Annotated in this window: 202 protein-coding genes, 2 tRNA genes, 3 other RNA genes, 1 pseudogene and 2 riboswitches (1 of these 210 running past the window's edge); of the genes and pseudogenes, 177 read left to right on the forward strand and 31 right to left on the reverse strand. The window is 45.8% G+C overall.

Going from position 1 to position 230,686, the window contains the following annotated elements; translation table 11 throughout:
• The first annotated feature begins 110 nt into the window (after positions 1–110).
• Positions 111–575: a hypothetical protein gene (locus HMPREF3093_RS01480; RefSeq protein WP_070755261.1), complete on the forward strand. Its 465-nt coding sequence runs from the start codon at positions 111–113 to the stop codon at positions 573–575.
• Between the two features lie 70 nt (positions 576–645).
• On the opposite strand, the gene HMPREF3093_RS01485 is transcribed toward HMPREF3093_RS01480, so the two are convergent.
• Positions 646–1,320, reverse strand: coding sequence for a YggS family pyridoxal phosphate-dependent enzyme (locus tag HMPREF3093_RS01485; RefSeq protein ID WP_373880574.1), 675 nt, complete (start codon positions 1,318–1,320; stop codon positions 646–648).
• 141 nt (positions 1,321–1,461) lie between these two features.
• Between HMPREF3093_RS01485 and HMPREF3093_RS01490 the strand changes: the two genes are divergently transcribed.
• Together HMPREF3093_RS01490 and HMPREF3093_RS01495 are read left to right on the forward strand one after the other, a co-directional pair.
• Entirely contained in the window at positions 1,462–2,739 is a 1,278-nt protein-coding gene (locus HMPREF3093_RS01490; RefSeq protein ID WP_070755266.1) for a hydroxymethylglutaryl-CoA reductase, degradative, read from the forward strand.
• A 90-nt stretch (positions 2,740–2,829) separates the two neighbouring features.
• Positions 2,830–4,002, forward strand: a complete 1,173-nt coding sequence (locus tag HMPREF3093_RS01495) for a hydroxymethylglutaryl-CoA synthase (RefSeq protein WP_070755268.1) — start codon at positions 2,830–2,832, stop codon at positions 4,000–4,002.
• A gap of 50 nt (positions 4,003–4,052) precedes the next feature.
• On the opposite strand, the gene HMPREF3093_RS01500 is transcribed toward HMPREF3093_RS01495, so the two are convergent.
• The gene (locus tag HMPREF3093_RS01500; RefSeq protein ID WP_070755269.1) at positions 4,053–4,301 is read right to left on the reverse strand and encodes a hypothetical protein; all 249 of its coding nucleotides are present in this window, start codon (positions 4,299–4,301) and stop codon (positions 4,053–4,055) included.
• A gap of 207 nt (positions 4,302–4,508) precedes the next feature.
• Here HMPREF3093_RS01500 and malQ point away from each other — a divergent pair, with 207 nt between their 5' ends.
• Together malQ and HMPREF3093_RS01510 are read left to right on the forward strand one after the other, a co-directional pair.
• The gene (gene malQ / locus HMPREF3093_RS01505) at positions 4,509–6,092 is read left to right on the forward strand and encodes a 4-alpha-glucanotransferase (protein WP_070755271.1); all 1,584 of its coding nucleotides are present in this window, start codon (positions 4,509–4,511) and stop codon (positions 6,090–6,092) included.
• Positions 6,093–6,219: 127 nt separating this feature from the next.
• Positions 6,220–8,499 (forward strand): glycogen/starch/alpha-glucan phosphorylase, encoded by a 2,280-nt coding sequence (locus tag HMPREF3093_RS01510; protein WP_070755273.1) that lies wholly within the window; start codon positions 6,220–6,222, stop codon positions 8,497–8,499.
• 83 nt (positions 8,500–8,582) lie between these two features.
• Here the strand turns inward: HMPREF3093_RS01510 and HMPREF3093_RS01515 are convergent, their stop codons facing one another.
• Both HMPREF3093_RS01515 and HMPREF3093_RS01520 read right to left on the reverse strand, forming a co-directional pair.
• On the reverse strand, positions 8,583–10,079 hold the full coding sequence (locus HMPREF3093_RS01515) for an AcpB/EbpR/MafR family transcriptional regulator (RefSeq protein ID WP_306806858.1): 1,497 nt from the start codon (positions 10,077–10,079) through the stop codon (positions 8,583–8,585).
• 159 nt (positions 10,080–10,238) lie between these two features.
• A complete protein-coding gene (locus HMPREF3093_RS01520) occupies positions 10,239–11,729 on the reverse strand; it encodes a flavocytochrome c (RefSeq protein WP_070755276.1) in 1,491 nt (496 codons plus the stop codon).
• Positions 11,730–12,014: 285 nt separating this feature from the next.
• On the opposite strand from HMPREF3093_RS01520, the gene HMPREF3093_RS01525 reads away from it, so the two are divergent.
• Positions 12,015–13,367 (forward strand): FAD-dependent oxidoreductase, encoded by a 1,353-nt coding sequence (locus HMPREF3093_RS01525; RefSeq protein WP_070755277.1) that lies wholly within the window; start codon positions 12,015–12,017, stop codon positions 13,365–13,367.
• Positions 13,368–13,469: 102 nt separating this feature from the next.
• On the opposite strand, the gene HMPREF3093_RS01530 is transcribed toward HMPREF3093_RS01525, so the two are convergent.
• The 3 genes from HMPREF3093_RS01530 to HMPREF3093_RS01540 all read right to left on the reverse strand — a co-directional run bounded on the left by HMPREF3093_RS01530 (position 13,470) and on the right by HMPREF3093_RS01540 (position 15,364).
• The gene (locus tag HMPREF3093_RS01530) at positions 13,470–14,021 is read right to left on the reverse strand and encodes a GNAT family N-acetyltransferase (protein WP_070755279.1); all 552 of its coding nucleotides are present in this window, start codon (positions 14,019–14,021) and stop codon (positions 13,470–13,472) included.
• Positions 14,022–14,168: 147 nt separating this feature from the next.
• Positions 14,169–14,720, reverse strand: a complete 552-nt coding sequence (locus HMPREF3093_RS01535; RefSeq protein WP_070755280.1) for a GNAT family N-acetyltransferase — start codon at positions 14,718–14,720, stop codon at positions 14,169–14,171.
• An 80-nt stretch (positions 14,721–14,800) separates the two neighbouring features.
• Positions 14,801–15,364: a folate family ECF transporter S component gene (locus HMPREF3093_RS01540; protein WP_070755282.1), complete on the reverse strand. Its 564-nt coding sequence runs from the start codon at positions 15,362–15,364 to the stop codon at positions 14,801–14,803.
• A 59-nt stretch (positions 15,365–15,423) separates the two neighbouring features.
• A riboswitch (THF riboswitch) is annotated at positions 15,424–15,525 on the reverse strand.
• A gap of 138 nt (positions 15,526–15,663) precedes the next feature.
• Here HMPREF3093_RS01540 and HMPREF3093_RS01545 point away from each other — a divergent pair.
• Positions 15,664–15,751 (forward strand) — tRNA-Ser (locus HMPREF3093_RS01545).
• A 48-nt stretch (positions 15,752–15,799) separates the two neighbouring features.
• Here HMPREF3093_RS01545 and HMPREF3093_RS01550 read toward each other — a convergent pair.
• Positions 15,800–16,462 (reverse strand): YczE/YyaS/YitT family protein, encoded by a 663-nt coding sequence (locus tag HMPREF3093_RS01550; RefSeq protein ID WP_070755283.1) that lies wholly within the window; start codon positions 16,460–16,462, stop codon positions 15,800–15,802.
• 227 nt (positions 16,463–16,689) lie between these two features.
• On the opposite strand from HMPREF3093_RS01550, the gene HMPREF3093_RS01555 reads away from it, so the two are divergent.
• The 8 genes from HMPREF3093_RS01555 to HMPREF3093_RS01590 all read left to right on the forward strand — a co-directional run bounded on the left by HMPREF3093_RS01555 (position 16,690) and on the right by HMPREF3093_RS01590 (position 26,180).
• Positions 16,690–17,160 carry an S-ribosylhomocysteine lyase gene (locus HMPREF3093_RS01555; protein ID WP_070755285.1) on the forward strand — a complete coding sequence of 157 codons (471 nt, stop codon included), beginning with the start codon at positions 16,690–16,692 and terminating at the stop codon, positions 17,158–17,160.
• 388 nt (positions 17,161–17,548) lie between these two features.
• On the forward strand, positions 17,549–18,598 hold the full coding sequence (locus HMPREF3093_RS01560; protein WP_070755287.1) for a sugar-binding transcriptional regulator: 1,050 nt from the start codon (positions 17,549–17,551) through the stop codon (positions 18,596–18,598).
• A gap of 26 nt (positions 18,599–18,624) precedes the next feature.
• On the forward strand, positions 18,625–19,626 hold the full coding sequence (gap, locus tag HMPREF3093_RS01565; RefSeq protein ID WP_070755289.1) for a type I glyceraldehyde-3-phosphate dehydrogenase: 1,002 nt from the start codon (positions 18,625–18,627) through the stop codon (positions 19,624–19,626).
• A gap of 198 nt (positions 19,627–19,824) precedes the next feature.
• Positions 19,825–21,015: a phosphoglycerate kinase gene (gene pgk / locus HMPREF3093_RS01570; RefSeq protein ID WP_070755291.1), complete on the forward strand. Its 1,191-nt coding sequence runs from the start codon at positions 19,825–19,827 to the stop codon at positions 21,013–21,015.
• Positions 21,016–21,090: 75 nt separating this feature from the next.
• Positions 21,091–21,846, forward strand: coding sequence for a triose-phosphate isomerase (tpiA, locus tag HMPREF3093_RS01575; RefSeq protein ID WP_070755293.1), 756 nt, complete (start codon positions 21,091–21,093; stop codon positions 21,844–21,846).
• Positions 21,846–23,375, forward strand: coding sequence for a 2,3-bisphosphoglycerate-independent phosphoglycerate mutase (gene gpmI, locus HMPREF3093_RS01580; RefSeq protein ID WP_070755295.1), 1,530 nt, complete (start codon positions 21,846–21,848; stop codon positions 23,373–23,375). Before tpiA ends, gpmI begins: the two co-directional genes overlap by 1 nt.
• 109 nt (positions 23,376–23,484) lie before the next feature.
• The gene (gene eno, locus HMPREF3093_RS01585; protein WP_023391042.1) at positions 23,485–24,783 is read left to right on the forward strand and encodes a phosphopyruvate hydratase; all 1,299 of its coding nucleotides are present in this window, start codon (positions 23,485–23,487) and stop codon (positions 24,781–24,783) included.
• A gap of 188 nt (positions 24,784–24,971) precedes the next feature.
• Positions 24,972–26,180 carry a hypothetical protein gene (locus HMPREF3093_RS01590; RefSeq protein WP_070755296.1) on the forward strand — a complete coding sequence of 403 codons (1,209 nt, stop codon included), beginning with the start codon at positions 24,972–24,974 and terminating at the stop codon, positions 26,178–26,180.
• 497 nt (positions 26,181–26,677) lie between these two features.
• On the opposite strand, the gene HMPREF3093_RS01595 is transcribed toward HMPREF3093_RS01590, so the two are convergent.
• A complete protein-coding gene (locus HMPREF3093_RS01595) occupies positions 26,678–27,001 on the reverse strand; it encodes a hypothetical protein (protein ID WP_070755298.1) in 324 nt (107 codons plus the stop codon).
• Positions 27,002–27,591: 590 nt separating this feature from the next.
• Between HMPREF3093_RS01595 and HMPREF3093_RS01600 the strand changes: the two genes are divergently transcribed.
• The 10 genes from HMPREF3093_RS01600 to nusB all read left to right on the forward strand — a co-directional run bounded on the left by HMPREF3093_RS01600 (position 27,592) and on the right by nusB (position 36,733).
• Positions 27,592–28,383, forward strand: a complete 792-nt coding sequence (locus HMPREF3093_RS01600) for a sulfite exporter TauE/SafE family protein (protein WP_070755299.1) — start codon at positions 27,592–27,594, stop codon at positions 28,381–28,383.
• Positions 28,384–28,450: 67 nt separating this feature from the next.
• Positions 28,451–28,687, forward strand: a complete 237-nt coding sequence (gene secG, locus HMPREF3093_RS01605; protein WP_083316232.1) for a preprotein translocase subunit SecG — start codon at positions 28,451–28,453, stop codon at positions 28,685–28,687.
• Positions 28,688–28,754: 67 nt separating this feature from the next.
• Positions 28,755–29,501, forward strand: coding sequence for an alpha/beta hydrolase (locus tag HMPREF3093_RS01610; protein WP_180363249.1), 747 nt, complete (start codon positions 28,755–28,757; stop codon positions 29,499–29,501).
• A 39-nt stretch (positions 29,502–29,540) separates the two neighbouring features.
• Positions 29,541–32,138, forward strand: coding sequence for a ribonuclease R (gene rnr / locus HMPREF3093_RS01615; RefSeq protein ID WP_070755304.1), 2,598 nt, complete (start codon positions 29,541–29,543; stop codon positions 32,136–32,138).
• Positions 32,139–32,161: 23 nt separating this feature from the next.
• A complete protein-coding gene (gene smpB, locus HMPREF3093_RS01620) occupies positions 32,162–32,614 on the forward strand; it encodes an SsrA-binding protein SmpB (protein WP_070755306.1) in 453 nt (150 codons plus the stop codon).
• A 185-nt stretch (positions 32,615–32,799) separates the two neighbouring features.
• On the forward strand, positions 32,800–33,015 hold the full coding sequence (locus HMPREF3093_RS01625; RefSeq protein WP_023390973.1) for a DNA-directed RNA polymerase subunit epsilon: 216 nt from the start codon (positions 32,800–32,802) through the stop codon (positions 33,013–33,015).
• Position 33,016: 1 nt separating this feature from the next.
• Positions 33,017–34,735, forward strand: coding sequence for a ribonuclease J1 (gene rnjA, locus HMPREF3093_RS01630; RefSeq protein WP_070755307.1), 1,719 nt, complete (start codon positions 33,017–33,019; stop codon positions 34,733–34,735).
• A gap of 43 nt (positions 34,736–34,778) precedes the next feature.
• Positions 34,779–35,846 carry a M24 family metallopeptidase gene (locus HMPREF3093_RS01635; RefSeq protein WP_070755308.1) on the forward strand — a complete coding sequence of 356 codons (1,068 nt, stop codon included), beginning with the start codon at positions 34,779–34,781 and terminating at the stop codon, positions 35,844–35,846.
• Between the two features lie 22 nt (positions 35,847–35,868).
• Entirely contained in the window at positions 35,869–36,288 is a 420-nt protein-coding gene (locus HMPREF3093_RS01640; RefSeq protein ID WP_023390970.1) for an Asp23/Gls24 family envelope stress response protein, read from the forward strand.
• A gap of 10 nt (positions 36,289–36,298) precedes the next feature.
• Entirely contained in the window at positions 36,299–36,733 is a 435-nt protein-coding gene (gene nusB, locus HMPREF3093_RS01645; RefSeq protein WP_257244458.1) for a transcription antitermination factor NusB, read from the forward strand.
• Between the two features lie 19 nt (positions 36,734–36,752).
• Here the strand turns inward: nusB and HMPREF3093_RS01650 are convergent, their stop codons facing one another.
• Positions 36,753–38,156 carry a MocR-like pyridoxine biosynthesis transcription factor PdxR gene (locus tag HMPREF3093_RS01650; protein WP_070755309.1) on the reverse strand — a complete coding sequence of 468 codons (1,404 nt, stop codon included), beginning with the start codon at positions 38,154–38,156 and terminating at the stop codon, positions 36,753–36,755.
• Positions 38,157–38,251: 95 nt separating this feature from the next.
• On the opposite strand from HMPREF3093_RS01650, the gene HMPREF3093_RS01655 reads away from it, so the two are divergent.
• From HMPREF3093_RS01655 to sufB, 7 genes are all read left to right on the forward strand, one after another.
• Positions 38,252–39,073 carry a bifunctional hydroxymethylpyrimidine kinase/phosphomethylpyrimidine kinase gene (locus HMPREF3093_RS01655; protein WP_070755310.1) on the forward strand — a complete coding sequence of 274 codons (822 nt, stop codon included), beginning with the start codon at positions 38,252–38,254 and terminating at the stop codon, positions 39,071–39,073.
• The gene (locus HMPREF3093_RS01660) at positions 39,070–39,633 is read left to right on the forward strand and encodes an ECF transporter S component (protein WP_070755311.1); all 564 of its coding nucleotides are present in this window, start codon (positions 39,070–39,072) and stop codon (positions 39,631–39,633) included. The genes HMPREF3093_RS01655 and HMPREF3093_RS01660 overlap by 4 nt, the downstream gene beginning before the upstream one ends.
• A 144-nt stretch (positions 39,634–39,777) precedes the next feature.
• Entirely contained in the window at positions 39,778–40,548 is a 771-nt protein-coding gene (gene sufC, locus HMPREF3093_RS01665; protein WP_023390965.1) for a Fe-S cluster assembly ATPase SufC, read from the forward strand.
• Positions 40,549–40,556: 8 nt separating this feature from the next.
• Complete coding sequence (gene sufD, locus HMPREF3093_RS01670) at positions 40,557–41,864, forward strand: Fe-S cluster assembly protein SufD (RefSeq protein ID WP_070755312.1); 1,308 nt, start codon at positions 40,557–40,559, stop codon at positions 41,862–41,864.
• 29 nt (positions 41,865–41,893) lie between these two features.
• Entirely contained in the window at positions 41,894–43,114 is a 1,221-nt protein-coding gene (locus tag HMPREF3093_RS01675) for a SufS family cysteine desulfurase (RefSeq protein ID WP_070755313.1), read from the forward strand.
• A complete protein-coding gene (gene sufU, locus HMPREF3093_RS01680) occupies positions 43,111–43,602 on the forward strand; it encodes a Fe-S cluster assembly sulfur transfer protein SufU (protein WP_070755314.1) in 492 nt (163 codons plus the stop codon). The genes HMPREF3093_RS01675 and sufU overlap by 4 nt, the downstream gene beginning before the upstream one ends.
• 5 nt (positions 43,603–43,607) lie before the next feature.
• Positions 43,608–45,002, forward strand: coding sequence for a Fe-S cluster assembly protein SufB (gene sufB, locus HMPREF3093_RS01685; protein WP_070755315.1), 1,395 nt, complete (start codon positions 43,608–43,610; stop codon positions 45,000–45,002).
• A gap of 124 nt (positions 45,003–45,126) precedes the next feature.
• Here sufB and HMPREF3093_RS01690 read toward each other — a convergent pair whose 3' ends face one another.
• Positions 45,127–45,696 carry a hypothetical protein gene (locus HMPREF3093_RS01690; protein WP_070755316.1) on the reverse strand — a complete coding sequence of 190 codons (570 nt, stop codon included), beginning with the start codon at positions 45,694–45,696 and terminating at the stop codon, positions 45,127–45,129.
• Between the two features lie 17 nt (positions 45,697–45,713).
• On the reverse strand, positions 45,714–46,301 hold the full coding sequence (locus tag HMPREF3093_RS01695; RefSeq protein ID WP_070755317.1) for a hypothetical protein: 588 nt from the start codon (positions 46,299–46,301) through the stop codon (positions 45,714–45,716).
• A gap of 347 nt (positions 46,302–46,648) precedes the next feature.
• Between HMPREF3093_RS01695 and HMPREF3093_RS01700 the strand changes: the two genes are divergently transcribed.
• From HMPREF3093_RS01700 to brnQ, 25 genes are all read left to right on the forward strand, one after another.
• Positions 46,649–48,409 carry a DUF1002 domain-containing protein gene (locus tag HMPREF3093_RS01700; RefSeq protein WP_070755318.1) on the forward strand — a complete coding sequence of 587 codons (1,761 nt, stop codon included), beginning with the start codon at positions 46,649–46,651 and terminating at the stop codon, positions 48,407–48,409.
• Between the two features lie 197 nt (positions 48,410–48,606).
• Positions 48,607–50,325 carry a septation ring formation regulator EzrA gene (locus HMPREF3093_RS01705; protein WP_070755319.1) on the forward strand — a complete coding sequence of 573 codons (1,719 nt, stop codon included), beginning with the start codon at positions 48,607–48,609 and terminating at the stop codon, positions 50,323–50,325.
• A gap of 80 nt (positions 50,326–50,405) precedes the next feature.
• Positions 50,406–51,557, forward strand: a complete 1,152-nt coding sequence (locus tag HMPREF3093_RS01710; RefSeq protein WP_070755320.1) for a cysteine desulfurase family protein — start codon at positions 50,406–50,408, stop codon at positions 51,555–51,557.
• The gene (gene thiI / locus HMPREF3093_RS01715; RefSeq protein ID WP_070755321.1) at positions 51,554–52,768 is read left to right on the forward strand and encodes a tRNA uracil 4-sulfurtransferase ThiI; all 1,215 of its coding nucleotides are present in this window, start codon (positions 51,554–51,556) and stop codon (positions 52,766–52,768) included. Before HMPREF3093_RS01710 ends, thiI begins: the two co-directional genes overlap by 4 nt.
• Positions 52,769–53,000: 232 nt before the next feature.
• Positions 53,001–53,234, forward strand: a complete 234-nt coding sequence (locus HMPREF3093_RS01720) for a DUF1146 family protein (RefSeq protein ID WP_023390954.1) — start codon at positions 53,001–53,003, stop codon at positions 53,232–53,234.
• A gap of 61 nt (positions 53,235–53,295) precedes the next feature.
• A complete protein-coding gene (murA, locus tag HMPREF3093_RS01725) occupies positions 53,296–54,597 on the forward strand; it encodes a UDP-N-acetylglucosamine 1-carboxyvinyltransferase (RefSeq protein WP_070755322.1) in 1,302 nt (433 codons plus the stop codon).
• Positions 54,598–54,610: 13 nt separating this feature from the next.
• A complete protein-coding gene (locus HMPREF3093_RS01730) occupies positions 54,611–55,675 on the forward strand; it encodes a rod shape-determining protein (RefSeq protein WP_070755323.1) in 1,065 nt (354 codons plus the stop codon).
• A gap of 12 nt (positions 55,676–55,687) precedes the next feature.
• A complete protein-coding gene (locus HMPREF3093_RS01735; protein ID WP_023390951.1) occupies positions 55,688–55,888 on the forward strand; it encodes a DNA-directed RNA polymerase subunit beta in 201 nt (66 codons plus the stop codon).
• Positions 55,889–56,023: 135 nt separating this feature from the next.
• Positions 56,024–56,401 (forward strand): hypothetical protein, encoded by a 378-nt coding sequence (locus tag HMPREF3093_RS01740; RefSeq protein ID WP_070755324.1) that lies wholly within the window; start codon positions 56,024–56,026, stop codon positions 56,399–56,401.
• Positions 56,402–56,581: 180 nt separating this feature from the next.
• Positions 56,582–57,013 carry a division/cell wall cluster transcriptional repressor MraZ gene (mraZ, locus tag HMPREF3093_RS01745; RefSeq protein ID WP_070755665.1) on the forward strand — a complete coding sequence of 144 codons (432 nt, stop codon included), beginning with the start codon at positions 56,582–56,584 and terminating at the stop codon, positions 57,011–57,013.
• Between the two features lie 13 nt (positions 57,014–57,026).
• Positions 57,027–57,968: a 16S rRNA (cytosine(1402)-N(4))-methyltransferase RsmH gene (gene rsmH, locus HMPREF3093_RS01750; RefSeq protein ID WP_070755325.1), complete on the forward strand. Its 942-nt coding sequence runs from the start codon at positions 57,027–57,029 to the stop codon at positions 57,966–57,968.
• 39 nt (positions 57,969–58,007) lie between these two features.
• Positions 58,008–58,469 (forward strand): hypothetical protein, encoded by a 462-nt coding sequence (locus HMPREF3093_RS01755; RefSeq protein ID WP_070755326.1) that lies wholly within the window; start codon positions 58,008–58,010, stop codon positions 58,467–58,469.
• Complete coding sequence (locus HMPREF3093_RS01760) at positions 58,466–60,163, forward strand: peptidoglycan D,D-transpeptidase FtsI family protein (protein WP_070755327.1); 1,698 nt, start codon at positions 58,466–58,468, stop codon at positions 60,161–60,163. Before HMPREF3093_RS01755 ends, HMPREF3093_RS01760 begins: the two co-directional genes overlap by 4 nt.
• Before the next feature lie 19 nt (positions 60,164–60,182).
• Positions 60,183–61,673, forward strand: a complete 1,491-nt coding sequence (locus HMPREF3093_RS01765) for a UDP-N-acetylmuramoyl-L-alanyl-D-glutamate--2,6-diaminopimelate ligase (RefSeq protein WP_070755328.1) — start codon at positions 60,183–60,185, stop codon at positions 61,671–61,673.
• 38 nt (positions 61,674–61,711) lie between these two features.
• Complete coding sequence (gene mraY / locus HMPREF3093_RS01770; protein ID WP_070755329.1) at positions 61,712–62,662, forward strand: phospho-N-acetylmuramoyl-pentapeptide-transferase; 951 nt, start codon at positions 61,712–61,714, stop codon at positions 62,660–62,662.
• A gap of 21 nt (positions 62,663–62,683) precedes the next feature.
• A complete protein-coding gene (murD, locus tag HMPREF3093_RS01775) occupies positions 62,684–64,075 on the forward strand; it encodes a UDP-N-acetylmuramoyl-L-alanine--D-glutamate ligase (protein WP_070755330.1) in 1,392 nt (463 codons plus the stop codon).
• Positions 64,076–64,092: 17 nt separating this feature from the next.
• Complete coding sequence (gene murG / locus HMPREF3093_RS01780) at positions 64,093–65,205, forward strand: undecaprenyldiphospho-muramoylpentapeptide beta-N-acetylglucosaminyltransferase (protein WP_070755331.1); 1,113 nt, start codon at positions 64,093–64,095, stop codon at positions 65,203–65,205.
• A 32-nt stretch (positions 65,206–65,237) separates the two neighbouring features.
• A complete protein-coding gene (locus HMPREF3093_RS01785) occupies positions 65,238–66,416 on the forward strand; it encodes a cell division protein FtsQ/DivIB (RefSeq protein ID WP_070755332.1) in 1,179 nt (392 codons plus the stop codon).
• Positions 66,417–66,679: 263 nt separating this feature from the next.
• Positions 66,680–68,155, forward strand: coding sequence for a cell division protein FtsA (gene ftsA / locus HMPREF3093_RS01790; RefSeq protein WP_070755333.1), 1,476 nt, complete (start codon positions 66,680–66,682; stop codon positions 68,153–68,155).
• Between the two features lie 19 nt (positions 68,156–68,174).
• Complete coding sequence (gene ftsZ / locus HMPREF3093_RS01795; RefSeq protein ID WP_070755334.1) at positions 68,175–69,458, forward strand: cell division protein FtsZ; 1,284 nt, start codon at positions 68,175–68,177, stop codon at positions 69,456–69,458.
• A 112-nt stretch (positions 69,459–69,570) separates the two neighbouring features.
• Positions 69,571–69,825 carry a YggT family protein gene (locus HMPREF3093_RS01800; protein WP_070755335.1) on the forward strand — a complete coding sequence of 85 codons (255 nt, stop codon included), beginning with the start codon at positions 69,571–69,573 and terminating at the stop codon, positions 69,823–69,825.
• A gap of 4 nt (positions 69,826–69,829) precedes the next feature.
• Positions 69,830–70,612 (forward strand): YlmH family RNA-binding protein, encoded by a 783-nt coding sequence (locus tag HMPREF3093_RS01805; RefSeq protein WP_070755336.1) that lies wholly within the window; start codon positions 69,830–69,832, stop codon positions 70,610–70,612.
• A gap of 31 nt (positions 70,613–70,643) precedes the next feature.
• Entirely contained in the window at positions 70,644–71,330 is a 687-nt protein-coding gene (locus HMPREF3093_RS01810) for a DivIVA domain-containing protein (protein ID WP_070755337.1), read from the forward strand.
• Positions 71,331–71,586: 256 nt separating this feature from the next.
• Positions 71,587–74,370 carry an isoleucine--tRNA ligase gene (gene ileS / locus HMPREF3093_RS01815; RefSeq protein WP_070755338.1) on the forward strand — a complete coding sequence of 928 codons (2,784 nt, stop codon included), beginning with the start codon at positions 71,587–71,589 and terminating at the stop codon, positions 74,368–74,370.
• 65 nt (positions 74,371–74,435) lie between these two features.
• The gene (gene brnQ, locus HMPREF3093_RS01820) at positions 74,436–75,773 is read left to right on the forward strand and encodes a branched-chain amino acid transport system II carrier protein (RefSeq protein WP_070755339.1); all 1,338 of its coding nucleotides are present in this window, start codon (positions 74,436–74,438) and stop codon (positions 75,771–75,773) included.
• A gap of 77 nt (positions 75,774–75,850) precedes the next feature.
• Here the strand turns inward: brnQ and ssrS are convergent.
• Together ssrS and HMPREF3093_RS01830 are read right to left on the reverse strand one after the other, a co-directional pair.
• Positions 75,851–76,040: non-coding RNA, 6S RNA (ssrS, locus tag HMPREF3093_RS01825), on the reverse strand.
• A 47-nt stretch (positions 76,041–76,087) separates the two neighbouring features.
• The gene (locus HMPREF3093_RS01830; protein ID WP_070755340.1) at positions 76,088–77,362 is read right to left on the reverse strand and encodes a replication-associated recombination protein A; all 1,275 of its coding nucleotides are present in this window, start codon (positions 77,360–77,362) and stop codon (positions 76,088–76,090) included.
• 151 nt (positions 77,363–77,513) lie between these two features.
• Here HMPREF3093_RS01830 and HMPREF3093_RS01835 point away from each other — a divergent pair, with 151 nt between their 5' ends.
• The 11 genes from HMPREF3093_RS01835 to HMPREF3093_RS01885 all read left to right on the forward strand — a co-directional run bounded on the left by HMPREF3093_RS01835 (position 77,514) and on the right by HMPREF3093_RS01885 (position 91,314).
• Positions 77,514–78,674 carry a cysteine desulfurase family protein gene (locus HMPREF3093_RS01835; protein WP_257244459.1) on the forward strand — a complete coding sequence of 387 codons (1,161 nt, stop codon included), beginning with the start codon at positions 77,514–77,516 and terminating at the stop codon, positions 78,672–78,674.
• A 19-nt stretch (positions 78,675–78,693) separates the two neighbouring features.
• Positions 78,694–79,029 carry a hypothetical protein gene (locus tag HMPREF3093_RS01840; protein ID WP_023390931.1) on the forward strand — a complete coding sequence of 112 codons (336 nt, stop codon included), beginning with the start codon at positions 78,694–78,696 and terminating at the stop codon, positions 79,027–79,029.
• A gap of 121 nt (positions 79,030–79,150) precedes the next feature.
• Positions 79,151–80,278: a tRNA 2-thiouridine(34) synthase MnmA gene (gene mnmA, locus HMPREF3093_RS01845; RefSeq protein WP_070755341.1), complete on the forward strand. Its 1,128-nt coding sequence runs from the start codon at positions 79,151–79,153 to the stop codon at positions 80,276–80,278.
• Positions 80,271–80,687 (forward strand): GNAT family N-acetyltransferase, encoded by a 417-nt coding sequence (locus tag HMPREF3093_RS01850; RefSeq protein WP_070755342.1) that lies wholly within the window; start codon positions 80,271–80,273, stop codon positions 80,685–80,687. The genes mnmA and HMPREF3093_RS01850 overlap by 8 nt, the downstream gene beginning before the upstream one ends.
• A gap of 35 nt (positions 80,688–80,722) precedes the next feature.
• Positions 80,723–83,242, forward strand: a complete 2,520-nt coding sequence (locus tag HMPREF3093_RS01855) for an SF1B family DNA helicase RecD2 (RefSeq protein ID WP_070755343.1) — start codon at positions 80,723–80,725, stop codon at positions 83,240–83,242.
• Between the two features lie 137 nt (positions 83,243–83,379).
• Entirely contained in the window at positions 83,380–83,982 is a 603-nt protein-coding gene (locus HMPREF3093_RS01860; protein ID WP_035363867.1) for a superoxide dismutase, read from the forward strand.
• Between the two features lie 396 nt (positions 83,983–84,378).
• A complete protein-coding gene (locus tag HMPREF3093_RS01865; RefSeq protein WP_070755344.1) occupies positions 84,379–86,808 on the forward strand; it encodes a hypothetical protein in 2,430 nt (809 codons plus the stop codon).
• Complete coding sequence (locus HMPREF3093_RS01870) at positions 86,805–87,653, forward strand: ABC transporter ATP-binding protein (RefSeq protein ID WP_070755345.1); 849 nt, start codon at positions 86,805–86,807, stop codon at positions 87,651–87,653. Before HMPREF3093_RS01865 ends, HMPREF3093_RS01870 begins: the two co-directional genes overlap by 4 nt.
• Before the next feature lie 130 nt (positions 87,654–87,783).
• Positions 87,784–88,905 (forward strand): DNA polymerase IV, encoded by a 1,122-nt coding sequence (gene dinB, locus HMPREF3093_RS01875; protein WP_070755346.1) that lies wholly within the window; start codon positions 87,784–87,786, stop codon positions 88,903–88,905.
• A gap of 81 nt (positions 88,906–88,986) precedes the next feature.
• Positions 88,987–90,297: a DRTGG domain-containing protein gene (locus tag HMPREF3093_RS01880; RefSeq protein ID WP_070755347.1), complete on the forward strand. Its 1,311-nt coding sequence runs from the start codon at positions 88,987–88,989 to the stop codon at positions 90,295–90,297.
• 30 nt (positions 90,298–90,327) lie between these two features.
• A complete protein-coding gene (locus HMPREF3093_RS01885) occupies positions 90,328–91,314 on the forward strand; it encodes a DHH family phosphoesterase (RefSeq protein ID WP_070755348.1) in 987 nt (328 codons plus the stop codon).
• A 310-nt stretch (positions 91,315–91,624) separates the two neighbouring features.
• Here HMPREF3093_RS01885 and zwf read toward each other — a convergent pair whose 3' ends face one another.
• Positions 91,625–93,058, reverse strand: coding sequence for a glucose-6-phosphate dehydrogenase (zwf, locus tag HMPREF3093_RS01890; protein WP_070755349.1), 1,434 nt, complete (start codon positions 93,056–93,058; stop codon positions 91,625–91,627).
• Positions 93,059–93,261: 203 nt separating this feature from the next.
• On the opposite strand from zwf, the gene HMPREF3093_RS01895 reads away from it, so the two are divergent.
• The 3 genes from HMPREF3093_RS01895 (at position 93,262) to recA (ending at position 96,470) form a co-directional block, all read left to right on the forward strand.
• Complete coding sequence (locus HMPREF3093_RS01895) at positions 93,262–93,963, forward strand: YwaF family protein (RefSeq protein ID WP_070755350.1); 702 nt, start codon at positions 93,262–93,264, stop codon at positions 93,961–93,963.
• Positions 93,964–94,172: 209 nt separating this feature from the next.
• Entirely contained in the window at positions 94,173–95,327 is a 1,155-nt protein-coding gene (locus HMPREF3093_RS01900; RefSeq protein ID WP_070755351.1) for a molybdopterin-binding protein, read from the forward strand.
• Between the two features lie 96 nt (positions 95,328–95,423).
• The gene (recA, locus tag HMPREF3093_RS01905) at positions 95,424–96,470 is read left to right on the forward strand and encodes a recombinase RecA (protein WP_070755352.1); all 1,047 of its coding nucleotides are present in this window, start codon (positions 95,424–95,426) and stop codon (positions 96,468–96,470) included.
• Between the two features lie 97 nt (positions 96,471–96,567).
• Here recA and HMPREF3093_RS01910 read toward each other — a convergent pair whose 3' ends face one another.
• Positions 96,568–99,333, reverse strand: coding sequence for a YfhO family protein (locus HMPREF3093_RS01910; RefSeq protein WP_180363250.1), 2,766 nt, complete (start codon positions 99,331–99,333; stop codon positions 96,568–96,570).
• A 181-nt stretch (positions 99,334–99,514) separates the two neighbouring features.
• Here HMPREF3093_RS01910 and HMPREF3093_RS01915 point away from each other — a divergent pair, with 181 nt between their 5' ends.
• The 8 genes from HMPREF3093_RS01915 (at position 99,515) to HMPREF3093_RS01950 (ending at position 108,384) form a co-directional block, all read left to right on the forward strand.
• Positions 99,515–101,620 carry a peptidoglycan D,D-transpeptidase FtsI family protein gene (locus HMPREF3093_RS01915; RefSeq protein WP_070755353.1) on the forward strand — a complete coding sequence of 702 codons (2,106 nt, stop codon included), beginning with the start codon at positions 99,515–99,517 and terminating at the stop codon, positions 101,618–101,620.
• A gap of 198 nt (positions 101,621–101,818) precedes the next feature.
• Entirely contained in the window at positions 101,819–102,271 is a 453-nt protein-coding gene (locus HMPREF3093_RS01920; RefSeq protein WP_070755354.1) for a flavodoxin, read from the forward strand.
• A 27-nt stretch (positions 102,272–102,298) separates the two neighbouring features.
• Positions 102,299–103,540, forward strand: a complete 1,242-nt coding sequence (locus HMPREF3093_RS01925) for an aminopeptidase (RefSeq protein ID WP_070755355.1) — start codon at positions 102,299–102,301, stop codon at positions 103,538–103,540.
• Positions 103,541–103,559: 19 nt separating this feature from the next.
• Positions 103,560–103,811 carry a hypothetical protein gene (locus HMPREF3093_RS01930; protein ID WP_023390911.1) on the forward strand — a complete coding sequence of 84 codons (252 nt, stop codon included), beginning with the start codon at positions 103,560–103,562 and terminating at the stop codon, positions 103,809–103,811.
• A 39-nt stretch (positions 103,812–103,850) separates the two neighbouring features.
• A complete protein-coding gene (gene galU, locus HMPREF3093_RS01935; RefSeq protein ID WP_023390910.1) occupies positions 103,851–104,723 on the forward strand; it encodes a UTP--glucose-1-phosphate uridylyltransferase GalU in 873 nt (290 codons plus the stop codon).
• A gap of 277 nt (positions 104,724–105,000) precedes the next feature.
• Positions 105,001–106,029 (forward strand): UDP-glucose 4-epimerase GalE, encoded by a 1,029-nt coding sequence (galE, locus tag HMPREF3093_RS01940; protein WP_070755356.1) that lies wholly within the window; start codon positions 105,001–105,003, stop codon positions 106,027–106,029.
• Positions 106,030–106,043: 14 nt separating this feature from the next.
• Positions 106,044–106,988, forward strand: coding sequence for an LCP family protein (locus tag HMPREF3093_RS01945; protein ID WP_143227633.1), 945 nt, complete (start codon positions 106,044–106,046; stop codon positions 106,986–106,988).
• Between the two features lie 13 nt (positions 106,989–107,001).
• Positions 107,002–108,384 (forward strand): LCP family glycopolymer transferase, encoded by a 1,383-nt coding sequence (locus tag HMPREF3093_RS01950; protein WP_070755358.1) that lies wholly within the window; start codon positions 107,002–107,004, stop codon positions 108,382–108,384.
• A gap of 141 nt (positions 108,385–108,525) precedes the next feature.
• On the opposite strand, the gene HMPREF3093_RS01955 is transcribed toward HMPREF3093_RS01950, so the two are convergent.
• Complete coding sequence (locus HMPREF3093_RS01955) at positions 108,526–108,873, reverse strand: hypothetical protein (RefSeq protein WP_070755359.1); 348 nt, start codon at positions 108,871–108,873, stop codon at positions 108,526–108,528.
• A gap of 191 nt (positions 108,874–109,064) precedes the next feature.
• Here HMPREF3093_RS01955 and HMPREF3093_RS01960 point away from each other — a divergent pair, with 191 nt between their 5' ends.
• The 23 genes from HMPREF3093_RS01960 to asnS all read left to right on the forward strand — a co-directional run bounded on the left by HMPREF3093_RS01960 (position 109,065) and on the right by asnS (position 130,608).
• Positions 109,065–109,385: a hypothetical protein gene (locus tag HMPREF3093_RS01960; protein WP_143227634.1), complete on the forward strand. Its 321-nt coding sequence runs from the start codon at positions 109,065–109,067 to the stop codon at positions 109,383–109,385.
• Positions 109,375–111,357, forward strand: coding sequence for a V-type ATP synthase subunit I (locus HMPREF3093_RS01965; RefSeq protein ID WP_070755361.1), 1,983 nt, complete (start codon positions 109,375–109,377; stop codon positions 111,355–111,357). Before HMPREF3093_RS01960 ends, HMPREF3093_RS01965 begins: the two co-directional genes overlap by 11 nt.
• Positions 111,358–111,361: 4 nt before the next feature.
• Positions 111,362–111,841 carry a V-type ATP synthase subunit K gene (locus HMPREF3093_RS01970; protein ID WP_070755362.1) on the forward strand — a complete coding sequence of 160 codons (480 nt, stop codon included), beginning with the start codon at positions 111,362–111,364 and terminating at the stop codon, positions 111,839–111,841.
• A gap of 22 nt (positions 111,842–111,863) precedes the next feature.
• Positions 111,864–112,442, forward strand: coding sequence for a V-type ATP synthase subunit E family protein (locus HMPREF3093_RS01975; RefSeq protein WP_070755363.1), 579 nt, complete (start codon positions 111,864–111,866; stop codon positions 112,440–112,442).
• 15 nt (positions 112,443–112,457) lie between these two features.
• Complete coding sequence (locus tag HMPREF3093_RS01980) at positions 112,458–113,471, forward strand: V-type ATPase subunit (RefSeq protein ID WP_070755364.1); 1,014 nt, start codon at positions 112,458–112,460, stop codon at positions 113,469–113,471.
• Positions 113,461–113,781 carry a V-type ATP synthase subunit F gene (locus HMPREF3093_RS01985; protein ID WP_070755365.1) on the forward strand — a complete coding sequence of 107 codons (321 nt, stop codon included), beginning with the start codon at positions 113,461–113,463 and terminating at the stop codon, positions 113,779–113,781. Before HMPREF3093_RS01980 ends, HMPREF3093_RS01985 begins: the two co-directional genes overlap by 11 nt.
• A 13-nt stretch (positions 113,782–113,794) precedes the next feature.
• Positions 113,795–115,582 carry a V-type ATP synthase subunit A gene (locus tag HMPREF3093_RS01990; RefSeq protein WP_070755366.1) on the forward strand — a complete coding sequence of 596 codons (1,788 nt, stop codon included), beginning with the start codon at positions 113,795–113,797 and terminating at the stop codon, positions 115,580–115,582.
• Positions 115,569–116,951 (forward strand): V-type ATP synthase subunit B, encoded by a 1,383-nt coding sequence (locus HMPREF3093_RS01995; RefSeq protein ID WP_023390898.1) that lies wholly within the window; start codon positions 115,569–115,571, stop codon positions 116,949–116,951. Before HMPREF3093_RS01990 ends, HMPREF3093_RS01995 begins: the two co-directional genes overlap by 14 nt.
• Before the next feature lie 11 nt (positions 116,952–116,962).
• Positions 116,963–117,586, forward strand: a complete 624-nt coding sequence (locus tag HMPREF3093_RS02000; RefSeq protein WP_070755367.1) for a V-type ATP synthase subunit D — start codon at positions 116,963–116,965, stop codon at positions 117,584–117,586.
• 164 nt (positions 117,587–117,750) lie between these two features.
• Positions 117,751–118,602: a glutamate racemase gene (racE, locus tag HMPREF3093_RS02005; RefSeq protein WP_070755368.1), complete on the forward strand. Its 852-nt coding sequence runs from the start codon at positions 117,751–117,753 to the stop codon at positions 118,600–118,602.
• Positions 118,574–119,176: an XTP/dITP diphosphatase gene (locus tag HMPREF3093_RS02010; protein WP_070755369.1), complete on the forward strand. Its 603-nt coding sequence runs from the start codon at positions 118,574–118,576 to the stop codon at positions 119,174–119,176. Before racE ends, HMPREF3093_RS02010 begins: the two co-directional genes overlap by 29 nt.
• Positions 119,173–119,727 (forward strand): YfcE family phosphodiesterase, encoded by a 555-nt coding sequence (locus HMPREF3093_RS02015; protein WP_070755370.1) that lies wholly within the window; start codon positions 119,173–119,175, stop codon positions 119,725–119,727. The genes HMPREF3093_RS02010 and HMPREF3093_RS02015 overlap by 4 nt, the downstream gene beginning before the upstream one ends.
• Positions 119,708–120,205: a cyclic-di-AMP-binding protein CbpB gene (gene cbpB / locus HMPREF3093_RS02020; protein WP_070755371.1), complete on the forward strand. Its 498-nt coding sequence runs from the start codon at positions 119,708–119,710 to the stop codon at positions 120,203–120,205. Before HMPREF3093_RS02015 ends, cbpB begins: the two co-directional genes overlap by 20 nt.
• Before the next feature lie 21 nt (positions 120,206–120,226).
• A complete protein-coding gene (locus HMPREF3093_RS02025) occupies positions 120,227–121,039 on the forward strand; it encodes a mechanosensitive ion channel family protein (protein ID WP_070755372.1) in 813 nt (270 codons plus the stop codon).
• Positions 121,040–121,116: 77 nt separating this feature from the next.
• Positions 121,117–121,650 carry a DUF948 domain-containing protein gene (locus tag HMPREF3093_RS02030; RefSeq protein ID WP_023390891.1) on the forward strand — a complete coding sequence of 178 codons (534 nt, stop codon included), beginning with the start codon at positions 121,117–121,119 and terminating at the stop codon, positions 121,648–121,650.
• A gap of 10 nt (positions 121,651–121,660) precedes the next feature.
• Positions 121,661–122,083, forward strand: a complete 423-nt coding sequence (locus tag HMPREF3093_RS02035) for a YtxH domain-containing protein (RefSeq protein WP_023390890.1) — start codon at positions 121,661–121,663, stop codon at positions 122,081–122,083.
• A 183-nt stretch (positions 122,084–122,266) separates the two neighbouring features.
• A complete protein-coding gene (locus HMPREF3093_RS02040) occupies positions 122,267–123,010 on the forward strand; it encodes an MIP/aquaporin family protein (protein ID WP_070755373.1) in 744 nt (247 codons plus the stop codon).
• A 146-nt stretch (positions 123,011–123,156) separates the two neighbouring features.
• Positions 123,157–124,425: a tetratricopeptide repeat protein gene (locus HMPREF3093_RS02045; RefSeq protein ID WP_070755374.1), complete on the forward strand. Its 1,269-nt coding sequence runs from the start codon at positions 123,157–123,159 to the stop codon at positions 124,423–124,425.
• Positions 124,426–124,453: 28 nt separating this feature from the next.
• Positions 124,454–125,005 (forward strand): YpiB family protein, encoded by a 552-nt coding sequence (locus tag HMPREF3093_RS02050; protein ID WP_023390887.1) that lies wholly within the window; start codon positions 124,454–124,456, stop codon positions 125,003–125,005.
• The gene (locus tag HMPREF3093_RS02055) at positions 124,989–126,239 is read left to right on the forward strand and encodes a CCA tRNA nucleotidyltransferase (protein ID WP_070755375.1); all 1,251 of its coding nucleotides are present in this window, start codon (positions 124,989–124,991) and stop codon (positions 126,237–126,239) included. The genes HMPREF3093_RS02050 and HMPREF3093_RS02055 overlap by 17 nt, the downstream gene beginning before the upstream one ends.
• Positions 126,229–128,715, forward strand: coding sequence for an exonuclease domain-containing protein (locus HMPREF3093_RS02060; protein WP_070755376.1), 2,487 nt, complete (start codon positions 126,229–126,231; stop codon positions 128,713–128,715). The genes HMPREF3093_RS02055 and HMPREF3093_RS02060 overlap by 11 nt, the downstream gene beginning before the upstream one ends.
• Positions 128,716–128,805: 90 nt before the next feature.
• Positions 128,806–129,285: a PepSY domain-containing protein gene (locus HMPREF3093_RS02065; RefSeq protein WP_070755377.1), complete on the forward strand. Its 480-nt coding sequence runs from the start codon at positions 128,806–128,808 to the stop codon at positions 129,283–129,285.
• Positions 129,286–129,309: 24 nt separating this feature from the next.
• The gene (asnS, locus tag HMPREF3093_RS02070; protein WP_070755378.1) at positions 129,310–130,608 is read left to right on the forward strand and encodes an asparagine--tRNA ligase; all 1,299 of its coding nucleotides are present in this window, start codon (positions 129,310–129,312) and stop codon (positions 130,606–130,608) included.
• 113 nt (positions 130,609–130,721) lie between these two features.
• On the opposite strand, the gene HMPREF3093_RS02075 is transcribed toward asnS, so the two are convergent.
• A complete protein-coding gene (locus HMPREF3093_RS02075; RefSeq protein WP_070755379.1) occupies positions 130,722–132,074 on the reverse strand; it encodes a LysM peptidoglycan-binding domain-containing protein in 1,353 nt (450 codons plus the stop codon).
• Between the two features lie 370 nt (positions 132,075–132,444).
• Here HMPREF3093_RS02075 and rpsO point away from each other — a divergent pair, with 370 nt between their 5' ends.
• The 13 genes from rpsO to HMPREF3093_RS02140 all read left to right on the forward strand — a co-directional run bounded on the left by rpsO (position 132,445) and on the right by HMPREF3093_RS02140 (position 148,791).
• Positions 132,445–132,714, forward strand: coding sequence for a 30S ribosomal protein S15 (gene rpsO, locus HMPREF3093_RS02080; protein ID WP_023390881.1), 270 nt, complete (start codon positions 132,445–132,447; stop codon positions 132,712–132,714).
• A 162-nt stretch (positions 132,715–132,876) separates the two neighbouring features.
• Positions 132,877–134,979 (forward strand): polyribonucleotide nucleotidyltransferase, encoded by a 2,103-nt coding sequence (gene pnp / locus HMPREF3093_RS02085; RefSeq protein ID WP_023390880.1) that lies wholly within the window; start codon positions 132,877–132,879, stop codon positions 134,977–134,979.
• A 194-nt stretch (positions 134,980–135,173) separates the two neighbouring features.
• Positions 135,174–135,653, forward strand: coding sequence for a 5-(carboxyamino)imidazole ribonucleotide mutase (gene purE, locus HMPREF3093_RS02090; protein WP_257244464.1), 480 nt, complete (start codon positions 135,174–135,176; stop codon positions 135,651–135,653).
• Complete coding sequence (locus HMPREF3093_RS02095; protein WP_070755380.1) at positions 135,650–136,696, forward strand: 5-(carboxyamino)imidazole ribonucleotide synthase; 1,047 nt, start codon at positions 135,650–135,652, stop codon at positions 136,694–136,696. Before purE ends, HMPREF3093_RS02095 begins: the two co-directional genes overlap by 4 nt.
• The gene (locus HMPREF3093_RS02100; protein WP_070755381.1) at positions 136,689–140,366 is read left to right on the forward strand and encodes a phosphoribosylformylglycinamidine synthase; all 3,678 of its coding nucleotides are present in this window, start codon (positions 136,689–136,691) and stop codon (positions 140,364–140,366) included. The genes HMPREF3093_RS02095 and HMPREF3093_RS02100 overlap by 8 nt, the downstream gene beginning before the upstream one ends.
• 3 nt (positions 140,367–140,369) lie before the next feature.
• On the forward strand, positions 140,370–141,077 hold the full coding sequence (gene purC, locus HMPREF3093_RS02105) for a phosphoribosylaminoimidazolesuccinocarboxamide synthase (RefSeq protein WP_070755382.1): 708 nt from the start codon (positions 140,370–140,372) through the stop codon (positions 141,075–141,077).
• A complete protein-coding gene (gene purF / locus HMPREF3093_RS02110; RefSeq protein WP_070755383.1) occupies positions 141,064–142,518 on the forward strand; it encodes an amidophosphoribosyltransferase in 1,455 nt (484 codons plus the stop codon). Before purC ends, purF begins: the two co-directional genes overlap by 14 nt.
• A complete protein-coding gene (gene purM / locus HMPREF3093_RS02115; protein WP_070755384.1) occupies positions 142,511–143,515 on the forward strand; it encodes a phosphoribosylformylglycinamidine cyclo-ligase in 1,005 nt (334 codons plus the stop codon). Before purF ends, purM begins: the two co-directional genes overlap by 8 nt.
• Positions 143,512–144,084 carry a phosphoribosylglycinamide formyltransferase gene (gene purN / locus HMPREF3093_RS02120; RefSeq protein ID WP_070755385.1) on the forward strand — a complete coding sequence of 191 codons (573 nt, stop codon included), beginning with the start codon at positions 143,512–143,514 and terminating at the stop codon, positions 144,082–144,084. The genes purM and purN overlap by 4 nt, the downstream gene beginning before the upstream one ends.
• A 13-nt stretch (positions 144,085–144,097) precedes the next feature.
• A complete protein-coding gene (purH, locus tag HMPREF3093_RS02125) occupies positions 144,098–145,627 on the forward strand; it encodes a bifunctional phosphoribosylaminoimidazolecarboxamide formyltransferase/IMP cyclohydrolase (RefSeq protein ID WP_070755386.1) in 1,530 nt (509 codons plus the stop codon).
• 1 nt (position 145,628) lies between these two features.
• Positions 145,629–146,864, forward strand: a complete 1,236-nt coding sequence (gene purD / locus HMPREF3093_RS02130) for a phosphoribosylamine--glycine ligase (RefSeq protein ID WP_070755387.1) — start codon at positions 145,629–145,631, stop codon at positions 146,862–146,864.
• Between the two features lie 28 nt (positions 146,865–146,892).
• Positions 146,893–148,197: an adenylosuccinate lyase gene (gene purB, locus HMPREF3093_RS02135; protein ID WP_070755388.1), complete on the forward strand. Its 1,305-nt coding sequence runs from the start codon at positions 146,893–146,895 to the stop codon at positions 148,195–148,197.
• A gap of 45 nt (positions 148,198–148,242) precedes the next feature.
• Complete coding sequence (locus tag HMPREF3093_RS02140; protein ID WP_070755389.1) at positions 148,243–148,791, forward strand: DJ-1 family glyoxalase III; 549 nt, start codon at positions 148,243–148,245, stop codon at positions 148,789–148,791.
• Positions 148,792–148,825: 34 nt separating this feature from the next.
• Here the strand turns inward: HMPREF3093_RS02140 and HMPREF3093_RS02145 are convergent, their stop codons facing one another.
• Positions 148,826–149,947, reverse strand: coding sequence for an alpha/beta fold hydrolase (locus tag HMPREF3093_RS02145; protein ID WP_070755390.1), 1,122 nt, complete (start codon positions 149,945–149,947; stop codon positions 148,826–148,828).
• A 146-nt stretch (positions 149,948–150,093) separates the two neighbouring features.
• On the opposite strand from HMPREF3093_RS02145, the gene HMPREF3093_RS02150 reads away from it, so the two are divergent.
• From HMPREF3093_RS02150 to HMPREF3093_RS02200, 11 genes are all read left to right on the forward strand, one after another.
• Positions 150,094–150,651: a TetR/AcrR family transcriptional regulator gene (locus HMPREF3093_RS02150; protein ID WP_070755391.1), complete on the forward strand. Its 558-nt coding sequence runs from the start codon at positions 150,094–150,096 to the stop codon at positions 150,649–150,651.
• Between the two features lie 154 nt (positions 150,652–150,805).
• A complete protein-coding gene (locus HMPREF3093_RS02155; RefSeq protein WP_070755392.1) occupies positions 150,806–152,488 on the forward strand; it encodes a ribonuclease J in 1,683 nt (560 codons plus the stop codon).
• Between the two features lie 14 nt (positions 152,489–152,502).
• Positions 152,503–153,087 (forward strand): energy-coupled thiamine transporter ThiT, encoded by a 585-nt coding sequence (locus HMPREF3093_RS02160; protein WP_070755393.1) that lies wholly within the window; start codon positions 152,503–152,505, stop codon positions 153,085–153,087.
• 153 nt (positions 153,088–153,240) lie between these two features.
• Entirely contained in the window at positions 153,241–153,966 is a 726-nt protein-coding gene (locus HMPREF3093_RS02165) for a tRNA (adenine(22)-N(1))-methyltransferase (RefSeq protein WP_070755394.1), read from the forward strand.
• Positions 153,967–153,973: 7 nt separating this feature from the next.
• The gene (locus HMPREF3093_RS02170; protein WP_070755395.1) at positions 153,974–154,780 is read left to right on the forward strand and encodes a Nif3-like dinuclear metal center hexameric protein; all 807 of its coding nucleotides are present in this window, start codon (positions 153,974–153,976) and stop codon (positions 154,778–154,780) included.
• Positions 154,781–154,792: 12 nt separating this feature from the next.
• Positions 154,793–156,034, forward strand: coding sequence for a peptidase T (pepT, locus tag HMPREF3093_RS02175; protein ID WP_070755396.1), 1,242 nt, complete (start codon positions 154,793–154,795; stop codon positions 156,032–156,034).
• A gap of 60 nt (positions 156,035–156,094) precedes the next feature.
• Positions 156,095–159,631 carry a PD-(D/E)XK nuclease family protein gene (locus HMPREF3093_RS02180; RefSeq protein WP_070755397.1) on the forward strand — a complete coding sequence of 1,179 codons (3,537 nt, stop codon included), beginning with the start codon at positions 156,095–156,097 and terminating at the stop codon, positions 159,629–159,631.
• Complete coding sequence (gene addA, locus HMPREF3093_RS02185; protein ID WP_083316240.1) at positions 159,628–163,563, forward strand: helicase-exonuclease AddAB subunit AddA; 3,936 nt, start codon at positions 159,628–159,630, stop codon at positions 163,561–163,563. The genes HMPREF3093_RS02180 and addA overlap by 4 nt, the downstream gene beginning before the upstream one ends.
• A gap of 304 nt (positions 163,564–163,867) precedes the next feature.
• Positions 163,868–164,857 (forward strand): mannose/fructose/sorbose PTS transporter subunit IIA, encoded by a 990-nt coding sequence (locus tag HMPREF3093_RS02190; protein ID WP_070755398.1) that lies wholly within the window; start codon positions 163,868–163,870, stop codon positions 164,855–164,857.
• Between the two features lie 14 nt (positions 164,858–164,871).
• The gene (locus tag HMPREF3093_RS02195; protein ID WP_070755399.1) at positions 164,872–165,687 is read left to right on the forward strand and encodes a PTS mannose/fructose/sorbose transporter subunit IIC; all 816 of its coding nucleotides are present in this window, start codon (positions 164,872–164,874) and stop codon (positions 165,685–165,687) included.
• 13 nt (positions 165,688–165,700) lie between these two features.
• Positions 165,701–166,621 (forward strand): PTS system mannose/fructose/sorbose family transporter subunit IID, encoded by a 921-nt coding sequence (locus tag HMPREF3093_RS02200; RefSeq protein ID WP_070755400.1) that lies wholly within the window; start codon positions 165,701–165,703, stop codon positions 166,619–166,621.
• A gap of 118 nt (positions 166,622–166,739) precedes the next feature.
• On the opposite strand, the gene HMPREF3093_RS02205 is transcribed toward HMPREF3093_RS02200, so the two are convergent.
• The 4 genes from HMPREF3093_RS02205 to HMPREF3093_RS02220 form a co-directional block, all read right to left on the reverse strand.
• Positions 166,740–171,230 (reverse strand): transglycosylase domain-containing protein, encoded by a 4,491-nt coding sequence (locus HMPREF3093_RS02205; protein WP_070755401.1) that lies wholly within the window; start codon positions 171,228–171,230, stop codon positions 166,740–166,742.
• Between the two features lie 33 nt (positions 171,231–171,263).
• Positions 171,264–172,250: an oxygen-dependent tRNA uridine(34) hydroxylase TrhO gene (locus tag HMPREF3093_RS02210; protein ID WP_070755402.1), complete on the reverse strand. Its 987-nt coding sequence runs from the start codon at positions 172,248–172,250 to the stop codon at positions 171,264–171,266.
• A gap of 174 nt (positions 172,251–172,424) precedes the next feature.
• Positions 172,425–173,780, reverse strand: coding sequence for an MATE family efflux transporter (locus HMPREF3093_RS02215; RefSeq protein WP_070755403.1), 1,356 nt, complete (start codon positions 173,778–173,780; stop codon positions 172,425–172,427).
• A 92-nt stretch (positions 173,781–173,872) separates the two neighbouring features.
• Complete coding sequence (locus HMPREF3093_RS02220; RefSeq protein WP_070755404.1) at positions 173,873–174,145, reverse strand: hypothetical protein; 273 nt, start codon at positions 174,143–174,145, stop codon at positions 173,873–173,875.
• Between the two features lie 191 nt (positions 174,146–174,336).
• Here HMPREF3093_RS02220 and HMPREF3093_RS02225 point away from each other — a divergent pair, with 191 nt between their 5' ends.
• Positions 174,337–174,738, forward strand: a complete 402-nt coding sequence (locus HMPREF3093_RS02225; protein ID WP_023390852.1) for a DUF2187 domain-containing protein — start codon at positions 174,337–174,339, stop codon at positions 174,736–174,738.
• A 64-nt stretch (positions 174,739–174,802) separates the two neighbouring features.
• On the opposite strand, the gene HMPREF3093_RS02230 is transcribed toward HMPREF3093_RS02225, so the two are convergent.
• Positions 174,803–175,780 (reverse strand): hypothetical protein, encoded by a 978-nt coding sequence (locus HMPREF3093_RS02230; protein ID WP_070755406.1) that lies wholly within the window; start codon positions 175,778–175,780, stop codon positions 174,803–174,805.
• A 104-nt stretch (positions 175,781–175,884) separates the two neighbouring features.
• Between HMPREF3093_RS02230 and HMPREF3093_RS02235 the strand changes: the two genes are divergently transcribed.
• From HMPREF3093_RS02235 to HMPREF3093_RS02250, 4 genes are all read left to right on the forward strand, one after another.
• Entirely contained in the window at positions 175,885–176,307 is a 423-nt protein-coding gene (locus HMPREF3093_RS02235) for a ribonuclease HI family protein (RefSeq protein ID WP_070755407.1), read from the forward strand.
• A gap of 233 nt (positions 176,308–176,540) precedes the next feature.
• Positions 176,541–176,903, forward strand: coding sequence for a cell division regulator GpsB (gene gpsB / locus HMPREF3093_RS02240; protein ID WP_070755408.1), 363 nt, complete (start codon positions 176,541–176,543; stop codon positions 176,901–176,903).
• Between the two features lie 14 nt (positions 176,904–176,917).
• Positions 176,918–177,312, forward strand: an RNA gene (gene rnpB, locus HMPREF3093_RS02245) — RNase P RNA component class B.
• A gap of 124 nt (positions 177,313–177,436) precedes the next feature.
• On the forward strand, positions 177,437–178,594 hold the full coding sequence (locus HMPREF3093_RS02250; protein WP_070755409.1) for a THUMP domain-containing class I SAM-dependent RNA methyltransferase: 1,158 nt from the start codon (positions 177,437–177,439) through the stop codon (positions 178,592–178,594).
• A gap of 52 nt (positions 178,595–178,646) precedes the next feature.
• Here HMPREF3093_RS02250 and ssrA read toward each other — a convergent pair.
• Positions 178,647–179,010, reverse strand: a transfer-messenger RNA (tmRNA) gene (gene ssrA, locus HMPREF3093_RS02255).
• Between the two features lie 135 nt (positions 179,011–179,145).
• On the opposite strand from ssrA, the gene HMPREF3093_RS02260 reads away from it, so the two are divergent.
• The 11 genes and pseudogenes from HMPREF3093_RS02260 (at position 179,146) to HMPREF3093_RS02310 (ending at position 189,797) form a co-directional block, all read left to right on the forward strand.
• Positions 179,146–180,132, forward strand: a complete 987-nt coding sequence (locus tag HMPREF3093_RS02260; protein WP_070755410.1) for an aspartate-semialdehyde dehydrogenase — start codon at positions 179,146–179,148, stop codon at positions 180,130–180,132.
• A gap of 376 nt (positions 180,133–180,508) precedes the next feature.
• Positions 180,509–182,071, forward strand: a complete 1,563-nt coding sequence (gene rny / locus HMPREF3093_RS02265) for a ribonuclease Y (RefSeq protein ID WP_035363833.1) — start codon at positions 180,509–180,511, stop codon at positions 182,069–182,071.
• Between the two features lie 210 nt (positions 182,072–182,281).
• Entirely contained in the window at positions 182,282–183,196 is a 915-nt protein-coding gene (locus HMPREF3093_RS02270; RefSeq protein ID WP_070755411.1) for a S1 RNA-binding domain-containing protein, read from the forward strand.
• Positions 183,186–184,088: a site-specific tyrosine recombinase XerD gene (gene xerD / locus HMPREF3093_RS02275; protein WP_070755412.1), complete on the forward strand. Its 903-nt coding sequence runs from the start codon at positions 183,186–183,188 to the stop codon at positions 184,086–184,088. Before HMPREF3093_RS02270 ends, xerD begins: the two co-directional genes overlap by 11 nt.
• Before the next feature lie 79 nt (positions 184,089–184,167).
• Positions 184,168–185,337: a phosphopentomutase gene (gene deoB, locus HMPREF3093_RS02280; RefSeq protein WP_070755413.1), complete on the forward strand. Its 1,170-nt coding sequence runs from the start codon at positions 184,168–184,170 to the stop codon at positions 185,335–185,337.
• 26 nt (positions 185,338–185,363) lie between these two features.
• Positions 185,364–186,164, forward strand: coding sequence for a purine-nucleoside phosphorylase (locus HMPREF3093_RS02285; protein WP_070755414.1), 801 nt, complete (start codon positions 185,364–185,366; stop codon positions 186,162–186,164).
• A 38-nt stretch (positions 186,165–186,202) separates the two neighbouring features.
• Entirely contained in the window at positions 186,203–186,613 is a 411-nt protein-coding gene (locus tag HMPREF3093_RS02290; RefSeq protein WP_070755415.1) for a hypothetical protein, read from the forward strand.
• Entirely contained in the window at positions 186,588–187,397 is an 810-nt protein-coding gene (locus HMPREF3093_RS02295; protein ID WP_083316241.1) for a segregation and condensation protein A, read from the forward strand. Before HMPREF3093_RS02290 ends, HMPREF3093_RS02295 begins: the two co-directional genes overlap by 26 nt.
• The gene (scpB, locus tag HMPREF3093_RS02300) at positions 187,398–188,036 is read left to right on the forward strand and encodes an SMC-Scp complex subunit ScpB (protein ID WP_070755416.1); all 639 of its coding nucleotides are present in this window, start codon (positions 187,398–187,400) and stop codon (positions 188,034–188,036) included.
• Positions 188,037–188,735, forward strand: a pseudogene (locus HMPREF3093_RS02305) (pseudouridine synthase); the annotation flags it as partial.
• A 242-nt stretch (positions 188,736–188,977) separates the two neighbouring features.
• A riboswitch (FMN riboswitch) is annotated at positions 188,978–189,104 on the forward strand.
• Between the two features lie 105 nt (positions 189,105–189,209).
• Positions 189,210–189,797 (forward strand): ECF transporter S component, encoded by a 588-nt coding sequence (locus HMPREF3093_RS02310; protein WP_070755418.1) that lies wholly within the window; start codon positions 189,210–189,212, stop codon positions 189,795–189,797.
• A 47-nt stretch (positions 189,798–189,844) separates the two neighbouring features.
• Here HMPREF3093_RS02310 and HMPREF3093_RS02315 read toward each other — a convergent pair whose 3' ends face one another.
• Positions 189,845–190,057, reverse strand: coding sequence for a ferredoxin (locus HMPREF3093_RS02315; protein ID WP_070755419.1), 213 nt, complete (start codon positions 190,055–190,057; stop codon positions 189,845–189,847).
• Between the two features lie 191 nt (positions 190,058–190,248).
• On the opposite strand from HMPREF3093_RS02315, the gene HMPREF3093_RS02320 reads away from it, so the two are divergent.
• The 5 genes from HMPREF3093_RS02320 (at position 190,249) to HMPREF3093_RS02340 (ending at position 194,906) form a co-directional block, all read left to right on the forward strand.
• Positions 190,249–190,926: a LysM peptidoglycan-binding domain-containing protein gene (locus HMPREF3093_RS02320; RefSeq protein WP_070755420.1), complete on the forward strand. Its 678-nt coding sequence runs from the start codon at positions 190,249–190,251 to the stop codon at positions 190,924–190,926.
• A 92-nt stretch (positions 190,927–191,018) separates the two neighbouring features.
• A complete protein-coding gene (cmk, locus tag HMPREF3093_RS02325; protein WP_070755421.1) occupies positions 191,019–191,690 on the forward strand; it encodes a (d)CMP kinase in 672 nt (223 codons plus the stop codon).
• Between the two features lie 158 nt (positions 191,691–191,848).
• Positions 191,849–193,102: a 30S ribosomal protein S1 gene (gene rpsA / locus HMPREF3093_RS02330; protein ID WP_070755422.1), complete on the forward strand. Its 1,254-nt coding sequence runs from the start codon at positions 191,849–191,851 to the stop codon at positions 193,100–193,102.
• A gap of 77 nt (positions 193,103–193,179) precedes the next feature.
• The gene (der, locus tag HMPREF3093_RS02335) at positions 193,180–194,493 is read left to right on the forward strand and encodes a ribosome biogenesis GTPase Der (RefSeq protein WP_070755423.1); all 1,314 of its coding nucleotides are present in this window, start codon (positions 193,180–193,182) and stop codon (positions 194,491–194,493) included.
• A 137-nt stretch (positions 194,494–194,630) separates the two neighbouring features.
• The gene (locus HMPREF3093_RS02340) at positions 194,631–194,906 is read left to right on the forward strand and encodes an HU family DNA-binding protein (RefSeq protein ID WP_023390831.1); all 276 of its coding nucleotides are present in this window, start codon (positions 194,631–194,633) and stop codon (positions 194,904–194,906) included.
• Positions 194,907–195,032: 126 nt separating this feature from the next.
• On the opposite strand, the gene HMPREF3093_RS02345 is transcribed toward HMPREF3093_RS02340, so the two are convergent.
• Complete coding sequence (locus HMPREF3093_RS02345; protein WP_070755424.1) at positions 195,033–195,728, reverse strand: histidine phosphatase family protein; 696 nt, start codon at positions 195,726–195,728, stop codon at positions 195,033–195,035.
• Between the two features lie 226 nt (positions 195,729–195,954).
• Between HMPREF3093_RS02345 and HMPREF3093_RS02350 the strand changes: the two genes are divergently transcribed.
• From HMPREF3093_RS02350 to holA, 4 genes are read left to right on the forward strand one after another with little or no spacing between them, the layout of a single operon-like run.
• Positions 195,955–197,151, forward strand: coding sequence for an FtsW/RodA/SpoVE family cell cycle protein (locus tag HMPREF3093_RS02350; RefSeq protein WP_070755425.1), 1,197 nt, complete (start codon positions 195,955–195,957; stop codon positions 197,149–197,151).
• 24 nt (positions 197,152–197,175) lie between these two features.
• Entirely contained in the window at positions 197,176–197,514 is a 339-nt protein-coding gene (locus HMPREF3093_RS02355) for a glycine cleavage system H family protein (RefSeq protein ID WP_070755426.1), read from the forward strand.
• A gap of 46 nt (positions 197,515–197,560) precedes the next feature.
• Positions 197,561–198,295, forward strand: a complete 735-nt coding sequence (locus tag HMPREF3093_RS02360) for a gamma-glutamyl-gamma-aminobutyrate hydrolase family protein (RefSeq protein ID WP_070755427.1) — start codon at positions 197,561–197,563, stop codon at positions 198,293–198,295.
• Positions 198,296–198,338: 43 nt separating this feature from the next.
• The gene (holA, locus tag HMPREF3093_RS02365) at positions 198,339–199,361 is read left to right on the forward strand and encodes a DNA polymerase III subunit delta (RefSeq protein ID WP_070755428.1); all 1,023 of its coding nucleotides are present in this window, start codon (positions 198,339–198,341) and stop codon (positions 199,359–199,361) included.
• 80 nt (positions 199,362–199,441) lie between these two features.
• On the opposite strand, the gene rpsT is transcribed toward holA, so the two are convergent.
• Entirely contained in the window at positions 199,442–199,699 is a 258-nt protein-coding gene (gene rpsT, locus HMPREF3093_RS02370; RefSeq protein ID WP_070755429.1) for a 30S ribosomal protein S20, read from the reverse strand.
• A gap of 233 nt (positions 199,700–199,932) precedes the next feature.
• Here rpsT and uvrB point away from each other — a divergent pair, with 233 nt between their 5' ends.
• Positions 199,933–201,915, forward strand: a complete 1,983-nt coding sequence (uvrB, locus tag HMPREF3093_RS02375) for an excinuclease ABC subunit UvrB (RefSeq protein ID WP_070755430.1) — start codon at positions 199,933–199,935, stop codon at positions 201,913–201,915.
• A 238-nt stretch (positions 201,916–202,153) separates the two neighbouring features.
• Positions 202,154–203,266 carry a hypothetical protein gene (locus HMPREF3093_RS02380; RefSeq protein WP_143227635.1) on the forward strand — a complete coding sequence of 371 codons (1,113 nt, stop codon included), beginning with the start codon at positions 202,154–202,156 and terminating at the stop codon, positions 203,264–203,266.
• 65 nt (positions 203,267–203,331) lie between these two features.
• Here HMPREF3093_RS02380 and HMPREF3093_RS02385 read toward each other — a convergent pair whose 3' ends face one another.
• Positions 203,332–204,168, reverse strand: a complete 837-nt coding sequence (locus HMPREF3093_RS02385) for an NAD(P)H-hydrate dehydratase (RefSeq protein WP_070755432.1) — start codon at positions 204,166–204,168, stop codon at positions 203,332–203,334.
• Positions 204,169–204,435: 267 nt separating this feature from the next.
• Between HMPREF3093_RS02385 and prmA the strand changes: the two genes are divergently transcribed.
• The 6 genes from prmA (at position 204,436) to HMPREF3093_RS02415 (ending at position 212,696) form a co-directional block, all read left to right on the forward strand.
• A complete protein-coding gene (prmA, locus tag HMPREF3093_RS02390; RefSeq protein WP_070755433.1) occupies positions 204,436–205,395 on the forward strand; it encodes a 50S ribosomal protein L11 methyltransferase in 960 nt (319 codons plus the stop codon).
• Between the two features lie 3 nt (positions 205,396–205,398).
• Complete coding sequence (locus HMPREF3093_RS02395; RefSeq protein WP_070755434.1) at positions 205,399–206,166, forward strand: 16S rRNA (uracil(1498)-N(3))-methyltransferase; 768 nt, start codon at positions 205,399–205,401, stop codon at positions 206,164–206,166.
• Between the two features lie 16 nt (positions 206,167–206,182).
• Entirely contained in the window at positions 206,183–206,857 is a 675-nt protein-coding gene (gene deoC, locus HMPREF3093_RS02400) for a deoxyribose-phosphate aldolase (RefSeq protein WP_070755435.1), read from the forward strand.
• Between the two features lie 28 nt (positions 206,858–206,885).
• On the forward strand, positions 206,886–209,096 hold the full coding sequence (locus HMPREF3093_RS02405; RefSeq protein WP_070755436.1) for a RelA/SpoT family protein: 2,211 nt from the start codon (positions 206,886–206,888) through the stop codon (positions 209,094–209,096).
• A gap of 11 nt (positions 209,097–209,107) precedes the next feature.
• Positions 209,108–209,551 carry a D-aminoacyl-tRNA deacylase gene (gene dtd, locus HMPREF3093_RS02410; RefSeq protein ID WP_070755437.1) on the forward strand — a complete coding sequence of 148 codons (444 nt, stop codon included), beginning with the start codon at positions 209,108–209,110 and terminating at the stop codon, positions 209,549–209,551.
• Between the two features lie 160 nt (positions 209,552–209,711).
• Positions 209,712–212,696, forward strand: a complete 2,985-nt coding sequence (locus HMPREF3093_RS02415) for a DEAD/DEAH box helicase (RefSeq protein WP_070755438.1) — start codon at positions 209,712–209,714, stop codon at positions 212,694–212,696.
• Between the two features lie 111 nt (positions 212,697–212,807).
• Here the strand turns inward: HMPREF3093_RS02415 and HMPREF3093_RS02420 are convergent.
• Positions 212,808–212,890, reverse strand: a tRNA-Leu gene (locus HMPREF3093_RS02420).
• Positions 212,891–212,969: 79 nt separating this feature from the next.
• On the reverse strand, positions 212,970–213,794 hold the full coding sequence (locus tag HMPREF3093_RS02425) for a Cof-type HAD-IIB family hydrolase (RefSeq protein WP_070755439.1): 825 nt from the start codon (positions 213,792–213,794) through the stop codon (positions 212,970–212,972).
• Positions 213,795–213,932: 138 nt separating this feature from the next.
• Here HMPREF3093_RS02425 and HMPREF3093_RS02430 point away from each other — a divergent pair, with 138 nt between their 5' ends.
• The 18 genes from HMPREF3093_RS02430 to HMPREF3093_RS02520 all read left to right on the forward strand — a co-directional run.
• The gene (locus HMPREF3093_RS02430) at positions 213,933–214,859 is read left to right on the forward strand and encodes a diacylglycerol/lipid kinase family protein (RefSeq protein ID WP_070755440.1); all 927 of its coding nucleotides are present in this window, start codon (positions 213,933–213,935) and stop codon (positions 214,857–214,859) included.
• Positions 214,860–215,125: 266 nt separating this feature from the next.
• Positions 215,126–217,771 carry an alanine--tRNA ligase gene (alaS, locus tag HMPREF3093_RS02440; RefSeq protein WP_070755442.1) on the forward strand — a complete coding sequence of 882 codons (2,646 nt, stop codon included), beginning with the start codon at positions 215,126–215,128 and terminating at the stop codon, positions 217,769–217,771.
• A gap of 86 nt (positions 217,772–217,857) precedes the next feature.
• Positions 217,858–218,115: an IreB family regulatory phosphoprotein gene (locus HMPREF3093_RS02445; protein WP_023390811.1), complete on the forward strand. Its 258-nt coding sequence runs from the start codon at positions 217,858–217,860 to the stop codon at positions 218,113–218,115.
• 3 nt (positions 218,116–218,118) lie between these two features.
• The gene (ruvX, locus tag HMPREF3093_RS02450; protein ID WP_023390810.1) at positions 218,119–218,547 is read left to right on the forward strand and encodes a Holliday junction resolvase RuvX; all 429 of its coding nucleotides are present in this window, start codon (positions 218,119–218,121) and stop codon (positions 218,545–218,547) included.
• Positions 218,548–218,563: 16 nt separating this feature from the next.
• Positions 218,564–218,902 (forward strand): DUF1292 domain-containing protein, encoded by a 339-nt coding sequence (locus tag HMPREF3093_RS02455; protein WP_070755443.1) that lies wholly within the window; start codon positions 218,564–218,566, stop codon positions 218,900–218,902.
• 207 nt (positions 218,903–219,109) lie between these two features.
• Positions 219,110–220,285 (forward strand): endolytic transglycosylase MltG, encoded by a 1,176-nt coding sequence (mltG, locus tag HMPREF3093_RS02460; protein ID WP_070755444.1) that lies wholly within the window; start codon positions 219,110–219,112, stop codon positions 220,283–220,285.
• Positions 220,286–220,308: 23 nt separating this feature from the next.
• On the forward strand, positions 220,309–220,959 hold the full coding sequence (udk, locus tag HMPREF3093_RS02465) for a uridine kinase (protein WP_035363815.1): 651 nt from the start codon (positions 220,309–220,311) through the stop codon (positions 220,957–220,959).
• Positions 220,960–221,156: 197 nt separating this feature from the next.
• Positions 221,157–221,636 (forward strand): transcription elongation factor GreA, encoded by a 480-nt coding sequence (greA, locus tag HMPREF3093_RS02470; RefSeq protein WP_023390804.1) that lies wholly within the window; start codon positions 221,157–221,159, stop codon positions 221,634–221,636.
• 148 nt (positions 221,637–221,784) lie between these two features.
• Positions 221,785–222,537 carry a cell wall-active antibiotics response protein LiaF gene (gene liaF, locus HMPREF3093_RS02475; RefSeq protein WP_070755445.1) on the forward strand — a complete coding sequence of 251 codons (753 nt, stop codon included), beginning with the start codon at positions 221,785–221,787 and terminating at the stop codon, positions 222,535–222,537.
• Entirely contained in the window at positions 222,534–223,592 is a 1,059-nt protein-coding gene (locus HMPREF3093_RS02480; protein ID WP_070755446.1) for a sensor histidine kinase, read from the forward strand. The genes liaF and HMPREF3093_RS02480 overlap by 4 nt, the downstream gene beginning before the upstream one ends.
• A 12-nt stretch (positions 223,593–223,604) precedes the next feature.
• Positions 223,605–224,240 (forward strand): response regulator, encoded by a 636-nt coding sequence (locus HMPREF3093_RS02485; protein ID WP_070755447.1) that lies wholly within the window; start codon positions 223,605–223,607, stop codon positions 224,238–224,240.
• 72 nt (positions 224,241–224,312) lie between these two features.
• Entirely contained in the window at positions 224,313–224,639 is a 327-nt protein-coding gene (locus tag HMPREF3093_RS02490; RefSeq protein WP_023390800.1) for a HesB/YadR/YfhF family protein, read from the forward strand.
• A gap of 3 nt (positions 224,640–224,642) precedes the next feature.
• Positions 224,643–225,260, forward strand: coding sequence for an ECF transporter S component (locus HMPREF3093_RS02495; RefSeq protein ID WP_070755448.1), 618 nt, complete (start codon positions 224,643–224,645; stop codon positions 225,258–225,260).
• A 257-nt stretch (positions 225,261–225,517) separates the two neighbouring features.
• The gene (locus HMPREF3093_RS02500; protein WP_070755449.1) at positions 225,518–226,543 is read left to right on the forward strand and encodes a BMP family lipoprotein; all 1,026 of its coding nucleotides are present in this window, start codon (positions 225,518–225,520) and stop codon (positions 226,541–226,543) included.
• A gap of 102 nt (positions 226,544–226,645) precedes the next feature.
• A complete protein-coding gene (locus HMPREF3093_RS02505) occupies positions 226,646–228,217 on the forward strand; it encodes an ABC transporter ATP-binding protein (RefSeq protein ID WP_070755450.1) in 1,572 nt (523 codons plus the stop codon).
• The gene (locus HMPREF3093_RS02510; protein ID WP_070755451.1) at positions 228,207–229,274 is read left to right on the forward strand and encodes an ABC transporter permease; all 1,068 of its coding nucleotides are present in this window, start codon (positions 228,207–228,209) and stop codon (positions 229,272–229,274) included. The genes HMPREF3093_RS02505 and HMPREF3093_RS02510 overlap by 11 nt, the downstream gene beginning before the upstream one ends.
• Positions 229,274–230,227 (forward strand): ABC transporter permease, encoded by a 954-nt coding sequence (locus tag HMPREF3093_RS02515; protein WP_023390795.1) that lies wholly within the window; start codon positions 229,274–229,276, stop codon positions 230,225–230,227. Before HMPREF3093_RS02510 ends, HMPREF3093_RS02515 begins: the two co-directional genes overlap by 1 nt.
• A gap of 73 nt (positions 230,228–230,300) precedes the next feature.
• A protein-coding gene (locus HMPREF3093_RS02520; RefSeq protein WP_070755453.1) for a M16 family metallopeptidase crosses the window boundary here: on the forward strand, positions 230,301–230,686 show its 5' portion. Its footprint extends 913 nt past the window's final position; the window shows 386 of its 1,299 coding nt (coding positions 1–386); it begins with the start codon at positions 230,301–230,303; the stop codon falls past the right edge of the window.

Raw genomic sequence — 230,686 nt, forward strand, 5'->3', positions numbered from 1 at the left:
CATAGCCGACTACTAGCAATCACTTGCCAAAGTAGTCGGCTTTTTCATTGCTATTTCATAAGGCTATGCTATAATAAGATTATGGAAACGCTTAACAAGGAGGTTCTCATATGGAAAAAGTTGTGTACACGAACTATTGGGTAGACCGCTATACAGATGCCCGCAAGGAGCATGGTTCCTACCCGACAGAGGAAGAAGCCCTCAATGCTATTTACACCTGGTGGCGCATCCACAAGGAACACCATCGGGACGTCAAGGAGACGCGGACTAATACCGGGGCCTTGGAAATCACCTATGATGATGACCGTTATGTCTACCGGATTGAAAAACGCAAACTCCAAGGCAATTTGCCAAGTCGTAGCTATCAACTCTGGACCCAAGGACAAATTGATGCCCAACGTCAACAACTGCAACTGTCCGATGACGAGTTCCTCTTCGACGAGTTGGCTGAGCCTTACCGCGACCGTCTCATTGAAGTGATGGCTGATGCTAGCAAGGTACGCAACTTCTGCTATACCCAAGATGGCCGCCTAGTGGTGAAACTGTCTGACCTTAAGGCAGCCCGGCAACGTTAAAAACCAATAAAATAAGCCCCTGAAGCCATTTAGAATCTTGGCTTCAGGGGTCTTTTCTTGATAGCATAACTTAATAGCCTTCAGGCGCAAAGAGGGCACTGCCCACACGCAGGAAGCTAGCCCCTTCCTCGGTGGCGATGGTATAGTCTTGGCTCATGCCCATGCTGAGCTCTGTACAAGGAGCGTGAGGATAGCCAGCTTCTTGGACTAGGAGTTGGAGATGCTTGAGCGTCTTGAAGAAGAAGTGGAGCTCGCCTTCTAGGGCATCGGCTGGCGCCATGGTCATGAGACCCACGATTTCAATCTTGTCGTAAGGGGCAAGTTGCTCGATGGCCGCAAAGACCTGCTCGGGCTCATAGCCTGTCTTGCTCTCTTCACCCGATACATTGACCTGGAGGAAACACTTGATGGGGTGGTCGGCCCGCTTTTGAATTTCCTTGGCTAAGTCAAAGCGGTCTAGGGCATGGAGATAGTCAATTTGATTGATAAACTCCTTGACCTGGCGGGTTTGGACCCGGCCGATGAAGTGCCAGACAATGTCTGGAGCAGTTTGGGCTAGGGCGGCCTGCTTTTCTAAGAGGGCAGGATAGCGATTCTCGCCAAAATGCCTTTGGCCTAAATCATAGAGGGCTTGAATTTGGTCGGCGCCCACGGTTTTGCTGACGGCAACTAACTGTGGCTGCTTGCCTTCTGGGCTATGTTTTTGGATACGGTCTAAGACCGCCTGATAGCGATCCTGGATCAACTTCTGAGTCATGGAATATTCCTCCTACTTAATGGCTGTAGTATAGCACGCTAGCTAACTTTTTGCAAAAGTCCCGCGTTCCCAAGTGGCGCGGGACATGCTATACTAAGGAGGTAGAATACGTCTTGAGGAGGATCTAAGATGCCAGCAGATTTTGGGGGCTTCTATCAGAAAGAAATCAGCCAGCGCCGAGCCATTTTGGCGACTTATTTGGAAGAGGAAGGGCAAGCCCAAGCCCTAGAAACAGCCCTGGCCTTGCCAGAGTCAGTGGCTAACCAGTTGATTGAGAACTATGTGGGCAATTATAGTCTGCCTTTTGGCCTGGCTCCGACCTTCAAAATTAATGGTCGAGACTATGTGGTGCCCATGGCTATTGAAGAGCCTAGTGTGGTGGCTGCCGCTAGCAACGGAGGCAAACGACTAGGGAATATCCAGTCTCAGGTTTTGAGTCGCCAACTAATCGGCCAGGTTGTGCTAACCGATATTGAAGACCTGGCTAGCGGGCTTGAGCAAGTTTCGGAGCAAAAAGACCACTGGCTGGATCTAGCTCGGGCAGCCTGTCCTAGCATGGTAGCCCGTGGTGGCGGTCCTTGTGATTTATGGGCCGATAGCTACGGGGATGACCAGGGCGATTTTCTCTGTGTCTATTTGAGCCTGGATCCCTGTGACGCCATGGGCGCCAATGTCATGAATACGGTCCTAGAGGCCCTCGCGCCTGAAGTGGAAGCCAGCCTGGGTGGTCAAGCCCTCCTGCGAATTCTTTCTAATCATGGTGATAAGCTCCTAGTCAAAGCCCAGGTTAGCCTGCCTGTTTCCCAGCTTCACGCCAATCCAACGCAAGCCTTGAATCTGGCAAAACGCTTGAGTCAGGCCAGTCGTGTGGCCCAGTTGGATCCACGTCGGGCGGTGACCCATAATAAGGGCATTATGAATGGGGTAGACGCGGTCTTGCTTGCCACAGGTAATGACTGGCGAGCGGTGGAAGCTGGTGTCCACGCCCATGCGGCTCGGGATGGTCAATATCGGGGTCTCAGTCAATGGTCCCTTTCCGCTGACCAAGCCAGACTAGAAGGGGAATTAACCCTGCCCTTGTCCCTTGCGACCGTTGGCGGGACTCTAGCTGTCCATCCAACTGCCCAATTGGCCCTAGCTATCTTAGGTAAGCCCAATGCTCGTGAGCTAGCTCAAATCATTGCGGCAGTCGGCCTAGCCCAGAACTTTGCTGCCTTGAGAGCCCTAGTGACGGACGGCATTCAAAAGGGCCATATGGCCTTACAAGCCCGGTCCTTGGCCCTTCAAGTCGGTGCCAGCCTAGAGGAAGTGCCTGCCCTAGTTAAGGCCTTGCGTCAGGCCCCTGCCATGAACCGTACTTTAGCTGAGCAAGTCTTGGCCCAGTTACGCAGCCAAGAGGGAAGTTAAAAAATTTATTAAGTTAGCGCGCCTTTAAGTTAAAGGCGCCTTTTTCGTGGTACAATAAGCGTGACAAATTAGGAATATAGGTGATAAAAGATGACCGTAACTGTCGGTATAGACAAAATCGGGCTCTATGTGCCCCAATACTATATTGAAATGACTGAATTAGCTCAAGCCCGCGGCGTTGAGCCAAGTAAATACACGATTGGTATTGGCCAAGACAAGATGGCCGTGCCACCCCTAGACCAAGATGTGGTCGCGATGGCGGCCAATGCGGCAGCTAGCATCTTAGATGAGCATGACCGTTTAGCTATTGACCAAGTTATTGTCGGGACTGAATCGGCTTTTGACTATTCCAAGTCAGTAGCTAGCTACTTACACGAATTATTGGATTTACAACCCTATTGTAAGGCCTATGAAATCAAGCAAGCCTGCTACGGGGCGACAGCAGGCCTCCAGTCGGCCTGTGACTACGTTCGCCTACGACCAGACCGTAAGATCCTGGTAGTGGCAACCGACATCGCCCGCTACGGTCTCGGCACGCCAGGTGAGCCTACGCAAGGAGCTGGAGCAGTAGCCCTCCTTATCTCTGCTAATCCGCGGATTTTGGCCTTGGATAGCCAGTCTATTTCTTATACTGATAATCAATTCGATTTCTGGCGCCCATCTTATTCTGACGTGGCGCTAGTTGACGGCAAATTCTCGACTGAACTCTACCAAGATTGCTTCTGTCAGGTCATGACGTCAGCCCAACAAGCGGGTTTGTCACCTGAAAACTGGCGCAATGTGGTCTTCCACTTGCCATTTACCAAGATGGGCAAGAAGGCCCTGGATGCCTTAGCGCAAAAAGGAAGCGTGGATGCGGATCTAATTGAGCGTTGGCAGGCAGCCTATGAACCAGCAACCCGCTTGGGGCGTCAGGTGGGTAATATTTACACTGGCTCCCTCTATCTCAGCCTCCTGTCCTATTTGACGCAAGTAGAGGATTTAGTAGCAGGGGACAGTCTGGGACTCTTCTCCTATGGTTCAGGCGCGGTCGCCGAACTCTTCTCTGGGACGCTACAAGAAGGCTTTAGACAGGCCTTGGATCTGGAAGCTTTGAAGGCCCACCTGGAGCGCCGACAAGCCTTAGCAGTCCAAGACTACGAGCGGATTTTTTCTCAGCGTTTGCCACAAGAAGCGGACTATCAAGTAGCTCGCCAAAGCCAGGAAGCAGGCTTTGTCTTAGATAAAATTGACGGACACCGCCGTTACTATCGCCAATACTAAAAAGAAACTGGGACTTAGGTCCCAGTTTCTTTCTTATATAGGAAGTCAGCTTAAAGGCTGTCCAAGCTAAAATGGAGGCTACCGTCTGGATTAAGCAAGACAGGGACACCCACTCTTGCGCCATCTTTAACAGCTTGAAACTCTGGTCGGCTATCACGTAAGTGGAGAAAGGCCTTGAGTTCCCGCATGGAATTCGTAATATTGACTGCATCATAGCGGATACCACGAGCTTCAAGTCCAGCTACAAAAGGTTGGGTATAGGGGCATTTGTCACTAAAAAATAGGGTAGGTTGGCTCATAAATTAATCCTCCTCTAATAAATGATCTTTAGGGTTATTGTAAGCCCTCTAATCCTAGGAAACAAGGGATTTGCTTGTAAGGTTTGAAACCAGTTCTAATGACTGATATTCTGATACCGAGAACATCAGGCAAAGGCATTGCACTTGCATACCGTTTGCGTATAATTAGAGTTGTCAAAAAAGAAAATATGCAAAGGAGGTTTGGGTATGCAACGTACGAGTGGCGTACTCCTTCATATATCATCTCTCCCATCTAAGTTTGGGATTGGGTCTTTCGGGCAATCAGCCTATGATTTTGTCGATTTCCTGGCAAAAACAGGCCAACAATACTGGCAAATTTTGCCTCTAGGGACCACGTCTTATGGAGACTCCCCTTATCAATCATTCTCTGCCTTTGCCGGCAACACTCACTTCATCGACTTGGATCTCCTAGTTGAAGCAGGCTGGCTGACAGAAGCTGATTATGCTGGGGTAGACTTCGGTGACCATCCAGAATATGTGGACTATGCCAAGGTCTATACAGAACGTCGTCCAATCTTGGAGAAGGCAGTCGCTAACTTCTTGGCTAAAGCTGACAAGAAGGACTACCAACAATTCTTGGCGGACAACTATGAATGGTTGGAGCCTTACTGTGAATACATGGCGATCAAGGAGCACTATGATCTTAAGCCATGGTTCCAATGGGATCCAAAAGCTACCTTGCGCGATGAAGCGACTATCGTTCATTTGCGTCAACAATTAGCGGATGTGTTGACCTACCACCGGGTAGTGCAATACTTCTTCAACATCCAGTGGCAAGCACTTAAGAAATATGCCAATGCTCAACACATTGAGATTATTGGGGACATGCCAATCTATGTTGCAGCGGATAGTGTTGAAATGTGGATGACCCCACATTACTTCAAGACATCTAAAGATCACCAACCAAGCGTTGTTGCTGGTTGCCCACCAGATGCCTTTACCGCTGACGGCCAACTCTGGGGTAACCCAATCTATAACTGGGAGGCTATGAAGGCTGACGGTTATGCTTGGTGGGTTACTCGCCTTAAGGAAAGCTTCAAGCTCTACGATGTGGTTCGGATTGACCACTTCCGTGGCTTCGAGTCCTACTGGGAAATTCCATTTGGCGACACCACTGCTATCAATGGTGAATGGGTCAAAGGTCCAGGTAGCGACCTCTTCCGTGCTATTCGCAAGGAACTAGGCGACGTGAAGATTATTGCTGAAGATTTAGGCTTCATGACTCAGGAAGTAATTGATATGCGGGATGAAACCGGCTTCCCAGGTATGAAGATTATGCAATTTGGTTTTGGCGGAGGGGATTCAGTTGATTTACCTCACAATTACGTTTATAATTCTGTATGTTATGTGGGAACCCACGATAACGAAACAGGTTTAGGCTGGTTCCAAGACTCAGCTGATGAGGCATCACGTGAATTCTTCAATGCCTACATGAGACGTGGGGAAGATGAAACAGTTTCTCATGCCCTCAACCGCGGGATTGCTGCTGCTGTCAGCAAGATGGCAATCTACACCATGCAAGATTTGTTGAACTTAGGTAACGAAGCGCGTATGAACGTGCCATCTACCTTAGGTAACAACTGGAAATGGCGTATGAAGTCAGATGCTCTGACTGACCAATTAGCGGAAGAATTATTGGAGTTGACAACTACCTACTGCCGTTTGAATCCTGCCTTCAAGGCAGCAAGTGAAAAGGCTGAAGTAGCGGAAGAGACTAAGTCAACTAAGACTACTGAAGTTAAAAAGGCCAAAAAGCCTACAACTAAGTAATACCAAGCAAGACCCGTAAATAAATGTGGCCGGTGTTAGGAGATTTCTTCTAACACCTCTTGCTTGCCTACCTGTTAATCAGAAAGATCATTGAGGCTTACGGCCTAATCAAAATAAGGAGTTAAACATGACTATTTTAGAAAACTATACTAACAAGCTTTTCAATAAATCAATTGATGCTTGTAACGATGCAGAACTTTACAAAGCCCTTTTAGATATTACGCGTGACAAATCTCGCGAATTACCAACTCACGATGACAAGAAAAAACTCTACTACTTCTCTGCAGAGTTCTTAATCGGGAAGCTCTTGAGCAACAACCTCTTGAACTTAGGTATCTACGATGAAGTGAACGCTGAGTTACAAGCTCACGGCAAATCTATCATGGATATCGAACAAGCTGAAAATGAACCTTCCTTAGGTAACGGGGGCTTGGGTCGTTTGGCTGCCTGCTTCGTTGACTCTATCACCAAATTAGGGATCAACGGGGACGGGGTTGGTTTGAACTACCACTTCGGGCTCTTCCGTCAAGTATTCAAAGACAACCAACAAACGACTATTCCAGATGCTTGGTTGACTGGCGATGACTGGACTATCAAAAGCAAGAAGGCTTATACTGTTCCTTTCCGCAAGTTCTCCTTGCATTCTACCCTTTATGATATCGACGTATTAGGTTACAAACAAACTAAGCGTAACCGTCTCCGTCTCTTCGACTTAGATAGCGTGACTTCTGACATTATTGAAGATGGTATTTCCTTCGACAAACACGACATCGAGAAGAACTTGACCCTCTTCCTCTACCCAGATGACTCTGATCACGCAGGTGAAGTATTACGTATTTACCAACAATACTTCATGGTATCTAACGGGGCTCAATTGATCTTGGAAGAAGCAGTCGCTAAGGGCAGCAACTTACACGACTTGGCAGACTACGCAGTTATCCAAATTAACGATACTCACCCAGCCTTGGTTATCCCAGAAATGATTCGTCTCTTAGGCGAACGCGGGATTGAGTTCGATGAAGCAGTAGAAATCGTTCGTTCTATGACTGCCTTCACTAACCACACAATCTTGGCTGAAGCCTTAGAAAAATGGCCTGTATCCTTCTTGGAAGAAGTAATTCCTAACGTGATGGCGATTATCCGTAACTTGGATGCTCGTATTAAAGCACAATTCCCAGATAACGACGCAGTACAAATCATCGACCAATTTGACCGTGTTCACATGGCTCACTTGTCAATCCACTACGGCTTCTCTGTAAACGGGGTTGCAGCTCTGCATACAGACATCTTGAAGAAGTCAGAATTACATGCCTTCTACGAAATCTACCCAGAGAAATTCAACAACAAGACCAACGGGATTACCTTCCGTCGTTGGATCATGGACGCTAACAAGGAATTGTCTGACTACATTGACTCCTTGATTGGCCGTCAATGGCACCACACTGCTGAATTAGAAGGCTTACTCAACTATGTCAATGATCAAGCGGTCTTAGATAAGTTAGAGTCTATCAAGTTCAACAACAAGCTCCACCTCAAACACTACCTCAAGGAAGTGCAAGGCGTAGACATTAACGAGCACTCTATTTTTGACATCCAAATCAAGCGTATGCACGAGTACAAACGTCAACAAATGAACGCTCTTTACGTGATTAACAAGTACTTAGATATTAAAGCCGGCAACATTCCAGCAACCCCATTGACTGTTTTCTTCGGTGGGAAGGCTGCACCAGCTTATACAATCGCGCAAGATGTCATTCACTTAATCTTGACCTTATCTGAGGTAATTGCCAATGATCCAGAAGTAAGCCCACACTTACAATTGGTAATGATTGAAAACTATAACGTGGAACGTGCTCAATACTTGATTCCAGCATGTAACATTTCTGAGCAAATCTCCTTGGCTTCTAAGGAAGCAAGTGGTACTGGTAACATGAAGTTCATGTTGAACGGGGCCTTGACCTTAGGGACTGAAGATGGGGCTAACGTGGAAATCCACGAATTAGTTGGTGATGACAATATCTACATCTTCGGTAAGCACAGTGATGAAATCATCAAGCTCTACGAAACTCAAGGTTATGTAGCGCGTGACTACTACGAGCATGACGCGATTCGCCCATTAGTTGACTTCATCGTGAGCGATAAGATGTTAGCAGCAGGGAACGAAGAACGCCTCAACCGTCTACATCATGAATTAATCAGCAAAGACTGGTTCATGACCTTAATTGACTTGGAAGAATACATCCAAGTTAAGGGAAAAATGTTGGCTGACTACGAAAACCGTACTGAATGGAACAAGAAAGCCTTGATTAACATTGCTAAGGCAGGCTTCTTCTCATCTGACCGGACCATCGCAGAATACAACCGCGATATCTGGCACTTGAAAGAAAACCGTGTAGAAATCGACTAATCGATTAATTAGAAAGCTGGGTTTATCCCAGCTTTCTTTTATATAACAAAATAGCCGGAGGACTTATGTCTTCCGGCTATTTATTAACTTTCTTGAGGGCACTGAGCAAGCTCAGTGCCAATATTATTCAGTCGTTCGATTAGGGCCTCAATGGAAATCGCATTAATGTTGATAAATAATTTAGATTGTAATTGCGGAATAGGCACATTACTGAGGATGACATCATACTCAGTACGTATAATCTCGTGGACATTTTGATAGAGGACCTGGGGTGCATGAAATTCTAGTTGCTGGGAACAAGAACAAGTCAAGAGGTCTCGAATCATCAAGGAATGAGAGGAATTAATGCTGCTGAAGATACCCACTCTAATCTTCTTCTGACATGTCATAAGCTGAGGGATTAATTCTGACCAAGTTGAGAAGATGGTATAGATTAAGTATCGGATAATTTCAGGATTTGTATGCAGCTTATTTGCTTGTCTGTATTGAATAACAGCTTTCTCAATATAACCGTAAAAGTCTGGAAAATCATCATAGAGATGACTCATCCATGTAGCGCGGCGTCGGAAAATTTGTGATTTAGCGAATACCTCGTAACATTCGACGGAGGACGCGTTATGGAAGAGGATGGTGAGAACTTCTGGATTGCTAATTTTGAGATCGAAATGTTGACGGATATCCTCAATCATTTGTTGGGCCTGAATCAGCGAAGTGTGGATTGTGGCATATAAACGAGAGGCCACGAGCATATCTTCAAAATTATAGAAAAAATCTTCACGCAAGAATGGGTAGAGAAGGTTAGACAGCACGATATCTCCCAAAGGCTCTCCCACATAGTCCGATAAGGATCGAACGAATTCTTGGTCCGCTTTTTGCGCCAAGGCTTGGGCAAAACGACTTGAGAGATTAGTTTTGTGAAGGGGGAGGTCCCATTTGAAGTGGTGACGCTTGATGTTGATAATGGTTGCGCGCTTAATTAGATAGTAGAGGGAGAAATCTAATGGCCGGTTAAGAATCTTGATGAAGGTGGCCACGAATTTATCTACATGTGATTCTTTGATATCTTCAAAAGGCCAAGTAGTTGATGGATAGCGCTCTGCAAAGTACTGACCAAAGAAGAAGCGAATCTCATTCTCATTACCTGTGATGGCCAGCGGTTTGGTAGATACCTGAATATTATAGAGGCCATTAAACCAACGGTTAATACGGCGGATGGTACGGTAGAAGGTAGGGTAACTCATGAAAAAGTGCTCGAGGACCTCTTCCATTTCAGTTTGGGGGTGGAAGAAGAGGTATTCTAAAACTTGGAAGTGGACAGAGTTAGCCAGGTAGAATTGGTAGGCTAGGTTGATGTCGACTGTGAAGCGATTGACCATTTTAGCGCCATCAGGCTGGACTGAAATCTCATACTGTGGCAGATTACTGGCGATTTGCTGGAGGTCTTCCTTCAAGATACGGGTAGAACAGTCGAGGGTCTCAGCCAGATGGTCTAATGGCAGGGCGTTATCGGAAGCGTGGAGGATATTTAATAACTGAAGTTGACGCTTGTGCGTCTTGGAAAGTAACTTTTCGATAATGATGGCCCCCTTAAAATTTGTACTGACGAATTCTTACTAATTATATCATAAAAATGTTTGCTTGCGGAAAAAAGATGACCCGAAACCACGAAAAAAACAGGCCAATTTGGTAGCTTCTAAGCATACAAAAACACCTCCCAAAAGGGAGGTGTGAGGCTGGCCTTATTCTTTGACAAAGGCAGCAGATTGCTCACCAGCTTGGCGGCCGAAGATAATGATGTCGGCAACGGCGTTACCACCGATGCGGTTAGCACCGTGAACCCCACCAGTTACTTCACCAGAAGCGTACAAACCTTTGATTGGTTGGTTTTCCTTGTTGAGGACTTGCGCCTTAGTGTTAATCTTGAGACCACCCATGGTGTGGTGAATCCCTGGTGCGATTTTAATTGCATAGTATGGTGCTTGTGACAAGTCGTTGTCCATCCCGGTAGTCCGGCCGAATTCTTCGTCCTTCTTGTCAGCAACAGCCTTGTTCCATGTTTCCATGCTAGCTTTTAAGTTAGCTGGGTCAACACCGATTTCTTTAGCTAGGTCTTCAATGGTGTCACCCTTGACCACTAAGCCTTTAGATTCGTATTGGTTGATAGCTTTAACGCGCCCCTTAAGGGCTTCGTCGAAGACAACGTAAGCTGACTTGCCTTCTTGGCCGATAATGGCAGCAGAAACCTTATCACGAGTTTCTAATTCGTTGAAGAAACGTTTACCTTCTTGGTTGATTAAGATAGCACCTTCACCACGAACGGCTTCAGTGATTAAGTAAGAAGTCTTTTGTTCAACAGAAGGGTGGATTTGGATTTGATCCAAATCAACGGTTTGGGCACCAAGCTTTTCAGCCATCTTGATACCGTCCCCTTGGGAACCTTCTTGGTTAGTTGTAACAAAGCCTTTGAGTTCTGGCTTAAGTTGGCTGACCATGTCTAAGTTAGCCCCGAAACCACCTGTTGCTAAGACAACGGCCTTAGATTTGATGGTTTTTTCTTGGCCTTCAACCGTTACTTTGACACCAGAAACTGCGCCGTTTTCTTCAGTGATTTCAGTTACGTCAGAGTTAACGAAGGTTGGAATCTTGCGCTCAGTGACGTTAGCATAAAGGCCTTCTACTAAGTAGCCACCAACTGCAGAACCATCTGATGGACGGTGTGTACGCTTAACGCTCATCCCACCGGTAGTGGTCAAGTTATCCAACTTAATGTTCATAGAGTCTAACCAATCAATGGCGCTAGCAGAGTGGTCTACTAAGAAGCGAAGCAATTCTGGATCGTTCTTTTCTTTCCCGCCTTTGAAGGTTTCTTCGTAGAACTTGTCGTTAGAGTCTTCAATACCAGCTTCCTTTTGGAATTTTGTTTCGCTGGCGTTCATCCCAGCAGAAGACTTGCTGGTGTTCCCACCTACGATTGGCATTTTTTCGAAAATTACAACGTTGGCTCCAGCGTCATGGGCTGCGATTGCTGCGGCCAAACCGCCACCACCGGAACCGACAACGACTACATCGTAGCTTTCCTTAAGTTCAGCTGGGTCCGTATATTTTTTCTCGGACGCTCCTGAAGTTGTATCGGGCTTGGAAGATTCTTGGGCTAAGACAGACAAGGTGTGACCGAGGCTAGCAAAGACCAAGAACAAAGCTGCGAAAATAATAGATAATTTTTTACGCATGTGAACTGACATCTCCTTTTGTGATTTAATTATCTTATTATATTATACAGAATTTTGGTTTAAATTTCAATCTTTTACCGGAAAAAGACAGAAAAAAACACCTTTTCCAGTAAACAGGGCAAAATGAAAAAATTTGTGAAAGCAAGGTGGATAAGAGTCCTGTTAAATCAGGGATGTAAACGCTCAAAAAACTTGCTTTAAAGAGCTTAAAAGGCTACCTTTTTTGCTGTTTATGTGGTATTATATATCTGTTGCTAAGCAATATCTTAAGGAGGAAGAAAAAATATGAAAGTAGTAGTAGTTGGCTGTACTCATGCGGGAACAGCATCTGTTAAAACTATTTTAAATGATCACCCAGAAGCGGAAGTTGTTGTTTACGAACGTAACGATAACGTATCCTTCTTGTCATGTGGGATTGCCTTATACGTTGGTGGGGTTGTGAAAGACCCTCAAGGGCTCTTCTACTCAAGCCCAGAAGAATTAAGTTCTTTAGGCGCTAAAGTCAACATGGAACACGATGTTTTAGAGGCTGACTTGAAGGCTAAAACCTTACGCGTTAAGAACCTCAAAACTGGTGAAGAATTCGATGAAACTTTTGACAAGTTAGTGGTAACGACTGGTTCTTGGCCAATCATCCCACCATTAGAAGGTTTAGACTTAGAAAACGTTCAACTCTGCAAGAACTACAACCAAGCTAAAGAAATCTTCGCTAAGAAGACTGACAAGCAAAAAGTGGTAGTAATCGGTGGGGGCTACATCGGGATTGAACTCGTTGAAGCCTTCAACTTAGAAGGTAAAGACGTTACCTTGCTTGATGGTTTAGACCGTATCTTGAACAAATACTTAGACCCAGAATTCACGGATGTCTTAGAAGAAGACTTGCGTAACCGTGGCGTTGAAGTACGCCTTAACGAAATGGTTCAAGGCTTCAAAGGCGAAAACGGCGTCGTGAAGAAAGTGGTAACCACTGGTGGCGAATACGAAGCTGACATGGTAATCCTCTGTGTAGGTTTCCGTCCAAACACTGACTTAGTTAAAGACCAAGTTGAAACCATGCCTAACGGTGCTATCATCGTTGACGACTACATGAAGACTAGCCATCCAGATGTTTTTGCAGCGGGTGACTCCTGTGCGGTTAACTACAACCCTAACGGTGGCCATGCTTACATTCCATTAGCAACTAACGCTGTGCGTATGGGTGCTTTGGTTGGTAAAAACATCGCAGGCGACAAAGTTCGTTACCGCGGGACTCAATCAACTTCAGGTCTTCACCTCTTCGGTTGGAACATCGGTTCAACTGGGGTTAACGAAGGCTCTGCTAAGCACTTCGGTTTAGATACTCGTTCAGTATACGTGGTGGACAACTACCGTCCAGAATTCATGCCAACAAACGAGAAAATCTACATGAAGTTAGTTTACGAAGTAGGGACTAACCGTATCGTAGGTGGGCAAGTAATGTCTAAATACGACTGTACCGCTTCTGCTAACACCTTGTCCTTGGCTATCCAAAACAAGATGACCATTGAAGACTTGGCTTATGTTGACTTCTTCTTCCAACCTGTCTTTGACCGTCCTTGGAACTACCTCAACATCTTGGCTCAAGCTGCAGTTGAACAAGAACGTAAACTTAACGCTTAATAGCAAATGGGACTGGCCTTGCCAGTCTCTTTTTTTATGGGCACTCGGGGTAAATTAAAAATCCCATTATATCATATATGATATAATGGGATTTTTGTCTGCCTATAAATCAGATTTGAGCAGGCTATAGTGGGCGGAATCCACAATGCCCTGGTTGTTATGCATGGCTTGGCGTAAGATGCCTTCGAATTGGAAGCCGGCCTTTTGCATGACGCGACCAGATCCAGGATTGGCAGTGTCATGGGTGGCAATAAGTCGATTGAGATCTGCTTCTTGCAAGAGGAAACGGCTGACCGCAATGAGGGCTTGGGTCATGTAGCCTTTGCCCCAGTAATTTCGTCCTAGTACATAGCCTATGGTCATGGAATTGGTGCCAGGCACATAGTCGAGGGCACTAATATCGCCAATGACTTGGTCAGGCTGGGATTTGAGAGTGATAGCCCATATAAAGGTACCGCCGTCTTGATAGGCCGCTACCCAACGCTCTAGGATGGCTTGAGTGACGTCTAAGTCGGCATGAGCCGGCCAGATCAGGTAGGTGACATTGTCGGGACGGCCTGCCCAGTTGTTGAACATGGCAGGCGCATCTGATAGTTCAAATCGTCGTAAAATAAGGTCTTCTGTGATGAGAGTTTGGGTTCCAATGGCTTTCATGAGCAAGCCTCCTTTCTTTGACCTTGATTATACGCCCAAGAAAGAAAAAAGCCAAGACAGAGGTGCTGTCTTGGCTAGTTTGTGGGATTGAGGGGACAAGAAAAATTCCCATTATATCATATATGATATAATGGGAATTTTGTCTGCCTATAAATCAGTTTTGAGCAGGCTATAGTGGGCGGAGTCCACAATGCCCTGGTTGTTATGTCCGGCTTGGCGTAGGATGCCTTCGAAGTGGAAGCCAGCCTTTTGCATGACGCGTCCAGAACCCGGGTTGGCAGTGTCGTGGGTGGCAATAAGTCGATTGAGATCTGCTTCTTGCAAGAAGAAACGACTGACCGCAATGAGGGCCTGGGTCATGTAGCCTTTGCCCCAGTAATCTCGTCCTAGGACATAGCCAATGGTTATGGAATTGGTGGCAGGCTCATAGCCGACGCCACTAATATCGCCAATGACTTGATCGGGTTGGGATTTGAGGGTGATGGCCCATTTAAAGCTGTCGCCGTCTTGATAGGCCGCTACCCAGCGCGCCATGGTGGCTTGAGTGACGCTTAAGTCAGCGTGAGCTGGCCAGGTCAGGTAGGTGACATTGTCGGGGTGGCCCGCCCAATTGCTGAACATAGCAGGCGCATCTGATAGTTCAAATCGTCGTAAAATAAGGTCTTCTGTGATGAGAGTTTGGGTTCCAATGGCTTTCATGGGCAAGCCTCCTTTCTTTGGAATTGATTATACACTTAGAAAGGGAAAAAGCCAAGACAGATGGACTGTCTTGGCTAGTTTTATTGCTTGCGCAAAAGGCTAGGAAATTGAATCTGTTCAATCAGTCGTTTGACTGGCTCGTTATTGAAGAGGTAATAGAGGACGACTGAATTGACCACTAGGGAAGCCATATTTTTGTAGAAACGTACTGGCAAGATAGCCATGATAGCTTTTTTCTGAACCATCATGGTCCAGAGGGTATTAAGTCCCAAGTTACAGATGAGGGTGACAGCCAAGACGGTCAGGAAGATTCGAAGAGGGGTCTTAGTTTGGCGGTGAAGGCCAAGCCCATAAATCAACCCGCCGACAATGGCAGTTAGGGTGTAACCGGGGAAGTAGACACCTTTAGCACCACCCAAGGCGAATTTGAGAATATCGTGGGCAGCGCCAAGGATCATGGCAGGGATTGGGCCGGCAATTGCGCCAGTCAAGGCAGCCCCCACAAAGCCAAAACCCATTTTGGTAACGCCTAAATTGACTTCTGGTAGGTAATCCAAGGCGAAGCGAATAGCCAACAAGATGGCCAGGGTAGTTAACTGTAGGGTGGTGACGGCGCCTTTACGGCGGTATACTTGATTTTCCATTTTAATAGCATCTCCTTAATTTAGCGAGTTGCTTCATTTAACTGACAGAACCAATTAAATGCAGCGAATGCAGAAAAGAAACCGCAAAATGTCCAGCATTTTTTCGTATAGGAGCAACATTCCATCTCGCTATCACTTAACGCTTCTTTTCTTACTCTGGTGTTAGTTGGTGTCAGCGCCCTCCTTGCCTAAACCTCCTTCTTCTAGATTAGGGTTCTAACCTCCTAAGCATAGGGATAAAAGGGTCCTTTGTCAAGCCTTGCAGACTGAGAATTCCGGTGCTATAATAGGCTTGTTCCGGAGACGTACCGAAGAGGCCGTAACGGGAATGACTCGAAATCATTTTGTCGGGCAACCGGCACGTGGGTTCGAATCCCACCGTCTCCGTTATATCAGATAAAAAAGCCATCCCACGTAAGGATGGCTTTTGACATTTTAATCTCTAAAATAATGAGGTAGGCTAGCGAAGACGCGTTTGTCGGCCCAACCAATCCAAGCGCCTTGGCAGAGCAGGGCGGCGATGGTGCCTAGATTAACGGCATAGAGATGGCCGGAGAGGGCAAACATAATAATCAGCATAGCAATTGGGATGCAAAAGGTTAGGAGTTGCGCATGTACCGGGTTGCCATTGCAGAACTTGAAGCGGATGGTGTTAGTCAATTCATCTAAAGGATGAATAATCCAATTGACCCGTTGATAGATGGAAATGGCAATAGCAATCAAGAAAATGCCGGCCACATTCAAGACTAGGCGTAACCAAACCGGCAGCCCAGGCAAGCCCAGCCAGCCCATACCTTGCACAAAAAATTGGACCAAGACACTAAAAGGGAAGATGAAGACAAAATTTCCTATAATTAGAGGAATATCTATTTTCTTATCGATGACAATATTCAAGATAATTCCTAACAAGGCATTGCAGAGCAAGACGGTACCCAGTTGAATAGGAAAATAGTTAGAAATATTGACTGAAGCAGCGGTCCACATGGAAGAGCCCATATTCATGGAAATGGTCAGAGCATTGCCAAAGGTGTTGAGCAAGATTGAGATAGATAGGTAATAGATTTTTTCTTGGAGAGTGAGTGGGCGGGGTTGAGACATTATTTAAAGTTCCTTTCTTGATTTCACAACCCTATTATTCTAGCATAATTCCCCCAATTTGCCTATCAAGAAATCCTCAAGCAGACGGGTTGAAGTTAAGGCGCAAAATACCTATAATAGTAACTAGCAATGACCCGTACTTTATAGGAAGAAAAATTTCCTCGCTCCCTAAAAAAGGGACTGACAAACGGATTTCTGGCTGAAGAAAGATAGAAAGAAGGAATACTATGGCACAAGTAGAAAGTTTTACCCTAGATCATAATGCCGTTAAGGCGCCTTATGTCCGCCTAGCTGGCACGGAGCGCCACGAATCTGGAGCCCTCTTGCAAAAATATGACATGCGTTTCTTGCAACCTAACCAAGATGCAATCCCTACAGGAGCGCTTCATACCCTAGAGCACTATTTGGCCATTAACTTACGCGATGAGTTGGATGGGGTCGTAGATATCTCGCCAATGGGCTGCCGGACTGGCTATTACATGGTGATTTGGAATGAGCACACGCCAGCAGAAGTGGCCCAAGCGCTAGCCAATGTTTTGAAGAAGGTTCAAGGTTTTACTGATATTCCGGCAGCCACCGCTAAGGAATGTGGGAACTACAAGGATCATTCGCTCTGGGGCGCCAAAGAATATGCCCGTTTGGTCTTAGAACAAGGCATTAGCACGGATCCTTTTGCCCGTAATCAGGTAATCCGTTAATTTATATTAAAAAGGACAGGCCCAGGCCTGTCCTTTTTGTCTACTCCAAGATAAGAATCAAAAAAATGTTGCCGACAGGAAAGATAGGGTAAGATCTGGGGCATAGTATGAGAGAGTAGGTCGTTAGCTTGCCATCCCTAGCCTGTTATAGGACACAAAAGGCGATGGCAGCGTTATTTTCATGAAAGCACTTCCTATCAGTTGGCCGTTTTTCGACCATTTGGAATAAGATGAAAATTACATGAGAAATATAAATGTATGCGGTTTAAGATTTGCATTATAGGAATAAGAATGGTATCATTAAAGAGGTTAGAGAAGGAGCAATTCTTCTTAAGACAGGAGTCTGAGAAGCTTTGCATGGTCAATCTTTGACCAAAGGAGGCAGATGATGCGAGATATGTTTTCTTTGATTGAGAAAGTCGTCCCGCAAGTCGGCCAAGAATTAGTACAGCGATTGCGCATAATGAAGACCTTGGCCCAACATCCTGAGCGGATTGGTCGTAAGACCCTAGCAGAGGAAGTGGCCCTATCAGAGCGTAGCTTGCGGACCTTAATGGATAGCTTGCGATCTCAGGGCTTGGTTGATGTCAAGCAGTCGGGGATTCGGTTAACGCCCATTGGCTTAGATGTTTTAGAAGCCATGGAGCAGGCCTTAGATGATCACCACGAGTTCTTCGAGTTGGCCCAAGGAGTCAAGGAGAAGCTAGGGCTGCAAGAAGTCTGGATTGTCAAAGGTGATGCCGATGTCGATCCTAAGGTTGGAAGCCGGTTAGGACGCAAGGTAGCAGAGTTTCTGGCCTTGAACCTAGAATCAGGACGTCAAGTGCTAGCCATGACCGGGGGCACTACCCTGGCTCAAGTAGCCCAAGAATTCACACCTCGATTGGGAGAAGGTAGAGACCTAGTCTTTGTACCTGCTCGTGGCGGGGTTGGGGGTTCTTATGATATTCAAGCTAACAATATTGGGGGCTTGATGGCTAAACAGACGGATGGTCAGTTTGTGCCACTCTTTATCCCTGAGAATATCGGGGAGCAAGTTTCGCAAGTACTACTCAACAATCCTTCTATACGTCATGCTGTTGAATTAAGTAAGACAGCCAATGTGCTCTTGTTATCGGTCGGCAATGCCAATGTGATGGCGGAACGACATGATTTAACGGCGGATCAGAAGCGATTATTGAAGGACCAAGATGCGGTTGGAGAAGCCTTCGGGGTATTTTTCAATCAAAGCGGCCAGGAGGTCTTACGTTTACCGAGATTTGGAATTCAATTCCAGTCTTTGCGTGAGGTGCCTCTCTTGATTACCGTAGTAGGCGGCGCTAGCAAGGCCCGCGCTGTAGAGGCTTACTACAAACTTATCCAACATCATGGGGTTCTAATCTGTGATGAAGGAATCGCAAACATGGTTTTAAGTGGGGCTAATACCCCGTTAAAATAAATTTTTCCTTAAGGAGGAAGTCAAATATGACAGTAAAAGTAGGTATTAACGGTTTTGGACGTATCGGTCGTTTAGCATTCCGTCGTATCCAAGAAGTAGAAGGTTTGGAAGTTGTCGCAATCAACGACTTAACTGATGCTAAACAATTAGCACACTTATTAAAATATGACTCAACTCAAGGTCGTTTCAACGGTGAAGTTGAAGTATTAGACGGCGCTTTCCGTGTGAACGGTAAAGAAGTTAAAGTTTTAGCTAACCGTAATCCTGAAGAATTACCTTGGGGTGAATTAGGTGTAGATATCGTGCTTGAATGTACTGGTTTCTTCACTTCAAAAGAAAAAGCTGAATTACACTTAAAAGCTGGTGCTAAACGTGTAGTTATCTCAGCTCCTGGTGGTAACGACGTACCAACAGTTGTTTACAACGTAAACCACAACATCTTAACTGGGGATGAAACAGTAATCTCTGGTGCTTCATGTACTACTAACTGCTTGGCTCCAATGGCTAAAGCTTTACAAGACAACTTCGGCGTTGTAGAAGGTTTAATGACTACTATCCACGCTTACACTGGTGACCAAAACACTTTGGACGCTCCACACCCTAAAGGTGACTTGCGTCGTGCTCGCGCAGCAGCTGCAAACATCGTACCTAACACAACTGGTGCTGCTAAAGCTATCGGCTTAGTAATCCCAGAATTGAACGGTAAATTAGACGGGGCTGCACAACGCGTTCCTGTACCAACTGGTTCTTTAACTGAATTAGTAACTGTTTTAGAAAAACCTGTAACTGCTGAAGAAGTTAACGCAGCAATGAAAGCAGCAGCTAACGAATCTTACGGTTACACTGAAGATCCACTCGTATCTTCTGACATCGTAGGGATCACTTACGGTTCATTATTTGACGCAACTCAAACCAAAGTAATGACTGTAGGCGACAAACAATTAGTTAAGACTGTATCTTGGTATGACAACGAAATGTCATACACTGCTCAATTAATTCGTACCTTAGCTTACTTCGCAAGCTTATAATCATAAGTTTCATATACGAATGTCGAGCTTAGTCGCATGACACTCTAGGCGGGGAAGTGACAAGCTTCCTCGCCTTTTGTTTATTATCACCGCTTTGGTGTTGAGGTCAGTTGCATCAGCAGGTTGACCCATCGCCAGGAAGAGTCACAGCTGTCAATTGATAACAGCACCAAATCGCATGCCCAAGGAGGTTTTTATATGGCAAAAAAAATCGTAACAGATTTAGATGTAGCAGGTAAAAAGGTATTAGTTCGGGTGGACTTCAACGTTCCAATGAAAGACGGCGTCATCACTGACGACAACCGAATCGTTCAAGCTTTGCCAACTATCCAATACTTAATCGATAACAAAGCAAAACTCATCCTCTTCTCTCACTTAGGTAAAGTTAAAACTGAAGAAGACAAAGCTTCTAAGTCTTTAGCTCCAGTTGCAAAACGTTTAGGTGAATTATTAGGTAAGGAAGTAACTTTCGTGCCAGAAACTCGCGGGGCAGCTTTAGAAGCAGCTATCGATGGTTTAGCTGAAGGCGATGTCTTAGTATTCGAAAACACTCGTTTTGAAGACATCGATGGTAAAAAAGAATCTAAAAATGACCCTGAATTGGGTAAATACTGGGCAAGCTTGGGTGACCTCTTTGTCAACGATGCTTTCGGGACAGCTCACCGTTCCCACGCATCTAACGTTGGGGTGGCAAGCCACTTGGAAACTGCCGCTGGTTTCTTGATGGACAAGGAAATCAAGTTCATTGGTGGTGCAGTTGACAATCCAAAACGCCCATTCGTTGCTATCTTAGGTGGGGCTAAGGTCTCCGATAAGATTGGGGTTATTGAAAACCTCCTCGATAAGGCTGACAAAGTCTTAATCGGTGGTGGGATGGCTTACACCTTCTTCAAAGCAAAAGGCTACGAAGTAGGGCTTTCGCTCTTAGAAGCTGATCGCGTAGAATTAGCTAAAGAAATCATGGCCAAGGCTGGCGACAAATTAGTATTGCCAATTGACAACAAGGTGGCGCCAGAATTTAGCAATGATGCACCAATTACAGTGGTGCCTTCAGATGCTATTCCAGCAGATCAAGAAGGTTTAGACATCGGTCCAGCGACTGTTAAACTCTTCTCTGACTACTTACAAGATGCTAAGACCGTTGTATGGAACGGGCCAATGGGTGTCTTCGAGTTCTCTAACTTTGCTGGCGGAACCATTGGGGTCTGCGAAGCAATTGCGCACCTTGAAGGGGCAACCACTATTATCGGTGGTGGGGACTCTGCAGCTGCTGCAGCTCAATTAGGCTATGCTGACAAGTTCACTCACATCTCAACTGGTGGGGGCGCATCCTTAGAATACCTCGAAGGTAAGGAATTACCAGGGGTTGCTTCTATCTCAGATAAATAAGAATTCAATCAATCTGTGAAGGCCAGGGCTTTTTTCTAAGCCCTGGGACCTTCCATAATCCTTAGGAGGATACTAATGAGAAAACCAATTATTGCAGGTAACTGGAAAATGAACAAAACCAACGAAGAAGCCAAGGCTTTCGTTGAGGCGGTTAAAGGCAAATTACCTTCCGCAGATCTTGTTGAAGCAGTTGTAGGCGTTCCAGCTTTAGTGGCTTCTGACGTTAAAGCAAGCTTAGCTGGTTCAGACTTAGGTTTGGCAGTGCAAAACTGCTACTTCGAAGATGCAGGTGCCTTTACAGGTGAAACTAGCCCAGCATCACTCAAAGCATTAGGTGTTGACTATGTTATCATTGGTCACTCAGAGCGTCGTGAATACTTCCATGAGACAGACCAAGACGTTAACAAGAAGGGCTTAGCAATCTTCCGTAACGGCATGGTGCCAATTATCTGCTGTGGTGAAACTTTAGAACAATACGAAGCAGGTCAAGCAGAAGAAGTTGTTGAAAAACAAGTAACAGCTGCTTTAGAAGGCTTCTCAGAAGATCAAGTGAAAGCTTCTGTTATCGCTTATGAACCAATTTGGGCGATTGGGACTGGTAAATCTGCAACCCAAGAAGACGCACAAAAAATGTGTGCGGCGGTTCGTTCAGTCGTAGCTAAGAACTTTGGTCAAGCAGCAGCAGACGCTGTACGCGTACAATACGGTGGCTCTGTTAAACCAGAGAACGTGGCAGAATACATGTCATGTCCAGATGTTGACGGTGCCTTAGTCGGCGGTGCTTCTTTAGTACCAGAATCATTCTTAGCGTTATTAGAAGGTGTGAAATAATGTCAAAAGCTCCTGTAGCCTTAATCATCTTGGACGGCTTCGCTATTCGCGACGAAGTATTCGGGAATGCCGTTAAAGCAGCCAAGAAACCAAACTTTGACCGTTACTGGGAAACTTACCCTCATAACCAACTCAAAGCCAGCGGCGAAGACGTGGGCTTGCCAGATGGCCAAATGGGTAACTCCGAAGTAGGTCACTTGAACATTGGGGCAGGGCGTATTGTTTATCAATCCCTAACCCGTATTAACATTTCCATTCGTGAAGGCCAATTCTACGAAATTCCTGAATTGGTTGAAGCGGTGAAAGCAGCCAAAGAATCAGATAAAGCTCTTCACTTGATGGGCTTAATCTCTGACGGTGGGGTTCACTCTCACTACGAGCATCTCTTCGCGCTTTTGCGTTTAGCTAAACAATATGACCTTGAAAAAGTCTATGTTCACGGCTTCTTAGATGGTCGTGACGTGGCGCCATCTTCAGGTTTAGACTTCGTTAAGAAGACTGAAGAAGTCTTTGGTGAAGTCGGCGTAGGTCGCTTCGCAACCATTTCTGGTCGTTACTATGCTATGGACCGTGACAAGCGTTGGGAACGGGTGCAACTGGCTTATGACGCTATGGTTCACGGCAAAGGTGCCCAATTTGACTCTGCTGTGGCAGGGATTGAAGCTTCCTATAAGGAAGAAGTTTACGATGAATTTGTCGTACCATTTGTGGTCACTGAAGGTGGACAACCAGTAGCTGAGATTGAATCTGGCGATTCTGTTGTCTTCTTCAACTTCCGTCCAGACCGGGCTATCCAATTAGGGACTGCCTTGTCTAACCCAGCTTTTGAAGGTTTCGACCGCGGTGACTATCCAAAAGACCTCAAATTTGTGACCTTCACTGTATACAGTGATGATGTCTTAGCTGAAATTGCCTTCAAGAAGGAAGACCTCAAAAACACTATCGGTGAAGTCCTAGCCAATAATGGTAAACAACAATTACGGATTGCAGAAACTGAGAAATATCCTCACGTTACCTTCTTCATGAGTGGTGGCCGTCATGAGGAATTCCAAGGTGAAGATCGGATCTTAATCCCATCTCCTAAGGTTGCAACCTATGACCTCAAGCCAGAAATGTCTGCTTATGAAGTCAAGGACGCCTTAGTAGCTGCCATCAATGAAGATAAGTTGGATGCCATCATCCTTAACTTCGCTAACCCTGACATGGTAGGTCACTCTGGTATGTTAGAACCAACTGTCAAAGCCATTGAAGCGGTTGACGAGTGCTTAGGCGAAGTCGTGGACTTAATCTTAGCCAAAGGCGGTTCTGCCATCATTACAGCCGACCACGGGAACTCTGACGAAGTAGTGACTTTAGACGGTCAACCAATGACTGCCCACACAACTAATCCAGTGCCAGTTATTGTAACCAAGCCAGGAGTAGAACTTCGTTCAGGTGGCCGTTTGGCTGACTTGGCCCCAACCATGTTGGATTTATTAGGGGTTGCGCAACCGGTAGAAATGACCGGGGAATCCCTCATTAAGAAATAGGTTAAAAAGCAAGAAAATCTTTGCATTTTGCCACGAAAATCACTAAAATAGATAGTGGCAATACTCTTAAGCAATTAAGAGGCTAATCAACTTTAAAGGAGAGAACAATATGCCATACATTACAGACGTTTATGCTCGTGAAGTCCTCGACTCTCGCGGTAACCCAACCATCGAAGTAGAAGTTTACACTGAAAGTGGTGCCTTCGGTCGTGGGATGGTTCCATCAGGTGCGTCAACTGGTGAATATGAAGCAGTTGAATTGCGTGATGGCGACAAATCACGTTACTTAGGTAAAGGGGTTTCTAAAGCAGTTGACAACGTGAACAACGTCATCGCTGACGCTTTGTTAGGCTACGATGTTTTAGAACAAAACGCCATCGACAAATTGATGATTGAATTAGACGGGACTCCTAACAAAGGGAAACTCGGTGCTAACGCAATCTTAGGTGTATCGATTGCTGTTGCTCGTGCTGCTGCTGACTACTTAAACGTTCCACTTTACAAATACTTAGGTGGCTTCAATACGAAAGTATTACCAACACCAATGATGAACATTGTCAATGGTGGTTCTCACTCTGACGCGCCAATCGCTTTCCAAGAATTCATGATCTTGCCAGTAGGCGCACCAAGCTTCAAAGAAGCACTTCGTTGGGGGGCAGAAATCTTCCACGAATTGAAATCTATCTTACACAAACGTGGTTTAGTAACTGCAGTTGGTGACGAAGGTGGTTTCGCTCCTAACTTTGAAGGGACTGAAGATGGCGTAGAAACTATCTTAGAAGCTATCAAGAACGTTGGTTTGGAACCAGGTAAAGATGTATTCTTAGGTTTCGACTGTGCAGCTTCTGAATTCTACGAAGATGGCGTATACGACTACACCAAGTTCGAAGGCGACAAAGGTGCAAAACGCACTTCTGCTGAACAAGTAGACTACTTGGAAGAATTAGTTAACAAATACCCAATCATCACCATTGAAGACGGTATGGACGAAAACGACTGGGATGGTTGGAAATTATTGACTGACCGTTTAGGTTCTAAAGTTCAATTAGTAGGTGACGACTTGTTCGTAACTAACACTGCTAAATTGTCTGAAGGGATCGAAAAAGGGATTGGTAACTCAATCTTAATCAAGGTTAACCAAATCGGTACCTTGACTGAAACCTTCGATGCAATCGAAATGGCTCAAAAAGCTGGTTACACTGCGGTAGTATCTCACCGTTCTGGTGAAACTGAAGACTCAACCATCTCTGACATCGCTGTAGCAACTAACGCTGGCCAAATCAAGACTGGTTCATTGTCACGTACTGACCGTATCGCTAAGTACAACCAATTGCTCCGTATCGAAGACGAATTAGGCGAAGTAGCTCGCTACGACGGCTTGAAGTCTTTCTACAACTTAGGTAAATAATCATTTTTGGGGCCAAGAGCTCATAAGTCTTGATTCTAAGCACTTTGAGGCGTCTCCTCAAAGTGCTTTTTAACTTTAATAGACTCTGCATTACATTCATATCTTAAGTGTTATTTCTTGATATAGTAATAATGATATATGAATGGGTGTAACCCATATGTGCTAAGTTTTTTGACGGAGGCGAATGTATGACAGCTGAAATTGCTATTTTAAATAAACATGGTATTGTATTAGCGGCTGATAGTGCTGTAACTGTTAGTTTTGGACATGGGCAGGTAAAAACATACAATGCAGTAAACAAGCTCTTCTCTCTTGGTGGAAGTCATGATATTGGAATTATGATTTATGGAAATGCTGAATTTATGAGCATCCCCTGGGAAATTATTATTAAGGAGTTTAGGAAAAGAAATAAGGATATAGTATTCGATAGATTAGAACTTTGTTCCTCGGCTTTTCTTGAGTTTCTAAAGGATGAAAAATTTAGGAATGAAACTATTTCAAAACAAGCAATCCAATCTGTTATTGATTCGTTATTAGAGCATTTATTAGAAATGTCGAGTGAACGAGTCAATTATATACAGAAACAAAATCCGGAGAAAGCTATTTCGCTAGATGACATAACTCAGATTATATCAGGTGTTATTACTGAAACAGCTAAAACGTATTCCAATAATGAAGATATGCTATTAAATGGACTAAGTAAAGAAAAATTTTCTTTGCTTTTCTCGGAGTATTGTAAGAACAAATTGCGAGAGAATATTTATATAGAGGAACGCATCCATATGCTAGATGATATTTTTATAGCGTTGGCATACCAAATGGTTGTTTTCAATAGCCTTTTTGATACGTGTTCGGGCGTAGTTGTAGGTGGCTACGGGAGCGAAGAACTATTTCCTTCTTTAGCAGCGTTCGAAATCAGTTATATATTTGAAAATGAAATAAAACTGAAAAAAACTCATACCAGTATTGTTGATCTTTTAAATAGCGATGCTTCCATTGTACCATTTGCTCAAACAGATATGATTTCAACTATCTTGACAGGGATAGATCCCATTATGAGTGAAGTAATTATTAAGTCTATTAATAAACTTGGTAACTCATCAAATAGTGATAAAAAACTTGTAATTGATGAAATTAGCTCCTGTCAGCAACAAAAATTCATAAATCCTATTTTAGGTGTTGTAAGGACACTTGCTCTACCAGAACTGGCGAATATGGCTGAAACACTAGTGAACTTAACATCGTTTAAGAGGCATATAACAGATTCGCTTGAGACAGTGGGTGGACCGGTAGATGTGTTGGTGATATCGAAAGGTGATGGGCCGATTTGGATCAATAGAAAGGAATACTTTGATATTTCAAAAAATTTAGAGTACCGGAATAGAAAGAGTAGGTAAATCATTATGTCAGCAATTTTTCCAACTTATTTTAAGACGCAAGAAACGAGACGTGGTAGGTCCGAGAGTCTAAAGAGAGAGAATTCTCCTTCTCTCAAATTAAGTCAGCAAGATATAAGTTTAACTATCAAAGATATATATAATGAAGTTCTAAAATCAAATAAGCGAGAATCAAAATAGAATACTACCCTTTTTGGAGTTTTATGGCTATTATGCCGAATTTGCTTTCGCTCTCTATTTTATTATCCAATCGATCGATTTTTCTTATCCGTATTTGTACAGATATGAATGTAGCATCGGAAGAAATAAGGAAATTAAAAAGGGATTTTTTCTAGTGTATAGTTTGGACACCATCTGTAATTAATGCTTAAGTAATCTGGAGACTAGGACATGTGTCCTAGTTTCTTTTTTTGACTTAGGGATTTGTGACTGGCTAGACAGGGGGCAAGCAAACAGCTAGTTCCAGACCTAGCGTCTGAAACTGGCTGTTTAAATGCTTAATTGTAGTAGTAAGAAGTGTTGTAGTCGTATTGATTGTAATGACCGTAGTTGTAATTGTAGTTATAATCATAATCATTGCTATCGTAATAGTTGTAATTGTAATCATAGTTATAATCGTAGTTGTTGTCGTAACTACTATCGTAGGAAGGTGTTTCTTCTGAATGGCTTTCGCTTGATTGGTAATCGTATGATTCTGGCTCATCATCTTCGAAAACTGGACGTGGTTGGGAGACAGCGGGTGGAAGTGTTGCGGTAGTCATTACTTGACTGTCTTCAGGAGTCACAACAATAGGATCGAGTGGCTTGTAACCATTGGCCATCGTGTTTTTTGGTTTGGTCTCTTAGCTAGAGAAGCGAGGAACAGCCTTGACTTGGTCTTGGTGGTAAAGTGGCAGTCGTCATCACTTGGTTGTCCAGGGGGTCTAGGACTAATGGGGGGAGTGCAGTAGCTTGGACGTTTAGCAGTAGCCAAAGCACAAGCAGCAAGAGTTGATAGCCCTAAAAAGCTAATAAGGGATTTTTTCATAGGATTCTCTCCTTTATATTTTGATGGACTGAGTATAGAAAAATTTAAAACTATTATAAACTCAAAAAATAAAAGGAAATAATAAAATAGAAAATTAATATAAGTATATAAATGACGAGGATAGTAAGGCTTAAAGAGGTAATTTTTGCTGATTTGAGGATTATAAAACTTGAATTTATCGATTTTTAAAATATAAAACTAATTATTGGAATTCAATGTGTAGCTATTTTATTTTAAATATAATCGATACAATATTTAGTCATACATTTTTCTGAGGATTTACTTTATAAAATAGCGGTACAATGGAGTTCTTTACTTGTGCAAAATAGCTGATAATTGTGTAAAATAGAAGTGACGAGAAGTGATGACGTCAGAGGAGCGCGTATGAGTGTGAGTGGAATAGGGGTACTATATTTTCTGATTATTGTAGTTGCTAATGCGGTAGGTAGTGTGTCTGGTATGGGCGGTGGTGTCATTATCAAGCCGGTCTTGGACTTTGTAGGCCATGATTCGGTAGTAGCCATCTCTTTTTATTCGACGGTGGCAGTCTTTACCATGTCTTTGGTATCAACCATACGTCAAGTTCAAGCGGGACGTAAGATCCAGTGGCAGCAAGTAGCCTATCTGGCCTTGGGGTCAGTTTTGGGCGGCTACCTGGGTAATCAAACTTTTGAGTTTTTGCTTAAAAGAGTAGCACAGGCCAGTCAAGTTACCCTGATTCAGATTGCTGTGACTGTGGCACTTTTAGTTTTTGCCATGATTTATACGCGCTATGAAAATTTCCATTGGTCCAAGCAAGGAGCGCTTTGGTATAGTGCAGTAGGCTTAAGTTTGGGATTTTTTGCCAGTCTATTAGGAATCGGCGGGGGACCGATTAACGTTTCCTTACTCATGCTGGTTTTCGCCATGCCAATCAAGGAAGCTACGATCTATTCTATTGCTACTATTTTTTGTTCCCAGTTAACCAAGTTAGTGACCATTGCCTTGGGGACAGGCTTTGTCCGCTATGACCTGTCGATTTTGGTATATATCGTACCAGCGGCTATCGTGGGTGGCTTACTAGGAGCGCGGATGTCACGACTTCTATCCGACCAAGCTGTTCGCCGGGTCTTTCAATGGGTGGTCTTGCTAGTCATTGGGATTAATCTCTATAATGCCTTTCAATTATGGCATTAGGAGTTGTTAGCTTGCCTATTATGTGGTATTATAAGGGGTAGAGATTTTCGAAAAAGGAGGAAGTACCTTGTCAGAAGTATTGACTGTTGCCTTAGTCATCGTATCAATTATTCTAATTATGTTGGTCATCATGCAACCATCTAAAAGTAATGCAGCAAGCTCATTGTCAGGTGGTAGTGCCGAGAACCAAATGAGTAAGACCAAGGCCCGTGGTTTTGAGGCTTTTCTCATTCGCTCAACCGTGGTGTTTGGCGTCTTATTCTTTGTGTTAGCCTTAGCACTTGCTTATTTCTCTTCTAAATAAGTTGCTTAAGTTTTAGATCTCTGACCTTAGACTCAGAGGTCTTTTTTCTTGAAAAGGAGGAATGATTATGCCCCTCTCTAAGGGTGCCTATTATTTAGAAGTTCCGGGAGCACGGCTTGGTATCATTCTCTGCCACGCCTACACTGGTAGCACAGCTGACGTAAGACCCCAAGCTGGATTACTGAATCGCCAAGGCTACGGAGTACTCTGTCCCTTATTTACAGGCCATGGAACGACAGATATCCAAGATATCTTGAGTGCTGGACCTGAAATCTGGTGGCAAGACTTGCAAGAGGCTCTAGCCTTTATGAAAGAACGCTACGAAAAAGTTCTGGTCTTCGGCCTATCGATGGGTGGGGTTATGGCCATGCGCGCCCTTTGTGAGGCGGATAGTCAACTTCTTGGTGGGGGCGTTTTTAATTCTCCCGTAATTAGTCGGGATGGCCTGCAGCTAGAAAATCGCTTCATGTCTTTTGCCCGCTACTTGGCAGAAAAGCGAGGCGATTTACCTGCCTATTTGCAGACAGAAGAAGCAGTTCGGACTGCCCACCGGCAACAGGTGGCGGACATTCAGGCTTTCGCTCGCGATTTCGAGGACCAACTCGCTTCGATTGAACTACCTGTTTACATTGTTCAATCGGCCCAAGATGAATTAGTGGATCCAGAAGCGGTCTATGATTTGCTAGAGGCTCTGGAATCTGCCAAAATCAGCTTTCACTGGTGTGAAGAGAACACCCATGTTATTACCACTAACCGCAATCGGTCAGATTTCGAAGCTAGCCTATTGCAATTTATCCAAGCATTTGATAACTAAAGAAATTTAATTTAAAACAAAGGAGGTGCATGAGACGCTATGAGTGCACTCACAAGCATTGAAAAAAGAATTTTGTCCTATTTGAAGGACCAAGAAGCGGGGGCAACCGTGACGAGCCAATCCTTGGCCAAAGCCCTCAATTACGGCGGCACCAAGATGTACAAGAAATTGGTGCGCGCTATTAATTATTTAGAAAATATCGGAGAGTTAGAGCAGATCAAACGAGGTCATTATCGACTTAGTGGCAAGGTCTCGAAGACAGTAGTGGGGACCTATCGAGCTAATGCCCAAGGCTTTGGTTTTGTCACCTATGCCGAAGGCCAGCCTGATTTCTTCGTTCCTCGAGGCCGCGCTTTGAATGCCATGCAAGGGGACACGGTTGAGGTTGAAGTCCTGAAATTGGCCAACCCTCAGACGGGTAAAGGCTCTGAAGTCCAAGTCTTGCGCGTAATTGAACGCGCAGTGAACCAGTTGGTAGGGGAATTCGTCGCTTACCCAAGTGAAGTTCGTCAGGAACGTCAGGCTCTGGGCTATGTCTTACCACAAGGTGATTACAGCGACGCCGTCCGGGTTGAAATCGATCCAGCTGGGATTCAGCCAGCAGACCATTCTATTTGTATTGTTAAGATTAGTCAGTATCCGACAGAAGAGGCCCCTCACCTCTTGCGAGGCTTAGTAGCCAAGGAAATTGGTCACCGAGATGAGCCCGGTGTAGATATCTTGTCCGTTCTCTATCAATTTGGAATTCCGCATGAGTTCCCAGAAGTAGTTAAAGAAGCCGCTGAGGCAGTGCCTCAGACCTTATCAGCTCAGGACCTTGCCAATCGGGAAGATTTACGACAAGAGGTCATCCTGACGATTGATGGGGCAGATGCCAAGGACTTGGATGATGCTATCTCGCTTGAACGCCTAGATAATGGCGACTATGTCCTAGGTGTTCATATTGCTGACGTGTCCTATTATGTTGAAGAAGGTTCTGCCTTAGATCTGGAAGCTTATCAGCGCGGGACTTCTGTCTATTTAACTGACCGAGTCGTGCCAATGCTGCCGCAACGCTTGTCTAATGGGATTTGTTCCCTACATCCGCATGAAGATCGCTTGACCTTATCTTGCCAAATGGTTATAGATAGCCAAGGGCAGGTTAAATCCCATCGTATCTTCCGCTCAGTCATCCATTCTTCTTACCGCATGACCTATGATGATGTCAATGCGATTCTAGAAGGGGATGAGGGGCTACGTCAAAAATATGAACCAATCGTGGACCTTTTAGAAGATATGAGCAAGCTCCACCATCTGCTAGAAGCCAAACGGATTAAGCGAGGGGCGTTAGATTTTGATGCGCCAGAAGCCAAGGTCTTAGTTGATGGCCAAGGTCATCCCTTAGATATTCAATTGCGGGAACGAGGCGTGGCTGAACGCCTGATTGAGTCCTTTATGTTGGCGGCTAATGAGACGGTGGCTAAGCACTATATGACACGTGACTATCCTATGCTCTATCGGGTCCATGAACAACCTGATTCAGAACGTATGCAGCGATTCGCTGAGTTCATTACCGCTTTTGGTATTGTCCTCAGAGGTAAGGTAGAAACCATTGCACCTAAGCAACTTCAGCAAGCCCTTAAGCAAGTCGATGGGCAAGACTTTGAACAGGCTGTTTCCACTATGATGTTGCGTTCTATGAAGCAAGCCCGTTATAGTGAAGAAGCCCTTGGTCACTATGGGTTAGCAACGGCTGAGTATACCCACTTTACTTCGCCTATTCGGCGCTATCCGGATCTGATTGTTCATCGCCTTATTCATCGTTATCTGGATAAGAAACCAAGTCATCAGGATAAGGCTCGTATTTTTGACCAGTTGCCAGGCATTGCTGACCAAAGTTCTAAAATGGAGCGTCGGGCCATTGACGCCGAGCGTGATGTGACTGCCATGAAAAAAGCCGAATACATGCTAGATAAAATCGGGCAAGAATTTGAAGGCGTCATCTCTTCGGTGACCTCCTTTGGTATCTTTGTTGCCTTGCCTAACACAGTAGAAGGCTTGATTAGTCTTAAGGACTTGACGGGCGACTATTATGAGTTCGATCAGGCCCATCTCTTGCTAGTAGGGCAAAGAACAGGGCGAATCTTCCGCATTGGTCAGAAGGTTAAAGTACGTTTGGAAGCTGTTAATGTTGGCGAACGCGAAATTGACTTTAGCTTGCTTGAGGCTGAACCAGTAACTGGCTTAGATGTAGACATAGTCCTACAGCGTAGCAAACAAGCCAAGGCTGCTAATAAGTCGGCCAAAGGCAAGACTCAAGACAAACAGCACCAAGCCAAAAAGCTTAAAGGTACTGGTAAGAAGAAGCGTGCGACTAAAGAAGACAAAGTCTCTAACAATAAGTCTGGCGCTAGCAAGCCTAAGGGCTCAAAAGCCAATAAAGGCCGTCAAGAGGACAAGGGCAAAGCCAAATCTAAGTCTGCTAGCAAGCGTCATCGTAAGGAGCTGTCTGAGCATCAAAGTAATGACAGCCGTCAGGCCAAGAAACAGTCTTTTGCTGGCGATATGGCTAGCAAAAAATCAGCTAAGTCTACGGAAAGTAAATTTAAGCAATTTAAGATTAAACGCAAGCAACCTCAGGCTAACCGCCTAGGTTAGCTCCTGCGGAAAAGAGGTGACTGATGTCGCAAGATAAGCCTTTAGCTCAGAATCGCAAGGCGCGTCATGATTATGAGATTATTGAAACCTATGAAGCGGGTATGGTCTTAACCGGGACAGAGATTAAGTCCATTCGCAAGGGTAAGATGAACCTTAAGGATGGCTTTATCTCCATTCGTGATGGGGAGGCTTGGCTGAAGCAAGTCCATATCAGCCCCTACGACCATGGTAATATTTTTAACCATGATCCGGAGCGTGACCGTAAGCTCTTGCTTCATAAGAAAGAGATTCAGACTCTACACCGCGAAGTTCAACAAAACCGGATGACCTTGGTACCACTGAAGGTTTATCTGGTAAGAGGACGGGCCAAATTACTCTTTGGTCTTGCGCGTGGTAAGAATAAGTATGATAAGCGTCATGCCCTCAAGGACCAACAGGCCAAACGGGATATTGACCGCGCCCTTAAAATCAGATAAGCAACTGGGACCATGGGTCCCAGTTTTTTTGTGTCCATTGTCTTGTAAAGAGCTAGGTCGATAAGCTTTTATGTAAAAAAATGGTTACCATACTTTCCTATTAAGAGGGGATTGTGGTAGAATAAGATTGATAGAGTCTGCCTCGCTCAGGAGGCAACTAGATAGAGAAAGGAAGTTATTAATCAATGATTTTTAAAGTAACATATCAACCCAATACCCAACAAGTTCCTACTCGGGAAAATACCCAAACCCTTTATGTAGAAGCTGCTAGCAAAGGGGAAGCACGGGAATTGATTGCTAAGTATACACCATACAATGTGGAGTTCGTCCAAGAATTATCACCTGCTCATTTAGCTTATGAGCAAGAGTCCAACCCGGACTTCGAAGTGTCGGTGTTCTAGTATGGCAGTTAATTTAAAAAATAACGAAACCGGCGTCTTCGCCCTAGGGGGCTTAGGCGAAATCGGGAAGAACATGTATGGTGTACAGTTCCAAGACGAAATCATCTTACTAGATTGTGGGGTTATGTTCCCGGAAGATGATTTGTTAGGGATTGATTACGTAATTCCTGATTTTTCTTACATTATGCAAAACCAGAGTAAGGTCAAAGCCCTGATTATTAGTCACGGTCACGAAGACCACATCGGGGGCATTCCCTTCCTCTTGCAGCAAATCAATGTACCTATCTATGCCGGTAAATTAGCGGCTTCGCTGATTCGCAATAAGTTGCAAGAACGCGGCCTTCTGCGCCAAGCTGAGATTCACGAAATTGATGAAGATGCGGTCATTCGTTTCCGCAAGACAACCGTCAGCTTCTATCTGACAACCCACAGTATTCCTGAAGCCTACGGGGTGGTCGTTAAGACCCCGCCAGGTAACATTGTCTTCACAGGTGACTATAAGTTCGACTTCACTCCAGTAGGTAAGCCAGCAGACTTACATCGCATGGCTAAAATCGGGGAAGAGGGCGTTTTAGTCCTTTTAGGGGATTCTACCAACTCAGAAATTCCAACCTTTACCAAGTCGGAACAAGTGGTGGGACAATCTATTAAAAACATTATTCAGAAGGTAGAAGGCCGGGTTATCTTTGCAACCTTCGCTTCTAACGTTTCGCGTCTCCAACAGGTGGTTGAAACGGCTCAAGAAACAGGACGTAAGATTGCTGTCTTCGGGCGCAGTATGGAATCTGCTATTAAGACAGGGCGGGAACTAGGCTATATCAAAGATGACGATGAACTCTTTGTAGAGCAACGTGACCTCAACCGGGTGCCGGCTGAGCAACTCATCATTCTCTGTACGGGTTCGCAAGGGGAACCTATGGCGGCCCTAAGCCGTATCGCCAACGGAACTCACCGTCAGATTCAGGTTCAACCTAACGATACAGTCATCTTCTCAAGTTCACCAATTCCTGGTAATACCATGAGTGTTAACCGCGTCATTAACCAACTCTGCGAAGTTGGGGCCCATGTTATTCATGGTAAGGTTAACAACATCCACACATCTGGTCACGGTGGTCAGCAAGAGCAATTGCTGATGATGCGCCTTATGAAGCCTAAGTACTTCATGCCAGTCCATGGTGAATTCCGTATGCAGAGCATTCAAGCTGGCCTAGCCCAACAAACAGGGATTCCTAAGGAAAACTGCTTTGTTATGGAAAATGGTCAAATGCTAGCGGTAACTGCTGATAGTGCTCGAATTGCGGGTAAGTTTACGGCAAATAGTATCTATGTGGATGGGAGTGGCATTGGCGATATTGGCCATGTCGTGATCCGCGACCGTCGTAACCTATCAGAAGATGGTTTAGTGGTGATTTCTGCCACCTTAGACTATGAGAACAAGCAGTTGGTTAGCGGACCTGACATTATGTCGCGTGGTTTTATCTACATGCGAGAGTCTAGCGACCTAATTCACTCCTTACAGTCTAGTCTCAAGTCAGCCATTAACCGTGGCCTTAACGAAAATGGCAATAACGTGAGCGAACGCCTGATTCGCGAAATGATTATGGACACTATCGTCCCTCTAATTTATGAACGGACCGAACGTTCTCCAATGATTATGCCAGTCTTGTTGGACATCAATAAGGGTGTCCGCCGTCGCAAACAACGAACCGAACAAGACTAAGCAAAATCTAGACAGATAAGCTTATTAGAAAAGAGGAATGTTTATGTCACGTATTGAAAAAGTAAGAGTTCAGCTCGCTGCACAAGGCTTAGATGCCTTGGTAGTGACTAACTTAAAAAATATTCGCTACTTAGCTAATTTTACAGGGACGACGGCGGCCTTGATTATTACGTCAGATCAAGCCATTTTCGTAACTGATTTCCGTTATGTGCAGCAAGCAAGTAAGCAAGCACCAGATTTTACCTTGTTACAAAACAAAAAGGAAATCTTTGCTGAAATTAATGACTTCTTAGTTGCTAATCAGATTCAAAAAGTCGGGATTGAAGCGGACGAAATGACCGTTTCTACTTATCTTCGCATTAAGGATTTCTTTGGTCCAGAAGTGGTACCAACTCAGGGCTTAATTGAGAAAATCCGCGAAATTAAAGACGCAGACGAATTGGCAACTATGAAGAAGGCCTGCGAGATTACCGACCAAGCCTTCAGCCATATTCTGACCTTCATTAAGCCAGGTGTCACTGAGATTGAGGTGGCTAACGAATTAGAACGTTACCTCAAAACCTTAGGAGCTAGTGCCATGTCCTTTGATACCATTGTAGCCAGCGGCTTACGTTCTGCAATGCCTCACGGGGTGGCTTCCGATAAGGTCATTGAAGAAGGCGATGTAGTGACCTTAGACTTCGGTTGCTACTACCAAGGTTATTCTTCCGATATGACCCGGACTATTGCGGTCGGATCGATTGATCCAAAACTGGAAGAAATTTACCATGTCGTGCTTGATGCCCATAACTTGGTAAACCAAAAAGCGAAAGCTGGTATGACAGGGGCGGAACTAGACGCTATCGCGCGTGACTACATCAGTGAAAAAGGTTATGGCCAATACTTCGGCCATAGTTTGGGTCACGGTGTTGGTTTGGACATTCATGAAGCGCCAGGCGTTAATGCCAAGAATGACCAACCAGTGGAAGTTGGTATGGTCATTACCAATGAGCCCGGTATTTATATCGAAGGCTTAGGTGGTGTACGGATTGAAGACGACTTAGTAGTTCATCCAGACCATGTAGAATTGCTAAACCGCAGTCCAAAAGAATTGATTATTTTAGAAGTTTAAACCTTAAAAGGAGGAAGCCCAGATGACCCAAGAAAACAGTCATTTTGAACCACAAACGGTGGCACCCTTAGGGGAAATCAACATCACAACGGGTGTTCTTGAAGCCATTGCAGCTAAGGCTGTAAGCGAAGTAGAAGGGGTCTACCAACTCCACAAATCCTTCCAAACAGAAGTAGGTGGATTCTTTGGTATGAATCCTGATCGAGTAGGTGCCCGTGTTCGCCGCGATGATTCAGAAATTGCCATTGATGTTAAAATCGACCTTAAATACGGTTATTCTGTACCAGAAGTAGCCATGAAGGTTCAACAAAAAGTTAAAGAACAAATCTTCTTCATGACAGACTTAGTTGTTCAAGAAGTCAATGTCCATGTTGCTAGCATCCAAACAGAAGCTAGTCAGGCAGTGGATTATCTCCATTTAGATGAAACTGATGGTGAGTAGTGTGACCAAGATGAGCAATCGACACCAAGTTCGGGAGAAGGCTGTTCAGACCATCTTCCAACTCATACGACCTCAAGTACCTGTCAGCCTAGACCAAGCTTGTGCCTTCGCTCTTGAAGCAGGTAACGACCCTGAAGCTGGATTTGAAGGCTCTGATGCCTACTTGGACCGCCTAGTTCAGGGTGTCAATCAAACAGCTGAAGAGTTAGACCAACGTATTAGTCATTATCTAGCTGAAGACTGGACCTTGGAACGCTTGGCGCGGATTGACCTAGCCATTCTACGTGTCGCTTTCTACGAATTGCTCTATGTGAGTGAGGACGAAGTGCCAAGCAAGGTAGCGGTCAATGAAGCGGTAGAGCTAGCCAAGACCTTTAGCGATGACAAATCCAAGCAATTCATTAATGGTGTACTAGCAGGTTTACTTAAAGACCTTAAGAACTAAACATAAAAAGACCACCAAACTAAGATTTGGTGGTCTTTTTATGTTGTCTCAGAGCTTGGTAGAGGTCACTAATAAGTGTGTCCACCTCATCCATAGGAAGGCCAGAAAAACTCAGGAAGATTTGTTGGTCGAAGCCAGTCTGGGCTTGGATAGAGAAGTCAGCAAGTGTCTTAAGTCGAATGCCCTCTTGAGCCAGTTGGGCCTGAAAAGGCTGGCTATGGAAAGCAAAACTCGGTTGAATTAATAGGTGGAGACCTGCATCAAGGCCAATTAGTTGGGCTTGGGGATCTTGCTTTTCAATGGCGTGAATCAGCCTATCACGCTTGCGTTTGTAGAAGCTTCGGGCTCGATTGAGATGGCGTTCTAAGTGACCTTGCTGGATAAAATCGTGAATAGCATACTGAGAGATGGTATTGAGGTTGACTGCGAATTGCTTTTCCTTCTCATAGAAAAGAGATAGAAGGCTTGCTGGTAATACCATATAGCTGATGCGGAGGCCAGGACTGAGAATGCGGGATAGGCTGCCCATATAGATTACTTGATTTCCTTGGTCTAATTGTGCCAGAGAGGGGATAGGTCGGCCAGTGTATTTAAATTGGCTATCGTAGTCATCTTCAATAATCCAGCGATTAGGACTCTGTCTAGCCCAGTCTAAGATGGCTTGGCGGCGAGTGAGGGGCATAACAGATCCGGTCGGAAATTGATGGGTAGGGGTGACGCTGAGGATATCTAGCTGATCCAGTGGTATCTCTTCAATAGATAATCCTAGTTGATCAAGCGGGCAGGCTTGGACCTGCCATCCCATTTCTTTCAAAAATGGTAGCTGAGCGTGGTAGCCAGGATCTTCAATTCCAATCCGACGCTTAGGAGGAAGGAGCTGAACTAAAATCTGAAAAAGGGCCTGAGCATTAGGACCTAGTATCAGCTGGTCTGGCTGACATGGAACACCACGTTCATTGGCTAGATAGCTTGCCAAACTGCTTCTAAGTGGTGCTAAGCCTTGAACCGAACTAGGCTGAAGCAGGTCAGGGGACTGGGAATCAAAGCGCTGGGTATAAAGTTTGCGGAAAATTTCATAGGGAAAGAGTCTAGGGTCGGTTTCGGCCTTGGTTAAGTCATAGCGCCAACTAGGGTTAGGACTAGTAGTTAGGTTGGCTTGTTCCGAGGTCAGTTGGACTTGGAAACGCACATCGGCCACGAAGTAGCCTTGGCGTGGTTTGGTTTCTAGGTAGCCTTCGAGGCTTAATTGGTCGTAGGCGTTAATGACGGTATTGAGGCTGATGCCTAAATCCTTGGCCAATTGGCGTTTGCTTGGGAGCTTTTGATGGGCAGCTAAGTGGCCGGAATGGATTTGGTCTTTAATGGCTTGGTAAAGTTGACTATAGAGCGCTTCTTTCTTGTTTGGGTCGAGATGAATAATCATAGAGTCCTCCAACTGGTACTGTTCATTTGTATGAAACTGGCACTATTAATGGTACCAGAAATGGGGTATGATAACAAGCAGAGGGAGGGGATTGAATGGCAAGTATTTTGGTAGTGAATGATATTCCTGGCACTGGCCAGGTGGCTGGTTTAACGAATTTGGCTGTATTGAATGCAGCTGGTTACGAAGTGACCCTCCTGCCCACAGTATACTTAACTCACCATACCGGACGTTGGCCAGTCTACCGCGAGAGTTTGGACGCAGCCTTTTCCGCCTCTTTAATGGCTTGGCGGCAGGTCAAGTTCCAGGCTATCGTGACCGGATATTTTGGCAATGCCAGCCAGATTCATCAATTTGTTAACTGGTATAAACATTACCAAGCTGATACCTTTTTGGTGGTGGACCCCATCATGGGAGATCGTGGCCAGCTTTATACTGGGCTGGATCAGAATTATGTGGCGGCTATGCAAGAACTGGTTGCCTTAGCTGATTATGCCCTGCCGAATTTGACGGAGGCCTATCTCTTGGCTGGTCTAGATGCTGAGTTAGTTAAAAATCAGGAAGATATGCAAGCTCTAGAGACTTTGGCTAATCTTGAATCTAAGCAAAAGTCTTGGGTCATCACCGGGATTGAAGTGGATGACCAGATTGGGGTGGCTTTTGAGTCTAATCAAGAGGCTTGGACTCAGCGCCAAAATTGCCATTTGTTTGGCACGGGGGACTTCTTCACTTCCTGTTTCCTGGCCTGCCAGGTAGGGGGCTTATCTCTAGAAGCGACATGCCAATGGTGTGTTGACCTGGTTGGTCGTGCAGTAGAAAACCAGGGGTTAAACCAAGCTATAGCTCGCCAGGAGCTTTATTATCAGCCTTATTTACCTTTTATCAGCAAAACCTTAAGAAAAGAGGACTCATTATGAATCAAACAAAAACAGCCTTTCACCGTCGCTTAGTAGGCTATATCGAAATTGGCTTATTCGCAGCACTTATCGTTCTTGCGATTACTTATTTAAAAATCCATATGCCGGGTAAAACCATGGTTCATGTCGGCAATGCCTTAGTTGTTTTATCCGTCTTACTACTAGGCTTCAAGCGTGGTTCTATTGCTTCCTTTTTAGGTCTTTTCATCTTCGATGTGTTCAATGGCTTTGCTGCTTCTGTCGCCTTTACGCTTTTGGAAGCCGGACTGGTTCTTGTCACGGTTAATGCAGTCTACACCTATGTATTTAAGAAACGTGACACGCGCTTTAACCTTGTTGTGGTTTCCATTGTGGCTGGTTTAGTCAAAATTGTCAGCCGGCCAGTCTCCATTGTGGCGCAACAATTGGTTTTAGGTTCTAGCTGGAATGCAGCCATGGCAAAAGTAGTTGAGAAGATGCCCGCCACCTTCTTCACTGCTATCGTAACGGCCATTTTAGTAGGGATTCTCTACTATCCAATGAAGCGCGTGATTGAACGTTTCCATCCAATTGGCGAATAGCGATTATGCTGAAGCTGGTTTAACCAGCTTCTTTTTTCTTGTTTAAATAAATGCACAAAAATCTCAAAAGAAAGCGCATGAATTGCGTCTCAAGGCAAATAACGGTAGAATAAAGGAGACTATAAGGAAGGAATAGGTGACGATATGCCAGTATTAGAAATCAAGGATTTGCATGTGGCCATTGAAGGTAAGGAAATCCTTAAAGGGGTTAACTTGACCCTCAAAACAGGAGAAATTCATGCGGTTATGGGACCAAACGGGACTGGAAAGTCCACCCTAGCGGCGGCCATTATGGGTAACCCTGCCTATCAAGTAACCCAAGGTGAGATTCTCTTAGATGGTGAAGATGTCTTGGAGATGGAAGTAGATGAGCGTGCCCGTGCAGGTCTTTTCTTGGCAGTGCAATATCCAAGTGAGATTCCAGGTGTTACCAACGCTGAGTTTATGCGCGCAGCTATTAACTCTCGACGGGATGATGACAACAAGATGGGCGTCCGCGAATTCATCAAGAAATTGGATGAGAAGATGGCTCTCTTAGATATGCCGGAAGAAATGGCAGAACGCTATCTCAACGAAGGCTTTTCAGGTGGGGAGAAAAAACGTAATGAAATCCTACAATGCCTCATGATTGAACCTAGCTTTGCTATTTTGGACGAAATCGACTCTGGGCTCGATATTGATGCTCTTAAGGTGGTATCCAAGGGCGTCAACGCCATGCGGGGTGAAGGTTTTGGTTCCCTGATTATCACTCACTATCAAAGATTACTCAACTACATCACGCCCGATGTGGTCCACATTATGATGGAAGGGCGCGTGGTAATGACAGGCGATGCCGAATTAGCTAAACGCTTGGAGGCGGAAGGTTATAAGGGTATTAGTGAAGAATTAGGTCTCCACTATGACGAGAAAGCCTAGGTGATAGCATGACTAGCAAACATTATTTAGACCAGATGCAGGCTTTGGCTACTTTTGCCACCCTGCCTGACTGGTTCCGCGCTATTCAAAATCAAGCCCATTCAGTCTGGCAGGATTTGCAGTTACCAGTGATTGAGCGGGTTAAGTATCATCGTTGGCCCCTCCTATCCCAAGAAGTAGTAGCGCCACAAACCTTAGAGGAACCGCTACTCTATGGTCTAGATGCAGCTTTGGCTGAGCAAGATCACCTGAGTGGGCAGATTGTGCATGTGGGTAATCATACTCTGGTAGAAAGTTTGGACCAAGACCTAGTTGATAAAGGGGTAATTGTGACTGATTTGTTCCAAGCTCTTGCTGACTATCCTGACTTGGTTAAGGAACATCTCTTTTCGGTGATTGGCGCCCATGAAGACCAAATTGAAGCCTATCATACGGCCTTCATGAATGGGGGGATCTTCATCTATGTGCCAAGAAATGTAGCTGTGACTTTGCCGCTTGAAGTTCTCTTGGTTCAAGACAGTCGCTATGATCAAGCCTTCAACAAGCATGTCCTGATTGTGCTTGAACAGGGGGCAAGTTTAGATTATGTGGAGCGCATAGAAACTTATGGTGATAAACCAAACTCTGCCACCTATTTCGTTGAAGTGGTCGTTAAGGCTGGCGCTCAGATTAAGTATTCAGCAGTCGATACCCTAGGGGCCAAAAGCCATGCCTACATTAAGCGTTATGCCCAAACGGCGCGCGATGCTAAAATTGATTGGGCTATCGGTGAACTTAATGACGGTAATGTCATCTTAGACTTAGATACCTACCTCAACGGTGATGGTTCTGAATCACAAGTGCAGATTGTTGGTATTTCAACTGGCAAGCAAATCCAAGGCATTGATTCTAAGGTGGTCAATCGCGGTAATCATTCTGTCGGGAATATTCTCCAACATGGAGTTATCTTGGACCGGGCAACCTTGACCTTCAACGGGATTGGGCTGATTGAAAAATACGCCAAGGGTGCTGACGCTCAGCAGGAAAGCCGAGTGCTCATGTTATCTGAGAAGGCTCGAGGCGATGCCAACCCTATCCTTTTAATTGAAGAATTTGAAGTGACTGCAGGACACGCGGCTTCTGTAGGGCAAGTAGATGAAGAACAACTTTATTATCTGATGAGCCGTGGCTTAAGCCGTGAAGCTGCTGAGTATTTAGTAGTACGTGGTTTCTTAGGCCCAGTTATTGTGCAAATGCCTTCGGCAGAAATCAGACGACAGTTAGTAGAAATTATAGACCGTAAATTAAGTGGTTTAGAAGGTAGCCAGGAAGATTAAGACTATTAAACGCGAAAGGAGACAGTATGATGCCAGAAAAGATTACTAGCCCATCACCATGGGCTAAGGACTTTCCCATACTCAAGCAAAAGGTCCATGGCCAAGACTTGATTTATTTTGATAATGCGGCGACTAGTCAGAAGCCACAGCTTGTCTTGGATCGCTTGGCTGATTACTATCTCCAAGACAATGCCAATATCCATCGTGGGGTCCATAGCCTGGCCAACCGAGCCACTCAAGACTATGAAGCAGCCCGCCAGAGAGTAGCTGACTTCATGGGTGCCAAGCCGCAAGAAATTATTTTTACCAGTGGGACTACTGCGGGTTTGAATTTTCTGGCAGACCGTTGGATAGGACCAAGTTTACAGCCAGGAGACCAAATTGGGCTGACTTATTTGGAACATCATTCCAATCTAGTGCCGTGGCAAGCGCTAGCCCAAGAGCGGGGTGCTACCCTCTCTTATCTACCTCTGACGGAGGATCATTACTTGGATTTAGTGGCCCTAGAAGCGAGTGACTGGTCCAAGCTCAAGGTCATTACCATCCACCATGTTTCCAATGTCTTGGGTATTTCTCAGGATATAGCTGCTTTAACAGCCTGGGCTAAACCACGAGGCATTAAGGTCATCGTTGATGGTGCCCAGGCGGTTGCCCATTTTCCAGTAGATGTAGAAAGCCTAGGAGTCGATGCCTACTGTTGGAGTGGCCATAAACTCTACGGCCCGACTGGAATTGGCATTTGCTACCTCAAGCAAGAACATCATGACACTTGCCAGCCATTTTTCTATGGCGGTGAAATGGTCCATCAAGTAGGAGATTACCAAACAGACTACGCGGTCGCCCCACAGAAATTCGAAGGGGGGACGCCGCCTATTGCTCAAGCCATTGGCTTGGCAGCTGCCATTGAATGGCTGTCTACTATCGGATGGCGGGATATTGAGACCCATGAGAGTCATCTGACGCTAGAACTAGTAAGAGGCTTACAGGCTATTCCGGATCTGGAAGTTTATGGTCATGGTCATGGTATTGTGACCTTCAATATTGTGGGTGTCCATCCCCATGATGCGGCGACGGCCTATGATTTAGAAGGCATTGCCCTGCGAGCAGGCCACCATTGTGCCCAGCCTTTGATGCGCCGCTTAGGTCAGACGGCGACTTTGCGGGCCAGTCTGGCGCTCTATAATGATGCGCAAGAGGTCGCACGTTTTATCGAAGTTACCAAAGCAGTGAAGGAGTTTTTCTGTCCATGAGTTTAAATCAATTAAATCAACTCTATCGCCAAGTCATTTTGGATCATGGGCAACATCCCCGTCATTTTGGTAAGTTGGACCATGCCGATCAGGAAGTGGAGCTATTCAATCCTACTTGTGGTGATGCAATCGTCTTGTACCTGAAAATTGAAGATGACCGCATCCTTGATTTGGCCTTTAGTGGCCAAGGCTGTACCATTAGTATGGCTTCTGCCAGTATGATGTGCGAGGCTCTGTTGGGCAAGCCAAAGGATCAAGCCCTAGCCATGATTGCGACTTTTCAGGCCTTGGTTGGTGGACCAGGACAAGTGGACGAGTCTTGGGAGCAAGCGCTAGGTGATGCGGCCCTCTTAGAAGGCGTTAAGGCCTTTCCTGCCCGTTATAAGTGTGCCATCCTGGCCTGGAAAGCCCTAGGACTGGGATTAGATCAAGATACAAGCTTGGATGAGGGCTTAAGCCGCCATAACCAAGCACAAGAAAGTGAGTGAAGATAATGAGTGACGTACCTGTTGTTAACGACTATGCCTATGGCTTCCACGATGATGCCGAAATTATCTTTTCTACGGGTAAGGGTCTGAGTGAAGAGGTTATTCGGACTATTTCCAAGGAAAAAGGGGAGCCTGAATGGATGTTAGACTACCGTCTGCGTTCACTTAAGGTCTTCCTTGATAGTAAGTTGCCTGACTGGGGGCCTGACCTGTCAGCACTAGATTTTGATGATATTATTTATTACCAGAAGGCCATGGATCGTCCGGCCCGTTCCTGGGATGATGTACCTGATGAGATTAAGGAGACCTTTGAGCGAATTGGGATTCCTCAGGCTGAACGCGAGTATCTAGCGGGTGCTGCGGTTCAATATGAATCGGAAGCAGTTTACCACAATATGAAGGCCGAGTTTGAAAAATTAGGTATTGTCTTTACTGACACGGACTCTGGCTTACGAGAATATCCTGAGCTCTTCAAGGAACATTTTGGGACAGTGGTGCCTCCAACTGATAACTTTGAGGCCGCGCTCAATAGTGCCGCTTGGAGTGGGGGGACCTTTATCTATGTTCCAAAAGGGGTCAAGTGTGATATTCCACTTCAAACCTATTTCCGAATTAATAATGAGGGGACAGGACAGTTTGAGCGGACCCTAATTATTGTGGACGAGGGCGCCAGCATCCACTATGTGGAAGGCTGTACGGCACCAACCTATTCAACTGCCTCGCTTCATGCCGCCATTGTGGAAATTATTGTCAAAAAAGACGCCTATTGCCGTTATACCACCATTCAAAACTGGTCTAACAACGTCTATAACCTAGTGACCAAGCGGGCCCATGCCCATGCGGGGGCAACTATGGAGTGGATTGATGGCAACTTAGGAGCTCATACAACCATGAAGTATCCAAGTGTCTATCTTCAAGGAGAAGGGGCGCGGGGTACCATGCTTTCCATTGCCTTTGCCGGTAAGAACCAAAAGCAAGACACGGGTGCTAAGATGATTCATAATGCCCCCAACACCTCTAGTTCCATTGTGTCTAAATCCATCGCCAAGGATGGGGGAGAGGTTAACTACCGCGGGCAAGTGACCTTTGCTAAGAATTCCAAGCGTTCCATCTCGCATATTGAATGTGACACCATTATTATGGATCAGGCTTCAAAATCGGATACCATTCCGTTCAATGAGATTCATAATGGGCAAGTCTCCTTGGAGCACGAAGCCAAAGTCTCCAAGATTTCAGAGGAACAACTTTTCTACTTGATGAGTCGAGGGCTGTCTGAATCCGAAGCGACGGAAATGATTATTATGGGCTTTGTCGAGCCTTTTACCAAGGAATTACCGATGGAATATGCGGTTGAGCTCAACCGCCTCATTAGTTATGAAATGGAAGGGTCTGTCGGCTAGACCGGGGCTATCAATATAAGTTAAAAACACCTCGTGACTTGGGCACTAGCCTGAGTCACGAGGTGTTTTATAAATAAATCCTCATTGGCTATGTCGCGCTAGCCGATGAGGATTATTGAGTGAATTATTTTGGTGTCCAGGATTTAAGAATTTCCTCTAAGGCATCCATGTCTTGAGGTGCCCCTTCGACCGCTAAGTAGTAGACTGAATCAGGATCGGACTCTGTGGTGAAGTAAACGAGACGTAAGGATTTCTCTTGAAATTGTACTTCAACTCCGACAGCGTCTTTATAGCTAGATGGGTAATTCTTAGCAGCGCTTAAGGTGAGCTTTTCATGGGATGGGATGGTGGCAAAGGTAGCCATGTGATCGGTCGCATAAGGATATGGTTTAGGTAGTTTACTGAAGACTGGATGATTTTCGATGCCTTGATAAGCTGGCAACTTATTTAATGTGACTACTGTAAAGGCATCTTTAGAAGACCACTGGAGCTGGGTGGGTGAGTGTTCTCCGAGTTCAGTAAATTTGACAAAGTCTGAAGGAATCATGACATAGCCTAGTGAGTCGCTGCCGACTTTCTGACTTAAATCGAGTGTAGTAGTTTGACTACTAGAGGATTCTTCGGCCAAAATGGTCTGGGGTGCAAGCACGACCAAGCTAGCCAAAAGGCATAAAAAGGTTAAAAATCGTTTCATTGTATGGCTCCTCCTTCTTAAGGTTTCTTACTTGACCAGGTTTTAGCAATGTCACCAAATGAAGAAAGACTATCTGCATTAGGGCCGTCCATACCAATTAGGTAGACATAGTTGCTATCATTTTTATCGGTGAAATAGACACTGCCAATAGCACTGGAATCCTTATAGCTAACTAGGTAGTAGCCATCAGGTAGGTTGTCGAAGCCTGCAGGTCCAGATTGAAAGGTAAGTTCTTTATCAGGTAAGCGATAAACAACTTCTTTCATGATAATCCAAGCTGGAAGAGTTAGCTTAGCCAAGGACTGAGGCTTACTTTGAATATAATCTGTCGCATTCAGTCTCATTAAGCTAATCGATGTATTGGTGGATTTATTGACGAATGACAGACCGCCAGTGTTTTGGTCACCAGTTTCGTTCGCTTCGTAGCCCTCGGGAAGGGTTAAGTAGCCAACCGTATCGTTGCCGACAACTTGTGTGCCAGCCGTTGCTGTGCTTGAAGTTTGACTAGATGTGCTAGTGTTAGACTCAGCGAGAATGGCGACAGGCTGCCAGAGGGTGGTGGCTAGCAGTCCTAAGGCTACAAGCCGACTGAGTTTTTTATTCATGAAAATCATCCTTTCATTGTCAGAGGGAGAGCCTCTTAACTTAGGGGCATTCTGTAGAGATGCCACTTATACTGATAGTATAGCACTTATACTAGGGGCATTCAAGAAAGGCTAGTTTCAGAAAAAATACTTAAGATAGGGATTTGATGATAGTTAAGGGCGGAGACAGAGGACGGTTTTAAGCATTTTTTGTTTCTTCTAGGACCGAATGATTTGTGAATGTTTAAGGCTAAATGTTAAGAAACCTTGAAATTTGAAAGACAAATATGGTAATTCTACGTACTATGACAAGCAGTGTGTTACAATATACTTAGACCAAATTCTCTAGATTTAGGAGTGAGGAAACTATGAAGAAATCAACTAAATGGCTCGTTGCCTTAATGGCAGCTCTTGCTGTGGCACCTAACGTGGCCTATTTAAGCCAACCGACATCAGAACTAGTTTCTGCGGTAGAACAAGCTCAACAACAAAAACTATTGTCTCTGGGGGCATCGTTGAACCCTCAACAACAAGAACAAACCAAGAACCTCTTGGGTGCTAAGGACTTTAGCGCAGCCAATACGCTCATGGTAGACGGTAATACCATCAACCAATATCTACATGATGGCTCTAACGCAAGTACTACTGTTTATTCCAGTGCTTATATTGAACAACAAGCGGCTGGTTATGGGGTACAAGTTCAAATTGTGACACCACAAAACATCACTTTAGTCAGCGCTACGACTTATCAGAACGCAGCTATTACGTCTGGTGCAAAGGATGTACTGATTCGTATTGCTACCGTTAGTCCTGTAACGGGTGAGGGCGCATTGGCAGGGGTCTATGCCTTGCTTGCTAAGTCAGGTGTTAAAGTAGATGAGAAAGCTGTTAAGGTAGCTGAGAAAGAAATCAAAGTAGTCGAAGTTGTCAAGAAAGAAGATAAATTAGACGATACCAAGGCTAACCAAATCATCTCTGAAATCAAAAAAGAAGTCACCAACCAACAAGCCAACCAAGGGGTAAACGTGGATACCCAAGTGGCACAAACCATTGTTAACCAAGTAATCAATAACACCACTGTTAACAACAATACGACAATCAATAACAACACCACTAACAATAACACGACCGTTAACATTTCTGACTCAACTAAGGAAGAGTTAGTAAAACTAGCGGAAGAATATGCTAAGACAGAAGCAGCTAAGTCTAAAGATACCATCCAACAATTAGAGAAATCGGTAGACAACAGCCTCAATGCGCCTTGGAAGGAAGTCCTCAACAGCTTAGACGAAGCTAGCTCGCCAAGTAAGGAAGAAATCTTAAATGCGGAACGCAAAGACTACTCTGATCAAGCTGTTTACAACCCAATTCTGCCTGCAATGTTCAAGAAATTCTATGAACGTGTGCAAAATGGCGAACCAGTGTATGACATTTACTCTCATACCTTCATCCTGGAAAAATTCTTGCCAGATATGAAGCCTGAAGAGAAACAAGCCCTCAACCAATTGCGGGTTTACCTCTATCAATACACCAATACTTTGGACAGGGATCGTAAGGAAGCTTTGGGTAACGACTACACCAGTGTTAAACAACGTTGGACTGCTCAACTCAATGCAGCTGAAGCGGTGGGTAACCAAGCAGAGCTTAAGAGCCTAACAGACAAGTTTGCCCTAGCAACGGGTTATGCTAATGAAGTATATGCTTACGAATTCGTTCAAGATGGTAGCAAGATTACTGCCTTACCTCGAGTGGACTTAGTGACCCATGTGTCAACAGCTGATCACCTTTTCTATGATACTGCGACTGGTCAAGTCAGCATGGGGATTGAGCCAAATGTGACGCCTGTAGCCAATGGACTCTTTAGCTTCCAAAATGCTTACGGTGTTGACGTTAAGCCAAGCGCTGATTTAACGATTGACTTACCAAAAGACTTCAAGATTCCAGGCTATAGTGGTGACAATCAACCTAATAGCTCTAACAATCAAGAGTCTCAAGCTCCAAATCAAAATTCAGGTGATGCTTCAACGCCTCCTGCTAGTCAAGATCAAAACCAACCTGCCCCAACTCAACCAGGAACTGAGTCAGGTGAAGCAAGCCAACCTGCTAATAATAGCCAAAATCCGCAATAGGGTAATAGCTAACCCTCGGCACGCCTCATGGCGTGCCGAGGGTCTTTTGATTTGTTAGATATTTCAATTGTTACATTTAATGCTCAAATCTAACTTTTTGCTTTATAATCCCCACTATTAGTGGTATAATCGAAAATGATTATTTAGGCATTTTTCTCGTCAAGGCCTAAAAATGGACATAAGGAGGAGCGAACACATTGCAATTTACAGGTATATTACTATTAATTATTTTGGTTTGTGTGCTTGGTTACTTTGCCTATTACTTCTACCGAAATAAAAATACGCAAAGCATCCGAGAACTTGAAGCAAGAAAAGAGGATATGATGGCGATACCGATTGCCAATCAACTCTTCCTCCTTAAGAATATGAGCCTATCGGGTCAAACAAAACGTAAGTACGAGAGCTTGGTTAACCAGTGGCAATCCATTACCAACTTCCAGTTTGTAGAGATTGAATCTGCCCTAGTTGGGGCCCAACAATATGCAGATCAACTTAATTTTGTGCGGACTGGGCGAACCATTGCTCAAGCACGTCAGTTGATTGAAGAAACCATGCTTAAGGTGCAAGATCTCCATCAAGACTTGACTGACCTCTTGCAAGTGGAAGTTGACAACAATGAGTTGAATGCTGCTTTACATGAGCGTTATAATTCAGCACGCAAGAATGTCATGAACCACAGCTTTGATTACGGTCCTGCCATTGAGACCTTGGAGAAAAACCTCCAGTATTTGGAACTCAACTTCACTAAGTACAATGAGTACACTGAAAATGGGGATCATCTAGAAGCGCGTGATATGCTCAAGACCATTGATGCAGACATGACTAGCCTAGAAGACATCTTAGAACGTATCCCGTCGATGTACGACAAGATTAAGAATGAATACGAAGACTCCCTAGATGACTTGCGTGAAGGCTACCAGAAGATGGTAGACAGTCGCTTTGACTTTGATGGCGTAGCCATTCTAGAGAAAGTGGACGAAATTCAAGAAAAATTGAACGATGCCAAGAATGAAATCAAGAATGCCGACTTATCAGAAGCTAAGACTCTGATGGATAAGGCAGAACGTGATATCAAGTCGCTCTATGATTTGATGGAAACTGAAATTGAAGCCAAAGACTATGTCAACAAGAACATCCAAAGTCTTCGCCGCAAAATTGATGAAGTGGCTGAAAATGGGCGTTATGCTGGCATTGAAGTAGACCGTATCGCGCAAAGCTATATTCTCCATGAGAATGAAGTGGATCAAATTGCTGATTTAAGCGATCAAATCCGCCATGAATATAACCGCTTCAAAGACTTGGTGGCTGAGACTGAAGGGTCTGCAGTGGTTTATACTCAAGCTGAAGGTCGCATTAAGAAAATTCGCAAGCGTATCGAAGAAATTGATGAGCAAGTATTGGCAATTACCAACAAAATCGCTCAACTCAACACGCGCGAGAAGGATGCCAAGACTAACTTGGATGACTATGAATTAGCTCTACGCAATATTAAGCGTCGGATTGAGAAAAGTCATCTGCCTGGTCTCAGTGATTCCTTCTACGAACAGTTCTATCGTGTAACGGATCAAGTGGAGCACTTGGCTAAGCAACTCAACCGAGTACGTATTGATATGGATGAAATTGAAAGCTTAGAAGATGAGTTAGAGCGTCACCTTGCTGCACTGGAAGAAATGACGGAGTCAGTGGTAGACAGTGCTATGTTGACCGAATACATGATTCAACAGAGCAACCGATTCCGCTATGACTATCCTGAAGTGGATGCAGCAATCAAAGAGGCTCAGTATCTCTTCCATCGGGAGTTTAAGTATCAAGAAGCCTTAGCGATTATTGAGAAAACCCTGAGACGACTTGACCCAGATGCGCCGACTCAAGTACGTCGCATGTACCACCAAGAAAAGCGGAGCACTCAATTTTAGGATTGCTAAGTGCTAGATAGTTTAGAAACAAAAGGCCCAAGACACGTGTTGTCGGGCCTTTTTGCAAGAGGAGGAAAGTGATGATTTATCTGGATAACGCCGCAACTACCCGGATTCATCCCCAAGTCTTGGCTACCTATAGCCAGGTGGCTCAAGAATTTTTTGCTAATCCGTCGAGTGCTCATGGCCTAGGTCGTAAGAGTCGACAACTTTTGGAACAGGCTCGAGCCCAAGTTGGTCAACTATTAGGTTATCATCCGCAGGAAATCTACTTTACTAGTTCAGGCACTGAGGCCAATAACTGGGTCTTCCAACGGATTGTAAGCCAGGCCCACAAACGTCGGCCTGAGGCTAGTTTGGTTCTAGTCAGTCCTTTTGAGCATCCTGCAGTTTTAAGCCAAAGAGACTATATCGAAAGCCAAGGTCTGACTTGGGACACTTTGCCAGTGACTGACCAAGGGCAAGTAGATTTGGAAGCTTTCCAGGCTAAGTTAGGACCAGAAGTTTTGCTAGTTTCCACCATGGCTGTCAATAATGAGATGGGGGCTTGCCAGCCTTTGGACCAGATGGCGCAAATCTTAGCAGACTATCCAAATATTGTCTGGCACGTCGATGGGGTTCAGTCGGTTACGACCGAATTGTCCCGGATTCAGCAGGACAGAATTGATTGTTTAAGCTTGTCTAGCCACAAATTTCATGCGCCACGCGGAGTGGGGATTTTGGCCTGCCGCCAACGCGTGGATTTGGTTCCCCTAATGACAGGGGGAGGCCAGGAGCAGGGGCAAAGATCTGGGACTGAGAACCTAGCCGCCATTGTGGCTACTGCTAAGGCCCTACGTCTAGCCCATGGAGAACAAGGTCAGACACGTTCGCGGCTTAAGGCCTATAGCCAGCAACTAGCCCAAGCCTTAAGCGCGCAAGGTTGGGTTATCTTTGCCCAAGAAACGGCAGCGCCTCATATTTTGTGCGCAGCTCTTCCAGGAATTCCTGGCGAGGTCCTGCTCAATGCCTTCGAGACCCAAGGTATCTATGTGTCAACTACCAGTGCTTGTTCCAGTCGAGTAAAATCTGACCATCACAGTTTGGCGGCAATGGGCGTACCCCAAAACTTAGCACAATCCGCCTTGCGCTTTAGCCTAGCAGCGGATACCAGTGACCAAGATATTGAAAAATGTCTAGTAGCCATTCCAAAAATTAGCCAACAATTTGAGAAAACACGAGGAAAATCATGAGTCAAAAACAAATTCTCATTCATTATGGCGAACTCTCAACTAAGGGTCGCAATAAAAAAATGTTTATTAATAAATTAGCTGAGCATATCCGTTACCGTACCCAGGATTTAGAGCGAATTAAGATTGTGCCTGAATACGACTTTATGCATTTGATATGGCAAGAAACGCCTTACCAAACAGTGATTGAACGGCTTGAGATAGTACCAGGTATTTCGCGCTTCGAGCCAGTCTATCGCGTGGACAAGGATCTGGACGCAATCAAAGCTCAAGCGCTGGCCTTGTTTGAAGAAGTGAAGCCATCTGCTGGCAGTTCTTTTAGAGTCTTAGCCAAACGTTCTGATAAGACCTTTGCCTACGACACCATGGACTTACAGAGAGAAGTGGGAACTTGCCTAGGTTTAGCTTATCCAGATTTGCAAGTAGACTTCAAGACCCCAGATTACAAATTAACTATCAGTATCCAAAAGGCTGGCGCCTACCTAAGCCTCTTGTCCTACAAAGGGGTAGGGGGATTACCTTGTGGAGCTAGCGGTCGCGCCTTACTCATGCTGTCCGGGGGTATTGATTCTCCTGTGGCAGGCTATCAGATGATGAAGCGTGGTTTGGAGATTGAAGCAGTTCATTTTGCCAGTCCACCTTATACGGGCCCGCAAGCTCTGGAAAAGACCAAAAAATTAACGGCTCAATTGGCTCAATATGGTCGAAGCTTGACTTATCATTGTGTGCCTTTTACTGAAATTCAAGAAGAAATTAAGGATAAGGTTCACGATGATTTTTCCATGACCATTATGCGCCGTATGATGCTTCGGGTCATGGAGGCGCTAGTGAATCGTCAACAAGCTGATGCTATTGTGACGGGAGAATCCTTAGGGCAAGTGGCCTCTCAGACACTGAAGAGTATGCGGGCAATCAACCAAGTGACCTCTGTTCCGATTTTGCGGCCTTTAATTGCGATAGACAAGAACGATATTATCGCGCAGGCGGAAGCCATTGGGACCTATGAGATTTCCAATGAGCCTTTTGAAGATTGCTGTACGGTCTTTGCCCCTAAATCACCACGTACTAAGCCAAAATTGACGTCTGTAATGGAGTTAGAAGCGCTCTTAGATGTAGAAGGTTTAGTTGCTCGCGCTGTTGAGGGCACTCAAACGGAGATCATTGGCGCGGATTACGGTAAGTTAAGTAGTCCGGATTTTAGTCACTTACTATAGTTTGTTTGATTTCAGCCTGGAGGTCTTGGACTTTCAGGCTGTGATTTTTATCTCTATGACACAAAGTGGGAATGTAAAGGGAAAGAAAACTTGTCCGTCTAGCTTTCAGTGACCCCAAAATGCCCTTAAGAAATGGGTCAGAATCATGACAAATTCAAGATAAGGAGATTAACTATTTCTTTTTCCCTCGAACTTATGTTATCATAGTCTTGGACTTGAAGGAGTGATAGACATGCAGACGAGTGTATATGGTATGGCAGTACTATGTCTCCGTCTCATCATCCTAGGGATGAGTCTCCTCATTTTCCGGGGTGTGAACTGGAATCAGCTCATGCGCCAGAATGCTAAGCAAGGGGCCTATGCTGTTTATGTCATGGTCAGCCTTGCAGTGGGGCACTTAGTCGGGTCGTTTATGATTGAAATGACGGAATCCTTACAGAACTTATTGTTAGGTTTCCTTAAATAAGAGAGTGTATCCCTATTTGTTCGCTCCAAAACGAATAGGCGTAAGAATAGGAGAATTTTTGATGGAAGAGATTATTGTTCAAGGTGGTAATCGATTAGAAGGTGTAGTCAAAGTTGAAGGAGCTAAAAATGCGGTCTTGCCAATCTTGGCGGCGGCTATTTTAGCAGAAACAGGCAAGGTTAATTTGTCTAATGTACCTGTCTTATCAGATGTCTTTACCCTTAACAACTTACTGACGGCAATTAACGTAAGCAATGAATTTGATCAAGAAAACAATGAAATGACTTTAGACGCAACCGGTCCTGTGTCAACCACAGCTGATTATGACTTTGTCAGCAAGATGCGGGCATCGATTGTTGTGATGGGGCCACTCTTGGCTCGCTTTGGTCATGCACGAGTGGCGATGCCAGGTGGCTGTGCCATCGGGACTCGTCCTATTGACCTCCATCTCAAGGGCTTTGAAGCTCTGGGGGCAAAAATTACACGCGCAGCAGGCTATGTCGAAGCACAGGCTGATAAGTTAGTGGGTGCGCGTATCTACTTGGACTTCCCAAGTGTGGGCGCGACTGAAAATATCATGATGGCGGCTGTCTTGGCAGAAGGCACTACTATTTTAGAAAACGTAGCGCGTGAGCCAGAAATTGTGGATTTAGCTAACTTCTTAAACCGTATGGGAGCCGATATTGTCGGCGCTGGGACGGAAACAATTAAGATTCATGGGGTCAAAGCCCTACATGGCACCTCCCATGATGTGATTCCAGACCGAATTGAAGCAGGTACCTTTATGGTGGCAGCTGCTGTGACCCAAGGCGATGTCTTAGTTGAAGGGGCTGTGTCAGAACACAACATGCCATTGATTAGTAAATTACGTGAAATGGGCGTTGTATTCCACGAGTATCAAAATGGACTGCGGGTTATTGGGCCTAAGACCTTGCAACCAACAGATGTTAAGACCTTACCATATCCTGGTTTTCCAACCGATATGCAGGCACAAATGTCGATTGCCCAACTCTTAGCTGAAGGTTCAAGCTCCTTGACCGAAACAGTCTTCGAGAATCGCTTTATGCACTTTGAAGAGTTGCGCCGGATGAATGCCCACTTTACCATTGATCGCCAAAATGTGGTCATGGAAGGTCCTACCCAATTCTATGGTGCTAGCGTCAAGGCCACCGATTTACGCGCAGCTGCAGCCTTAATTATTGCAGGTTTGACAGCTGAAGGGGTAACCCGCGTTTCTGAATTGAAGTATCTAGATCGTGGCTACTTCCGATTCCATGAGAAACTCAAAGCCTTAGGTGCTAATATTGACCGAGTTAATAGTGCTCAAGTAGCAACGCCACAAAAGACTACGACTCTTGCATAGAGGAGGGTCTTAAATGGCTAAAAACGTCGGAATAGACTTAGGAACAACAAATGTTTTAGTGAATTTATACGGTAAAGGGATTATCCTGAATGAGCCTTCTGTCGTAGCCATTGATACACGCAGCCAAGAAGTCATTGCTATTGGCTATGAAGCCTATGAAATGATGGGCCGGACACCTGAATCCATTCAGGTTATTCAACCGCTAAAGGGTGGCGTCATTGCTGACTTTGATATTGCAGAAGCCATGCTTATGCTCTTCATGCAACGTTTGAATTTAACCTCTTGGTTTGCTAAACCCAATGTTTTAATTTGTGCCCCATCAAAGGTGAGCGAGATTGAACGCCTAGCCTTAATTGAAACGGTCGAACGTGCTGGTGGAGGCCGTATCTACTTAGAGGAAGAACCAAAGGTAGCCGGTGTAGGTGCTGGGATTGACCCACTAAGCTCATCGGGTAGCATGGTCATTGATATTGGTGGTGGAACGAGTGACTTTGCAGTCATCTCTGCGGGTGAAGTAATTGCCAGTGAATCCATTAAATTGGCTGGCGATGACGTAGACCTAGCCATCATTCAATATCTCAAAGACAATTTCCACATTCTGGTTGGTGAACGTTCAGCCGAAAGCCTGAAGAAGGCGGTCGCGTCTGCTGTTCTCTTACCGGAGGAAGAAGTAGAAACCTATGATGTGAAGGGACGAGATCTCTTGACTGGCTTGCCTAAGTCAGTGAATGTCGACTCTAATATGATTTGTCAGGCTATTCGGCCAATCTTAATTGAGATTGCCCGAGTCGCTAAGCGAGTCTTAGAAACAATCCCACCTGAGATGGCAGCCGATGTTATGGAGAAAGGCATCCTCTTAACTGGGGGAGGCGCCTTAATCTATCACATGGATACCTTCCTGACAGATTTCCTTAAGGTCAGCGTCCTTAAGGCTGAGCAACCTATGAACTGTGTGGCCATTGGCTCAGGTTTGATGTTGGATTTAATTCTCTCAGGCAAATTAGAACGTACCAACCCGACATGGCGCCAACGATTGAAGCGCCGCTTACAACGTATCAAACGTCGTATTTTAGGGTAGAAAGGAGTCCTTATGGCAGAAAAACTTATGAAAAAATCCGTCTGGGCCACTGTTGGCAAGACTTTGTTACGGGTCATTATGTACCTACTCTTACTTTTCTTGTTTTTTGTCATCGGGCTGATTATCGGCTATGCCATAATTGGCAAGGGCAACTTCTGGGAAGTGCTAAGCCAAGATACTTGGCGTCATATTATTGATCTAGTCATGAAATAAGACAGTCGTCCACTCTTTGGGAGTGGACGTTTTTGTATAAGTAAGCAAAGTAGTATTTCCCCATAAATGCCTATGTAGGGGGATAGGCAAGGATAGTATTACATGCTATAATAAGGGGAATGAGGAGGTGGAGTTATGTATCCATTTGATTGGCGGGAATTATTATTATATCTATTGCCAGTTATTTATGTTTTTTTGTTTGATCGTTTTTTCCGTGAAGCAATGTCCTCCTTTTCTTTTTACAAGTTTTCACTTGCTGAAATGCTCCTCCCCATGTGGTGGGTATTGATACATGGCTTCAGTAGTTTTATTTTTGGATTCAGTCTAGGGCTTTTAACTCTCTATCTGACCTTGATTATTCTAGTAGTCCACCTCTACGACTACATTCGACGAATTGACGTTTTCAGTTACCGCCGCTACCTTCACCAGGCTAGTCGAGTCGTCTTCCTATCCTTTTCTAGTATGCTATTAGGGCTCATGCTCCTTCGCATTGCTAGCTTGTGGATCCTTTAGGGAAAATACCCCACCTTTTTACCACTCCTTCCCACCTGGTAAAACCTTGATATAATAAGCTTTTTAAGCGCCGCTAGTTTTCTAGCGGGCTTTTTTTTATGAAATTTGCAAGAAGGAGTGGTGAAAAGTGGTGGAATGTGGTAGAATATGGGTAAGCTATCATGGGAGGTGTATGCAATCGTGTTAATTGGAGAATTTCAACATAATATTGATGCCAAAGGGCGATTGACTATGCCTGCTAAATTTAGGCCTGAATTAGGTGGCCAATTCGTAGTTACCCGAGGCTTGGATGGCTGCTTGTTCGGATACCCTATGGAAAACTGGGCCGTGCAAGAAGAAAAATTAAAGAAACTCAACCTTATGAAAAAAGATGCTCGGCAATTCGCCCGCTTCTTCTACTCAGCTGCCACTGAAGTAGAAATTGACAAGCAAGGTCGGATTAACTTGCCACAGACGCTTCTTGACTACGCTAAGATTGATAAGGAATGCCGTGTCATTGGTGTTTCTGATCGCATCGAAATTTGGAGCAGCGAACGTTGGGATGAATTTGTCGGTGACGCCGAAGAAAATTATGAAGCAATTGCTGAAGGTATGATGGATTTTGACCTGTGATGGAGTGAAGACAATGGAATTTAAACATGAGACGGTGCTTTTGCATGAAACCGTTGATGGTTTGGATATCAAGCCAGACGGCGTCTATGTTGATTGCACCTTAGGGGGCGCTGGTCATGCCCAGTATTTACTGGACCAACTAGGACCTCAAGGGCATCTCTATGCCTTCGACCAGGATATGACGGCCATTAACAATGCCAAACTTAAATTGGCTGACTATGTTGAAAAAGGCCAAGTTACCTTTATTCACCAAAATTTCCGTCATTTGAAGCAGGCTTTAGAAGAGCTTGGTATTGACCAAGTGGACGGAATTTACTATGACCTAGGAGTGTCTTCGCCACAACTTGATGTGGCCGAGCGTGGCTTTAGTTATGGACAAGAAGCCCGTCTAGATATGCGGATGAACCAAGAGCAGGCTTTAAGTGCCTATGAGGTTGTCAATGACTGGCCTTATGAAGACTTGGTGCACATTCTCTATCGTTATGGAGAAGAGAAGTTTGCCAAGCGTATTGCACGTGCAATTGAAGAAAGACGTGCTCAGCAACCTATCGAGACAACGACTGAATTAGCAGAAATTGTCAAAACGGCTATCCCTGCTGCTACCCGTCGTACGGGTGGGCATCCAGCAAAACGTAGTTTCCAGGCCATTCGAATTGCTGTCAACGATGAGTTGGGGGCGGTCGAAGATTCACTGGAGCAGGCGCTGACTCTTTTGAAACCAGAGGGGCGTATTAGCGTCATCACCTTCCATTCCTTGGAAGATCGCTTAGTTAAGCAATTATTCAAGGAAGTAAGTCAAGGGCCAGAAGTGCCTCGGGGCTTACCCATTTTGCCTGGCCAGATGCAGGCGCCTTTTGCCTTGGTCAATCGCAAACCGATTGTAGCCAGTCCAGAAGAATTAGAGGCCAACAATCGTTCGCGGAGTGCTAAGTTGCGCATTCTCCGCAAGAATTAATAGAAAAGCAAGAATTAGAAACAGAAAGAAGGGATACCATTGGCTGAAACAGTAACAAGCGAACAATATTTTAAGCGCAGTTCCCAGGCTCGTTACCGCCAAGTGGCAAACCCAGAGCCGCCTTTAGCGACCAGTGCGGCAATTGATGACAGCCCAGCGTTAGGTGCGCCTGATTTAGTCAGTCGTCCTAGAGTGGGTAGTCAAACTAAAAACAGAGTGGGTTCTTTGAGACTCAGTCCTTATGAGGTTTTCTTGCTCATGCTTACTTTTTTGGTTGTGGTGGGTAGTGTCTTTGTTAATCTCATGATGCAGTCCAAGACTCAATCTATTCAACGTTCTAGCCAAGAGATGATGCAACAAACCTTAGAGTTACAGAAACAGACAGATGTAATGCGTGATCAAATGACGGAACAATATAAATACGATAACATTAAACAAGCGGCTGAAAAGCAAGGAATGAAGGTCCGCCAAGATAGTGTGAAGGATTTGACCAAGCCATGAGTCAACCAAATAATCAAATGATTCAACGTAATCTCAGATTCTTGGCAATCCTCCTTGCTGGATTAGCAAGTATCGCGATTTTCCGTTTCGCCCAAATTAGCCTTTTCAAAACAAGTAATGGGCAGGATTTAACTGCCTACCATGAAACAGGGACCAAGAGAAGTAGTATTACCGAGGCAAGGCGGGGGAGTATCTTTGACCAACAAGGGAACCCTATTGCGATGGATACTACTTCTTATTCTCTTTTTGCGGTGCTTCGCAGCGATTGGGGCGACACGAACCTTGTCAAAGACCCTGATGTGACCGCCAAAGTTTTGGCTAAGCATTTGGGCTTAGATCGCGATATGATTTTAGCTCAACTGACTCAAAACAATGTCTACCAAGTAGAGTTTGGGAATGCTGGTCAACATTTGTCATCTGAAACTAAAAAGGCGATTGAGGCCGAAAATCTACCAGGCTTAGTTTTTGTCAGCGAAACGACACGTAAATATGTTAATGATGTCTATGCATCTCACCTGATTGGCTATGCGACGGCAACGGCTAAGGAAGAAGATCAACCTTTAAGTGCTCAAGTCCTAGAGGGTAAACTGGGCTTAGAAGCTGCCTATAATGTCAGTCTTAGCGGTCAAGATGGCAACCAGTCGTCGACTCGTCAATTAATTGGCAAAGATTTACATCTAACTTTAGACTCACGTCTACAAAACAAACTGGAAGAATTAATGACCCAATACCAAATGACTTACCAGCCGGAAGCATTGCAAGCTTATCTGGTGGAGGCTAAGACTGGTAAGCTAGTAGCGGCTTCGCAACGCCCAAGCTTTAACCTCAATAGTCGTGAAGGGATTGAGGCAGAATGGAAGAACTTGATGGTGGAAGAAGCCTATGAACCGGGTTCGACTATTAAGATTTTGACCATGTCGGTAGCCTATGACCGTCAACTCTATAAACCAGGTGAACTCTATCAATCAGGCTCTATCCAAGTCTACGACCAAGTGGTTAAGGACTATAACAAAGTAGGTTGGGGTCAGATTAGTTTTGAGGAAGGCTTGACACGTTCTAGTAACGTGGCCATGGTCAATCTGGTTAACCGCATGGGAGACCAAGAGTGGGTCAAAAAGTTAGGCGACTTTGGCTTCGGTAAGGGAACTGACTTCGGTCTTGAAAATGAAACAACCGGTAACTTCCAATTTGATAACCCGGTTTCACGAATTATGAGTGGCTTTGGCCAAGGATTCTCCGCTACGCCTATCCAACTCTTACAAGCCTATAGTAGTATAGGGAATCAGGGCCAAATGCTGAAAGTTCAAGTGGTTCAAGGATTGGATTCAGCAGGTGAATTCCAATCCCGTATCTTAGGGAAGCCAATCTCTAAGGAAGCAGCTAATCATGTCCTCCAACTTATGGTGGACACGGTTGAGAAGCCCTATGGGACCGCAGTCTCCTTCCGTAACCCATATGTAAAAGTTGCGGCTAAGACAGGGACCGCCCAAATCGCAGATCCTAATGGTTCAGGCTATCTAACGGGAGCAAATGACTACTATCACTCAGTGGTAACTTTCTTCCCGGCAGATAATCCTAAATACATGCTCTATATGGCCATGAAGCGGCCGCAACAAGATCACGGGCTTCTTGGATCGCAGATTTTAGGTAAACTCTTTAATGACTATATCGAATATATTATGGTGAAACCATAAGAAGAAAGAAGGACATAGGATGCAAGTAGAAGACTTACTAAGAGCAGTTCCTAGTGGTCAATTGTATGGCCCAGAAATCAAGGGGGAAATCACGCAACTAGTTAACGATACACGTAACTTAGTGCCTGGTTGTGCCTTTGTTGCCATTAAGGGCCTACAATTTGACGGTCACACTGCTGTGGATCAAGTAGCAGCAGCTGGGGCTAAACTTATGGTGGTAGAAGTCCTGCCTGAAAATTGGCAAGACTACCCATTAAGCTTTTTCTTGGTTCCTTCAACTTTCCGAGCACAAGCCTTGTTAGCTAATCAGTTTTTTGGTCGGCCTACCGAGCATCTTAATGTGGTGGCAGTCACCGGGACTAATGGTAAAACAACCATTTCTAGTCTTATCAGTGATTTGCTCATGCAATTAGGGCATAAGACAGGGCTCATTGGGACCTTACATTATAAGGTGGATCAGACTTATTATCCATCCATCAACACGACGCCCAATGCCTTAGCTCTTCAGCAGTTATTTGCTGAAATGGTATCGGTAGGTTGTCAGGATGCTCTAATTGAAGCTTCTTCTCATGCCTTAGCCTTGGGGCGTCTTTGGGCAACAGATATTGACTGTGCCATCTTCACAAACTTAACTCGGGAGCACTTGGATTTCCATAAAACCATGGAAGGCTATGCCTATGCTAAGTCCTTGCTTTTTGCCCAACTAGGACAAAAGTTTGCGGGAGAGGGGCCAAGACTGGCTATTATCAATGCAGATGACCCTTATGCTTCCATTATGATGCAAGCAACTTCAGCGGATGTTTTGACTTATAGTCTTCAGGATTCTAAAGCCAGTGCCTATGCTGACCAACTAGCGGTTAAGGATGGTAACCAAACCTTCAGACTGCATTATCGCAATCAGACCTATCAAGTTGTTAGCCCTATGCTTGGCGCATACAACGTGGCTAACTTTATGGCGGCCTTTCTTTGCTTGGTAGACTATTACCATGTCCAACCTCAAACAGTAGTTGATTTAATGCTTAGCTTTGGTGGGGTTGAGGGCCGGATGCAAAGACTAGATTTAGGACAAGAATTCCAAGTGGTAGTCGACTTTGCCCACACACCAGATGCCATTGAACGTGTGCTTCAAGAGTTAAAGGCTCAGGAGCCTAAACGCCTAGTTACCATTATTGGACACAGTGGCGGTAATCGCGATAGTGGAGCGCGCCCGGAAATTGGGGACAAGGTCTTTGAATATTCGGATTGGATCATATTCACAGCTGATAATCCAAGGCATGAACCTGTGGCGAAAATTTGTGCTGAGTTAATTGGAAGTCACAATGAAGTGCCTTATAAGGTCATTGAAGATCGCAAGGAAGCCATTGACTATGTCATTTCTCAGGCGCAAGCAGGGGATTTATTGGTCTTTGCCGGCAAGGGTAGCGAGCCCTACCAGATTATTGGTGATGACAAGTTACCTTATGATGAAGTAACAGAAATTGAAGCGGCTGTTACCCGCCACTTTGGCTAGGAAGGCCGAAGAAATAATAAGCAGAGAGGAAGAGAGAGATGGAATTACTATTGCCAATGGCCGTGAGTTTTGCAATCACGGTAATCATTATGCCGTTCTTTATCGGCTACTTTAACTACCGAAAGATTGGGCAGACAACCCGTGAAGAAGGCCCTAAGTGGCATGAAGTCAAGACGGGGACACCTACCATGGGTGGGACGGTCTTTATCATGGCCATTTTAGTAACACTTCTAGGAGCTGCCACACTCTTGCGACTCTTAGACGGTGGTGTCTGGATGCTCTTGTTGACCTTCTTGTTATTCGGTGGGATTGGCTTTATCGATGACTTTATTAGTATCTTCCGCCATCAAAATGAAGGTTTGACGCCACGTCAAAAATTCTTAACCCAATTGATTTTTTCTGGTATTATCGTTTTAATTGGTCTCTTGAATAAGGTGGAATTAGCCTTCAACCTAGGACCTTTCCTTATCAGTAATGCCCTTGTGATTGGTATTTTCGCCTTTATCTGGATTACAGGTTTCTCCAACGCAGTCAACTTAACAGATGGTTTGGATGGTTTAGCAACAGGCTTAAATATTTTTGCTTATGGTGTTTATGGGGCCATGGCACTTAAGAGCAAGCAAACCTCCTTAGCCTTGATTTGTTTGGTGGTAGTAGGTGCATTAATTGGCTTTTTATATTATAATAAAAAGCCGGCCAAGATTTTCATGGGGGACGTTGGTTCCTTAGCTTTAGGCGCTGGTTTAGCAGTGATTTCGCTCCTAGTTAACAATCCTTGGAGCTTACTCTTAGTCGGGATTGTCTTTGTAGTAGAAACTGCCAGCGTCATGTTACAAGTAGCGTCCTTCAAGCTAACTGGTAAACGAATTTTCAAGATGAGCCCGATTCACCATCACTTTGAAATGAGTGGTTGGAGTGAACAAAAAGTTGTGACCGTATTTTGGCTCGTTGGCCTCTTAGCAGGGTTAGGCTATTATTTCATATTCTAATCAGATAAGGTGTGGAGTTTAATGGGACAAATGGGTCAAGATTTAAAAAATAAAAAAGTGCTAGTAATGGGTTATGCTATGACGGGACGCTCTGTCGTTGAATATCTCTTAACTCAAGGGGCACAAGTAACCTTAAATGACCGGGGAAATCTTCTAGAAGATTCGTCGGTCCATTTGCTTATGGACAGAGGTGTTAAGGTGGTAGATGGCGGGCACCCGCTAGAACTCTTAGATCAGGATTTTGATTTTATGGTCAAGAACCCTGGGATACCTTATCATGTACCTTTAATTGAGGAAGCCCAAAAACGAGGCTTGCCTATCTATACAGATATTGAGCTAGCTTCTTGGATTGCACCATGTCCTATTGTGGCGGTGACAGGAAGTAATGGGAAGACCACCACGACGAGTTGGATTCATCAAATGCTAGCACACCGACCACAAGGTCAGGCTCGTTTAGCAGGCAATATTGGGGTGCCGTCACTTGTAACGGCTAGCCAAGCGAGCCCTGATGATGTAATCGTCATGGAAGTATCCAGCTTCCAATTGATGGGAACCGAGAAATTTCGGCCAAGTATTGCGGTTATGACCAATTTGACCTCAGCTCATTTAGATTATCACGGAAGTCAAGAAGGTTATGAGGCGGCTAAGTTCAAATTAGTGACTAACCAAACAGCTGCCGATTTTTGGGTCTATAATGTGACGGATTCAACCCTTCGTGCGCATGCCAGTCAGGTTAAAGCCCAGCAGGTGCCGTTTAGTCATTTGCCAGCCAGCCCAGAAGTGCAGGCCCAGGGTGCCTACCGCCAAGGGGATGCTCTATATTTCCGCGGTGAGGAAGTAGCCAAAGTGTCACAAATTGGCGTGCCTGGTGACCATAACGTCCAAAACGCCCTGGCAGCAATTGCAGTGGCCAAGTTACTAGGCGTCTCCAACCAAGCTATTCAAGCGGAGTTGAGTGCCTATGCTGGCATGCCTCATCGTTTGCAACCTATTGCTAAATCAGCGGGTCGTATCTTCTACAATGACTCTAAGTCAACCAATATGGTAGCAGCTACTACTGCTCTTAAGAGTTTTACCCAACCAATCCGTTATATTGGTGGTGGTCTAGATCGAGGCAATGAATTTGATGATTTAATCCCTCACTTGGAGTATGTTGTAGAGGCCTTTCTCTATGGGGAAAGTAAAGAAAAAATGGCTAAGGCTTTCCGACAAGCTGGAGTGTCAGCCGTACATCTTTTTGAGAACCTAGATCAAGCAAGTCTAGCTGCATATGAAGCTGCTCAAGCGGGAGAAGTAGTCTTGTTCTCACCTTCATGCGCAAGCTGGGATCAATTCGCTAACTTTGAGGTACGAGGTCAGCATTTTGTGGACTTAATCCAGTCTTATCTGGCCGAAAAACCTTATAAGGACTAAAAGGGAGGTAGTCATGCATGGCTGAAATTAAACGTATTGTACTTTCAGGTGGCGGAACGGGTGGTCATATTTACCCAGCTCTCGCCCTCTATCAAGTCATTAAAGCTAAATATCCAGAAGTAGAGTGCCTCTATGTAGGTAGTCAAAAGGGCTTGGAGGCAGATATCGTCGCTAAAGAAGGTCTCGCCTTTCAATCAGTTGAGATTCAGGGTTTAAAACGTTCTTTATCTCTGGAAAATCTTAAGACAGCTTGGCTCATGTTAACCAGTGTCCACAAGGCCAAAAAAATCTTACGAGACTTTAAGCCAGATGTGGTGATTGGGACAGGAGGTTATGTCTGTGCACCAGTCCTGTATGCAGCTAGCCGTCTAGGCATTCCAAGCTTAATTCACGAACAAAATAGTGTAGCAGGTGTTACCAATAAATTCCTTAGCCGTTTCGTCAATCGGATTGCGACTTGCTTTGAAGAAGTGAAAAGTGACTTTAAGGGGCAAGAAAGCAAGATTATTTTAACTGGGAATCCGCGTGGCCAAGAAGTAGTGGCTACACCTAAAATGGACACCATCCTTTCTGAGCAATTCCAGTTGGATGATCAAGTGCCAACCGTCTTGGTGTTTGGAGGTAGTCGTGGTGCGCCAGCCATTAACCAGGCGGCCATTGAAGCTATTCCATCCTTTGCTGGACAAGACTACCAAGTTATTGTGGCAACAGGTCGAGTGCATTATGATGAACTACGCCAAAGCCTCAAGCAAGAGCTGCCAGCTAACGTCCGTCTAGTGCCTTATATCGACAATATGCCAAGTCTCTTGCGCCAAATTAAGCTAGTGGTCGGTAGAAGTGGGGCAACTAGCTTAACGGAATTAACGGCATTAGGCTTGCCAAGTATTCTGGTGCCGAGTCCTTATGTTACCAACAATCACCAGGAGCATAATGCTATGGCCCTTGTGGACCATGGCGCCGCTCGCATGATTAAACAAGCAGATTTGACTGCGACTAGCCTAGTGGAGACCATCCAGGAACTGATGGCTGACCCAAAAAACCTAGAAAAAATGGCGCAATCAGCCTATGAATTAGGGATTCGTGACGCCTCTGATCGCTTGGTCAAAGTTTTAGAAGAAATCTGCAAGTAAGAAAAATAGAATCTAGAGAAAGGAGGGAAGTAATGGCTAATTATCGTCTGGATCAGCGTAGTCGCTATCAAGAAGATTACCAAGAGAACCGTCAAACGCTCAACCAACGCCGCCAACCTAGTCGGCAAAGAAGTCAAGGCAATTACCGCTTAGATGCGAATGGACAACCTGTTATGCGACCTAATCAGGATCGTCAGCGTCCTCGTACTTATCAGGAAGCGCCCTATGACTATGAAGAAGCGCAAGGAGTTCCTAATCAGCCTGGCTTTTCAGGCAGACGCCAAGGCAATCATCGGATTAGGTCCTACGGTGATCAACCAAGTCCAGCCTGGACCGATTATGAAGAGGACTATGAGACACGCGTCGTAACCAAGCCACGAGCGGGTAACTATCGCCAAACACCTCATCACACTTCCCTCCCTGATCAAGAAAAAGCAAGTAAGGATTCTGGACAAGCAAGTTGGCCCAAGGGCAAGATGAAACTTTTTTCCGTCTTCGTTGTCTTAGTTTTAAGTCTGGCAGTAGTGGGTTATCAACTCTTGCCGACACACTATGTCAATGCTGTTCAGATTGTGGGTAATCAGCGAGTGGATGGTGAAGCCATTGTCGCCGCCTCAGGTATTCGCGATTTTGACCGTGTTAAAGACATCATGGCTAAGCGCAAGTCGATTGAACAAGCCATTATGAAGGAGAATCCACTTGTCAGCAAGGTGACCTTACGTCGTCCTAATATGCAGAGTCTCCAATTAGAGATAGAAGAACATGCCATTGTAGCCAAGATTAAATCAGGAAACCAATGGATTGCAGTCTTAGATAATGGAACTTGGGGTGATTTTAGTGCCAGTGTGGCAGCTAAAGAAGCTGTCAACCTAGACCAATTGCCAGAACTCTTGGTTCAGGCCCCATCAGGTCGAGTAACAGAGTTGACAACAATGTTGAAACAAACTCCGCCCGATATTCTCAGTCAAATTGAAAGTCTCAAGCTAGGTCAAGAGGCCAGCAAGAATAGTGCCTTTGAAGCTAAGATGCGGGACGGCAACCTGGTCAAGGCAGTACTACCAACCTTCAATCATAAGATGACCTTCTACAATCAAATGCTTAAAGAATTAGGTGATAAGAAGGGAACACTTAATCTGGAAGTGGGAGCCTACTTTACGCCATTTACAGGCCAACAACGGCCGGTAAGAGTCCAGTCTGGACAACAACCTTAATAGATAAACAAAAGCGAGGACTAAGTCCTCGCTTTTACTATATGCCCGTCTTCATAGTGTCCCGAGAGCTAGTTTGGGAAGGCTTTACTATGTGAATAAGAACTAACAGAGACAAATAAGGAAAAAATCTATATTAATTCTTTGTGACAGGCATTATTTCGCTTCATATCAAGGCCAGTATGTGATAGAATTATAGGGAGAGATTATATCTCATCCAGGGAGATCAAGCTTCCCTGTGAGAGGACAAAGGAGGGCTAACGCTTGTGAGAACCCCAGAAATTTTTGTTAGTTTAGATATTGGGACTACCTCAATTAAAGTGGTTGTAGCTGAGCACATGAATGGCCAAGTCAATATTATTGGCGTAGGTAACGCGAAGTCACGTGGCTTAAGCCGTGGCGTAATCGTTGATATCGATGAGACGGTCTATTCCATTCAACAGGCCATTGCGCAAGCAGAGCAAAAAGCACAAGTTAAAATAAATGATGTCATTGTCGGCGTACCAAGTAACAAGCTGATGATTGATAACTGTCACGGTATGATTGCTGTTTCCAGTGATACCCGTGAGATTACCGAAAAAGATGTTAATAATGTCATTATGGCTGCTAAGGTGCGGTCTGTTCCACCTGAACGGGAAATTATTTCCATCATTCCAGAAGAGTTTATTGTGGACGGTTTTACCGGCATCCGCGATCCTCAAGGTATGATTGGGGTCCGGCTAGAACTCTATGCGCGCCTGATTACAGGTCCTAAGACTATCATCCACAATATTCGTCGCTGTGTGGAGAAGGCTGGACTCAACATTACGGAATTGGTGGTACAACCTCAAGCTATTGCCGAAGTAGCCCTAACGCCTGATGAACGTGAATTTGGGACCATCATCGTAGATATGGGTGGGGGCCAAACCAGTGCCTCAATTATTTATGACAATCAATTGAAGTATTCCTTCGTTGACCAAGAAGGTGGCGACTTCGTCACCAAGGATATTTCCCTAATCCTTAATACTTCCTTAGAGAATGCGGAGCGGATTAAGCGTGAGTTTGGTTATGCGGTCTCTCGTCAGACTTCTGAAGAAGAATACTTCCCAGTGGAGACAGTTGGACGTAAGGAACCTGTTCGCGTAGATGAACGCTATTTATCGGAAATTATTGAAGCCCGTTTGGCGCAAATCTTTGAGACAGTTCGAGATGACTTGGAAGGGGTCGATGCCCTCGACTTACCAGGCGGTTTCGTTCTGACTGGTGGAGCGGCTTCCTTGCCAGGCGTCTTAGAACTAGCCCAAGAGTATTTTGGTCCTAAGGTTCGCCTCTATATCCCGGAGCAAATGGGTATGCGGAACCCAGTCTTTACGACAGCTATTGGCATGGTAGAATATGCAGCAGGCCTAGATGTTGTGCATCGTATTGCCCAAGGAACTTATCAAGCAGCAAGTTCACCACGTCAAGATCGTGGGTTTGAGCGCCCTTACCAAGAGACTGCATCACAGGATGTAACAAACCAGCCAATGATGCCACCTCGTCAGCAAGCACCTCGCCGTCCGGCAAGACCAGAACGTCAACGGCCGGTAGCAGAGCCAGTATCAGACTATGATGCATACTCCAATCTTGGAGGCTATGCTGCTGAAGAAAGTAACTATGTTCCAGAACCAGAGGCAGACGTTAATTATGATAACCCAGTCCCTGTGGTAGGTAATGGGATTATCAGTAAAATTCAAGCATTTTTCAGAACATTTTTCGATTAAGATTCAGGAGGAACGATTTATGGAATTAGCATTTGATTCAATTAACGGCCGTGACGGCGCCGTTATCAAAGTCATCGGGGTCGGCGGGGCCGGCGGTAATGCCGTTAACCGTATGATCGCAGAAGGCGTCCAAGGGGTAGAGTTCATCGTAGCCAATACAGATACTCAAGCTCTCAAAGGCTCACAAGCAGAAACTAAGATTCAATTAGGCCCTAAGGTAACCAAGGGCTTGGGGGCAGGTTCAGTCCCTGAAGTCGGTCTTAAGGCTGCTGAAGAAAGCGAAGAACAAATTCGTACAGTACTTGAAGGCGCAGACTTAGTCTTCGTAACAGCTGGTATGGGTGGGGGGACCGGTACGGGTGCTGCCCCAATCGTAGCGCGCATTGCTAAAGAATTAGGCGCCTTAACAGTGGGTGTTGTGACACGTCCTTTCACCTTCGAAGGTCCTAAACGTGGCCGTTACGCCGCTGAAGGTCTTAAGAACTTGAAGGAAAACGTGGATACCTTGGTGACCATCTCTAACAACCGTCTCTTAGAAATCGTTGACCGTAAGACGCCGATGTTAGAAGCTTTTTCTGAAGCTGACAACGTTTTACGTCAAGGGGTACAAGGGATTTCTGACTTGATTACTGCGCCAGGTTACGTAAACTTGGACTTCGCTGACGTGAAGACAGTCATGAAAGATCAAGGGACTGCTCTCATGGGGATTGGGGTTGCTTCTGGTGAAAACCGTACAGCTGAGGCAACTAAGAAGGCTATTTCTTCTCCACTCTTGGAAGTTTCAATCGATGGGGCAGAACAAATCCTCTTGAACATTACCGGTGGTTCTGACTTAACCCTCTTTGAAGCTCAAGATGCTAGCGAAATCGTGGCCAACGCTTCAACTAGCGATGTTAACATCATCTTCGGTACATCTATCAATGAAAATCTTGGTGATGAGGTAGTGGTTACTGTTATCGCAACTGGGATTGATACTGAGAAGAATGCACCTAGCAAGATGGCTCAACGCCCAGCGCGCAACAATTACAATGCAGCGCCTGCAAGCAATGCGCCTGAATCAAGCCAACCAGCGGTGTCTGCAAGTAACGACATCGAATTGGTACCACGCGGTCGCGAGAGCGAACGTGACTTATTCAGTGACTGGGATATCCGTCGTGAACAAAACACTCGTGAATCTGCTCATGAGATGCCACAGCGGACTTTCCAACGTTCAAGTGACGTTAGCCGCAACCGTCAAGTTGATACAACGGAAGATAACGAACTTGATACACCACCTTTCTTCCGCAAACGCCACCGTGGCTAAGCTAAGTAACTAGTCGCAAGCATCATGGGCACGTAAGGCTACGCTTCTAGCAGCTAGCCAGCGTGCCCATAACTGTTATGGAAGAAAAAATGAGCGAAGAGGTAGAGCTATTATGCTGATACAATTTATTTCTTGGGCCTTTACTACTTACGAGACCCTTATTATTATTTGGGCCATCATGTCTTGGTTTCCTGATGCCCGTTACAGTGACTTAGGACGTTGGGTAGGTAGCCTAGTCGAGCCTTATGTTGAGCTTTTTGATCGTTTTATCCCGCCAGTAGGGGGCTTGAGCTTTTCAGTTATGGCGGCGCTGATGGTTCTCTATCTGGTTCAAAATTTCCTTATGCGATTGTTAGTTGGAGTGTAGTCCCATGAAAGAGGGTATATATCAACATTATCGTAAAGAGGAGCAGGCCTTTATTGACTATGTACTAGAACAGATGGCCTATGCGGCTAGTCGCTATTGTCCGGTAACTAGTTACTTTGTGACTCCGCGCGAAGCCCTGATTGCCCAGCAACTGGCTAATGGACAAGATGAAGTTCAATTAGCCTGCCAAGGCGGTTTGCCAGGCGCTGAACGTCAAAGACTGGTTTTTTATCCTCAGTATTATGATTTAGAAACTAGCGACTTCCAGATTCAAGCCTTGAAGATTCACTTTCCGCAGAAATTTGCTAATATTCGACATGGTTCTATCCTAGGTTCCCTCCTGGGGGCTGGCTTAGAACGCAACCGAATCGGGGACATCATTACCGATGGACAGGACTGGCAGGTACTAGTGGATGCCAAGATTGCGCCTTATGTTTGTCAAAATGTGACTAAAATGGGAAATGTCGGGGTAAGGCTTGAATATATCGAGCCTGATCAGGTTCTGTCGCCACAAGTCCTCTGGGAAGACCAGACGGTCATTACCACGTCATTAAGGCTTGACACTATGCTGAGTAAAGTCTATAATTTTTCTAGACAGCGTGCAAAAGAAGCCGTCTTAGGGGGCTTGGTCAAGGTCAATTATTTAGAAATTAATCGACCAGATTTTGAGCTAGAGGCAGGCGACTTTGTCTCGCTTAGGAAGTTTGGGCGTTTTCAAATCGATGCCGAGGAAGGGCTAACCCGCAAGGACAATATTCGTCTTAAGGTTAAGGTTCTAGTCGTCTAAGGAAGAAAGCAAGAGCAAAGGAGTGTGTGACATGCCAATTACACCAAACGATATTTTAACCAAAGAATTTAATCGCGAATTTAGAGGCTATGCAAAAGAAGAAGTCAATGAATTTCTAGATGAAGTGGTTGTTGACTATGAACGGTCTTTAGACCAAGTGGCTAGCCTTAAACGTAAGTTGGCGGAAGCTGAAGAGAAAATCAAGAATTTCGAGAAATTACAAGAATCCTTGAATAGCTCAATCTTGATCGCTAACGAAGCGGCTGAACGCCTCAAACAAAATGCGCGCAAGGAAGCAGAACTCATTATTTATGAGGCAGAACGTGAGTCTGATCGTATCATCGCTAATGCACATGATACCGTCAACCACTTGGCTAATGAAGTGGAACTCTTACGTCATAATGGACGCAACCTTCAGTTCGAAATGCAACGCATGTTGACTCAACAACTAGATTTAATCAAGTCTCAAACCTTTGAACAGGAGATTGCTTTTGCAACACCTGCTAGCGAAGAAAGCCAGGCTGAAGAACGTAGTTCTGAGCGTGTGGCTGCCTTAGAGCAAGAGGTAGAGACCCAAGTCACTTCAGATGTTGAAGAATTTGTCCATGAAACTCAAGGAAACTTAGAAGCTAAGGTAACACCTGATAAGGATGACCAAGCTTCTGTTGAAAGTATCTTGGGCCAAACCATTAAAATTGAATTACCAGAAATGATGTAAGACCACCATCACCTCTATACATCCCCAGCGATCTAGGAAGGGTGCAAGCCTAGAGTTCCCTATAGGGTAGATGATCAGCTTACCTATAATGCTCGGTGAACTTAAGTAGCCGGTGCCGCTTAAAGAGCGTTATCATGTAAGAGAATTTGTATGACTACAAATAAAATTGGGTGGTACCACGTTGCGACGTCCCGTTCCGGGGCGTCTTTTTATATTTTTTTGTAGTTAATACTGTCAAGAAAGGAATATTGTCAATATGAAACTAAAAGAGACCCTCAACCTTGGTCAAACCGATTTCGCCATGCGGGCAAATTTACCAACTAAAGAAGTCGTCCTACAAAAAGAGTGGGAAGATGCGAATATCTATCAACAAATCCAAGCTAAGAATGCTGATAAGCCAACCTATGTCCTCCACGATGGGCCTCCCTATGCCAACGGTAAAATCCACATGGGTCACGCCCTCAACAAGATTAGTAAGGATATTATTATTCGCTCTAAATCCATGTCTGGCTTCCGGTCGCCTTATGTGCCAGGTTGGGACACACATGGTCTGCCAATCGAATCTGCCCTGACCAAGCAAGAAGGGGTTGACCGCAAGTCCATGTCTGTGGTCGAATTCCGCAAACTCTGTCAAGAATATGCCCTACGCCAAGTAGAAGGCCAAAAGGCTGACTTCAAACGCTTAGGTGTGACAGGTGAGTGGGACAATCCTTACTTGACTCTAGCTCCTGAATACGAAGCGGCACAAATTCGCATTTTCGGTCAAATGGCGGCAAAAGGCTACATCTACAAGGGATTGAAGCCAATCTATTGGTCACCATCCAGTGAATCGTCCTTAGCAGAAGCCGAAGTGGAGTATGCAGACGTAACTTCTCCTTCTATCTATGTGGCTTTCAAGGTCAAAGACGGCAAAGGCATTGTACCAGAAAAAGCTGAGTTCGTAATCTGGACCACCACGCCTTGGACTCTTCCTGCAAACTTAGGGATTTCAGTGAGTCCTGTGGCTAGCTATGCCCAAGTCAAAGTGGGAGACCGTCATTTCATCGTAGCTCAAGACTTGCTGGAGTCCTTAGCTCAAACCCTCAACTGGGAAGATTATCAAGTAGAGGCTCACTATCAAGGGAAGGACTTTGACCGACTCACTGCTTGGCATCCTTTCTATGAACGGGAGTCCCTACTCATGGTGGGAGATCACGTAACCCTAGATGCAGGGACTGGTTTGGTACATACCGCTCCTGGTCACGGGGAAGACGACTACCATATTGGTAAAGCCTATGGTTTAGATATTCTGTCCCCATTGGATAACCAAGGTCACTATACTCATGAAGCCCCTGGTCTTGAAGGTATCTTCTATGCAAAAGGCAACAAACTAGTAGTGGAATTACTCAAGGAAAAGGGTGCCCTGCTGTCTTACTCTGAATTTGTCCACAGCTACCCGCATGACTGGCGGACTAAAAAACCTGTTATTTATCGGGCGACACCACAGTGGTTTGCTTCTATTGATAAATTTCGTGAAGAATTGCTTGAAGCAATTGAAACACAAGTTAAATGGTACCACCCATCAGGCCAGCCACGTATCTACAACATGATTCGTGACCGAGGTGACTGGGTCATCTCTCGTCAACGGGCATGGGGTGTACCACTTCCTATCTTCTATGCTGAAAATGGGGAAGCTATCTTAACAGCTGAAACCGTTGAGCATGTGGCAACTTTATTTGAAACACACGGTTCTAATGTCTGGTTTGAACGTGATGCTAAGGATCTCTTGCCTGAAGGCTTCACGCATCCTAGCAGTCCAAATGGTAAATTCACCAAGGAAACTGACATCATGGACGTATGGTTCGACTCTGGGACCTCTTATGCAGGGGTTTTAGAAGCCAGAGATTATCTGACTTTCCCAGCAGACCTCTACTTGGAAGGGTCTGATCAATACCGTGGTTGGTTCAACTCAAGCTTTACCACTTCGGTTGCTGCTAAGGGTGTGCCACCCTATAAGGCGGTGCTGTCTCAAGGCTTCGTCTTAGACGGTAAAGGTAACAAGATGAGTAAGTCATTAGGTAACGTTATTGTGCCGGAAGAAGTCATGAATGAGCTTGGGGCTGATATTATCCGCCTATGGGTTCTCAGTGTGGACTCAGAATCAGATGTACGGATTTCTAAGGACATCCTCAAGCAAATTGCTGAGGCTTACCGTAAAATTCGGAATACCATCCGCTTTATGTTAAGCCATGTGTCAGACTTTGACCCAAGCAAGGATACTGTAGCTTTTGAAGACTTACGTCCAGTTGATCAATACATGACAGCTAAGTTTAAGCTCGTTGTTAACGACCTTTTAAGTGCCTACGATAAGTTTGAATTTGCTAGCATCTATAAGAAGGTTATCAACTTCATGACGGTTGACTTGTCTGCCTTCTACTTGGACTTTGCTAAGGACGTCCTCTATATTGAAGCTCCCAATAGCTTACCACGTCGTCAAATGCAAACCGTCATCTACGGCATCTTGCGTGACCTCTTGCCACTCTTAACACCAGTCCTCTTGCACACCATGGAAGAAGCCTGGAAGGAATTACCAGGGGTTGAAGGCTATGTTCAGTTAGCAGAATTCCCTCAAGCAGTCGATGGGACCGCTTATCAAGCGCTGGTGGATCAATGGAAACTCTTCTTCCATGTCCAACAAGGGGTTCAAAAAGCCTTAGAGGAAGCGAAAAATGCTGAGCAAGACCCAATCAAGAAATCTTTTGAAGCAGCTGTGACCCTCTATGTCAATGAAGAACAAGCCAATGCCTTAAAGGCCTTGAGTCAAGATTTAGATCAATTACTCATTGTCTCTCATCTAGACTTAGTGACCACGCCGGCACCAGATTATGCTTTAGTCTTAGAAGACTATGCTGTCTCTGTTAGCCGAGCACAAGGTCATGTCTGCGAACGATGCCGGGCAGTCCGTCCGGAAGTAGGAACGATTGCGGAGGCCCCAACCCTTTGCCATCGTTGCCACCAGATTGTCAAAACGCATTACCCTGCTTACTTTGAAGCAGAATAATAAAAAAGTAAGTAAGAGCAACATTCCTTTCGGATGTTGCTTTTGCTTGAAATGGAGTATGATAAATGAGCAAAAAGCTTCAGTCTAAAGACGCCCTATATTTGGGTTCCATGCTTTTCGGTATGTTATTTGGGGCCGGGAACTTGATTTTCCCAGTTCACCTAGGACAAGAAAGTGGCGCTCAGGTAGGACCAGCTGTGGTCGGACTTTTGATTTCAGCCATCGGCTTGCCTTTCCTGACCATTCTCGCTATGGGGATGTCTAAGAGTAAGAGTGTAACCGAGCTAGCCAGTCGTGTCGGTAAAAAGTTCAGTGTGATTTTTACGGTCCTGCTCTATCTGGTAATTGGTCCTTTATTTGCGGTGCCACGCTTGGCAAGTACATCTTATACTATTGGGGTAGCCCCTTTTATCGAGTCGAGTCACCAGGGACATGGTCTTCTAATTTATTCCCTCATCTTCTTCCTAGTAGCGGGCTTTCTATCCTTGAATCCAGGTAAGATTCTAGATTATATTGGCAAAATTCTTAACCCTGCCTTTTTACTGGTTTTAGGGCTACTCTTGACTCTGACAGTCCTCAATCCAATGGGGCAAGCTGGGCAAATGATGGCCCAGGGGCGCTATGCTCAACAAGCAATGGCGACAGGCTTTCTGGAGGGGTATCAGACCCTGGATGTGCTAGCGGCCTTGGCTTTTGGGATTGTCATGATTCAAGCTATGAATCGTTTAGGGATTCAGGAGCCGGGCGAACTGGCTAGCGGCATGGTCAAATCCGGAGCCATTAGTATCCTCTTAATGGGCCTAATTTATGGGCTCTTGGCCTATGCTGGGGCGACTTCCTTGGGGCACTTCTCCTTGAGTGCTAATGGTGGGATTGCACTAGCTCAGATTGCTAATCACTATCTCGGTTCAGCAGGTAGTATCCTCTTGGCCTTAATTGTTATTCTGGCCTGCCTTAAGACAGGGGTAGGGCTTCTGACCGCTTTTTCGGAGGCAATGGTGGACCTATTCCCTAGTCTGGATTACAAGCATTACTTACTGGCGGTTAGCCTCTTGGCTACTCTTATCGCTAATGCCGGTTTGACTCAGATTATTGCTTGGGCCGTTCCGGTGCTCATGTTTCTCTATCCTCTGGCGATTGTCCTAGTCATGGTCACCTTACTGTGCCGAGGTCGGGCAATCGACAGCCTTTACTACCAATGGGCTATGGCACTGACAGGGATAGTGGCGCTAATCGATGGCATTCAAGCCATGCCAGAGCTAGCTTGGGTACTACCACTGAAAGCATTAGCTTCCACATTCGCTACTTATTTGCCCCTGAGTGGCCAGAGTCTAGGTTGGATTGTACCTAGCTTCTTGGGTTTGGCTATTGCACACTGGCAAGTGAGACGGAAAGTATCATAAAAAAATAAGTGAAAGAGCTTGGGCAAGCCCCAAGCTCTTTTTCTATATAAAAAAGAGGGCAGGAACCCTAGTTCCTACCCAAATCCGTTAGTGCCGTTTGGTCATATAGATGTTTTGAACCCGCAATCTAAGCAGGTGGGCACCTAACGCCTAACCGCTGACTACCAAGTGAAAAGGCCTGTCATAAGTCAGCCGAGTTGGTTCCCTATATCTAAAGAAAAATGTTCGGTCAACACAGTGTATATGTCACGTACACCACAGATTTTCTATACTTTTATTATAGCACGACTTGCTAAATTTGCAAGTAAGCGCTCTTATTTTTTGAGGATTTCTTTAACTTTTTGGTAGTAGTGAGCCAAGGCTTCTTCATACTTACCGCTAGGGTCTGCTTGGAAGAACTGGTGATGAGCTAACTCCTTAGGCAAATATTCTTGAGCTACGATATGACCAGGATAGTCGTGGGGATAGCGGTAGTCAAGTCCTCGACCCAACTTGTCAGCGCCTTGATAGTGGCTGTCCCGCAAATGGTCTGGGACAGGGGCGACTTGTCCTTGGTCAATCGCAGCCATAGCAGACTTGATAGCACGATAGCTAGTATTGGATTTTGGACTCAAGGCTAGGTCGATGACTGCAAAACCTAAGGGAATACTGGCTTCTGGCAGACCTAGCTTTTCAGCGGCTTGAATGGCCGCAACCGTTCTTTGTGTGGCAGCTGGGTGGCCTAGACCAATATCCTCATAGGCAATCACTAGCAGGCGACGGCAGGCAACCGTCAGCTCACCGGCAGTCAGTAATATGGCTAGGTAATAAAGGGCAGCGTCGACATCACTGCCGCGGATGGATTTTTGTAGGGCGGAGATGACGTCGTAGTGGGCGTCACCATTCTTGTCGTGTTGAAGGCGGCGACGTCGCAAGCAATCACTGGCCACTGCCATGTCGATGATAATTTGCCCATTTTGGTCCGGTTCAGTTGACAGGACTGCCAGCTCTAAGGCGTTAAGGCTGGTCCGAATATCACCGCCCGAAACTTGGGCAAAATGTTCTAGAACGCCATTCTGGACTTGTACAGGGTACTTACCGAGCCCACGTTCTTGATCGGCTAAGGCCCGAGTCAAACCCATGCAAACCTGCTCAGGACTGAGAGGCTTGAGTTCAAAAATTTGCACCCGACTTCTAATGGCGGGGTTGATGGCGATATAGGGGTTCTCGGTGGTCGCCCCAATCAGAATAATCCGACCGCTCTCCAGATGTGGTAGTAGGAAATCCTGTTTGGTGGTGTTTAATCGGTGAATTTCATCCAAGAGTAAGATAAGGGTGCCAGAAAATTTGGCTTCTTCTACTACTTGTTCCAGTTCTTTCTTACCATCGGTGGCCGCATTCAGGGTTCGGAAGGCATAACGAGTCGAACCTGCAATAGCGCTGGCAATGGAAGTTTTGCCGATACCGGGCGGTCCGTAGAGAATCATGGAAGTCAGGCGCTTGGCTTGCACCATGCGCTGGATAATCTTACCAGGGCCAACAAGGTGCTCCTGGCCAAGAATATCTTCCAGTTGACGAGGGCGCATGCGATAGGCGAGTGGTTGAAGCATGGGAGGCCTCCTTTCAATCAATTATCTGCCTATTCATCATACCGCAAAAGGCCTGAGGAGACAAATCTTCTGACTAAACTTATGGATAGGCGAAAGGCTAGGAGTGTGCTATAATAAGAAGGAAAGTCTAGTCTGAGAGGAGGAGGCCAAGGTGGCTATTTATCTTGATTATGCAGCGACAACACCTGTTCGTCCAGAAGTTGTCGAAACGATCACAAGCTCCTTATCCCAACTTTATGGGAACCCCTCTAGCACTTATCAATTGGGCAAGTCTGCCAAGTATGCTCTCAATCAGGCTCGCGAGGCCATTGCCAAAGATTTGGACCTAGCCTCAGCTTCTTGCCTCTACTTCACGTCAGGGGCGACGGAAGCCAATAACTGGGCTATCTGGTCTCAGACTCAAAGTGCTCTAGCAGTTGGTAAAGCTCGCCACTTGGTGGCTTTGGCTGTAGAACATCCCTCTGTGGATTTAGCGCTCAAGCGATTAGAAGAACAGGGCTGGACCATTTCCTGGATTCAACCCCAAGATGGGGGCAGTGACCAGGACCTGATTGACCAATTTCTAGCGGCTAGTCAGGAAGATACTAGTGGCTGGGTAGCCATGGCGGTCAACAATGAAGTAGGCGCCATTTACCCCATTCCTGGATTGGCACAAGAAGCTCGTCAGCGCGGTTATTTTTTCCATGTTGACTTGGTTCAAGGGATTACCAAACTACCTTGGCAACTAGACCAGATAGCCACTTCTTGGAGCCTATCGGGCCATAAGCTGGGTGGGCCTAAAGGAATCGGCTTACTCTACTTCCAAGCATGGCAAGATCAACCATGGCTGCAACCTTACTTGATAGGTGGCGGGCAAGAATCTGGTATGCGAGCTGGAACTGAGAATCTAGCCTATATTCAGGGCTTGGCTCAAGCTATCCATCTATCTCTAGCAGAAGCGGAGCAGCGACAAGCGCATTTGGCAAACTTGGAAGCTTACTTCTTGGAGGAGCTAACTCGAGCAGGAATTGATTATCAAGTCAACCGTCCTCAGGCTCATCATTTGCCAGGCTTCCTTAATCTCTGGCTCAAAGGCCTCAAGGCTAGTCAGGTCCTAATCCATTTAGATTTGGCTCAGATCTATGTTTCGGCTGGCTCAGCCTGTTCGGCAGGTAGTCTAGAACCTAGTCGAGTCCTTAAGGCTTACTACCCTGACCAGGAAGACCGGCAGCGTGAAAGTATGCGTCTGACCATGGGTTTGGACGTGACGCAAGCGGACTTAGACCAAGTGGTCAAACAACTTGGCCTCTTAAAAGCAAGACAACAAAAGTAAACAAGAAAGGCGATGAATTATGGCATTCACCAAACAAGCAACCTTAAAAGGTTTTAACCGTACCTTCGAAATCAATCCAGCCTGCAAACCTTATACTTTGCGGGATAATGGCTTTACCGAGTCAACTGGCGGTAACTTCCAATACAAACGTCCTCTAGATAGCCACCACCGTGATGGTTTGGTGCTCAAGGTCTTGGTGAACAAGGACTTGAAGACTCTCAAAATCTCAACCGTTAATAACAAGGGTTTAACTGCTGTCGATGTGACCAAGTTAGCTCATAATGAAATGGTTGTAGAGAAGATTAACTTTATCTTTGATGGCTTTGTTGAGCGTAACGTTTTAACTGAAGTCTAGCCTAAGTGGGGAGAACGAGAGAGTGCTTTCGTTCTCTTCTTCTGTTATCAATTAAGCACACATGTCAGGATGCTCTGCCTTCCACGGAGTTATCCATAGAGAGAAAGAAAGGAAAAGAACAATGTCAACAAATGGAAAACGTGTCGTTTTGGGTATGAGCGGAGGCGTAGATTCTTCTGTCGCTGCCTTGCTACTCAAGGAGCAGGGCTATGAAGTCATCGGCCTCTTCATGAAAAACTGGGACGATACTGACGAAAATGGTCACTGTACAGCGACTGAAGACTACCAAGACGTAGTCAAAGTCGCGGAGAAAATTGGAATTCCCTATTATTCTGTTAACTTCGAGAAAGAATATTGGGATCGGGTCTTTGAATATTTCTTACGCGAATATCGGGCGGGGCGTACGCCTAACCCAGATGTGATGTGTAACAAGGAAGTAAAATTCAAGGCCTTCCTAGATTATGCCATGGAATTAGGGGCGGACTATATTGCCATGGGGCACTATGCCCGTTCGGAGCGAGATGAAAATGGGGTAGTCCACCTCTTGCGTGGCCTGGATAATAATAAGGACCAAACCTATTTCCTTAGCCAACTATCCCAAGCCCAACTCCAGAAAGCCCTCTTCCCTTTGGGCCATTTGCAGAAGTCTGAAGTCCGTGCCTTAGCAGAAAAGGCCGGCTTGGTGACTGCCAAGAAGAAGGATTCAACCGGTGTCTGCTTCATTGGAGAACGGAATTTCAATGAATTTCTTTCCAACTACCTACCCAATAAACCGGGCAAAATGGTGACCCTAGATGGTCAGGTCAAGGGCGAGCACATGGGGCTTATGTACTATACCATTGGCCAACGCCAAGGCTTAGGGATTGGTGGCGGTGGCACTAGCAATGAACCTTGGTTTGTCATTGGTAAGGATCAGACGACGCAAACTCTCTATGTAGGTCAGGGCTTCCATCATCCAAATCTCTATTCAGACTATCTGACGGCCAGTGAAGTATCCTTTACAGCGCCTAATTTGTCAGATGTGCCAGAAGAATTCCATTGTACGGCCAAGTTCCGCTACCGCCAACAAGATATTGGAGTGACGGTTAAGCTTAGCCAAGATAAGACTCAGGCGACTGTTATTTTTGATGAACCAGTCCGGGCCATTACACCGGGGCAGGCAGTAGTCTTCTATGATGGTCAAGAGTGTCTAGGTGGCGGGCTGATTGACGCGGCCTACAAAGAGGGGGTGCAACGTCAGTATGTCTAAGGCACAACTTCGCTGGACTGAAACGATTCCGACTGTCCAAGACTATCTTGATTTGCGGATTGCCACAGGCTTGGGGGCTAAGCCCCCTCAAGAAGTGGCTGAACGTGCGCTAGCTAATTCCCTCTATATGATTTGTGCCTACCAGGGTCAGCGGCTGGTTTGTTTTGCCCGGATTGCTGGGGACGGTGCCTTATCTTATATCATCAATTCGGTCATGGTGGCACCTGAATTCCAAGGTCAAGGACTGGGTAAGGCCCTGATGCAAGCTGTCTCGGATTGGCTCATAGCGAATGCAGATGCGTCTGCTTATGTTTGCTTGATGGCCAAGGAACCGGCCGACCAACTCTATCAGCAGTTTGGTTTTCAAGCTATTCCAGGCAATATTGGGATGCGGTGGATTAAGCCCTAAGTCTCATCTTATAGCGTTAAGAAAGGAGGCCGCTTATGGCTGAGCAAATACATTTGATTGGCGAAGTTGAGTCGGTCTTCTTCGAAAACCCACAGAATCTTTATAAGGTGCTAAGGGTGAAGGTGTTAGAGTCCGACAGCGACCTAGTAAGCGAGGACTATGTTACCTGTACGGGTCAATTTGCAGCCTTGCATCTCGATACGGCCTATGAATTCTTTGGCCAAGTGACCGTTCATCCGCGTTATGGCGAGCAATTTGCGGTTAGTCGCTACCAACAAGTAGCGCCAACCTCTGAGGCTGGTCTAGTAGAATTTCTTTCTAGTGCCCGCTTCACTGGGATTGGTAAAACTCTAGCCCAAAGGATTGTGGATCAGCTGGGATTGGAAGCCATTGATTTAATCTTGCAAGATCCTGACTGCCTCAAATCGGTCAAAGGCCTAACACCAGACAAACGCCAAGTGCTAGCCCAAACCTTGCTCCAACATCAGGGGACTGAACGCATCTTCTTGCAGCTAACAGAGTGGGGTTTTGGACCTAAGCTAGCGGATAAAATTTATCAGACCTTCAAGGATCAAACGCTGGCTACGATTGAGGATAATCCCTACGCCCTAGTAGCCAAGGTAGAAGGGGTTGGCTTCAATAAGGCTGATGCCTTGGCTGAGCAACTAGGTATTGAGGCTGACGCTGTCACGCGTTTGGTGGCAGGTCTCTATACGGCCGTATCTGAAGTTTGTTTGCGGGCAGGGGACACCTATGTCCAGCGGCCACGCTTGCTGGCGCTTGCTACCAAGATTCTAGAACGTAGTCGCTCTTATCTGATTGAGGAAGAGCGCCTAGCAGAAGCCTTGGACTTGGCTATCTTGGAAGGGACACTCTATTCCTTGGACCAGGGGATTATGTTGCCAAGTCTCTATCACGCGGAAATGGGAATCGTCCGACGTATTAGTGACTTCTTCCAGTATGAAGAAGTAGAGACTTTCAGCAAGGCAGAAATTGAAGGCAAGCTAGATCAAGTAGCCCGCGAGACGGGAATCGACTATGATGAAACGCAACGCCAGGCCATGATCCTAGCCTTGCAATCGCCACTTTCCGTGATTACAGGTGGTCCAGGTACGGGGAAGACGACCTTGATACGGGGAATTTTGACGCTTCACCGGCTCTTGCATGGCTATCATCAGGGCGATGTGACCAATCCTTATCAGACTGGCCCCGTCCTGTTAGCCGCCCCAACAGGTCGAGCAGCCAAGCGTATGCAGGAAATGACCGATATCCCTGCTTCAACTATTCATCGACTGATTGGGTTCAATCGTGAGACCACAGTGGAAGGTTTTGATCCGACGCCACTGGAAGGTCAGCTACTGGTAGTGGATGAAATGTCAATGGTAGACACCTGGTTAATGAATTGGCTCTGGATGGCCATTGGCTACCGAATTCAAGTTATTTTGGTAGGGGATAAGCATCAATTGCCTTCGGTCGGGCCAGGTAAAGTCTTTTCAGATTTGATTGAGTCTGGGGTGATTCCTACGATTAGTCTGACTAAAATCTATCGCCAAGCCCAAGATAGTTCCATTATTCAACTAGCCCATCAGATTCGACAGGGGCGCCTACCGCAGAACCTAATGGAGAGACAGCCTGACCGTTCCTTTATCCCATGTAAGACCCAGCAGGTAGCCCAAGTGGTGGAACAGGTGGTAGGCCACGCCTTGACTAGGGGCTTTGATGCCAATACCCTGCAGGTTTTAGCGCCTATGTATAAGGGGCCTGCGGGTATTACGGCCCTCAACCAACTCTTGCAAGGGCTCTTCAATCCGCCTAGCCGCAAGAAACCTCAGCTAGAGTATTTTGACCAAATTTTTCGTCTGGGAGACAAGGTGCTTCAGTTGGTCAACAATGCGGAAGAAGGCGTCTATAATGGGGACATCGGGAAAATCGTCGGTGTCTTCTCAGCACAGGCGTCTAATAGCGGGAGCGAAGAGGTCGTGGTAGCCTTTGATGACGATAAGGAACTGACCTATCGACGGTCAGATTTCGATCAGTTGACCTTGGCATACTGCTGTTCGGTCCACAAATCCCAGGGGAGCGAGTATCCCTTAGTTATTCTACCTCTGGTCGATGCCTACTATCGCATGTTGCGTCAGGACTTGCTTTATACAGCGGTCACCCGAGCACAGGCAAGTTTGGTTTTGGTGGGGGACCCGGACGCTTATGTCCAAGCGGTTAGTCAGAATCGTGATCCACGCCGTACCAACCTGAAGGACCTGCTAGAAATTAAATTAGCTGGGCTGACGCAGGGAGAGAAGGTAGAGCAAGAGCTATCGTCAGGAGAGAGCCAAGTTTTAGGCCTAGATGCTGAAAAAGTTGAAGTTAGTGCAACAGACCAGGCCTCGCCTCAAGCTAGTCCTGCGACAAGTGTTTCGGTTGCGGTTCAATCAAGAGACTTGGCACCTAAGCAGCAAGAGTCCTTCCGCTTAAGTCAGGATTTGATCGACCAAATTGATCCCATGATTGGCATGGAGGGAATCAGCCCTTACGACTTTGAGAGTCAGCCTTGCTAAAGTCCTTTATTCTTAGCGAATAAGGGGCTTTTTTCATGCTTTGAGTTTGTGAAATAAACGCTACCAAGTGCAAAATAATTGTCTATTCTACTGAGCATGATATAATCTAGATATACTATATCCGAGGAGGAATGACCATGTCATTTACATTACCAGCCTTGCCATACGCCTATGATGCGCTTGAACCAGCCTTTGACGCGCGCACCATGGAAATTCACCACACCAAACACCACCAAACCTACGTTAACAACTTGAATGCAGCCTTAGAAGGCCATGCTGACTTGGCAGCTAAGTCTATCGAAGACTTAGTCGCTAACCTTAAGGATTTGCCTGAAAGCATCCAAACAGCTGTCCGTAACAATGGTGGGGGTCACTTCAACCATAGCTTCTTCTGGGAAAGCCTACAAGCACCAAGTGCAGAAGCAGCTATTCCTGCTGGCCTCAAGTCTCGCTTAGAAGCCGACTTTGGTTCTGTTGAAGCCTTCAAAGAAGCCTTTGCTAAGGCAGCTGCGACTCGCTTTGGTTCTGGTTGGGCTTGGCTTGTAGACCGTGACGGTCACTTAGAAGTCTTGTCTACCGCTAACCAAGACACACCATTAGAATTAGGGCTTAAGCCACTCTTAGGTTTAGATGTATGGGAACATGCTTATTACCTCCACTATCAAAACCGTCGTCCAGACTATATCCAAGCCTTCTTCTCAGTAGTCAACTGGGATAAGGTAGCATCACGTTTGGGCTAATATTCGACTAGCGCATAGAGAAGCTGAGACTTAGGTCTCAGCTTTTTTGTATTAAGAGGTCACTTTACAGTGATAGTTGTTGCTAAAGTAAAGGTGACTAGGAAAAGTAATTAATCTAATTTATAGAGAACTGTAGATTGGCCAATAAGAATTTAAGTGTGCAATAGGATTAGAGAATGGATTAAGTGAATAAGTAGAGGGATTCAAAGATAGAAGTATTTAGGGTATAAGCTATTCTAATAAATACTTCAATTACGAACATTGGCTTAACAGACAATAGATTTTATTCAAGTGGGATAAAATTATCTTGAAATCAAGTGGGAAATCGGATACAATCTAACTAATATTTAATGTTTTTTTAATCTATACCTATTTTAGCGTTAAGGAGGTCGCAAAATGTTCAAACTAGAGCTTAGGCACTTTATCAAGAATCATCGCTTTGTCTACTTATTCTTAATCTTGCCACTTGTGACCATGTTAGGGCTAGGACTATATCGTGGACAGGTTAGTCATGACCTAAGACATCAAGAGCGTCAACAGGCCAATCGTTTGGCTTCAGATTTGAACTGGTCCATCTCCAACATGCAAAGGCAGGGGGTTTCAGAGGATAATCCCCTTTTAGTTAGCTTGAAGGAAGCAGAAAAGACACGTTTTGATTACAGTGTGGCGGCCTATTATGAAGAATGGGATCGAGTGAACCAGGACAAGCTCTCTATATGGCGAACCCTATTAGCTCTCAATAATCAGGGTAAGGAGTTATTGAGTATCTCGCGTCAACAGATAGAAGCAGAATTACCTGTTATCGAATGGCAAGTCAATTACCAAATCGGTCGCTTGGATGTTAAGACAACGCGAGAATCCAGCTATCTAATGACACAACTCTCTCCTTATTTATTGGGAATTCCACTACTTTTGCTGTTCTCATATTTAGTAGGATTACCACTTCTAAGAGATTTTTTCGCTAATCAGCAGGCTTTTCTCAAAACTTTACCTATACCTTATAGTCGTTTGCTAAGCCGACGCTTAGGTGTGTTCCTGTGCCTGGGATTAGGTTATGGATTGTCGATAGCAGTTGGGTGGGCTATCTATCATGTTCTTTTTGACCAACTTCCCCTTACGGCTTTACTTCATTATCCTATGGCACCTGGTTGGCCCCTGTGGCAGGGAATCTTGGCTCTCTATTTATTCTGGTTAGGACTGGTAATTCTTTTCTGGCTTATTTTGCTACTTATTAATCGATGGGTACAAGAGCTGTTATTAGTTTGGCTAGGTCTAGGTGTATCGGTTACTTTATTAGCTGAGTTTAGTCGCCTCTTTGATTTCTATCCTTTTTATTCTATTTTTAGTTACTGGGATATTAATGGTTTTGTTTTACACCAGTCAAGCCTAGAATTTTTCTATACAGTGGTTATTCTTTTCGGTCTCTTACTTGGTGTCTGGCGGGTGATAGTAACCCTATCCTATGCAGTACTTAAACGTGGTCGAGCGCGTCGCCGTTACGATTTATCTTCTAGCCGTTTCCAAACAAGTTTTGAATGGCTGAAACTATTAAGAGGTCACCTTTGGTGGCAAATTTGCTTGTGCATCTTGGCCTTTTTCCTCTATTATGGCGTTTCACAGGGGATTCAGTACCACCAATTACAAGCAGCTAACATTGCGCAAAAATCTGAGTTTCTTAAGATTAATCTGAGTGATTATCGTCAGGCCTATCCAACGGAAGAACTCTATCAGGCAGCGTTAGCAAGTTTTCAACGCCAAGAAGCTCTTGTTGAGGAGCTTAAACAAGGGAAAACCAAGTTAGCCACGGAAATGGAGTACGATGAACTGAAAGAGGATGTTGATTTCCTACAAGGCAAAGGTGATAGAACGTTATTGCCAATCCGTGACTGGATTTTTATGCCGAATGCTTACATCAATTATCAGTTAGCCGAGTGGAAACGAAATTATGGGATTGATTTTCAGCTACCTGGTGGTCCATATTGGACGCTCTATATTCCAAATTATGAGCAATCACCAAGAAGTGGTGAGGACCAGCCACCACTTTCGATTGATATTGCGGTCTTTGAAGCCTATCTAGCGCGTGTCAGCAAGCCTATGAAATCTTATACTGCACTAGGAATAGTCGGTAACTTATTTGAAGATCGTCTCTATTTAGGACTCTGGGTTATTTTAGTAATTTTCCTAGTAGCACCTACTGTGCTAGATAAAGAAACCGGACGCTGGCGATTCCAGGCAACCTTGCCTCTAGCAAGGAAGCATCTCGTTAAGTTGCGTCGACGCATAAGCCTTCAACAGGTATTTCTGCTAATGCTAGGGTCAGTTATCTTACTTGCCTTGGCTGGTAGTTTAATTGCAGGTTTAGGTCATATTCAGTTGCCTCAGGTCAGATATTTAGTAGATGGCCAACAGTGGGGTGGTTTGATTGGTCAGCGCTTGCGTGTGCCAAGTACTCATCAATTTTTTGAGATAATGCCTAGCTGGTATTACTATCTAGAGGCTTTCGCGCTGTTTGTTGCTGTTACTTACTTTATTAATAGCCTTTGCCATTTTGTTGCTAGATGGGTTAAGTCGACTGCAATCTATATTAGTTTAGTCGCTGGAATCTTAGGTATTGGTTATGGGGCAACTCTCTTATTGCCTAGTCTGGCACAGGCTATGAGTCCCTTCCGTTATTTGGATTTAGCCCCGGTATTGGACGGACGCCTCTCTGTTTCTTTAGGTCAAGGTCTTTTGACTCATTGGACTGGCCTAGTAGTCTGTGGTCTTGCAGGCTTGTTTTTGAATATGTGCTTGCATTCTACTCTGAAAGGACGTGACCATATATGATTGAAGTGAAAAATCTGAGCCTTGCCTATGGCAGTAAAGCGATTTTGAAGCAAGTAAATTTTCAAATTGAGGCCGGGGAAGTAGTAGGCTTAGTGGGACCTAATGGTGCAGGTAAAACGACTTTACTGTCAGCCTTAACGGGCTTATTGCCATATTCGGAGGGACAAGTAAAGGTAGCTGGGCTTTACATGCCAGCAGGTAAAGCTCTTTATCGTAAGATTGGGTTCATGCAAGATAATAGTGTTCTCTATCCACAGCTAACGGGCTACGACCACCTTCAGTATATAGCCTTAGCCCAGGGATTCTCCAAAGAGAGCATTATTGAAACGGCTGAACGAGTAGGAATGATAGGGTATTTAGATCAAGCGGTGGGGACTTATTCCTTGGGAATGAAACAACACTTGCTCTTTGCATGTGCTATTCTCCACCGGCCACAAGTACTCTTTCTGGATGAACCTTACAATGGCTTAGATCCTACTAGCCTGATTCGGATTCGTGAGTTAGTGATGCAACTTAATCGCGAAGAGGGAATGACGGTATTGATTTCTTCGCATAATCTTGACGAAATCGACCGAATGACTCGCCGAATTCTGTTCGTCAAAGAAGGCCAAATTATTGAACGCACTTTGGCCCAAAGTGAAACGAGTGACTATGTGGTAACTGTTCAAGAAAAGTTAGCCGATGATTGGATTCGCCGCTTATCGGATTACAGCTTTCTTGTATCTGCCTCTCAACTGAGCCAAGCTTTAGTTGGTTTGGGACTGGCGGGTTTGACTCTGATAGGAGTGGAGCCTCGCCAGTTTGGCAGTGAACAGGTCTACCGTGAACTTTTCGAAGTGAAATGATGATAAAAAGGCAAGCAAGCTATCTAGCTACTTGCCTTTTATTGCTATCTGGGGCAAGCTCACCACTTGAAAACACGAACAAATTTTCGTATACTAGAGGAGAAGTATGACAGGGGAGAGGAGGGGCATCATGCGCTATGGGATTTTAGAGTTTAAGGATCCGGTGCCGGACACATCGCGTAAGATACTACATGTAGATATGGATGCCTTCTATGCCAATGTCGAGGCGCGGGATAATCCAGCGATTGCTCACAAACCTATTGTGATTGCCAAGCATCCTAAGTTAACCGGAGGTCGGGGCATCGTCTCCACTTGCAACTATAAGGCGCGCGAATATGGTATTCATTCGGCCATGACGGCTGCTGAAGCCTTCAAACGCTGTCCCCATGCGGTCTTTATCGCGGGCGATTGGTCCCACTATCAGGAAGTGTCTCAGCAGATTCGGGCAATTTTTGCCCAGTACACGGATTTGATTGAACCCATGTCCCTGGATGAGGCCTACTTGGATGTGACTCATAATAAGCTAGGCATTCAAAGTGCGACCTACTTAGCCCAGCGTATTCAAGCCCAGATTAAGGCAGAACTCAACCTAACCTGTTCGATTGGGGTGTCTTATAACAAGTTCCTAGCCAAAATTGCCTCTGACTACCGTAAGCCCTTTGGCATTACGGTGGTGACACCTGATCAAGCCTTGGAATTTTTAGATGACCTACCCATTGATAAGTTCTATGGGGTGGGGCGACAGTCGGTGCCTTATTTTCACCAGAGGGGGATTATGACAGGGGCGGATTTGCGAGCAATTGAATTAGAAGACCTGATTGAACATTTTGGTAAAATGGGAAAATCCCTCTACTACAAGGTGCGGGGGGTCCATGATGCGCCGGTCCAGCCCCATCGTGAGCGCAAGTCCATTGGCAAGGAGACTACCTTCATTCAGTTTCTGGCGGAAGAAGAGGGGGTTCTAGATGCCTTGACCCAGCTGACTAAGCGGGTGGTGGCAATCTTAAAGGCCAAGAATTTCCACGCTCAGACCGTGACGCTTAAGATTCGCTATGATGATTTCGAGACCTTAACGCGTCAACTATCCTTGGGCTCTCCTAGCCAAGATGTGGAGGTGATTAGCCAAGCGGTGCAGGAACTCTGGGAGCTGCACGGTCATTTGCATAAGACTGTCCGCCTGCTAGGCGTCTCAACGGCTGGGCTAATTCAGCTCGATAAGGTTAATACACAATTATCTTTTGAAAAAATGTAAAACAGGTCTGTTACTTTTTAAAATAACTGTTATAATATGAAGTATAACAGTTATTTTTGTATCTAAAGAGAAGGTGACGATATGGCAACCAAACATGATCTGATTATCCAATACATTGAATCCCTCCCCATCGGGGATAAAATCTCGGTTCGAGGGATTGCCAAGCATCTCAAGATGAGTGAAGGGACGGCCTATCGGGCCATTAAGGACGCCGAAGTACTAGGGATTGTCTCGACCATTGAGCGGGTTGGAACCATTCGTATTGAGAAGAAGCAAAAATATTCGCCGGAAATGCTAACCTTTGGTGAAGTGGTGCAAATTATTGAAGGAGAGGTCCAAGGCGGCAGCCAAGGGCTAACCCAACATCTGTCTAAATTCATCATTGGGGCCATGACTAAGGACGCCATGGAGCGTTACTTCACCGACGATTCCCTGATTATTGTAGGGAACCGGGAAGATGTCCAACTCTTCGCCTTGGAAAAGGGCGTGGCGGTGCTCATTACCGGGGGCTTCAAGGCCAGTGACCAGGTCATTAGTTTGGCCAATGAACGTAATTTGCCAGTGATTTCCACCACCTTCGACACCTTTACGGTAGCGACCATCATCAACCGGTCCATGGCGGATCAGATGATTAAGAAGGAAATCATGACCATTCGGGATATCTACACACCGCTATCCCAGGTGCCACTTCTAGCGCCAAGTGATTCGGTAGCTGACTTCAATCGCTTGATGGAAGAAACGGGCCAGAAACGTTTCCCTGTCTGCTATAACCATCGTCTGATTGGGGTTGTGGCTGCTAAGGATGTCCAAGGTAAGCAAGAATCCATTCAGCTGGAGCGGGTCATGACCAAAAATCCCGTGACTGTTAAGACGCATATGTCGGTGGCCAGTGTCTCGCATAAGATGATTTGGCAGGATATTGAGATGATTCCGGTGGTGGAAGATAACCTCCAACTGCTTGGGGTGGTGACGCGTGAAGAAGTCTCCAAGGCCATTCAAGTGGTCCAACAGCAACCCCAAATGGTGCATACCTTTGAAGAAGACATTACGGCCCAGTTAGAAGTGGCCAGTGAAGTGACGGACTACGATTTCCAAGCCTTCGTACAACCGCAGATGATTGGCAACTTTGGGACTATTTCCTATGGGGTTCTGACGGAACTGATTGCCCAAGTGACGGATCGCAAGGTCTTTGAGTTGACCCATCTCAACAGTGTCATTGAGAAGATTGACCTTCATTATTTCAACCTAATCCAAATCGGCAATGAAATTCAGTTTAAGGGCCATGTCTTCAACCACAACCGTCGTGCAGCCCTGACCCAGGTGGATGTTTTCCACGAGAATAGTCTGGTGGCCAAGGCCATTATTACCAGCCAAATGATTGAACGTAATTAAGTTTAGCGAGTAAGGAAGTAGAAAACTACTATGTATATTGAACATCACGAGGCGCAAGCCCTCATCCAATTAATTCAAGCAGCCCAAACCATTATCATTCACCGCCATGTGAGGCCTGATCCGGATGCCATCGGCTCCCAATTAGGACTCAAGTCGCTGATTGAATCGACTTTCCCTGACAAACGCGTTTTAGCAGCCGGCACGACAACCCAAGGGCTCAAGTGGATTGGCTCCATGGACAAGGTGACAGCTGCCGACTACCAAGGTGCCCTGGTTATTGTCTGTGATACCGCCAACCAACCCCGGATTGACGGCGATCATTATGACAAGGGTGCGACTTTGGTCAAAATTGACCACCATCCTCCTGTTGATGACTATGGGCAACTTCAAATTGTCCACCCCATTGCCAGTTCTACCTGCGAGATCATTGCTGAAATCAGTCGCCACCTAGGTGACCAGCTGCCTATGCAGGATCAAGCAGCGCGCCTGCTCTATACTGGTATGGTATCTGATACGGCTCGCTTCCTCTATGAGTCCACCACCTCACGGACCTTGGAAGTCGCGGCTTGGCTCAAGCAATATGACTTCTCATCCTTTGAAATTAGCGACCGTTTTATGCGATTGAGTTTTGAAGAAGCCAAATTCCAAGGCCATATCTTTGAGACCATGTCCATTAATGAAGCTGGCGTTGCTTGGGTGACCATTAGCCAAGAAGACATTAAGACATTTGGCATCAGCGAAGAACAAACCCAGATTGCGGTGACCTTGCCGGGTCGTATCGAAGGCGTCCTGTCTTGGGTCATTTTCGTTCAACAAGAAGGCAATGGCGACCACTATCGTTGCCGTATTCGTTCCAAAGGGCCTGTCATCAATGGGATTGCAGCCAATTATGATGGCGGTGGCCATCCCATGGCTAGTGGCGCTAATGCCCACAGTTTAGCTGAGCGACAAGCCATTGTAGAAGAGTTAACGCAAGCTGTTCTAGCATATCGCCAAGAGCTTGAGCAAGAAGTTTAACATGATGAAGAATAACCCATTATATCATATATGATATAATGGGTTATTTGTGTCTGGAAGATGGAGCCAGTGGTCCACTCGGCCGAGTGGACCACTGGCGCGTCAAGAAAGTGGCAGATTTCCCTCAAAAAGCTACAAATGTCCAGAGCTAGTGGTCCACTCCGCCGAGTGGACCACTAGCACGCCAAGAAAGTAGCCGATTGCCTCAAAACGCCACAAAAACCCAGAGCCGGCCCACTTTTCAAAGTAGACCACTAGCTCAAAGACAGCAAAAAAAGAGTTTAGGCTCAGGTCCTAAACTCTTTTCATCTTATTTAAGGAGCCATTCAAAGCCGTCGCGGGCTAAGAGGTCATCGGCTTCTTGAGGGCCATGACTGCCAGCTGGATACTGGGCTAGTGGTGTCTCAGTATCGGCAGTCCAATAGGCTTGAATATTATCCAAGAATTTCCAGGCAGCAGCTACTTCACACCATTGAGTAAAGTGTTCGCGATCGCCTTGGCTAGCTTCGAAAATTAAGCGGGCGTAGTCATCTGGGCTTTCTGCCAATTCTTCTGAGTTGTAGCGGAAGCTGAGTGGCACGCGGTGGCTATCTTGGCTGTAGCCGATAGCTTTGGTGTTGAGCCAGAGGGTATAGCCCAGGTCAGGGGCGATTTCAATGCGGAGTTGGTCGCCTTCCAAGCCTTCTTGGGTTGGACGATAGAGGACATCCACCATGGTTGCCTTCTGATTGAGGCGCTTGCCGGTCCTTAGATAGAAAGGAACACCTTCCCATTCTGGTAAGTCTAGCGTTACTTTGGCTGCAAAATAAGTTTCCGTACGGGAAGCAGAATCGACGCCGTCTTCTTCTAGATAGCCCTTGAGTTCGCCTTGGGCGCTGTATTGGCCACGAACTACACAAGCTTGACATTCTTGAGCGTCAGAATAGTGATGTAGGTTGGCTAGGCTACGATATTTAGCTGCCTGAATATCTGCTGTTTGGTTGGAGGCAGGTTCTGCCATGGTCAGCAGGGCGAGCAGTTGGAGCATGTGGTTTTGAACCATATCGCGGCTAGCGCCAGAATGATCATAGTAGCCCGCTCGTTCTTCAACCCCCACCATTTCAGGAAGGGAAATTTGGATGCTGGCAATATGATCTTTATTCCATGTATGACGGAAAAGTTGGTTGTGGAAACGCAAGTGGTAGAGAGCTTGAACCAGTTCTTTACCCAGATAGTGGTCAATGCGGTAAATTTGCGATTCATCGAAGGCCACATTGAGTTTGTCTTGCAATTCTTGGGCAGAAGCCAGGTCATGCCCGAATGGTTTTTCGATAATGAGACGGTTAAAGCCTGATGCCAAAAGACCTTGCGATTTAATATGCTCAGCAATAATAGGGAAGAAGGTAGGGGACATGGACAGGTAGAAGAGGCGATTACCTTGGGTTTGGTAAGTGGCATCGAGTCGGTCTGCCAATTCTTTGAGTTGATCATAGTGTTCGGTGTTTTGAACATCGTGGGATAGGTAATAGAAGTGGGAGGCGAATTCCTGAACGTGTTCAGGGCTAAGCGCCTGAGCGCCTACACTGTCTATAATGACTTGACGGAAATGCTCATCAGACCATGGACGACGGGCAGTCCCAATCAGAGCAAAATTCTGAGATAGGCGGCCGCTGCGATAAAGTTGGTAAATAGCAGGGTAGAGCTTGCGAAAAGCCAAGTCACCCGTAGCCCCAAAGAGGGTTAAAAGGATAGGTTGTTCTTTCATGGGATACCTCCAATTCATTCACTTGTATTATAACCTATCAGTCCTAGATTAGACAATGTAGGTGCTTGGAACAAGCAACTTTTTTGTGGCAAAGTTCCTCTTGCGAGAAAAGGGTGGACTGGGTATAATAAAGGAACACATGGCTCAGAGACCTGTGACATTATATGATGAGCAAGATCATGTTATAAGGAGGCCTTTCGCCTATGAAAGATTTTTTGACAACTACTCAGTCCGCGCCGCCTGCCATTTCCTTGGGCTGGTTCTTGGTCATTGTCGGACTTTTGGTCGCGCTCGGTTGGACTAGCTTACGAAAATATCGCGATCCTGCCTATGTTAAGACCTTCCGAATTATACAAATTATCCAATTGACCGTTCTCTATACCTGGTATGTGGTTTATTCCCTACCTATCTCAAATAGTTTGCCACTTTATCATTGTCGTTTGGCCATGTTTGCCTTGGTTCTATGGCCAGGTAAATCGCGTTTCAAGCAATATTTCGCTTTACTCGGGGCTAGTGGTGCCTTCTTCGCCTTGGTCTATCCGGTCTTTGATCCCTATGATTTCCCGCATGTTACCAGTTTTTCTTTCTTAGTGGGACACTACGCCTTGTGGGTCAATGCCCTTATCTACCTCTTCAAAAATTATCAACCTAATCTACTCAAACGCTGGCAATTGGCAGTTATCACTTTGGCGATTAATGCCGGTTTAGTGCTGGTTAATATACTGACAGGTGGCAATTATGGCTTGCTCAGTGAACCACCTTTTATAACGGGTAGCCCACTCTGGGTGATTTATTTGGCAGTCAGCTTGGTCCTAATTGCGGCCCTGATTTTAGCAGACTTCTTAGTGGCCAACTGGAAGGCCAAACAGACCTTAAGACCTCAGGAAATTTATCTTGAAAACTAAGTTTCAAGCACCTAGTTAGCTAGGTGCTTTTTATATGGCTTTAGCAGGGGTTGACTGGCTGATTTATAAAATATGTATAAAGCCTTAAACCTTAAGCAATCCTACTAGCCTAAGGCTTCAGGGATAGGCTATAATAAAAGAAGTGAAAAAGGCCTGCAAAAAAAATGCGACAGCTAGGCTTTTGGTCTATATATATAAGGAGGGGTATGATGAGGGCAGAACTTATTTCAGTCGGAACAGAACTTTTAATGGGTTATGTGGTCAACAGTAATGCGAGTGATATTGCTAAGCAATTATTAGCTATTGGTATTGGTACCTATTATCAACAGACAGTAGGAGACAACTGGGAACGTATGACCCAGGCCTTAGCGCTGGCACATTCGCGTTCAGACTTGGTCATTTTAACTGGCGGTCTGGGCCCTACTCATGATGATATTACCAAGCAAGTGGTGGCCGCCTTTGTCGGGACGACCTTGGAAGAGGATCCGCGTCAACTGGCTAAGTTAAACCAGCATTTGGCGCATGAGGGGCGGGAATGTGTGCCAATTGACTTGCTGCAGGTTCTTACTTTGAAAGGGGGCAAGGCCCTGTGGAATGCCTATGGCTTAGCATGTGGTTCTGTCTACCAACATGAAGGGGTGACCTACATTCTCTTGCCTGGTCCGCCTTATGAGATGAATCAAATGCTCAAGCAAGAAGTCCTACCGGATTTAGCTAAACAGTTAGGTAAGCAAGAGGCCATGGAGTCGCTCTATCTTAATTTCTTTGGCATCGGGGAATCCAAACTAGCCCAAATTTTGGCCCAACCCATTGCAGAGCAAAGCAATCCTACCCTAGGGCTCTATGCCAAGCCACGTCATATCGCGGTGCGTTTGACAGCCAATGCTGCGACCTCCCAAGAAGCGCAGGACCTTAACCAGGCCTTGGCTCAGGAGCTTATTGGCCTGGCTGGTGATTATTACATGGGACAGGGGGAAGACTTTGATTTCGCGGGCTATGTCTTAGAAAAAATGGCTGATCAAGGACAGCGACTAGTAAGTTTAGAAGGCTTTACCTACGGTCAGCTAGCAAGTCGCCTACGCCAGCAAGATCCTGAGGCGGCTGTTTACCAGCGAGGCTATATTCAAGAAGTGACAGAAGCAAACTTAGAAGCGAGTTTAGCCTCTCTTGGCCAGGGCGCCGAACAAGGCACTTTCTACCTAGCTAACTATCAGCTAGATCAGGATCAGGCAATGCTGATTTTAGTCACTCCGGCTGGTCAACGCCTAGAGCGACCGGTCTACCTAGGCCAGCGACCTTACCAGGTTCAGGCTAGCATTGTCGTCTATGAAGCTTTAAGCCTCTTACATAAGCATTTAAGCTAAAATAAAAGAATCAGAACAAATGTTCTTGTTTTGCTTGCTTTTTGTCGAGATTTTAGGTAAACTATAGAAGAGTTCAGAAAGAGGAGATGTTAAAGAATGAATGAAGATCGCAAAAAAGCCCTAGATAAGGCCCTAAAAGATATTGAAAAAAGCTTTGGTAAGGGCTCCATCATGCGTCTGGGTGAAAAAGTCGACACCAAAATTTCGACCATTCCGTCAGGTTCCCTGGCTTTAGATATTGCCTTAGGGGTAGGTGGCTATCCACGAGGTCGAATTATTGAATGTTATGGTCCAGAGTCTTCTGGTAAGACTACTGTAGCCCTCCATGCCATTGCCGAAGTACAAAAACAAGGGGGCTTGGCTGCCTTCATTGATGCTGAGCATGCCTTGGACCCAGATTATGCTGCAGCTTTAGGGGTTAACATTGATGAATTGCTCTTATCCCAGCCAGATACAGGTGAACAAGGCTTGGCTATCGCCGATGCCTTGGTGACATCAGGGGCGGTTGATATCATTGTCATTGACTCGGTTGCAGCCTTGGTACCACGCGCTGAAATTGATGGGGAGATGGGGGATGCCCATGTTGGCTTACAAGCCCGTCTCATGTCTCAAGCGCTTCGTAAATTATCCGGTAACGTCAATAAGACCAAAACCATCTGCTTCTTCATCAACCAATTGCGTGAAAAAGTAGGGATTATGTTCGGGAACCCTGAGACGACACCAGGTGGTCGTGCCCTCAAATTCTACTCGACTGTTCGTTTAGAAGTGCGTAAGGCTGAGTTGATTAAGAACGGTAGCGAAGTGATTGGTAGCCGTGCAAAAATCAAGGTTGTTAAGAACAAGGTGGCGCCACCATTTAAGGAAGCCCTAGTGGACATTGTCTACGGTAAAGGGATTTCTAAGGTGGGTGAGCTAGTCGATATGGCAGCTGATTTAGATATTGTCAACAAGGCAGGCTCTTGGTACTCCTACGGCGAGGCTCGTATTGGGCAAGGTCGTGAAGCTGCTAAACAATACCTCTTGGACAATCCAGAAGTACAAGCAGAAATCGAAGCACGTGTTCGGGCCCACTATAAAATTGGTGAAGCACCTGAGACTAACGAAGAAGCTCAAGTGGCTTTAGGTGGACTTTTCCAAGAATAAGATAGAAGCTTATGGAGCTGGAAGTATTCCAGCTCCATTTTGCTTAGTAGGAAATAACGACAAAGAAAAAGTCCGCCAACTGGCGGACTTTTTTTAGTTAGGCGCTAGCATTTTCCAATGGCTTACGGTATTTCTTGAGCCAAGTCTGATCTAAGACGAAGGCAGCCATACCTAAGAGACTGACAGCTAAGCCAATCCATACAGGCATTGGGAAGTAGTGAAGGGTAATGGTGTGGTCGCCCTTCTTAATTGGAATAGCCAGTAGGGTGTCATTTAAGACTGAGATGCCTTGGACAGGTTGGCCATTATCCGTAATGCGCCAATGCTTATCATAAGGAATAGTGAAGAGCAGATAGCCTTCTTCTTGTTCCGTATTAATAGTACCCGTTATCTTGTTATGTTTGAAGCTCGTTACTTTGAAGAGATGGTCTTGCTTGCTCGCAATCATAGCATCATAGCGCGACTTATCAAACTCGTAGAGTTTTGGTAGGTTAGCTTTCAATTCTGGTTTTTCAAGACGAACCTTGAGTTCTTGATTATCCTGAATTTTCTTGTAGGATGCGTTAGTGATTTGACGGTAGGAGAAGGTCCCATAGAAGTGGTAGGCCTCACTATTAAGATCCAGCTTGGTCTTCTCGCCATCATATTGGCTAGGTAGAGTGAAGTAGTAAGGATTTTCGCTAGTTGTATTGAAGCGGAAACTGAAGTAGTGAGATGACTTAGATTTTGTCAGATCACTGTTGCTAGATTCGCTATTACGTGAGTAGGTTAAGTAGTCACCATCGCCACGGTTAGTAATGGTCACATTGACGGGCGCTTCTTCCTCGAGTTCGTGCTCGGTAAAGTAAGGTTGGCCCGCTCCCTTATAGTCAACCAGACTAAGCAAGTATTCTTGGTTTTGAATAGGTTGGTGATTCACCAAGGGGTTATTTTCAGAAGTTAATTGATTAGAGACTTCAATCCCCAAACCTAAACGTTCCGTGTTTTCGTGGACAACATAGCGAGGTTGACTATCAATGGTCGGATAAGCCTGAATATCCAGATCAGTTGCCACTTGGTAAAGTTTATATTGATCAGGATTGGTATTGGCTGCTGTATCCTTGGAAGGATCCAAGAGGTAACGGATATTGAAAAGGTCGTCGGTGAAGAGGGTCCCGTTAGTATATTCTACGACCCCAGATGTTTGAGGAAGACCTAAATAGCCAAAGAGCTTAGGTGCGTTGGCATCTATGGTGGAGCCAAAGTGGTTCATGCCATTGAAATGGGTGTACATGGCCTCGTTTTTAGAACGCTGATAGGTGGAATGAATTCGGTAGAAGTCATCAGACGGGTTTCGGAGGCCGGTAAGTGACTTATCTAAAATCGCCACATAGTCGTTAAACTTAGAAAGTTGAACATAGCTGAGTTCTTGAAGAATCAAAGCGCCATTAGTGAAAATCTCGCAGGCTACAACCGCAAGTAGAGCTACCTGCATGAGCTTAGGATGGAGAAATTCGAAGTGAAGGACCAAAATAATCATGAGAGCAAAGATTAAACTTAAGAGTAAATTAGCTTCGATCTTGGTTGCACCCAGGTTACTAAGATCAAGGTTGAGGGCATTCAACTTAAGGAATTTATAGTCTGACATCCGTCCATAGTAATAATAGGTGTAGACCGTGACACTCACAATCATCAGGATGCTTTGCCAGTAGGCCAAGGTCTGACGGCGATTTTGGAAGGCTTTGAGAGCCAAAATGATAAGGAAGAAGGTGGTCAAGAAGGAGAAGCGGAAGTGGTACCAGATTGGGAACTGGCCACCATGCCACAAGCGGTCAAAGATTTTGAAGTGGAAACCTAAATAGAAAGGAATCAAGACCACGATGGCCGCGATTTTTTCTTGCCAACGAATCTTGCGGATGAAGAAGTAGTAGACTACGAAGAGACTGACTAAGATAGAAGAGTAGAGGTTTGGCGAACCTTTCTTAATCTCGTCGAAAACGAAGGAGCCAAGGAAAAGTTTGGAACCAATCGCCTCTAGATTATGGGCGACATCCCAATTCCAGTCGGTCTTGGTGTGGGTTGCTTTACTGCTGAGCAAGGCCATGAAGGTGGGGATCAACATCATGGCACTAATGGCAGCTCCCATCAGGGACTGGATGACGAAGTCACTATAGTGTTGGATAAAGGATTTAATCGTCACCTTAGGGAACTTCTCGAAGATGACATAACCGGCATAGAAGGCTAGGAAGATACACATCATAAAGCCAATGTAGTAGTTGGAAATCAGGCTGACGGCCAACATAATGACATAGAGCTTGCTGCGACGTTGAGTCATGATGCGGTCTAGACCTAGCGCAATCAGTGGCAGGAAGACTAAGACGTCAAACCACATGATGTTGAGCATATAGGTAAAGGTATAGCTCATTAAGGCATAGGCATTGGCAAAGAGGCTGCCCATAACCGTATTGGTATGATATTTTTTGCGAGCAAAATAGAAGAAGGTCAGGCTGGCTCCTGCCAATTTGAGATAAGTTAAGAGGGTAACTGCTGCAGCCAGATGTTGTTCGTCGAAAAGCAGTAAAATCAGGTTGAAGGGACTCATAAGATAATAGGCCCAAACTCCAATCATCTCTCCGCCGTAGCCTTTTTGGAAGCTGTAGAGGAATTGTTCCGGCGTTTGAGTCAGGGTCTGGCGAAAGAGACTGAAAAAGTCAATATATTGTTGGCCCAGGTCGATGGTTAGCATGGAATTGGAGCCAAAAGGGGTAAATCCTTTGAAGATGGCTAAGCCCATTAAAATAAGTGTGGTTAGGCCAAGGTTAAGTAGATAGGGTTTATAGCGGGCCAAGCGAGGCATGGCATGCTGGTTCACGTGCTGGCTCATAAATACCTCCAAATTTTCTAGCATTCTTATCTATTCTACCAAATTTTGACTTTAATAGCACCTTTTAATGAGGCGGCTTTTTAGCTTTTTTTATGGATTTATGATGAACTATTATCTTTTGATGAATTCTTTTGGTATAATAGAGAAGCTTAGAATATTATGAAGGGAATGGAGTGCTGAAATGCCACGTTATAAGTTAAAGAAACCGAAGAATAAATCCCATATTCCCTTTCGTTTGAACCTTCTATTAATGATTTCCTTTTTATGTTTTGCGGCCCTTTTCGTACGCTTGGGCTATATCCAACTCTATAATGGGCAAATGTTCAAACGAATGGTTGAACGGACCGAGTCCACTACTTCGACAGGTTCTGTTCCACGAGGGATGATTTACGATAGCAATGGGAAAGTCCTGGTCGGTAACCAGCCTGAACGGGCTATTCTTTATACCCGTGACAGTGATTCTAAAGTTCAAGCCAAGGATATTATTGCAGTTGCACGTCGATTAGCCTCTTTGGTTGATGTTCCAACGCAAGAAGTAACCGAGCGGGACCGGAAAGATTATTTCGTCGTGACTAATCCCGATACCGTCAATGGCCGTTTAACAGCTGAACAACGTAAATTAGCTGGTTCAGAAGCCTATGAGGCTCAACTAGCCGCTGTAACTGAAGATGATATTCAATATTCAGAGTCCGAACTTAAGATAATTGTCCTTTTCAAACGTATGAATAGTGCTTTCTCGCTTTCAACAGTTACCGTCAAAAATAAGAATGTAACGCCTGATGAAATTGCTCGGGTCAGTGAACATTTAAGTGAATTGCCAGGTATTCAGATTGGGACGGATTGGCAACGGGTCTACCCACAAGGGGAAATGATGCGTTCTATCTTGGGTCAAGTATCTTCAGAACAACGCGGTCTCCCAAGTGAATTAGCCTCAATGTACCTAGCTCGTGGCTATGCCATGAATGACCGGGTAGGGATCAGTTATCTAGAAAAACAATACGAAGACGTTTTACATGGTGCAAAGTCGGTATCTAAGATTGTAACCGACTCTTCCGATGATGTCTTGGCTAAACAAGTCGTCTACGAAGGCTCCAAGGGTGACAACTTAGTCATGACCATGGACATCGATTTCCAGAAGAAATTAGAAGAGATTGCCGAAAGCTCGCTTAAGAAAATTGAAAACCGTGGTTTGAACGATCGGGTTTACATTGCCGTGCTTAACCCCAATAATGGGGATGTTTTAGCTCTGGTTGGTAAACGATTCAAATACAACCAAGCGACCGACTCTTATGATTATGATACTATCGAAGATGACACCTTGGGGACTCTCAACACCTCCTATGGTATGGGGTCTTCGGTTAAGCCTGCCATGGTGGCTATGGGTTACATGTCGGGCGCGCTCAGCCTAAATAATAATACCATCTTGGATGAACCAATGAAGTTCCAGGCCTCTGCTGAAAAGAGTTCCGTCTTCAACCGTACGGGTCAAGTCAATATTAATGATATTGAAGCCTTGCAAAAGTCTTCCAACATCTACATGATTAAGACCGCCATGAGAATGGGTGGACAGAACGAATATACTAAGGACGGTAAGTTGGATATCAATCCTAAGACTTTGGATACCATGCGTGAGTACTTTGCCGAGTTTGGTTTAGGAACTAAAACTGGGATTGATATTCCGAGTGAGTCTGTTGGTTACTTACCTGAGTCAGAACAACTGGTTAACATCTTGGACTTGTCTTTCGGGCAGTTTGACTTGTATACGCCGCTGCAATTAGTGCAATATGCTAGTGTCATTGCCAACGGTGGGGTTCGTTATGCACCACGTTTGGTTAAGGAAATCCGCAATACAGATGCCAATGGACATCTAGGTGGAGTAGAAACGACAATTGAACCTAAGGTCATGAACGTAGTGCCAGTTGAAAAATCTGTTATGGATCGCATTCATGAAGGGATGTATCAAGTTTCCCATACAATGGACGGGACAGCTCATTACCTCTTCATGAATTACCCTATCAAGGTTGGGTCTAAGACCGGGACGGATGAAGCCTTTTATGCTGGACCTATTCAATACGCGACCAATAATCCGGTAGTTAACGCTACTTATATTGGCTACGCACCTTATGATAAGCCTGAAATTGCGGTCAGCGTGGTCTTACCATATCTACCGGCTGACGCTACCGGGCGAGATTCTACCCGCATTGCCCGGGATGTGATGAATGCTTATTTCGAAACGAGAGAAGCCACACGCTCAACAATTGAAAGTTACAAGCCAAACCAACCATAAGCGGGAGGGGCTGGAACCTAAGTTCCAGTCCCTTTTTTGGACTTTAAGTACTATTAGTTTACTCGTAAGAGACAAGAAATAGGTGTCTACTTGTTAACTATTTTTGTAAGCTCTATAAAAAATGAGTGCTAGCGTATATTTTTGTGCCTAACTTTGTTATAATAAAAGAGTAGTATTGAGATGAAGGAGGCGGGTTAGTTGCCACAAGCATTAATTATTTATGCAAGCTTGACCGGAAACACTGAAGCCTGTGCAGATATTCTGGCAGAAGCCTTAGAAGGACACGGGGTTGAGGTCACCCTACATGATGTCATGCAAGCCGAAGCAGCGGACTTTGAAGACTATGACTGCTGTATCGCGGGAGCCTATACCTATGGTGTGGACGGTGTCTTGCCTGATGAAATGTTAGACTTTTCTGAAGACTTAGGTCAATTAGACTTATCAGGTAAGGTCTTTGGGGTCTTTGGTTCTGGGGACGAGTTCTATGAAGTCTTCTGTGGGGCAGTTGATACCCTGGAAGAACAATTCAAGAAAGCAGGAGCTCGCCAAGCTGGCGCTAGCGTCAAGGTTAACCTCTACCCAGAAGATGAGGCCGTGACCGAATTAGAACGTCTGGCTCAAGATTTAGCCGACGCTTTAGCTGACAATTAATAATAAGATAGATACAAGGAGGAACTTATGACTTTAGCAAATTTTGATGAATTATTAGCCAAATATGCCCATCTCTTAATCAAGAAGGGCTTGAACGTGGGGACTGGGGATTATGTCCACATCAATACCGATGTTAACCAAATTCAATTGACTCACCTCTTGGTCAAGCAAGCCTATGAAGCAGGGGCAGCCAATGTTGCGGTTGACTTTTCTGATGATACCTTAACCCGTCTCAAATACGAGTACGAAAGCACAGAAACCTTGTGCGAGGTACCTGACTACGCTGTAGCCAAAGCAGAGTACTTCTTGGATAAACGTGCTAAGCGCCTTGCCTTACGCTCAACTGACCCTAACAACCTATCTGGCTTAGACGCTCAGAAAATTAGTGCGTCACAACGTGCCTTGCGTTCGGCTATTGCCCATGTGTCAACCGCTATCCAAGCTAATGAAGTGAGTTGGTTGGTAGCGGCAGGGGCTGCACCAGCTTGGGCGGCAGTCGTCTTTCCTGACTTGGCCTCAAGCCAAGAACAAGTAGATGCCCTCTGGGAAGCTATCTTCAAGGCCAACCGTATCTATGCTGATGATCCAATCGCGGCTTGGGATCAACATGTTGCAACCTTAGATCAGAAAGCCAAGTTCTTGAACGATACACAATTTGATGCCCTTCACTATACTGGGCCGGGGACTGACTTAGTCTTGGGCTTACCTAAGAACCATGTCTGGGAAAGTGCGGGCTCCCTTAACCGTAAAGGTGAAATCTTCATTGCTAACATGCCTACTGAAGAAGTCTTCACAGCACCTGATTTCCGTCGCGCTGAAGGCTATGTTTCGAGCTCTAAGCCATTGGCTTACGGTGGGACAGTCATCGAAGGCATGAAATTTACCTTCAAGGACGGCCAAATTGTGGAAGTATCAGCTGAAAAAGGGGAAGAAACGCTCAAACGCCTGGTAGAAGAAAATGAAGGGGCTCGTGGCCTTGGGGAAGTTGCCCTAGTTGCCCATAAAACACCTATTTCTCAATCAGGTATCACCTTCTTCAATACCCTCTTCGACGAAAATGCCTCCAACCACTTAGCAATTGGGCAAGCCTATGCGACTTCGGTTCAAGGCGGGACTGACATGAGCCAAGAAGAGTTGGCGCAAGCCGGTCTCAACCGTTCGATTGTCCATGTTGACTTCATGATTGGGAATGAACATATGGATATTGACGGAATCAAGGCGGATGGGACACGTGTTCCTATCTTCCGCAAGGGCGAATGGGCCTACTAAGCTAGAGAGGATGTAGAAGATGCCGACACACGATGCAAGCCAAGACCTTAGCCGTAAGATTAATCGGCGCCTGACCCGTAGTGGTTGGGTCTATATGCTAGGCCTAGTGGCTTTCCTCTTTGTAGCCATCTACGCCTTTAATCAACTCTTTCAATTGCCGATGAAGAAGAAAACAGCTGAAATTGAAAGTCTCAATAGTCGTATAGAAGAAATGGAGTCACGTCTAGAACAAGTAGAGGCTAGCCTCTCCATTGAAGTACCTTCGGAATAGGCCTTAAGCCATCAAACTTCATGAAAAGGAGCAAGGGAAATGGTAAAAGTTAAGAAAGCAGTCATTCCTGCTGCAGGTTATGGGACGCGCTTCCTACCGGCCACCAAGGCTATGGCTAAGGAAATGTTACCTATTGTGGATAAACCAACCATTCAATTTATTGTTGAAGAAGCCATTGAAGCAGGGATTGAAGATATCCTAATCGTCACTGGTAAGAGCAAACGTCCCATTGAAGACCACTTTGACTCTAACATTGAATTGGAAGAACACCTACGTAAGCAAGGTAAGGATGATTTGCTGGAATTGGTTAAGCCAACCAATGTCAACCTTTTCTTCGTTCGTCAGTCCTATCCTAAGGGCTTGGGGCATGCCATTCTGCAAGCCAAAGCCTTTGTGGGCAATGAGCCCTTTGTGGTCATGCTAGGGGATGACATTATGCAGGGTCAGGAGCCCCTAACTAAGCAATTGATTGATGTCTATGAGAAGACACATGCCTCTAACATTGCAGTCATGGAAGTACCTCATGAAGAGACGTCTAAGTATGGGATTATCGCACCTGAGCGTGAGCTAGAAGATGGCATCTACAATGTTGAATATTTTGTAGAAAAGCCTAAACCAGAAGATGCCCCAAGTGACCTAGCCATTATTGGGCGCTACTTGTTAACGCCTGAGATTTTTGACATCTTAGAAAATCAAGCGCCGGGTGCAGGTGGTGAAATCCAGTTGACCGATGCCATTGATACCCTCAACAAGACCCAAAGAGTCTTTGCTAAACGTTTTGATGGTAAACGTTATGATATCGGTAATAAGTTAGGTTTCTTGGAAATGAGTATTGAGTATGGGCTTAAGCACCCAGAAATCAAAGAAGGTCTCCGTGACTATCTCTTAGACATTGCTGAGAATTTAGAATAATTAGATTAAGAGGTTGAAAGCTTGCTTTCAGCCTCTTTTCTTATGTCGGCTTTGGAGTAAGGAGGAAGCTAAGGGTGGGATGTAAATAAATATCGTAATAATTGTCACAACATTTTGAAGTTGCTCATAAACCCTTTCGTAGCTTGAAAGATAAGGGCGTTACTATCTGGTAACTAAATCTAAAAAAACTATAAAATTCTGATTTAGGACTCTCTCTTGGCCTTAAAATGTGCTATAATGAGACTGTTCAATAAAAATATGTAATAGGGGTGTTCCTATGGCAATTCTCGTAACAGGTGGAGCAGGGTATATCGGTAGTCATACTGTCGTGGAATTATTAGCTGCTGGCCATGAAGTTGTAATTGTTGATAATTTTTCTAATTCAAAACCAGAAGTATTAAATCGTATTCGCCAAATCTCAGGTAAAGACTTTGCCTTTTATGAGGTGGATGTTTTAGACAAGGACGCTATGCGCCAAGTCTTTAAGGAAAATGATATTCAAGCAGTCATTCATTTCTCAGGCTATAAGGCGGTAGGGGAATCCGTTGCGGAGCCAATCAAGTACTACCACAATAACGTAGGTGGTGCCATCGCTCTAGTGGAAGTTATGAATGAATTTGGAGTAAAACATATTGTCTTCTCTAGTTCGGCAACCGTCTATGGGCTCAATAATCCGTCGCCTTTAACCGAAGATATGCCGACGCATACTGCTAACAGCCCTTATGGCTCAACCATGGTTATGAAAGAGCAGATTTTCCGCGACCTAGCGGCGTCGGATCCAGACTGGTCCATTACCATCCTGCGCTACTTTAACCCAATTGGGGCCCATGCCTCTGGCCGTATTGGTGAAGACCCACAAGGGATTCCTAATAACTTAATGCCTTATATTACCCAGGTAGCGGTTGGCAAATTACCTGCCCTCAGTGTCTTTGGGGATGACTACCCAACGCCTGATGGGACTGGGGTCCGTGACTACATCCACGTAGTGGACTTATCACTCGGTCACCTCAAGGCCTTAGATCGTAACTTGACGGTCAAAGGGGTCGAAACCTATAACCTAGGGACCGGCGAAGGCTATAGTGTCTTGGACTTAATCAAGGCCTTCGAAGAAGCTAATGGCATTAAGGTCAATTATAAGATTGTCGATCGCCGTCCTGGTGATGTGGCAACCTGCTATTCTGATGCTAGCCGGGCTAACCAACTCTTGGGCTGGTATGCTCAACGGAACTTGGTCGATATGTGCCGGGATTCTTGGAAATGGCAGAAAGAAAACCCACAAGGTTATGATGTTACCTCTCAAGCATAAGATGGAGGACTGTTTTGAAAGAAAGACGTACAAAACGGTCAATGCCTTCTTCCTATTACGAGTACGATAATCGTAACTATCGGCGTAGTCGCCTGTTAGTGCTGATTATCTTCTTCTTGATGATTATTGGAGTAGTTTGTTTCTTCTATGTAAGTTTTGTTATACGGAACATCAGCTCAGCCTATGAACCTTTAGTTGAAGTGGTAAGTAGCTCAGCTAATGCTGAATCGAGCTTGCCAGAGCGTATTCGAGAGCGTAAACCCCTGACCCTCTTGTGGTTAGGTGTGGATGATAATGAATCGGGACGCTTGGTCTCAGAGGAGACGCGTTTGATTAGCCTCAGTCTGTTGGAAGTAGGGCAAGGAGAGAGCACCCGACTACAGATTCCGAGTGAATCCACGCTTAAGGAAGGTGCTAGTCTACCAGCTGGTAAATTAGGTCAAGTTTTCATGATGAAACCATTACAATCAATTGAAAAAGCAACACAAGAGTTGCTTAATGTGCCGATTGATTATACAATAGAAGTCAGGTTTTCTAAGCTTCGTCCCCTAATTGATCGATTGGGTGGCGTCACCTTAGTACCTAAGCAGGATTTTGTCTTGGAAAATCGTCTCCTGACCAAGGGCCAAGAGGTGAAATTGACAGGGCGTGAAGTCTATGTTTATTTGGCTCGTCAGACGGATGAGACCTCTCTCAGTCAAGGCCAAAGACAAATGGATGTCTTAGAAGGACTTATCAATCGCCTAGCTAATTGGCAGAAAGTGCCAAGTTTAGACCAGGAAGTTGCGCTTCTGCAAGAAGCCATCCGGACAGATATGACTTTTGATGAATTTTTGGACTTGTTCCGGGCGGGTTACTTCAGTCAAATGACGGAAGCCCCTATGTCAATTGTCAATCTAGACGCCGACAGCCAGCATGTCTTGCTCCAACAGTTACAAGAAAAGTTGGAAAATAATTAAGGAATGTGATGGAATGACTAATAAAGTAAAACAATCGCGTAGCGAGCTGCACGGTTCTAAGAAGAAAAAATGGGGACTAGGTCGCTGGTTTCTTGTCTTCTTCTTCTTGGTACTCTTAGCAGGTGCTGCCTATGCTGCCAAAATGTTATGGGATATTAACCACACTGCTAATCAAGTCAGTCAGAATTCGACTGAGATTGGGAAGAGTGGTACCGTAGAGGTTAAGAAGATACGGCCAAAAGAGGCTTCTATTGAAACCGGCGATCCGATTAATATTCTCTTACTAGGGACAGACGATGATGGTCGTGGACGTGACACTAGCAAGGGCTATGTGGGGCGTTCCGACTCCATGATTATCTTATCCCTCAATCCAAAGACTCACACCACTAAGATGCTCAGCATCCCGCGGGATGTCTATACCGATATTCAGGGTCATGGCCAAGATAAGATTAACCATGCCTTTGCCTTCGGTGGCGTCGACTTAACCATTGATACCGTGCAAAACTTCCTCAATGTGCCAATTGACTACTATGCCGTGGTCAATATGCAAGGTCTGGAACAGTTGATTGATGCGGTAGGTGGGATTGATGTCACTAGCCCAATTACCTTTACCTATCAAGAATCAAGCTTCGTAGCAGGCGAAACCAAGCATGTCGATGGTTGGAATGCTATGAACTTTGCTCGGATGCGCTATGATGATCCTGAAGGGGAGACAGGGCGCCAAAACCGGCAAAAACTGGTAATCAAGGCCTTGGTTGATAAGCTCTCCAATGTTGGGGCGATTGCCAACTACCCGCAATTGTTGGAAGTAGTGGCTAAGAACGTCCAAACTAACCTAGATCTCAAGCAGGCCCTTAATATCTATCAGAAATACTCGCCAGCTCTCCAAAATATCACCGCCATTCGCTTTGAAAATTTGGAAGATTTGATGTTGAATGAGATTTACTACTACTATGCACCTCTATCTTCCCGCCTTAAGGTAGCCAATGAGTTGCGTTTGAATTCAGGCTTAACACCAATTAGCGCCAGTCAACTTCATGATCCTCTTGGAGATACAGGAGGAACGACTACTGCGACGGTGTCCAAGACTTCTAAGTTGATTATCAATCAATATCCGACTGGTTTTACAGCAGAAGAACTGCAACAAGTATCCCAAACACAGGATAATGCGCAGAACTTTCGGCAGAATGAGTATTATAATCCAGTAGCACCAGCAACTGAGTATTATTATGAAGAGCCGGTTACACCACAACCAGTTCAGCCGGATCCTGTCCAACCGACAGTTCCGCCAGAAAATAGTGAGCAACCTACTACGCCAGTTCAGCCAACACAACCAGTTCAACCGGTCACGCCTCCTGCTCAAGGTTCAGGTAGCGGCCAAGGAACAGGTCAATAAAGTATTTTTATGCCTCGTCTATGACGAGGTTTTTTCTTATTCTTGCAAACAAAAAAGACGACTCAGGAGTGAGACGTCTAAGAGAGTGTAGCTGCTTCGTCAGCCCCAAAACCATGGCAGTGGTTTGAGGTGGGTCAAGGGTTATTTTACACGGAGAATTTGCTGGCTATCCAAGAGGAAATCCAGGCCAGAGTCGCAGGCCATAAAACGGAAGTGGCCATTGCTTAAGAGGCCAGTGACATAGACACGGCGTTCGCCCAGTTGGATTTTGCCGGCCTTATCATAATATTCGTAGGTGAGTGTCAAGGCTTCTTGACTGACATAATGTTGGTGTAGACGCTCCAGAACATGGTCCATTGGCATGATAAAAGCTTGGACATTCGCCTCTGATGTCGGAGCTTGGAAGAAGGGTTGTAACAATTGGCGAGTTGCCTTGGAAACATTGCTGAAGAGGGCGGGCATTGCTTTAGTATTTAATGAGAGTTCCATGGGGATCATCCTTTCTATGCGAAATAATGTTCTTGCGAACACCTGTTCTATATCTCTAGTATACGAACATACGTTCATAATGTCAAGCACTTTTTTTCAAGGTATGGAAGGAGGAATGATTTTGCTATAAAAAACGGGATTGTTTTGGTATAATAGTAGGCGTATCCGAGTTATAGGAGGTGCAATTAAGTGTGAATACAACCATGAAAGAAATGCAGGCTATCGAGCGTGAAGCTGAAGCCTTAAGACGTGACTATCAAGAACAAGTAACTGCCTTAGGTCAAGTAGGTGAGGAAGAGTTGGCAGAGGTAATCGCCCAATTCGACCAAGTGACCCAAGCCCTAGTGGCAGAAGAAGAAGCCCAGTTAGAAGCACGCTATCAAGTCGCTCAAGAAGAATTAGCTTCAACCCAAGAGGCAAGTCAAGCCTTGGTTGAGCAAGTCTTGGCTGGCCAGCGTGAACACTGGCTCCAACACATTTTGACAAAGGTGGTAGACAATTATGGCCGTTAGTCCAATGCAGAAGATTACCTTGGTAACAAGCAAGGCCCTTCTGCCGGAATTACTGACCGTCCTTCAAGAAGATGGCCAGGTCCATCTCAATAACCTCAAGGTATTGGACGATTGGCAAGACCTTGAAGCCAATGAGCGAGGGACGTCTAAGCGGGAAGACGAGGCAGAAGCCGTCAATCTACTTCCCCAGCTTCAGAAACGTCAGGAAAAGGTGCAAAAGGCGCTGACCCTCTATCAACAGCATTTGCCTAAGAAGGGTCTCGTAGCCTCGCTAACCGAGGGACTGCCAGAATTGACCTTCCAAGAATTGGAAGCCCAAGGACGTCAGTTCAATGAACAATTAGCTGTTAACCGAGCAAGTCAGCTCAATAAGCGACTCAAGGATTTAGAAAAAGAAGCTCAGACCTTGCAAGCGGACTTGGCCCTCTTGACCCAGTGGCAAAAGCTAGATGTCTTACCTCAAGGAGGCCAAGACCATCAAGTGGTCAATGTGGCAATAGGGACTGTGCCAGCAGATAGTATTGATCGTTACTACAAGGCTTTGGTAGCTTTGCCAGACTTAGTGGTAAAACGAGTCTTCAGTAATCCCCAAGAAGTAGGGGTTGTGGTCTTTAGTCAGAAATTAAGCAGTCAAGCAGACTTCTTGGATAGCTTGGCACCTGCTTCCTTCCAGGCGTTAGAGTATCCTTTTGAGCGCCTGCCTCAGGAGCAACTGCCATTGACCTCTGAGCGGCTCAAGACAGTGCAAGAGACCATCCAAGCCATTCGCCAAGAGTTGACCCAGTCTCAAGAGACGGTAGACCAACTCAAAGTTCAATTAGATTACTTAGCCAACCATAGTTTGCGTGAGGCAGCGAGCCAAAATGCTGGTTTAACTGAACATTTAGCGGCGGTTGAAGGATGGACGGAAACACGCGCGACGGCTCATTTACAAGAGACTCTCAAGCAAGCTTTCAAAGGCTTAGTCGTTATGAAAGTTACTGATGCCAAGGATGAAGAGCTAGACCAAGTACCAATTAAATTACGTAACCATCCTCTCGTGGCACCTTTTGAATCGGTGACCCGGATGTATGCCTTGCCTAAGTATAATGAAGTCGACCCAACGCCTTTCTTGGCTCCATTCTATTGGACCTTCTTCGGGATGATGGTAGCCGACTTGGGCTATGGCTTGCTGGTTATGTTAGCAACCGCAATCGGTCTCTGGTTGATTAAGGGGCGTGAAAGCCTAAGAACGACCTGTAAGTTCTACTTCTCTCTAGGGCTATCTACTGCTATCTGGGGAGCTATTTATGGGTCAGCCTTTGGCTTTAACCTACCATTTAAATTGATTGATACCAATACAGATGTCACGACCATCTTGCTGCTTTCTGTTGGGTTAGGGTTCCTGCAAATCATGACTGGACTCTTCCTCAATACCTACCAGAAAGCTAAGCGGCGTGACTTCCATGAAGCCTATGCCAATGGCTTGGCTTGGATTTTCATCTTGCTAGGCTTAGTCGCTATGATTCTGGGACCAATGATTCCAGGCGCGGCTTGGTTAGGCACAGTGGGCCAAATCCTAGCTGCCGTCAATGCTATTGGGATTGTCCTCAGCTCCGTCATCAAGGCTAAGAGCCTAGGAGGACTGGGTTCAGGTCTCTATAATCTCTATGGGATTTCTGGTTACATTGGGGACTTTGTCTCTTATACACGTCTCATGGCCTTGGGTTTGTCAGGCGGGAGTATTGGGGCGGCCTTTAACACCATTGTGGCCTTTTTACCAGTATGGGCACGCTTTAGCATTGGGCTCTTGCTCTTTGTGCTCTTGCACGGCCTTAACATCTTCCTGTCCATGCTGTCAGGATATGTCCACGGCGCTCGTTTGATGTTCGTCGAATTCTTCGGTAAGTTCTACGAAGGCGGCGGTCAGCCATTCCAGCCCCTGGCACCAGTCAATCAAAACGTTCAAACAAAAGTAAAATCGGAGGAATAATTACATGGAACATTTAGCTGCTTACTTTACAGAATACGGGGGCGCCTTCTTTGCTGGCTTAGCCATCGCTATCGCTGTTATCTTTAGTGGGATGGGATCTTCACGTGGGGTCGGGACTGCCGGTCAAGCCGCAGCCGCTTTATTGAAAGAAGAACCAGATAAATTCGCCCAAGCCTTAATCTTGCAACTCTTGCCTGGTACCCAAGGCCTTTATGGTTTCGTTATCGGCTTCTTCATCCTCTTGCGTATGTCTGCTGGGGTTAGCCTAGCAACTGGTTTGGCCTATGTTTTCGTAGCCTTGCCAGTAGGGGTAGTGGGTTACTTCTCTGCTAAGTACCAAGGGAATGTGGCGACTGCTGGTCTTCAAATCTTAGCGAAACGTCCTGAACATGTCATGAAAGGGGTCATCTTAGCGGCCATGGTAGAAACCTACGCGATTTTGGCCTTCGTTGTATCCTTCATGCTCTTAACCAACGTTCAATAGACGCTGGGGAGGAGGTCCTAATATGAGTGAAATGGAATCCTTGCGTCAAGCTATCTTGGCGCAGGTGACAGAAGAAGGAGAGGCCTTGCTCAGACGGGCGCGTCATGAACACCATGACTTGCTAGAAAAAGCTGAAGCACAAGCAATGGCGGAACGTGATCGTCATCGCCAACAGGCCTTGAATCAGGTGCGTAGTCGCTACCAACAACAATTACAACAAGTAGACTATCAGAAACGTCAAGCTAAATTGACTGCCAAACAAAAAGTCTTAACAGAACTTTTCACTGAGGCTTTGGCTCGGATGGAAGCCTGGGACAGCCAACAAATCTGGCAGTTCATGGAACCTGTCCTAAACCAATTTACTGGCCAAGCCTTTGAATTAGCGCTAGGTGAAGACACACAAGCTAAGTTCAGCCAAGACCAACTGGATCAACTGCAAGCGCGTTATCCAGATATGGCTCTGCGGGTGCCTTTGCGCCATGAAACAGGCTTTGTCATCACCCTAGGCCGGATTGAATACAACTATCTCTTCCGCGAATTGTTAACCGCTATCTATGAAGAGGAAGGCTATCAAATTGCCAATCAAATTTTTGCTGACTAAAAAGGAGGCTAGGACATGACGGTTCATGACTATTCTCAACTGAATACAGCCATTAGTGTCAAGGAACAAAGCTTCCTCAGTCGGGCTAACCTAGTCCAACTGCTGAATGCTGTCGATGATGAACAGCTAGCTCTTTATCTAGAAGGCACACCCTATAGTGTTCCTTTGGCCGAGATTCGGCAACACGATGTCTTAGACCAGACTATTATGAAGGCTCTGGCGGCGGACTATGCTTTTGCTTACCAACAATGTCCAGACCCAAATCTGGTCAATGTTTTTGGGCTCAAGTATGTCTACCATAACCTTAAGCTCTTCCTAAAAATGCGGGCCATTGGTCGTGACTTGTCACATCTTCTGATTCCTATTGGCCCCTATCCCTTGGAGGCGCTCAAGCATTTGAGCCTGACCCTAGAGTCTGATTTATGTGATCCCTTGATTGTGGAAGAAGTGGCTCAGACTTGGTCAGAGTATAAGGACTATGAGAACACGGTCGCCATTGATATGGGGATGGATTCAGCCTATTTCCGTCATTTGCGGGTCATTGCTGATCAAAGCGACTTGCCGCTCCTGCAAGAATTAGTGGATGCCAAGATTGACTTTTTCAATGCCATTACGGCCTTGCGTGCCCTGGCTCAAGACAAGCCAAACAGTTTTGCCTATCAATTAATGTCTCGTAAGGGGACTAAGCGACCTAAGGAAATCTTGCATTTGGCTAAAGACGGCCAGTTAGCAAGTTGGTTTAATGCCTTTAATGCCTTGCCTTATACCAAGGTTTTTGATTCCTATGTCCAAGCGATGCAATCAGGCAAGATTCAAGCCAGTCAGATGGAACAACTTCAAGATCTCTACTTGACGCACTTAGTCAATAGTGCCTCCCTAGATGCCTTGTCTGGTGGACAGATTTTGCGTTATCTGAATGGGCGTGAGATGGAAGCAGTGAATCTGCGTTTGATTCTCCTTGGTCGAGCCAATGGTATCGCCAAAGAAGCCATCGAAGAAAGGATGCGACTGGGTTATCATGACAACTAAATCTTACAAAATTGCCGTAGTCGGCAACCATGATGCCATTCTGCCTTTTCAAATGATTGGGTTTGACATTTATCCTGTCCGCCAAGTAGAGGGACTGGGTCGCCTCTTGGCGCAGTTAGCTAAGGATAACTACGGCATTATTTACCTGACAGAAGATTATGCTCAAGAAATTCCAGAAGTTCTGGCATATTACCAAGGACTCGTGACACCGGCTCTTATCTTGATTCCAACCCATAAGGGGAGCCTAGGAATCGGTAAACAACAGATTCAAGACAATGTTGAAAAAGCAGTCGGCCAAAATATCTTGTAAAGGAGGGGTTTGCTTGAAAGAAGGAAAAATTATTAAAGTATCAGGCCCTTTAGTGGTCGCTGATGGAATGGAAGAAGCCAATATTCAAGACATTTGCCGCGTTGGGCATCTGGGCTTAATTGGTGAAATTATCGAGATGCGGGGCGACCAAGCCTCCATCCAAGTCTATGAAGAAACGTCGGGCTTAGGCCCAGGTGAGCCAGTGGCTTCAACTGGTTTACCCCTGTCTGTTGAGCTAGGTCCTGGTATGATGTCTCAGATGTTTGACGGGATTCAACGGCCCCTAGAACGTTTCCGTAGCCAAACAGAAAGTGACTATCTCATTCGTGGGGTAGCCCTCCCTGTCTTAGACCGTGAACGCAGCTGGCATTTTATCCCTCAAGTTCAAGTAGGGGAAGCTGTTAAAGCCGGTCAAATTCTAGGTTATGTTCAAGAAACAGATTTAATCCAGCACCGTATCATGGTGCCGAATGGCATTTCAGGGCGCTTGACAGCCATTGAAGAAGGCGACTATCGGGTGACGGACACCGTCTACCAAATTGAAGGTAAAGACGGCCAAGTCTTCCAAGGTACCTTGATGCAAAAGTGGCCAGTTCGTAAGGGACGTCCTTTTGCCCGTAAGTTGATTCCGGTCGAACCGATGATTACGGGTCAGCGGGTAATCGATACCTTCTTCCCTGTAACCAAAGGGGGAGCAGCGGCTGTTCCAGGACCATTCGGGGCCGGTAAAACAGTGGTGCAACACCAAATCGCTAAGTTTGCTAACGTGGACATCGTCGTTTATGTTGGTTGTGGTGAACGCGGGAATGAGATGACGGACGTCTTGAACGAATTCCCAGAATTGATTGACCCAGCCAGTGGTAAGTCCATCATGGAACGGACTATTCTGATTGCCAATACCTCCAACATGCCGGTGGCGGCGCGTGAGGCCTCTATTTATACGGGGATTACCATTGCCGAATACTTCCGTGACATGGGTTATTCGGTTGCCATTATGGCGGACTCAACCTCTCGTTGGGCTGAAGCCCTGCGGGAAATGTCCGGTCGTCTGGAGGAAATGCCAGGGGATGAAGGTTACCCAGCTTACCTAGGGAGCCGAATTGCGGAATACTATGAACGAGCAGGTCGTGTAGAGGTCTTAGGGTCTGGATTAGAAGGGACCATCACCGCTATTGGGGCCGTTTCGCCTCCAGGTGGGGATATTTCCGAGCCAGTTACCCAAAACACCTTACGTATTGTTAAAGTTTTCTGGGGCTTAGATGCTGGTTTGGCGCAACGTCGTCACTTCCCATCGATTAACTGGTTGAACTCTTACTCACTCTATAGTGATGAAGTGGGTCAATATATTGACCAAACGCAGCAAGTCGATTGGGCTGCTAAGGTCACCAAGGCTATGAACCTGCTCCAAGAAGAGAGTGAATTGGAAGAAATCGTGCGTTTAGTTGGGGTAGATTCCCTATCGCCAAAAGACCGCATGACCCTCAATACGGCGCGGATGATTCGGGAAGATTTCTTGCAACAGAATGCCTTTGATGAAGTCGATACTTATACATCTTTTGCTAAGCAATATGCTATGTTGACCAACATTCTGCGCTTCCACGAAGTGGCGCAAGAAGCCTTGGTTTTAGGTGCTTATTTCCATGAAATCATGTCTGGAACCGTGGACTTGCGGGACCGTATTGCCCGGAGCAAGTTCATTCCTGAAGCGGAGCTAGATCGTATTAAGGCTCTAGCCCAAGAAATTGACTCAAGTATCCATCAAATCTTAGCCCAAGGAGGTGAACTCGATGGCAGTCATTAAAGAATACCGCACGGTCAGTGAAGTAGTAGGCCCCTTAATGTTGGTTGAAGACGTCCAAGGAGTTCGCTTTAACGAACTGGTGGAAATCCGCCTACATAATGGTGAGTTCCGCCAAGGGCAAGTCTTGGAAGTCCAAGAAGACAAAGCCTTGGTCCAACTCTTTGAAGGTTCGGCTGGTATTAACCTAGCTAGCGCCAAGGTACGGTTTACTGGTAAACCCCTGCATTTGGGGGTTTCGGAAGACATGGTCGGCCGTGTCTTCAACGGCATGGGGGAAGCCATCGACGGTGGCCCAGACCTCATTCCTGAACAATACCTTGACATTGATGGTCAGGCTATTAACCCGGTTGCGCGGGATTATCCGGATGAATTCATTCAGACTGGGATTTCGGCCATTGACCACCTCAATACCTTGGTTCGGGGGCAGAAATTACCTGTCTTCTCAGGTTCAGGTCTGCCTCATAAGGAATTAGCCGCACAGATTGCCCGCCAAGCAACTGTACTTAACTCAGATGAAAACTTCGCCGTAGTCTTTGCTGCTATGGGGATTACCTTTGAAGAAGCAGAATTCTTTATGAATGACCTGCGTGAAACAGGTGCTATGGACCGTTCCGTCCTCTTCATTAACTTGGCCAATGACCCAGCTATCGAACGGATTGCAACTCCTCGGATTGCCCTGACGACAGCAGAATACTTGGCTTATGAGAAGGATATGCACGTTCTGGTTATTATGACCGACATGACCAACTACTGCGAAGCCTTGCGTGAAGTCTCGGCAGCACGTCGGGAAGTGCCAGGTCGTCGTGGTTATCCAGGTTATCTCTATACCAACCTGTCTACCCTCTACGAGCGTGCTGGGCGGATTATTGGTAAGAAGGGTTCTGTTACCCAAATTCCAATTTTGACCATGCCAGAAGATGACATTACCCATCCAATTCCTGACTTGACTGGTTATATCACCGAAGGTCAAATTATTCTGTCACGGGATCTCTATAATAGTGGTTACCGGCCACCAATTAATGTCCTACCATCCCTGTCCCGTCTTAAAGATAAGGGGTCAGGTGAAGGTAAGACCCGTTACGACCATGCGCCAACCATGAACCAGCTCTTTGCAGCTTATGCGACTGGTAAGCAGGCTAAGGAATTAGCTGTCGTTTTAGGGGAGTCGGCTCTGTCCGATGTGGACCGTAAATACATTGAGTTCACTAACCGTTTTGAAGAAGAGTATATCAACCAAGGTTTCTATACCAACCGTTCAATCCAAGAAACCTTAGACTTGGGTTGGGAATTGCTTTCTATCTTGCCACGGACAGAACTCAAGCGGATTAAGGATGATATGTTGGATACCTTCCTTAAACCAGCAGAATAGGGGGATGGAAGATGGCGCGCTTAGATGTCAAACCGACCCGGATGGAACTTAATAACCTCAAGGATCGTCTGAAAATCGCCAGTCGTGGCCACAAGCTCCTCAAGGATAAGCGGGATGAATTGATGAGACAGTTCATTGAATTAATCCGGCAGAACAACCAACTTCGTCAGAAGGTGGAAGGGAACTTAGTTGAAGGCATGCAAGACTTCGTATTGGCTAAGTCGGTAGAGAGTGATGCTATGGTGCAGGAACTCTTTGCCGTACCATCCAAGGAAGTGGCCCTAGAAATTCGTCAGGACTCCATCATGAGTGTGGCGGTGCCTAAGCTCTTCGCAGATGTCAAGGAAGCAGCCAATGCTAGCGAAGTACCTTACTCCTATGTCGGGTCCAACAGCGAAATGGACCAGGCTATTGGCTCGATTACGGCCTCCCTAGACGACCTCTTGAAGTTAGCGGAAATCGAGAAGACTTGCCAACTCATGGCAGATGAGATTGAAAAAACACGTCGCCGTGTTAATGGTTTAGAGTATCAGATTATTCCGCAGTTAGAAGAGACCATCTACTATATCGAAATGAAGCTTGAAGAAGCCGAACGGGCCAACCTGATTCGGATGATGAAAGTGAAAAATATGTAAGCCTAAGAGGCTGGGAACCATCCCAGCCTCTTTTGTCGTGTGTAGACTTAGACACATATTTTTAAAGATTTCCTTATCGCCAGAGGTCATCCATTTAGTTTGATGGGTATTTGTGATAGAATAGAAGTAAGCGTATTAGAAAGTCTAGTTAAGGAATGAATGTCATGAAAGATTTACCAATTGGCTTTATCGATTCAGGTTATGGGGGCCTGACAGTGGTCAAGCAGAGCCTCAAGCAACTGCCTAATGAATCCATTATTTACTTGGGGGACAATGCCCGTTGCCCATATGGACCACGGTCCATGGAAGAGGTTAAAGACTATATTTGGCAGTTAACCCGTTTCCTGCTTAAAAAAGGAATTAAGATGCTAGTCATTGCCTGCAATACCGGGACAGCTGCAGCCTTGGAAGAGATTCGCCAGACCTTGGATATTCCAGTGGTCGGGGTCATTCATCCTGGTAGCCGGGCTGCCATTGAGCGGACAGAGAATAACCATATCGGCGTTATCGGGACCCAGGGGACCATTGCAAGTAACCTTTATGAACGGGTCATGAAGGATAAGGCAGACTATCTGCAGGTTACGAGTGTGGCCTGCCCAAGCTTTGTCCAATTAGTAGAAAATCACCAGCTTAATAGCCCTCTGGCCTGGCAACAGGTTAGAGAAAGCTTAAGTGCCTTTGACCAGACAGGGATTGATACTCTGGTCATGGGTTGCACCCATTATCCCCACCTCAAGCCACTGATTCAGGCGGTCATGGGGCAAGGAGTGACCTTGATTGATTCAGGCGTAGAGACCTTGAATGAGGTCAGCATGCTCTTAGACTATTTTGGTTTGAGTCGCAGTGCCAAAGACGCGCAGATTCAGCCACCAAGCCAGCATTTCTATACGACAGGGGATGCAAAGCAATTTGCTCAGTTCGTGACTGCTTGGTTGGAACAAGCAGAGCCAAGCATCGGTCAGTGCCAAATTGAAGGAGATGAGATTCTTGAAGTTAGTCATCGCAACGCAGAATAAAGGCAAAGTAGCCGAATTTGAACGTCTTTTGGGGCCTAAGGGCATTGAAGTTGTCTCGCTTTTAGACTATCCTGATTTACCAGAGGTTGAAGAGACGGGGGATAGTTTCGAAGCCAATGCCCGACTCAAGGCAGAAAGCATTGCTAAGCTTTTGAATTTACCAGTCTTAGCAGACGATTCGGGTCTAGTAGTACCTTATCTAAATGGTGCGCCTGGCATCTATTCGGCTCGCTATGCCGGCCAACCTAAGTCTGACCAAGCCAATATTGACAAGCTCTTGCGGGAAATGAGTCAAGCCAGTGGGGACCAACGTCAGGCCTACTTCGTCACTTGCCTAGTGTTGGCCTCGCCTAACCATGACAGCCATGTCGTAGAAGGGCGGGCCTATGGGACTATTGCTCTGGAGCCAAGTGGAGATTCTGGCTTTGGCTATGACCCAGTTTTCTATGTGGACCAAGAAGGGGCTACCTTTGCCCAAATCCCACTAAGTCGTAAGAACCAAATTAGCCATCGGGCCAATGCCATTAAGGCCCTCCTGGCTAGCCTACCTGAATGGCTTGAGGTGACAGCATGAAAATCTTATTAATGAGTGACAATCATGGCCGTTGGCCTAAAGTCCATGAATTAGTTGAGTATTACCGGCCACAAGTTGATCTTATTCTGCATTGTGGTGACTCAGAGTTTGCCCCTGATGATCCCGTCTGGGAAAAAGTAGATGCGGTGGTAACCGGTAATAATGACTATGACCCAGAATATCCGGATGAATTGATTATCAATACTCGCCAAGGGCGTATTTTCCTGACGCATGGCCATTTCCACAATGTCTACTTTAATAGCAAACGGATGGTCAAGGCGGCTCATGACAATCACTGCCAGTTTGCCTTCCACGGCCATACCCATGTAGCCTATGCCAAGATTGAGGATGGTGTCTTGCTCTGCAATCCGGGTAGCCTTAACTACTCACGGGGCTCCTTACCTTATCGGACCTATGCCATCCTAACTTTTGAACCTCAAACTGTTAAAGTTGAGTTCTACGATGATGACAAACATCGCTTGGATCAGTTGACCCAAGTTTTTGATCGAAATTTACTTGAGGAGGCTGGACATGATACATCCCAAAATTGAAGCCTTAGTGGCTAGCAAGATGCTGGACTTCATGATTCCAGCGGATAATGTTGCCAATGTGATTGACCAACATACCCTAAGTACCGGGCTTTTAATCTTAACCCAGTCCAACTATACCATGATTCCGGTTTTGTCAGCCGAGTCTAAGTTGATGGGGGTCATCTCCATGTCCATGATCATCAAAGCCGTCATGACGGTAGATGCCATTGAAATGGAGCGCCTGGACGAGCTGAGGGTTCGTGATGTTATGCTGAGTCAACCGGTGCGTGTCCAAGCTAATTGTCATTTAGCGGATGTGCTCAACTACTTAATTGACCAGAACTTTGTCTGTGTGGTGGATGGGGATAACCGTTTCTTAGGCATTATTACTCGTAAGAACGTTATGCAGCGTCTAACCCACCTTCTGCATTTGACTTCCAATCCTGGAGAGGTGGCTCGCCTTATTAAACTTTTCGAGACTGCTGAGGCAGTGGTCTAGCAAAGGGGGCAGACAGAGACAGTGGATGTCTTCAACCAAATTAGTCATTTAGCCTGGCCGGAAATTCTCAACCGGCTCTGGCAATTCTTCCTAGTAACGGTCATCTTTTGGCTGGGGAGAGGCTTGGTCAATCGCTTTTTCGAATCTAGATTGCGCCACAAGGTCTTCCAGGTAGCACCTAAGACTTCACCTCAAAGACTCCAGACCATTTGGACCATTACTAAGAATGCTATTAACTATGCCTTTTATTTCTTCTATGTCTATGCTGTTCTAGGTATCCTAGGTTTTCCAGTTTCAACCTTAGTAGCCGGGGCCGGGATTGCCGGGGTAGCCGTCGGGTTAGGGATCAAGGACTTCATTACCGATGTGGTCAATGGCTTCTTCATTATTTTGGAGGGACAATACGAAGTAGGCGAAGAAGTCAAAATCGGGGACATTCGAGGCAAGGTCCAGACGGTGGGAATTCGGACGACCATTATCCAGGGAACCAGTGGCAATCGCTACTATATTCCAAATGGAGATATTAGTATTGTCAATAACCTTAGTCGGGAGAACCGCCAAATCGTCATTGATTTACCCATTACGGACCAGACCCAGCTGGAAGACTTGGCCCATCAGGTTCAAGTCATAACGGAGGGGCTGAGCCAGGACTATGCAGAGGATTTAACAGCTGAACCGGTTATTAGCGGTGTGGTCAAGGATACGACCACAGGGAAATTTTATTATCAGATTTCCTTCTATGTGACCAACGGTGCTCAGGGGCGGTTGACAGGGGCATTTTATTTCCGCTATTTGACTCAGCTTCAACAGGCTGGGATTCATCTCTTGGATTAAGTGCTTACCTTGTTCTCCTCTTAGAATCGTGGTATGATAAGAATAGTAAAGTTTAACGTGAAAGGATTTGAGGCAGAATGGAATGGACAAGCATTGCGGCCTTGATTGCGGCGCTAGCCTTTGCGCTATTAGTCCTCTTTCTGTGTTGGACCTTAATTGGTTTCAACAAAATCATGAAAGAAGTTAAGCAAACGGTGGTCGAGGTCAATGATTCCATCAAAATCATTACCAAAGATGTGGACCAACTCTCAATTGAAGTGGAAGGACTTCTTAATAAGTCCAATAGCTTGGTTGACGATCTGAATGGCAAGTTAGCACAAACTGACCCGCTCTTCAAGGCCGTAGGCGATTTGGGGACTTCAGTCAGTGGCGTACAGGCTTCTACTCGTAAGGTGACCCAATCCTTCAAGGCAGGCCACTTCTTAAAACGTGTGACACCTTTTGGCAACCGTAAGCAAGAAGCAGAAACTAAGGCACCAGCAGCAGCGGGTGTCAAACCGACGACGCCTACAGCTGACAAGCCTAAGCCTAAGGCGACCGGATCACAGTTGGATTACTTAATCCAAAAGAAACCGTCACAAACGGCGGGCGAAATTACACTAAAGAAATGAGGTATGAAGCATGTCAAGAAAATCAGGATTTTTTGCAGGTTTAGTATGGGGGAGCCTTGTAGGGGCTGCCGTAGCCCTCTTGTATGCCCCAAAGGCAGGGAAAGAATTGCGGGAGGACTTGACTGAGCGTGCTCATGAATACAAGGACTTAGCAGGTGAACGTTTTGTTGAATATCGCGACCTCGCCTTAGAACGGGCAGGGGAGTACCGCGATTTAGCAGTCGAAAAAGGGGTTAACTTCTATGATGCGGCTAACAGCAAGACGGAAGAAATCCGGGTGAGCTTAGCTAAATCAGCCCAAGAACTCAAGGACCAATTAGTTCACGCTACCTTCCCTTCAAAACAAGAGGAAGTAGCGGAAGATGCTGAGACGGTTATTACGGAGTTCAAGGAAGCCTTAGAACAACAAGCTAACCAAGCAGAAGAAGCCTAAAAATCTTAACTGGAAACGGCGATATCGTTTCCAGTTTTTTGATGGGCAAAAGTCCTGATAAGAAAGCGTTTTGAAATACAAAATGGCAATTGAAAGCCCCCCTGACATATGGTACACTTAGCAAAGGAATAATCCATCAGCACCAGACGGTGCGATTTTCATTATCAAAAGGAGTTATGTAATATGTCATTAGGCGTACGTTTATTTGCAGAATTTTTAGCCACTGCCATGTTAATCGTCTTAGGTAACGGGGCTGTTGCCAACGTTGACTTAAAAGGCACCAAAGCGGGTAGCGGTGAAGGAGCTCACGGTTGGAACCTGATTGCGATCGGTTATGGTTTTGCGGTTATGATGCCAGCTATGATCTTCGGTCACGTCAGCGGTAACCACATCAACCCAGCTTTCACCCTCGGTTTGGCTATCAATGGTAACTTCCCATGGGCAGAAGTTGTGCCTTACATTGTGGCTCAATTCTTAGGGGCAATGTTCGGTCAACTCTTAGTAGTGGCAATGTACAAGCCTTACTATGATCAAACAACCAACCAAGCACACATCTTGGGGACTTTCTCAACGGCTAACGCTGCTAACAGCCATTTGAACGGTTTTGTGGGCGAATTTATTGGTTCTTTCATCCTCTTCTTCGCAGCAGTAGGGATTACCAAAGGGCAAATGTTCGCTAACAACCCAGGTTTGGCTCACTTAGCGCTTGGTTTCTTGGTATGGGCTTTGGTTATCGCAGTCGGTGGGCCAACCGGTCCAGCCCTCAACCCAGCTCGTGACTTAGGTCCACGTTTGGTTCACCAATTCTTACCACTTAAGAACAAAGGGGACTCTAACTGGTCTTACGCTTGGGTACCAGTACTTGCGCCAATCTGTGCTGCCATTTTAGCAGTCTTTGTATTCAACACTTTCTTCTTAGTTAAATAAAGACCTTTTAGAGGCTGGGATTATCCCAGCCTCTTTGCTTGTCTAGTAATCAGTCAACCTTAGTTGGTTGCTTACTTAAGCACTCTTTGCCTAGCTGGGAGTGACTCCCGTTGGGCTTCGTGGTATAATGAAGGTGGAGGTGTCTTATGAGTGAATTAAGCCGTTGGATTGAAGCCTGTGAGGAATGTCAATCCCTAGACCAAGTCAATAGTGTCTTAGAAGGAGCACTCCTAGAGGCACCAGATGATAGCCAAACCTATCAGGGTCTGCTAGATTTATCGGATTACTTTGCTAAGCGGGGCTATCGGGAGTGGCAAGTCTGGCTCTTAGACCAGCTTTATCAGCTAACCCATAAGAAAAAGGTTGCCTACTATCTGGCCAAGGCCTGCTTCCAGCTGGCCGATTATCCCAGTGCCTATGAATGGTTGAGCCGGGCCAAGACAGACCAAGCCGTCTTTCTTGTCCAATGGTTAGAGGCTCAGATTCTCTTTGAACTGGGGCAAGTAAAGGCCTGCCAGAAGGTATTACAGGACTTAATTCAAACCTATCCGACTCGATTTGAGCCCTATCAACTGCTAGCTCAAGTCAAGATTGAAGAGGGGGACTATAGCAAGGCCAAGGACTACTATCAAGTCTTGCTAGACTACTTTTCAGATAAGGTGGACCGAGCCTTGATTCGGCAACGGCTTCTGGCTTTAGCTTTAGAAGATGAGATGATTCAGCTAGAATGGATTCAATCCCTAGTAAGTTGGGAAGACCTGCCGCTGGTTAGTGCGGAAGATTACTACCTCTTGGCCTTGGCCTATCAAAAGGTGGGGCATCTGGCTCTCGCTTATGAGGCTGTTCTACAAGCTCTTGCCCTGGACTCAGATTCCGTGGACATCCACTACTTAGTGGCAGAATTGGCTTTAGGCCTGGGACACCAAGCTAGCTTGAGGGAAAATCTTGACTGGCTCTTTCAAGTGACTCTGGCAGATGATGGACGCCTGGCGGATTATCTGGCCTTATGCCAGGCCATTGACTATCTGACGCCGGCTATTAAGGACAAATTATTGGATGCCTACCTGCTCCAGGAAAATGAAGACTTGACCTATGCCATTGCCACCTATCTGATTGCTTGGTTAGCTCAGCATGAGGGTGCCCAGGAAGCCTTAGAGGTCTTAGATACTCTGGCGCCAGACTTTCCAGATCCCGAGTATCTGTCTTGTCTCTATGCACCACTCTATGCAGACCTAGGCCAGCGGGAGCAGGCTCAAGAGGCCTATCAAGAGGCCTTGGACCTGATGGCAGGAGATCAGGATTTTTGGTTACAAGCCCGTCAGTATTTTGTGGCTTGGGGTTTAGACCGAGAAGTCGCTACTTTAGACCGGATTTTGGCGGAAGCAGACCATGAGTCTCAGGATATAGAAGAGTAAAGCTAAGTCTCAGAAAGGAGGAAACACTGTGATTAATAAGCATCAACGTAAACGTCAGTTTATTGCTTGGCTCTTGCAGCATTATCGGCATGCCAACCCAACGGTTAATTATTTTTTAGAGTTTTTAATGGTTCAGCCTGATTATATTCAATATGTTGAGTTCTCGGATCAAGTCGAATATGCCAGTCACGGTGTCTATATCTCCTATGTGGAGCAGACGGCAGTGCCTTTCCGTTACTATAAGGAAGGCAAATCCTACAGTTCTTGTGAGCAGGCTTTCCATGACCTGAGACTCAATGCTCAAGGGGCTCAACCCGTCACTTTTTACATAGAACTTAATATTCCTGACTATATTGCGACCCTCTATCGCTATGATCTCTTTACTCAGCCGGATTATTTACCTGAAGATAGTGCCTTTTTGGATCAATTGGAAATGGGACTGACTCAAGTTACCCGCCAAGTCAGACGCAAGCAATTGAAGGAGCAGGTCGACCTAGCTTTAGATCAGGGAGCTTTTGATATCGTCAATCAACTATTAAATCAACTGGAGGAACTAGAAGGGCATGACCAAGACTATTAATCTCAATAATCCCTTGTTTCAGACGGCCATGCCCCTCCTAGAAGCCATTGAGTCTCATGGTTATGAGGCTTATTTTGTTGGTGGCTGCGTGCGTGATGCCCTCTTAGGCAAGGAAATTCATGATATTGACATTGCAACTAGTGCGACACCGGATGAAATCCAAGGGATTTTTCCGGTCACTTTTGATGTGGGCAAGAAGCACGGGACCATTGTAGTGGTCTACAAGAAAGAAAACTATGAAATTACCACCTTCCGAACGGAGGGGACCTATAGTGATCGGCGCCGGCCTGACCAGGTGAACTTTGTTCGCAATTTACGCGAGGATACGCTGAGACGGGACTTCACCATTAATGCCTTGGCCTTGGACCGTTTGGGCAGGGTCTATGACTACCATGGTGGGGAGCAGGATCTAGAAGCCGGCATCATACGTGCTGTTGGGACTGCCCTGGAACGTTTCGATGAAGATGCTCTGCGTATGATGCGGGCCCTGCGCTTTGCTAGCCAATTAGGCTTTGAGATTGAGTCCCAGACCTTTGAGGCTATTGGACAACTAGCCCCTAACTTATCCTATGTGTCCATTGAACGCATTCGGATTGAGCTCAGTAAGCTCATGCAAGGTGACTATCTAGGGACAAGCTATAAACCCTTGACTGAATCTGGTCTTTGCGCTTATTTATTGGGCATGGAGCAAGTAGATGCCTTAGCCGTCTGGCGGCAGGTCTATAAGACCCTAGCTGCTCAAATTGCTGCTGGCGTAGCGCGCGATGAACGCTTGGTTTGGTGGGCATTAGTTAAGGCCTTGGGCCTGGACTCTGCTCAGGCGCGAGTCTTTTTACGTGACTGGAAGCACAGCAATCCTTTCATTAAGGACGTCAGCGACTTATTGGACTTAGATCAAGCCTTTGCGGCAGGCCCACTGGATGCCTGGCAACTTTATCAGATGCCAGCCCATGTTTTGGCTATTTATGAGACCTATGCCTATCATCAAGCCTGGTTGAGCCAACCTCATCAACTGACCCAAGCTAAGGCCCAATTGCCGCTTGCCAGTCGGTCGGACTTGGCCATTAATGGGCAAAAGGTCATGGAGGCGCTAGGCTTAAGCCGAGGTAATGCCGGACTTGGTCGCCTACTTTTGGAGCTGGAGCGCCAGGTCGTCATGGGGGATTTGGCTAATGACCCAGCCGGCCTCTTGGCCCAAGCTCAAGCGTTAGGAGCTGATTATCTTGAAAGCTAAAGGACTAAGAATTGCGGTTGTCGATTTAGAGACAACGGGCTCTCACCTAGATCAAGGTGATCAAATTATCCAAATAGGGGCTGTCCTGATTGAAGATGGACAAGTCCTAGCCCAACACAGTATGTTACTCAATCCTGAACGAGACATTCCCACTCATATTACGGCCATCACAGGCATTCAACCAGACCAGGTTCAGGATGCGCCGACCTTTAGCCAGGTGGCAGGCCTCTGGTATGAGCGACTCAAAGATTGTTTCTTTGTGGCCCACAACCTGGGCTTTGACTTGACCTTTTTGCAGGCCAAGTTTGCTGAACAAGGCTTGGACTTTCAGCCACCTGCCTTGGACACTGTCCAGTTAGCTAAAATCTTCCTGCCACAGGCACCAGGTTTTAACTTGCAGGATTTGAGCCAGTTCTTTGGCTTGAACTTCCAAGACGCCCATGATGCCTTGGGGGATGCCCGGATGACGGCCCATTTGTTGGATGTTTTGGCTCATCAGGCAGCGGATTTAGACTATGGGACTAAACTGGCCTTGCAGCCAATTTTTAAGGCCTTACCCTATCAAGCTAGCCAATTTCTCAACCAAGCTAGCAGCTTTTATTGCCAAGTAAGTTGGCCGGAAGGGCAGGGTGACAGTCAATCCCAAGCTAGTCATGCTAGCCTAATTAGCGCCAAGCAAAGAACGGCGGTAGCCTATTGGCAAGAAACCGGTCAGGATAAATCACCCTTAGTGCTAGAAGCTCAGGCCCGTCAGGACCATCAAGGCTTGGCACTGGCTCTACTCCATGCTTGGCGCCAAGAAGGGGACAAGGCCCTGCTAGTTTTAGAAAATGAGGGTCAAATCAGCCATTGGCAAGCCCTGTGGCAAGAAGTCAGCAGTCAGGAGGCGGGCATTTACCGACCATCCTATCAGTTTGTCGATATGGCCTCGGTCTACCAATTCTGCCATGAATTTGATTTAAGCCGGGCCAACCAACAGGAGCTTACCGTTTTAGCGGCTGCCTTGGTTTGGTTGACTAACAGCCAGTTCGGCTGTTTGGATGAATTGAACTCTGAACTGGATATTAGTCAGATTATGCGGCGCTATGATTTTGTGGCTAAGACGGGTAAGAAGGTGGGTTATCACCGTTACCTGGAGGGGCTTAAAGCCAAAGACTTAGTTTTAATGAGCCAAAAAGACTGGCTATCCTTAAAGCAAGTCGCTGACAGCCCGCTGGCCTTTCTGGGTCAGGCTAGGGTTCTAGTCCTAGACCTAGAGGCCAGCTACCAAGGCCTGGTGGACCAAGAAGGCACTACTCTGGATGCCAGCCAACTCTTTGTAGAGCTGAAGGCCTTACTAGATCAAGGTCAGGAGGAGGCCCAGCTCGAATCCTGCCTGGCCACTAGCTATGACCTGCTGGAAAGTATGCGGGCAGAGTTTGAAGTCAGTGATTTAGGTAATGCTAGTAATGACTGGTGGACAGCCTGCCTAGTCAAGAGCAGCCCCCGCTATTTGACCGTCATGGCTCAAGTGGCGACTTTAGGCCAGCAGCTACAGGACTGGTTAAAAACCGTCAAACTAGGAGCCAAACAAAAACGGACCTACCGCCATCTGGCAACGACCTGTCGACTACTAGCCAAGCAGTCAGAGGGGAGCTATGTACGGCTTCAAGGCCAGGTCAGCAATGGCCAAATCTACCAATTGGCCCTTAGTCGGGTGCCTTTAATTATGAGAAACAAGCACCTGCCTCAGCTAAGCCAGTACCAGCAGATTGCCTTCTTGTCGGACGGCCAGTATGACCAGCCTTTAGGCTATGGCCTGGCACGTTTCTGGCAAGTGGGGGCCACTTACTTAAGCCTACCTGAGCAAAGTCAAGCCAACGGTCTGACCCTCCAGGTGCCATTGGCTTATGCCCAGTCAGGTCAGGGCTATGAAGAGGCCGAGCAATTGCTGGCCTTTATCAAGGATCAGCTGGCCGAGAAGGGGGCTAGCCACGTTCTCATTCTTGCCAATAACAAGGCCCAAGCTCAGACATACTACCGTCTCCTATGGGAAAGTTCCTTGCTGGAAGAGGGCTACCTGATTTATAGTCAGGGACAAAATGGCAGCCTTAAGAAAATTAAGCGCCGCGCCGAAGCCGATGACAAGGCCATTGTCATTGTGCCCAGACGCCTCTTCCTAGAGGAGTCCTTCGCTCTGTCAGTCGATCAGCTCTTAGTGATCTTAGACCGTCTACCATTTGACTCCTTGACCAATGAGCGGACCCTAGGCCAAAGTCAGGTGCTTGGCTTATCAGACAACCAGGCCTTTGATCAACTGACCCTACCACAAATGATTTTCCGTCTTAAGAAATTGTTGGCTCAAGTCGCTAGCTCTAGTTGCAAGGCGGACTACTATCTCCTAGATGAACGCGTTTGGACTCGTTATTATAGCCCTAAGGTTGAGGAATACTTGGCGCCCGCCATTGACCTGGTTCCCATCTTGCCCAGTCACTAATCCAGCCTAGTCAGCTAGCCAAAAATTCATGCAATTTTGGAGAAATTATGGTATGATAGTACAGATAAGTGGCGACAGGAGGAGTCAAGTATGTTAAACCGTAAAGTGGTCTCAGGACTGACGCTCTTTTTCCTCATCATCTTTCTCATCTTTGCTTGGGTCTTCTATTCAAGCCAAGCCAAATCGCACCAAGCTCAACAAGAGGCCGTGCGACTGATTGAGACGGACTACACTGTCAAAGACGTCAAAAAGTTCTACTGGACGACCATTTCTGAGGCTTACTTTGCCTTGGATTTTGTGGATGACAGTGGCCAAGAACGTTATGCGATTGTGAAACGTGAGGGTGGGACCGTTAATTACTACACGCCAAATCAGATTATCTCAGAAGAAGATGCCAAGGCTATTGCCTTAGCAGACAATGAGAATTATAAGATTATGCAGGCGCGTTTGGGCATGATCAAAGACACGCCCGTCTGGGAAATCACCATCAAGAATGATAATAATACCTTGACCTATTACTACCTCAATGCGCAGGATGGGTCCTGGTTACAAAAAATCGAAAATATTTAAGACAAGACTATGGAGGCAGGCAGAATGCAGACAATTACCATGCGTCAAGCAGCAGATTATATTGATCAAACGGTCATCATCAAGGCATGGGTGACTAACAAACGGAGCAGTGGGAAGATTGCCTTCTTACAATTGCGTGATGGCTCCGCTTATTTCCAAGCCATTGTGGTCAAGGCCGATGTCAGCGAAGAAACCTTCGCTTTGGCTAAGGGGCTTAACCAAGAAACCAGTGTGAAGGTAGTCGGTAAGATTCAAGCAGACACTCGTTCAGCTTTAGGTTATGAGCTCTTGGTTCAAGACATTGAAGTGATTGGTGAAAGTCATGACTACCCAATCACACCAAAAGAACACGGGACTGACTTCTTGATGGACCACCGCCACCTCTGGCTTCGTTCATCTAAACAACATGCCATTATGCAAATCCGTAACGAAATTATCCGGGCAACCTACGAGTTCATGAACCAAGAAGGCTTGATTAAGGTAGACCCACCAATTTTGACGGGTTCTGCGCCAGAAGGGACCACTGAGCTCTTCCATACTAAGTACTTTGATGAAGATGCCTTCCTTTCCCAGTCTGGTCAGCTCTATTTAGAAGCAGCGGCTATGGCTTTCGGTAAGGTCTTCTCCTTCGGGCCAACCTTCCGGGCTGAAAAATCTAAGACCCGTCGTCACTTGATTGAATTCTGGATGATGGAAGTTGAATTAGCCTTCGTTGAACACGAGGAAAACTTACAATTCCAAGAACGTTATGTGGCTCACCTGGTTCGCAATGTGATTGACCACTGTGGTCTGGCACTTAAGACCTTGAACCGTGATGTGGCAGTCTTGGAACAATACACCAAGTTGCCTTATCCACGTATTAGCTATACGGATGCCATCAAGCTCTTGAATGACAATGGCTTTGATGATATCCAATGGGGCGATGACTTTGGTTCACCACATGAAACCTTCATTGCTAGCCAATATGACCGTCCAATCTTCATCGTCAACTATCCTAAGGCCATTAAGCCATTCTACATGCGCCTTAATGAAGAAGACCCACGCACTGTTCTATGTGCGGATATGATTGCACCAGAAGGTTATGGTGAAATCATTGGGGGTTCTGAACGGATTGTGGACTTTGAGACCTTAGATGAAAATATTAAAGCTTACAACTTAGATCCATCTGCTTATGCTTGGTACCTTGACCTCCGTAAGTATGGCGCTGTGCCACACTCTGGTTTTGGTCTTGGCTTGGAGCGGGCAGTGGCTTGGTTATCAGGGATTGAACATATCCGTGAAACCTCACCATTCCCACGCTTACTCAACCGTATTTACCCATAATAAAAATTCCCATTATATCATATATGATATAATGGGAAATTTTTTTGATTAGAAATACCACCTAGACTACTTACTTAGCTAGGTGGTTGGAGGAGGACGAAAGATTGAGAAACTTAAGGGTTGAAGGAAACATGGACGTGGTCGTAGTGGTTGGCTGTGTCTCCACCACGGTCTGGCATTAGGTTCCAGGTGTTCGCTGGCCCATAGTAACTATCGTAGTTAGCGTAGAAACGTTGTTTCCAGATAACGTAGTTGATGTCATTGCTTTCCATGTCGGACGTAGCGTAGTTGGCAATTTGGTCGCCCAGCTCGGTATTGTCGTTGACCACGAAGTCAACGGCCAAGCCCTTACCATGGTCATCGTTAGAGCCAGGACGGTAGAGGCTGAAGTTGGTAACACCAAACTTGTCCGCTACTTCTTCCTTGTACTCAGCTACTTTTGGCTGCAAGCCTTGGTTAGCTGGGTTGGCAGCCGCCCGGGCAGCATAGTCAGTTGAAGCTGGCTGCTCTTGACTTGGTTGGTCTTGAGCAGGCTGCTCCTGACTCGTTTGTTCTTGAGCCGTTGGGTTTGCCTCAGCTTGCTGACTAGGACTTTCTTGGCCATCTGTTGGAGTATTAGTTTGATTTACTTCTGTAGAATTGGCAGGCGCAGCGTCAGTCGCTTCTTTTTCTGGCTGGTTAGCCTGAGTAGGCGTTTGAGGACGAGCTTCTTCTTGAACGGTCGGTAAGCCTGATTCCTTGATATCGTCGCCGATGACAGGGGCTTGATCAGCATTGGCTTGATTAGGCGTTTGAGCTGGTTTTTCTGGCTTAGCAGGTGTTTGAGGCGTCGCTGGTTTGTCAAGCTTGGTTGGCTTGACTTGGTTATTTGGCGTTTGAGGGCTAGTAGCTGTCGGTTGAGCTGGCGTAACAGCCTCTGGCTGGCCAGGAATTTGGGTGACCGGAGACAAGTCTTGGCTGGCAGCTTCCTGATCTTGGACAGGGCTTTCCTCGACAAGAGCTTGTACTTGTGGGTTAGTTGGGGCAGTCGCCTGGTTTTGATTAAAGTCCACCTGGCTAGTTTGGCCATCAATAGTGACCGTATTTTGCGTCAAGTCAGCCCGAACACTAGGACTTTCTTGATTTTGGTCTGGGGTTTGAATTTCCAGACTAGTCACTTTGTGGTTATTATCTAAGGTAGCCGTTAAAACAGTACCTGGGAAAATTAAATCGGCGTCTGCAATTTCATTAATAGAAACCAAAACTTGAAGGTCGACTTCAAGGGCTTCTGCGATGGCTGAGAGGGTGTCGCCATATTGAACTGTATAGCTGAGTTTGTCAGCTTGTTTGGAAATATCTTCTTTAATTTGGCTGACCGTCCGAGGCGTCCATTGGGAGGCTTCTTGGGCTTGGGCTGGAGTCAAGGGGAGTGCGAGTAAAGCCGCTGCTGACGTTAAGAGCAGTGTTCTTTTAAGTGTTAATTTCATAATCACGCTTCCTTTGCTTGTTGATGAGACCATCATAGCATAGAAGTTAGGCTAAAAGTCCCATTTTATGGAGACTTAACCCAATCATAGGACATCTGTAATCTCTTTTTTCACATGGGACTGTGCTAGGACTAAGCTGTAATATATGAAATAGCAAAGTTCTCAAACTAGCTTAGTCAAAGGCTTAAAATTTAGTCTATTTTCCTGGCTTAGGGCTTGATTTTTCCTAGCTTTTATCGTATATTTAGAGACGTGGTCGTTTGTTGCTTTATCGATGTTCGGCTACTTATAACACCCCGGCTCAGTTTAACGAATCACCAACGTTTTACTTAGCTTGTGGGATACTATATCGGAAAGAGGTGAAACTGAGATGGCATTATCAAAAGAGCGTAAAAATGAAATCATTAAAGCTTATGCTACTCACGAAGGGGACACTGGTTCTCCAGAAGTACAAGTTGCGGTTTTAACTGAAGATATCAATATCTTAACTGACCACATCCGTACTCATAAGAAAGACTATCATTCCTACCGCGGTTTGATGAAGAAAGTTGGGCGTCGTCGCCACTTGCTTTCTTACCTGCGTGAGAAAGATATTCAACGTTACCGTGAATTAATCCAACGTTTAGGTTTACGTCGTTAATTTTGGTAGCAGGGCGGCTACGGCCGCCTTCTTTTTTTAGAGCTTTACCATGGAATATGTGCTAACCAAATAAGAGCCGGGCAGGGTGGCTTGGCCAGTTCTTATTTGATTAGTCATGTTCCATATCAAGGGAGCAATCCCAATTTATAAGGAGGACATTCCATGTCAAACAAACATGTATTTTCTACAACTTTAGCGGGCCGTCCGCTATCTGTGGAAATTGGCGAATTAGCCAAACAAGCCAACGGCGCTGTATTAGTTCGCTACGGTGACACTGTGGTTTTATCTGCAGCCGTTGCATCTAAGAAAGCCGGGACCGGTGACTTCTTCCCGTTAACTGTCCACTACATCGAGAAGATGTATGCAGTCGGTAAAGTCCCAGGAGGCTTCATCAAGCGTGAAGGCCGTCCATCTGAAGCGGCAACCTTAACCAGCCGTTTGATCGACCGTCCATTACGTCCAATGTTCCCAGAAGGCGTTCGTAATGAAATTCAAATTACCAACACCGTTTTATCAGTTGACCAAGACTGCACCCCAGAAATGGCCGCTATGTTAGGGGCTTCCCTAGCCTTAGCTGTGTCAGACATTCCATTTGACGGGCCTGTTGCCGGTGTTAACGTAGGGCGCGTCAATGGGGAGATTGTTATCAACCCAACGGTTGCCCAAGCAGAATTATCTGACATCGAATTAACGGTTGCCGGTACGGCGACTGCCATCAACATGGTGGAATCTTCTGCCAAAGAAGTATCAGAAGCAGATATGTTAGAAGCCTTACTCAAAGGTCATGCTGCCATCAAGGAATTGGTAGCCTTCCAAAATGAAATCGTCGCTCAAATCGGTAAAGAGAAATTCGAGTTTACCTTGGCAGAAGTGGCGCCAGAAGTGGCAGCTCAAGTAGGGGAACGCTACAAGTCTCGCATGATTCAAGCCATCCAAACTCAAGAGAAGAAAGCACGTGAAGCAGCTGTTGACGCTGTTATGGAAGAAGCAACTGAATTCTTTGCAGCAGTATACGCTGACCGTGATGACTATGATCAGCTCATGAAGGACGTATCCACTGCCTTACACGACTTAGAGAAGGACGAAGTTCGTCGTCTCATCACTAAGGAACGTGTTCGTCCAGACGGTCGTCGCATCGATGAAATCCGTCCGTTGAGCTCTTCTGTGGCCCTCTTGCCACGCGTTCATGGTTCTGGTCTCTTCACTCGGGGACAAACCCAAGTCTTGACTGCTGCTACCTTGGCACCGCTCGGTGAGCACCAAGTAATCGACGGTTTAGGTATTGAAGAAGGCAAACGTTTCATCCACCACTACAACTTCCCTAACTTCTCTGTCGGCGAAACAGGTCGTGTAGGTAGCCCAGGTCGTCGTGAAATTGGTCACGGTGCCTTAGGTGAACGCGCCCTCAAACAAGTGATTCCTGCGCCAGAAGATTTCCCATACACCATTCGTTTGGTATCTGAAGTCTTGGAATCTAACGGTTCTTCTTCGCAAGCAAGTATCTGTGCCGGCACTTTGGCCCTCATGGATGCAGGTGTGCCAATTAAGGCGCCAGTTGCAGGGATTGCCATGGGCTTGGTCATGGAAGGGGAAGACTACACCGTCTTAACTGATATTCAAGGTCTTGAAGACCACCTAGGCGATATGGACTTCAAGGTAGCCGGGACAGCTGCCGGGATTACGGCCTTGCAAATGGATATCAAGATTCAAGGGATTACTGAAGCTATCTTAACCGAAGCTCTGACGCAAGCTAAGAAGGCCCGTTTAGAAATCTTGGATGAATTGGTCTCTACCTTACCAGAAGCTCGTAAGGAATTGAGCCCATACGCACCTAAGATTGACATCATCCAAATCAACCCAGATAAGATTAAGGTGGTCATCGGTCGTGGTGGGGAAACCATTAACGGCATTATTGACGCAACTGGCGTTAAGATTGATATCGACCAAACGGGTAATGTCTCTATCGCGTCTAGCGACCAAGATATGATTAACAAGGCTCGTCAAATGATTGAAGACTTAGTTCGTGAAGTTGAAGTAGGCCAAGTCTACACCGGTAAAGTTAAGCGCATTGAGAAATTCGGTGCCTTCGTAGAAGTCTTGCCAGGTAAAGACGGTTTAGTTCATATTTCTGAATTGGAACACCGCCGTGTGGCACAAGTCGAAGACGTGCTCAAGATTGGCGATGTCGTAGAGGTCAAAGTCATCGAAATCGACAACCAAGGTCGAATCAACTTGTCTCGTAAGGTCCTCTTACCTAAAGACTAATTCACTATCATCACTCAGGCTAGGAAGATTTTCCTAGCCTTTTTTGTATGCTTATCTCTTTGTCACAAGCAAACACGAACGTTAAGTTGACAAGTGGTAACAAAGTTCGAATATCCCTTTTATTTGCTAGCCAGGAATCCTATAATAAGAGTAGATAGGACTTAAGAAGCTTTGCTTAGAGAAAGGGTGTTAGTGTGGTAAAAGTAGCAGTCATTATGGGGTCCAAGTCAGATTACGCCACCATGGTCGAAACCTGTCAATTATTGGATCAATTCGGGATTCCTTATGATAAGAAGGTCGTAAGTGCCCATCGGACACCAGATTTGCTGGTTAGCTTTGCTAAAGGAGCAAGACAAGCTGGCTATTCATTGATTATCGCTGCAGCAGGAGGGGCTGCCCATTTACCGGGGATGGTTGCGTCTATGACAACCTTGCCGGTTATTGGTGTGCCCATTAAGTCTTCGACTCTAAGCGGCCTCGATTCCCTCTATTCCATCGTCCAAATGCCCTATGGCGTGCCTGTCAACACCATGGCCATTGGGGTGGCCGGGGCAAAAAATGCTGCCGTCAGTGCCTTGGCTATGTTGGGCATGACGGATCCAAGCTATGCCCAAGTTTATCAAGATTTTAAGTTAGAACAAGAACGCCTAGTATTGGAAGAGATGACACTATGAAGATAATTTTACCCGGCCAAACCATTGGCATTATTGGCGGCGGTCAGCTAGGTCGCATGCTGGCTATGAGCGCTAAGGAAATGGGCTATAAGATCGCCATCCTGGACCCAAGCAAAGATGCTTGTGCCCGTCACTTTGCTGACACTTTCATCCATGCGGACTTTGATAACCGTAATGGATTAGAGCGCCTCTGCCATATCTCGGATGTCGTGACTTTTGAGTTTGAGAATATTGACAGTGACCTCCTGGCTGAACTAGAAAAAGACTACCATATTGTGCAGAGCGCGAGCCTACTCAAGACTGCGCAACATCGCTTGCTAGAGAAGGAGTTTGCCCGTTCCTTGGGTATCGAAACAGTTGATTACCAGTATGTGGATGGAGACACGACTGGCGTCCAAGTAGACGGCACCTATCTCATGAAGACAGTGCGCTTTGGTTATGATGGCAAGGGCCAAAGTCAGATTACAGAGGCCAGTCAGGTCCAACCCTACACCTTGCTAGAACGTCTGGTGCCACTGGATAAGGAAATTTCTGTGGTGGCCTACAAGGATCGGACGGGCATCGGTATTGTGGCAGTCGTTGAAAATGAGCACCGAAATAACATTCTCTACCGATCCATTGTACCGACAACGGCAAGTCCAGAACAAGAAGCGCAAGCCATTGATTACACCCGTCGCATTCTAGATGCGGCTGATTATTATGGCGTCTTAACAGTTGAATTCTTCATTTCCCAAGGTCGCGTCATCTTTAATGAAATGGCGCCACGGGTCCATAATTCGGGCCACATCACCATGCAGTCCGCCAATAAGTCCCAGTTTAGAGCCCATATTGAAGCTATTTGTGGACTAGAAGTTGGGCCCATTCACAATCAAGCAACTACCCTCTATAACATCCTAGGTCAGGACTTGAGCTACTTCCTCAAGCTGATTCAAGAGCGACCAGCCCACCTACATCTCTATGAGAAGGAGCCACGTCAGGACCGTAAGATTGGCCATATTAATTTCCCAGGACATATTAGATTGGAGGAACCCTTCATTGGATAAGCGAATTTTTGTTGAAAAGCGTGAGCAGTATAGACAGGAAGCTAGCCAACTCATGGATAAGTTGAATAGTGAGTACGGCTTGGGCTTAGAGGACTTACATGTCTATGTTATCTATGATATTTACGGCATCGACTCCGCCACTTATGAGCAAGCTAAGTCTTCCGTCTTCTCCGAAGTCATGATTGACCAAGTCTATGAAGATTTGGACTTAGTGTCTGGCCACTATCTAGCTTATGAAGTCCTGCCAGCCCAATATGATCAACGCGCAGACTCTGCCATGCAGGCGATTGCCCTCCTCAATCAAGAAGCCAAAGTCTTGGTTCGTAGCGGTAAACTAGTTACCTTTGACAAGGCCTTGAGCACTCAAGCCTTAGCTCAAGTAGAGAAATATTTGGTTAACCCAATTGAAGCCCGCGTCAAGGATTTATCAGTATTGGAATTCTCGCTGGACTCTGAACCAAAGCCACTTAAAGATTTAAGCGGCTTTGGCAACTTTGGCGACCAAGAATTACTGGCACTTAAGGCTGACTTGTCTTTGGCCATGAACCTAGAGGATTTACGTTTCATTCAGGACTATTTTGTCAGCGAAAAACGAGATCCAACTGAGACGGAAATTTATGTCTTGGACTGCTACTGGAGCGACCACTGCCGTCATACCACCTTTGAGACAGTCTTAGATCAAGTCATCATTAATTCCAATAAGTTCCAAGTACAAATGCAGGAAGCCTTTGATTACTATGTAAAAATTCGTGGCGAGCTAGGGATCACCAAGCCCATGACCCTGATGGATATGGCTAGCATCATGGGCAAGTACCATGTTCGAGTTCTCAAAGACCAAGCCATTGAAGTCAGTGAAGAAATCAATGCCTGCTCCTTCTTCGTAACCGTCAATAATCAAGGGCAGGAAGAAGAATGGCTGGTTCAATTTAAGAACGAAACTCATAACCATCCATCTGAAATCGAGCCTTTCGGGGGCGCTTCAACCTGTATTGGGGGGGCCATCCGCGATCCACTATCTGGGCGTTCCTATGTCTATCAAGCTATGCGGGTCTCCGGTAGTGGTAATATCTTGCAAAAACGGGAAGAGACCCTAGAAGGTAAGCTGCCTCAGGTGACCATTTCGACCGTGACTGCCCACGGTAATTCCTCTTATGGTAACCAAATCGGCCTGGCTACTACCTTTGTCCGCGAGCTCTATGATGATTCCTATGTAGCCAAACATATGGAAGTAGGGGCTGTGGTCGGCGCGGTTAAGGTGGGTAATTACCAACGTCAAAGCCTAGTTCCTGGCGATATTGTGGTCATGATTGGGGGCCGCACGGGACGCGATGGTATCCAAGGGGCTAGCGGATCTTCCGTCGAACATACCAGTGATTCCCTAGAGACCGCAGCTAGCCAAGTACAAAAAGGGAACGCTCCTGAAGAACGTAAGTTGCAACGCCTCTTCCGTCGTCCAGAGTTAACCCGATTAATTAAGAAATGTAACGACTTCGGTGCTGGTGGGGTCTGTGTAGCCATTGGTGAATTGGCCGAAGGCATTGAAATTCATTTGGACAAGGTTCTGACTAAGTACCAAGGCTTGAATCCAACTGAACTAGCCATTAGCGAGTCCCAAGAACGTATGGCAGTAGCCATTGATCCAGCGGACTATCAAGCCTTTGTTGACATGTGCCGGGCAGAAAATATTGAGTATGCCCATGTTGCTACCATTACAGACCATCGTCGCCTGGAAATGTTCTATGGCCAAGATAAGGTCGTAGACATGGGAGCTGATTTCCTCGCAACTGCCGGGGTTCGCCAACATGCCAAGGCACGCCTAGTGGATAATGCGGGCGCCAATCCATTCCTAGCTAAGCAAGTGAGCAAGGAAGCGGTCTTAGCTGAATTAGCTAGTTTGAATGTGACTTGCCAAAAGGGCTTGGCCCAACAATTTGATGCTTCAATTGGTAATAGCACCGTCTTGATGCCATTTGCGGGTAAGCACCAGCTAACGCCTGTTCAAGCCAGTGTCCAAGCACTGCCAACTCTACATTCAACTAGTGACACAGCCACCATCCTAACCTATGGTTTCATTCCTAAAATTTCTCACTACTCCCCATTCTTGTCAGCTATCTATGCCGTACTAGAATCAGTTGCCAAGGTCTATGCCGTCGGCGGGACCAAGGAATCGCTCTACTTCTCCTTCCAGGAATACTTTGAAAAATTAGGCCAAGACCCTGCTAAGTGGGGCAAGGTGACGCAAGCCTTGTTAGGTTCGCTAGTAGCCCAAGAAGCGATTGGACGTCCAAGTATTGGGGGTAAGGACTCCATGTCGGGGACCTTCCATGGCTTGAATGTCGTGGAAACCTTGATTTCCTTTGCCTGTGCGCCGGTCAAAATTGCCGACGTCATCACGCCAGAACTCAAGGCGGTGGGTAACAAACTTTATCATGTGCCAGTCATTCGCGATGACCAGGGTTATCCAGATTTGGCAGCCACAATGGCGAACTATGAGAAAGTTCACGCCCTCATTCAAGAGGGAAGTGTCGTCTCCGCCTATGTCCAAGAAGAGGGCAGCCTGACTGCTTCCCTGGTTAAGATGGCCCTAGGAGCTGGTTTGGGCTTTGAGATTGAGTCTGTCAATGCGCTCAACTTTGATGTAGCTTCCTTAGTGATTGAAAGTTCGCGGGAGCTAGCAGACTTCACTTACCTAGGCCAAGTTCAAGCAGAGGGTCACTACCAAGTGAATGGTTTGACCTTCAGCCAGGATCAACTTTACCAAGCCTACACTCAAACACTAGAAGACATCTATCCTCTCTACCAAAACCAAGAGGCAGACGCGGCTGAGAACTTGACGCAAGAGGCAGATCAAGTCTATGCCTACCCAGAATATGTGGACCAGGTTCAAGTGGTCATTCCTGTCTTCCCAGGTACCAACTGTGAATACGATAGTGAGCGGGCTTTTGTAGAAGTGGGGGCTAAGGCCCAGTCAGTGGTCATTCGTAACCAAAGACCAGGCGATATTGAAGCCTCTGTCAAAGACTTTGTCGCAGCTGTCAAGGCCAGCCACATTATTTTCTTCCCAGGTGGTTTCTCAAGTGGGGATGAGCCGGATGGTTCAGCTAAATTTATCGTTAACTTCCTCAAACATCCAGAAGTGACAGCTGCCATCCATGCCCATTTAGCTGACAAGAAGTTAATCCTCGGTATCTGTAATGGCTTCCAAGCCCTTATTAAGTCAGGTCTCTTGCCATATGGGCAAATCAAAGACCTAGCACCTAGCGACTTGACCCTCTATCGCAACGATTCCTATCGTCATATTTCAACCACAGCCGTGACCCGTGTAGCCTCTACTCGTTCGCCTTGGACCCAAGGCTTCCAAGTAGGCCAATTGCACGAAGTGGCCTTCAGCCATGGGGAAGGGAAACTGGTTGGCGAGTCCGTGGAAGCTTTCAAAGATTTGGTGGCCTTCCAATATTGTGACTATGACGGTCAAGCAACGCTAAATGGACGCTTTAACCCTAATGGTTCCCAGCTAGCCATCGAAGGCTTAGTCAGCCCTGATGGCCTGATTTTGGGTAAGATGGGGCACAGCGAACGTTATCATCAAGGGCTTTATAAGACCAATACAATTCCAGGTCAGCAATCCATCTTTGCAAATGGGGTTGGCTACTTTAAGGGAGGAAAATAAACCATGAAACTCTTATACGAAGGCAAAGCTAAACAACTCTTTGATACCGGTAATCCTGAGGAAGTCTATGTTCACTATAAGAATAGTGCCACTGCCTTTAACGGTGTTAAGAAGGAAGAATTTGATGACAAGGGTAGACTTAACAATGCCATCACCAGCTTGATTTTTACCTATCTAGCAGAGCAAGGCATCCCAACTCATTTTATTAAGCAGGTTAATGAAACCGACCAAGTCTGCCGCCATGTGACCATTATTCCCTTAGAAGTGATTACCCGTAATATTGTGGCAGGCTCCATGGCCAAGAAATATGGGCTAGAAGAAGGACGCCAATTAGCTAAGCCGGTCTTTGAATTGAGTTATAAGAATGATGCGCTAAGCGACCCGCTTATCAATGACGACCATGCAGTGGCTTTGGAACTAGTGACGGAAGCGGAACTAGCGCAAATCAAGGACTTAACCGCTCGTATTAACCGGGCCCTACAAGGCTTGTTCCTAGCTGCCAACTTAATTTTGGTGGACTTCAAGATTGAGTTTGGCAAGACCAGCGACGGACAGATTATACTAGCCGATGAGATTTCACCTGATACTTGTCGACTCTGGGACAAGGACACCCGAGACAAATTAGATAAGGACCGCTTTAGACGTGATCTGGGTGACGTCATGGCAGCCTACAAGGAAGTATTAGGGAGATTAGAAGATGCGCGGAATTAATGAAGAATGTGGGGTGTTCGGGATTTGGAACCATCCCGAAGCTAGCCATGTGACCTACTTTGGTCTCCATAGTCTCCAACACCGTGGCCAGGAGGGAGCCGGTATTGTAGCGGGATCTAGCCAAGGTTTAGATAACCATCGTGGCCACGGTTTAGTCAGTGAGGTCTTTCGTGATGATAGTATTTTGGATCGTCTGTCAGGTGATCGGGCCATTGGCCATGTTCGTTATTCTACCTCTGGTACCAATCATATTGAAAATGTACAACCCTTTCTCTTTCATTTCTATGATATGGATTTGGGGATTTGCCACAATGGGAATTTGGTCAATGCTCGTGCATTACGCAAGTACCTTGAAGAGCGCGGGGCCATCTTCCATTCTTCCTCTGATACGGAAGTCTTGGTTCACCTCATTCGCCACAGCCAAGCGGAGACCTTCGAAGGTAAACTTCAAGAGGGTCTCAATCAACTGCGTGGCGGTTTTACCTATCTGATTGTCACCAAGGATGCCCTCTATGGAGCGGTAGACCAGCATGCCTTGCGCCCTCTAGTAATCGGAAAGATGAAAAATGGGGCCTATGTTGCCGCCAGTGAGACCTGCGCCATTGATGTGGTCGGAGCAGAATTCGTCTGCAATATTATGGCTGGTCAATATGTTGTCATCAACGATCAGGGCATTCGAATTGAAGCCTATGCGGCACCTCAAGCGCCTGCCGTAACAGCTATGGAATATGTCTATTTTGCTCGCCCAGACTCAGTCATTGCCGGTCAGAATGTCCATGCCACCCGTAAACGTGCTGGCCGTCGCCTAGCTCAAGAAGCCCCTGCTCAGGCCGACATGGTCATTGGGGTACCTAATTCATCACTCTCAGCCGCTACCGGCTATGCTGAAGTTTCCGGATTGCCCTATGAAATGGGCTTGATTAAGAACCAATATGTAGCCCGGACCTTTATTCAACCTACTCAAGAATTGCGGGAGCAAGGGGTTCGCATGAAACTTTCTGCCGTCAAATCCATTGTGGGTGGCAAGCGAGTCGTCATGGTAGATGACTCCATCGTGCGGGGGACCACCTCGCGTCGGATTGTCCAATTACTTAAGGAGGCCGGCGCCAAGGAAGTTCATGTGCGGATTGCGGCGCCACCTATTCTATTCCCATCTTTCTACGGCATCGATATGTCGACCTCTGGGGAATTGATTTGCGCCAATCACAGTTTGGAGGAAGTTTGCCAACTTATTAATGCAGATAGCTTGGCCTTTCTCAGTGAAGAAGGGCTCAAAGACGCGATTGGCCTAGAGGCTGAAGGTCCTAACAAGGGACTCTGCATGGACTGCTTTTCTGCCGACTATGTAGCCGGTCTACACGATTATGAGCAGCAATTCTATGACTCGCTGACCCCTATTCAACAAGCCTATTTAGCCAAAAAGGAGGCCCAACATGAGTAAACACTATGCAGCCAGTGGCGTGAGCCTTGAAGCCGGTTATGAATCTGTCGAACGTATTAAGAAACATGTAGCCAGAACCAAGAATCTTGGCATGCTAGCCTCCATCGGAAGTTTTGGTGGCTGCTTTGATTTGAGCGCCTATCATTTCAAAAATCCCGTCTTAGTAAGTGGGACCGATGGGGTAGGGACTAAGCTCAAGCTAGCCTTTGAGCTTGACATCCATAACACCATTGGGATTGATGTGGTAGCTATGTGTGTCAACGATATCTTGGCCCAAGGTGCTAAGCCACTTTTCTTCCTAGATTATCTTGCGGTAGGTAAGAACTATCCGGAGCAAATCGAAGCCATTGTCAGTGGCGTGGCCGATGGCTGTGTTCAAGCTGGCTGTGCCATTGTAGGTGGCGAGACCGCAGAGATGGCGGGCTTCTATGAAGACGGCGAGTATGATATTGCCGGTTTCTGTGTAGGGGCCCAAGAGAAGGAACTCTTACTTTCTCCTGACAATACGCGAGCTGGTCAAGTTGTGGTTGGTCTCCCTTCAAGCGGTGTCCATTCAAATGGTTTTTCACTTGTTCGTAAGATTATTAGCGACCATGATTTAGACCTCAAGTCAGCCTTTTGCAACTCGACCTTAGGTGAGACCCTCCTAACGCCTACGCGTATCTATGCCAAGGAAGTGGAAGCTGTTATGGCCCAAGTCAAAGTGGCCGGTATTGCTCATATTACGGGGGGTGGCTTCCATGAGAATCTACCTCGTTGCTTGGCCCCCGGACTGGGTATGAGCCTTGATAGTAAGGCCTATCAAGTGCCAGAAATCTTCCACTATTTGAGTCAAGTAGGACAGGTAGACTGGGAGGAAATGTATCATGTCTTCAATATGGGGGTTGGACTAGCCTTTGTAGTAGAGCCTGAAGATGTTAAAACCGTCTTGGACCTCCTGCCAGATGCCTTTGTTTTAGGCCAAGTAACTGACCAAGAAGGGATTGTTATCTCATGACCCAAGCCAAAAAACGCGTCGCCATCTTCGCCTCAGGGACCGGGTCTAACTTTCAAGCTTTAGCTGATGATGATCGACTGAAGGAAGTCATGACCATCAGCAAATTAGTCTGTGATAAGCCTGGCGCGCCAGTGCTGACCAAGGCCCAAAGCCTTGGCATCGACTGCTTTGTCTTTAGTCCTAAGGATTATGCCAACAAGGCCCAGTTTGAAGCAGCCATTCTAGAGGCTATTGAGCCAGTTGATCTGATTATCTTGGCAGGTTACATGCGGATTGTTTCTCCTTACCTATTAGAGCATTACAAGGGACCCATGATTAACTTGCATCCTTCCTTGTTGCCAAAATACAAGGGAGTCGATGCCATTGGTCAAGCCTACCGGGCAGGAGATAGTGAAATCGGCATTAGTGTCCACTATGTCAATGAAGAGCTAGACAGTGGCCAGGTCATTGCCCAAGCCAGTCTCCAACATCCAGCCGATGAATCCCTGGAGGATTTGACGCATCGTATTCACGACTTGGAGCATGAACTGTTGCCACAGGTCGTCTATCAATTACTAACCCAAGCATGAGAAGGAGGGCAATATGAGTAAAAAACGTGCCTTATTAAGTGTCAGCGACAAGACGGGCTTACTAGACTTCGCCAAGGGTCTAGTGGCTGCTGGCTATGAGTTAATTAGTACGGGTGGGACGGCCACCTATCTGAAAGATGCAGGGCTGGAAGTCTTGGATGTAGCCTCTGTCACTGGTTTTCCCGAAATTTTGGAAGGCCGAGTTAAAACACTGCATCCGGCTATCCATGGAGGGCTCTTAGCCAAACGTGACTCCGACTTGCACCGTGAGCAAGTCAGTCAAAATCAAATTGATTATATTGACTTAGTCTGTGTCAATCTCTATCCTTTCGAAGAGACAGTCAAGAAAGCAGGCGTGACGGAAGCAGAAGTGATTGAAAATATCGATATTGGCGGCCCAAGCATGTTGCGCTCAGCAGCCAAAAACCATCAAGATGTGACGGTCGTCTGTGATGTGGCAGACTACCCGGCTATCTTGGCAGAATTAGCTGAGAACGGGCAGGTGTCTGCAGCCACTCGTCGACGCCTAGCCATCAAGGTTTACCATAGAACAGCAGCCTATGATGCGGCCATTGCCCGTTACTTTGATCAAGTCGATCACTTAGTGCCAGATATTTTGACCTTGTCTTACAAGCTAGAGGATAGCTTACGCTATGGTGAGAACCCGCACCAAAAGGCTTGGCACTATGTCAGTGATCAAGCTGAAAGCTATACCCTGCAATCAGCCACTCAACTGCATGGCAAGCAAATGTCCTACAATAACCTTCAAGACGCCAGCGCTGCCTTGGATATCCTCAATGAGTTCCAAGGCCAAACAGCCTGTGTGGTCTTGAAACATATGAACCCTTGTGGGGTAGCGCTAGGGGCCAGTGTTAAGGAAGCCTTTGATAAGGCTTATGAGGCGGATCCTGTCTCTATCTTTGGTGGGATTGTTGCCATTAATGGGGTAGTAGATTTGGCGACCGCAGAGCGATTACATGCTATTTTCTTGGAAATCATCCTAGCTGAAGGATATGAGGCAGAAGCTTTAGACTTGCTTAAGAAAAAGAAAAATCTGCGTCTCTACCAAATCCCACAAGGTGGCAACTTGGCTCAAGCTCAAATTAAGAGTGTGCGTGGTGGTCTCTTGATTCAAGATGCCAACCAAGCCCTAGCAGAAGATTGGCGTCAAGTAACCCATCTTGCCCCAAGTGAGGACCAAAAAGCTGATTTAGAATTTGGTCTTAAAATTGTCAAGCATGTGAAGTCCAATGCTATTGTAGTGGCTAAGAATGGCCAGACACTAGGCATTGGTGCCGGGCAAATGAACCGGGTTGGGGCGGCTAAGCTAGCGCTCGAACAGGCTGGCGACAAGGCTAAGGGAGCCGTACTGGCTTCAGATGCCTTCTTCCCAATGCCTGATAGCCTTGAAATTGCGGCTGACTATGGCATCAGCGCAGTGGTCCAACCAGGTGGATCTATCAAGGACCAAGCTTCCATCGATGTAGCTAATGAGAAAGGTGTGGCCATGGTCTTCACGACCACACGCCACTTTAAACACTAAGATGGCTAAGGTACTCGTAGTAGGTGCCGGTGGACGTGAGCATGCCATAGCTTACAAGTTCCACCAAGAAGGCCATCAAGTTTTTCTCCTAGGTGATAACCCAGCCGTAGCGGCGTTTGGGACCTGTTTATCACTGTCCGAACCTGAGCTCATTACTTTTTGTCAGACGGAGCCCATTGATTTGGTCTTCATAGGACCAGAAGTATATCTAGTCGACGGCCTAGTGGACCGCCTTCAAGCAGCCGGTATTCGGGCCTTTGGTCCTTCTGCTAAGGCGGCTCAGCTAGAAGGCAGCAAAGTCTTCTCCAAGCAGATGATGGCCAAATACCAGATTCCAACAGCCAAGCATGAGAGCTTTAGCGATTATGAGACTGCTAAACAATATCTTGCCCAGCAGGCAAGCCCTATTGTCCTCAAGGCTGATGGCCTAGCCGCAGGCAAGGGCGTCATCATTGCTCAGACTCAAGAAGAAGCGCAAGAAGCCCTTAAAGCCATGATGCAAGAGGCTAAATTTGCGGACGCAGGTGGCTCAGTCGTTATTGAAGAATTCCTAGAAGGGGAAGAATTTTCCCTCATGTGTTTCGTGTCAGACCGCAAGGTCGTGCCTATGAAGGTGGCCCAAGACCATAAACGGGCCCTAGACGGTGACCGTGGCCTCAACACTGGGGGCATGGGCGCCTATCTGCCCATTTCTCATATCAGCGACCAAGACGTTGCCCAAGGCTTAGAACAAGTGGTTCAGCCTATGGTCGATGCTATGTCTCAAGAAGGCATGCCTTTCTATGGCATCCTCTATGCTGGCCTGATGAAATGTGCCGATGGTGTCAAAACCATTGAATTCAATGTTCGTTTTGGGGATCCAGAATGTGAAGTCCTCCTTCTCCAACTCAAGTCCAGCCTTTACCAGGTAGCTAATGCCGTCATTGATGGCCAGGACTTCCACTTGGAATGGGATCAAGATGCGGTTATTGGCGTGGTTTTAGCCGCCAAAGGTTATCCTGAAGCGAGTGTTAAAGGTAGCGTCATTAAGGGCTTGGATCAGCTAAGTGTACCAGTCTTCCACATGGGGACCCGCAAGGTAGCCAATCAGCTGACCATTAATGGTGGACGTGTCCTTATTGTCTGCGCCAAGGGGACCACACTTGCCAGTGCTAGACAGAAGGTTTATGATGAGATTAAGAAGATTGATTGTCCTGATCTATTCTACCGGCAGGATATCGGCTATCGCTCATTATAAGCGCAGGCTCAAGTAAAGGAGTTATAAGATGTTAGAACGTTACAGTCGCGAACCCATGCGTAGTATTTTTAGTGATGAAAATCGTTGGCGGGCTGCCCTCCAAGTTGAACTATATGCCGCTAAGGCTTGGTCAACCTTAGGTGTAGTCCCTGAAGAAGATGTCCAAGCCCTCTTTGAAAAGGCCGACTTCGACCTAGCAGGTATTCTGGAATTAGAGAAAGAAACCAAGCACGATGTCGTGGCTTTCACCCGCAATGTCTCCAGCTACTTAGGCCCTGAGAAGAAGTGGATTCACTATGGCTTGACCTCAACCGACGTTGTGGACACAGCCTATGGTGTCCTCTATAAAGAAGCCAATGATATTCTCTATCAAGACCTCTTAGATTTCCAGGCCGCCCTCAAGGAAAAAGCGCTCAAGTATAAATTCACGCCATGTATTGGTCGGACCCACGGGGTACATGCTGATATCTCTAGCTTCGGGCTCAAATTCGCCCTCTACTATGATGAATTTAATCGTCATATTGAACGCTTCAAGGCTGCTCGTAAGATGGTAGAAGTCGGTAAGATTTCAGGGGCTGTGGGGACTTTCTCCAACACACCACCGGAAGTACAAGACTATGTCTGCCAAAGCCTGGGTATTGAGTCTAGCCATGTGTCTACTCAGACCCTCCAACGGGACCGACATGCCGATTATTATGCCACCTTGGCCTTAATCGCAAGTTCAATTGAGAAAATTGGCGTAGAGATTCGGCATCTCCAACGGACTGAAGTGCGAGAAGCAGAAGAGTTCTTCTCTAAAAATCAAAAAGGGTCTAGTGCCATGCCGCATAAGCGCAATCCAATCTCAAGTGAGAACATGGCTGGTTGTGCCCGGATGATGCGGGGCTATATGCTGGCAGCCTATGAGAATATTCCGCTCTGGCATGAACGGGACATTTCCCACTCTAGTGCGGAACGTATCTTATCTATGGATGCAACCAGTCTCTTAGATTACATGTTGGCGCGCTTCACTAAGGTTATCCAAAATCTGACCATTTTCGAAGACAATATGATTAAGAATATTTATGCCACTCATGGTGTTATCTTCGCTCAGCGGACCATGTCGACCTTGATTGAAAAATACGGCTTTGCCCGCGAGCAGGCCTATGACCTGGTACAACCGCTGGCCATGAAGTCTTGGTTTGAGGCCATTCCTTTCAAGCAGCTCTTGCAAGAGGACCCAACCATTCAAGCCACCATGGATGCTGCGACACTTGATTCATGCTTCGAGTTGGAAGTTCATTTAGTCAACATTGATAAGATTTTCCACCGGATTCCTGGTTTGGAAGACTAGTTTAATTTGTAAATATAGACTTAATTTTGAGAAAGGGGCAGGCTGATGGCTAAAGTTGCTGTAATTTTTGCACCAGGCTTTGAAGAAATCGAAGCCTTGACCGTAGTGGATGTCTTAAGACGTGCTCAGATTCAAGTCGATATGGTAGGGTGGGCTGAGTCGGTAAGAGGCTCCCATGCCATCACGGTTGAAATGGATCAGGTCTGGCCACTTAGCTTGGCTCCTTATGATGCGGTGGTGCTACCTGGTGGTATGCCAGGTGCCGCCACCTTGCGAGACCAAGAAGATTTAGTGCATGCACTCAAGAAGCATCATCAAGAAGGAAAGCTGGTGGCGGCCATCTGTGCGGCGCCAATTGCCTTGGCTCAAGCAGGGCTTCTAGCAGACAAAAACTATACCTGCTACGATGGCTTTGAACAGCAGATTACAGATGGACACTATGTCAAAGAATCGGTAGTAGTGGACGATAGAGTTATTACCAGTCGAGGGCCAGCCTCCGCCTTGGCTTTTGCCTATGAGTTGGTAGACCAACTAGGTGGCGACGCCCAAGCTCTACGTCAAGCCATGCTCTATCAGGACATTTTTGGTCAATAGCATTAAGAAAAGAGGCCGATAGGCCTCTTTTTATTTAGTGTTTGTATTTTTGTAGGAAGTCCAGTACAAGGGGATAGACAAGGTCTAGCCTATCCATTTGACAGTGAAGGGCCCCACCCGTCTGGCTAGTGAAGAGGTGGCTTTCAACAGCTTTAGCATGGATTAATTTTCTTTTTATCTGCTTGAGACGATAGGCAGGGACATATTGATCTTCTTGTCCCGCTAATAATAAACAAGGTTGACTAATACGATTTAAGATAGGGGCTACCTGGTGACGCTCTAAATTTCGGTAGAAATCATAAGGGGTCTTCTCACCAGTCAGTTGGTAACCATTCTGTAGAGACCACTTGAGTTGTATATTGGATTTTGTAAAATATTCAGTTAAACCATTAATCAACGGCTTAGCCCTTAAATGATAGAGTAGTCGAAAGCCAGAATAGGCTACTGGGCCCAAGGTTAATTTGAGCGCATCCATAGCCGAATAGAAGATATCTAAACAAATAACTGACTGAATGCGGGGCTCAAAAGCCGCAGCTCTCATAACAAGGTATCCGCCCCATGATAGCCCCATCGCGTCGCAGGACTTAAGGCCAAAATAATCTAGGACAACTTTCACGGGCACTTCAAAATTGGGCTGAAAAGTTAAACCTTGCTGATAAGTTTGGCCCTGACCTGGCCCGTCGAACAGGATAAGATGGTATCCTTGGTTTTGAAGGGGAGCCACAAAATCACACAGTTCTTCGAGCATTCCGTCAAAGCCCCCAAGAACGAGGAGGGTTCGACTGGCGCCGGGACATTCTATACGTAGGGCTGGTAAGTATCCACCAGGGTAGGGGATTTTATGGTAGCTATAAGGAGAACCCTGGTAAGTTTGATAAAAAAGGGCCGTATAGTGATCTAAAGTGGACTTTTTGCGAGGGTCGGTGGCGTCTAAGTAGAAGGCTGCTGCCCGAAAGTAGCGCGCAGCAATATCCAATTTACCTTGGGCTTCATAATCGCTAGCTTTGCTAGACCACCAAGTGTACCAAGATTCAAAATCAGTGATGGCTTGACCTACTTCACTTAAATCTGCCATGACTTCAGGATGATGTTTAAGTCGAGAGGTAAAGCGAATAATCTGAAAGTCAAATTGCGGGTCGCCGGTATAGTGTTTCATAAGTTTCACTCCTTTTGGTCTATCTGTCACTAGCATAGCCAAATGGTGTATAATAAGACAGAACAGAAAAGCTCTATCTGTTGTTTATCCAACAGATTAACCTGATTTGTTGGATTAAATAGGTTGTTTGACTAGGAGGCTCCGCCATGGATAGACGAATTATCAAAAGTAAACAGGCACTTAAACAAGCCTTGCAAAAGCTGATCCAAGTGGATGAATTTAGGCATTTGACGATTGAAGAAATTTGCCAAGAGGCAGGCTGTGCAAGGTCAACATTCTATAGCCATTTCGAAAGCAAGGAAGAGCTACTAGTGGAAATTATTGACGAGCAAATGGCTAAGATTGAGCGACTGATTGCCAGAAGATTTGATGATCAGTTGGACTTTTATCGGTATTTGGAAGGCTTCGTGACTGAAATCGTAGAACCCGACCGTCCCTTCTTCCAAAGCTTGTTAGCCATTAATTTAGGACCAGATGGATTCCGGTCACGACTGGACCAGGCCTTTCAGGAATTATTTATGAAACACTTAGGCCATCTCAAGTCTTCTCATATCCTCAGCCAGTATTTCAGTGCTATGGCCTTAAAAACAACGGATCTGATGGTGACAGAATCGATTGCAGGTCAGGATATGAGGGTTTATGCTAAACTAGCTCAGTCTATGTGTAAGGCTGTGGTTGAAACAAGTAAAAACTTTGGCAATTAGGCTTTTTGGCGGAGGGTGCAGGCTCGATTCGTCCTTTGCAAAATCAGGCAAAACAGTATATAATAAGGAGAACATCTACAACAGTTGTGGTAATTGCTGGACCGGTTTACGACAGCACTTATCGACTTTATGAAATGAATTTTTGAGGTGAATTATGAGCAATATTAAAATTATTCCCCTAGGTGGGGTCCGCGAAGCAGGGAAGAACCTGTATGTGGTAGAAGTCAACGAGTCTATTTTTGTAATGGACTGTGGCTTAGTCTTCCCAGAGGAGGGCTTGCTAGGGATTGACGCGGTCATTCCAGACTTCTCCTACTTAGAAGAAAATGCGGACCGCGTTGTGGGGATTTTCCTCACTCACGGCCATGCCGATGCAGTGGGTGCCTTACCTTATCTTCTAGAAGTAATTGAAGCCCCTGTCTTTGGGACGGAATTGACCATTGAATTGGCTTCACTTCTAGCTAAGGAGCGGGGCTTGGCAGACCGTTTGGAGAACTTCTTCAAAATTGATGAAGAAGTAGAAATTGAATTTGAAGATGCCAATGTTTCCTTCTTCCGGACAACTCACACTATTCCAGACTCTGTGGGGATTGTCATTCAAACCAAGGAAGGTTCCATTGTCTATACCGGTGACTTCCGCATTGACCCAAGTGCTAAGCCACTTTACAAGACTCACTTTGGACGCTTGACGGATATTGGGGAGAGTGGCGTTCTAGCCCTCTTGGCCGATTCTTCGGAAGCTGAAAGCCATGTGGAAAACGTGAGTGATCAACAGGCGGCAGATGAGATTCTAGAGACTTTCCGTAATGCTCATGGTCGTGTCATTGTGGCCTGCGTTGGCAGCAACATCGCGCGTCTCCAACAAGTCATGGATGCTGCCCACACCTCTAAACGGACCATTTTTGTTCCAGGTGGGGAGCTCATGGATATTGTGGATACAGCCATCAAGTTAGATAAACTAATCATGCCAAGTAAGCGTACCTTCGGTCAAATGAAGAATATTGGCAAGTTCAAAGACCATGAAATTATTATCTTAGAGACCGGTATGTCGGGTGAACCTATTCAAGCCTTGCAACTCATGGCTCAAGGGCGCCATCGCCAAGTCAAGATGCAAGAAGGGGATTTGGTCCTCTTTGCTTCAACGCCTTCAATTGCCATTGAGACTGCTATGGCGCGGACCCAAGATATGATCTACCGAGCAGGCGCTCAAGTTAAGGTCTTGACCGACAGCTTCAAAGCCTCTGGTCACGCGACCCCTAATGAGCTCAAACTCATGATTAATTTCTTACAACCAAAAATCATCATCCCTGTAAACGGTGAATACCGTCAACAAGCGGCTTTGGCCGATATTGCCAATCAATTGGGTTATGAAGACGATCAAATCTTCATTCCTAGCGCTGGTGATGTGATTGAATACCGTAAGGGCCAATTCCTGATGACTCAAGAAGTGCCAGCAGGGGACATCTTAGTCGATGGGAATGGGGTCGGCGATATCGGGAGTGTCGTCTTACGTGACCGTCGTATCCTCAGTGAAGATGGGATTTGTGTCATCGTCGCGACAATTTCCCGCCGACTCAAGAAGGTATTGGTAGGGCCACAAATTGTAACCCGTGGCTTCGTCTATGTTAAGTCCAGCATCGATTTGATTGAATCTGCTTCGGACATGACCTTAGACATCTTGGATAAGCACTTGGCCAGCGAAGAGTTCGACTGGGCTGAATTGAAGAGTGATTTACGAGAACAAGTCAGCAAGTACTTCTTCAAGGAAACCAAGCGTCGTCCAGTTGTGCTTCCAATCATTATGGAAGCGTCGCAATACCAACCTAATAAGAACTAAGGAGGGACGCCTTAATGAATAAACATACAGTACGTCGTTTGCGAGATGTTCTGCTAGCCATTGTCCTCAGTTTGGCAATTTCTATTGCCTGGCTGAAACTGGGTGAACTGCCTCTCCATACTGCTCTTGTTGTCTTACCTCTCATTTGGGTAGGCCTCCGTCATGGGGGTGCCAATGCCGTTGTGAGTGGCGTGGTAGTTGGCTTAATTACGGGCGCTGTAGCGGGGCATTTTGGCGATATTGTCTCAACTGCCTTGATTGATGTCTTGCCCTATACAGCAGCTGGTTTGGCAGGTTTCTTCGCCAAATATACCCAAAAGACCCTCAACAATCGCCGTTATTCCTCAACTTACCTGAATATGGGGACTGCCAGTCTCTTAGTGGTAGCTAGCTTCCTAGCGATCAAGGTCGGCATGCTTTGGCTCATGCAACAAGAAATTCCCTTTACTTGGGGTACTGCCGCTCTAGCTGGTCTAGAGGCTTGGGCGCTAGCCTTCGTTATCTTAGTGATTCTGGCTCGCACCAATGTTGACGCCATCATTCCAAAACGCAGTCGTTATCTGACTCGTCGGGAAGTTTCACGCCTCTTAAATGACTAATTAGCCTTTAAAAAAAACGCGCTTGCCATTGGCAAGGGCGTTTTTTATCATTTGTTAACAAGTTGCTTAAAAGTCGTCAAAGTCTTAGTAAATTCATAGGCGTTTTCACAAGAATGGGGTATAATAGAACTAGTAGTTTTAGGAGGTGGGAGCTTGAATTCTCAACAATTATCGCGGCGTTTAGCCACCGTGGCAGATTTGATTTGCCAGTATGGGGCCAGTGACATCCGTTTGGCGGATATCGGCAGTGACCATGCCTATTTGCCTTGCCACTTAGCCCTCAATCAAAAAATTCAAGCAGCAGTAGCAGGGGAGGTTGTAAAGGGGCCTTATCAATCTGCCCAAGCCGAGGTTCAAAGTCAAGGCTTAGATTCAATGATCCAAGTTCGACTGGGCGATGGCTTAGCCGTCATCCAAGCTGACGATGCCATTAATGTTATCAGTATTTGTGGCATGGGCGGCAGTCTCATTCGGTCCATATTGGATGAGGGGCAAGACAAGTTAAGTCACGGCCCATTGCTAGTGCTTCAGCCAAATATCGGGGAAGCGACCTTAAGAAGCTGGCTCAGTCAACACGACTACCAGATTGTCCATGAGACCATTGTAGAAGACAGTCAACGACTCTATGAAATCATCGTTGCTCAGCATCAACCAGGTGCCTCTGCTTTAAGTCCACGCCAGGCCTATCTAGGTCCAAGCTTAAGCCAAACCAGAGGACCTTTATATAAACAAAAATGGGTGCGAGAGGAAGCCAATCTTAAGGCTATTCAAGCCCAAATTCAAGCAGCACCTCAACCAGACCAAGCGAAGCTAGCCGAGATTGCTGAAAAATTAGGCTGGATTGCGGCTAGCCTAAGTCAATGTCAAGCAGAGGAGTAATGATAACATGACAAATTTTCGCCAATTAATGTCGGCCCTTGAGGCCCACTATCCGCCTCAAATGGCCGAGTCCTGGGACCAGGTCGGCAACCACTTTGGTCGGCCTGAGGCTCCTGTTAAACGCCTAATGGCCGTTTTGGATTTAGATGATGCCAGTCTAGCTGAAGCCATTGAAAAGGGCGTAGATACCCTAATCGTTCACCATCCGGTCCTCTTCAGTCCAATTAGACGATTTGACTTTTCTAGTCCTGAACAGGCTCGCTATGAAGCTTTAATTAAACATGACATTAAGGTTTTTGCCATGCATACTAACTTTGACATTGCCCACAATGGTATGAATGACTGGCTAGCAGAACAGCTAGGCCTAGAAGGCGTGTCATCCTTAACCCCGGGTGCGCAAGAAGACCAGCCTGGCTTAGGACGAGTGGGTAATCTGCCTCAAGCGCTCAATCGTCAGGACCTATTGGCTCTCTTGAAGTCGACCTATGGCCGGACTGAATTGCCGGTGGTAGAGGCCAAGCCTAAGGACAGCTATCAACGAATTGCCTTGATTGGTGGTAGCGGGACCCAGCCAGAATATATTCAAGCAGCGGCACAAAGCCAGGCTGACGTCTTTTTAACTGGGGATATTTCCTACCATCGGGCGCAGCTCTGCTATCAAGAAGACATGATGACGGTCGATGTCGGCCACTATGTCGAGAGCATCTTCAAAGAAAAAATGCCAGCCTTCTTGACTCAATTAGCTCAAGAACAAGGCTTTGACTATCAAGTTATTCCATCTCAAGCATCAACTAACCCCTTCCGTTATGAATAGGAGAGACATCTAATGACAGAACAATTTTTCCAAGAAACCCAAGAACGTTTAATCCGTTACGCTAAAATTAATACCCGCTCTGATGAAGCTAGCACCACTGTGCCTTCAACTGCATGCCAACTAGACTTACTGCATCTCTTAGTGGATGAGTTGAAGGCCATTGGCCTCCAAGAAGTGAAATTCAACCCAGAAAATGCCTTTGTGACGGCGACCCTACCAGCAACTAGTGACAAGCCAGTCCCAACCATCGGCTTTATCGCGCACGTGGATACGGCAGACTTCAATTCTGAGAATGTTCAACCTCGCCTGATTCCCAACTATGAAGGTCAAGACATCGTCCTCAATCAGGCTCAAGATATTGTCATGAAGGTGGCGGACTTCCCAGCCTTAAGCAGTTACCAAGGCCAAACTTTGATTGTAACAGATGGGACAACCCTCTTAGGGGCAGATGACAAGTCTGGTATTGCGGAAATCATGACAGCTATGGCTTATTTGGCGGCTCATCCTGAAATTGAACATGGTAAGGTAAGGGTCGCCTTTGGTCCTGATGAAGAAATTGGGCGCGGAGCCGACCGCTTTGACGTGGCGCACTTTGGCTGTGATTTCGCCTATACCATGGATGGGGGTCCAGTCGGTGAGCTCCAATATGAGAGCTTCAATGCGGCAGGGGCACGTTTGCATTTCCACGGCAAGAATATCCACCCAGGGACGGCAAAGGGTAAGATGATTAATGCAGTACAACTGCTTAAGGACTTCCTCTCTGCTTTGCCAGAGGATCAAGTGCCTGAGAAGACAGATGGCCGCCAAGGCTTTATCCATCCAATGGAAGCCCAAGTGACCGTAGATCAAGGCCAGTTAGATTTAATTATTCGTGACCATGACCGTCAAGCCTTTCAAGCTAAGAAGGACCTTGTCCAAAGCATTGTTGACAAGATGAATGCGGATTATCCCGTCCCAGTTGTTAGTCTTGAAATGAAGGACCAATACTACAATATGGCCGAAGTCATTGAGCAAGACATGAAATCTGTTGAACTGGCTAAGTCTGCCATGGAAGCCATTGGGATCAAGCCAATTATTGAACCCATTCGTGGTGGAACCGATGGATCTAAGATTTCCTTCATGGGCTTACCAACACCTAATATTTTTGCCGGGGGCGAAAACATGCATGGGCGCTATGAGTTTGTCGCAGTTGAATCCATGGTTAAAGCCACCCAAGTCATCGTCGGCATTATCCAAGCAAATGCTCAGGCCTAAGGTCTGAGCTTCTTGCCCTATAAAATAGACATCACCATCGATTGAGAAAGGAGGGCCCACATGCTGCAATTTGTCCTTGGGGGACTGGATCGCGCCAAGAAAAGCGCCTTGCTAGATCACTTATTAGACATTCAAGCCAAGGAGCCTGAGGCCCAGTTCTTTTATTTAGTACCTGAACACTTAAAATTTGATATGGAGTCCTATTTGCTAGCGGCTGTCCAAGACAAATATGGATCCAATGAGGCGGCTCTAGTCGACATTCAGGTAGTTTCCTTCAAACGCCTGGCCTGGTTCCTCATGCCTAACAGCCTTGCCGAAGAAAAGCCAATATCTAGTGTTGGTCAGATTATGATCATTAAACGCCTCTTAGCTCGCTATCAGGATCAATTGCAGGTCTTTCGTGGTCAGGTCAAGCATCAGGGCTTTGCCGAGAAGTTAGCCCAGCTCTTCGATGAACTCTATCTAGGGCAAATTCAGCCAGAGAACCTAAGCCAAGTGCCTGACTTGAACCAGCAGGAAGCCAAGCGCCTAGCTGAGTTGGCCTTACTCTATCAAGGCTTCATCCAAGAAATTGAAGGGCAAGTCCTAGGACATTATCACGACTTGCAACGTTTGGACAGTTACCTTAAGGCCCACCCCTTGAACCGACCAACCTATTTGGTAGTGGATCACCATTACTTCTTTAATGGTCAGCAGCTACAATTATTGACCACCTTGATTCAACAATGTCAGGCTGTCTGGATTACCTTGCCCTTATCCCAGCAAGCGGCTCGTTCTAAAGCCTATGATCCACTTATCGAAGTAGCTCGTCATACCTATGGGCAAATGCAATTGTTGGCCCAGTCACTCCATTTGCCTGTGGCAGAGGATTGGACTATTGAACAGGTGCAGGAAGGCTACCAAGCTAATATTTTAACGCTAGCGCAGGCCTTTGAAAATCACTTGCGGCTTGCCCCTCAAGAACTGAGTCAGCCTCTCAATCAAGTTAAGACTCATGTGATTTGGGAGCATGATGCTATCCAGACGGAAGTCCGTCATACCAGCAACAAGATTCACCAGTTGGTGAGTCAGGAGGGCTACCGTTATCGCGATATTTTAGTCCTTACGCGAGATATGGACCGTTATCGTCCCTTGGTGACAGCCCTCTTTGAACAGAATGATATTCCTTATTTCTATGACCATGCCGTAAGTATGGGCCAGCATCCCCTGGTCCTGTGGCTGGAAGCGGGGCTAAAACTCTATCGCTATCGTTACCAGTTAGCCGACATCTTCGGTATTCTCAAATCAGGTCTCTGGTTACCGGCTGACCTGAGAGCCGCTATAGCCCAAAATCCCCAGGATGGACTAGCCCTAGAAGAGGAGTTTAAGGCTCAAGTTGACTTACTTGAAAATGTGGTGCTGGCTAATGGTTACGTGGGTTATCGCTTTGCCCAATTGTCTTTTGAATGGCGCTTTGACCAAGCAGACCGTCCTTATGTCAATGCGGCTGGTCAGGTGACCGACCAGACTTATGGTCAAGTAGTCCAATCCTTGCGGGAGTCCTTCTTGGCTGATTTTGCCCCTTACCAAGACTTAGCGCAGGCGACTAGCTTTAATGGCCAAAAAGCAGCTGAATGGCTCTATCAGTGGTTGGAAGAAGTAGGCGTAAAGGATCGTCTGATTGCCCGGCGTGACCAAGCCATCGAAAAGGGGGACCTGGCCCTGTCTCGCCAATATGAACAAGTTTGGCAGACCTTGACCGCCAGCCTAGATGAATTCTATCAACTTTATGGGGAGGCCGAGTTGACCTTTAGTGAGTTCCAAGAACTCTTGCTAACGGGTTTGAATGAAGCCACCTTCCATATTATTCCACCTGCCCTAGACCAAGTCATGGTTACAAGCATGGAAAGTCCTCAGGTTCAAGCCTATAAGGTTTGTTTTGTGCTAGGGGCAGACGAGCTGACTCTACCTAAGCATCATCAGGAAGATTCGCTATTGAGTGTGGCCAACCGCCAATCCTTGGGGGAAAGTCTCTTGCCTTACCAGCAACTGCGCCAGTCTAGCCAGCATAATTATAGCTTAGAACTGCTCATGACCCAGCAGGTCTTGCTCAGCGCCAGCGACCGACTCTATCTCTCTTATGTGGCTATGAAGGGTCAGCAGACCGTTAAGCTATCACCATATTTGCAGCAATTGGCTAAGCAGTTTCATTTGTCAATTAAGACCTATACCCATACCTTGATTCATCAGAATCAAGTCAAATTAAGCCGACTTGAGTTTGGTCGTTATCCGGTCCAAATGAGTCCGCTCTTGCAGCTAGTCCATCATTATTCGCAGCAAAAGGACCGACCAAGTGCTGCCTTTCTAGACTTTTTGACCTTAATGGCCGGCCAAAATCCTCATACTTGGGTACTCTTGGCTCAGCTCTTCCAATTTAACCAACTGCCTCAGAATCTGACACCAGAGACAGCTTTGGCCCTCTTCGGCCAGAAGATGACGGCCTCGGTTTCTAAGTTAGAGCAATATTACCAGGATCCCTATAGCCATTTCTTGCTTTATGGGCTAAAAATTCGTCCCCGTCAGCAGCTAGAATTAAATGCCGCAGGGGCAGGGGATTATTATCATGATTTCCTAGATAAATTTACTCAAGCACAAGAGGCTAGGCCTGATTTTGAAACTAACTTTGCTAGCATTCAGACCCTTATGGAGGAAGACTTACGCTTTAATATCTTTGGCACCAATCCTCGCATGCACTTGATTAAGCGCAAGCTGGATCAGCATTTGCGGCAATTTTTAAGTGTCAGTCTGGCGCAAAGTCAAGCCTTGACGGTTCAACCCGTTGCGACCGAGCTGGTCTTTGGTAGCCAGCAAGAAGCAGGGTTAATCCTGCCTTTGGATAAGGGCAGCCTTACCTTACGAGGTAAGATTGACCGCATTGATGCGGATCCAAGCCAAAGTTACTACCAGGTAGTGGACTACAAATCCGGTAAGAAAACTTTCAACCTAGTAGACTTCTATTATGGATTGGATTTGCAGGTCTTGACCTACCTGAAAGTTGCCAGTCAACGTTATCCTCATGCCCAGGCGGTAGGGGCCTTCTATCAATCCTTAGCAGGCGGATTCGTCAAGGTAGATAGTAAGCAGATGGCTCGACTGAGCCAAGACGGGCTAGACTTGGCTAAGAACCAACTTCATCCATACAGGGGGCTAATGACTATTTCGGGCTCTGAATTAGTGGCCATTGAACCTGGCCTAGCCAATCAGTCTAAGAGCCAGATTTACCCGGTTCAGCTTAAAAAAGATGGTAGCTATTATCAGCATGTTCCGGCTGTCAATCAAGCGGAATTAAGCCTAATCAATCAGCATCTGCTCCATTTGATGACTCAGGCAGGGAATGCCATCCAAAAAGGGGATATCAGCTTGGCACCTTTTAAGGATGAACGCTTTACACCTAGCCTTCAAGCCGACTATCGGGTTATTACAGGCTTTGATGCAACCGTGCATTATGGTGCTTATCGTCATAAACGCCTCGCTAAGGATCAAGTCCTAACCCAAATAGAGAAAGAAGCAGGTAAGAAAGAAAACACAGAGACGAGTGAGAAAGGAGGCCAGCTATGACCTTGGGCACTTTACCAGCTAAACCTTTGAATTCGCGATTTAATGATAGCCAGTGGGAAGCCATCCACCAACGGGGTAGCAATATTCTGGTCTCCGCTTCAGCCGGGTCAGGTAAGACCACGGTCTTGATTGAACGGATCCTCAATCATTTGTTGACTCATTATGCCAACATGGACCAACTGCTAGTATCTACCTTCACGGAGGCCGCTGCTAGTGAGATGAAGGCGCGTATGGAGAACCGGCTCAAACAAGCCGTCAACCAGACGGCCGATAGAGCCGAGCAAGCTCATTTGGTCAGCCAACTTCAATTGTTGCCAGCTTCTCATATCCGAACCTTGCATAGTTTCTGCTTGCAGGTTATCCAACAGTATTTCTATATTATTGATTTTGACCCAAGTTTCCGACTCTTAACAGATGAGACGCAGAAGTCCTTGCTCTATCAAGAAGTTTGGCAGGAGTTGATGATTGGACTGGCCCAAGATACTGACTGGCAGGAAAAACTTTTCCAACTGCTAGCTCAATTCAGTCCAGGACCAAGTGACCAAGGGCTCTATCAACTGGTTTTAGATCTTTATCAGTTTGCTTCATCTCATCCTGAACCCCAAGTCTGGCTGTCTCAGTTGGCTCAACAGGCCTTGCATTTTGAGGATTTTGCTAAGACTGGGCTCTATCAGGCAGTCCTCTTGCCTGAATGGCAGGCTAGTCTGTCACATGCTCAGCATCTGCTAGAACAGGCCTTGGCTAGCCTTGAGAGCCTGACAGATGCTATGATAAGCAAATTACAGCCCCTGTTAGAAGCCGAGCGAAGCCAGGTGCAAGCCTTGCAGTCAGTACTGTCAGGTCAAGATTTAGCCCAAGTTTTTGCTCTCTTCCAACAAGTCTCTTTCGATCGATGGCCAAGCGGTAAGAAGGCGGAAGAAGACAAGGAGCTTTTGGAGCAAGTAAAGGGCCTGCGAGATCAAGCCAAGGAGCAGATTGAGCGAGTGCGACAATTGATGGTTCTAGATTACGATACGACTGTCTATGTAGAAGGGCAGGCGGGGGCTAGCATCCAAGACCTTGCCCACTTGACGCTTGAATTCCGTCAGGCTCTCTGGCAAGCCAAAGTTGCACAAAACTGCATTGACTATAATGACTTAGAGCATCTGACTCTGGATATTCTGGCCCCTTATGATGCGGACTTAGGCCAGCGGCAGCCTTCCGAGGCGGCCCTCTATTATCAGGATCTCTTCCGCGAAGTCTTAGTGGACGAGTATCAGGATATTAACGACATTCAAGCGACTATCTTAAGTTTTCTGTCGCGTGAACACCGCCAAGACTTAAGTGGTAATCTCTTCATGGTAGGGGACGTCAAGCAGTCCATCTATGGCTTCCGTATGGCAGAGCCTAGCCTCTTCTTAGCCAAATATCAGGCCTATCAAGAGGGCAAAGGCGGTCATCTGATTGTCTTAGATGCCAACTATCGTTCTCGTGACGAAATCTTACAATTTACTAACTTTGTCTTTCAGCGTCTGATGGACCCAGGTTTTGGTGAAATGCAGTACGGTGCCATGGAGTCGCTCAAGACAGGCAATCACAGTTTTTTACCTGCGCCTCCTGATCCGGAATTCGATATTGAATTCTTACTCTATGAATCCTCTGCAGCAGATGAGGGAGAGCCTGAAGACCAGGACTTAGACTTGGATCAAGGAGTGGAGACCAGCCTTGAAGCGGAAGCGTGGCTTATTGGCCGGGATATTCAAGCGCGCGTCCAAGCAGGGTGGCAGATTTATGACAAAGAACTAGGTCAGCAAAGGCCGGTAACCTATCAGGACTTTGTTATTCTGAGTTCGACCCGCCATCCCTTCCAACCGGTTAAGCAAGTCTTTGAACAGCTAGGAATTCCACTCCTAAGTCAAAATGTTGAGAATTATTTCCAACGCCAAGAAATTCGGCTCATGCTAGCCCTGCTTAAATTGATTGATAACCCTCATCAAGACATTCCCCTGGTGGCCATTTTACGGTCACATTTTGTGGGCTTAAGTGATGAGCAACTCAGTCAGATTCGCATCCGGGTGCCTAGTAGCGGCAGCTTCTATGAAGCCTGCCAGCAAGTGCTACTCTTAGAAGAAACGAGTCTAATAGCCCTACAAGAAACCTTGACTACCTTCATGGACAAACTCAAAGAATGGCGCCACCTAGCCCAAAGAGTGGATCTAGTCACCTTAATTTGGACTCTCTATCAAGAAACCTACTTCCTAGATTATGTGGCAGGTTTGGATCAAGGGGATCAACGCCAGGCTAACCTTCATGCTTTCTATGAACGGGTAGTGGAATTTGAAGCGGGTAACTATAAGGGCTTGACGGCTTTTGTTGGCTTTATTGAACAAATCATGGCTCACGACCAAGATTTGGCTGAGCCCCTCTTATTGAGTGAGGATCAGAATTTTGTGCGAGTCATGACTGTTCATGCCAGCAAGGGGCTAGAGTTTCCTTTTGTTTACCTAATGCAGACGGGCAAACGTTTCAACATTCAGGATACGCAGAAGGTTTATGTACCTTCTAAACGCTATGGCTTGGGATTGGATTATCTGGATATTAAACATCAATTGCAGTATCCTTCCTTCATTAAGGAAGCTATTAAATTAGAGCGTCGTGGCCAGTTGAAATCAGAAGAAATGCGGAAGCTCTATGTTGCCCTAACGCGTTGTGAGCAAAAACTAGTGATTGTGGGCAGTGTCAAATCCCAAGACCAAGTCCAGACTAAACAAGAGCAAGTTGTGGCTGCAAGTGGCCAAGAATTGGTCATGAATCGTGCCCTAAGACAGGGAGCAGGAAGTTGGCTGGATTGGTTGCTCATGGCGACATCCTTTAGTGGACGTCATCCTCAATCTACGACTGACTTTACCAATGAACAAGTGCGTCTGACTTATGTGGCGGAAGCAGAGCTTTTGCCACTTCTCAAGGTATCTGCGTCTAGACCTTGGCTTCAAGATGACCAAAACTGGTTGGCAGATTTGAAATTAACAGTCGATCAGCATGAGGTGACAAGTGAGGTAGGGGCCTTTATACAAAGTCTCCTAGAGAGTCAGTACGACTACGGTCTGGCTAGTAAGACCTCTAGCTACCAATCTGTGTCGGAGCTCAAGCGTCTCTATGAAGAACCTCATAATGAAAAACTATCTCACTTCACCGACCGGCGGCCAGGGCAAATCAGTTGGGACTGGCTTACTCAAGAAGATGAGGAAAGGGCGGAAGAGGCCGAGACTGGCCAAAAGGCTGGTATTCAGAGTATTCGATTTACTGGAGATACCTTCCAAGCGCCTCGCTTTGTCCGAGAGCGCCAAGCCTATACAGCTGCCCAGATTGGGACTTTTACCCACTATGTTATGCAGCAGCTAGACTTTAGTGCGCTAGAAGGACTGGATGTGTCGGACTATCCGGCTGCCATTCAAGAGCAGGCGCAAGCTTGGCTAGCCGCTGGCTTTATGGAAGCTAGTCAGTGGGAGGCCGTTAAGTTAGCCAGCATCTGCCAATTTTTAGCTAGTGACTTAGGCCAAGCCCTGATTAAACAGGCTAAATCCCTACATCGCGAGCAGGCCTTCTCTTATCGTCTGCCAGCGGCCAAGTTGTTTGCTCGTCAGCTGGGGGCTGACCAGCTCCAAGAACTAGCCGATAGTCAGCTTCTGGTCCATGGGGTCGTCGATAATTATCTTAATTTGCCAGATGGTCGTCTCATCTTAATTGACTATAAGACCGACCGCTATCGTCCATGGGCAAGCTTGACAAAGTCAGCCCAAATCGATCAGATTGTCGACAAGTATCGCTTCCAAATGAGCCTCTATGCTCGGGCCTTAAGTCTGGCAAAAGGCAAAGCAGTGACAGATGTTTACTTAGTTTTATTGGATTTCGACCAGGTGGTGCCAGTCACCGACCTTTATGACTTCGAATAATAGGCCTTGAAAGGCTGGGACAAGGAAACTGAAGCTTGTCAAAAGTTGTCTTCTCTTAACAACTTTTGAAGGCAGTTGACCTTGCTCCCAGCTTTTTTGCTTATGTGGGAAGGGTTCTGATACTTGCTAAAAAGGGGCACAGGTGGTTGCAATACTCATTAATAGACATAAATTGATATACAAATTTATTTACATGTCTAGAAGAATATTTGAGAATCAATATTAGCTATTGCATTTATGTAAACGTTATACTATACTAGAAGTTGAAATTATATATTTCAATTTTTATTTAGGAGGTAGAATCATGGTTGGTATTATTATCGCAAGTCATGGTGAGTTTGCTGATGGTATCAAGCAATCCGGTTCAATGATTTTTGGTGAACAAGCCAACGTTGAATCCGTGACCTTTATGCCAAGTGAAGGTCCAGATGATTTGCAACGTAAATTACGTGAAGCCGTAGACCGTATTGAGAGCGAAGAGATTCTGTTCTTGGTAGACTTATGGGGAGGTAGTCCCTTCAACCAAGCCAATATTCTCTTTGAAGAAGCGCCAGAGACACGTGCCATTGTAGCCGGTCTTAGCTTGCCTATGTTGATTGAATCATATGCAAGTCGCTTCTCTATGGACAAGGCTCACGATATCGCCAAAGCCATTATTCCAACGGCCAAAGACGGTGTCAAAGTTCGCCCTGAAGACTTACAACCAGAAGAAGCGCCAGCAGTGGCTCAAGCAGCACCAGCTGCGCCACAAGGTGCGATTCCAGAAGGAACTGTCTTAGGAGACGGCAAAATCAAATTCGTCTTGGCTCGTATTGATACTCGGCTCTTACATGGCCAAGTTGCAACAGGTTGGACTAAAGCCACTCAACCTAACCGGATTATCGTGGTGTCCGATACTGTAGCCCAAGATGACTTACGTAAGAAGCTGATTGAGCAAGCAGCTCCCCCAGGTGTGCGTGCTCACGTAGTACCCCTTGACAAGTTTGTTGCAGTATCTAAAGACCCTCGCTTCGGTGAGACCAAGGCTTTGGTACTCTTCGAAAATCCTCAGGATGCGCTCAAGGTTATCAAGGCTGGAGTAGAGATTCCAGAGCTCAATGTAGGTTCTATGGCTCACTCTGTCGGTAAGGTATTAGTGACCACCGTCTTATCAATGGATCAAGACGATGTGGATACCTTCAAGGAGCTTCGTGATCTCGGCGTTAAGTTCGATGTCCGCAAGGTGCCAAATGACAAGCCATCTGACTTGTTCAAGAGCATCCAAGCTAAGGCCAGTGAAGGCCTCAAAGTCTAAAAGGAGGTATCATAATGGAATTTAATATTCTATCAATTCTTGCTGTCATTGTGGTAGCATTTCTCGCAGGGATGGAAGGGGTTCTGGACCAGTTCCAATTCCACCAACCGATTATTGCTTGCTCTCTGGTAGGGCTAGCAACTGGCCATCTCAGCGAATGTATTATCTTGGGTGGAGCCTTGCAATTGATTGCGATGGGCTGGTCTAACATTGGGGCAGCGATTGCGCCAGACGCAGCTTTAGCTTCTGTGGCTTCTGCCATTATCTACGTTAAATCAAATAACTTTACGCCTGACGGTCGTAACCTTGCCATTGCGGCTGCCATTACTTTAGGGACAGTAGGTTTGGCTTTGACCATGGTGGTTCGTACCTTATCTGTGGCCATCGTTCACCGTGCCGACGCTGCCGCTGAGAAGGGAGACTTCCGTGGTGTGGAATTCTGGCATATGGTAGCTCTTGCTTGCCAAGGCTTGCGTATTGCTATTCCGGCTGCTTTCTTGCTCTTCTTGCCAAACGAAATCGTTCGAGGGGCCCTAGAGTCTTTACCTGATTGGTTTACCAAAGGGATGGCCATTGGTGGGGGCTTCGTCGTAGCGGTCGGATATGCCATGGTTATTAACATGATGGCAACTCCTGAAGTATGGCCATTCTTCTTCCTAGGCTTTGCCTTGGCACCACTTAACCAATTGACCTTGATTGCAACCGGGATTATCGGGGTAGTCTTGGCGGTTGTATATATTCGTCTTAGCCAAAACACTGGTGGTTCTGGTGGCGGTGGGGGCAAAGCTGGTTCTGGCGATCCGTTAGGCGATATTCTTAATGACTACTAAGGAGGACATGACGATGACTGAACAAAAGAAACACTTAACGAAATCCGATCGTTTTAAGGTAATGTTGCGTTCTCAACTCCTTCAAGGGTCTTGGAACTATGAACGGATGCAGAATGGTGGTTGGGCTTATTCCTTAATCCCTGCCCTTAAGAAGTTATATCCGCAACGTGAGGAGGCTTCTGCAGCCCTCAAACGTCACCTTGAATTCTTCAACACTCACCCATACATTGCCGCTCCAATCTTAGGGGTAACCTTGGCGTTGGAAGAAGAAAGAGCCAATGGCGCATCAATTGACGATGCCGCTATCCAAGGGGTTAAAGTTGGGATGATGGGGCCTTTGGCCGGGATTGGTGACCCAGTCTTCTGGTTCACCGTTCGCCCAATCCTTGGGGCGATTGCTGCCTCTTTAGCAACGGGTGGCTCTATCTTAGCACCGCTCTTCTTCTTTGTAGTATGGAATGCCATTCGTATAGGCTTCCTCTGGTTTACACAAGAATTTGGTTATACTAAGGGTTCTGAAATCACCAACGACCTATCTGGCGGTATCTTGCAAACCTTAACCAAGGGGGCATCCATCTTAGGGATGTTCGTTATGGGGATTCTGGTTCCGCGCTGGACCTCCATTAACTTTGCGCCAGTCGTTTCGAATGTACCATTAGATGATAAGGCTTATATTCACTTCCCTGAAGGGCCAGTGGATGGTGCCACCTTACAGAAAATTTTGGGTGACATGGGTAATAACTCTTTAACACCAAATAAGGTGACAACTTTACAAGACAACCTTAACATGTTAGTGCCAGGTTTGGCGGCTGTCCTCTTGACCTTCCTCTGCATGTGGTTACTCAAGAAGAAAGTCAACCCAATCCTCATTATCTTCGGTCTCTTTGCTGCCGGGATTATTGGCTATGTCTTAGGCCTCTTCAAACCAGCCTAAGCGCCTAATAGTTAAAAAGCTAGACGGACTTTATCAGTTAAAGCTGATAGAGCCCGTCTCTTTTTGTATATAGCAAAAGAAAGTCAGGAAGTTTCACTTCCTGACTCTCTCATTGTACCTAGCGTTGGCCTGGTGTATTGTTTTGGTTGTTATTCTGGTTATTGTTGTTATTGTTACCACCTGGGGTCTCGTTGCCGTTACCCGGATTTTCGTTAGTGGCAGAAGAACTTGATGAGCTTGAAGAACTTGACGATTCTTGTTGACGTCGTTGATCTTCTTGGCGTCGTTGTTCTTCTAGTTGCGCACGGTAGGTGGACCAGAAGTTAGCCAATTCTTCATCCGTTGCACCGAATAAGAACTTGTAGTTCAATTCTGGAGCTGGATGGCTGACCTTGAAGAGATCCTTGTAGGTTGGACCGGTGATGGAAATAGTCCCGCCATTATCTAGACGCATGGTCCCTGGCTTAGTACCAGTTTGTTGTAAGACGTCCGTTTCTTGGACACTAGATGGACGGCTGAATTTCCGGTCTACCCCAAAGATATCCGGACGGGCAGCATAGAGTTCATTGACTACATTAGCCCAATAACGTTGGCTCCGTTCACTTTCACGACCGTAGCCGTCGTTGATATTGATGGTATAGTTTTGGAAACGGCTGTCATAGCCAATCCAAGAACCAATGGTGATACTTGGCGTTGAGGCAATGAACCAGACGTCCTTAGAGTTCTCACTAATCCCGGACTTAGCAATCCAGTCACCACCCATGGTCATGTAGCCCTTGGCAATCCGACCAGTACCTTCTGTCATGGTATTACGTAGCATATCAATCATAAGGTAGTTGGAATCTTCACTGAAGATTTGGGTAGGGTTGCTTTGGTGCTGGAAGACTACATTACCAGCCGCATCTTCAATCCGGTCGATAAAGTAGCCGTCATGGTAGTTACCATTATTGGCAAAGGTCGCGAAGGCCCGAGTTTCTTCTAGGACAGTTGGACCACTTGAAACCCCACCAATGGCAAAGGCTAAGTTCTTGATGTCTTCTGGCGTATAGGAGGCAGCTGGGTTAAAGCCCATTTTTTCCAAATAGCCCATGACATCAACTGAGCGTTTTTGCATTTCTTGGTAGACCCGGACAGCAGGCAAGTTATCTGATTTATAGAGGGCAACCCGAGCTGATTCGGCGCCACCACTGACTACATTACCATAGTTAGTAGGGGACCAAGTCGTACCATCTTCGAAGGTTTGTGTAAATTCTGTATCTGGAATAACCGTCGATGGATTAATCAAGTTCTCCTGAATAGCAGGGCCGTATACAGCTAACGGCTTAATGGTCGAACCTGGGGAACGACGAATACCAAAGGCGTGGTCGATTTGGTTATTCTCAAAATCCGTCCCTGCGATAAAGCCTAAGACTTTACCGGAGTTGTTATCCATGACTACCATCCCATTTTGAACCTTCTCAACATAGGAGGTTTCTTGGCCGGTTTCAGGGTCAGTATAGACGCCTTCATAGGCCATCCCTAGGTCATTAATGTGTTTCTTAGCGGATTCCTGCAAGAGATCGTAGATCTGCTGGTCAATGGTTGTGTAAACCTTATAACCACCAGTCTTAAGTTGCTCTTCGGCTTCCTTATAGTATTGGTTGTACCAGTTGTCATCTTGATAAACTTGAGTCCAAGTTAATTTATCACGCTCAATATTGAGACGCATGATTTGCTCGATAGCGCCTCGCTCCATTGCTCGGTAGAGGTAGGATTGTCGTGTGACACTTGGGCTGCCGGCTGGCAAGAAGTCAGCCTTAATATCATAGTTGAGAGCGGCTTGGTAGTCGGCCTCGCTAATTTTATGGTTACGGTACATGAAGTAGAGGACGTCCTTCATCCGGCCAATCCCGGCTGATAAGTCGGTCTTAAGCTCCCCGTTTTGTTGATAAGGGGTGTAATTGTAAGGGTCCTGCGGTAAGCCGACCAAGAAGGCTGCTTGAGCCAGGTTGACCTCGCTAGGCTTCTTACCAAAAATCCCTTCTGAAGCTTTCTCAATCCCGGCTACGTTATCCCCGTTATGGTCACGACCAAATGGTGACACGTTGAGATAGGCAGTGAGGATTTCATCCTTGCTGAAGAATTGCTCCAGACGGAGGGCCAAGAGAATTTCATTGGCTTTCCGGAAGAAGGTGACATCATTAGTTAAGAGACGTTGCTTGACCAATTGCTGGGTCAGGGTAGAACCACCGGTCCCGCTACCTGGTGACAAGACTTCCTGCAGGGTAGCCCGCAGAATTGCTTTAGGCACAACCCCCTTATGTTCATAGAAGGAAGAGTCCTCAGTCGATACCAGACCATTGACGATGTTAGGCGAGATATCTGACAGGCTAGTCACAGACCGAATGACATCGGCTTGAACGTTGGCAATCGGTGTCCCGTTAGCATAGTAAATGGTGGATTGCTGTTCCAACTTGTTAATCTTGGCAGCCATTTCTTCACGATTAGGCACCTTGGTGTCAGAGACTAGGTGGGCAAAGTAACCAGCCCCGGCCCCAGCAGCTAAGGAACCTAAGAGCAGGCCAATCAAGACGATATAGAGGGCAATGCGGCGAACTACATTGACTGCCACATTAAGACCTAAGAAAATCTTTTCTCTGGCAGTGTAGTTAGACAGGTCAATGACCTTGGTCTTGGATTTGCCTTTATCTTTTGATTTGCGACGCTTGCGCTCTGAATCTTGGCTAGCACCAAGGCCGGCAGCAGCTAAGTCTAGGGCAGCTGGCGCGTGGTCATCAGATTCAGGTTCTGAATCCTGATTTTGAGACCATTCTTCCACATCATGGCTTCGTTCGGGCTCAAGCTCGCTGGCTTGCGTTTGGTCAAAGTAATCTGGGTCCAAACTAGCTTGCTTGCTAGTCCTAGCCGTCCAAGCCAAGTCATAGTCGTCTGATCTTGAGTCTGAATCAGAATGTTCTGATTCATGCTGCTCTGAGGTCTCCTCAGCTAAGCTTGGCTCTAGATCTGATGGTTCAGATGCTTGAGGAATCAAGTTTTCTTGACTAGCAACGAGTGACGCCGCTTCATAATCTGATTGCTGATCATGAGATTTTTCTTGATTAAGGTTAGCTTCAGCCTCAACTTCCGCTTGGGAACTTGTTGGCTCGATAGATAGGTCGTCCACTTCTTGATCCAAGTGATTTGGCTCATCTGGATGGCTTGAAGAAACAGGCGCTTGTTCGGGTTCTGACTCAATTTCAAGTCTATCCTGAGATACTAGATCAGGTTCTTGATAGCTTGATCCTCTAGCACTTTCTAAGTGCTCAGCTTCTCGGCCCTGGCTTGAGTCATCTACAGCAGAGGCCTGGTTTGGCACCTCAATTGGTGTAATATTATCGAAAATGGACAAGAGCGAACTGAGTCGGGCACGTCCTCGTGATGAAAGGTGAGGGCCTTCTTCCTGGCCTTCAGAGCTTCCTAGTGAATCTGCTGGATGTGAAGTGTTTGACTCCAGTTCCGTGCTGTGGTCATTTGAGCTAGCGACTGACTCAGTAGGGGCCGGACTTTTAAGTTCAGCCACTTGGTCTTCTTTAGTTAGGTCTCTACTTGGTGTTAACAAGTCAGCGTCTAAAGGTTGATAGACACGGGACACTTCCTTCTTGTCTGAACTTGCAACTGGCTCGCTTTCTTCTCGGAGCTCATTGCTTGTTTTCTGCTCAAGGTCAAAACTACGACGTCGTTCGCGTTCCTTTTGGATATCAGCAGGACTTGGCAGGGGCTGACTAGCCGTACCGTCTTGGTCGAGCTCAATGCGAGGTTGGTAAACGCGACTAGCAGGCTTAGAACTAGCAGAAGATTCTGCAGATAAGTCTGGCATGTCAACAGGTCCAGCTAGGCCTAAGTCTGTGCTAGCTTCTTCTTCTGGATTTTGGTCGTAATGATCTCGACTGGTCATGCCGGCAAAGAGCCGACGCCGACGAGGGCCTTTGTCAGAAGACTCGGATGAGCCTGAAGTCTCTGGGCTTGATTCACTTGACTGCGCTAGTTCTGGCTTAGCCTTAGGCTCTGAAGGTTTAACAACTTTCTTCTTCTCGGCTTTTTCCTTGGCAGGACTAGCTGGACCTTTCTCTGTTTCCTCTTGGAAAAGATGAGATTGGAAGTCCTGGTCGGACACTTGGTTAGTCTGCTTATAAGGGTTGGCTTCATCAATACTTGGATTGAAGTTAGAGAAGAAGTCACGGACGCGTTTGACAGAGCGATCGATGAACTCGGAAGATTGAGCCATGACGGTCTTTTCATCCGACTTAGGTTGGTAATGCCAACTATCTTGATCCTGCTGACCTTGACTAGAGCTTGACTCAGTGGTCTGACTAGTCTCGGACTGGCCTTTGTTAGTTGAAGTAGATGCTTGATCATTACTTTCAGCGCTCGCTTGTCGAGCTTGTGCTTGTCTGCGGGAATAATCTTCGTAGAAATTATCCCAGCGTGATGGCTTAGAAGTTGCCTCGTTTGAAGGCGGGGTAGAATGACCCCTTGAATCCTCTTTATCAGGCTCGATGTCAAAAGAGACATCATAGTAATGCTGGCCCGATTGTTCGGGCACTTTCTTTTTGTCATCGTCTAGTGTCATTCATTCACCTACTTTCTTTATGGGGTATGGCTCTTAAGCCGTTACTTGATCATTTAGGGATTCGCCTAAGACATTGAGACGAGCTTCCCATTCTTGATTAGTCAATTTGTTTTCCGCAATGTAGCGGTTGCGTGGGTGGCGACGGCATTCTGGGCAGCAACCACGAACGTATTTGTCTTCATTTTCGACGCTAGCTAGGATACGACGGTTACATTCTGGATTCCCACAGTTAACATAGCGTTCGCATGGGGTGCCATCGAACCAGTCTTTCCCGATTACAACAGGATCGACGTGGTTAATGTCAACCGCAATCCGTTCGTCGAAGACGTACATCTTACCATCCCACAATTCGCCTTTTACTTCAGGGTCTTTACCATAGGTAGCAATCCCACCGTGGAGTTGGCCGACATCTTTATAACCTTCACGTACCATCCAACCGGAGAATTTCTCACAGCGGACACCACCTGTACAGTAGACAACGACACGCTTGTCCATGAATTTTTCCTTGTTGTCGCGTACCCATTGTGGTAATTCGCGGAAATTACGAATGTCAGGACGGATGGCACCACGGAAGTGACCTAAGTCAAACTCATAGTCGTTACGTGTATCAAGGACAACGGTGTTTTCGTCAAGCAAAGCATCCTTGAATTCTTGTGGTGACAAGTAGGCACCAGTAGTTTCTAATGGGTTAATGTCGCTGTCGAAGTCGTTATCTTCTAAGCCCAAGTGGACAATTTCTTTTTTGTGACGAACGAACATCTTCTTGAAGGCTTGTTCTTCTTCTTCGTCAATCTTGAACCAGAGGTCTTCCATACCTGGTAGGGAGTGAACATAGTCCATATATTTTTGAGTGGTTTCGTAGTCACCTGAGACAGTCCCGTTAATCCCTTCGCTTGAAACGAGGATCCGGCCCTTAAGGCCAATAGACTTACAGAAGGCCAAGTGGTCAGCTGTAAACTTATCTGGGTTCTCGATGTTAACGTACTTGTAGTAAAGAAGCACGCGAATTGGTTTGGTCATAATTTACCTCCTTGTAGTTGCAAACTACATAAATTTATGGATAGTATCATTATACGGCAAAAAAGGCTTGAGGACAACTTTTGAGCCGGTTTTTGCGCTATCTGTAAGAAACTTGTAACCTCCCTACACAATCCCCGTCTAAGTGGATCAAGTATGCCAAAAAAGCTGGCCAGATTAATTCTGGGCCAGCTTTTGGTTGAAGCGTTCTTGCAGATGGTTTTTGTGATGATGATAGGCTGTTAACAAGGGAATGCAAGCGCCCAACCAGGCCAGGGGGCTGGCAATAGCGGGACCTACAAAACCTAAATATTGACTAAGAATCAGAGCGGCACTCATACGCATGGCCAGCTCCATAATGCCTGCAATAGTTGGAATCAAGCTATCGCCTAAGCCCTGTAAGGTATAGCGATAGATAAAGAGCAGAGCAAGTAACCAGTAGGCAGGCGCCGAACAGTAGAAGAAGACTTGACCGTAGTGAGCCATTTCCAGTCCTTGGCTACCTTCTGCGAAGAAGGTGACGACTTGGGCACCTGTCAGAGCTAGGATGACGCCAGAAACCAGCGCAACGCCTACAGACAAGAAGGTCATTTGGCGGACTCCTTGGCGGATGCGGTCAAATTGAGCGGCACCAAAGTTTTGCCCTACATAAGTTGCCATGGCAATCCCAAAGGACATGAGTACTAAAATCACAATCTGTTCAATTTTAGAAGCGGCACCATAACTTGCGATAGCTAGAGGACCTAACTGATTGAGGGCCACTGTGACCGAAATGGAGCCAATGGCAATAATAGAGGACTGGAAGGCCATTGGGAAGCCCATGTTGAGGTGATAGCGGACTTCTTCAGCTACCAGCATGGCCTTTTGCCAGGAAACCTGCAGTAGTGGCCAACGACGGTGAATGGCCCAGAGGCAAAGAATAACCGAGACAGCTTGTGACAAGACCGTCGCGAGGCCAGCACCCGCAACCCCCATGCCCACGTTCACGATGAAAACATAGTCTAAGACGATATTGGTTAAGGCCGCGATGATAAGAAAGTAGAGGGGCGTCCGGCTGTCTCCCAAGGCCCGCATCATGTTGCTCAGTAAATTGTAGAGCATGGTGACGGTACAAGCGCTGAAGATGACGATGAGATAATCGTAAGTATATTGAATGATTTCAGTCGGCGTCATCATGACTTCTAGAATTTGGCGGAGGAAGAAGGTAGACAGGAAGGTCAAGGCCATGGAAACGCAGAGCGCGATAGTCCAGGCAATGGTGACTGAACGCCGTACCTTATGGAAATCCCTAGCGCCAAAGGCTTGAGCCAAAGGAATACTTAACCCTGCCGTTAAGCCTTGAGCGAAGCCAAGAATCAGAAACATGACGCTGGATGAAGCAGAAATTCCTGCTAGGGCATCGCGCCCCATGGTGCGTCCAACAATAAAAGTGTCGACCATATTATAGACAAGCTGGAAGATATTGCCAATTAGGAGCGGAATGGAGAAGTTAATAATGCGTTTGAGGGGGGACCCAGTGGTCATATTATGCATAAGTGACTCCTTTATAGTCAGAATGAATACTCTGAGTATAAAGGAGTCACTTTGTAAAATCAAGTAGGTGTAGAGCTCTCTATCCTAGTAAGTTAGTCATCCCACTGAACGGTATAGTAGTCAGCATCTTTGGCTTGAATCAGGGGATAATTGGTCCGGTAAATAGAGCCATCTTGGTCTTGCTCGAGGTACATGACAAAACCATTAGGGTAGAGAGACAGAATCTTGGAATAAACATGGTATTGGTCGATAATGACAGTCTTGATTTCTTGGTCGCTGGCGAACCAGTCAGTTACCAGGTGGAAATAAGAACCGATGGAGACTTTGGTTTCATAAACAAGGGTCGTAATAATGGATTGATTCATGGTTAACGCTCCTTTTTTTATAAGCTATTTCCATTATAACAAGGAAATGGGGGCGGTTTCAAACAAAAATTCGAAACAAACTTACAAATTCTTGTCGGATTGGGAAATTTTTGATTTATAAGCTATAAAAAGCGCATCAAACGTGCTATAATAGGAATTAGAAACGGTTTCATTCAGAAAGGGTGGGTCGTATGAGAGTCAAAGTCACTAAGTCAGAGCGCGAGCTCATTGAACGTGAGCTGAGACGGGGGACCACTAAGTCTCGGATAGCCTCCCTCTTGCATGTCAATTTCGAGACGGGTTGCCAAATGATTCAGCGAGTCCGTGAACAGATTCGTCCTGAGATTGGTGACCAAATACGCTTTACCTTCCGGCAGGTCCATATGCGGGGGACCATCCGTAAACTTCTGACCAACAGCGCTGTCGTCGACATCGATTGGCTCCGGTCAGATCCGACTATGAAGGATATTTGTACTAGCCGCACCATCGTCAATTTCAAGGATATTGTCGCCTACATCAACTGTGAGCATCTTATTCAAGATGATGAAGAAGGGGAAGAGCCCCTAAGTCCTGCTGCTCAACAAGGGATTTAAGCTGACAGCACTTAATAAGAGCCTCCTATCACGTGTTTGCGATAGGAGGCTCTTGGTCTGAAGACTATTGTTCTTGGTAGATTAATTGATAGAGTTCAGCTGTAACAGTTTGATAGTTCTGGCGATGCTTAGCTTCTGGTACTAGGTCATAGGGAGTCGGTAGGTCATTCTCAGTTAAGAAAAGCTGGAACCACTCCTTGGCTGAACCATAGGCCTCTTCAAAGTAGGGGTAAACGGCTAAGGCTTGAAGGACGAACTGCTGAGAGAATTCAATCATGAGATGAGGATTGAATTGTTCGCAGTAGTCTTCGATGACTTGAAGACCGGCCACATAAGAAGACTGGTGACGGTAATCTTGAAGTTTGGCTACCGTCAATTCATGGACTTGGCCAAACCAGTTATAGGTCACTTTACCTGGATAGTTCTGGTAGAGTAGGTAATGTAAGACGTCACTCTTGATATATTGAGGTAGGTCTGGATGAGTCAGAATGGCCTTAAAGAAAGGCAAGGCCTTGTCTAAAGGCAGGTCGTAGGTATATTTAAGGAAACTGAGTAACTCAAATCCTTGGCCGTCATAGATTTGATTGATAAAAGTCTCAATGGCTTCCTGACCTTGATCCAGGGCTTGCTCCAAGCGCCGGGCTAAGCGCTGGGTATGATTGAGTTGATGAATGAATGGTAAGAGGTCTTCACTGTCCCATCCAGCTGCTTGGAAGCGTGCTTGAAGCTGATAGAGCCGCAAGAGGGCAGCGTCTAAGTCGTAAAGGAGGGACAGACTAGCTCCATATAAGAGGAGAACATTCCAATCATTAACGGCTTCTATATCAGGGAAATAAGTTTGCCAACAGTTCAAAAGGTCAGCTTTTTGTCCCCGAGCAATATATAATTTAATCAGTTCCTCGAAGACATGAACCTGAGGATCTGTCTCATAACTCTTGATTAGGAATTCTTGTGCACGGCCAAAGTCATGGACCTTGAGGGCACTGAGTGCTTTGCGATAATATTGGTCCGCATTAGTCGGAAATTTAATTACATCACTCATTTTGTCACCTCTTTCTTGTCAATACTTAAATCCGTGCTATACTAGTTATATTATAGCACAATACATTAATAGTTTGTAGACAAATAACAGATAAGGAGCGAAAAATGCTGAAGGTTTATACGGATGCTGCCTTTGCCTATAAAAATCAATCTGCCGGCCTGGCCATTCGGATTCTGGCGCCTAATCAACTCTATGAACAAGTTGTTTTCCTCAATCAGGTAGCAGACAATCATCAGGCGGAATTTTTAGCTATCTTGCGCGCTCTAGACTGGTTGATAGAATTGGGGCTGACCCAGGACTTTATTTGGTTACATGCCGATAGCCAGGTAGCCATTCGGGCCATTGAAAAATCCTATATAAAGGATGCACGTTATGCTCCTATTTTAGATCATATCCTAAGTCGACTGGACTACTTTCCCAATCTCTATGTCAAATGGATAGCTGAAAAGGAAAATCAGGCAGCCGACCAGTTAGCAAAATCGAGCCTAAATAAGGCGGTTAGCTGGACGCGGACATCGCCTCGCTAGCCAAGTTGGCTTTTGCGTGGCATAATAGAGATAGTTAATCAAGGTCCGGATCTCAGATTTATGGGGATAGATTATGTGACTAAAAGTGCACAATTCACTAGGGTGCGAACGTATATTCGCTAGCATTCTTAGGCATTTCGTGGCATAATAAATTGAATAGACTTCTCTATTTAAGATAGAATCATTAATTCTTCTGAGAAAGAAGCAATCATTGATGGAGGTAGATGAGCGATATGGCAGAAAAAAATTTAACCGCTAAAGATATTTTACAAAAAGAATTTACCCGCGATTTTCGTGGTTATAAAGCATCTGAAGTAGATGAGTATTTGGATAGCATTATCCGTGACTACGATTCTTACCAAAAGGATGTGGCGACTTTGAAGAATGAAAATGAGCGCCTAATCAGCAAAATTGATGAATTGACCAAGCAACTTGCCTTGGCTAAGAAGAACAATGTGCCAACCTCACCAGGCTCTGGTGTCACTAACTTCGATATCCTTAAGCGTCTCTCTAACTTAGAGAAACATGTCTTTGGATCTAAGATTGGTAGCACAGACAACACCATGTCTTATTCAGACGTGACACGTTTCCAATAAAAGAACCTCAAGTAGATTTTAGGTAATCGCGGCTAGTAATAGTTGAGGAAAGTCCATGCTCGCACAGGCTGAGATGCCTGTAGTGTTCGTGCTTAGCGAAACCATAAGCTAAGGTAGTGCCTAGCGCTAACGGCAGGCAAAAGGTCTAAGGCTTCGGCTATGACTGAGTAACCTCTAAGGTGCCACAGAGACGAGGCTGGTTGGAAACAACTAGCGTGGAACGCGGTAAACCCCTCGAGCGAGCAACCCAAATAGTAACCTAGTTTTCTAGGGAGACTGGTCGGGGCACTTTTCCTAGGGAAATGAACCGATGGAAGAGGCGGGTCACTGAGTGACTGGCAGACAGATGATTACCCCACTTAAGGTGCATAGCCTATTTCCCTTAAGTGACAGAACATGGCTTATCGAAATTTACTTAATAGGCTTTTGCTTAATACAACAAAGGCGCTTCTCCCTCTCTGGTGAGGAGGGCTTTTTTTCTAAGGGCAGGATTGTCTTGCCCGCAACGACAAGTTAAAGATGAGGAGCCTCTAATGAAAAACTATAACCTATTGGCTACCGTTGCTGCCGGCATTGAGTCCGTGACGGCCCAAGAATTGAAGCAGCTAGGCTATCAAGTTCAGACGGAGAATGGGCGCGTGCGTTTCTCTGGGAATGTCCAGGATATTGCTAAGGCTAATCTCTGGCTAAGAACGGCTGACCGTATTAAGATTGAATTTGCTAGTTTTCAGGCCAAGACCTTTGAAGCCCTATATGATTTGACTTACGCCTTGCCATGGGAAGACATTCTGCCTTTGGATGCTAATTTTCCTGTGTCTGGCAAATCCGTTAAGTCCCAGTTACATAGCGTGCCTAACTGCCAGAAAATCGTCAAAAAGGCTATTGCTAGCCGACTCATGTCCTACTATCATCGTCGGACCAATTTGCCTGAGACAGGGGCAGTCTATCCTATCGAAGTTTCTTTGGTCAAAGACCAAGTCAGCCTGACCTTGGATACTTCTGGCACCTCCTTATTCAAGCGTGGCTACCGAGTAGAGAAGGGTGCCGCCCCACTCAAAGAGAATATGGCAGCTGCCTTAGTCATGTTAACGACTTGGTATCCTGACCGACCACTTTACGACCCATGTTGTGGTTCGGGAACCATTGCCATTGAGGCAGCCTTGATTGGGCGTAATATTGCGCCAGGTCTTAAGCGGGAATTTGCGGCCGAACATTGGACCAGCTTAGATCCAAGTGGGCAAGTATGGCAGCAGGCGCGCCAGGAAGCCCAAGTTCAAGCCAAACCAGATGTCATGATGGACATTGAAGCCTGCGACATTGACCACCGTATGGTTGAAATTGCTAAGGCCAATGCTAAAGAAGCTGGAGTAGCAGATACGATTTCCTTTAAGCAAATGCAACTCAAGGACTATCGTCCTAAGGTGGATTACGGTATATTAATTGCTAATCCGCCTTATGGTGACCGTATGTTAACAGAGGACCAGGTCCACACCCTCTACGCAGACATGGGCAAGCTCTATAGCCAAATGCCGACCTGGAGTAAGTATATTTTAACCAGTGATGAAGCCTTCGAGACCTACTATGGTGCCAAGGCAACCAAAAAACGCAAGCTCTATAATGGCGCCCTCAAGGTAGATTATTACCAATATTGGGGTGAGCGGAAACCCCGTCAAACAAGCGATGATAAGTAGATATTCATAGCAAAAAAATCCCTCAGCAGATGCTGCTGAGGGATTTAGTCTGTTATGGAGATGAGGGGAATCGAACCCCTGTCCAAATATCTCGCCACAATCAAGTCTACGCCAATAGTCTAGCTATTTGGTTTAGCGCAGAGACCGCCACTAGACAGGCTGTCATCCTTGCGAGTCTGATCATCTCTTCGTGATTTAACAGACGGATAAATCACGCGTATCCCACTTAAATAAAACCAGCTACTAGCACATGGGCGATGTTAGGCTGATTTTCCGCTGCAGGTTATTAAGCTGCTAAAGCGAAAGAGTTGTTTTGGTTGTTTGCAGTTATATTTAACTGTAGCGTTTTAAGGCGGACGCAACCCTCCTGACGCGTCAAAAGCTCGAACAATACCTGTCGAAACCGTGACATCCCCTAAAGGATAGCTAGATTCTATCAATAAAGGGTTAAATTGTCAATTAATCAGCCTGGGAGACAGGCTTAAGGGATTGACTTTTGCCCCTATAATCTTTAAGCTAATAGGGTAAATAATTTTTTAGGAGGTCACCCCATGACTAAGAAATATCATGTGGCCATCTGCGGTGCGTCTGGTGTTGTAGGGCGTAAAATGCTGCAAGTATTACACGAACGAAACTTTCCATTTGAGACTTTAACCTTGTTCGCTTCCAAGCGTTCAGCTGGCAAAACTATTAGCTACGCTGGCAAGGATTATGTCATTCAAGAATTAACGGAAGAGGCTCTTCAAGCGCCGATTGAGATTGCCCTGTTCTCAGCAGGGGGCGAGACCTCTAAGCATTTTGGGCCAATCGCCGCTAGTCGTGGTATCTATGTGATTGACAACTCCAGTGCTTGGCGTATGGATCCTAAGATTCCTTTGGTAGTGCCTGAAGTCAATGGTGATGTCTTGAAGGCTGAAGACCATCTGATTGCCAACCCTAACTGCTCGACCATTCAGTCAGTCGTGCCATTAGCTGTTCTACAACCATACGGCTTGAAGCGCGTCATCTACAATACCTATCAAGCAGTATCAGGAGCAGGCCAAGCTGGTATTAATGACTTAGAAAATCATACGACTGAAAAATTCCCTTATTCAATCAATAATAATGTCTTGCCGCATATTGATGTCTTCACTGAGTCTGGCTATACCAAGGAAGAAATCAAGATGATTGAAGAAACTCGGAAAATTCTACGTATGCCAGACTTACGTGTAACAGCTACTACAGTTCGAGTTCCAATCAAACACTCTCATGCGGTCTCTATTAACGTTGAATTGGAACGAGACTTTGATTTAGCAGAAATTCGTCAAGCCTTCCAAGAAGCGGAGGGAATCATTCTCTTGGATGATCCTGCTAACCTTAAGTATCCACTTCAGTCAGAGGTGGAAGATCATGATGAGGTTTATGTTGGACGAATTCGTCGTGATGAGTCAGTTCCTTACGGTCTCAACATTTGGGTGGTAGCCGACAACATCCGTAAAGGGGCGGCCACTAACACCATTCAAATCGCAGAACAACTTATTAAAGACGGTATTCTCTAAGGAGACAAAAGGCGCCCTGTGAGGCGCCTTTTTATATTATTGGTAGAGAAGGTAGGCGTTGGCGCTAATTAAGATAAGTGTATCGAATAAGGTTATTGTCTTAATTAGTGTAGTTAACTAATTAAGACAAACGTGTGTCTGGTGTGTTCTTTTTAATGAATTGTTTTCACTATAAATTGATTAAGAATGTCTAAAGGCTTTCATAATAGGGATTGTGGACGATTTGTTAGGTCTATCTGGCCATGCCTAGGGATTGACAGACGGCCCATAAAACCTTATGATAGAGGGTGTGGTTGACACATTATTTATTTTGAAATCATCCAAAAATTTGAAATGAATAACGATAATAATGAATAGATTAATAGGAGGTGATACGATGGACCTATTGCAGCTCACCTTCGCAGTAATCGTTGCTTTAATTATCGGGGTAGTGATCGGCTATATTTTCAAGAAGAAAAGCGATGAAAAGCACATCGGAAATGCTAAGGCAAATGCAGAATCCATTGTTGATGCGGCTATTGCACAGGCTAAGACCCTCAAGCGGGAAGCCTTGTTCGAAGCCAAAGAAGAAAATCTCAAGTACCGTAATGAATTAGAACAAGAACTGAAGGAACGCCGGACCGAAGTAACTGGAATGGAAAAACGTCTCCTTCAACGGGAAGAGACCTTGGACCAAAAGAGTCTGATCTTAGACAAACGCGAACTCAATCTTGAGAGCAAGGAACAAGACTATCAAAAACGTCAAAAGACCTTGACCCAACAGGAAGAGAAGGTTCAAGAATTGGTCGTTGCCCAACAAAGTGAATTAGAACGGGTGGCAACCCTATCGCGTCAAGAGGCGCAAAACATCATTATGACTGAGACAGAGCAAGCTTTGTCCCAAGAAATTGCAGTCATGATTCGGAATGCAGAGCAAAAAGCCAAAGATGAAGCTGATCGCAATGCCAAAAACATTATCTTACAAGCCATTCAACGGAGTGCTCCGGACATTGTGTCTGAGAATACAGTGACCGTAGTACACTTACCAAGTGATGACATGAAAGGTCGGATTATCGGGCGAGAAGGCCGCAACATCCGTACTTTGGAAAGCTTAACCGGGATTGATTTAATTATCGATGACACGCCAGAAGCAGTCGTATTAAGTGGTTTTGACCCAATTCGACGTCAAATTGCTAAGTTGGCTTTGGAGAAACTGATTCAAGACGGCCGGATTCATCCAGCGCGTATTGAAGAAATGGTGGATCGGGCGCGTCGCGAGATTGACGAGAAAATCCGAGAAATCGGGGAACAAGCGACCTTTGATGTGGGAATTCATTCTCTCCATCCTGATTTAATCAAGATTATTGGTCGTCTATCCTTTAGAACCAGTTATGGGCAGAACGTCTTGAACCACAGTATTGAAGTTGCCAAACTTGCTGGCGTTATGGCTGGCGAGTTAGGTGAAGATGTGGCTCTAGCCAAACGTGCAGGTCTTCTGCATGATATTGGTAAGGCACTTGACCATGAGATTGAAGGCTCACACGTTGAAATCGGGGCAGAGATTGCCAAGAAATACAACGAGCCAGAAGTAGTAGTGAATGCTATTGCTTCCCACCATGGTGACACTGACCCAACTTCGACCATTGCTATCTTGGTAGCTGCCGCTGATGCCTTATCTGCAGCACGTCCAGGTGCCCGCAGTGAATCCTTGGAAAGCTACATCCGCCGTCTGGAAAAATTAGAAGAAATCTCTAATAGTTTCCCAGGCGTGGCTAATAGTTTTGCTATTCAAGCTGGGCGCGAAGTCCGTGTCATGGTTCGTCCAAATGAAGTCAATGACGCTGGCGCCTCACGAATCGCTCGTGATATCCGCAACCGGATTGAAGCAGAAATGAACTACCCAGGCAATATTAAAGTAACCGTTATTCGCGAAACGCGCGCGGTTGAATACGCCAAATAATTGATGGAGAGGTTGGAACTTGTTCCAATCTCTCTTTTTGTGTATTTTTGGGGGAGGTTGCGAGCTGAGTTTGATGGCGCTTACTCTGATGCAGGATTTCTAAATTTCATTTAAGACCCTCGGGTTACTCTTAGGTCAAACAAGTCGGACTTTCCTTTATATTTTGACCTTTTTGTGTTAAAATGTAGAAGAAAAAAAGGAGGCGATGAGGTGGTTCGTTACGGACAAATAGTCAAGGCCCGCATCAGTGACAAAAATGAGCGTCACTTTTTCGCACAATATGAAGGTGAGACCTTCACCGTTCTACCGGGGCAGATAGATATACAAAAGTACCAAGTTGGTGACCAGATTGAAGGCCTTATCTATGAAACCAAGGCCCGCAAGAAAGTAATTCAAGTTGACTTGCCAACTATCCGACCTGAAATCTATGGTTGGGGTAGCGTGGTTAGTAGCCGTAAGGATTTAGGCGTCTTTGTTGATATTGGCTTGCAGGATAAGGAAGTAGTCGTATCCTTGGATGACCTACCCCTTAATACAGCTCTCTGGCCTAAGAAGGGCGACCGGCTTTTCCTAACTTATCAAGTGGATGCTAAGAATCGTTTCTGGGGCAAGTTGATTGAACCTGAAGCTATGCAAGCCTATTTTAAGCGCGCAGCTCGTGCTATGAAGAATCTCAATGTCACAGCTACCGTTTATAAGGTTAAGTTAGCGGGTTCACTTTGCATTACAGACGGTGGACACTCGGCTTTCTTACATGAAAGTGAGACTCTTGATACTCCACGTCTTGGTCAAGTCTTGCAAGCTCGCATTATTGGCGTTCGTGAGGACGGCGGCCTTAATTTATCGGTCAAGCCACGGGCTTATGAGGCCTTGGATGATGATGCCGGTATGATTCAAGCCATCTTAAGAAAAGCGCCCGGACATTATTTGCCACTGCATGATAAGTCAGATCCAGCAAGTATCCAGACTCAGCTTGGCATTTCTAAGGCCCAATTTAAACGTGCCGTCGGTAACTTAATGAAACAAGGCCTCATTCATCAGGTCAAAGGAGATGGACTCTATCTGACTCAAGTCCAAGACTCAAGTGCAGAGATTGATCCATTAGGCAATAACTATGAAGTTTAGCCAGGCTGTCCAGGATTTTGAACGTTATCTTCTCTTAGATATGAACCGGTCTGCTAATACCATTCAGAGTTATCGGCGCGATTTGGCTAAGTTTCAGGCTTATCTGACAGAGCAGGAGATTGACAAGGTAGAGGCGATTGATGAGGTAACGGTGCGAGCCTTTCTAGCAAAACTCAGCCAAGCTTCCTACGCAGCTTCCTCGACAAGTCGTATGCTATCTAGTTTGAAGCAGTTTTTCCTCTTTTTACGCAAAGAGGGCATTCTAGAGATAAATCCTATGTCCTTGGTCCATCGGCCTAAACAAGGTAGACATCTACCTAAAGTCCTAACTGCTAAGGAGATTGAAGCCTTGCTTCAAGCGCCCGACACTAGTAGCCCGCATGGTTTGCGTGATCGGGCTATCTTTGAACTCATGTATGCCACTGGTTTGCGGGTAACAGAGTTGGTGCAACTTAAATTAGAAGATTTGCACTTAGAATTAGGTTTTATTCAGACTCTAGGGAAAGGGGACAAGGAGCGACTGGTCCCCCTAATTGATGAAGCCATTGAATGGCTAGAGGCCTATCTGGAGCAGGTCCGTCCTAGTTTCCTAAGATTAGCTGGCTCTGCCAGTCCGCGAGAAGTCTTTTTGACAGAACGGGGCAAGGCCTTCACCCGTCAAGGAATCTGGAAAAATCTCAATAAGTATGTGGCCTTAGCTGGTATTAAACAAACCGTCTCACCTCATATGTTGCGTCATTCTTTCGCAACTCATCTGCTGGAAAATGGTGCTGATTTGCGTATGGTTCAGGAACTACTGGGCCATGCGGATATTTCAACGACACAGATTTATACCCATATCAGTACCCAACGTTTGCAGGAAGTCTATCGTAAGTACTTCCCGCGCGCGTAACTTGTCATCTTCCGACTGGAGAGGTGGCCTAATAATCAAGACGGTCATTCACTGACCGTCTAGGGAAAGAGGAAAAAATATGAAATTCAAACGTATTCATTTAATCGTCTTAGATTCTGTTGGGATTGGTGAAGCTCCAGATGCTGCAGACTTCAACGATTTAGGGAGCCATACCCTAGGCCATATCGCAGAAGTTGCGGGTCTCAAAGTCCCTCACATGGTTGAATTAGGTTTGGCTAATATTGAACCTTTAGCTGGCTTAACACCTGTGGCGTCCTCTAAGGGTTACTGGACTAAGTTGGAAGAAGTTTCAGCTGGTAAGGACACTATGACCGGTCACTGGGAAATCATGGGTCTTAAAATTGAAACACCATTCCGCGTCTTCCCTGATGGTTTTCCTGATGAACTAATCGAGCGTATTGAAGCCTTTTCTGGTCGTAAGGTGGTCTGCAATGCCCCGGCTTCTGGCACTGAAGTGCTTGACCAATATGGGGAACATCAAATGAAGACAGGGGACCTAATTGTTTATACCTCTGCAGACTCTGTCTTGCAAATAGCCGCCCATGAAGACATTATTCCATTAGAAGAACTTTATCGCATTTGTGAGTATGCTCGTGAGATTACCTTAGAAGATCCTTACATGTTGGGACGTATTATTGCTCGCCCATACATTGGGACTCCTGGTAACTGGACTCGTACTGCCAACCGTCATGACTATGCCTTAAGTCCTTTTGCGGATACAACGCTGGACTTCCTGAAGGCAGGCGGATATGATGTGATTTCCATCGGGAAAATCAACGACATCTTCAATACTAAGGGGATTACGGATGCCGTTCGGACCAAGTCTAACATGGATGGGGTAGATCAACTGCTGAAGATTATGGACCGTGACTTTACCGGTTTGTCCTTCACTAACTTAGTGGACTTCGATGCCATCTATGGTCACCGCCGCAACACAGAAGGTTACGCCCAAGCTTTAGAAGATTTCGACAACCGCTTGCCAGAAATCTATAGCAAGCTAGGCCAAGATGATTTACTTTTGATTACTGCTGACCATGGTAACGACCCAACCTATAGTGGAACCGACCATACCCGTGAATATGTGCCAATTTTGGCCTATAGCCCATCCTTCACGCAAGCAGGTGAGCTCAAAGCGCGTTACTATAGTGATATCGCAGCCACCATTTCTGATAACTTCGGCGTTGCTAAGACCGAACAAGGTTCTTCATTCTTAAGTCAATTAAATTAGGACATAGTCAGCAAGGAGCAAAATAAATGTTTACAGAAACCATTCAATACTTAAAAGACCAGGGTTTAACTTATCCACAAGTTGGTTTAATCCTAGGTAGTGGCCTTGGAGAGCTTGCTGAAGATGTGGAAAATGCTATCCGCATTCCATATGAAAATATTCCTAATTTTCCAGTCTCTACAGTTGCTGGCCATGCTGGTCAATTAGTTTATGGGGACTTGGCAGGTAAAAAAGTCTTGATTTTACAGGGCCGTTTCCATTATTATGAAGGTTATGATTTGAACACTGTGACTTATCCAGTTCGTATCTTCAAGGAACTTGGGGTAGAAACTGTGATTGTAACTAATGCAGCAGGTGGGATTAATACTTCATTCCAACCAGGCGACTTAATGATTATTACGGATCACCTTAACTTGGCAGGTAACAATCCACTGATTGGCGCAAACTTAGATGCTCATGGCCCACGTTTTGTTGACTTAACAGAGACTTATAGCTTGCGAGGTCAAGCCATCTTACGTCAAGCTGCTGCCAAAGAAGGAATTCATCTCCAACAAGGGGTCTACACTTGGGTTACCGGGCCGTCTTATGAGACGCCTGCTGAAATTCGCTACATGCGGACCATTGGTGGTGATGCAGTTGGAATGTCAACCGTGCCAGAAGCCATTGTGGCTAAACATTGTGGTATGGAAGTCTTAGGGATTTCATGCATTACCAACTTAGCAAGTGGCATGCAGTCTAGCCTCAACCATGAAGAAGTCATGGAAATCTCTGCTAAGGTAAAACCACGCTTTAAGAACTTAATTAAAAATACCCTAGCTTTACTTTAAGCGACTTGCCAGATTGCTAGGGAAGAAAGGAGTACGCCGTGCTCATTCAATCTAAAAATAAAAATGAAAAGATTATTCTCGGCTTACTGTCCTATACTTTAGAAGAAGGGCAGCACCAAACCGACCTCTTGCAGTCGATTTTGGAAACCTACCGGCAATCTGATAGCAAGGAAATCTATCTCTATCGAGAGCAAGACCAAGATAATTTCATTGGCTTGGTGGGGGTTGAAACCTTTCAATCGCCTGGCAACGAGTCAGAACATCCAGAGTCAGTCGTTATTGACCGTATTGCCCTCTTACCATCATTCCGCAATGAGTCTGTAGGCTATCAGATTTTTTGTGAACTTAAGGAGCGCTATCCTAATACCGCCTTCTTAGGGTCACGTCTGACCTCAGAACTTCTTGTTAAATGGAGCAGTCGTTATGCCCAAGAACACCAAGAATCTTAAAGGTCATCAGGGGCAAGATAGCTCCGTGACCAAGGACAAGCAGCAGCTCAAGCTCCAATTGGCCTCTTTTCAGGGGCCCTTTGACTTGTTATTGCACTTAATTAAACAGATGAAAGTGGATATTAATGATATCCCTATGGCTGAAATTACCAGTCAGTACTTGGCTTATCTTCACTCCATGCAAGAGTTAGAGTTAGATCAAGCCGGCGATTACTTAGTGATGGCTGCCACGCTCTTGGAAATCAAGAGTCGTCTGCTCCTACCTATCGAGCCGGATGCTGAATTGGATGGCGACTATGAGCCTGGTGACCCACGTCAAGTGTTGGTGCAACAACTGCTCTTGTATCAACAATTCCAAGATGTGTCCTCACTACTAGAAATGCGCCAAGAAGCTCGTGCAGCGCTCTTTTCTAAACAAGCAGATGACTTGTCGGACTATCAGGATCAAATACCGCTACAAGAAGGGGAAATTAGCCTGGATCAACTGGTGGCACGTATGCAAGATGTCTTGGCCCGCCAACTATCTCGTCAGCCCTTGGAACGCCAAATTCATCATGATCCTTTGACAGTGGAGCAGAAGATGGATGATATTTTAGCGCGCTTGGGAAGACTAGAGCGGCAAGAACGCTTGTCTTTTGAACAGTTGATTGACAAGGCCAGTCGCCCGGAGATTATCACGACCTTTATGGCGCTTCTGGAGCTAGTCCGTAAGCAGTTCATTGTTTTCTACCAGGCCGAAGCCTTGGCACCAATTGAAATTGAAAAAATAGACGGAGTCGAATAGATGGAATTAATTACCCGCCTGCATGGCATTATCTTTGTAACAGGAATTGAAGGGGTCAGTCGTAAAGATTTGGCGGCTAGCCTTCAGGTGCCCTTAAATCAAGTGACAGAGGCCTTGCAACAACTACAATTGAATTTACAGGAAGACCCACTGTCACCTGTAGAATTGGTTAACTACAATGACCAATACCGTCTGGTGACTAAGTCTGAGTTGGCGCCTGATGTGGAGGCCTATGCTCACTCGCCCTTTACCCAGAAGCTCAGTCGTGCTGCCGTTGAGACGCTAGCTATTGTAGCTTATCGCCAGCCTATTACCCGTATGGGGATTGATGAGATTCGTGGCGTGTCCAGTATTACAATGCTACAAAAGTTACTTGCCCGCGACTTGATTCGTGAGATTGGTCGACTCGAAGCACCGGGGCGTCCAGTTCTCTATGGGGTAACAGATTACTTTATGGACTATTTCGGTCTCAAGTCTTTAGAAGATTTACCAAATATTGAGCCACTTAACCTCAATGATGAGGTCACTTCGGATGAGTTATTTAATACCAAGCAATGGCAGATTAGCTTAGATGATGAGGTGTCTTATCAAGATGCACCATTAGTTAATCCCGTTTTAGTAGAAGGGGAGGAGGATTAGATGGATCGTTTGCAGAAAGTAATGGCCCATGCGGGCATTGCTAGCCGCCGTAAATGCGAAAGCCTGATTACCGATGGCCGGGTCAGCGTTAATGGCCAGACAGTTCGTGAATTAGGGACTCAGGTATCCAGTAAGGATCGTATAGAAGTAGATGGCGTTCCAATCTATCGGGAAGAACCACGCTACATTCTGATTAATAAGCCAAGACATGTCATAAGTGCTGTGTCTGATGACAAGAACCGTCAAGTCATCCTAGACTACGTTCAAGGCATTGAAGAGCGAATTTATCCAGTCGGACGTTTGGACTATGATACGACTGGGCTTCTGCTCTTGACCAACGATGGAGCTTTTGCTAATCAACTCATGCATCCGCGCCATCAAATTGATAAGGTCTATGTGGCCAAAGTCAAAGGGATTCCATCTGAAAACTCACTTGCTCGACTTGAAGCCGGTATTGTGTTGGATGGTAAGAAAACAGCCAAAGCCAAGGCTCAACTCTTAAGCCAGAATCTGGATAACCAGACGGCAATTGTAGAATTGACCATTCGTGAGGGTTGGAATCACCAAGTTAAGCGTATGTTTGAAGCGGTGGGGCACCCAGTCAACAAACTCAAGCGGGAACGCTATGCTTTTCTGACTCTAGGTAAGCTCTTGCCAGGAGAATGGCGAGAGTTAACAGCTCATGAAGTCAATAAGCTTAAGCAAATGAGTCAGAGCAAGGGACAAGCTGGGCAAGAAGCAAGGAAAGCTAAACCTAAGCGTATAATGGGACGTCCAACTGGTCAAAAGCCGTCTCGTAAATCGCCTGCATCTAGCTCAGGCCGTAAGGCAAGAAAAGGGCAGTCCAAGTCCATGCCTGCCAGAAATTTTAAATAAGAAGATGCCCGGCTAGTCAAGTCGGGCATCTTGTGCTATAATGAAGGTATCAATCGAATAATACAATTAGTCTTCAGGGCAGGGTGAAATTCCCGACCGGTGGTAAAGTCCACGAGCCTAGTACTTTAGGGTCTAGGTTGAACTGGTGAAATTCCAGTACCGACAGTAAAGTCTGGATGGGAGAAGTAAGCTAATTAACAGATAGATTCACAGGGTTTATTTGTCTTTGCTGCGTTTACTTTCCCAAGTAAGCGTATTTTTTTGGCTTCTAGAAGACGAATAAAAGGAGGAATATCTATGAAAAACATGCGATTGACACGTCAAGTATTACTGGCTATTTTAGGGGCCTGGGCAGTGGTTTTCCGACTGCTCGATTTTCCCTTGTTGCCATCGGCACCTTTTCTTAAGTTCGACTTTAGTGATGTGCCAGTCTTCATCGGGCTCTTGATTAATGGGCCAATTGGGGCTGCAGTGGTAGCTTTCATCCGCGATTTCATTGAATATCTGCGTAAGGGTGGAGAAGCTGGCATCCCGCTAGGGGTCAGCATGAGTTTCATTGGCACCATGACCATGATGTTGATTCTGCATTTTTACCTGCGTCGCAAGAAGGGCACTTGGCAACTTGAACAGATTGTGCTCACATGTATCAGCTTGGCCTTTAGCTTGACTTTGGTCATGAGCTTGCTCAATTATTTCATTGCGCTTCCTATCTATGTAGAGGTCATGCATTGGCCAATCAAAAATATGATAGAAATGGTCTTAGTAGCCATTGTGCCATTTAACTTGCTTAAGGGAGCTATCTTAGGAATTATCATCGCCTTGGTTTATAACCAATTCAAGGCTTATCTGATTAAGAGAGGGCTCTTGCCAGCTAGCTACCAATAAGCAATAGAAAGGCCGGGATTAATCCCGGCCGTTTTTTTGTTTTATAGCTACTGAGATGGAGAAGGGGTATGATCGACTTCTTCAATAGCGCGAGTGGGACAATCGAAGATGGCAGAACGTGCCATTTTCTGATCTTGCTCAGTGGCATCTTCTTGCACAAAGGCTATCCCGTCATCTTCACAATCAAAAACTTGTGGATAATTGAGATAACACTTGCCACAGGCAATGCATCTTTCTGATTGAATAATTAACTTAGACATGCTAAATCCTCCTTTTATGTTACAGAAGTGTTACAGCGACTTATCAAATTCGTATAAAAGCGTTTACTTCCACTGTATTTTTAGCACAGGTCGCTTAGAATATGGTACTATAAATTAGTAAATATTAATATGTGCAACATGTGCCCCTCATGGATCTAGTCACATTGTATCATATTTTAGGAGGAATTTTGATGTCTGAAGAACAAAAATCAAATTTCGATCAAGAGAATTTGAATGAATCATCAAATCAATCATCGGAAACGTCAAGCAGATTTAGAATGCCTTGGAACAACAAATTTGGTGAAGACGAAAACTTAAAAAACCGCCAATATTCACGATCAGCTCGTAACCAACCAGAACGTGAGGCAACTACCTTATCCAAGGTCTTGCTCTTTATGGTTATCTGCGTATGTATTGTACCATTTATCCTCTTCTTCTGGGTAAATGCGTCACGTCCACAGAATCCATCACCACGGACTGCTTCACAAGTATCAATCTCTCGTGCCGAAAGTTCAAGTGCAAGCTCTAGCAGCACTAGTGAATCTAGTTCTGCTGTTGCCTCAGCTTCAAGCATTGAGTCAAAAGCAAGTGAATCTGGTCAAGGCATGAATAACCAGCAAGGTGAACGACCTAACCAAAACCAACAAGGCCAACAACAAGGCCAAAACCAGCAAGGTCAACAGCAAGGTCAAAACCAACAAGGTCAGCAGCAGCAAAACCAAGGTGGTACGACTTATGTGGTACAAGCAGGGGATTCCTGGTACCGGATTGCAGCCAATAATGGGGTTTCTCTAGATGCCCTGTTAGCTGCTAATGGTGCGACGGTTGAAACAACCATCTTACCTGGTCAAACCATTGTTATCCCATAAAAAATTGAGAATTCCCTAGTTTTAGGGTAGAATAGAGCTTAGGAAACTAAGCTCTATTTTTTTGTAGAGAGATAGAAGAGGATGAAGCATAGATGACACATTTGACAATCGCAATTGACGGGCCTGCTTCCTCAGGCAAGAGTACGGTCGCTAAGTTATTGGCTGGCCAATTAGGCATTACCTACATTGATACAGGAGCTATGTATCGTGCGGTTACCTTAGCAGCGCAGCGCCAAGGAGTGAGTGTAGACGATCAGGCGGCCTTAGAGAACCTATTAGCCCAGCTTGATTTGTCCTTCCGTCGCCAAGATGGAGTACAACACGTATACCTAGGGGAGGAAGATGTCTCATCTGCTATTCGTAGTGTTGCGGTGACGCAAGCGGTCTCTGAAGTATCAGCTCAGCCCCAAGTTCGTGAGGCTTTGGTTGCCATGCAACAAGCCATGGCCGCCAAAGAATCCGTGGTAATGGATGGCCGCGATATTGGGACGGTGGTTTTACCTAATGCCAGCATTAAGTTTTTCTTCGTCGCTGATGTGGCCGTTCGAGCTGCGCGTCGTTATAAGGAAAACTTAGAGCGGGGCATGACCGATCAAACCTTGGCTGAAATTGAAGCGGATATTGAAGCGCGTGATCTCTATGATAGTACTCGTGAACACAGTCCGCTTAAACAGGCAGAAGATGCTATCTTAGTTGATACCAGCCATGAGACCTTGGATTCACTTTTGACCAAACTTACGGAGATGATTCAAAAGCGAATGTAAGGCCTTAAAAACCAAGCAAAATTCGACTATTAAAGAATAAATTGCAATTATGACTAGACTAATCGGTTAGAATTTGATAAAATAGATGCTAAGTAGGTTCACAAATCGTAAAAATTTTCTGAACAACGCTTGAGTATTGCCTTAGGAGGAACTGGTAGATGACAGAAACTGTAGAAAACCAACAATTACAAACAATGGAGGATGCTTTGGATAGCGTCTTAGACATCAAACCTGGTGATGTCGTAAAAGGGGACGTCTTGGCTTTTGAAGATAACCAAGTACGTGTCTCAATTAAAGAAAGTGGCGGTTTAGAAGGTGTAATTCCACGTCGTGAACTTTCAGCAAAACCATTCAACGAATTTACTGAAGTGGTAAACATCGGTGACGAAGTTGAAGTAGTGGTTTTAAAACCAATCCGTGATAAAGAAAACGGGAACTTCTTACTCTCAAGAAAACGTCTTGAGTCTAAGAAAGTTTGGGCTGAGCTCAAAGAAAAATTCGATAACAAAGAAATCATCACAGCACCTGTTAAAGAAGCTGTTAAAGGTGGTTTAGTAGTAGATTTAGGCTTACGTGCTTTCGTGCCAGCTTCTATGGTTGATTCTTTCTACGTAGAAGATCTTAAAGTATACGTAGGTCAAACCTTAGACTTTGTCATCGTTGAACTTGATGAAAAAGAAAACCGTTTAATCCTCTCTCACAAAGAAATCGCTGAACGCGAACGTGCAGAGAAACGTGCAGCTGCTTTAGCTAACTTGGTAGAAGGTTCTATCGTTGAAGGGACAGTTGCTCGCTTAACTAACTTTGGTGCTTTCGTTAACTTGGGCGATGTAGATGGTTTGGTTCACTTGAGCCGCATCTCTCACTCTCACATCCGCAAACCAGGCGATGTCTTGAACGTAGGCGACAAAGTAAATGTTAAAGTTCTTTCAGTTAACCCAGAAGATGGCCGTGTATCTCTCTCTATCAAGGATACTTTAGAAGGTCCATGGGAAAACATCCAAGAAAAAGCTGGTGAAGGGACTGTCCTCAAAGGGACTGTTAAACGCTTGACTGACTTTGGTGCTTTCGTAGAAGTTTTACCTGGCGTAGAAGGTTTGGTGCACATTTCTCAAATCTCTCATGAGCACATTGCAACTCCAGGTGAGAAATTACAAGAAGGTCAAGAAGTTGACGTGAAAGTATTGAGCGTTAACCCAGAAGACCAACGTTTATCATTGTCTATCAAGGCTTTGTTGGAACGCCCAGCACGCCCTGAAGGCGAAGTAAGCGACAAGCCAAAACGCGAATCAAAACCACGTAAACCTAGAGCTAAAGCTGAACCAGCTCCTACCATCGTAGCAGAAGCTGAAGGTTTCACTTTAGGTGATGTGTTAGCTGGTGCTTTCGGCGACCTTAACACCGAAGAATAAGCCACTGTAACCACGAAAGACTGGCCTGAGTGTCAGTCTTTTTCGTGTCATAAACCATAAATGAAGGAGGAGACCTTATGTCCATGCCAACCGTGGCCCTCGTAGGCCGCCCAAATGTGGGAAAGTCCACAATATTTAACCGATTGGTGGGGGAGAGACTCTCCATTGTTGAAGATTATCCAGGGGTGACGCGTGACCGTATCTATGCGACGGGTAAATGGTTAGGCCGTGAATTCCGTGTCATTGATACCGGTGGGATTGATATGATTGATGAGCCTCTTATGGATCAAGTGCGCTACCAAGCTGATATTGCCATGGAAGAGGCAGATGTCATTGTTTTCTTGACTAGCATGCAAGAAGGTTTGACGGATGCAGATGAGGCCATCGCCCATCGCTTGCACCGAACTAATAAGCCAGTTGTCCTAGCTGTCAATAAGGCAGATAACCCAGAAATGCGCCAAATGGTCTATGATTTTTATGCCTTGGGGCATGGCGATCCCTATCCTATTTCCGGTTCCCATGGGACGGGTTTAGGGGATCTCTTGGATGCAGTTGTGAGCCATTTTCCAACAGACTTATCTGAAGCTGAGGAAGAAGATGTCATCAAGTTCTGCTTTATTGGTCGTCCTAATGTCGGTAAGTCCAGTTTAGTTAACGCCATTCTTAAGGAAGAGCGGGTCATCGTCTCCAATATTGAAGGGACCACGCGTGAAGCAGTCGATACCCATTTCACAGATGAAGAGGGGACGCGCTATACCATGATTGACACTGCCGGTATTCGTAAGCGAGGCAAGGTCTACGAAAACACTGAAAAGTATTCAGTGCTGCGGGCCATGTCCGCCATTGAACGTTCCGATATTGTCTGCTTGGTTTTAGATGCTGAGACTGGGATTCGGGAACAAGATAAGAAGGTGGCTGGATATGCCTATGAGGCAGGTAAGGGCATGGTCATTCTGGTCAATAAATGGGATGCAGTAGACAAGAGTGATAAACTTTTTGAGACCTTTACCAAGGAGATTCGTGCGCATTTCCAATATTTGACTTTTGCACCAATCCTCTTCGTTAGTGCTCATACAGGCCAACGTCTCAATAAATTGCCTGAGCTCTTGAAGACCATTTACGATAATCGTCACCGTCGAATTCAATCTTCAGTCTTGAACGATGTCTTAATGGATGCAGTCGCTATGAACCCAACCCCAACAGATAAAGGCCGTCGCCTCAAGATTTACTACTTAACTCAAGTGGCTGTCAACCCACCAACCTTCGTGGCTTTTGTTAATGATGTTGAGCTCATGCACTTCTCTTATGAGCGTTTCTTAGAAAACCAATTGCGTCAATCATTTTATTTTGAGGGAACCCCGATTAAATTGATTACGAGAGCGCGACAATAAGGCGAAAAGTGCTAAAAAATCAAATTTTAAAGGGCGAATCTATTGTATTAAAGCCTATTATGTGGTAATCTATACAAGAAATAGCAATCTGCTATGGAAAAACGCGTAACCACGCATACTTTAGGAGGAGTTTTATTATGGCAAACAAAGCTGAATTAGTAGAAAAAGTAGCAGCTAAAACTAACTTAACTAAGAAAGATGTAACAGCAACTGTTGAAGCGTTGTTCGAAACCATCCAAGAAACTTTATCAAAAGGCGAAAAAGTTCAAGTAATCGGCTTCGGTACTTTCGAAGTACGTGAACGTGCAGCTCGTAAAGGCCGCAACCCACAAACTGGTAAAGAAATCAAAATCGCTGCAAGCAAGGTTCCAGGTTTCAAAGCTGGTAAAGCCTTGAAAGACGCTGTTAAATAATAACAGTCATTCATAAGTAAGTAACAGAGGTTGAAACTCAGGTTTCAGCCTCTTTTTTGTTTAGAATAAGTAAGTTGATAGTAAAAAAGACCTGGGAGTTTAACCCAGGTCCATAGTTATTTTATGCTACAAAAGCTCCATGACATCCACCATGTCCTTAAAGTGCTCAGTCTGATTATAGGCAATGAGCTGAAATTGGCCATGTAGGTATTTAACGGTTGTTACGGAGGCGTTGGCTAAGGGGTCGCCCAACTCGAAATCCGCTACTAGACCATGGATGAGGTTCTGAATAGTCAGACCATGACAGACTACCAATATTTTGTGGTCACTGCCAGCATGGCGATTTAAGAGTTCTAAGAGACCTGTTTCGACACGTTGCCAGAATTCTAGATAGTTTTCTGCCAAGCCAGTTGGATCGGAGGCCTTCATCTTGTTCATGGTCGCCTCTACTTGGATGCCAGCATCACGTGGTAGTCCCAATTCATGATTGGTTTCAGCAATCATGTCCCGCCAGACAGATTGTGCTTCGAGTCCTTCGTAGTAGCCGAAGAAGACTTCGCGGAATTCTGGCATGGGGGTAATGGTTAAATCTTGGCTATGGTGATTTTCTTCTAATAAAATCTGAGCCGTTTTGATGGTCCGACCCAAATCGCTCGTATAGACAGCATCGAACTTGACGTCCGCAAGTCCACGGCCTGATTGATGGACAATTTCCAAGCCTTCTGGGGTCAGAGGGGCATCAGCCCAGCCTTGGAAACGTCCCAAACGATTGAGATAGGTTTCGCCATGTCTGACGAAGTAGAAAGTAACACCTTTAGTCATTGGATAGCCTCCTTATCTTATACAGTCTCATTATATCATTCTGACTCCCGACTGTCATCTGAGGTTATGTTTTTTGCTTATAACCAACTATAGGAATAAAATCATCTAAAAGACTTGGCCAGTAAGTGCATTTTAGGCCAAAATGTGGTAACCTTAATATTGTCTATTCTACTCTGTAAAAATGCAGAGAACCATTAAACTATAAACAACGAGGGAATGATTATTAATGAGAACAGTGAGACGCCTGAATAACCATTCAGAGTCGCGCATTGACTATGGGATTATCCTGAACGTCATGATTTTGGCCATTATTGGGTTAGCGAGCCTTTATGCCACTACCGTCATGATTGAGAACAAATCCATTTTGCCGACACTCTACCATGCACTCTGGTACTGTATTGGGGCCATTGCTATTTTAGTGGCTATTCAATTTGATAGTGAGCAATATTGGAAGCTATCTACAATCTTTTATGGAGTGGGGCTGGTCCTCTTGATTGCCGTCCTCTTCTTCCACGACCGAGGGTTAGCTGCCGATACAGGGGCACGTTCCTGGTTCCGCTTAGGGCCGATTAGTTTCCAACCTTCGGAAATTTTCAAGATTGCCTATATCGTCTTTATGGCCCGGATTATTACAGAACATAATAATGAATACACCAACCGTAGCATCAAAACAGACTGGTTACTACTAGGGAAAATTCTTCTATTTGCTGCCCCGGCACTTTTCTTGATTCAACGTCAAAATGACTTGGGGACCAACTTAGTCTTGCTAGCTATTACTGCGGGTATGGTGTTAATGTCAGGTATTTCTTGGAAAATCTTATTGCCGATTACTCTGGCCGTTACCATTGTAGGTGGGGTGCTTATTTACTTGGCTGCCTTTCAACGGGACTTCTTGCTAAGTACTGGATTAGTTCGACCATACCAAATCGCCCGGATTGACTCTTGGTTCCGTCCTTTCGATGATACGCGTGGTGATGCCTACCAGTTAGCTCAATCTATTAAAGCCATTGGGTCAGGGCAATTATCTGGTAAGGGCTTTGGAGTCTCTCAAGTCCCTGTACCAGTCCGTGAGTCTGACTTTATCTTTACGACTATTGGTGAGAACTTTGGTTTTATTGGGGCAGGGGTGCTACTCTTTGTCTACTTCATGTTAATTTACCAAATGGTGCAAACTTGTTTTGAGACCAAGAATGAATTTTACACCTATATTGCGACAGGTGTTATTACCATGATTATGTTCCATATTTTGGAAAACATTGGGATGAACATTGGGCTTTTGCCAATTACGGGGATTCCGTTACCTTTCGTCTCACAAGGGGGGTCTGCTCTCCTAGGGAATATGATTGGGATTGGGCTGATTCTGTCCATGCGTTATCACCATCGCTCCTACATGTTCTCTAGCCAGAACGACTCGGAATTTTAATCGTTGAAGAAAGGATTAAGTATTATGAAACGTTATGGCAATCAACTTTGGGTCCAAGTAGTTGGACCTGACCGTTACCGTATCGGCATGACAGACCAGCTCCAATGTGATGCGGGCGATATCTCTTACGCCAATATTGCCCCACTAGGAGCATTAGATGTCGATGATACCCTAGTTAATTTAGAAGCTTCTAAGGCGGCCATTGAGGTCGCTAGTCCCCTCAAAGGTCAAGTAGTAGCGCGAAATGAGGCGGCAGAAGCAAATCCTAGCCTCTTGGATTCTAAGAATCCGGCGGACCACTGGCTAATTGAATTAAGCCAAGTGGATACTCAGGCTTATGAGGCGCTCGCAGAAGAGGAATAACCCCACTCACTAGCTCTATGGCTAGATATAGAAAGAAGGAATGACCATGCGGCCAGTAATCGGTGTAACGGGCAACATTATGCAAGCCCCTGAAGATAAATTCAAATCTTTTAAGGTAAACTACTCCCCTTGGGGATATACGGAAGCAGTACGCTTGGCCGGTGGGACCCCGGTCATCCTACCTATGACTGAGCCGACTTGTGCTGCCCACTACGTGAGCCTCATTGATGGTCTGGTTTTGACCGGCGGGGAGGATATCTCACCTTATCTCTATAATGAAGAGCCACATGTCAATATTGAAGCTACTTCGCCGACGCGGGATGCAGTCGAAACGGCTCTTATTAAGGAGGCCTTGGCTCAGGGGAAACCTATTTTAGCTATTTGCCGAGGCATGCAACTGGTCAACGTTGTTCTGGGCGGTAACCTCTATCAGGATTTAGCAGGCCAGGCCAATGTGACCATTCAGCACGTCCAAAAATCACGTCCAAGCATGGCAACCCATTCCATCAAGGTAAAAGCCGGTAGCTACCTGTCTCAATTAGTGGCTGATGGTTGCCTTATTAACTCCATTCACCACCAAGCCATTCGGGAATTAGGAGAGGGCTTAATCGTGTCAGCCCGCAGTAAGGATGGGGTTATCGAAGCGATTGAAAGCCAAGAAGGTTCCCTCATTCTGGGAGTTCAATGGCATCCAGAGCGCTTGACCAAACACGATGAATGCAGTATGGCGATTTTCCAAGATTTAATCGAGCGCTCGCTTGAGGCCAAACAGGCTCGTTAGTTCTTAAATTACGTAAGAAATAAATAGAAGGGAGGGGACAGGCATGACCTTTCAAGCTAGCATCAGCCAAATCCGCAAGGGTCAGCTGGGGGCCAATTACTTTCTAGTTGGTACCGAGCGCTATTTGCGGCAACAGTTGCAGGATGCCCTGATTGATCAAGTAGATCAGGCAGGTAGCTTTGAAGTTAGTCGCTTCGACTTGAATGACATGGAATTAGCCACCATTCTGGACGAGGCAGATGCCTTCTCTTTCTTTGCAGATAAGCGTGTTGTCCTGATCGATAATGCCCAGGTCCTAGTCTCAAACTCTAAGGTTAAGGTGGATGACCAAGACCAGAAGCGACTCCTAGCCTACTTGGCAGATCCTAATCCTGGCAGTTTGCTGATTTGGCTCTGTGACAGTAACCAAGTTGATAAACGCAAGAAGCTGACCAAGGCTTTTCAGACGCATGCCAAATGGGTCGATGTGGCGCCCTTAGACGCTAAGGAAATGGGGGCATACCTCCAGGCCTATCTGGCAGACAGCACGCTCCAGATTAGCCGTGAGGGGCTAGAAGAGTTACGTATGAGGGTCAATGATGATTTGACCTTGGCTATGGGGGAGCTCCACAAATTGGCCCAATATAGCAACCAAGGCAAGCCTATCACCCTAGAAGTTATCAAAGACTTGGTACCGAGAAGCCTTGAGACGGATGTTTTTAGTTTGTCGCAGGCAGTCTTGAAGCGGAAGTTGAGTCAGGCGGTCCAAATTTACCAAGATTTACTCCTAGCCAAACACGAGCCCGTGGCCTTGCATGCGCTCTTGGTCAGTCAGTTTCGTTTGTTGATTCAAGTCAAATTGCTTGGACACCAGGGCTATCAGCAAGCTGAGATAGCGCAACAATTGAGCGTCCATCCCTATCGCGTTAAATTGGCTTTAGAGACGGTTAGACGCTTAGATTTAAGACAGCTCTATGATTTCTATGATGCCTTAGCGGAGGCTGATTTTCAGCTCAAACAGGGCATTGGTGTCAAGGAGATACAATTTGACTTACTAGTGAGTCGTTATATCACAGGAAGTCCTTAATTACTGGAGCAGATAGCTGTTCCAGTAATTTTTTGTTTCAAGGGCAAAAAAATAAGCTACCCTCAAGGTAGCCTACTTTCTTAGTTAGCTTTAAGTAAACGAGCCAAACGTGACTTGTCACGAGCTGCTTTGTTTTTGTGGATTAAACCTTTAGTTGCTGCGCTGTCGATTTCTTTAGCAGCTAGACGGAATAATTCCTCAACGTTTGCTTCGCCAGCTTCTACTGCAGAACGGAAACGTTTAACCGCAGTACGCATTGCAGAAACGTGTGCACGGTTGCTTTCAGTCTTAGTAGCTGTTTGACGGATACGTTTTTTTGCTGATGGGTTGTTAGCCATTTGAGTCACCTCTTTCATTGCGATTTGTCTATAGTCCGAAGGACTAAGTCAACAAGCCTTATTATACATGAAAACCCGGTCAGTATGCAATAAAAAGATGGAAAATAATTCAAATTCGTCTAGCTTTACTTCTAAGTCCTTGGACTAGACAGGGGACTAGCTTTTTGTTATCATGAGAAAAGAAGCGAAAATTTGTTCGCGCATTGATTGACTAGATAGAAGGAGGAGAGGGCATGGATTTTCAATTAGTATCTCCCTATAGTCCAAGTGGGGATCAGCCGGAAGCAATTGAAGCCTTGGTCCAAGGTGTCAATGATGGCGTTAAGGAGCAGGTCTTGCTAGGGGCGACAGGGACCGGTAAGACCTTCACCATTGCCAATGTTATTAAGCAAACGGGCAGACCGACCTTGGTTTTGGCCCATAATAAGACCCTAGCCGGGCAGCTTTATAGCGAGCTCCTAGAATTTTTCCCAAACAATGCGGTCGAGTACTTTGTCTCCTACTATGACTACTATCAGCCTGAAGCCTATGTGCCATCGTCTGACACTTATATTGAAAAAGACGCCAGCATTAACGATGAGATCGATAAGCTCCGCCATTCGGCTTCTTCAGCCTTAATTGAACGCCGAGATGTCATTGTGGTGGCCTCTGTTTCCTGTATTTACGGCCTGGTTGACCCTGAGAACTACCGCAATCATGTCTTGTCTTTACGAGAAGGCATGGAAATTCCTCGTAATGTTCTGCTAGCGCGTTTGGTTGAAATGCAATTTGTTAGAAATGACATTGACTTTCAGCGAGGGACCTTCCGAGTAAGAGGCGATGTGGTAGAAATCTTTATGGCCTCGCGCGACAAGGAAGTGGTTCGGGTAGAATTCTTCGGGGACGAGATAGAACGCATCCGCGTCGTTGATTTTCTAACCGGCGAAATTAAGTACGATGTAGACCATTATCCTATTTTCCCTGCGACTCACTTTGTGGCCAGCCAAGAACAGACAGCAGTGGCGGTCGACTCCATTCGTCAGGAATTGGAAGAGCGCCTAGCCGAATTACGAGCAGACAATAAATTATTAGAAGCTCAACGCCTAGAGCAAAGAACCACCTATGATTTGGAAATGATGCTTGAAATGGGCTACTGTAGTGGGATTGAGAACTACTCTCGCCATATTGATGGCCGAGCACCAGGTCAAGCACCTTATACACTCTTAGACTTTTTCCCAGATGACTTTCTGATTGTAGTGGACGAGTCCCATATCACCATGTCGCAAATCCGCGGTATGTATAATGGTGACCGGGGCCGCAAGCAGCAGTTGATTGATTACGGCTTCCGTTTGCCAAGTGCGCTGGACAACCGACCTTTGCGCTTAGAAGAGTTCGAAGAACATGTCAACCAGATTATTTATGTTTCTGCGACACCAGGACCTTATGAGCTAGAGCATACGGGTGGTGAGGTCATTCAACAAATCATCCGGCCAACGGGCCTCTTGGACCCAGTAGTTGAAGTGCGGCCAATTGAAGGTCAGATTGATGATTTAGTGGCTGAAATTAAGGCTCGGACTGAGCGAGATGAGCGGGTCTTTATCACTACCCTCACCAAGAAAATGTCGGAGGATTTGACCGACTACCTCAAGGAGCTAGATATCAAGGTCAAGTACCTGCATAGTGATATTAAGACCCTGGAGAGAACGGAAATTATTCGCGACCTTCGCCTAGGTGTCTTTGATGTCTTAGTCGGGATTAACCTCTTGCGGGAGGGCTTGGACGTGCCAGAAGTCACCCTAGTAGCTATTCTGGATGCAGACAAGGAAGGCTTCCTACGAAGCGAACGTTCCTTGGTACAAACTATTGGTCGGGCAGCCCGTAATGCTAATGGACGCGTCATTATGTATGCGGATCAAATTACGGCTTCGATGCAGTATGCCATTGAAGAAACAGAGCGACGTCGTTCTATCCAAATGGCCTACAACCAAGAACATGGGATTGTTCCTCAAACCATCAAGAAGGAGATTCGCGATTTAATCCGGATTACCCACGATGTGGAAAACGAGGACAAGCAAGAGTCCCTTCTCAAGCAGTTCCGCAAGCTGTCTCGTCTACAAAGAGAAGAGCAATTGGAACGCTTGGAGATGGAAATGCGCCAGGCCGCTAAGGATCTCAATTTCGAAGCAGCCGCCGATCTGCGTGACATGATTATGGAACTTAAGGGTGCCTATAAATAAGCTTAAGGCAGGAAGTGACTTCCTGCCTTTTGATCTATTTACAGAGCAGGTAGGTAAATTTACTGGCATCTTTTGATAAAATTCGGCAGATTTGAGTAAATCAGTCTTTCCATTCTTGCTTAAATCTCCTATAATAGAAGTGTCTATATATTTAAGCAAAGAATAAGGTGATGGTATGCAACAGGAGGTAAAATTACGAGGACTAGATGGACTTAAAGGTCTATTTTTATTAGTTCTTATGAGCGTTGGAATTTTTCAAGGTGATTTATTGGCGGGCCAATTGGTTCCCCTCGGTCTCTTCACTGTCCTTGGCTATCAATGGGCCTATCGTTTAGAACGGCAGCAGGATGTCCCCTTTTGGCGTCACTGGCAAGCCGTCTGGTCTGCTTGGTTGCCAGTCTTGTGGTTGACAGCTATCACCACGATTGGCCTTTTGGCGCTAGATTTTTCGCTTTTAAATCAGAGTAAATTTGACTTGATTTTTAGTCCTCTCCTAATCGAAAATGTCAGACAGCTTTGGCTAGGTGGGGTGACTAGCTTAAGTCTTGATGCCGCAAGTGGTCTCAAGAGTTTATGGTATCTAGGCCATGGGGTACAAGTAGCGGGGCTAGTTGCGCTGATTAGCTGGCTTCTAGGTCGTACTAGTCTAAGTCTGCTAGGTAAGGGCATGGTCTGGATGGTTGTTCAGGCTAGCCTATGGCTATTGGTTGGTTTTGGTGCTATGAATGGTAGCCCACTGGCTTATATCGAGCTAGCCTTTTATGCCCTGGCTTTTTTATCTGGGGTTTCCCTGGTCTACCTAGTGCCAGTTCTGCTCAATCAAATTTACCGTCTATCTAGTAAGTATGTCTTATTAATGGGTTTAGGCCTAGTCGGTAGCTTAATGCTTCTGACCTTCTTCCTTAGCCAAACTTGGACAACAGCGCTCATGGGTCTGGTATGGACTGCAGCTGTGCCACTTTTTACCACTTGGCTTATCTTGTCCTACGTGGCTGGGACACCTGTCTTGCGTCGTATTCTTGAGTTTTCAGCTTGTGTAGCCTTGGGCCATCGTCTCATTCCTTATTATGTGGCCTATGCCTTTGTGACTTTCTGGTTAGCAAATGGTCCCTTCTGGTTACAAGTGATTCTAGCAATCTTGTTGGGTGAAGTGCTCTACTGGCTCTTGGTAAAGGGATTACCGCAGCTTTACTTCTTCAATGGTCGCTCTTGGATTAGCGATTATTATGCCCTCTATCAAGCCATGGCTGAAAAAAATCTCAAGACCTGGCAGTTAGTCGGTGCCATTGTCATCTTCCTTTTACTCTTTGTTAGCATTTGTGTCCTAGGTTTACTAGTTCTGATTCAGTAAATCAGGTCTATAAATAACAAACAGCAAGCCTTAATAGTTCAGGCTTGCTGTTTTTATTAGGCTTCCTAGCCAATGAAATCCTTCATTAGGCTAGGGAGTTTTTCACTAATCTGATGGGGTAGGACCACCCACTGAGTCTGAGCCATTTCTTGTGCCAGGTAGGAGTGGAGGAAAACGGCACTGCATAGGGCTAAATTAAAGTCATCTGGGAATTGAGCCAAAAAGGCAGCGACCATTCCAGCCAGGGTGTCGCCCATGCCGCCGGTCGCCATGGCAGGTGTGCCGACAGTCAATTGGTAGCAGGAACCATCCGTCAGATAGAGCTCTGTACCTGGTTTTTTGAGTACTAGGTTGAAGCCAAGTTGTTTTTGAGCGGCCAGATTGGCTTGAGGTGTCTGGTCTTCAATGGCAAGGTCAGATAGTCGGTGCCATTCAGCCTGGTGGGGCGTGATAACTACAGGCACTCCACTAGGTAAGGGGTGGGGATGACGAGCCAAAAGCGTTAAGGCATCGCCATCTAAGACTAACTTTTGTCCAGGCTTTAGCCAATCTAAAATCCGATGCATACGTTGGCAGGAAAAAGCGTCCAGTCCCATGCCTGGACCAAGCAAAACTAGATCAGCTGCCTGCGTTAACCCCTTAAGCTGAGCTAGGTTAGACCAGTCACTGACCATGGCTTCAGGCAGACGAGCATGGAGGGCCGTGTGGTTGGCAACATCAGTGGCAACAGTCGTGAGGCCACTACCTGCGTAGACAGCCGCTTGAGCAGCTAGAATAATGGCGCCACCTAGCTGAGCATTGCCACCTACTAAGAGCGTCCGGCCAAAAGTTCCCTTGTGGGATTGGCTAGGTCGCTTAGGTAAACGATGGGCTAGCCCATCGTAAGTTAAAGGCTGAAACATGACAGTCACTCCTTTGGACTTAGGTCTTATACACTTTTATTATAGCACTTCTGGTTCAAACTAGGCTAGCTTTGCCTAGCCATTGGTGGGAGAGAATGAGCCAATATTCTGCATATAAGCTAATAAACTGACCTATATCTTGGGACGAGTGCTTAAAAATCAACTAATATTCCTGATTTTGGGCATTTTTAACAGCCTAGTCATTGAATTTTTGGCGTATTTGTTACATAATAAAGAACATAGATAATCGTGAAAGGACGTGTTAATATGGCTGAAACCTGGTCTAAGCTGGTAGTCTCACTCGACACCCTGGATCCAGCGATGATTGACATACTCAGTCATCTCCTCTTTGAAGCTGGGGCCATTGGGGTGGAAGTGGATTATGCCCAAGGTTATTTGGAGAACCACCCTAATTTATTTGGAGAATTAGCGGAACCACTGCCCAAAGAACGTCTGGAGCACGAGACAGAGCTAATCGCCTTCTTCGAAGAGATGCCAGATCTAGATAGTCTCAAGGCCCAGTTGGAGAGCCAGTATAGTGATCCGCTTCGCCTTGAAGCCAGCGAGATTGAAAATGAAAATTGGCAGGAAAATTGGAAGGTTAACTATAAGCCCGAGCGTATTAGTCGCTACCTAACCATTGTGCCGATTTGGGAGGACTACCAAGCCCAAGCAGGTGAACAAGTTATCTACTTGGATCCAGGTTTGGCCTTTGGGACAGGCAATCACCCAACTACTCAACTAGGGGTTCAGGCACTTGAAATGTACCTACGTGGAGGCGAACGAGTCTTAGATGTTGGTACGGGGTCGGGGGTTTTAGCCTTTGTAGCGGCCGCCTTAGGCGCCAAAGAAGTGTGGGGCTACGACTTAGATCCTCAGGCCGTAGATAGCGCCCTGCAAAACTTGGTTCACCAGCAGGAGCGACAAGATGAATTGGCCAAGGTATTTAAGGAAACGCCGATTCATTTCCAAGTTAAGGATTTGCTCAAAGGGGTAGACTGGCCAGTAGAGGTGATTGTAGCCAATATCTTGCCCCATATTCTGGTTAATATGTTAGAAGATGCCCATCGCTTACTAACATCAGATGGTTACCTGATTCTGGGCGGAATTCTAAATGAAAAGGCTGATCAACTGTTAGAAGACTTAGAAGCACATGGTTTCCGCCTTGTTCAAAGAGTCCAACTAAAAGGCTGGACGGGTCTGGTAACCCAGAAGCAAGAGGATTAAATCATGCAACGTTATTTTATCGACCAAACTGGCTTACTTGTCCAGGCATTGGTAACCTTAACGGCCGATGATAGTCGACATTTCCTAAGGGTTATGCGGTCTCAGCCTGGGGCTAAGGCTTGGTTAGTAACTGGGGACGGTCAATGTTACTTGGCCCAATTAGAAGGGGAAGTGGACCGCCTGGCCCAATTCCGCCTCATAGAACTTCAGGAGGGTGCTGACCAGGTAGAATTGCCTGTTGAGGTCACCATTGCTTGTGGCTTGTCCAAAAATGATAAGCTAGATTACATTGTCCAAAAGGCAACCGAATGTGGCGCTAGCCATTTTCAACCCTTGGCCCTCAGTCGAGATGTCGTCAAATGGGATCATAAGAAGGCTGGTCAACGCCTAGACCGCTTACAAAAAATTGCCAAAGAGGCGGCCGAGCAATGCCACCGCCTTCGCATTCCTCAAGTGGCGCAGCCCCTAAACTTAGCTCAATTACTGGTCAAGTCGGCTGACTATGATGTTTGCTTAGTAGCCTACGAAGAAGACGCCAAACAAGGCGAGCATAGTCGCTTACGTCAAGCCTGCCAGACACTTAAGGGGCAAGCAGGCGCCAAGGTCTTGGTCGTTTTTGGTTCAGAAGGAGGCCTGACTCCAGAAGAAGTCTCTCAATTATGTGAAGCTGGCTTCCAGACGGTAGCCTTAGGGCCTCGTATTCTCCGAGCGGAGACGGCCCCAATCTATTTCTTATCAGCCTTATCCTATGCCCTAGAACTTGAACTATAAGGAAGGAGTCTATCCCATGGAATTAGCAAAATACATTGATCACACCGCGCTTAAGGCCGATACTAGCCGGGCCGCCATTGAAACGCTCTGCCAAGAAGCCCGCGACTATGGCTTTATGTCAGTCTGTGTCAACCCTACTTGGGTGGCGACTGCGCATACTTTACTAGCAGGTTCAGATGTTAAGGTCTGCACGGTTATTGGCTTCCCTCTGGGGGCTAATACCTCAGCTGTCAAAGCCTTTGAGACCCGCACCGCTATCCAAGAGGGAGCGGATGAAGTCGACATGGTCATTAATATTGGTGCTGCAAAAGATGGCAATTGGGACCTAGTCAAAGCGGATATCCAAGCCGTAGTGGAGGCTGCTAATCATCAAGCCTTAGTTAAGGTAATTTTAGAAACATGTCTCCTGACCAAGGAGGAAATTGTCAAAGCCAGTCAAGTAGCCAAGGAAGCTGGTGCTGACTTCGTTAAGACCTCTACCGGCTTCTCAGCTGGCGGTGCCACTGTCCAAGATATCCGCCTCATGCGGGAAACCGTAGGCCCTGACATGGGAGTTAAGGCCAGCGGCGGAGTTCAAAACCGAGAGGATGCCTTGGCTATGATTGAAGCAGGTGCTAGCCGAATTGGCGCCTCCAAGGGGATTGCGATTGTAACCGGCCAGGCTACAGGCAATGCACCAGGAAACTATTAGTAATTGTAAGTAAGAAAGGAAGAGTAGGATGGCACAAGCACCAGATTTAACGGCCGCAGATGTCATGGCCCTCTGCGAAAGCTACATGAATGAAAAGCATGTGGCCTTCGTTAAAAAGGCGTTGGATTTCGCCACAGAAGCCCACAAGGAGCAATTTCGCTTATCGGGAGAAGCATACATCGTGCATCCTATTCAAGTTGCTGGAATTCTCGCCCAACTCAAGATGGACCCTGATACGGTCGCGACCGGCTTCCTCCATGATGTGGTGGAAGACACTGACTATACCCTAGAAGATATCGTCCGCGAATTTTCTGAGACGGTAGCCTTCTTGGTAGATGGCGTCACCAAGTTGGGGAAATTTAAGTTCCAGAGTAAGGAAGAAGCCTTAGCAGAAAACCATCGTAAGATGCTCTTGGCTATGGCCAAAGACATGCGGATTATCATGGTCAAACTGGCTGACCGCCTTCATAATATGCGGACCCTTAAATTCCAAAAGCCGTCCAAGCAAGTGGAAAAATCTCAAGAAGCGATTGAGATTTATGCACCGCTAGCTGACCGTTTAGGGATGAACCTGATTAAGTGGGAGCTAGAAGATATTGCTCTGCGTTATATCAATCCAGACGCCTACTATCAGATTGTCAACTTGATGAAGTCCAAGCGGGAAGAGCGCGAGACCTATATTCAAGAAGCCATTCTGGATATTAACGAGGCCATTGAAGAATTACATATCAAGGCCGATGTCTATGGGCGTCCAAAGCACATTTATTCTATTTACCGTAAGATGGTCAAGCAGAATAAGGATTTTGATGAAATCTATGACCTCTTAGCTATCCGGGCCCTGGTACCGACCATTAAGGACTGTTATGCTGTCCTAGGGGCGGTCCATACCAAGTGGAAACCAATGCCTGGTCGCTTCAAAGACTATATCGCCATGCCTAAGGCTAATCTCTATCAGTCCATTCATACGACGGTTATCGGTCCGCATGGCAAACCGGTTGAAATTCAGATTCGGACTTTCCAAATGAACGAAGTGGCGGAGTACGGGGTTGCAGCTCACTGGGCCTACAAGGAAGGTAAGACCCAGCAAGTCCGCGAAGATGAAGCCATTAAGAAGCAACTGACTTGGTTCCGCGATATTGTAGAATTAGAAGATGAAGCCAAAGACGCGGGTGAGTTTATGGACTTCGTTAAGGAAGACATCTTCAAAGATCAAGTCTATGTCTTCTCACCAAAGGGGGATGTCTTCGAACTGCCTAATGGGGCGGGACCCTTGGACTTTGCCTACCATGTCCATACGGATGTGGGTAAGAAAACAATTGGGGCCAAGGTCAACGGTAAGATTGTCCCACTTAACTACAAGCTCAAAAACGGAGATATCGTGGATATCTTAACCAACCCCAATTCCAATGGACCAAGTCGTGACTGGTTGAAATATACCGCCACTTCCAAGGCACGTAACAAAATCAAGCGTTACTTCAAACTCCTTGATCGCGATCGCAATAGTGAACGCGGTCAAGCCATGGTGGAAGAAGAGCTCAAGAAAAATGGCTATAGCCTTAAACAATTGGCTAAGAAGGCCTATGAGAAGGAACTCTTTGAACGCTATAATGTGCCGAGTTTGGCTGACCTTTTTGCAGCCGTAGCCTTGGGAGAAGTATCTGCCATTAGTGTCTATAACTTCTTGCACAGCAAGGAACAGAAGGATGTGCCACCGGCAGAGCCGCTAACCAATGAGCAAACTCTCAACAAACCTGAGACCGAGGCCATGAAGATCCAACATGAAAATGGCGTCATGGTGCGTGGGGTTAACAACCTTATGATTCGTCTCAGTCGTTGCTGCAGTCCGGTTCCAGGTGACCAAATTGTGGGTTACGTGACACGAGGGCGGGGGATTTCAGTTCACCGTAAGGACTGTCCTAACTTACTCAATGAACCTGATTTGCAAGAACGGACGATTCCAGTTGAATGGGAAAGCACTGGCCAGCTCGGTGCCGACTATGTCACCGAGATTCGGGTAGTGGGCTTTGACCGTAATGGGCTGATTAATGAAGTCCTGCATGTGGTCAACCATTCTGTTAAGACCTTGCGCAACGTTAACGGGAAAGTGGACGACAAAACTTCAACAGCGACAGTCACCATCAAGGTTGCCATCTCTAATACGGCTCAATTAGAAGATCTCATGGTCAAATTACGCAACATTCCGGACGTTTATGAAGTAACCCGGGTCAATAATAAGTAGGAGGCCCCTGAATGCGAGTACTTATTCAACGTTGCCGTCGGGGTCAGGTTTCAATTGACGGTCAAGTGGTAGGAGCGATTGATAGGGGCTTTGTCCTATTGGTCGGTGTGACCCACGAAGACGGCCCAGAAGATGTGACCTATTGCGCCCGCAAAATTAGCAAACTGCGTGTTTTTGAAGATGAGCAGGGGCGGATGAATGCCAGTCTAGATAGTCTGCCGGACGGTGCCATTCTATCTATTAGCCAATTTACGCTCTATGGCGATGTCCGCAAGGGCAACCGGCCAAGTTTTACCCAGTCGGCTCGTCCAGAAGTGGCGGAGCCTCTCTATGAGTCCCTTAACCAGGCTCTAAGGGAAGCGGGCTTCCGCGTGGAAACGGGGCGTTTTGGCGCAGACATGCAGGTCCTAATTGAAAATGACGGACCTGTAACACTAATAATTGACTCTAAGTAATTAAGAAAACTGGGGATACTGCCCCAGTTTTCTTAATAAATATTATTTCTAGCATAAACAACTTAAAATCGGATAAAAATATTATTATTTATAATGGTTAGCCTGTAAGGGGTTATCAAAATAAATATAAGACGTTTTTAGGAAGGAGTGTACTAATATAATGAATCAGATTAAGAATATTCTAGAGTCGTGGAAAGTGGTAGAACAACTATCTGAAGGCTCTATCAAGTCCACTAGCAAAGCATTGAATAGATTTGATGACGTAACGGATTATTATGTGTATTTTAAACAGTTTTTAGATAAAGAAAATCAGAAAGAGGAACTGGATGATACTAAGGTAAAAGATACAGGAATAGTACTTTATTTAAACATATTTGATTTTCAGGAAGTTGTTGATATAATCAAACAAAACTTAGATATTACTGATTCAGATGAAGAAATAATTTCTACAGAAAAATTCTCGTTTGCAATATATTTCAATTATGATTTACAGCATTTAGATAAATATTTCTTTTACAGTATAAGTGGTTATGTTAGAAATCATAAGCGACTTCCTGAAAATATGATTAAGGAAGAGGAAGCTATACGAAACACCATCAGCAAATACTTTGAAGTTTATGACTTTAATAATGCTTTTAAAAACATGGTCTGTGATTTTGGGATTTGTTTGAAAAATTCGAGATTTCAGTATTTAAAAAACTGCAAAAATGCAAATTCCAATCTCCATTCGTTTTATCTAGATGATTTAAATCTTGCTGAGCGCTCAGCTTCTTTGAATCTAAGAAGATACCTTCTTGGTTGCGAAGAAAGAACTACCTTAGACACTAAAAATAATTCTAGTAAATCTATAGAAAAAATTGCGGAGATTCTCCAACCTAAACATTATCCGCTAGGACGTTTTCCTTCGAATCCGGAATTTGCTTTGTCTTTAATGCAACAAGTAGCAGTTAACCTAATACTAAAAGATAAAAATAATATCAGAAGTGTAAATGGGCCACCAGGTACTGGTAAAACTACGTTGCTTAAAGATATCTTTGCGGACATGTTAGTTGAGCAAGCGCGCTTCATTTGCAGTATGACTAATGTCGGTAAGAGTGATGAGGGTAAATTGATTCCTCTACCTAGTGAAATATCGGATTTGGGCATAATTGTCGCAAGTAGCAATAATGCTGCAGTTCAAAATATTGTTAATGAACTCCCTAAGAAATCAGAAATAGCAAATGATGATTTTCTTGAAAAGTTGCAAATAACAGACTATTTTCAAGACATTGCGACAGAGTTACTTTCAAAGGATAATGAAAAGATAACGTGTTGGGGCCTTATTTCAGCGGAAGCAGGAAAGATGGCGAACAGAAAAAAATTAAAAGAGGTATTAGAATCAGTAATAGATAACCTTGAAGATTCATATGGAAATAATCCAGAAGTATATGAAAAATTTAGAACTCACTATTTAAAGCTGAAGAGTGCTCGGGATGAAAAGCAAGGAATATACGAATTGAAGATCAAAAATAAAGCGCTCCAATCGAAATACAATCAAGGTTTGACAGAGATTAAAGCAATTAAAGCGCGCAGAGAAGAAATCTATAGGCGGTTTTCTCAGAATATAGATAAGATTCAGAATAAAATTTCTAAGTTGCGTGATCAACAAGGATTATTAGACTCTAAGTTATCTCAGGTAGCTGTTTCTAATGAAATTTACGAAAAAGAACTAGAGTTGACTCAAATAAAGAAACCAGCATTCTTTCTATTGAGAAAATTATTCGGAAGCGCTGATGTGAAACGATATATAGAGGATATTGCCGTAGTTAAGGAAAAGATTTTATTAGCTACAAAAGATAAGGCCAATATTCTTAAGATGAAACATAAATTGGAGAGGGCCATAGAACTAGAAATAGCAAAAAAAGCGGAAATCCAGGAGGAATATTCTAAGGATAAATCTGAAAACGAAAAGTTAATAGATCAGAGCGTTAGTCAATCCGAAAAAATTAAGGGAGAAATAGATTCAGTTGAATCGCAAATTAAACTTTATCATCAAGAAATTCCTGATTTTTCAAGCGACTATGAAACACTGCAAAAGACTAATTTTTGGTTCGATAAGAATTTTAGATATATGCAAAATGAATTATTTATTTTAGCTTTATCTGTTAGGAAGCAATACTTGTACGAAAACCGCCAAAATCTTAGGGAAGCTCTTAAAGTGTGGAATAATACTAATGACTATGAGAAAAAAGAAATTATTTCAGCATGGCATTGGATAAATTTTGTAGTACCAGTTATAAGCACGACATTAGCAAGTTTTTCAAGAATGTTTTCAGCTTTTGGTGATGCATCTTTGCCAAATATATTTATAGATGAGGCAGGGCAAGCATTACCCCAAGCTTGTGTAGGAGCAGTGATAAGGTCTAAACGAATTGTGATGGTAGGCGACCCTTCTCAAATCGAACCAGTCGTTACACTGGATTCTGCAATATTTAGTTTGCTGAAACAAAAATATATGCTTGACGATAACTACCTTTCATCAAAAGCTTCTGCTCAAACATTATGTGATCGAGCTAGTCAGTATGGTTATGAACGTCAATCGGGAGAGTGGATTGGAATACCTCTGTGGGTTCATCGGAGATGTAAAGATCCAATGTTCTCAATTTCTAATGCCATCTCCTATGATGGGTTGATGGTTCAAGGAAAATTAGAAAAAGATTCGAACGGCAAAGGAAATTGGATTGATGTAGAAGGTGTTGCTAACGATAAATTCGTTATTGAACAGGTTAATGTCTTAATTGAAGAAATTAGAATGAAAATTAATGAGCATACTGTTTTACCTAAAGACATTTTCGTAATATCACCTTTCAAGAAGGTGGCTACTATGATATCCTCAAGGCTCTCGAAGGAAAATTTAAAGGATATTTCTGTAGGAACTGTACATACATTTCAAGGAAAAGAAGCAAAAGTTGTTTATCTAGTCCTTGGTGCAGATGAAAATAGCAGGGGTGCAGCGTTTTGGGCAGTTGGTACACCAAATATTATGAATGTCGCTGCAACAAGGGCGAAGGAAGAATTTTATATTATAGGCAGTCACAAATTATATAGCTCGTTGGGTAGTAAAGTTGTTAAGGAGACCCTTAAACAGCTTAATAAATCGTTTTAAGAATAAAGTAGCCGGTTTACAATCTCAACTTATGGTGATGAGAAGACTGTAAATTCTATTAGATATGATTTTATAGAAATAAAAAAGAGCCCTGATAGGGCTCTTTTATGATGCGGAGAAAGGGATTTGAACCCTCACGTCCTATTGGACACATGCGCCTGAAGCATGCGCGTCTGCCGTTCCGCCATCTCCGCTTAGCACAAAATGTATTATACTACATTTTGCTGAAAAAGGGAATGACAAAGGCCTAAAAGCGTTTAAGTTTTTACTGGACTAGAGGCTAACTCCCATAAAGTCGCGAATGATGGGAACTAGACCATCTTGGTCGTTAGAGAGGGTAATGTGGTCGGCTGCTTCCTTAAGCAGTGGGGTGGCATTAGCCATGGCAACGCCCAAACCGGCTGTCTCAATCATGGTCAAGTCGTTATTCCCATCGCCGCAGGCAATAACCTGGTCCAGAGTCAAACCAAGGTGTTGGCAGAGGACTTTAATGGCTTGGCCTTTGGAGACTTGATGGTGGACGAACTCCAGGAAATAAGGCTTAGAGGTGGTGGCATAGGTTAAATCGCCGAATCGTCCCTTCAATTCAGCATCTGCAGCTGTAACTAGGTCTGGGTCACCAACTCCAATGAATTTCATCCGGGATTTAGCTAGTTGAGACAGGTTAGCGATGGCCTCAGGATCATAACGGTCGGGAATACCTGTTAATTGACTTTCAATTTGGCTATAGTCATTGGACTTATCCATGACCACGTACTCGTCGATATAGGTTAGGACAGTCAGCCCCTTAGCTTGAATATATTGGACAATGTCATCTTGAGCGTCCGCTTCTAGGCGTTGGCTGAAGAGTTCCTGGCCATCCGCCATACTGGTGATGGCAGCACCATTGAAGGAAATGATGTAAGAATCGAAATGGTCTAATTTCAGCTGCTTAGCCGTTTCAATCATAGAAGGGGTTGGTCGTCCGCTAGCTAGCACGACTTTCTTGCCTTGCTCCTGAGCCCTCATCAAGGCCTGGTAGGTGGCATCAGAGATAGTGTTCTTACTGGTCATCAACGTATCGTCAATATCTAAGACCAGCATTTGATAATCTGTCATAAGTGAACTCCTTAATCGATTTGCTAGATTTATTGTATCGAAAAGCCTAGTAAATGACAACTATCTGCGTTACAATTAAAAAGTTAAGGCAAGTGCAAGACAGACCATGCTTAAGGCGTTGAGGAGGCAGAAAATTAGATGCAAGAATTAGCGATTATCGCCCACCAAGGGGCAGGCGCTGGCCAGGGAGGTAAAGTCTTGGAGGAGACTCTGGCAGCCCTGAACAAACGCCAAATAGCGCCTAAAGTCTATATTAGCACCTATGCTGGCCATAGTGAGCTTTTGGCTCAGCAATTGGACCAGGAGCCGGTCATTGCAGTCATTGGTGGTGACGGGACGCTGCACGAAGTTGTAGCCAGTCTAGCTGGACAACCACAGCCTCCTGCCATTCTCTATTTGCCGGCTGGACGTGGTAATGACTTTGCTAGGGCCTGGCAAGCTAAACGGAAGCTAGCTCAAGCCTTGGATCAATTGCAGGCAGGTAACCGACTTCAAGTGCCGATTCTGCGTTTGCAAGATCAGGTCAGTGGACAAATTAGCTATGGGATTAATAGCCTAGGGATAGGTTTTGATGCCATGGTTAATCAGCAATCCAAGGCCTTAAGACTGGGGCGTCTATTAGCCAAGTGGCATTTAGGCAAGCTGTCCTACCTAGTGGCTGTCTTTGCTAGTTTACCTAAATTAGAGGCTTTTGAGGTTAGACTCAGCCTAGATAATCAGTCGCCTCAACTAGTGTCTGACTGCTATCTCTTCAGTGTCCTCAAGAATCCTTATATGGGTGGGGGCATAAAATTAGATAATCTAGGCCAGGCTAGCAATCCAGAGATTAGTGTGATGGCCTTTCACAGTATCAAGGCACAGCATTTACCAGGCTTGATTTGGCGGGTCTTAGTCAGCCATCAGCAGGACCAGTCGCCTCAAGTCAGCCGTTGGACCGGGCAAAAGCTTGATTTGGTCATTAAGCAAGCCATTCTAGGTCAAGTGGATGGAGAGGTCCAGGAGGCGGCGCCACGTCAGCTGACCGTTGATTGGTTGACTTATCCATTTATTCTAGCAGAACCTTGACTTTTAGGGGCTTTTAGCCGTATAATGGTAGAGGTATAAGGCTATGTTGAACCCAGCCTCAGAGAGACTTCATTTGGTGGAAGAAGTCACGGGTCTCAATGCTCCCTTAGGTCTTTCTAGTGGCAACATTAGCGTAGGATTGGCGTTAACAATCATTAAAGATGTAATGAAGCAGATTCGTTATAAGCAAGGTGGTACCGCGACTTATCGCCCTTGCATGTAATGAGTGTGTTTTTTATTTTTATTAGAAAAGGAGTTCATCATATATGAAACAATTGACGAGTGCGCAAATTCGCCAAATGTATCTTGATTTCTTCGCAGAGAAACAACACCAAATTATTCCAAGTGCCTCTTTGATTCCGGTCAATGACCCAACCCTCTTGTGGATCAACGCCGGTGTGGCACCCCTTAAAAAATACTTTGACGGTACGGAAGTGCCAGACAACCGTCGTTTGGCTAACGTGCAAAAATGTATCCGAACCAATGACATTGAGAACGTAGGTTACACTGCTCGCCACCATACCCTCTTCGAAATGCTAGGGAACTGGTCTATCGGCGATTACTTCAAGAAAGAGGTTATTGCTTGGGCTTGGGAATTCTTAACGAGCGAGCGTTGGTTAGGCTTTGAAGCTGATAAGCTATTTGCCACCTACTATCCAGATGACAAGGAAACACCCGAAATCTGGAAACAACAACCAGGTTTTATTGCTGATCACTTGGTGGCAGTAGCAGATAACTTCTGGGATATCGGGGCTGGCCCATGTGGTCCGGATACCGAGATTTTCTACGATCGTGGACAAGACTTTAACAACTTGGAAGCAGACGACCCAGAAAACTACCCTGGTGGTGAGAATGAGCGTTGGTTGGAAATCTGGAACTTAGTCTTCTCTGAGTTTAACCATTTGCCAGATGACACCTATCAACCACTGCCTAACAAGAACGTCGATACCGGGATGGGCTTGGAACGGGTAGTCTCTGTCATTCAAAATGCCAAAACTAACTATGAGACAGACCTCTTTGTGCCAATTATTCAAGCCATTGAAAAAGTCTCTGGTGTAGACTTTGCTTCAGCTGGTGACAAACAAGTCAGCTTCAAGGTCATTGCCGACCACATTCGCGCGGTTTCCTTCGCGATTAGTGATGGGGCATTGCCTTCCAATGAAGGGCGTGGCTATATCCTACGTCGTCTCATTCGCCGTAGTGTCATGCATGGCCGAAAATTGGGGATTAGCCGTAGCTTCTTAAGTGAATTAGTCCCTGTTATTGCGGACATTATGGGGGCTTATTATCAAGAATTGACGGAACAATTAGCCTTCGTTCAAAAGGTCATCTTAAATGAAGAAGAGCGATTCCACGAGACCATTGAAGGTGGGGAAGCTCACTTGAATGACTTGATGGCTAACCTCAAGGCTGAGGGCAAAACCGTGGTTCCGGGCGCCCAAGCCTTCCAACTCTATGATACCTTTGGTTTCCCATTAGAGTTAACGGTTGAATTGGCTGATAGCCAAGGCTTCTCAGTTGATCAAGAAGGTTTTGAGACAGAAATGGAAGCCCAACGTCAACGGGCTCGTGCAGCTCGTTCTAAGGAAGAGAGCATGCAAGTCCAAAGCGACCTCTTACAAAACATTACTGATGCCTTTGATTTCGTGGGTTACGAAACGCTTGTTACAAACGCGACTATCAAGGCCATTGTGCTAGATGAAGCCAAGGTAGATCAGTTACCAGCTCATCAAGAGGGTTGGGTCTTCTTCAACCGTAGTCCTTTCTATGCAGAAATGGGGGGGCAAGTTGCGGACTCTGGGATCATCCTAGATGGCGATCAAGAAGTAGGCCAAGTCTTAGATGTTAAGAAAGCACCTCAAGGTCAGTTTATGCACCGTATCAAAACGGGGGATATGCCGTTGACTGTCGGTCAATCCTATACCTTAGAAGTGGATCGGGCAGCACGTCTTAAGACCAACCAAAATCATACCGCAACCCACCTCTTACACCGTGCCTTGAAGGTTGTTTTGGGTAGCCATGCCAACCAAGCGGGTTCTTACGTTGGGCCAGATCGCTTACGCTTTGACTTCTCACACTTTGGTAAAGTCACACCTGAGGAACTCAAGCAGATTGAAGCCTTCGTCAACCAATGGATCGCCAACTCTGCCAATGTTGATATCGCTGAAATGCCCATTGAAGATGCTAAAGCAACAGGTGCTATGGCTCTCTTTGGGGAAAAATATGGTGATGTTGTACGGGTTGTTAATATTGCAGGCGAATCTATCGAGTTGTGTGGTGGGACCCATGTTAATAACACCAATGAGATTGGCACCTTCAAGCTCCTAGCTGAGTCTGGGATTGGGGCCGGGATTCGTCGGATTGAAGCCTTGACTGGTCAAGCTGCTGTTGCGGATTATCAGGCTCAAGCTGACCTCCTACAAGAAGTGCAAAATCATCTCAAAGTGGCTCAAGCTAGCCAACTCTTACCACGTTTAGAGCAATTGCAAGAAGAACTCCGTCAAGCCCAAGCTCAAGTAGAATCGCTCAACGCAAAATTACTGCAAGCTGAAGCAGGACAAGTCTTCCAAGATGTTCAAAGTGTTGGGGATGTGACTTATGTAGCCATTAACTTAGGCAATCAATCTGTTGATGGGATGCGTCAAATGGCTGACATCTGGAAGAAAGAAGCACCATCTAATATCTTGGTCTTAGTTGCTAGCCAAGAAGAAAAAGTAAGTCTCATGGTTCAAGTGGATGAGCAAGGCTTGGCTGCTGGTCTTAAGGCTGGTAACCTCATCAAGCCATTAGCGGCAATTGTCGGCGGTGGCGGTGGCGGTAAGCCACAAATGGCTCAAGCCGGTGGTAAGAAACCAGAAGCGATTCCAGAATTATTGGCGCAAGTCAGCGCAGTAATTAACGAACAATTATAGGCTTTTTTGCCGGAATTGTTGCAAAAAGGTTCCAATCTTGTACAGAGTCATGTACAATAAGATTAAACGAGAGGATTGGTGATAGTATGCAATCATTAGATGAAACCATCTTATTTAGCTTAGATGATCTCAATAAACAGACCATTCGCGAAGTACTAGAGATTGTATTTAGCGCCCTAGAAGAAAAGGGGTATGATGCAACCAACCAGATTGTGGGTTATCTCTTGTCAGGAGATCCAGCCTATATTCCACGCCATCGTGACGCCAGAAACTTAATTCGTCGTTATGAGCGCGATGAGATTGTGGAAGCCTTAGTCCGCTACTATGTTAAAGGAAATCGCTAAACCATGTATAAACGTATTATGGGCTTGGACGTAGGATCCAAGACAGTAGGAGTGGCTGTTAGCGACTTAATGGGCTGGACTGCTCAAGGTCTTGAGACCATTCGTATTGACGAAGCAGCGGGGGACTTAGGTTATGACCGCCTGCTGGAACTGGTTGATCAGCACCAGGTTAAGGAGCTTGTTATTGGCTTGCCCAAGAATATGAACAATAGTCTGGGACCAAGAGCAGAAGCCTCAATGGCCTATGGAGAGGGAATTAGTAAGTTAAGACCTGAATTGACTATCCACTATCAGGATGAGCGCTTAACCACTTCGCAAGCAGAACGTATGCTTGTTACAGAAGGAAATGTTAGCCGCAAGAAACGCAAGCAAGTTATTGATAAGCTAGCTGCGGTAATTATCCTACAGAATTATTTAGACCGAATTAATTAAGGAAGGGGGCATAGCTATGCCACACGAACACGACCACCATCACGATCATGATCATGATCATCATCATCATCATGACCACGACCACCACGAACATATTACCATTGTGGATGAGAACGGAAATGAGGCTTTATACGAGATTCTCTTTACCTTCGAATCAGAAGATTATGGTAAGAACTACGTCATTCTCTACCCAGCGGGTGCTATTGACGATGAGGACGTAGAACTTCAAGCTTACTCATTTACGGAAGGCGAGGACGGACAGTCCGGTGAATTATTGCCAATCGAAGATGAGAAAGAATGGGATATGGTTGAGGAAGTCCTCAATACCTTCTTAGACGAAGAAGGCAATTTCTAAGCTAGTAAAAACCTGAGAGTTTGAATATGACTCCCAGGTTTTATTTTGTTTTTTATCTAGGAGGCTAAAGATGAATAGAAATAGTTTTAGTTTTATAGTGCGAGTCTTTAACCGACTTGTAAAGGGAAAATAATGGCTATTTAACAGAAAAATTGATATAATGCATAGGATATATTGAATCTATCACATAGCGAAGGAGGTTCCTCAGTGAAAGTAGATTGGGACAAAGTCAAACAAGATGCGGAACTTAAGGAAGATCATCAGGTAAAAGAAGAATTGATGACCCAACGCATCGTCAAATACATTATCTTAGGATTAGTTGCCTTGGCCTTAGTTGTAGGTTTAGGTTGCTTCTGGTACTATAACGATTCCCTAAAGGCAGTTAACAACCAAAAGACAGAGACCATGCAAGTGACCATTCCAATTGGCTCTAGCAGTAAGGACATCGCGCGATTACTTAAGTCTCAAGGCTTGATTAAGAATGCCGATATCTTTAGCTTCTATATGAAGGCCAAAAGTGTCAATGGTCTCCAAGCTGGTCACTATGACTTAAGTCCTGCCATGGATGCCGATACCATTATTGCAACCCTTCAAAAGGGTGGTAAACCGATCGAAGTCGATGTGGATACCAAACTAACCGTTGTTGAAGGTATGCAACTGGAACAAATTGCCCAAATGGTGGAAGAAAACACCCCAATTAAGGCAGCTGATTTCTTAGCAACTGCTAATGATGCTAGCTTCATCGAAGAGTTAAAATCTCAATATCCGAGCTTAATTTCAGGTTTGGATGGGGTAGAAGGACTCAAATATAAGTTAGAAGGTTACCTCTATCCGGCAACCTATGACTATATCGCTGGTACCAATGTTAAAGACCTGATTAAACAAATGGTGGGCAAGATGAACCTTGAATACCAAAAACTCAAGGAAGATATGGGCAATACTAGCTTAAGTTTCCATCAAATCTTGACCTTAGCTTCTATCATAGAGAAGGAAGGGGTCACAGATGAAGATCGCAAGCTCATCTCTGGTGTCTTCTATAACCGTATGAACAACGATATGCCACTGCAATCCGATATTACCGTCCTCTATGCCTTAGGTGAACACAAGGAACTGGTGACCATTAAGGATACTGAAGTGGACTCACCATACAACCTGTATAAGCATACGGGCTTAGGACCAGGGCCCTACAATAGCCCAAGTCTCAGTGCAATTCAGGCTGCCATCTATCCAACAGCCTCAGACTACTTCTACTTTGTAGCGGATATCGAGACCGGAAATGTCTACTATGCGACAACCTTGGAAGAACATGAAGCTCTAGTTGCTAAGTATGTCAATAAGAATAGCAGTCAAGAATCAAGCCTATCATCAAGCGAAACAGAATAAGAATAGAATGAGGGGAAAATAGTATGTCAAATCGTCCGATTGTAATTGGCGTAACCGGGGGTTCCGGGAGTGGAAAGTCCAGTGTCAGCATGAAGCTCATGGAGATTTTCGCCGATTTATCTGTCATGATGCTCCAGCATGACTTCTACTATAAGGACCAATCGCACCTACCTTTTGAAGAAAGACTTAAAACCAATTATGACCATCCATTGGCTTTTGACACGGATTTATTCGTGGCCGATCTCAATCGCCTCTTAGCAGGGGAAGCCATTGATAAGCCGGTTTATGACTTTGCCAACCACACGCGTAGCAGTGAAGTCATTCATCAAGAATCTAAGGATGTCATTATCGTGGAAGGAATTCTTATTCTGGAAGATCCGCGCTTACGCGACTTAATGGATATTAAGGTCTATGTTGATACCGATGATGATATTCGTTTGGCTCGCCGGATTCTCCGCGATATTAAAGAGCGTGGCCGTTCAGTGGAGTCGGTTATTAACCAATATGTGGACGTGGTTAAGCCAATGCACCACCAATTTATTGAGCCAACCAAGCGTTACGCCGATATTATTGTCCCAGAAGGGGGCTATAACCAAGTGGCGATTGACCTCTTAGCCACCAAGATTCATTCTATCCTACAAGGCAAGGCTCTCGAAGCCAAACAAGAAGCCTAAGCAAAAGATGCTCTATAAATTTTTATGCCTAACTGTCAAATTATGATTGCTAAATGACCAAGATAGTGTTATATTATTTCTGTTCTGACAGAGGCAAGACCGAGTGAGTTGGCGTAAGGCCAATTCGCTCGTGTTCTTTTGTTTCTCCTAGGGGACGAGAAGCAACTATCCATTAAAAATAAGGAGTTAAGACGTATATGGAAGAAAAAGTATACCCAATGACCCTGGAAGGGAAAGCCAAATTAGAGGCTGAATTGGAAGATTTAAAAGTTAATAAACGTAAGGAGATTATCGAGCGTATTAAGATTGCCCGTTCATACGGTGACTTATCTGAAAACTCAGAGTACGATGCAGCTAAGGACGAACAAGCCTTCGTTGAAGGACGTATCTCTGTCATTGAGAAAATGATTCGTTTTGCGCAAATCATTGATGATCGCGATGTGGCAGATGATGTGGTGACCTTGGGTCGTACGGTAAGCTTCATTGAATTACCAGGTAGTGACGAAGAGTCGTATACCATTGTGGGTTCTGCTGAAGCAGATCCATTAGAAGCCAAAATCTCTAACGATTCACCAATTGCTAAGGCAATTATTGGTAAAAAATTAGGGGATGTCGTAACGGTGGAAACACCAGGCGGATCCTTCGATTTGAAGATTACCAAAATTGAGAAAAATTAACTTACTTAGAGGCTAGGATGTGATGCTAGCCTCTTTTCTTTTGCCGAATTATGGAGCAGCTTTTCCTAGGGGATGGGGGTTAAGGGTTTTCCTATGGCTTAAAATTGTTTATAATAAGAAGCGTAAGCTAAGAAAGGAGGGCGGACAGATGATTGCTTTTTTAAAGCGCCATATTTTTCAGATTTTTGCTTTGGCTGGGACAGCCTTGGTCTTTGAACTCATGGGGCGGGGCGTCACCTTTCTCTTGTTTTTAGGTAGCCTAGTCTTGCTAGTTGCCAGTGTCTACATACCCATCGGGATTTTTAGGGGCATGACCTTGGTTTTGTCTCTGACTAGTTTCTTTGTGGCCATTTTCATGACCCAATCTATCTGGCTAGTGCTCTTGGTCTTGGTGCTCTTTTATTGGCTCTTCCGGGGACCTAACGGCAATGAGTTCCTAGTTTGGGGAGAGTCACTACTCCATCCCTTCGGTGGTGCCAAGGAAGCCTATCACGGGGTCAAGTTAATCCAACCTCAGAGTGGTCAGCGGACCCTAATCAAGCGCGAATCCCTGATCGCCTCTATGGAATCTAAAACCAACTATTATGAATGGGATGATATCAATATTGTTTTCTTAGGGGGGAGCTCCATTGTCGACTTGGGCAACACCCTCCTGCCGCCTGAGCAATCGACCATTGTCATTCGTAAATTATTTGGCCGTACGCGGCTGATTATTCCGCGTGACGTAGGTTTCCGGCTCAATATCTCAGCTATATCAGGTGCGGTGGTCTTCGAGAACCAAAGCTATTCCTTAGTAGGGGAAAACTTCCGTTGGGAGACTGCGGGATATGCCGCCACGCCACGGCGTCTCAATATCATGATTTCTGTTGCCTTTGGTGAAGTGGAGGTGATTGTGCTATGAACCTACATTTATGGCGCCGTCTCTTCCTCTATCAGCTCTTGGTTAATTTGGCCATTACAACCATTATGGTGGGTCTTCAAGTCTACGTCTTCCAGACCTTGAGTTTGGCTAGTCTCTGGGAGTTGACCTGGTTCCAAATTCCATTTTATCTAGTCTTGGTAGGAGCTAATTTCAGTATTGCCCTGGTAGTATCAGGCTTCCTGACTTTCTTCCTCAGTGGCCCTTATGAAGAGCTTCGGGCTAAGATTAATTGGCTTTTGCTAGGAAAATATCAACATCCTATTTTTAAGGATTCTGGCAAGGGACTGCACGCCTGGTACGATTATAGTGGTGTTGTTTCATCAGATCTCAACCGTATCCGTGACAAGCTCGTCCAGCTGTCTAGAGACCTGCAGGATTTTGCTGCTTCCCCAACCTTCGTAGGGGAAGAAACCAAGGAAGAAATTATCGAGACTGAACGCCATCGGATTGCGCGGGAGCTTCATGATTCGGTTAGTCAGCAGCTCTTTGCAGCCACCATGATGCTTTCAGCCATCAAAGACCAAGAGCAGGCTGAGATTGCAGAACCTATCCGCCAACAAATTATTCGGGTCGATAAGGTTATTGCGACGGCTCAAATTGAGATGCGAGCCCTCTTGTTACATTTGAGACCGATTGGATTAGAAGATCGGTCCCTTAAGCAGGGGATTGAACAGTTATTACTTGAGCTCCAGACCAAGATTCCGACGACGATTGTCTGGGACTTGGCCGATGTGCGCTTGGAATCCGGTATTGAGGACCATCTCTTCCGCATTGTACAAGAAGCTATTTCTAATACCTTAAGACACGCTAGAGCTAACCGTCTGGAGGTTTACCTTCAAGTGGATGAGAGCTCGGCTCAGCTCAAAATTGTGGATGACGGCCTAGGCTTTGACATGGATAAGGCTGACAAGGTCGGATCCTATGGTTTGCGTAATATTCGAGAACGGGTGACCAATCTTGGGGGCGAATGTAAGATTCTCAGTATGACAGGTAAGGGGACCGTTCTGGATATCACCCTTCCTATAAGATTTTAAGGAGGTAAGTAGATGATTAAGGTATTACTAGTGGACGACCATGAAATGGTCCGACTAGGAGTCTCATCATATTTAATGATTCAGTCTGACATGGAAGTAGTGGGGGAAGCCTGTAACGGCTTAGAAGGCTATCATAAGGCCCTTGAATTACGACCAGACATTATCCTCATGGATTTAGTCATGGATGTCATGGATGGGATTGAGGCTACTCAGAAGATTATGGCAGATTGGCCTCAAGCTAAGATTATTATCGTAACCTCCTTCCTGGATGATGAGAAGGTCTATCCGGCTATGGAGGCGGGAGCTAGCTCCTACTTACTTAAGACTTCGTCTGCTGCTGAAATTGCCCAAGCCATCCGTTCTACCTATCAAGGGCATAAGGTGATTGAACCTGCCGTGACAGAGAAGATTATCGAGCACCGATTAGATCAAGCACGGCCTAAGCCTCATGATGAGTTGACTAATCGGGAGTTGGATGTCTTACGTCTAATAGGTCAAGGCTACTCCAATCAAGCCATTGCCGAGGAACTGGTCATTACCCTTAAGACGGTTAAGACCCATGTCTCCAATATCTTCACCAAGTTGGAAGTAGAAGACCGTACTCAGGCGGCTATTTACGCGGTTCACCATCATTTGGACGGTCAGTGAGCACCTAGTTAGGTCCTGTCTTAAGGACCATGCTATAATAAAAACAGCAAGTCAAGAGAAGGAGTGTAAGGGATGGAATTAAAAGTAGATCCAGCATCAGTTGCTTGGTTTAAGGAAGAAGTAGGATTGCCCCAAGGGGCTGGCGTACGTTTTTTAGTCAAGGTTTATGGTTGTAGCCCTATTAACAGCGGCTTTTCTCTCGCTATGGAAACCAACTACCCAAGTGAACCAGGTGTCACTTATGAAGCAGACGGCGTGCTCTTCTATATTGAGAGTCGTGACGAATGGTTCTTCGATGGACATGATTTGTCGGTTGAGTTTGATGAGGGTCATGGTGAGCCGGCCTATATCTTTGTTAAAGATGGGGTGGCTGTCAATCCCCTAGTGAAGGAGGCTTAAGACATGACTCAAAATCAACGCTATGGTTCGCAAAATAAAACCAACCAACTAGTTAAATTAAGTGTCTTTGTGGCCTTGATTATTATCCAATCATGGGTGCCTATGTTGGGTAACATTCCGACCCCAGTCTTATCCATTACTTACATCCATGTTACCGTCATTTTAGCAACTCTCTGGCTAGGTTGGAAAGAGGGCGTCTTGGTTGGGACGGCTTGGGGATTAAATTCTTGGATTCGTGCCCTAACTGCACCTGTGTCACCCATTAATGCCCAAGTTTTAAGTGATGTCATGGTCAGCGTCTTGCCACGTATGCTCATGCCATTGATTTTGGCCGGCTTGATTGTGGTATTCAAGTCTTGGAGTAAAAATCCACGTCTAGTGGGAGCCTTGGCTGGCTTTAGTGGTAGTTTTCTCAATACTTTCTTGGTTTTAGGAGCTATTGTTTTATTCAAGCAAGAAGTTTATATGACCATTAAAGGGGTAGACCAGACCGGTCTTTGGCAATTATTAGGGGGCATCATTGCGACCAACGGGATCTTGGAAGCTTTTGTCGCAGCTATTTTAACCCCAATTTTCTATCAGGTGACCTTACAACTGGCTAAGCGTCAGGGACAACATTAAGCCTATAAGAAGCGAACTTAGAAGGTTCGCTTTTTTTATGCTTTTAGGGCTTAGACTGCCTTGCTTTAAGCAAGATTTAGTTGACTTTTCGGCTATCTAGCGCACTAGGGCGACATTTTCATGAAAATATACGAACGATTGAGAATGGTTTTAGTAAAACATCATCGAATTTCTTGCTAGATTGACCTAATAATGATATAATGTAAGGGAATTCAGCGCGAGTTCACGAGTAAGAAATATTCAAAGGAGATGTTTTAATGAAGAAAGCTTTTGGATTAGCAGCTACAGCCTTGACAGTAGCAAGTTTGGTAGCACCTGTTGCCGTAAATGCGGCTGATTTTTCTGCAGTGATTGTCACAGACGTAGGTGGGGTAGACGACAAGTCCTTCAACCAAAGCGCCTGGGAAGGTCTTGAGCAATTCGGTAAAGAAAACAAGTTAGAAAAAGGAGTAGGTGGCTATGACTACTTACAATCCAATAGCGACTCTGACTATGTGACTAACCTTAACTCAGCAGTCCAAGCAAACTTCTCCTTAATCTTCGGGATTGGTTATAAATTAGAAGCTGCAGTCAAAGAAGCAGCCACTCAATACCCAGATAAGCACTTTGCTATTGTGGACTCTGTAGTTGACTTACCAAACGTTGCTTCTTTGACCTTCAAGGATAATGAAGCAGCCTTCTTAGCAGGGGTAGCCGCTGCTAAGACCACTAAGACCAAACAAGTTGGTTTTATCGGTGGGGTCGAAGGTTTCGTTATTGACCGTTTTGAAGCTGGTTTCGTTGAAGGCGTAAAAGCAGTTGATCCTTCTATCAAAGTTGAAGTTCAATACGCAGGTTCATTTGCTGATGCAGCTAAAGGGAAACAATTAGCTGCTGCTATGTACTCAGGTGGTGCAGATGTTATCTTCCACGCTTCTGGTGGTACCGGGAACGGTGTCTTCTCTGAAGCTAAGGATATCGTAACTAACGATCCTAAACGTGAAGTATATGTTATCGGGGTTGACTTAGACCAAGATGCAGAAGGTCTAGTCACTGTAGATGGCAAAGAACGTCACTTAACCTTAGCTTCAACACTCAAAGGGGTAGGCTCTGCGGTTAAGAAGTTCGCACAAGAGACCAAAGAAGGTAAATTCAAATCTGGTAACACTATTTACGGCTTGAAAGACGGCGGGGTTGACTTAACGACTGCCCAATTATCACCTGAAGCTAAAAAAGCTGTTGAAGAATACAAAGCTAAAATCGTCAAAGGTGAAATCACTGTACCTGAAAAACCAAATCGTTAATAAAGGCTTAGGTACTAGGAGCTGGGGGCAACCTGGCTCCTTTTTTGAAAGTAAAATGCACTTATAAAATAAGGTAAGTATTAATTAAGAAGGAGGGATTCTATGGAAACAGTGACGCATCCAGTGATTGAAATGCGCGGTATTTCCAAACAGTTTGGGACATTTTTTGCCAATAAAAATATTAACCTCGAGCTCAAGAAGGGCGAAATTCATGCCTTGCTTGGTGAGAACGGGGCGGGTAAATCCACTCTGATGAACATTTTGTCCGGTCTCTTACAACCGACTGATGGGCAGATTTATATGAATGGCCAAGCGGTTAACATTGCCAATCCAACGGTCGCTAATAACCTACATATCGGGATGGTTCACCAGCACTTTATGTTGGTAAATGACTTTACGGTCGTTGAGAATATCATGTTAGGGAATGAAATGGTTCAAGGCTTACGTTTGGACTATAAGAAGGCCAAGGCTCATATTATGAACTTATCTAAGCAATATGGTTTAGCCATTGATCCAGACGCTAAGGTTGCCAACATCACGGTGGGGATGCAACAGCGGGTGGAAATCCTCAAGACCCTCTATCGTGGCGCCGATATTCTGATTTTCGACGAACCAACGGCAGTTTTAACACCACAAGAAATCGATGAACTCATGGTTACGCTCAAGTCCTTAGCGAGTGAGGGTAAGTCCATTATTATCATTACCCATAAGTTAGCAGAAATTAAGCAGGTAGCCGACCGTTGTACTATTATCCGGCGTGGGGAGTCCATTGATACGGTTGATGTAGCCACTACTTCTGCTAAGGAATTAGCCGATATGATGGTGGGACGTTCCGTCTCCTTCAAGACCGAGAAGAAGGCCGCTAGTCCTGGCGAGGTCTTCTTGAATGTGGAAGACCTAGTGGTTAAGGATGAACGGGGCATTGTTGCTACTAAGAACTTGAGTTTCCAAGTAAGACGTGGCGAAGTAGTGGGGATTGCCGGGATTGACGGGAACGGTCAGTCCGAGCTAATTCTAGCACTTGCGGGCCTCATTCCAATTGAATCAGGTAAAATCGAATTGGGCGGCCAGGATATTGTAGGTAAATCACCACGTCAAATTACGGAGTTAGGCTTTGGTCATATTCCTGAAGACCGCCACAAATATGGCTTGGTTTTGCCTATGAAGGTTGAGGAAAACTTAGTGCTCAAATCCTACTATCATACACCTTACTCTGAAAAAGGCTTCTTACGTTTCCAAGCTATTGAGAAGAAGGCCAAGGCCTTGATTGAGCAGTATGATGTGCGGACCGTCTCTGAAAAAGTGCCAGTTAAGTCACTCTCGGGCGGGAACCAACAAAAGGCCATTATTGCCCGTGAGTTAAGCTTGAACCCTGATTTCCTCATTGCAGCTAACCCAACTCGGGGCTTAGACGTAGGGGCCATTGAATTTATCCATAAGGCCTTGATTGCTGAACGTGATGATCAGAAGGCTGTCCTCTTGATGAGTTTCGAATTAGACGAAATTCTCAATGTATCCGATCGCATTATTGTCATGCACGACGGCCATATCATGGCAGATATTCCGGCATCTGAAACCAATGAACAAGAAATCGGCTTGATGATGGCGGGGACCTCTTATGAAGAAGTATTAAGCCATCGTCAAACAGGAGGTGACGCTAATCATGAAGGATAAACTACGTGCCGTTTTTGTTCCTATTGCATCTGTTGTGATTGGGATTATCGTGGGAGCCTTGATTATGTGGCTCTTCCGTTATGATGCGGTTAAAGGTTATGAGGCCCTCTTCAATGGAGCATTTGGTAAACCATTCAATATTGGTCAGACTCTACGGGCTGCCACCCCACTTATGTTAACAGGTTTAGGCTTCGCAGTAGCCTATACGGCTGGCTTCTTCAACATTGGTTTGGCTGGTCAAGCCCTCTGTGGTTGGTTAGTCTCCGTTTGGGTGGGGCTGATTTTAGGTGATTTACCATCCTTTATCGTCTTACCAATTGCCATTGTAGCTGGGATGGTGGCAGGTGCCCTCTGGGCAGCTATCGCTGGTTTCCTTAAGGCTTACTTTGATACTAGTGAAGTCATCGTGACCATCATGCTCAACTATACGGCGATTTATTTATCAGACTATCTCTTGCGTAATGTCATTACCAGCCGTTTGGATGCAACGCCTATCTTGAAAGACAATGCTACCTTAAAAATGCAGTGGTTGTCAGACTTGACCAATGGGTCTACCTTACATGCTGGTATTTTCATTTCAGTCTTAATGATTCTAGTCGTTCATATTTTAATGACGCGTACGACCCTTGGGTTTGAACTCAAGGCTGTAGGGATGAACAAGTTTGCCTCAGCCTATGCGGGCATGAACGCCAAGCGCAATATTATCCTATCTATGGTCCTATCTGGTGCTCTTGCAGGTCTGGGTGGGGTCATGAACGGGCTAGGTGAGTTCCGTAACATCTTCTTGATGAATGGTAAAGCACCCGATATTGGCTTTGATGGTATGGCCGTTGCCCTTTTAGGGATGAACAATCCAATCGGAATTTTCTTCTCAAGTATTCTCTTTGGTGGTCTCAAGACCGGTGGGAACTTGATGCCTTTGGCTGCTAAGATTCCGAGTGAAATCGTCAACGTCGTCATTGGCTGTATTATTTTCTTCGTCGGATGTAGCTATATCTTCCGCTTCATTATGGAGAAGGTTCGCAGCAATAAAGTCAGCAGCAAGGAGGGAGCATAATGCAAAATATACTCGCTTTAGTTGTATCCAATGCGCTCTTGTACGCAACACCGCTGATTTTTACTGCCCTTGGTGGCGTCTTCTCTGAGAGAAGTGGGATTGTTAACGTAGGTTTGGAAGGGATTATGGTCATTGGGGCCTTCTCATCAGTTGTCTTCAACCTGACTTTTGCCGGTCAATTTGGCGACTTCACCCCATGGCTAGCGCTCCTAGTCGGTGGGCTTTGTGGCTTGCTCTTTGCCTTGATTCATGCGGTAGCGACCGTTAATTTACGGGCTGACCACATTATTTCAGGGACCGTGCTCAACTTGATTGCACCATCCTTGGCTATCTTCTTAACCAAGGTCCTTTTCCAAGGTAAGGGTCAAACAGACTCAATCAAAACCAAGTTTGGTAAATTTGACTTCCCAGTCTTATCAGACATTCCAGTTATCGGGCCAATCTTCTTCGCCAAAACTTCTATCTTGGCTTATGTAGGGATCGTCCTAGCCTTTGTAGTTTGGTATCTGGTCTTCAAGACGCGTTTTGGTTTGCGCTTGCGGTCAGTCGGGGAGAACCCTCAGGCTGCCGATACCTTGGGGATTAATGTCTACCTCATGCGCTATTCTGGCGTCTTGCTTTCTGGCTTACTAGGTGGGATTGGTGGGGCAGCCTACACTCATACTATTTCAGAAAACTTCGCGGTATCGACCATTGCCGGTCAAGGTTTTATGGCCATGGCCGCTATGATTTTCGGTAAATGGAACCCAATTGGGGCCATGTTAGCAGCTATCTTCTTCGGTTTAGCTCAGTCCTTGGCCGTTATCGGGGCTTCCATTCCAGTTATTAGGGATATCCCGTCAGTTTACTTGCAAATTGCACCTTATGTGATTACAATTATTGTATTGATTGGTTTCGTTGGCCGCTCCAAGGCGCCAGAAGCCGTTGGGACAACCTACATCAAATCAAAATAAGAGGAGAAAGACCCGTGTTGGCTCCATTCAGGGGCTGGCATGGGGCTTTTTTCCTAATGAAGGAGAGAAAGCCATGCAAGAATGGCAAGCTGGCATCCACTATCAGGCGGTTGCCTCCACTAAATATAAAACCAACCAAGTCATTATAAAGGCTATCTTACCTTATCAAGCTGAGCGGGCGGCGGCCTGGTCCTTGCTGGCTCGTATGATGGAAGACGGGAGTGATCGTATTCCAAGTAAGGCGGCCTTGGAAGGCATTTTGGCCCAACTCTATGGTGCCTCTCTATCAGTAGGGGTCCAACGTAAGGGGCATTTTCTAGAATTTGTTATGGCAAGCCAAAGTGTTCGGCCAAGTCTGGTTCAGATGCCTGACTTAATGCCGGCTTGGCTAAACTTAATGGGTCAGTTATTGTTTGAACAGGAGTCGCTAGCCCTAGCCACGCCTCAATCTCAGGCTCG

The sequence above is a fragment of the Abiotrophia sp. HMSC24B09 genome (genome assembly GCF_001815865.1).
Taxonomy (GTDB): Bacteria; Bacillota; Bacilli; order Lactobacillales; family Aerococcaceae; genus Abiotrophia.

What these genes read in the sequence shown, in the direction of transcription:
- HMPREF3093_RS01480 (WP_070755261.1), top strand. Translation starts at nt 111, where the DNA reads ATGGAAAAAGTTGTGTACACGAACTATTGGGTAGACCGCTATACAGAT.
- HMPREF3093_RS01490 (WP_070755266.1), top strand. Translation starts at nt 1,462, where the DNA reads ATGCCAGCAGATTTTGGGGGCTTCTATCAGAAAGAAATCAGCCAGCGC.
- HMPREF3093_RS01495 (WP_070755268.1), top strand. Translation starts at nt 2,830, where the DNA reads ATGACCGTAACTGTCGGTATAGACAAAATCGGGCTCTATGTGCCCCAA.
- HMPREF3093_RS01500 (WP_070755269.1), bottom strand. Translation starts at nt 4,301, where the DNA reads ATGAGCCAACCTACCCTATTTTTTAGTGACAAATGCCCCTATACCCAA.
- malQ (WP_070755271.1), top strand. Translation starts at nt 4,509, where the DNA reads ATGCAACGTACGAGTGGCGTACTCCTTCATATATCATCTCTCCCATCT.
- HMPREF3093_RS01510 (WP_070755273.1), top strand. Translation starts at nt 6,220, where the DNA reads ATGACTATTTTAGAAAACTATACTAACAAGCTTTTCAATAAATCAATT.
- HMPREF3093_RS01520 (WP_070755276.1), bottom strand. Translation starts at nt 11,729, where the DNA reads ATGCGTAAAAAATTATCTATTATTTTCGCAGCTTTGTTCTTGGTCTTT.
- HMPREF3093_RS01525 (WP_070755277.1), top strand. Translation starts at nt 12,015, where the DNA reads ATGAAAGTAGTAGTAGTTGGCTGTACTCATGCGGGAACAGCATCTGTT.
- HMPREF3093_RS01530 (WP_070755279.1), bottom strand. Translation starts at nt 14,021, where the DNA reads ATGAAAGCCATTGGAACCCAAACTCTCATCACAGAAGACCTTATTTTA.
- HMPREF3093_RS01535 (WP_070755280.1), bottom strand. Translation starts at nt 14,720, where the DNA reads ATGAAAGCCATTGGAACCCAAACTCTCATCACAGAAGACCTTATTTTA.
- HMPREF3093_RS01540 (WP_070755282.1), bottom strand. Translation starts at nt 15,364, where the DNA reads ATGGAAAATCAAGTATACCGCCGTAAAGGCGCCGTCACCACCCTACAG.
- HMPREF3093_RS01550 (WP_070755283.1), bottom strand. Translation starts at nt 16,462, where the DNA reads ATGTCTCAACCCCGCCCACTCACTCTCCAAGAAAAAATCTATTACCTA.
- HMPREF3093_RS01555 (WP_070755285.1), top strand. Translation starts at nt 16,690, where the DNA reads ATGGCACAAGTAGAAAGTTTTACCCTAGATCATAATGCCGTTAAGGCG.
- HMPREF3093_RS01560 (WP_070755287.1), top strand. Translation starts at nt 17,549, where the DNA reads ATGCGAGATATGTTTTCTTTGATTGAGAAAGTCGTCCCGCAAGTCGGC.
- gap (WP_070755289.1), top strand. Translation starts at nt 18,625, where the DNA reads ATGACAGTAAAAGTAGGTATTAACGGTTTTGGACGTATCGGTCGTTTA.
- pgk (WP_070755291.1), top strand. Translation starts at nt 19,825, where the DNA reads ATGGCAAAAAAAATCGTAACAGATTTAGATGTAGCAGGTAAAAAGGTA.
- tpiA (WP_070755293.1), top strand. Translation starts at nt 21,091, where the DNA reads ATGAGAAAACCAATTATTGCAGGTAACTGGAAAATGAACAAAACCAAC.
- gpmI (WP_070755295.1), top strand. Translation starts at nt 21,846, where the DNA reads ATGTCAAAAGCTCCTGTAGCCTTAATCATCTTGGACGGCTTCGCTATT.
- eno (WP_023391042.1), top strand. Translation starts at nt 23,485, where the DNA reads ATGCCATACATTACAGACGTTTATGCTCGTGAAGTCCTCGACTCTCGC.
- HMPREF3093_RS01590 (WP_070755296.1), top strand. Translation starts at nt 24,972, where the DNA reads ATGACAGCTGAAATTGCTATTTTAAATAAACATGGTATTGTATTAGCG.
- HMPREF3093_RS01595 (WP_070755298.1), bottom strand. Translation starts at nt 27,001, where the DNA reads ATGGCCAATGGTTACAAGCCACTCGATCCTATTGTTGTGACTCCTGAA.
- HMPREF3093_RS01600 (WP_070755299.1), top strand. Translation starts at nt 27,592, where the DNA reads ATGAGTGTGAGTGGAATAGGGGTACTATATTTTCTGATTATTGTAGTT.
- HMPREF3093_RS01610 (WP_180363249.1), top strand. Translation starts at nt 28,755, where the DNA reads ATGCCCCTCTCTAAGGGTGCCTATTATTTAGAAGTTCCGGGAGCACGG.
- rnr (WP_070755304.1), top strand. Translation starts at nt 29,541, where the DNA reads ATGAGTGCACTCACAAGCATTGAAAAAAGAATTTTGTCCTATTTGAAG.
- smpB (WP_070755306.1), top strand. Translation starts at nt 32,162, where the DNA reads ATGTCGCAAGATAAGCCTTTAGCTCAGAATCGCAAGGCGCGTCATGAT.
- HMPREF3093_RS01625 (WP_023390973.1), top strand. Translation starts at nt 32,800, where the DNA reads ATGATTTTTAAAGTAACATATCAACCCAATACCCAACAAGTTCCTACT.
- rnjA (WP_070755307.1), top strand. Translation starts at nt 33,017, where the DNA reads ATGGCAGTTAATTTAAAAAATAACGAAACCGGCGTCTTCGCCCTAGGG.
- HMPREF3093_RS01635 (WP_070755308.1), top strand. Translation starts at nt 34,779, where the DNA reads ATGTCACGTATTGAAAAAGTAAGAGTTCAGCTCGCTGCACAAGGCTTA.
- HMPREF3093_RS01640 (WP_023390970.1), top strand. Translation starts at nt 35,869, where the DNA reads ATGACCCAAGAAAACAGTCATTTTGAACCACAAACGGTGGCACCCTTA.
- nusB (WP_257244458.1), top strand. Translation starts at nt 36,299, where the DNA reads ATGAGCAATCGACACCAAGTTCGGGAGAAGGCTGTTCAGACCATCTTC.
- HMPREF3093_RS01650 (WP_070755309.1), bottom strand. Translation starts at nt 38,156, where the DNA reads ATGATTATTCATCTCGACCCAAACAAGAAAGAAGCGCTCTATAGTCAA.
- HMPREF3093_RS01655 (WP_070755310.1), top strand. Translation starts at nt 38,252, where the DNA reads ATGGCAAGTATTTTGGTAGTGAATGATATTCCTGGCACTGGCCAGGTG.
- HMPREF3093_RS01660 (WP_070755311.1), top strand. Translation starts at nt 39,070, where the DNA reads ATGAATCAAACAAAAACAGCCTTTCACCGTCGCTTAGTAGGCTATATC.
- sufC (WP_023390965.1), top strand. Translation starts at nt 39,778, where the DNA reads ATGCCAGTATTAGAAATCAAGGATTTGCATGTGGCCATTGAAGGTAAG.
- sufD (WP_070755312.1), top strand. Translation starts at nt 40,557, where the DNA reads ATGACTAGCAAACATTATTTAGACCAGATGCAGGCTTTGGCTACTTTT.
- HMPREF3093_RS01675 (WP_070755313.1), top strand. Translation starts at nt 41,894, where the DNA reads ATGCCAGAAAAGATTACTAGCCCATCACCATGGGCTAAGGACTTTCCC.
- sufU (WP_070755314.1), top strand. Translation starts at nt 43,111, where the DNA reads ATGAGTTTAAATCAATTAAATCAACTCTATCGCCAAGTCATTTTGGAT.
- sufB (WP_070755315.1), top strand. Translation starts at nt 43,608, where the DNA reads ATGAGTGACGTACCTGTTGTTAACGACTATGCCTATGGCTTCCACGAT.
- HMPREF3093_RS01690 (WP_070755316.1), bottom strand. Translation starts at nt 45,696, where the DNA reads ATGAAACGATTTTTAACCTTTTTATGCCTTTTGGCTAGCTTGGTCGTG.
- HMPREF3093_RS01695 (WP_070755317.1), bottom strand. Translation starts at nt 46,301, where the DNA reads ATGAATAAAAAACTCAGTCGGCTTGTAGCCTTAGGACTGCTAGCCACC.
- HMPREF3093_RS01700 (WP_070755318.1), top strand. Translation starts at nt 46,649, where the DNA reads ATGAAGAAATCAACTAAATGGCTCGTTGCCTTAATGGCAGCTCTTGCT.
- HMPREF3093_RS01710 (WP_070755320.1), top strand. Translation starts at nt 50,406, where the DNA reads ATGATTTATCTGGATAACGCCGCAACTACCCGGATTCATCCCCAAGTC.
- thiI (WP_070755321.1), top strand. Translation starts at nt 51,554, where the DNA reads ATGAGTCAAAAACAAATTCTCATTCATTATGGCGAACTCTCAACTAAG.
- HMPREF3093_RS01720 (WP_023390954.1), top strand. Translation starts at nt 53,001, where the DNA reads ATGCAGACGAGTGTATATGGTATGGCAGTACTATGTCTCCGTCTCATC.
- murA (WP_070755322.1), top strand. Translation starts at nt 53,296, where the DNA reads ATGGAAGAGATTATTGTTCAAGGTGGTAATCGATTAGAAGGTGTAGTC.
- HMPREF3093_RS01730 (WP_070755323.1), top strand. Translation starts at nt 54,611, where the DNA reads ATGGCTAAAAACGTCGGAATAGACTTAGGAACAACAAATGTTTTAGTG.
- HMPREF3093_RS01735 (WP_023390951.1), top strand. Translation starts at nt 55,688, where the DNA reads ATGGCAGAAAAACTTATGAAAAAATCCGTCTGGGCCACTGTTGGCAAG.
- HMPREF3093_RS01740 (WP_070755324.1), top strand. Translation starts at nt 56,024, where the DNA reads ATGTATCCATTTGATTGGCGGGAATTATTATTATATCTATTGCCAGTT.
- rsmH (WP_070755325.1), top strand. Translation starts at nt 57,027, where the DNA reads ATGGAATTTAAACATGAGACGGTGCTTTTGCATGAAACCGTTGATGGT.
- HMPREF3093_RS01760 (WP_070755327.1), top strand. Translation starts at nt 58,466, where the DNA reads ATGAGTCAACCAAATAATCAAATGATTCAACGTAATCTCAGATTCTTG.
- HMPREF3093_RS01765 (WP_070755328.1), top strand. Translation starts at nt 60,183, where the DNA reads ATGCAAGTAGAAGACTTACTAAGAGCAGTTCCTAGTGGTCAATTGTAT.
- mraY (WP_070755329.1), top strand. Translation starts at nt 61,712, where the DNA reads ATGGAATTACTATTGCCAATGGCCGTGAGTTTTGCAATCACGGTAATC.
- murD (WP_070755330.1), top strand. Translation starts at nt 62,684, where the DNA reads ATGGGACAAATGGGTCAAGATTTAAAAAATAAAAAAGTGCTAGTAATG.
- murG (WP_070755331.1), top strand. Translation starts at nt 64,093, where the DNA reads ATGGCTGAAATTAAACGTATTGTACTTTCAGGTGGCGGAACGGGTGGT.
- HMPREF3093_RS01785 (WP_070755332.1), top strand. Translation starts at nt 65,238, where the DNA reads ATGGCTAATTATCGTCTGGATCAGCGTAGTCGCTATCAAGAAGATTAC.
- ftsZ (WP_070755334.1), top strand. Translation starts at nt 68,175, where the DNA reads ATGGAATTAGCATTTGATTCAATTAACGGCCGTGACGGCGCCGTTATC.
- HMPREF3093_RS01800 (WP_070755335.1), top strand. Translation starts at nt 69,571, where the DNA reads ATGCTGATACAATTTATTTCTTGGGCCTTTACTACTTACGAGACCCTT.
- HMPREF3093_RS01805 (WP_070755336.1), top strand. Translation starts at nt 69,830, where the DNA reads ATGAAAGAGGGTATATATCAACATTATCGTAAAGAGGAGCAGGCCTTT.
- HMPREF3093_RS01810 (WP_070755337.1), top strand. Translation starts at nt 70,644, where the DNA reads ATGCCAATTACACCAAACGATATTTTAACCAAAGAATTTAATCGCGAA.
- ileS (WP_070755338.1), top strand. Translation starts at nt 71,587, where the DNA reads ATGAAACTAAAAGAGACCCTCAACCTTGGTCAAACCGATTTCGCCATG.
- brnQ (WP_070755339.1), top strand. Translation starts at nt 74,436, where the DNA reads ATGAGCAAAAAGCTTCAGTCTAAAGACGCCCTATATTTGGGTTCCATG.
- HMPREF3093_RS01830 (WP_070755340.1), bottom strand. Translation starts at nt 77,362, where the DNA reads ATGCTTCAACCACTCGCCTATCGCATGCGCCCTCGTCAACTGGAAGAT.
- HMPREF3093_RS01840 (WP_023390931.1), top strand. Translation starts at nt 78,694, where the DNA reads ATGGCATTCACCAAACAAGCAACCTTAAAAGGTTTTAACCGTACCTTC.
- mnmA (WP_070755341.1), top strand. Translation starts at nt 79,151, where the DNA reads ATGTCAACAAATGGAAAACGTGTCGTTTTGGGTATGAGCGGAGGCGTA.
- HMPREF3093_RS01850 (WP_070755342.1), top strand. Translation starts at nt 80,271, where the DNA reads ATGTCTAAGGCACAACTTCGCTGGACTGAAACGATTCCGACTGTCCAA.
- HMPREF3093_RS01855 (WP_070755343.1), top strand. Translation starts at nt 80,723, where the DNA reads ATGGCTGAGCAAATACATTTGATTGGCGAAGTTGAGTCGGTCTTCTTC.
- HMPREF3093_RS01860 (WP_035363867.1), top strand. Translation starts at nt 83,380, where the DNA reads ATGTCATTTACATTACCAGCCTTGCCATACGCCTATGATGCGCTTGAA.
- HMPREF3093_RS01865 (WP_070755344.1), top strand. Translation starts at nt 84,379, where the DNA reads ATGTTCAAACTAGAGCTTAGGCACTTTATCAAGAATCATCGCTTTGTC.
- HMPREF3093_RS01870 (WP_070755345.1), top strand. Translation starts at nt 86,805, where the DNA reads ATGATTGAAGTGAAAAATCTGAGCCTTGCCTATGGCAGTAAAGCGATT.
- dinB (WP_070755346.1), top strand. Translation starts at nt 87,784, where the DNA reads ATGCGCTATGGGATTTTAGAGTTTAAGGATCCGGTGCCGGACACATCG.
- HMPREF3093_RS01880 (WP_070755347.1), top strand. Translation starts at nt 88,987, where the DNA reads ATGGCAACCAAACATGATCTGATTATCCAATACATTGAATCCCTCCCC.
- HMPREF3093_RS01885 (WP_070755348.1), top strand. Translation starts at nt 90,328, where the DNA reads ATGTATATTGAACATCACGAGGCGCAAGCCCTCATCCAATTAATTCAA.
- zwf (WP_070755349.1), bottom strand. Translation starts at nt 93,058, where the DNA reads ATGAAAGAACAACCTATCCTTTTAACCCTCTTTGGGGCTACGGGTGAC.
- HMPREF3093_RS01895 (WP_070755350.1), top strand. Translation starts at nt 93,262, where the DNA reads ATGAAAGATTTTTTGACAACTACTCAGTCCGCGCCGCCTGCCATTTCC.
- HMPREF3093_RS01900 (WP_070755351.1), top strand. Translation starts at nt 94,173, where the DNA reads ATGAGGGCAGAACTTATTTCAGTCGGAACAGAACTTTTAATGGGTTAT.
- recA (WP_070755352.1), top strand. Translation starts at nt 95,424, where the DNA reads ATGAATGAAGATCGCAAAAAAGCCCTAGATAAGGCCCTAAAAGATATT.
- HMPREF3093_RS01910 (WP_180363250.1), bottom strand. Translation starts at nt 99,333, where the DNA reads ATGAGCCAGCACGTGAACCAGCATGCCATGCCTCGCTTGGCCCGCTAT.
- HMPREF3093_RS01915 (WP_070755353.1), top strand. Translation starts at nt 99,515, where the DNA reads ATGCCACGTTATAAGTTAAAGAAACCGAAGAATAAATCCCATATTCCC.
- HMPREF3093_RS01925 (WP_070755355.1), top strand. Translation starts at nt 102,299, where the DNA reads ATGACTTTAGCAAATTTTGATGAATTATTAGCCAAATATGCCCATCTC.
- HMPREF3093_RS01930 (WP_023390911.1), top strand. Translation starts at nt 103,560, where the DNA reads ATGCCGACACACGATGCAAGCCAAGACCTTAGCCGTAAGATTAATCGG.
- galU (WP_023390910.1), top strand. Translation starts at nt 103,851, where the DNA reads ATGGTAAAAGTTAAGAAAGCAGTCATTCCTGCTGCAGGTTATGGGACG.
- galE (WP_070755356.1), top strand. Translation starts at nt 105,001, where the DNA reads ATGGCAATTCTCGTAACAGGTGGAGCAGGGTATATCGGTAGTCATACT.
- HMPREF3093_RS01950 (WP_070755358.1), top strand. Translation starts at nt 107,002, where the DNA reads ATGACTAATAAAGTAAAACAATCGCGTAGCGAGCTGCACGGTTCTAAG.
- HMPREF3093_RS01955 (WP_070755359.1), bottom strand. Translation starts at nt 108,873, where the DNA reads ATGGAACTCTCATTAAATACTAAAGCAATGCCCGCCCTCTTCAGCAAT.
- HMPREF3093_RS01965 (WP_070755361.1), top strand. Translation starts at nt 109,375, where the DNA reads ATGGCCGTTAGTCCAATGCAGAAGATTACCTTGGTAACAAGCAAGGCC.
- HMPREF3093_RS01970 (WP_070755362.1), top strand. Translation starts at nt 111,362, where the DNA reads ATGGAACATTTAGCTGCTTACTTTACAGAATACGGGGGCGCCTTCTTT.
- HMPREF3093_RS01975 (WP_070755363.1), top strand. Translation starts at nt 111,864, where the DNA reads ATGAGTGAAATGGAATCCTTGCGTCAAGCTATCTTGGCGCAGGTGACA.
- HMPREF3093_RS01980 (WP_070755364.1), top strand. Translation starts at nt 112,458, where the DNA reads ATGACGGTTCATGACTATTCTCAACTGAATACAGCCATTAGTGTCAAG.
- HMPREF3093_RS01985 (WP_070755365.1), top strand. Translation starts at nt 113,461, where the DNA reads ATGACAACTAAATCTTACAAAATTGCCGTAGTCGGCAACCATGATGCC.
- HMPREF3093_RS01995 (WP_023390898.1), top strand. Translation starts at nt 115,569, where the DNA reads ATGGCAGTCATTAAAGAATACCGCACGGTCAGTGAAGTAGTAGGCCCC.
- HMPREF3093_RS02000 (WP_070755367.1), top strand. Translation starts at nt 116,963, where the DNA reads ATGGCGCGCTTAGATGTCAAACCGACCCGGATGGAACTTAATAACCTC.
- racE (WP_070755368.1), top strand. Translation starts at nt 117,751, where the DNA reads ATGAAAGATTTACCAATTGGCTTTATCGATTCAGGTTATGGGGGCCTG.
- HMPREF3093_RS02015 (WP_070755370.1), top strand. Translation starts at nt 119,173, where the DNA reads ATGAAAATCTTATTAATGAGTGACAATCATGGCCGTTGGCCTAAAGTC.
- cbpB (WP_070755371.1), top strand. Translation starts at nt 119,708, where the DNA reads ATGATACATCCCAAAATTGAAGCCTTAGTGGCTAGCAAGATGCTGGAC.
- HMPREF3093_RS02030 (WP_023390891.1), top strand. Translation starts at nt 121,117, where the DNA reads ATGGAATGGACAAGCATTGCGGCCTTGATTGCGGCGCTAGCCTTTGCG.
- HMPREF3093_RS02035 (WP_023390890.1), top strand. Translation starts at nt 121,661, where the DNA reads ATGTCAAGAAAATCAGGATTTTTTGCAGGTTTAGTATGGGGGAGCCTT.
- HMPREF3093_RS02040 (WP_070755373.1), top strand. Translation starts at nt 122,267, where the DNA reads ATGTCATTAGGCGTACGTTTATTTGCAGAATTTTTAGCCACTGCCATG.
- HMPREF3093_RS02045 (WP_070755374.1), top strand. Translation starts at nt 123,157, where the DNA reads ATGAGTGAATTAAGCCGTTGGATTGAAGCCTGTGAGGAATGTCAATCC.
- HMPREF3093_RS02055 (WP_070755375.1), top strand. Translation starts at nt 124,989, where the DNA reads ATGACCAAGACTATTAATCTCAATAATCCCTTGTTTCAGACGGCCATG.
- HMPREF3093_RS02065 (WP_070755377.1), top strand. Translation starts at nt 128,806, where the DNA reads ATGTTAAACCGTAAAGTGGTCTCAGGACTGACGCTCTTTTTCCTCATC.
- asnS (WP_070755378.1), top strand. Translation starts at nt 129,310, where the DNA reads ATGCAGACAATTACCATGCGTCAAGCAGCAGATTATATTGATCAAACG.
- HMPREF3093_RS02075 (WP_070755379.1), bottom strand. Translation starts at nt 132,074, where the DNA reads ATGAAATTAACACTTAAAAGAACACTGCTCTTAACGTCAGCAGCGGCT.
- rpsO (WP_023390881.1), top strand. Translation starts at nt 132,445, where the DNA reads ATGGCATTATCAAAAGAGCGTAAAAATGAAATCATTAAAGCTTATGCT.
- pnp (WP_023390880.1), top strand. Translation starts at nt 132,877, where the DNA reads ATGTCAAACAAACATGTATTTTCTACAACTTTAGCGGGCCGTCCGCTA.
- HMPREF3093_RS02095 (WP_070755380.1), top strand. Translation starts at nt 135,650, where the DNA reads ATGAAGATAATTTTACCCGGCCAAACCATTGGCATTATTGGCGGCGGT.
- purC (WP_070755382.1), top strand. Translation starts at nt 140,370, where the DNA reads ATGAAACTCTTATACGAAGGCAAAGCTAAACAACTCTTTGATACCGGT.
- purF (WP_070755383.1), top strand. Translation starts at nt 141,064, where the DNA reads ATGCGCGGAATTAATGAAGAATGTGGGGTGTTCGGGATTTGGAACCAT.
- purM (WP_070755384.1), top strand. Translation starts at nt 142,511, where the DNA reads ATGAGTAAACACTATGCAGCCAGTGGCGTGAGCCTTGAAGCCGGTTAT.
- purN (WP_070755385.1), top strand. Translation starts at nt 143,512, where the DNA reads ATGACCCAAGCCAAAAAACGCGTCGCCATCTTCGCCTCAGGGACCGGG.
- purH (WP_070755386.1), top strand. Translation starts at nt 144,098, where the DNA reads ATGAGTAAAAAACGTGCCTTATTAAGTGTCAGCGACAAGACGGGCTTA.
- purD (WP_070755387.1), top strand. Translation starts at nt 145,629, where the DNA reads ATGGCTAAGGTACTCGTAGTAGGTGCCGGTGGACGTGAGCATGCCATA.
- purB (WP_070755388.1), top strand. Translation starts at nt 146,893, where the DNA reads ATGTTAGAACGTTACAGTCGCGAACCCATGCGTAGTATTTTTAGTGAT.
- HMPREF3093_RS02140 (WP_070755389.1), top strand. Translation starts at nt 148,243, where the DNA reads ATGGCTAAAGTTGCTGTAATTTTTGCACCAGGCTTTGAAGAAATCGAA.
- HMPREF3093_RS02145 (WP_070755390.1), bottom strand. Translation starts at nt 149,947, where the DNA reads ATGAAACACTATACCGGCGACCCGCAATTTGACTTTCAGATTATTCGC.
- HMPREF3093_RS02150 (WP_070755391.1), top strand. Translation starts at nt 150,094, where the DNA reads ATGGATAGACGAATTATCAAAAGTAAACAGGCACTTAAACAAGCCTTG.
- HMPREF3093_RS02155 (WP_070755392.1), top strand. Translation starts at nt 150,806, where the DNA reads ATGAGCAATATTAAAATTATTCCCCTAGGTGGGGTCCGCGAAGCAGGG.
- HMPREF3093_RS02160 (WP_070755393.1), top strand. Translation starts at nt 152,503, where the DNA reads ATGAATAAACATACAGTACGTCGTTTGCGAGATGTTCTGCTAGCCATT.
- HMPREF3093_RS02170 (WP_070755395.1), top strand. Translation starts at nt 153,974, where the DNA reads ATGACAAATTTTCGCCAATTAATGTCGGCCCTTGAGGCCCACTATCCG.
- pepT (WP_070755396.1), top strand. Translation starts at nt 154,793, where the DNA reads ATGACAGAACAATTTTTCCAAGAAACCCAAGAACGTTTAATCCGTTAC.
- HMPREF3093_RS02180 (WP_070755397.1), top strand. Translation starts at nt 156,095, where the DNA reads ATGCTGCAATTTGTCCTTGGGGGACTGGATCGCGCCAAGAAAAGCGCC.
- addA (WP_083316240.1), top strand. Translation starts at nt 159,628, where the DNA reads ATGACCTTGGGCACTTTACCAGCTAAACCTTTGAATTCGCGATTTAAT.
- HMPREF3093_RS02190 (WP_070755398.1), top strand. Translation starts at nt 163,868, where the DNA reads ATGGTTGGTATTATTATCGCAAGTCATGGTGAGTTTGCTGATGGTATC.
- HMPREF3093_RS02195 (WP_070755399.1), top strand. Translation starts at nt 164,872, where the DNA reads ATGGAATTTAATATTCTATCAATTCTTGCTGTCATTGTGGTAGCATTT.
- HMPREF3093_RS02200 (WP_070755400.1), top strand. Translation starts at nt 165,701, where the DNA reads ATGACTGAACAAAAGAAACACTTAACGAAATCCGATCGTTTTAAGGTA.
- HMPREF3093_RS02205 (WP_070755401.1), bottom strand. Translation starts at nt 171,230, where the DNA reads ATGACACTAGACGATGACAAAAAGAAAGTGCCCGAACAATCGGGCCAG.
- HMPREF3093_RS02210 (WP_070755402.1), bottom strand. Translation starts at nt 172,250, where the DNA reads ATGACCAAACCAATTCGCGTGCTTCTTTACTACAAGTACGTTAACATC.
- HMPREF3093_RS02215 (WP_070755403.1), bottom strand. Translation starts at nt 173,780, where the DNA reads ATGCATAATATGACCACTGGGTCCCCCCTCAAACGCATTATTAACTTC.
- HMPREF3093_RS02220 (WP_070755404.1), bottom strand. Translation starts at nt 174,145, where the DNA reads ATGAATCAATCCATTATTACGACCCTTGTTTATGAAACCAAAGTCTCC.
- HMPREF3093_RS02225 (WP_023390852.1), top strand. Translation starts at nt 174,337, where the DNA reads ATGAGAGTCAAAGTCACTAAGTCAGAGCGCGAGCTCATTGAACGTGAG.
- HMPREF3093_RS02230 (WP_070755406.1), bottom strand. Translation starts at nt 175,780, where the DNA reads ATGAGTGATGTAATTAAATTTCCGACTAATGCGGACCAATATTATCGC.
- HMPREF3093_RS02235 (WP_070755407.1), top strand. Translation starts at nt 175,885, where the DNA reads ATGCTGAAGGTTTATACGGATGCTGCCTTTGCCTATAAAAATCAATCT.
- gpsB (WP_070755408.1), top strand. Translation starts at nt 176,541, where the DNA reads ATGGCAGAAAAAAATTTAACCGCTAAAGATATTTTACAAAAAGAATTT.
- HMPREF3093_RS02250 (WP_070755409.1), top strand. Translation starts at nt 177,437, where the DNA reads ATGAAAAACTATAACCTATTGGCTACCGTTGCTGCCGGCATTGAGTCC.
- HMPREF3093_RS02260 (WP_070755410.1), top strand. Translation starts at nt 179,146, where the DNA reads ATGACTAAGAAATATCATGTGGCCATCTGCGGTGCGTCTGGTGTTGTA.
- rny (WP_035363833.1), top strand. Translation starts at nt 180,509, where the DNA reads ATGGACCTATTGCAGCTCACCTTCGCAGTAATCGTTGCTTTAATTATC.
- xerD (WP_070755412.1), top strand. Translation starts at nt 183,186, where the DNA reads ATGAAGTTTAGCCAGGCTGTCCAGGATTTTGAACGTTATCTTCTCTTA.
- deoB (WP_070755413.1), top strand. Translation starts at nt 184,168, where the DNA reads ATGAAATTCAAACGTATTCATTTAATCGTCTTAGATTCTGTTGGGATT.
- HMPREF3093_RS02285 (WP_070755414.1), top strand. Translation starts at nt 185,364, where the DNA reads ATGTTTACAGAAACCATTCAATACTTAAAAGACCAGGGTTTAACTTAT.
- HMPREF3093_RS02295 (WP_083316241.1), top strand. Translation starts at nt 186,588, where the DNA reads ATGCCCAAGAACACCAAGAATCTTAAAGGTCATCAGGGGCAAGATAGC.
- scpB (WP_070755416.1), top strand. Translation starts at nt 187,398, where the DNA reads ATGGAATTAATTACCCGCCTGCATGGCATTATCTTTGTAACAGGAATT.
- HMPREF3093_RS02310 (WP_070755418.1), top strand. Translation starts at nt 189,210, where the DNA reads ATGAAAAACATGCGATTGACACGTCAAGTATTACTGGCTATTTTAGGG.
- HMPREF3093_RS02315 (WP_070755419.1), bottom strand. Translation starts at nt 190,057, where the DNA reads ATGTCTAAGTTAATTATTCAATCAGAAAGATGCATTGCCTGTGGCAAG.
- HMPREF3093_RS02320 (WP_070755420.1), top strand. Translation starts at nt 190,249, where the DNA reads ATGTCTGAAGAACAAAAATCAAATTTCGATCAAGAGAATTTGAATGAA.
- cmk (WP_070755421.1), top strand. Translation starts at nt 191,019, where the DNA reads ATGACACATTTGACAATCGCAATTGACGGGCCTGCTTCCTCAGGCAAG.
- rpsA (WP_070755422.1), top strand. Translation starts at nt 191,849, where the DNA reads ATGACAGAAACTGTAGAAAACCAACAATTACAAACAATGGAGGATGCT.
- der (WP_070755423.1), top strand. Translation starts at nt 193,180, where the DNA reads ATGTCCATGCCAACCGTGGCCCTCGTAGGCCGCCCAAATGTGGGAAAG.
- HMPREF3093_RS02340 (WP_023390831.1), top strand. Translation starts at nt 194,631, where the DNA reads ATGGCAAACAAAGCTGAATTAGTAGAAAAAGTAGCAGCTAAAACTAAC.
- HMPREF3093_RS02345 (WP_070755424.1), bottom strand. Translation starts at nt 195,728, where the DNA reads ATGACTAAAGGTGTTACTTTCTACTTCGTCAGACATGGCGAAACCTAT.
- HMPREF3093_RS02350 (WP_070755425.1), top strand. Translation starts at nt 195,955, where the DNA reads ATGAGAACAGTGAGACGCCTGAATAACCATTCAGAGTCGCGCATTGAC.
- HMPREF3093_RS02355 (WP_070755426.1), top strand. Translation starts at nt 197,176, where the DNA reads ATGAAACGTTATGGCAATCAACTTTGGGTCCAAGTAGTTGGACCTGAC.
- HMPREF3093_RS02360 (WP_070755427.1), top strand. Translation starts at nt 197,561, where the DNA reads ATGCGGCCAGTAATCGGTGTAACGGGCAACATTATGCAAGCCCCTGAA.
- holA (WP_070755428.1), top strand. Translation starts at nt 198,339, where the DNA reads ATGACCTTTCAAGCTAGCATCAGCCAAATCCGCAAGGGTCAGCTGGGG.
- rpsT (WP_070755429.1), bottom strand. Translation starts at nt 199,699, where the DNA reads ATGGCTAACAACCCATCAGCAAAAAAACGTATCCGTCAAACAGCTACT.
- uvrB (WP_070755430.1), top strand. Translation starts at nt 199,933, where the DNA reads ATGGATTTTCAATTAGTATCTCCCTATAGTCCAAGTGGGGATCAGCCG.
- HMPREF3093_RS02380 (WP_143227635.1), top strand. Translation starts at nt 202,154, where the DNA reads ATGAGCGTTGGAATTTTTCAAGGTGATTTATTGGCGGGCCAATTGGTT.
- HMPREF3093_RS02385 (WP_070755432.1), bottom strand. Translation starts at nt 204,168, where the DNA reads ATGTTTCAGCCTTTAACTTACGATGGGCTAGCCCATCGTTTACCTAAG.
- prmA (WP_070755433.1), top strand. Translation starts at nt 204,436, where the DNA reads ATGGCTGAAACCTGGTCTAAGCTGGTAGTCTCACTCGACACCCTGGAT.
- HMPREF3093_RS02395 (WP_070755434.1), top strand. Translation starts at nt 205,399, where the DNA reads ATGCAACGTTATTTTATCGACCAAACTGGCTTACTTGTCCAGGCATTG.
- deoC (WP_070755435.1), top strand. Translation starts at nt 206,183, where the DNA reads ATGGAATTAGCAAAATACATTGATCACACCGCGCTTAAGGCCGATACT.
- HMPREF3093_RS02405 (WP_070755436.1), top strand. Translation starts at nt 206,886, where the DNA reads ATGGCACAAGCACCAGATTTAACGGCCGCAGATGTCATGGCCCTCTGC.
- dtd (WP_070755437.1), top strand. Translation starts at nt 209,108, where the DNA reads ATGCGAGTACTTATTCAACGTTGCCGTCGGGGTCAGGTTTCAATTGAC.
- HMPREF3093_RS02415 (WP_070755438.1), top strand. Translation starts at nt 209,712, where the DNA reads ATGAATCAGATTAAGAATATTCTAGAGTCGTGGAAAGTGGTAGAACAA.
- HMPREF3093_RS02425 (WP_070755439.1), bottom strand. Translation starts at nt 213,794, where the DNA reads ATGACAGATTATCAAATGCTGGTCTTAGATATTGACGATACGTTGATG.
- HMPREF3093_RS02430 (WP_070755440.1), top strand. Translation starts at nt 213,933, where the DNA reads ATGCAAGAATTAGCGATTATCGCCCACCAAGGGGCAGGCGCTGGCCAG.
- alaS (WP_070755442.1), top strand. Translation starts at nt 215,126, where the DNA reads ATGAAACAATTGACGAGTGCGCAAATTCGCCAAATGTATCTTGATTTC.
- HMPREF3093_RS02445 (WP_023390811.1), top strand. Translation starts at nt 217,858, where the DNA reads ATGCAATCATTAGATGAAACCATCTTATTTAGCTTAGATGATCTCAAT.
- ruvX (WP_023390810.1), top strand. Translation starts at nt 218,119, where the DNA reads ATGTATAAACGTATTATGGGCTTGGACGTAGGATCCAAGACAGTAGGA.
- HMPREF3093_RS02455 (WP_070755443.1), top strand. Translation starts at nt 218,564, where the DNA reads ATGCCACACGAACACGACCACCATCACGATCATGATCATGATCATCAT.
- udk (WP_035363815.1), top strand. Translation starts at nt 220,309, where the DNA reads ATGTCAAATCGTCCGATTGTAATTGGCGTAACCGGGGGTTCCGGGAGT.
- greA (WP_023390804.1), top strand. Translation starts at nt 221,157, where the DNA reads ATGGAAGAAAAAGTATACCCAATGACCCTGGAAGGGAAAGCCAAATTA.
- liaF (WP_070755445.1), top strand. Translation starts at nt 221,785, where the DNA reads ATGATTGCTTTTTTAAAGCGCCATATTTTTCAGATTTTTGCTTTGGCT.
- HMPREF3093_RS02480 (WP_070755446.1), top strand. Translation starts at nt 222,534, where the DNA reads ATGAACCTACATTTATGGCGCCGTCTCTTCCTCTATCAGCTCTTGGTT.
- HMPREF3093_RS02485 (WP_070755447.1), top strand. Translation starts at nt 223,605, where the DNA reads ATGATTAAGGTATTACTAGTGGACGACCATGAAATGGTCCGACTAGGA.
- HMPREF3093_RS02490 (WP_023390800.1), top strand. Translation starts at nt 224,313, where the DNA reads ATGGAATTAAAAGTAGATCCAGCATCAGTTGCTTGGTTTAAGGAAGAA.
- HMPREF3093_RS02495 (WP_070755448.1), top strand. Translation starts at nt 224,643, where the DNA reads ATGACTCAAAATCAACGCTATGGTTCGCAAAATAAAACCAACCAACTA.
- HMPREF3093_RS02500 (WP_070755449.1), top strand. Translation starts at nt 225,518, where the DNA reads ATGAAGAAAGCTTTTGGATTAGCAGCTACAGCCTTGACAGTAGCAAGT.
- HMPREF3093_RS02505 (WP_070755450.1), top strand. Translation starts at nt 226,646, where the DNA reads ATGGAAACAGTGACGCATCCAGTGATTGAAATGCGCGGTATTTCCAAA.
- HMPREF3093_RS02510 (WP_070755451.1), top strand. Translation starts at nt 228,207, where the DNA reads ATGAAGGATAAACTACGTGCCGTTTTTGTTCCTATTGCATCTGTTGTG.
- HMPREF3093_RS02515 (WP_023390795.1), top strand. Translation starts at nt 229,274, where the DNA reads ATGCAAAATATACTCGCTTTAGTTGTATCCAATGCGCTCTTGTACGCA.